The following is a 230,686-nucleotide window of genomic DNA, read 5'->3' on the forward strand; positions in this document are numbered from 1 at the left end:
CCGCAAATCGGCCCGGGCCTGAAGGAAGTCGAACTCGACGGCAAGACTCAATTCATCTCCTTTACCCAGGTCAACGGCGTGCCCGGAGCCAACTGGTACGTGGCGCTGGTACTCGATAAAGACACCGCCCTGGCGATGCTCAGCGAATTTCGCACCTCGGCACTGATCGCCATGATCATCGCCGTGGTGTTCATCATCGCCCTCCTGGGCATGCTGATACGGGTGCTGATGCAACCGCTGCTGACCATGGGCCGCGCCATGCACGATATCGCCGAAGGCGAAGGCGACCTGACTCGGCGCCTGACCATTCATGGCCAGGACGAATTCGGTGCGCTGGGTACATCGTTCAACCGCTTCGTCGAGCGTATCCATACTTCGATCCGCGAAGTGGCTTCGGCGACCGGCCAGGTCAACGAAGTCGCCCTGCGGGTGGTCAGCGCGTCCAACTCGTCGATGTACAACTCCGACCAGCAGGCCTCGCGGACCAGCAGCGTGGCCGCGGCCATCAACCAGCTCGGCGCCGCCGCCCAGGAGATCGCCCAGAACGCCGCCCTCGCCTCGCAGCATTCCAGTGAAGCCCGCAACCTGGCCGAAGACGGCCAGCAAGTGGTGGATAAAACCATCACCGCCATGCAGCAGCTGTCGGCCAAGATCAGCGATTCGTGCGGCAACATCGAAACCCTGAACAGCAACACAGTGAACATCGGCCAGATCCTGGAAGTGATCACCAGCATTTCCCAGCAGACCAACCTGCTCGCCCTGAACGCCGCCATCGAAGCCGCCCGCGCCGGTGAAGCCGGTCGCGGTTTCGCGGTGGTTGCCGATGAAGTGCGCAACCTGGCCCACCGTACCCAGGATTCGGCGCAGCAAGTGCAGAAGATGATCGAAGAGTTGCAGGTCGGCGCGCGGGAAGCGGTGCTGACCATGACCGACAGCCAGCGCCAGAGCGAAAGCAGCGTTGGCATCGCCAACCAGGCGGGCGAACGCCTGGGCAGCGTGACCCAGCGCATCGGCGAAATCGACGGCATGAACCAGTCCGTGGCGACCGCCACCGAAGAACAGACCGCCGTGGTGGAATCGATCAACGTCGACATCAACGAAATCAACACGCTAAACCAGGAAGGCGTGGAAAACCTGCAAGCCACGTTGCGGGCCTGTTCCGACCTGGAACAGCAGGCGGCGCGGTTGAAGCAGTTGGTGGGCAGTTTCCGGATCTAGCGCTCTCAAGACCCATCGCGAGCAAGCTCGCTCCCACAGTTGACCGCACTCTACTGTGGGAGCGAGCTTGTCCGCGATAGCGGCATCAGCCCTCAGCAGAAATCAGACCGACACCCTGACGAAAGACTGAATTAAGACTAAACTCAGTCCGTTCCTTCTTTCGAGGCCCCGCACCATGAAACTCTCATCACAAATCAAACCCATCAGCTATTTGAAGAGCCATACCGCCGAAATCGTCAAGAGCATCACAGAGAGCAGAGAGCCGTTGATCATCACCCAAAACGGTGAAGCCAAGCTCGTGGTCATGGATGTAAAAAGTTTTGAAGAACAAGAAGACACCATGGCGTTGCTAAAGCTGCTGGCGATGGGCAACCAAGAAATTGAAAACGGTAAATTCAGGGAAATAGAAGAAGTCTTCGGCGAGCTGGATAAGGCGGACGACCAATGAGGTTGAAGATCGTCATTCTTCAGTCAGCCGAAACAGATCTTAAAGAGCTTCGCGCCTATCTCATCGGTCGGTTTTCTTTCCATACATGGCAAAGCACTTACGCCAGCCTGAAGACGGCGATCCGTCATTTGGAGACCTTGCCTTACGCAGGATCGATTCCAGAAGAAATCGAAAGGCTCAATCTCGGTCAGTACCGGCAGATATTGTCAGGGATGAACCGAATCATTTATGAGGTGCGGGGCCAAACGATCTATATCCATATCATCGCCGATAACCGCAAGAGCTTGCCGACCCTGCTAATGCAGCGATTGCTTCGAAGCAGTCCTTAACAACTCACTAGAACCTGGACCCAGGCCTCTTCAGGAATTCCAGCTCCTCAGCCGTGGACTCACGCCCAAGCACCGCATTGCGATGAGGGAAGCGGCCAAACCGCGCAATGATCTTCTGATGCCGTTCGGCATAATCCAGGTTGTCCTCAAACACCGCACGCTGCGCCTCGGGCTGTTCTCGAACCAACTCGATGAACCGCGACACGGCTTCGTTCTGTACGGCGAGGTTTTCGCAGTGTTCGAGTACCAGATAAATGAATACGCGCTGGACAGGCTTGAGTTGCCGGTCGAAACCCGCCGCCAGTCCCTGTGCTACCAGCGCTTGGGCACGCAGATCGCCGGAAAAACCTTCGGGGGTGTTGCGATAGATCATCCGGGGAAGTTGATCCAGTAGCAGCACCAGGGCCAGCCAACCTTCCGGGCGTTGCGCCCATTCGGTCAATCCGCCGGCCAGTGCCTGCTCGACCTGATCGCCGAAGCGCTCTTGCGCCTGGCGATCATGGCCTTTGCCGAACCACAGCTTGCCCTTGTCAGCCGCGATGTCATCGGGTGATTCGGCTGAACCGAACCACCAATCGAGCAACGGCTGCCAGGGCTCGGCCATGATTTATTCCTTGTGGTAGGCCGTGGCGCGCGCCACTTCTTCCTTCGAGCCGAGGAACACCGCTACGCGCTGGTGCAGGCCTTCAGGCTGGATGTCGAGAATGCGTTGGTGGCCATCGGTGGAAGCGCCACCGGCCTGCTCCACCAGGAACGACATCGGGTTGGCTTCGTACATCAGGCGCAGCTTGCCCGGCTTGGACGGCTCGCGGCTGTCGCGTGGGTACATGAACAGGCCACCACGGGTCAGGATGCGGTGCACATCGGCAACCATCGCGGCGACCCAGCGCATGTTGTAGTTCTTCTTCAGCGGGCCTTCTTCGCCGGCCAGCAACTCGCTGACGTAGCGTTGTACCGGGGCTTCCCAGTGACGCTGGTTGGACATGTTGATGGCGAACTCCTGAGTGGTCTCAGGAATGGTGATGTCTTCGTGGGTCAGGACAAAACTGCCCATCTCGCGATCCAGGGTGAAGCCTTTCACGCCGTCGCCCAGGGTCAGTACCAGCATGGTCTGAGGCCCGTAGATGGCATAGCCGGCGGCGACCTGTTCGGTGCCTGGCTGCAGGAAGGCCTTTTCGTTCAGCGCTTCGTTCTGGCTCAGGTACTCGTTCGGGCAACGCAGTACCGAGAAGATGGTGCCAACCGGCGCGTTGATGTCGATGTTCGACGAGCCGTCCAACGGGTCGAACACCAGCAGGTAGGCGCCCTTGGGATACTTGCCCGGGATCTGGTAGGCATTGTCCATTTCCTCGGACGCCATGCCGGCCAGGTGACCGCCCCACTCGTTGGCTTCGAGCAGGATTTCGTTGGACAGTACGTCGAGCTTCTTCTGCACTTCGCCCTGCACGTTCTCGGTGCCCATGCTGCCAAGGACACCACCCAGCGCGCCCTTGGAGACGGCGTGGCTGATTTCCTTGCACGCACGCGCCACCACTTCGATCAAAAAGCGCAGATCGGCAGGGGTATTGTTGCTGCGGGTCTGCTCAATCAAATAGCGACTCAAGGTAACGCGGGACATGGACGGCTCCGAAGAATAGGGGGCGGAAAACCCGCGCAGTTTAGCGCGAGTCGGGAGTTAATTCCTCCTATGAGACGGGATATGGAGGATTGAGTTCACGGGGTGGCGGTTCGCTTGGGTAATCTATTGGTTGATAGGACGCCATCGCGAGCAAGCTCGCTCCCACAGTTGACCGAGTTGTTCCGACGAACGCGGTTTATTGTGGGAGCGAGCTTGCTCGCGATGAACACACCTCAGTTCTTGACCGGTGGCTTGCGCAACAGGCTGAACGCCATTGCTGCGAGGAACAGCACACTCAGCAGCAACACCGCCCACAAGCCGATTTTTTTCCAATTGGTCTCGATGGGCGCAGGCGTGGTTTCGACTCTCGGGGTCGCCGTGGCCGTGCCGTTCACCGTTGCCGTACCCAACGTCGCCAGACGCGACGGTTTGTAGTCGGGCACCAGCGTGGTCAATGGCAGGCTGGCCGCCTTGACTGTCGCACTGCCCAGCGCCAGGCGCCAGGGGCCCTCGCCGCGCGCCAGGAACACCACCTGGGTCGGACGCACGGCAAAGCGCAGGGCCGGGGCCTCGGCGCCCAGACCGCCGCCGCGCTCGTCCACCGTCAGCTTCAGTTGTTGAACGGTCTGGCCGGACAGCTGCAGCTGGTTTTGCAACACCTCCTGGCCATTCTGGGTCAGGCGATAGAGCAGACCGCTGCCCATCGGCTGCCAGGGTTGGCTGCTTTCGCGGCGACCGGCCAGGGTCGCCGGCGCCAGGGTGTTGGCCTGGCTCAACTCGATCTGCACCTGTTCGACGTTCAACCCCATGGGTAACTGCCAGGTGTATTCGCCGGCCTTGGTCGTGCCACCAGCCAGCGGCTGCGACCAGACCAACGGCAGTGGCAGGCTTTCGCGGCTGGCGCTTTGCAGCTGGGCCGAGGTCAGCACCGGCGCCGAGGACGGCGAATCCCACAGCAGTCGCAAGTAGCGCGCCGACTGCCCCGGCAAGCTCACCTCATGCTGCTCGACCCGCTCATCGGCAAACGTCAGCCGGGCGATCTGGCCTTCGCCCCACGACTGCCAGTGCTGCAAATCGTCGCTGGCTTCGATGGTGAAGCGCTGGAAGCCATCGCGCTCGCTGGTCCAGTCGAGGATCAATTGCTGTAACGGCGCCTTGATCGCGCTGGCGTCCAGCAACCAGCCGCGCAACTCTTCCTCGCCCGCCTCGAGCCGACTGGACGGCTGGACTTCCACCAGCGTGCCGTTGGCGTTCGATTGCACACGCACGCTGGGCGCACGCTCGCTGTCATCGGCGGCGTTGTACAGCGGGAACCATTTCACATCGGTGAGCGTGCGACTTTCCCGGCTCTGCGCCGACTCGCGAACCAATGCGTAGGCCTGGGCCTGGCCCGCCGCGTTGAAGACCCGCAAGTCGCTCAGGTCGGTCTGGCGCGCCTGCAACTGCACGTCCAGCGGCAACGCCAGGCGATACCACGGCCCCTCTCCGCTCAAGGCCAACGGCACCTGATGGGCGAAGTCTTGCGGTTGTTCCTGTGCCGCGGCCGACATGGCCACCCACAACCCCACCACGCCCAGCCCGATTCGACTCAACTTGCGACTCAAGATGACACTCCCTCACTGACAGGCATCGGCGGCTCGGCATCCACGGCCGGCTCCGGGCGTTTGGGCGGCAGCGGCGCAAAGTAGCCGACCACCAGCAGCAACACGCCCACGCCGATAAACGACACGATCCGCGCCAGACCACCACGGTTACTCAATTCGACAAAGAACAGCTTGGCCACCACCACCGCAATCAACGCCGCGCCGATCAGCCACACCTCGCGACGATGCCGCAGGTGGCCGCCAATCATCAGGCCCAGGGCGATCAGGGTCCAGACAATGGACAATCCGGCCTGCACGAACATCGATTCAAGCAATGCATCCAGCTCGAACGGCACATCCATCCACTGGTGCGCAGTGCGCATCACCAAGGCGGTGAAGAACGCGAACAGCGACACGCCGGCGATCAACTGAGCGACCTGTCCGATCCGACTCCAGCGGTTCGTCGTTTGCTCCACGGCGTTGCGGGCCCACACATAGATACCGAACAGGGCGAACAGCAGACCCAGCTCCAACGGATTGAGCAACGGCACATAAGGCAGTGGCTCCGAGTTGCCATCACTGAACGTGTTGGTCAGCCAGAACCAACCGAGCATCAACAGTGCCATGGGCGCCGCCGCGTAGACGCGGTATTCGCGCGGTTGGGCCGACACCGGCCACGGCAGGGTACGCGGCGTGGCCATCAGCACCAGGTAGAGGCCTGGCAGGATCGCCCAGGCCAACCACCGCCAGGCATTGTACTGCTCGGACAACAACAGCAGGCCGTAACGCAACTCCAGCATCAGCACCGCCATCAACAACCAGCAACCGAGCACATGGGCGGTGCTGCGCGCCTGGGCCGGCAGCGTCGCGGCCAGGCGCTTGAGCGACAGGAAATGCACGGCAAATACCGCCAGCCAGGCCAGCCAGCCGAAATCCGCCGCCGGGTGATAACGGCTGTGCCCGATCGCCACCAGCACACAGCCTGCTGCTGGAATCAACAAGGTGCACAGCAATCCCATTGCCGCCCACTTCAAGCGCAGCGCCGCAACGGTCCACACCGCCACACTGGCGGCCGCGACAATCAACAACAAACTGCCTTGCAGGTTTTGCGGGGCAAAGCGCAGCACTTCGCTGCCCCACGCCAGCGCCCACCAACCGGCGCCCCAGATCAGCAGCAGCTCGGACAGGCGCTGCAAACTCAAGGCATCGAGTTCCCGCGCCGCGTGCGCCTTTTGCAGACGCCATGCGCCCACCAGCGCAGCCAGCCCCAGCACCAGCGGTGTCCAGAATCCGCTGTGGGCCAAGGGACGCAGATCCTCGGCATCAAGCGAGCCCAGCAGCGCCGGCCCGGCCATCAGGAAAGCCGCACCGCCAATCACTTGCAGCAGCAGGCCAAAGACAAAGCTCACGCGCTGCTTCAGGTACAGGCTCAGCCAGATGATCAACAGACCGCTGGCCGCCCACACGCCGCTCGCCGTTTGCCAGGGCAACACGAACAGTACCGCGAGATTGATCAACACCAACCCGGCCAGCAACACCACCGACAAGCCGCGCAGCAAGCGCACATCGTTGCGCACCATGTCGTCGCGCGCCGCCAGCAACATACCGCCGATCAATGTCAGGCCGATCAACGAGGCGCTGAGCAGACCGCTCCAACCAGCGTTGAACACCGCCGCCGAATCGCCTTCGGCGCCTTGCAGACGCAGCAGGAACAGCGCACCGCCGAGCAGTTGCACGGCGAACGCGGTAAACAGGAAGCTGCGTGATTGCAGGCGCAGGCCGACGAACAGCGTCGCCAGCCCGGCCAGTGCCCAGGCGATGGCAGTACCATGAATAAAGAAAAACAGCGGTGCCAGCAGGTAGAGGAAGCCTAGCCCCAGTACCGCCAGCACGGGTTGCCCGCGCAGCTCCCAACTTGCGGCGTGCCCGGGCTTGGCCTTGCGCAGTTGGTAGAAGCTGAACAGCAAGGCGCCACCGAGCATCAACGCGCCCAGCCACGAACCTTCCAGCAGGCTGCCTTCGCCGCCATGCAGTTCGCTGACGAAGGCCAGCGCCGACCCCAATTGCAGCAACAGGGCAAAGATTCGCGCAAAAGGTCGCTGCTGACGCAGGCCGAGCCAGAAGATCCCGGCGCCTTCCACCGCCCACGCTGCGGCAGTCCAACGGGCGTCGAGGCCAAGGGGAATCGCCAGGCTGGTGAAAATCACGCCCAGGGCGAGGCAGGTTTCGGCCAGCAATACAGCGCGCCCGCCCATCAATACGCGGGCCAGCCCCATATAGATCATGCCCAGGGCCAGGGCGCTGAAGGCGGCGGCGAATTCCAGATGCTGCACCAACGCGAACTGCAAGCCGAAGCCCACCAGCGGCGGACCGAACAGCATGCTGCCGTCCACATAGTCGCCCTTGCGCGCCGACCAGCGCAGCAGCGCTTGGCGGCTGTCATCTTCAGGCGCATCGCTCATTTCCAGCAGCTTGCGCCGGGTGAACAGCAACCCGATCGCCAGGTACATCAGGAAGAACACGATGAGGAACGGCTCAGTGCTCCAGAGCAGCTCCGGCGTATAGGAACGCAGGCCCCAGGCGAAACCGATGCCGAAAGTGCCGACGAAGCCGATCAGGTTGAGCAGGCGCCAGGCGCGGAACCAGGCAATCGCGAAGATGCCGGTATTGAGCAGGATGAAATAGCTGAACAGCGCGACATGGTTGCCGCTGCCGGTGGAGGTCAGGATCGGCGCGGCGAAGCCGCCCAGTGCGGCAGCTGCCGCCAGCCCCAGGGCATTCTGGGTAACGGCCAGGATCGCGGAAAACACCGTGACTGCAACCAACAGGCCCAGGGCAGCCTTGGAATCGAGCAGCGGGTGCAGGCGCATGGCGGCGAACACGGTCAGGTACAGCACCGCGATCCCCGTCCCCTGCAACATCAACGCATAGTTGCTGTTGCGGTGGCGCAACCACCAGCCCAGGCCCAACAGGCCCAAGGCACTGGCCGCGACGCCGGCGTAACGCAACTCGATCGGCACTACCATGCCTTCAGTGGCGTAGCGCAGCAGGAAGGCCAGGCCGAGGAACAACAGCACCACGCCGACCCGCAGCACGGTGTTGCCGCCGAACAGCCAGTTGCGCGCGCCCGTCCAGGCACGATCGATCAGATTCGGACCGCGAGGGGCCGTCGGCTCGGTAGTCCTCGGTTCCAGGGGCAGAGGTTCGAAGTCGCGGGTTGCGCGCCGACTGGATGTTTCGGGCGCGGGTTTCCAAACGTCATCGGGCAACGGCTGGCTGGCCTGGGTGGCCATCGCGGGGATTGGTTCGAGTTCTGGTGGCAGCTGCCAGATGAGCTCCGGCTCGGTGCGCGCCTCGGGCTTCGCCGCTTGGGCAACGACGATTTCCGGCGCTGTAGCCGGTTCACTCGGTTCGGCCACGTTGCCGCGTTCGAGCACCGCCAGACGCGCTTCCAGCGTGAGCAAGCTGCGCTGGGCATCTTGGAGCAGGATCTGTTGCTTGGCGGCCTGGATACCCAGGCGTCCCAGTCGAAACGACTGGGCGATGCCAAGCCCCACCAGCGCACCGATCAGCGCGTCGGCAAACGACTCTTCCACCACCCAGCCGAGTGCCAGGCCCAACAGTGTCAAAATCCATTGCATATGGTCGATATCCCTAAGCGGCCCGTTGCGGGCATGACCGGGGTGATGTGGGGTCTGGCTCAGTCTAGTGGAAAACCCCGAAACCCTGTGGGAGCGAGCTTGCTCGCGATGGCGGCGTGTCGGGCAATATGAATGTCGCCTGATACACCGCTATCGCGAGCAAGCTCGCTCCCACATTGGATTCCTGGCATTTCCAGTACTGGTCCGGCCACACTGCCCGGCGAAACTGACGCTTAGTATATCGACGAAGCCCTACCGCCGTTGGGCTTCGCTCACATTTCTTGCAACAGTCAGTCCAGGGCCTTCCAGATATCGGTGGCGTATTCGCGAATGGTCCGGTCCGAGGAGAACCAGCCCATGCGCGCGGTGTTGAGCACCGCCGAGCGCCACCATTGCTTGGGATCGTGCCACCTCTCCTCGACTTTGGCCTGGGCGTTCCAGTAGGCGTCGAAATCGGCGCAGACCAGAAAGCGGTCGTAATCCACCAGCGAGTCCACCAGCCCGGTGTAGCGCATCGGATCGTCCGGCGAGAACACCCCGCCACGAATCGCTTGCAGCACATCGTTGAGGCGATGGGATGCGGCGATGTCCGGCGCGGCACTGAATTCGCCGTTGCGCTTGCGCGCTTCCACCTGCTCGGCGGTCAGGCCGAAGATGAACATGTGCTCGCCACCGACGCGGTCATGCATTTCCACGTTGGCGCCGTCCATGGTGCCGATGGTCAGCGCGCCGTTGAGGCCGAACTTCATGTTGCTGGTACCCGAGGCCTCGAAACCGGCCGTGGAAATCTGCTCCGACAGGTCCGCCGCCGGAATGATGCTTTCGGCCAGGCTGACGTTGTAGTTGGGCAGGAATACCACTTTGAGCAAGCCGCGCACGGTCGGGTCGTTGTTGACCACCCGGGCGATGTCATTGGTCAGCTTGATGATCAGCTTGGCCTGGTGATAACTGGCAGCGGCCTTACCAGCGAAGATCTTCACCCGCGGCACCCAATCCACCTCAGGCTCGGCGCGGATCGCCTGGTACAGCGCCACGGTGTGCATCAGGTTGAGCAACTGGCGTTTGTACTCGTGGATCCGCTTGACCTGCACGTCGAACATCGCCGCCGGGTTGACGGCAATGCCCAGCCGCTCGTGGATCAGGTAGGCCAGGGCTTTCTTGCTGTGCAGGCGCTGCTCGGCGAATTGCTTGCGGAACGCCGGCTTGTCAGCGAACGGTTCCAGTTCGATCAGCCGCTCCTCGGGGTTGTCGAGCACGCTCGGGCCGAGGGCATCGACCATCATCGAGGTCAGTTCGGCGTTGGCCTGGAACAGCCAGCGGCGGAAAGTGATGCCGTTGGTCTTGTTGTTGATCCGGTCCGGGTAAAGTTTGTGCAGCTCAGAGAATACGGTGCTCCGCATCAGTTGCGTGTGCAGTCCGGACACGCCGTTGACGCTGTGGGAACCGAGGAACGCGAGGTTACCCATGCGCACCCGGCGACCATTGTCTTCTTCGATCAGCGACACCGAGCGCAACACGTCGAAATCGTGCACGCCCTTGGCCCGCAGCGAATCGATATGCTGGGCGTTGATCAGGTAGATGATCTGCATGTGCCGCGGCAGCATGCGCTCCATCAGCCCCACCGGCCAGGTTTCCAGGGCTTCAGGCAGCAGCGTGTGGTTGGTGTAGGAGAGCGTGTCCTGGGTGATCTGCCAGGCCGCGTCCCACGCCACGTCGTAGACGTCCACCAATTGGCGCATCAGCTCGGCCACGGCAATCGACGGGTGGGTGTCGTTGAGCTGGATCGCCGCATGATCGCCCAGGGTCAGTACCGAGGTGTGCATGTTGCGATGGCGGCGCAGCAAATCCTGCAGCGAAGCAGCGACGAAGAAATATTCCTGGCGCAGGCGCAGTTCCTGGCCGGCTTCGGTGCTGTCGGCCGGATACAGCACGCGGGAAATACTCTCGGCGCGGGCCACTTCCGCTACGGCGCCGAGGTGGTCGCCAGCGTTGAAGCGCTCCAGGTGCAGGTCTTCCACGGCTCGGGCACGCCACAGGCGCAAGGTATTGACGCTGGCGCCGCGCCAGCCGACGACCGGCGTGTCATAGGCAATTGCCCGCACGGTTTCGGCCGGAGACCAGACCTGCCGGGTCTTGCCGGTGTCGTCGGTGACAGTCTCGACGCTGCCGCCAAAGCCGATCGGGTAGACGACTTCCGGCCGCTCGAATTCCCATGGGTTGCCGAAGTCCAGCCAGTGTTCGGTCTGCTCCTGTTGCCAGCCGTCGACAATCGCCTGGCGGAACAGGCCGTGTTCGTAACGAATGCCATAACCATGGCCGGCGATTCCGAGGGTCGACATGCTTTCCATGAAGCACGCCGCCAGACGGCCGAGACCGCCGTTGCCCAAGGCCGCGTCGGGCTCCAGCAGACGGATGCGCTCAAGGTCCACACCCAGCTCGGTCAAGGCTTCGCGGGCGGTGTCCAGCAAGCCGAGGTTGCTCAGGCTGTCGTACAGCAGCCGGCCGATGAGAAACTCCAGGGAGAGGTAGTAGACGCGCTTCTGGCCCTTTCGGTAGATCTGCCGCGTATGGTCCATCCAGTGTTCGACCATATGGTCGCGGGCAGCGAGGGCGATGGCTTCGAACCAATCGTGATCAAACGCATGATCGGGGTCCTTGCCGACGGCATAAGTGAGTTTGGTCAACACGGCGTCGCGAAAAGCCGCAACCTCGGCTTCGCGAACAAGTGGTTCTTGAGTCATTGATGAGACCTCGAACGAGCATGGAAATGTCTGAGCCTAGACGGTCTGACAGACGGTACGGGCTCTTGGTTCGGTGGTTTTTCCCCGGTGTCGGAGAATCGCCGCCAGAGAATTGCCAGATAGCCGAGTGAATGCAGGGGCCGTGCCGGTCCAGGCGGGGTTTTGCCGCGAGGTAAAAAAAACCGGCAGATGGTCGTTCAAAATTTCACCAGTCCCGGTATGATCGCGCGCCCTGATGCATGCTGGTAAACCGTGATGATGAAGCCCAACCTGATCGCCGCCGCGGAGATCGACCGACTCGATACCTGGGCCAAGTATTCCGCCCCGATGTGCGGTTCCTGCGTGTCGAGCTGCTGCACGCTGCCGGTGGAGGTCAAGATCAAGGACCTGATCCGCATCGGCATCGTCGATGAGTTCGAGCTGGGCGACCCGCCGAAAAACATCGCCAAGCGCCTGCAAAAGGAAGGGATCGTCGAGCGCTACAACCAGAAATCGGAAATCTTCACGCTCCAGCGCATGAGCAACAACGATTGCCTGTATCTGGATCGTAAGAGCCGGCTGTGCACCATTTACGAAAAGCGCCCGGATACCTGCCGCAATCATCCACGGGTCGGGCCACGGCCTGGGTATTGCGCCTACAAGCCCAAGGAAGTGGAGCGCGAGCGTAATCCGCGGACGCTGGATCGATTTTGATCGACCATCGATTCTTTAGCGCCTGAACAACAGCTATCGCGAGCAAGCTCGCTTGTATGTTTAGACTTGAAGGGGTGGGCGGGACTAAAAGCTCGATTCCGACTCTAGCCAGTACGGACCGTGGGAGACTTCTCGTCCCGCCCTTTCTACCTAAAGCGCCGATAAGGAATTCATCGGTAAACCGACGATAGAAGCAAGCCAGCGCTACGGTAGACCCCGACAAGCATCTAAACCCTAGCTCCGAGGATTCGAGATGACAATCCTTACCTCCCCAGCGGTTATCGGTATTGATGTCGCCAAGGCTGAAATCGTGGCTTATCGCGAAGATCTAAAAAGCATTCAGATTGTTGATAACGACCGTAAGGCCCTTGTTCGTTGGCTCGAAACGTTGCCAGCGCAAAGTTTGATTGCACTAGAAGCCACCAGCTTTTATCACCTGGACACGGCTGAACTGGCTCATGGGATGGGGCACAGGGTTTACGTTGTGGATGCCTATCGGGTGGCCCACTACCGCGAAAGCATTGGACAGCGGGCCAAAACCGATCCTTGCGATGCACGTTTGCTGGCGCGCTATCTGACAAACGAACAGCAACGGCTACGCGTCTGGACCCCACCTCCGCAGGCCTACAAAGTATTAAAGAGCCTGCTACGCAAGCGCGCAGAACTCATCAAAGCGCGCGTCAGCCTCATGCTGAGTTGGTCGGGCGAACCGCTTCTGAAGGATATCCTGACCGAGCAACTGGAGGCCTTCAAGCAAAGCGATCGGGCCATCCAGAAGCTATTGCGCGAGGCCAGCCAAGAGGCGGGAATTACTGAAAACATCAACCGCTGCAAAGCCATTGAGGGCGTGGGTGAACTGACGGCAACAGGTCTGGCGACAGCCTTCATGCGAGGTGACTTCGCCAGCGGCGATGCGTTTATTGCCTTTTTAGGGATGGACCTGAGGCCAAAGGATTCCGGAAAAAAACACAGCCCCAGGCACCTAAGCAAGAAAGGAGATGGCGAACTGCGACGCTTGGCGCACACCGCGGCAATGGCGGCTAGCCGGTCTCCTGTCTGGAAACCTTACTACGAGTCCTGCTTGGCAAGAGGTTTCGCCAGAACCCAAGCCCTGGTGAGCCTCGCCCGTAAATTGTGCCGGGTGGCATTCGCCCTGATGAAAAACCAGAGCGAATATCGCCCTAATTCTATGCTGCAGGGTTCCCCTGCAACATAGAATCTCCCACAGGGGATTTTAAGCGGACGCGGATTTTGTGCCCGACATAGACCTACTGTGGGAGCGAGCTTGCTCGCGATAGGGCCCTGACAGCCACCCATAAACTACAGGCACAAAAAAACGCCCCCGGTTTCGCAACCGGGGGCGTTTTCATTCAGCCTGGGCTAAATCAGTTCTTGGCTTTCTTGGCGGCGCGGGTACGCTCGCTTTCGTCCAGGATCTTCTTGCGCAGGCGGATCGACTTAGGCGTCACTTCACACAGCTCGTCGTCCTGGATGAATTCCAGAGCCTGTTCCAGGGTGAAGCGAACAGGTGGAACCAGGGCGATGGTTTCGTCTTTGCCCGAAGCACGCATGTTGTCGAGCTTCTTGCCCTTGGTAGGGTTCACGCCCAGGTCGTTGTCACGGCTGTTCAGACCAACGATCTGGCCGCCGTAGATTTCCTGGCCGTGCTCAACGAACAGCTTGCCACGCGCCTGGAGGGTTTCCAGGGAGTAGGTCAGCGCCTTGCCGGTTTCAACCGAAACCAGAACGCCGTTCTGACGGCCGGACATGTCGCCGGACTTCATCACGTCGTAACGGTCGAAGATCGAAGTCAGGATGCCAGCGCCGTTGGTCAGGGTCAGGAACTGGTTACGGAAACCGATCAGACCACGAGCAGGGATGTTGTATTCCAGACGTACACGGCCCTTGCCATCCGGCACCATGTTGGTCAGGTCGCCCTTACGCAGGCCCATCTCTTCCATCACCTTGCCCTGGGATTCTTCCGGCAGGTCGATGGTGACGTTTTCGAACGGTTCGTGCTTCACGCCGTCAACCAGACGGATGATCACTTCCGGACGGCCTACAGCCATTTCGAAGCCTTCGCGACGCATGGTTTCGATCAGAACCGAGAGGTGCAGTTCGCCACGGCCCGAGACCTTGAACTTGTCAGCCGAGTCGCCTTCTTCAACGCGCAGTGCAACGTTGTACAGCAGCTCTTTGTCCAGACGTTCCTTGATGTTACGGGAAGTCACGAACTTGCCTTCTTTACCGCAGAATGGCGAGTCGTTTACCTGGAAGGTCATGGAAACGGTTGGCTCGTCGACGGTCAACGGCTTCATCGCTTCAACGGTGTCCGGGTGGCACAGGGTGTCGGAGATGAACAGCGAGTCCATGCCGCTGATGCAGACGATGTCGCCGGCAGCTGCTTCTTCAACGTCTACACGGTGCAGACCGTGGTGACCCATCAGCTTCAGGATACGACCGTTGCGCTTCTTGCCGTCGGCACCGATAGCCACGACCGGAGTGTTCGGCTTGACGCGACCACGGGCGATACGGCCAACACCGATCACACCCAGGAAGCTGTTGTAGTCCAGTGCCGAGATCTGCATCTGGAACGGGCCGTCACGGTCGACTTTCGGCGCGGGTACGTTGTCGACGATCGACTGGTACAGCGGGGTCATGTCGTCAGCCATTTCGGTGTGGTCCAGACCGGCAATACCGTTCAGGGCCGAGGCGTAGACGACTTTGAAGTCCAGCTGTTCTTCGGTGGCGCCCAGGTTGTCGAACAGGTCGAAGATCTGGTCCAGAACCCAGTCCGGACGCGCGCCTGGACGGTCAACCTTGTTGATGCACACGATCGGACGCAGGCCGGCTTCGAAGGCCTTCTTGGTCACGAAACGGGTTTGCGGCATAGGGCCGTCCTGGGCGTCGACCAGCAGCAGCACGGAGTCGACCATCGACATCACGCGCTCGACTTCACCACCGAAGTCGGCGTGGCCCGGGGTATCCACGATGTTGATGTGGTAGCCGTTCCAGTTGATGGCGGTGTTTTTCGCCAGGATGGTAATACCGCGCTCTTTTTCCTGGTCGTTGGAGTCCATCACGCGCTCGTCGTTGAGCTCGTTGCGCTCCAGGGTGCCGGATTGACGCAAGAGTTTGTCTACCAGGGTGGTCTTACCATGGTCAACGTGAGCAATGATGGCGATGTTGCGTAGATTTTCGATCACTTGTGTATCTCGATCAGAGGATTCGGTGTGCTGACAGGTCGTGGCAGCGATTTACAGTAGAGTCCGACAGTTACAGCGTGTCGGCGGCGTCGGGGGGCCGGTGACGCAGGCCACAGGCAAACAGCCCCGGGCACTTAGCTCGGTCGATAAACGCGCACATTGGCATGCCCCTCACTGAGCAAATGATGGGCATGCAGGCGACTCATCACGCCTTTGTCGCAATACAGCAGGTACTGGCGAGTAGGGTCCAGTTCCTTGAAACGCGCGTTCACTGCATAGAACGGCATCGTTTGTACCTCGACGCCGGCGACGCTCAGCGGGTCGTCTTCAGCATCGTCCGGGTGACGGATGTCGATGATGATCTGACCGGCCAGCGCTTCGCCGACTTCTTCAATCTGAATGTCCTGGCCCAATTCGTCGATGACCCGATCGATCGGCACCAGCCTGGCGTTCTCGATTGCGCGTTCGAGTACCGCCATGTCGAATTCTTTCTCCTCGTGCTCCACGCGCCCGCGCTTGGCCGCCGTCTTCGGATTGACCGAGATGACCCCGCAGTACTCCGGCATGTGCCGGGCAAAATCGGCGGTGCCGATCTCCGTGGCCGTGTCGATGATGTCCTGCTTGTGGCTGGCGATCAGTGGCCGCAGCACGAGTTTCTCGGTCACGCAGTCGATCACCGACAGGTTCGGCAGCGTCTGGCTCGAAACCTGGGAAATCGCCTCGCCGGTGACCAGCGCGTCGATGTGCAGGCGGTCGGCGACGCTCGTCGCGGCACGCAACATCATACGCTTCAAAATGACGCCCATATGACTGTTATCGACTTTGCCGAGAATCTCGCCCAGGACTTCCTCGAACGGCACGCTCACAAATAACACGCGCTGGGAGCTGCCGTACTTCTTCCAGATGAAGTGCGCCACTTCCATGACGCCCAGTTCGTGGGCGCGCCCGCCGAGGTTGAAGAAGCAGAAATGGCTCATCAAGCCGCGACGCATGATCTGGTAGGCGGCGACGGTGGAGTCGAAACCACCGGACATCAATACCAGCGTCTGCTCCAGCGAACCCAGCGGATAACCGCCGATGCTGTCGTGCTGGCTGTGGATCACGAACAACCGCTGGTCGCGAATCTCGATGCGCACTTCAACTTCAGGGTCTTTCAGGGAAATACCGGCCGCGCCGCACTGCCGGCGCAACTGGCTGCCGACATAACGTTCGACGTCCATCGAGCTGAACGGATGCTTGCCGGCGCGCTTGCAGCGTACCGAGAAGATCTTGCCGGCCAAGGCGTCACCATAATGGAGCATGCACTTGGCGAGGATATCGTCGAAGTCCCCCAGCGGATATTCGTCGACCTGGAGGAAATGGGCGATGCCCGGCATGCAGCTCAGGCGCTCGGTCATTTCCTTCAAGGCCTTGGGTTCGCTGACGCGGGTTTCCAGTTCGAGGTTGTCCCACACGCCGTTCACCACCACGGCCGGGTCCAGGTCACGGAGCACGGCACGGATGTTCTTGGCCAGCTGGCGGATGAAACGCATCCGTACCGGGCGGCTCTTGATGGTGATCTCGGGGAAGACTTTTACGATTAGTTTCATGAAAACAGCGCGCGAACGGCCAGCCGAAAAAGGGGGGCGCGGATTATAGCGGAAATTGCTCAAGGTTTAACCAGTTAATCTGCAATTGGTTTTGTCCGCACCAAAACAGGTCACAATCCACAAAAGACGCCACATTGCGGTGCGCAATTGTCCGACAATCCGCGTCCAGCCCCTTTCAAAAGCGAGGATTTGGTGCAAAAAACCCATGCTGGGGCACTGGCATGCAAATTGCTCCCTTGTGAGGCAGGTTGCCTTGGCAGAGTATTCGCGCCGGCATCACCCATATCTAAGGGCACACCTTTACCGCCCGAAGCCACCCGGAGGACATATGTCGAAGTCGGTTCAACTCATCAAAGATCATGACGTCAAGTGGATTGATCTGCGCTTCACTGACACCAAGGGCACTCAACATCACGTGACCATGCCGGCCCGTGATGCGCTGGACGACGAATTCTTTGAAATCGGCAAGATGTTCGACGGTTCCTCCATCTCCGGCTGGAAAGGCATCGAAGCCTCCGACATGATCCTGATGCCGGACGACGAAACCGCGGTCCTCGATCCGTTCACCGAAGAGCCGACCCTGATCCTGGTTTGCGACATCATCGAACCTTCGACCATGCAAGGCTATGACCGCGACCCACGCGCCATCGCCCACCGCGCCGAGGAATACCTGAAGTCCACCGGTATCGGCGACACCGCTTTCTTCGGTCCTGAGCCTGAATTCTTCATCTTCGACTCGGTCAAGTTCAAATCCGACATCTCCGGTTCCATGTTCAAGATCTTCTCCGAACAGGGTTCGTGGATGTCCGACCAGGACGTGGAAGGCGGCAACAAAGGCCACCGTCCAGGCGTCAAAGGCGGCTACTTCCCGGTTCCGCCGTTCGATTTCGACCACGAAATCCGTACTTCCATGTGCAACGCGCTGGAAGAAATGGGCCAGACCGTCGAAGTTCACCACCACGAAGTGGCAACTGCCGGCCAGAACGAAATCGGCGTGAAGTTCAACACGCTGGTCAAGAAGGCTGACGAAGTCCAGACCCTGAAGTACTGCGTGCACAACGTTGCCGACGCCTACGGCCGCACCGCGACCTTCATGCCGAAGCCTCTGTACGGCGACAACGGTTCGGGCATGCACGTGCACATGTCGATCTCCAAGGACGGCAAGAACACCTTCGCTGGCGAAGGTTATGCCGGTCTGTCGGACACCGCCCTGTACTTCATCGGCGGCATCATCAAGCACGGTAAGGCCCTGAACGGCTTCACCAACCCGTCGACCAACTCCTACAAGCGTCTGGTTCCAGGCTTCGAAGCACCGGTCATGCTGGCCTACTCGGCTCGCAACCGTTCCGCCTCGATCCGTATTCCTTACGTGAACAGCCCTAAAGCCCGTCGTATCGAAGCGCGCTTCCCGGATCCGGCTGCCAACCCATACCTGGCCTTCGCAGCACTGATGATGGCCGGCCTGGACGGTATCCAGAACAAGATCCACCCCGGCGATGCCGCCGACAAGAACCTGTATGACCTGCCGCCTGAAGAGGCCAAGGAAATCCCACAGGTTTGCGGTAGCCTGAAAGAAGCCTTGGAAGAGCTGGACAAGGGCCGTGCGTTCCTGACCAAGGGCGGCGTATTCAGCGACGACTTCATCGACGCTTACATCGCGCTGAAAAGCGAAGAAGAGATCAAGGTTCGCACCTTCGTACACCCACTGGAATATGAGCTGTACTACAGCTGCTGATCCGGTAGCGCCGTCACGTACGGCGTGAAATAAAAGAGGCCTCCTTCGGGAGGCCTTTTTCATGGGCACCGGTTACAGGCATGATGCCTCGTCGCTCCTCCATAAAGACGAGACTGCCCATGACTCCGCGCCTCAAGCTCTGCCTTGCCCTGTCCGCCGCACTGCTGGCCACCAGCGCCGAAGCGGGCAACGCCCCCGAAGCCCTTACTCCGCTGCTGAACGCTATCGGTGAACGCCTGGCCATTGCCGATCAGGTGGCGTTGAGCAAATGGGACAGCGGCAAACCGGTGGAGGATCGCCAGCGCGAGCGTGAAGTCATCGCCGCCGCCGTCGCCCAGGCGCCGGCCTACAAACTGACCGGTGAAACCGTGGAAGCGTTTTTCGCCGCCCAGATTGAAGCCAACAAACTGGTGCAATACATCAACCTGTCCGACTGGGCCCTCGACGGCAAGGCCCCGGACCTGCCACGCCCGGACCTGGTGGGCGAGATCCGCCCCAAACTCGATCGACTGCAGAAACGTCTGTTGCAACAACTGGCCGACTTCGCCCCCTACCGCACCGACCCGCAGTGCCCGCAATGGCTGGCCCGCGCCACTCACCACAACAAACAACACCCAATACACAGGCTTGCCTTGATCCGAGCAACCGCCGAGCTGTGCGTGTCCGCAAAATCCTAAGACACCACTCCTCCCTTTGTGGGAGCGAGCCTGCTCGCGAAGAGGCCGGCACATCCAGCATCTCAACGACTGACGCTCCGCCTTCGCGAGCAAGCTCGCTCCCACAGGAAATACGTGCAACACAGCAACTGGGCCAACCAGCCACGCTGGCCTATGCTGCACCCATCACCTTTCGTTTTCGGTCGATTTTCCATGGGTCGTGTTTTCTCAATCATCCTCTTATCGCTGTTGGCATTGCCTGCTGCCGCGCAAATCTACAAATACACCGACGCCGACGGCAACACCGCCTACAGCAATCAGCCGCCCGACGGCGTACCAGCCCAGGCCGTGGAATTGCCGCCGCTCAACAGCGTCGAGTCCCAGACACCGGCCAGCCGCGAAGCACCTGCGGCCGCGCAAAGCAGCGACGCGCCGCGTAACGCCTATGACATCCTGGAACTGACCGACATCCCCACCGAAGAAGCCCTGCGCGCCAATAACGGCACCTTCACCGTTGGCGTCCGGGCGCAGCCGCGCCTGCAAGGCCCGCATCTGTTCAGGCTATTGCTGGACGGCCAGCCGTACGGGCAGCCGAGTAACGTGCCGCGCCTGCAACTGGTGAACATCGACCGCGGCGAACACAGCCTGGCAGTCCAGGTCATCAACGGGGAACGTCTCGTGCAACAAAGCGAAACCGTTACCTTCACTGTCCAGCGGATTCACCTTCCATGATCCGCTGGCTGCTCGCCCTCGGCCTGCTGCTGGTGGCGCTACCGAGCCTGGCGCAGGTCTACACCTACATCGACGCCCAGGGCAATCGCGTCTTCACCGACCAGCCACGCCCCGGCAACGCGAAGAAAGTGCCGCTACCGCCCGGCAACCGGATGCCGGCCGCACCCTCCGGGACTACGCCGACGACGACCGCCGAAAAGCCACCCGCCGAGCCCTTGTTCCGATACGAGATGCTCCGGCTGCTGATCCCCGAGCCAGATGCGACGATACGCAGTACCGCGGGGGAACTGATCGTCACCGCCACCAGTGAGCCCGGTTTGCAGAAAGGTCACCGCTACCGTCTGCTGCTGGACGGCAAGCCCACTGGCGAGCCGGGACCCAGCCCAGTGTTTGCGCTGAAGAATATTGATCGCGGCACGCATCACCTGGCAGTGGAGATCCTCGACGAGCAAGCGCGAATCGTCGAGCGCACCGCCAACCAGCCCTTCCACATGCAGCGCATGTCCCTGGCGCAAAAGCGCCGCGTCAAACCCTGTGCTATCGCCGACTACGGCCAACGCCCCGAATGCCCCCTGGCGGACAAGCCCGAGGAGGAAAAAAGCAGCATCCTACCCTTCTTCTAATGCCATTCAGGATGGCGCACCATGTCAGTGCACAGCTCTGCACCTCTACCCAGATTCCAACCCATTTTGGTTCGAAACTACCCGCGAAAACTGGCAGAACGCCACACAGATGGGCGAGAAAAGGCTATTTGACGCCTGAAACGCTTCTTTTCGGAGCCTTGGTTTGGTTTTTGCATTTTGCTGGTATCAGCGCATGAATCGCGCGCGCGATTTGGGGGCCTGCCCTTGATCGCTACGCTTTAAAAGAGGTCCTGATGACCATTAGCAACGCACTACACCGTTTGCTGCTCGACAATCTCACCACCGCGACCATCCTGCTCGACGCCGAACTGCGTCTGGAGTACATGAACCCGGCGGCAGAGATGCTCCTGGCCGTCAGCGGCCAGCGCAGCCATGGGCAGTTCATCAGCGAACTGTTTACCGAATCCGCCGAAGCGCTGAATTCCCTGCGCCAGGCCGTCGAACAGGCTCACCCGTTCACCAAGCGCGAAGCGATGCTCACCGCCCTGACCGGCCAGACCCTGACGGTCGACTACGCGGTAACGCCGATCCTCAACAACAATGCCACCCTCCTGCTTCTGGAAGTCCATCCCCGTGATCGCCTGCTGCGCATCACCAAGGAGGAGGCGCAATTGTCCAAGCAGGAAACCAGCAAGATGCTGGTGCGCGGCCTGGCCCATGAGATCAAGAATCCGTTGGGTGGCATTCGTGGCGCGGCGCAGTTGCTCGCCCGGGAACTGCCAGAAGAAAGCCTCAAGGACTACACCAACGTCATCATCGAAGAAGCCGACCGCCTGCGAAACCTGGTGGATCGCATGCTCGGCTCGAACAAGCTGCCCTCACTGGCGCTGTGTAACGTTCACGAAGTACTGGAGCGCGTCAGCAGCCTGGTGGAGGCGGAGAGCCAGGGCTGCATCACCTTGGTGCGCGACTACGACCCGAGCATTCCCGACGTCCTGATCGACCGCGAGCAGATGATTCAGGCGGTGCTGAACATCGTGCGCAACGCCATGCAGGCCATCAGCAGCCAGAGCGAGCTGCGCATGGGTCGCATCAGCCTGCGCACCCGCGCCATGCGCCAGTTCACCATCGGTCATGTGCGCCATCGCCTGGTGACCAAGATCGAAATCATCGACAACGGCCCGGGCATCCCTGCGGAACTGCAGGAAACCATCTTCTTTCCCATGGTCAGCGGCCGTCCGGACGGTACCGGGCTGGGCCTGTCCATCACCCAGAACATCATCAGTCAGCATCAGGGCTTGATCGAATGTGAGAGCCACCCCGGCCACACCACTTTCTCGATCTTCCTGCCACTGGAACAAGGAGCCACATCGACATGAGCCGTAGTGAAACCGTGTGGATCGTCGATGACGACCGTTCTATCCGCTGGGTCCTGGAAAAAGCCTTGCAACAGGAAGGCATGACCACCCAGAGCTTCGACAGCGCCGACGGGGTGATGAGCCGCCTGGCCCGTCAGCAGCCGGACGTCATCATTTCCGATATCCGCATGCCCGGCGCCAGTGGCCTGGACTTGCTGGCGCGGATTCGCGAGCAACATCCGCGGCTGCCAGTGATCATCATGACCGCTCATTCCGACCTGGACAGCGCCGTGGCGTCTTACCAGGGCGGTGCGTTCGAATACCTGCCCAAGCCGTTCGACGTCGACGAAGCCGTGTCCCTGGTCAAGCGCGCCAATCAGCACGCCCAGGAGCAACAAGGCCTGGAAGAAGTCCCGGCCCTGGCCCGCACCCCGGAAATCATCGGTGAAGCGCCGGCGATGCAGGAAGTGTTTCGCGCCATCGGTCGACTGAGCCATTCCAACATCACCGTGCTGATCAACGGTGAATCGGGTACCGGCAAGGAATTGGTTGCCCACGCCCTGCACCGCCACAGCCCGCGTGCGGCGTCGCCGTTCATTGCGCTGAACATGGCGGCGATTCCCAAGGACCTGATGGAGTCCGAGCTGTTCGGCCATGAAAAGGGCGCGTTCACCGGCGCGGCCAACTTGCGCCGGGGCCGCTTCGAACAAGCCGATGGCGGTACGTTGTTCCTGGATGAAATCGGCGACATGCCGGCTGACACCCAGACCCGACTGCTGCGGGTACTGGCCGACGGCGAGTTCTATCGAGTCGGCGGGCATACGCCGGTCAAGGTCGATGTCCGGATCATCGCCGCGACCCACCAGAACCTGGAAACCCTGGTCCACGCCGGCAAGTTCCGCGAAGACCTGTTCCATCGCCTGAACGTGATCCGCATCCACATCCCGCGCCTGGCGGACCGTCGCGAGGACATCCCGACCCTGGCCCGGCACTTCCTCGGCCGTGCGGCCCAGGAGCTGGCGGTGGAGCCCAAGCTGCTCAAGAGCGAGACCGAGGAATACCTCAAGAACCTGCCGTGGCCCGGCAACGTGCGCCAGCTGGAGAACACCTGCCGCTGGATCACGGTGATGGCGTCGGGTCGCGAAGTGCATATCAGCGACTTGCCACCGGAACTGTTGAGCCTGCCACAGGATTCGGCGCCGGTGACCAACTGGGAACAGGCCTTGCGCCAATGGGCCGACCAGGCCCTGGCCCGCGGTCAATCGAGCCTGCTCGACAGCGCCGTCCCGGCCTTCGAGCGCATCATGATCGAAACCGCCCTCAAGCACACCGCCGGCCGCCGCCGCGACGCCGCCGTGCTGCTGGGCTGGGGCCGCAATACCTTGACTCGCAAGATCAAGGAATTGGGGATGAAGGTTGATGGTGGGGATGATGATGAAGGGGATGAGGGCTGACCAGCCTTTGGTCCAGCACTGAATTCAAAATCCAATCGCGAGCAGGCTCGCTCCCACAAAGGCCAATACCATCCAATGTGGGAGCGAGCCTGCTCGCGAAGCTTCTGAAGATTCGTGCACCGCTTCAATGCACTGCGAACCGCAATTGCTCATGTACGACGAGCCAGAACCGATCGCCCCAGCTCCAAAAAACCGCTCAACACCTAAGCAAAAGCCCCGGAATACGGGGCTTTTTCGCATCTTCAGCAGTTTTTTGTGACAAACCATTTAAAACTGGCACGCCCCCTGCAATAACCCAATCACTACCCAGTTTCGGGGACCTTGGTACAGGCAGGCCGGGGATTCCCCTCTTTTACACCGGGCTCATCGAGCCCACTGTTTTGGGGGCCTTGATACAGGCAGGTCAAGGTTTCCCTTCTTTACATCCGGGCTGCGCCTTCACGGCAAGCCCTCCCGTTTTGGGGACCTTGGTACAGGCAGGCCGGGGATTCCCTCTTTTATTGCTCCTGGAGACGGATCTCCAGCCGCCAGCGGTCATCGACTTCGCTGCCGGTCCACTCCCCTCGCAACGGACGCGCCGCCACCAAAGTCAGCAACAGCCCCTTGTCACTCAACCGCACCCGCCAGTTCACGTCTTTGCCGTTGAGCTTAAGCTGGCCTTTCTGCGGCCGACCTTGCGCCTGAAACAACAGCGCCACAGTGCCGTCGATGATTTCCCCATGGAGCTCCGGTTCGTTGTTGAACCAGGCCACCAGCCCTCCCTGGGTGACCTCGACCTGTTGCAGCTCGCTCGGATCGGGCGTCGTCAGGCGGCCGATCATCAGCCCGACCATCATGCCGACGATCGCCAGAGAGCCCATCACCCGAGGCAATAGCTTCGAACGTCGATCGGTTTGCGGCGTAGAATGCCGCTCATCTTTATCTGCGGAGCCGTGCATGTTTCACGTCATCCTTTTTCAACCGGAAATACCACCCAATACCGGCAACGTCATCAGGCTGTGCGCCAACAGCGGCTGCCACCTGCACCTGATCGAACCGCTGGGCTTCGAAATGGACGACAAGCGCCTGCGCCGCGCCGGCCTCGACTACCACGAGTATGCCACCTTGCAGCGGCACGCCGACTTGGCCAGTTGCCTGGAAAGCCTGGGGCATCCGCGCCTGTTCGCCTTCACCACCAAGGGCTCACGGCCGTTTCATGACGCCAGCTTCGTCGCCGGCGATGCATTCCTGTTCGGCCCGGAAAGCCGTGGCCTGCCGGCCGAAGTGCTCGACGCACTACCGGCGGAGCAACGCTTGCGCTTGCCGATGCGTGAAGGCTGCCGCAGCCTGAACCTGTCAAACACCGTGGCGGTGGCGGTTTATGAGGCGTGGCGGCAGAACGGCTTTCAGTAGCACCGCATAACAAATGTGGGAGCGAGCCTGCTCGCGAAAGCGTCAGCTCAGTCGGTACTTGATTGACTGATATAGCGCTTTCGCGAGCAGGCTCGCTCCCACAGGTTTGATACTCGGCTGAAAGCGCCGTTTACTGGACGGTCGCGCCGCCTTCCTGTTGCATGCGCTGCAGCTCTTGCGCGTACAGGGCATCGAAGTTCACCGGGGCCAGCATCAGGGCCGGGAACGAGCCACGGGTCACCAGGCTGTCCAGTGTTTCGCGGGCGTACGGGAACAGGATGTTCGGGCAGAACGCGCCCAGGGTGTGGCTCATCGAAGCGGCATCGAGATTCTTGATCAGGAAGATACCGGCCTGCTGGACTTCGGCGATGAACGCGACTTCGTCGCCATTCTTCACGGTCACCGACAGGGTCAGCACCACTTCGTGGAAATCTTCTTCCAGGGCTTTCTGGCGGGTATTCAGGTCCAGGGCCACGCTCGGCTCCCACTGCTGGCGAAAGATCGCCGGGCTTTTCGGGGCTTCGAAGGACAGGTCGCGAACGTAAATGCGCTGCAAGGAGAATTGCGGTGCGGCTTCTTCTTCAGTGGCAGCTGTGTTCTGTTGGTCAGTCATCGCAGATCCTTCTTACTTTCAGGTTCTATTAATTGGGAGTTCAGGCCTTGAGCAGCGCGTCGAGCTCGCCGGCGCGCTCCAGGGCGAACAGGTCATCGCAACCGCCCACGTGGGTGTCGCCGATCCAGATCTGCGGCACGGAGGTACGCCCGGCCTTCCTGGTCATCTCGGCGCGCAACTGCGGCTTGCCGTCGACCTTGATCTCTTCGAAGGCTACGCCCTTGTTCTTGAGCAGCATCTTGGCTCGGGAGCAATAGGGGCAGTAATCGCTGGAATAGACAACTACGTGGGGCATGTCACTTCACCAGGGGCAGATTGTCGGCTTTCCAGCTCGCAACGCCACCAGACAGTTTGGCGGCGGTGAAGCCGGACTTCATCAGTTCGCGGGCAAGGGTACCGGCCTGCTGACCTTGGGCGTCGACCAGGATCAGCGTCTTGGCCTTGTGTTTTTCCAGTTCGGCCACACGAGCGATCAGTTTGTCCTGAGGAATGTTCAGCGCGCCGACGATGTGACCGGCGGCGTAATCCTTGGTCGGGCGGATGTCGACCACTACGCCGGCGTCCTTGTTGACCAGCGCGGTCAGCTCACCGGTGCTCAGGCTGCGTCCGCCGCCCTGCATCGTGTGGGCAACCAGCAACGCCAGCAGTACGACGAAGATACCGACGAGAATGTAGTGGTTAGTGGCAAATTCAATCAGGTGAGCAACCATCGAAGGAGGTTCCAGGGCGTTAAAATGTCGGCCAGTATACACAGCACGCAAGGCCGGCCAAACCCCGCCCGGCGGTGACGGCACCGGAACTTACCTTTAAACTGCCCGTCCCTTTTCCATCGTCTTCTTTTAACCAGCCACGAGTGGATTCCATGACTACCACGCCTAAACCTTTGGTCCTGATGATTCTGGACGGCTTCGGTCACAGTGACAGCCACGAATCCAACGCCGTCTACGCGGCCAGGAAGCCTGTGCTGGATCGCCTGTGGGCCACCGTGCCGAACGGCTTGATCTCCGGCAGCGGCATGGACGTCGGCCTGCCCGACGGGCAGATGGGCAACTCCGAAGTCGGCCACATGAACCTCGGCGCCGGCCGCGTGGTGTATCAGGACTTCACCCGCGTGACCAAATCGATCCGCGACGGCGAGTTTTTCGAAAACCCGACCATCTGCGCTGCCGTGGATAAAGCCGTGGCTGCCGGCAAGGCCGTGCACTTCATGGGCCTGCTGTCCGACGGTGGCGTGCACAGCCATCAGGACCACCTGATCGCCATGGCCGAGCTGGCCGCCAGGCGCGGCGCTGAAAACATCTACCTTCACGCCTTCCTGGATGGCCGTGACACGCCACCGAAGAGCGCCGAATCGTCGATCAAATTGCTGGACGACACGTTCAAGGCCCTCGGCAAGGGCCGGATCGCCAGCCTGATCGGCCGTTACTTCGCCATGGACCGTGACAACCGCTGGGACCGCGTCGCCCAGGCCTACAACCTGATCGTCGACGGCAATGCCGAGTTCCACGCCGCCACCGCGCAAGAAGGCCTGCAAGCTGCCTACGAACGTGGTGAAAGCGACGAGTTCGTCAAGGCCACCACCCTCGGCGAGCCGGTAAAAGTCGAAGACGGCGACGCCGTGGTGTTCATGAACTTCCGCGCCGACCGTGCCCGCGAACTGACTCGCGTATTCGTCGAAGACGATTTCAAGGAATTCGAGCGCGCCCGCCAGCCGAAGCTGGCCGGTTTCGTGATGCTGACCCAATACGCCGCCAGCATTCCCGCGCCATCGGCCTTCGCCGCCGGCAGCCTGGAAAACGTGCTGGGTGACTACCTGGCGAAAAACGGCAAGACCCAGCTGCGCATCGCGGAAACCGAGAAGTACGCCCATGTGACGTTCTTCTTCTCCGGCGGCCGCGAAGAGCCCTTCCCGGGCGAAGAGCGCATCCTGATCCCGTCGCCGAAGGTCGCCACCTACGATCTGCAACCGGAAATGAGCGCGCCGGAAGTGACCGACCGCATCGTCGACGCCATCGAGAACCAACGTTACGACGTGATCGTGGTCAACTACGCCAACGGTGACATGGTCGGTCACAGCGGCGTGTTCGACGCAGCGGTCAAGGCGGTGGAATGCCTGGACACCTGCGTCGGCCGCATCGTCGAGGCGCTGGAAAAAGTCGGCGGCGAAGCGCTGATCACCGCCGACCACGGCAACGTCGAGCAAATGTCCGACGAATCCACCGGCCAGGCCCACACGGCCCACACCACTGAGCCGGTGCCATTCATTTATGTCGGCAAGCGTGACTTCAAGGTCCGCGACGGCGGCGTATTGGCCGACGTCGCACCGACCATGCTGATGCTGCTGGGCATGGAACAGCCGGCGGAGATGACCGGGACTTCGATCCTGGTCTGACCCAGACTTACCTGTGTGGGAGCGAGCCTGCTCGCGAAAACGGTATGACAGTCAACATCACCGTTGATGTTATGGCCTCTTCGCGAGCAGGCTCGCTCCCACAGAGGGTTTGGTGTTTTTTCGGCCAGTTATCACACAGCCCCAAATGGGCGTTTTTTTTGCAGCGTGGGGCGGGCATACTAGGCCGTCCCTTTCCCTGGTGCCACCCGCCTCTATGCTCCGCGTCCTGATAGCCCTTGCTCTGACCTGCCTGCTCCAACCGGCCTTCGCGGACGAGCGCGCGCAAACCCAACAACAGTTGGAAGCCACGCGCCAGGACATCGCCGAGCTGAAGAAGCTGCTGAACAAGTTGCAGGAAGAAAAATCCAGCGTGCAGAAAGACCTGCGCGGCACCGAAACCGAGATGGGCAAGCTGGAGAAGCAGGTCGACGCCCTGCAGAAAGAGCTGAAGAAAAGCGAATCCGAGTTGCAACGCCTCGATGGAGAGAAAAAAAAACTCCAGAGCGCGCGCACTGAACAGCAAAAGCTGATCGCCATCCAGGCTCGGGCGGCCTACCAGAACGGTCGCCAGGAATACCTCAAATTGCTGCTCAACCAGCAGAATCCCGAGAAATTCGCCCGCACCCTCACCTATTACGACTACCTGAGCCAGGCCCGCCTGGAGCAGCTCAAGAGCTTCAATGAAACCCTGCGCCAGCTGGCCAATGTCGAGAAAGACATCGAGCTGCAGCAAGCCCAGTTGCTCGTGCAGAAAAGCAGCCTCGACACCCAGCGTGAAGAACTCGAGAAGGTTCGCAAGGAGCGCCAGGTGGCCCTGGCCAAGCTCAATGACGACGTGAAGGCTCGCGACAGCAAGCTCAAGGCCCGCGAACAGGACCAGGCCGAACTGGCAAATGTCTTGAAAACCATCGAGGAAACCCTGGCTCGCCAGGCTCGGGAGGCGGAAGAAGCGCGGCAGAAAGCGCTGATCGCCCAGCAGGAAGCCGAAAAAAAGCGTTTGCGTGAAGCCCAGGCCGACGCCGATGCCGGCGAAGCCCCGCGCAAGCCGGCCAAATCCAGCCCCGGCGCAGTGGTTTCCAGCGATGGCGAAACCTTCGGCGGCGCTTTTGCTTCAGCCCGGGGCAAACTTCCATGGCCGGTCAATGGTCGATTACTTGCACGCTTCGGTGAAACCCGTGGCGACGACACCCGCACCAAGTGGGACGGCGTGATGATCAGCGCTTCCGCCGGCAGCCAGGTGCACGCTGTACATGGCGGGCGCGTGGTGTTTGCCGACTGGCTGCGCGGTGCCGGCCTGCTGGTGATCCTCGATCACGGCAACGGATACCTGAGCCTTTACGGCCATAACCAGACGCTGCTCAAATCGGCGGGTGATGTGGTCAAGGCCGGCGAGTCCATCTCCACGGTCGGCAACAGTGGCGGGCAGGACACGCCAGCACTGTATTTTGCTATTCGCCAGCAGGGTCGCCCCAGTGACCCGGCACAATGGTGTCGTGCGCAAGGATAAGCGCGCCCATCCAACTCAGGAGTTCGTTCGACATGCTGCATTTGTCCCGCCTCACCTCGCTGGCCCTGACGATCGCCCTCGTGATCGGCGCGCCCCTGGCTTTCGCCGCGCAACCCGCGCCGGCGTCGACCGCCGCTACGGCCGCCACCACCAAGGCCCCGCTGCCGTTGGATGAACTGCGCACCTTTGCCGAAGTCATGGACCGGATCAAAGCCGCGTACGTGGAACCGGTGGACGACAAGATGCTGCTGGAAAACGCCATCAAAGGCATGCTCAGCAACCTTGACCCGCATTCGGCCTACCTGGGCCCTGAGGATTTTGCCGAGTTGCAGGAAAGCACCAGCGGCGAATTCGGCGGCCTGGGCATCGAGGTCGGCAGCGAAGACGGTTTCGTCAAAGTGGTCTCGCCGATCGACGATACGCCCGCCTCCAAGGCTGGCATCCAGGCTGGCGACTTCATCGTCAAGATCAACGGCCAACCGACCCGTGGCCAGAGCATGACCGAAGCCGTGGACAAGATGCGCGGCAAGATCGGCGAAAAAATCACCCTGACCCTGGTGCGCGACGGCGGTACGCCATTCGACGTGACGCTGACCCGGGCGGTCATCCAGGTCAAGAGCGTGAAGAGCCAACTGCTGGAGTCCGGCTACGGCTACATCCGCATCACCCAGTTCCAGGTCAAGACCGGCGAAGAAGTCGCCAAGGCCCTGGCCAAGATGCGCAAGGACAACGGCAAGAAGCTCAACGGCCTGGTCCTGGACTTGCGCAACAACCCCGGCGGCGTCCTGCAATCGGCTGTGGAAGTGGTGGACCATTTCATCACCAAGGGCCTGATCGTCTACACCAAGGGCCGCATCGCCAATTCCGAGCTGCGCTTCTCGGCCACCGGCAACGACCTCAGCGAAGCCGTGCCACTGGTCGTGCTGATCAATGGCGGCAGCGCGTCGGCGTCGGAAATCGTCGCCGGTGCTCTGCAAGACCAGAAACGTGGCGTTGTCATGGGCACCACCAGTTTCGGCAAGGGCTCGGTGCAGACCGTGTTGCCGCTGAACAACGACCGCGCCCTGAAAATCACCACCGCGCTGTACTTCACGCCCAACGGCCGCTCCATCCAGGCCCAGGGCATTGTCCCGGACATCGAGGTGCGCAAGGCCAAGATCACCAGCGAGGCGGACAGCGAGTACTTCAAGGAAGCCGACCTGCAAGGTCACTTGGGCAATGGCAACGGCGGCGCGGACAAACCGACCGGTTCCGGCGCCAAGGCCAAGCCGATGCCGCAGGATGACGACTATCAGTTGGCCCAGGCCTTGAGCCTGCTCAAAGGGTTGAACATCACGTCCGGCCGCTGAGATGGGCCAGCGTTTCATTTTCGTCCTGTTGTGCCTGCTGGCGGGAGCCGTTAACGCGGCTCCCGCCACAGCTTCCCCGCCGCAGAAGGCTTACCTGAGCCTGATCATCGATGACCTGGGGCAGAATCTGCCCCGGGATCGCCGTGTACTGGCCCTGTCCGGTCCGGTCACCGCGGCAGTCATGCCCGACACGCCCCACGCCGCCGAAATCGCCCGCGAGGCTCATCGCGCCGGCAAACTCGTCATGCTGCACATGCCCATGGACCCGGCCACCGGGCCGTTCGCCTGGCATCCGGAATTATCCATCGAAGAATTGGGCAAGCGCCTGGACGCCGCGTTTGCCGCGGTGCCCTACACCAGCGGTATCAACAACCACATGGGCAGCCGCATGACCGCGCAACCCCAGGCGATGGCATGGCTGATGGCGAATCTGCAACAGCGTCACAAGTTTTTCGTCGACAGCCGCACCAGCGCGCAGACGGTCGCGGCTGCCGAAGCACAAAAGATCGGCCTCGCCAGCGTGTCGCGGGATGTATTTCTTGATGACGAGCGCACCGAAGCGGCTATCGCCGGCCAGCTTCAGGTCGCCATCAATCTGGCTCGGCGGCAGGGCTCGGCCGTGATGATCGGCCATCCCTATCCGCAGACCCTCGCCGTGCTCGAGCGCGAACTGCCCAAGCTCAAGGCCCAGGGCATCGAGTGGATCGACATCAAGTCGATGATCAGCCTGCGCAGCAACCGAGCGATGGCCGGGCACGGGAAGGATGGGGTTTATCGTTAGGCTTGGCGTCTCAGAGATAGCGCGCCATGATCGCGTCCACTTCGCCTTCCTTGCGCAGCTCATCCAGAGCCTTTTGCAGGCGGCTCACCACCTCGTCCGGCACGTCCTTGTTCAAGGCCAGGTAGAGCTCGGCACTGTTGAATCGCAGTACGGTCTTGAGATCGCTCACTCCCTCCTGACGCGCCAGATAACGCCCTGCCGGGTCGCCGGTAGCCCATAGGTCTATCTGGCCATTGACGAGTTTTCTGGCGTTGTCCTGATCGCGCAACACGACAATGGGTTTGAGCCCCTGTTTGGCCAATGTTTCGGCAATTGCATCGCCCTTGTAGGCGCCAATCCTGTACTGACGCGCCTGCTCCAACGAGTCGAGGGCAATCTTGCTGTCGGCCTTGGCGAGCATGATCCAATCGTCCGGGCCGATGGGGCCAACCCATTTGAAGAGCTTTTCGCGCTCAGGCAGCCGAGCCGTTACAAACACCCCATAACCGGGTTTTTCCAAGGCAAGCTTGTAGATTCGTTCCCAGGGAAAACGCAGCGTCAGGCTGTAGGAAATATCGGCGCGTTTGAATATCTCGCGGACGATGTCCACCGCAATGCCATGGATGTTTTCGTCTTGGGCGAAGTTCTTGCCGTTCTTCGCCATGTTGTAGGGCGGAAAGTTCTCCGTCAGCAATACCAGGCCAGCATCGCGGCCGTCCCCGGCCTGCGCCCCGCTCATGAACAGCAGGAAAGTACTGGTAACAACAACTAGAGCGCGTTTGAACATATCTGATTACCCGGGTCCATGGCGTGTTCCAGATTGCCTTGGGCCCGCCGACGTGTCTACCGTCGTTTCACATCAAACACCTGACCAAACAGGATGCGCGCAAACGCAACCTTGGCGGCGGTAATTAGTTACCACCTTCCATCACGCCGAGGCTGATTAATTAACGAAGCCGGTCAAGACCGGCCCCAATTAATCAAAGGCATGACTCAATGAAAACGATCTACTTGTTACTGGGCGGTCTGTTTTGCCTGTCTGGCGCACTGAGCGTTGCACATGGCAAAGACTATGGCGAAGGGGTTCAGAACTTCGCCGACTCAAAAATCCTGAACAACAAAGATGGCTCACATGACCATTGGCAGGGTATTGGACGCTTCTCTACGATGAACGGGAATTGTACTGCGACACTTCTCGATACCCATGACCCTTCCGGGACAACGCCCACGCCCGCCTACGTGTTGACCTCGGGACATTGCACCGAGCTGACCAACGCAAACATCGTGACCAACAAGCCAATCCTCGGCGTCATGCAGTTCAACTACTTCGCCGATACCGCCCCCTACCTGACTTACCCGATGAAAAAAATCGCGTGGAGAAGCATCCAGGGCGTAGACATGGCAATCATTGAACTGGACGTCAGCCTGCAAACCTTGCTCAAGGATGGGATACAGCCATTGGGCCTGGCCACCGAGCGTCCCGTCGACGGGACGGATGTCCTGATCGTAGGCGCGCCAGTCCACGATCAGAACACGCTGCGGCTGGCTGCCTGTACCTTGCAACCTGCCCAGGAGATCGTGGAGGGCCGCTGGGTCTGGCGTAACACGCTGATGACCCGCTGCAAGGATATGAAAGGTGGTGGCTCCGGCAGCCCGCTACTGGAGCGCCGTACCAATAAGATCATCGGCGTGATAGGCACTGGCAACCTGACCATCCAAGCCCACCCCTGCGAGCAGCACGCTCCTTGCACTCCGGTTGGCGACAGCTATAAAGCGATACCGGACGATGTTTATGGGAATCCTACGGATTTTCTCAGCCGCTGCTTTGTAGAGGGCCTCTTCGTTCAAGACGTGAATTCGTCTTGCCCGCTGTATCCGGTCTTTTCCGTCAGCGCCGCAGCGGACAGCCCGCAAAGATACATAAGAATTGGGAAAAAAGACGACGGCACTGCAGAGATCCCGACCTGGAACTACCACTTCACAATCAACACGCCGTTCTATCGTCATAAGACCGTTCGAACCGCAATGGATTGCGAAAGGCCGCAAGACTACAGCGGAGTAACAAGTGCGCGGGACGCTTTCATAAACACCGGGATAGGCGACCAGGTGGGCATGTACTTCCTGTGCATCGTGGGTGTCGACTCCGCTGATCAACGCCCCTCAGAGGGGCTCATAAACAACGTGTTGTCCCTTCCGGTCGAAATTCTCGACAACGCTCCAACAGCTCAGCCTGAGTTGAGTTTCACTGCAGGCGTGCAACTGTCGACAGCTGCGAATGAACTGCCACATCGAACCTACGCCTACAAGTTCGGCCCGACAGAGTCGACTGACTGTTCAGACAAAACCGATTACAGCAACATCGAATACATAGACGCATGGCTGGACAATTCGGATCTGCCTGGAAAGCTCTGCACCATTGCCTATGACATATCCAGACAAGCATCCGAGCCAAGAATGGACATCCTGAACCCTACCCCGCTCAAGGATATCCAGGACTCGCCCTGATTCGCCCTCGGCTCGCCTGCCGGACTCTCGGCTTATCTGACGCAGATACCGCGCTGGGCCATGTAGGCCTTGGCTTCCGGCACGGTGTATTCGCCAAAGTGGAAAATGCTCGCCGCCAATACCGCGCTGGCGTGGCCTTCCAGAATGCCATCGGCCAAGTGCTGCAGGTTGCCAACGCCGCCGGAAGCGATCACCGGAATGCCCAAGGCATCGCTGATGGCACGGGTGACGCCGAGATCGAAGCCATTCTTCATGCCGTCCTGGTCCATGCTGGTCAGCAGGATTTCTCCGGCGCCCAGGCCTTCCATCTTCTTTGCCCATTCAACGGCGTCCAGCCCGGTTGGCTTGCGCCCGCCATGGGTGAAGATTTCCCAGCGCGGGGTTTCGCCCGGGCCGGAGACCTTCTTCGCGTCGATCGCCACGACGATGCACTGCGAGCCGAAATGCTCGGCCGCCTCGCCGACGAATTCCGGGTTGAACACCGCCGCGGTGTTGATGGACACCTTGTCCGCGCCGGCATTGAGCAGGTTGCGGATGTCCTGCACGCTGCGCACGCCACCGCCCACGGTCAGCGGGATGAACACCTGGCTGGCCATGCGCTCGACGGTGTGCAGCGTGGTATCGCGGCCGTCGACGCTGGCCGTGATATCCAGGAAAGTAATCTCGTCCGCACCCTGCTCGTCATAACGACGGGCGATTTCCACCGGGTCGCCAGCGTCACGGATGTTCTCGAACTTGACGCCCTTGACCACCCGGCCGTTATCCACGTCCAGGCAAGGGATGATGCGTTTGGCCAGCGCCATGATGAGTCCTCAGCCTTTATAGGAATCGCAGAAGGCCTGGGCCTCGGCGACGTCCAGGGTACCTTCATAGATCGCGCGACCGGTGATCGCACCGATGATGCCCGGCGCCCTGGCGTCGAGCAGTGCCTTGATGTCGCCCAGGTTGTGGATGCCGCCGGAGGCGATCACCGGGATCTTCGTGGCGGCGGCCAGGGCAGCGGTGAACGGAACGTTGCAGCCCTGCATCATGCCGTCCTTGGCAATGTCGGTGTAGACGATGGCGGACACGCCGTCGGCTTCGAAACGCTTGGCCAGGTCGATCACTTGCACGGTACTCACTTCAGCCCAGCCGTCGGTGGCGACAAACCCGTCCTTGGCGTCGAGGCCAACGATGACCTTGCCCGGGAAGGCACGGCAGGCTTCGGCGACGAACTCAGGTTCCTTGACGGCCTTGGTGCCGATGATCACGTAGCTCACGCCAGCCTTGACGTAGTGCTCGATGGTCTCCAGCGAACGAATGCCGCCGCCGATCTGGATCGGCAGGTTCGGGTACCGCTTGGCGATGGCCGTGACCACTTCACCGTTGACCGGCTGGCCTTCGAAGGCACCGTTCAGGTCAACCAGATGCAGGCGACGGCAACCGCCCTCCACCCACTTGGCGGCCATGCTCACCGGGTCGTCGGAAAACACCGTGGAGTCTTCCATGCGGCCCTGGCGCAGACGGACACAAGCGCCGTCCTTGAGATCGATAGCGGGGATAATCAGCATCTGGCAAACCTTCAAATACGAAAATTCAGCTTGGCTCGAAAATCAGTTTTTCTCGAGCGCCCACAAGTCGCTTTCGATGCTTTCGAACCTTTCCTTAAGGTGCGCCTGCACATCGAAAATCGCCCTGTTGTAATAGTGCGGAGCAATTTCGCGGGTAAACAGATCAAGAATTTCCGCCGCTTCGAACGAGCCAAGGTCCAGCTCGAAACGCTCCTCCATGAACCGCTGGATCTTGCGGTTCGCCTCACTTTCCTGCTCAGGCGTGAGGGTGAGGATCGGCGGTTTCTTGCGGGCCATTACCAGCGCCCGTCCCACGCCGCGAAGTTCTGCAGCAGTTGCAGGCCATGGGTATGGCTCTTCTCCGGGTGAAACTGCACAGCGAAGCGCGAGCCATCGGCCAGGGCCGCGGCGAAATCGACACCATAGTGACCGCTGCCCACCACCTGCCGGGCATTGCCGGCGGCGATGTAGTAGCTGTGCACGAAGTAGAAACGCGCGAGGTCCGGAATATCGTGCCACAGCGGGTGGTCCACCGTTTGCCGCACTTCGTTCCAGCCCATGTGCGGCACTTTCAAGTGCTCGCCGTGTTCATGCAGGTCCTTGCCAAAGAACTTGACCTGGCCCGGGAACAGCGAGATGCAATCGACCCCGTCGTTCTCTTCACTGCGATCGAGCAAAGCCTGCATGCCCACGCAGATGCCGAGGAACGGGCGATCCTGGCTGACTTCGTGCACCAGCTTGTCGAAGCCCAGGCGCCGAATCTCGGCCATGCAGTCGCGAATCGCGCCGACACCGGGAAACACCACCCGGTCGGCTTCGCGAATCACGTCGGCATCGCTGGTGATCAATACCTTGCCGGCGCCTACGTGCTCGAGGGCCTTGGCCACCGAGTGCAGGTTGCCCATGCCGTAATCGATAACCGCAACCGTCTGCATTACAGGACGCCTTTGGTGGAAGGCATCTGGCCGGCCATGCGGTCATCGAGCTCGACAGCCATGCGCAGCGCGCGGCCGAACGCCTTGAACACGGTTTCGATCTGGTGATGGGTGTTGTGCCCACGCAGGTTGTCGATGTGCAGGGTCACGTTGGCGTGATTGACGAAGCCCTGGAAGAACTCCTGGAACAGGTCGACGTCGAAGCCGCCGACGGTGGCGCGGGTGTACGGCACATGCATCTGCAGGCCAGGGCGGCCCGAGAAGTCGATGACCACGCGCGACAGCGCTTCATCGAGCGGCACGTAGGCATGGCCGTAGCGACGGATGCCCTTCTTGTCGCCGATGGCTTTGGTGAAAGCCTGGCCCAGCGTGATACCGACATCTTCGACGGTGTGATGGTCGTCGATATGCAGGTCGCCCTTGCTGACGATGTCCAGGTCGATCAGCCCGTGACGGGCGATCTGGTCGAGCATGTGCTCAAGAAAAGGCACGCCGATATCAAACCGGGCCTTTCCGGTGCCATCCAGGTTGATCGAGGCTTTGATCTGGGTTTCCAGAGTGTCGCGCTCGACAGACGCCTTACGTTCGGCCATCACCAGCTCCGCAAAATCATTGGGCGAAAAAGGCAGCCATTATAGGGGCGCGAGCGGCAAACAGAAACAAAAGAGGTGACACCGCTGACGGGCTGAAACCGATGCGGCGGCGTTAGACATGTCCGTACAAGTCTTCCAGGACTCATAAAAACAAATGTGGGAGCGAGCCTGCTCGCGAAAGCGGTGCGTCAGAAGACACTGTTGTCGACTGACACGCCCCATTCGCGAGCAGGCTCGCTCCCACAAGGATTGCCCTGACCCGCTGGCCAGGGCAACGGTTTTAGCGGAACAACACCGCCGTCTTCTGCAGGGTCACCCACACACCCCACGCCAGCGGAATGCCCACCACCAGCCAGGCGGCGATCGCCAGGGGCTTGGTGCCCGGTGCGGCTTTCCACTCCAGGGAAGTGGTGCTGTCGGCGCCCTTGTCGTGGCCCAGCGCTTGCTCTGCGGCCAGTTCGGCGTCGGTCATGAAGTACTTGTCGGCGACCGGGCGAACCATCAGGTTGCACAGGAAGCCCAGCACCAGCAGGCCGGCGAGGATGTACAGGGTGATGTCATAGGCCGCGGCGCGTTCAACGCCGATGCTCAGTTGATATTCACGCAAGTAGTTCACCAGTACCGGACCCAGTACGCCGGCTGCCGCCCAGGCGGTCAACAGGCGACCGTGGATCGCACCGACCATTTGCGTACCGAACAGGTCCGCCAGGTAGGCCGGCACGGTGGCGAAACCGCCGCCGTACATCGACAGGATGATGCAGAACGCCGCCACGAACAGCGCGACGCTGCCCAGGTGGCCCAGGCTCGGGATCAGAGCATACAAGGCCACGCCCAGGGCAAAGAACACGAAGTAGGTGTTTTTGCGACCCAGGTAGTCCGAGAAGGAGGCCCAGAAGAACCGGCCACCGATGTTGAACAGGCTCAGCAGACCGGTGAAACCGGCTGCAATGGCAGCGATCTGGCCCAGTTGCGCGGCGTCCAGCTGACCGAACGGCAGGTCGTTTCCGAGCAATTTGCCGCCGAACACTTCCTGCAGCAGTGGCGAAGCCATGCCCAGGATGCCGATACCGGCGGATACGTTCAGGCACAGCACCAGCCAGACCAGACGGAACTGCGGGGTTTTCCAGGCAACGTTCACGTGAACGTGGCGATGAGTGATCATCGCGTTCGCGGCTTTTTTCGGTGCAGGATTCCAGCCCTCAGGCTTCCAGCCGGTTGGCGGTACGCGATACGACAGGGCGCCACCGATCATGAACACGAAGTAGATCGCGGCCATTACCAGGAAGCTCTGCCATACGCCCACGTCGGTTGGCGTAGCGAAATGGCTCATCAGCGCTGCAGCCAACGGGGCACCCACCATCGCGCCACCGCCGAAGCCCATGATCGCCATGCCGGTCGCCATGCCGCGCTTGTCCGGGAACCACTTGATCAGCGTCGAGACCGGGGAGATGTAGCCCAGGCCCAGGCCGATACCACCGATGACACCGGAGCCGACCCACATCAGCCAGATCTGATGGGTATAGATACCCAGCGCCGAAATCAGCAGGCCACCGCACCAGCACAGGGCCGATACCACGCCAGCCTTGCGCGGACCGGCATGTTCCAGCCAGCCGCCCCAGATGGCTGCCGAGCAACCCAGGAAAATGAAGAACAGGGTGTAGATCCAGCCGAGCATCGAGATCGGCCAGTCACATTGGGACGAAAAGACTTGCGAGATGAAGCTCATGTCCGGCGCGCAGGCTACCGGCTTGGTGATGCCCATGGCCTTGGACAGCGGCAACCAGAACACCGAAAAGCCGTAGGCCATGCCGATGCACAGGTGAATGGCCAGCGCGGCCGGTGGCACCAGCCAGCGGTTGAAGCCGGGCTTGGCGATAATGCGTTCCTTGGAGAGGAACGCAGGCTGGTCGGCAACGCCGTCCGCCGTAATGCTCGTGCTCATTGTGTATCCCCCAGTTATTGGAATAGGTTCGCCAGCCACGCATCACCCTCAGTCTTCATTTGCACGCAGGCATGACTGTATTTTGCGGTGAAGCTCCATTTTGGTGCGACATCACGTCGCAGAAGGACGGGCGAACTGACAAAGGTTACCATTTGCTCATGACAGAAAAACCAAAGTGCTATCACCTTTTTTCTGTCATTCGTCTTATCGCGCCTCTTCTCACTTTCTGTAGGGCGTTATTCGTTTATTTTTCAGGAATGTTCATGCCCATCGTTGTCGAGCGTTTGAATGAAGCCACTCATCAGGATCATCAGGACCTGCAGAAAATCTACCAGGACGCCCCGGCCTGGCGGTTCGAGCCGTTCAGCGATGCCGGGCAGTTGATCAACAGGTGCCTGACGGAAGGTACGCTGATTGCGGCACGGTTCAACGACCGACTGCTCGGCGCCGCACGCCTGCAACGGCACCAGGACGCTTGGTACTTGTCTCACCTGTGCGTAAGAAAGGTTACCCGCCGCCGTGGCGTAGCTGAGCGCTTGGTGAGCGAGGCACGGAGGATGGCTCGAGAAGATGACGCCAGGCTTCGGCTCGAGGCACCGGCCGGGCATCTGGAGGTGCAGGCCTTGGCGGCAAAGCTGAAGATACCGCTGAATGAAAGCTGACGGTGACCGGACGTATCCCGTGGCGAGGGAGCTTGCTCCCGCTGGGGAGCGCAGCGCCCCCTGAAGCTGTCTCCACGGTGTGCCAGGCGTCCTGATTCGCCTGGTTTGGGACTGCTTCGCAGTCCAGCGGGAGCAAGCTCCCTCGCCACGGTGAACCGCGCCTGCCGTTCCACCAGTGGAGGATCGAAAAACGATGACCCAACGCTCCACCAACCCGGGACGTTATACTCTCCGGTAAAATTTGAACTCAACCTACAAGGATTCGCCCATGAAAGCGTTCGGCAAAATCCTGGGTCTGGTACTTCTCGGGCTGTTGCTGATCATTGTGGCCCTGGGCTTTGCCCTGACCCACCTCTTCGATCCCAACGACTATAAGGAAGAGATCCGCCAGATAGCCCGCGACAAGGCCCACATCGAGCTGACCCTCAATGGCGATATCGGCTGGAGCCTGTTTCCGTGGCTGGGTCTTGAATTGCACGAAGCCAGCGTTGCGACCCTGGCCAATCCGACCCAACCCTTTGCCGACCTGCAGATGCTTGGGCTTTCAGTCCGGGTGATGCCGCTGTTGCGCCGTGAAGTGCAGATGAGCGACGTACGGGTCGAAGGTCTGAACCTGCGGCTCAACCGCGACAAGAACGGTCATGGCAACTGGGAAGACATCGGCAAGGCGCCCGCCTCCACGACCGCTACGAAGGCGCCGGCGCCAACCGAACAGTCCGCCCCGCCGGCCAACGCTCCGACAGAGAAACCGGCCCAACCCACTCGCCTGGACATCGACAGCCTGACCGTGAACAACGCCCGGGTCGAATACAGCGACGAGCAGACCGGCAAGCTGTTTACCGCTGAAAGCATCCAGCTGAGCACCGGCCCGATCCACGATTCCACCAATATCCCGGTTACCCTCACGGCTTTCCTGTCCAGCAACCAGCCGGCTGTTCGGGTGCGCACCGAGGTGACTGGCGAGCTGCGCTTCGAACGCGCACTGCAACGCTACAAATTCGAAGACCTGAAGCTGTCCGGTGAAGCCACCGGCGATCCGTTGCAAGGCAAGACCGTGAGCTTTGCGGCGCAAGGGCAACTGTTCCTCGACAAGGCAGCCAACGTTGCCGAATGGACCGGTATCAAGCTTTCCTTGAACCAACTTCGCGCCCTGGGCGAGCTGAAGGTCAACGATCTCGACAAAACGCCGCAGCTGAATGGCGGCGTGTCGATTGCTTCATTCGACCTGGCCAGCTTCGTCGACAGCATCGGCCAGAAACTGCCGGCGATGGCCGATGGCAGCCTGAGCAAGGTCGAGCTGGCGAGCCGCATTGCAGCCACACCGACCAGCGTCGAGCTCAACGACATCAACCTGAAAATCGATGAGAGCAATTTCAGTGGTCGCATCGCCGTGGAAGATATTGCCAAGCAGTCGCTGCGTGCCCAGCTCAAGGCCGACACCTTCAATGTTGATCGCTACCTGCCGCCAAAGTCCGCCGAAGCCAACAGCGCCAAGGCTGCCCGCGAGGCCGAAGTCAGCAACACCGAGGCCAGCGCCATGGCCGGTGCCGGCAGCTCACCGCTACCAAGCGCCCCGACCCAGGGTGCGTGGAGCAACGATCGATTGTTTCCGGTGGAGCGCCTGAGCAAGCTCGATATCGATGCCGACCTGAGCTTCGGCCAACTGACCCTCGACAAGCTGCCCATCCAGAATGCCGCGCTGAAGGCCACCGGGCTCGGCGGTCTGTTGACGCTGGAAAACCTGCGGGGCGATTTGTATAACGGCAACTTCGAAGCCAAGGGCACGCTGGACGTGCGCCAGCCCACGCCGCAGTTGAGCCTGCAAACCCGCATCAACCGGGTGCCGGCCGACAAGATCATCGAAAGCCAGGGCAAAAATCCGCCCGTCAAAGGCCTGGTGACGCTCAACAGCGCCGTCACCGCCAGCGGCAACAGCCAGAAGGCCCTGATCGACAGCCTGAACGGCAATGCCGGGTTCGTCATCAATGACGGCGTGCTGCTCAATGCCAACCTCGAACAGCAGCTGTGCAAAGGCATCGCCACGCTGAACCGCAAGAGTCTCAGCGGTGAACCGCGCGGCAAGGACACACCATTCCAGCAACTCGACGGCAACCTTACCTTCCACAATGGCGTGGCCAGCAACCCGGACTTGAAAGTGCGCATCCCCGGCATGACGGTCAATGGCAACGGTGACATCGACCTGCGTGTATTGGGCATGGACTACCGCGTCGGCGTCATCGTTGAAGGCGACAAGAGCGACATGCCCGACCCGGCCTGCCAGGTCAACGAGCGTTATGTCGATGTCGAGTGGCCGTTACGCTGCCGAGGCCCGCTGGAGCTGGGCGCGAAAGCCTGCCGCCTGGACAACGACGGGCTGGGCAAGGTTGCCGCGAAACTGGCCGGCGACCGCCTCGGCGACAAGATCGACGAGAAGCTCGGCGACAAGGTCAGCCCCGAGCTCAAAGACGCGCTCAAGGGGCTGTTCAAGCGATGACATCCGAGCAATTTTCCAGCGCCGTATTGGATTGGTTCGACCGCCACGGGCGCCATGACCTGCCCTGGCAGCAAGACATCTCCCCGTATCGGGTATGGGTCTCGGAGATCATGCTCCAGCAGACCCAGGTCAGCACGGTGCTCAATTACTTCGACCGGTTCATGGCCGCTCTGCCTACCGTCCAGGCCCTTGCCGCCGCGCCGGAGGATGAAGTGCTGCACCTGTGGACCGGGTTGGGCTACTACACCCGCGCTCGTAATCTGCAGAAAACCGCGAAAACCGTCGTCGAGCAATATGGCGGCGAATTTCCCCGGCATGTGGAGAAGCTCACCGAACTGCCGGGAATCGGCCTATCCACCGCTGGCGCGATTGCCAGCATCAGCATGGGCCTGCGGGCGCCGATCCTCGATGGCAACGTCAAGCGGGTGCTGGCGCGCTTTACTGCCCAGGAAGGCTACCCAGGCGAGCCAAAGGTTGCGAAACAGCTCTGGGCCACCGCCGAACGCTTTACCCCTCAGGATCGGGTCAACGCCTATACCCAGGCGATGATGGACCTGGGCGCCACGCTCTGTACCCGCAGCAGACCCAGTTGCCTGCTCTGCCCGCTGGAAAAAGGCTGCGAAGCCCACATGCTGGGCCTGGAAACCCGTTATCCGATTCCCAAGCCGCGCAAGGAAGTGCCCAAGAAACGCACCTTGATGCCGATGCTGGCTAACCGCGAAGGCGCCATCTTGCTTTACCGCCGCCCATCCACCGGTTTGTGGGGCGGTCTGTGGAGCCTGCCGGAACTCGACGACCTCGACGACCTGCAACACCTGGCCCTGCAACATTCGCTGGAGCTGGGTCAGCAACAGGCAATGCCAAGCCTGGTACACACCTTCAGCCACTTCCAGTTGGCAATCGAACCCTGGCTGGTCCGGGTCCGCGAAACCGGCCATCACGTGGCCGAGGCCGACTGGCTCTGGTATAACCTCGCCACCCCGCCGCGCCTGGGCCTCGCCGCCCCGGTCAAGACATTGCTCGAACGCGCGGCCGCTGTATTGAACGCAGGAGAGTTGCAATGACCCGCACCATCATGTGCCGCAAGTACAAAGAACAGCTGGAAGGCCTGGAGCGCGCACCGTTTCCCGGCGCCAAGGGCCAGGACATCTACGACAACGTATCAGCCAAGGCCTGGGGCGACTGGCAAAAACACCAGACGCTGCTGATCAACGAAAAACGCCTGAACATGATGAATGCCGAAGATCGCAAATATCTTCAAGGGGAGATGGACAAGTTCTTTTCCGGCGAAGAATACGCCAAGGCCGAGGGCTACGTGCCGCCCTCCGAATAAGCTGCCCGGAGCGGGGGCGAATCGTAAGCGACGGTAATAGTTAAATATTTTTTGATAACTTGCTTGACGCCCCCCTGAAAAACCCGTTTAATGCGCCCCGTTGCCCAGATAGCTCAGTCGGTAGAGCAGGGGATTGAAAATCCCCGTGTCGGCGGTTCGATTCCGTCTCTGGGCACCAAATACCGAAAACCCCGATCAAGAAATTGATCGGGGTTTTTTATTGTCCGGGATTTCCTTCCTGCATCCTGTCGACTCAGCTACATTCGTCCGCTACCCTCCTCCTGCATGCGAGTCGACATGGATATCACCGGCATCCCCTTCGGCACCACCGACTGGTCCACCATCGAACCCACCGAACACAAAGGCATTACCGGAACCGCTTACTGGCGCACGCAGCATTTCGGCAGCGTTCGAGTACGGATGGTGGAATATACGGCCGGCTACCTGGCCGACCATTGGTGCACCAAGGGCCATATCCTGCTCTGTCTCAAAGGCGAGCTGAACACCGAGCTCGAAGACGGCCGGCAATTCCTGCTCAAGCCCGGCATGAGCTACCAGGTGGCCGACCAGGCCGAGCCTCATCGCTCCTCCACTCCATCCGGGGCGACGCTGTTCGTGGTGGATTGAGATTCGAAGCGTTCGCGTCGAAGCTGTAGGATAGATGGCCTTATCCATAAGGAATCCGACCATGCCATCGGCGAACAAACAGCAAAAACGCAGCCAGCGCGCCAAGGAGAAAGCCAAGAAGAATCGCATTCAGCGTGCCGCTGCGCCGAACGACTTCCTGGACCCGAACGACGAGCGCATCGACCTGGAAACCGTGGACCTGTCTGACCTGTTCCGCATCATGAGCCTCGCCGAGAAGGTCAGTCAGAAAGCCATGTGCGAAGCGTTCCTGGGCCATCCACTGCTGGCGCTCGTGCTGGAACAGGAAGGTGAAGAAGAAGCGACCGACTTCATCATCACCGCCTTGATTGAATACCGTCGCCTGACCACGGGCGTCGATGAGCAGACTGCTCTGGATTGGGTGGAAAGCAAGCAGTTCCAGGCTGATTATGTCGCCGCGTCCCAGGCGCTGACGCAAGGCCAAGGCTGACTTCAGTCTGCGGCTGGCGGTGGATGATACGCTGATGGGACGGCTCCTACAGACCAAGCTCCACCAGCATGGGCGGCGTCATACCCGTCCTGCATCAATCAGCTATTTTTCCTCCAAAGCAATCAGCTCCGTCTGACATCATCGAAGCTTTCATGGGAGCATTCTTCTGGTCCGCCCCTTCCAATGGCTGGACACTTCGATGAAGCCGATACTGCCCCAAGACGATCCACAGCTCGCGCCCTTGATCAACGAACTAGGCGAGCTGATTCGCCAGGCACGCCAGAAAGTGTTGCGTGCCGTTGACACTCTCCAGGTACAGACCTGCTGGCAGATCGGCCGGCACATCATCGAGTTCGAGCAAGGAGGCGCCGAACGCGCGGCTTATGGCGCAAGGTTGCTAGCCTCGTTGGCGAAGGTGCTGACGGCGCGGTTCGGGAAAGGGTTTGATGCCTCAAACCTGCGTTACATGCGACTTTTTTATCAGGCATTCCCAATCTGTGACGCACTGCGTCACGAATTGAGCTGGACTCACTATCGAACGCTGCTGCGTGTCGAAAAAAAGAATGCACGCAGTTGGTACATGAACGAAGCCGCCACCCAGAACTGGTCCACCCGCGCCTTGGAGCGCCAGATCGGCACGTTCTATTACGAACGCCTCCTGGCAAGCCGCGATCGACCTGCGGTAGAGCAGGAAGCAGCAACTCATCTTGAGCAACTTGCTTTCGGGCCCAGGGACATTGTCAGGGATCCGGTAGTCCTTGAGTTTCTTGGAATGCCAAACACAGGCATGCTGCTGGAAACCGATCTCGAACAAGCCCTGATCAACCAACTGCAGGGCTTCCTGCTCGAACTGGGTAAAGGCTTCGCCTTCATCGCCCGCCAGCAGCGCATCAGCACCGAAAGCAAGGATTTCTACCTCGACCTGGTTTTCTACAACTATCTGCTCAAATGCTTTGTGATCGTCGATCTCAAGCGAGGCGAGCTGAGCCACCAGGACATCGGCCAGATGGATATGTATGTGCGACTCTACGATGAGCTCAGGCGCGGCCCTGATGATAAACCCACCGTCGGCATCATTCTTTGTGCACAAAAAGACGAGTCGGTGGTGCGTTATTCCGTGTTGCAAGGCCATGAACAGCTGTTCGCCAGCCAGTATCAACTGGTGCTCCCCACCGAAGAAGAACTGCGCAAGGCGCTGGATTGCGAACGGGCGCGACTTGAGGAGTCCCCCCCCCAGACGCAGCGACCTGAAGAAATGAAGCCGTTATCGAAACGCATACCCAAAAAACCCATGTAATATTGATGCGTTTTTTTTCAGCAACGCTCCAGCCAACGAGCTTCGTTCTGCATGTCACCGGCCGCAACCCACCCCTCTTTGATCCAGGCATTGCGGACTGAAACCGCCGAGTTGCATGTCGCCTTGGAAAAACGCCTGCCGTTTTTTTCGGAACGGCTCAACCTGGACCTGTACCGGCGCCTGATGGCGGCCTATTACGGTTTTTACCAGCCATTGGAACAACGGCTTCAGGTATTGGCATTGATTCCGTCCGGGCTGGACCAATCCCTGCGCATCAAGCTTCCGGTATTGCGGGCCGATCTCACGGCGCTGGGCATGGGTGCAGCCGCTATCGAAGCGTTGCCCGTTTGCCAGCAACTGCCGCAGATCGACTCCCGCGCGGCCGCCCTCGGGGTTTCCTACGTATTGGAGGGGGCGACCCTCGGCGGACAGATTCTGCGACGCAGGGTGGCGGAGCAGCTTGGCCTGGATGCCTCCAGCGGCGCTGCCTTTCTCAAGGTGTATGGTGAACTCACCGGTCGCCGCTGGAAGGATTTCCTCCAATACCTGGACGACAGGAACCTTGGCGAACCCCAGACGCTCGAAGTCACACGCGCCGCCAGATCGACGTTTACTCATTTTGAACACTGGCTGGACAGCCAAAAGGTACTGCTATGACCCCGGAAAACCAGGAAGCCTTCGAAGAACTGCTGGCTAATTGCGCAGACGAACCGATTCGCTTCCCCGGCGCCATCCAGCCTCATGGCGTGTTGCTGATGCTGTCCGAGCCCGACTTCGTAATCCGTCAGGTCAGCGCCAACGTCTTGCAATTGATGGGACAGGATCCCCACAAATTGCTGGACCAGACGCTTGATGCACTGGTGGGACTGGAGCAGGCGCAAGCCATCCTCATTGCCTGTCACGCGGCCCCGGGAAACGACAACGCGCCCGTAGCCATCGTCGTGAACCAGCAGCGTTTTGACGCCTTGGTGCATCGCCATCAGGGCGCCCTGATCATCGAGCTGGAACAACACCTGAGCGACTATCGCCCCGAAGGCGTCAGCGGCGAGGCCAACCTGGGCCGCATGCTCCAGCGCCTGCAAAGCGCAAAAGACCTTCAGACGCTGTACGAAATCAGCGTGCGGGAAATCCAAGCCATGACCGGCTACGACCGCGTGCTGATCTATCGCTTTGAGGAAGAAGGCCACGGGCAGGTCATCGCCGAAGCCAGCGCGCCATCGATGGAGCTTTACAAGGGACTGTTTTTTCCAGCCTCGGATATTCCCGAACAGGCCCGTGAGCTGTATCGCACCAACTGGTTGCGCATCATCCCCAACGCCGACTATATGCCGATACCCCTGGTGCCCGAGCTGCGTCCCGATACCCAGGCGCCGCTGGATCTGAGTTTTTCCACGCTGCGCAGCGTCTCGCCGATCCACCGTCAATACATGAAGAACATGGGCGTGCTGTCGTCGATGAGCATCTCGTTGATGAAAGGCGAACAGCTGTGGGGCTTGATCAGCTGCGGCAATCGCCAGCCTCTGCTCGTGCCCCATGAAATGCGCATGGCCTGCCAGACCATCGGCCAGATCCTGTCACTGCAGATCAGCGCCATGGAAACCCTTGAGCTGACTCGGCAACGGGACGCCAAGCTGGAGGACCTACAGGCGCTTGCCACCGCCATGGCCGAATCCAGCGAAAACGTCTTCGATGGCCTGTGCCGCGAGCCACAACGTCTGATGGACCTCACCGGGGCCAGCGGCGTTGCGATCTTCGAGGACAACAAACTGCATCGCCACGGTCAGTGCCCCGAACCGGAGCAAATCCGCGAATTGCACAAGTGGATATTGGCAACAGGTCAGCCGGTTTTCTCTCACCATAACCTGGGCAGCGTTTTCGCCCCGGCCAGGGCTTTTCAGGATGTAGCGAGCGGGGTGCTGGCGATTCATCTGCCCAAGCCTGTGGAAAACGGCGTGCTGTGGTTCCGTCCCGAAGTGAAGCAAACCATCAATTGGAGCGGCGACCCGCAAAAACCCCTCGACCTGGAAGACAGCGAGACCGGATTACGCCTGCGGCCGCGCACCTCGTTTGAAATCTGGAAAGTCGAGATGGACGGTATCAGCGCCAAGTGGAGCCATGGCGACTTGTTCGCCGCCAACGACCTGCGCCGCTCGGCCCTGGAAAATGATCTGGCCCGACAGGTGCGCAAGGAGCGCCAGGCGGTGCAAGCACGCGATGAACTGGTGGCAGTCGTGTCCCATGATTTGCGCAACCCGATGACGGTCATTTCCATGCTCTGCGGCATGATGCAAAAGGCCTTCAGCTCCGACGGCTCACACAGCTCGAAGCGAATTGCCTCGGCGATCGACACCATGCAACAAGCCGCCAGTCGCATGAATGCACTGCTGGAAGACCTGCTCGACACCTCGCGCATCGACGCCGGGCGCTACACTATCAACCCTCAGCCGATGGACGTCAGCCAGATCTTCGAAGACGCATGTTCGCTACTGACACCGCTGGCCTCCGCCAAGGCAATCGATATTTCTTTCCATGCCGAGCCCAACCTCAAGATCAACGCAGATCCCGAGCGGCTGTTCCAGGTGCTGTCCAACCTGATCGGCAATGCCATCAAATTCACGCCGCAGCAAGGGACCGTGGGCATCAGCGCGATGTCGGTGGGCGATGAGATCGTCTTCAGCGTCCGCGATACCGGCGAAGGCATCGCCCCTGAACAGCTGCCGCATGTTTTTGACCGCTACTGGACCACCAAGGAAGGCAACCCGAATGGCACCGGACTTGGGTTGTATATATCCAAGGGGATTGTCCAGGCTCATGGCGGTAAACTGCACGCCGAAAGCCAGCCAGGCCAGGGCAGCGAATTTCGCTTTACCGTGCCGAAAATCGACTGAGCCGGGCACCGCCCCCTAACGAATTGGAAACCGAAGCCCAATGGCCTCACTGAACAAACAGCAGAAACGCGCCAAGCGTGCCAAAGACAAAGCCAAGCAGATCCGCATGACCGGGCGAAAATCCATCCCGATGTATGGCGATCCGGCCCATGCAACCGCCCAGCCACCGGTTTACGTACAGGAGTTGTTCGTCAAGCTGCGCGACGCCGAGGCCGTCAGCCGCAGCGAAATGCTCGACACATTGCTGGCCAACGTCAGCGAAATGATCATCGAGCGCCCAGGCCTGTTGGATCTGAAGAACGCCGAAAACGAGAGCATGGCCGCTACCAACCTGGCTGCCGACATGCTGGTGGACTACCGCATGTGGGTCGATGACATGGACCGCGAGGCGGCCCAGCGCTGGCTCAGCACGCCGGAGTTCATCAAGGACTTCAGCGAGGCGCTGGACCGTTATCGCCAGTCTATGGAAGAGCCCGTCGGCGAATAAGCGGGGTGGCTACTCGCTGCTGTTCCAGTGGAATACCAGCTTGCGCGCGGCTCCGCTGCCCACATCGGCGGTGTCGCGGCGCTCCTCCCCGTTGCGCGTCGCCACCACGCTGTACTTGCCCGGCGGCAATTGCACATATACCAGCGGGCCCGCATCGCTGAGCGTCAGTAATGTTTGTCCTGATGAGTTCTGCACAGTCACGTCCACATCCGGAACGTATTTGTTCTCCGGGCCGATCGCAAAAGTCATGTGCAGGTTGTAACCCTGGGCCTGCCCGATGGCCCGGGCTTCGTCTTCGCCGATGCCGCCGGACAGATAAGTAATGCCGTTCTGCTGCATGGGTTGGATCTGGACGCCTGTGTTGTCGATGGGCGCGAGGTTGGTGGCGTTGAGGGCGAGAGGGAATAGCAGAATGGCGATGGTAACGAAAGGCAACAAAGAACATTGTAGGGATCTCATGATGGAACCTCCCGATCTCTGGAAAAGACTCTATTGTACTTTCGAGTGTGACTACTGATCCTTCATATATGTTTAGATCGATTGGAATTTGCTCATACTGCGGTTCGGAATAGAGGCAGCCAGGAACATTGCCATGACAAATAGCGTTAAACATCAGCAAGGCTGGGACAGATGGTTCGATACTGCTGCCGCAACTGCAGACTTCATGGCAGAACGCGAGCAACCCAAAGCCGCCAAAGATAAACAAACAAATTTTCCTGCGAACAATAAACAGGTACAACACGAACGCTCATCCGGTTAACCCTTCCCACCCCCGCCCAAAGCTGGCACCATCGCGCCTTTTTTTACGCGACTCCCCAGGCAATTCGCTGACAGGCAGGTTCAAACAGCCGTTCGGTTGTTGACGGCGCGACAGTCTGCTGCGCCGATGCGACAAGCCGCCGCAAGTCGCCGGTTTACCGCGCGTAGCGCTGTTGGCGGCCATCCGGACGCATGCTAGCTTGGCCGCCTCGCCAGGAAGGCTGCCGACAGCAAGGGAGCACATATCATGAGGAACGCACATGGCCCAGGCCACGCCCGCGCTTGAAATCCGCAACCTGCACAAACGCTACGGCCAGCTGGAGGTGCTCAAGGGCGTCTCGCTGACCGCTCGCGACGGCGACGTGATCTCGATCCTCGGCTCTTCCGGATCCGGCAAGTCCACGTTCCTGCGTTGTATCAACCTGCTGGAGAACCCCAACCAGGGCCAGATCCTAGTGGCTGGCGAAGAGCTCAAGCTCAAGGCGGCGAAAAACGGCGAACTGGTAGCCGCCGACGGCAAACAGATCAACCGCATACGCAGCGAGATCGGTTTTGTCTTCCAGAACTTCAACCTCTGGCCACACATGAGCGTACTCGACAACATCATCGAGGCTCCGCGCCGGGTGCTCGGCCAGAGCAAGGCCGAAGCCGTCGATATCGCCGAAGCCTTGCTGGCCAAGGTCGGTATCGCCGACAAGCGCCACGCTTACCCGGCCGAACTGTCCGGCGGCCAGCAGCAACGCGCCGCCATTGCCCGCACGCTGGCGATGCAGCCCAAGGTGATTCTGTTCGACGAACCCACCTCTGCCCTTGACCCGGAAATGGTCCAGGAAGTACTTAGTGTGATCCGCGCCCTGGCCGAGGAAGGCCGCACCATGCTGCTGGTTACCCACGAAATGGGCTTTGCCCGCCAGGTTTCCAGCGAAGTGGTATTTCTTCATCAGGGCCTGGTCGAAGAACAAGGAACGCCACAGCAGGTTTTCGAAAGCCCGCTTTCGGCGCGCTGCAAACAATTCATGTCCAGCAACCGCTAACGGAGCAGTACCTATGCAGACCTACAGGAAAATTCTCTTGGCCGCTGCGGCCAGCCTGGTCCTTTCGGCCAACGCCATGGCGGACGGCAAACTGAAAATGGGCATCGAAGCAGCCTACCCTCCGTTCAATAACAAGGACGCCAGCGGCCAGGTCGTGGGTTTCGACAAAGACATCGGCGACGCCCTGTGCGCCAAGATGAAAGTCGAGTGCGAAGTGGTCACTTCCGACTGGGACGGGATCATTCCGGCCTTGATGGCGAAGAAGTTCGATTTCCTGATCTCTTCGCTTTCGATCAATGAAGAGCGCAAGCAAGCGGTGGATTTCACCGACCCGTACTACACCAACAAACTGCAATTCATCGCGCCGAAAAATGTCGATTTCAAAATCGATAAAGAGTCTCTTCAGGGTAAGGTCATCGGGACACAGCGCTCCACGCTCGCCGGCACCTGGATGGAAGACAACATGGAAGGTGTCGAACTGAAACTGTATGACACCCAGGAAAACGCCTATCTGGATCTCACCTCCGGTCGTCTCGACGGGATCCTGGCAGACAAATACGCGAACTACGACTGGCTGAAAACCGACGCTGGCCGGGCTTACGAATTCAAAGGTGACGCGGTGGTAGACGGCGACAAAATCGCCATCGCCGTGCGCAAGGGTGACAATGAATTGCGCAACAAGCTGAACGCCGCATTAAAAGAGATCGTTGCCGACGGCACCTATAAAAAGATCAACGACAAGTACTTCCCGTTCAGCATCTATTGATCCTGACGTGCCTGGCCGGCGCCGCTGTGTACGGCGCCGGTCCTTAGCAAAGCCTGCCGCGATATGAACACATACCCATGATGATTGACCTCTACGGATTCGGCCCGGCGCTAGCTGCCGGCGCGCTGATGACCGTCCAGTTGGCCCTTTCTGCCTTATGCCTGGGGTTGGTACTCGGCCTGCTCGGTGCCTTGGCCAAGACCTCGTCATACAGGCCGTTGCAATGGCTTGGTGGCACTTATTCAACGCTGGTTCGCGGCATCCCGGAATTGCTCTGGGTGCTGTTGATCTATTTCGGCACCGTTAACCTGATGCGCGCCTTGGGTGAGCACTTCGGCAATCCCGACCTTGCCCTCAATGCCTTCGCCGCCGGCGTCATCGCACTCGGCCTGTGCTTTGGCGCCTACGCTACTGAAGTGTTTCGCGGCGCAATCCTGGCGATCCCCAAGGGTCACCGTGAAGCCGGCGTCGCTTTGGGCCTGTCGAAATGGCGGATCTTTACCCGATTGATCATGCCGCAAATGTGGCGCATCGCCCTGCCCGGCCTGGGCAACCTGTTCATGATCCTGATGAAGGACACCGCGCTGGTCTCGGTGATCGGCCTGGAAGAAATCATGCGACACGCGCAAATCGGCGTAACCATTTCCAAACAGCCGTTCACCTTCTATATGGTCGCCGCGCTCATGTACCTGGGGCTGACAGTACTCGCCATGATCGGCATGCACCTGCTTGAACGACGCGCGGCCCGTGGTTTCGCCAGGAGCACGCAATGAACTGGGAAGTCATCATCAAGTGGCTGCCGAAACTGGCCCAGGGCGCGACGCTGACCCTGGAGCTGGTGGCCATCGCCGTGATCGCCGGCCTGTTGCTGGCGATTCCGCTGGGCATCGCCCGTTCATCGCGCCTGTGGTACGTGCGGGTGCTGCCCTACGCCTACATCTTCTTTTTCCGCGGCACTCCGCTGCTGGTTCAGCTGTTCCTGGTGTATTACGGCCTGGCGCAGTTCGACGCCGTGCGCAGCAGCGCCTTGTGGCCTTATCTGCGGGACCCGTTCTGGTGCGCCACCGCAACCATGACCCTGCACACCGCCGCCTACATCGCCGAGATCCTGCGCGGCGCGATCCAGGCCATTCCCCGTGGCGAAATTGAAGCCGCGCGGGCCCTGGGCATGTCTCGCCCCAAGGCGCTGCTGTACATCATGCTGCCCCGCGCCGCGCGCATCGGCCTGCCGGCCTACAGCAACGAAGTGATCCTGATGCTCAAGGCCAGTGCCCTCGCGAGCACCGTGACCCTGCTGGAACTCACCGGCATGGCCCGTACGATCATCGCCCGGACCTACCTGCCGGTAGAGATCTTCTTCGCGGCCGGCATGTTCTACCTGCTGATGTCCTTCGTCCTGGTACAAGGCTTCAAGCAACTGGAACGCTGGTTGCGCGTCGATGCCTGCCAAGGGCGCTGAGAGCGAGGTGTTGACGGGCGAAGCGTTGCTCGCCCGTTTCATGGCCCTGGATGCTTTTCTCACAGAGCACCAGGCGCTATGGAAGCCCCGCCCTTTCACTCATCTGCAGCTACCTTGGGAAACGTCCCACCCCGAACTGGCCCAATGGCTACGCCAGCGTTCGCTGCAAGCGGCGGAAAACGACCATCATCAGCCGTGGTTGATTGAAGACGCGCCCGCGCCGTTCCCGGAACTGGCCGCTATCGCCCGCGCTTTGAGCACGGTCGCCGAGCTGCCCGCCAGCCTGCTGGAAGCGTCAACTCAGCGCCTCAACGTCGACGTACCCGGGCGCAAATGGCAGCAGATCGAAGCCTTCGCCAGCCGCCTGAACTTCACCACCAAACCGACCCACTGGCTCGACTGGTGCGCCGGCAAAGGCCACCTGGGCCGACGGTTACTGCACGACGGCCAGCACCTGACCTGCTTGGAATACAACCCCCAGCTGGTCGCCGCAGGCCAGCAACTGAGCCAGCACCACAACCTGCCCGCCCTTCACTTGCAGCAAGATGTAATGGCGACGGACGCCGCCCAAGCGATCCGACCGGAACACACGCCGGTAGCCCTCCACGCCTGCGGCGACCTGCATGTGCGGCTCATGCACCTGGCGAGTGCCGCCGGCTGCGCACAAATGGCTATCGCACCGTGCTGCTACAACCGCATCAGCACGGCGCAGTATCAACCACTGTCCGATGCGGCCAGCCAATCCCGCCTGCAACTGTCGCTGGACGACCTCGGCCTGCCACTGAGCGAAACCGTCACCGCCGGCGCGCGCGCGTCCGACGGCAACGGGACAAATCCATGGCCCGACGCCTGGCCTTCGACCTGCTGCAAAGGCAAATCCGCCGCAGCGACGACTACCTGCCCACACCGTCATTACCCGGCGCCTGGCTGGAAAAACCGTTCTCCCACTACTGCACCGACCTGGCGGCCCTGAAGAATTTATCCATAGTCGATTCCCCCAATTGGGAACAATTGGAAGCTGCGGGTTATCAACGCCTGGCCGAGGTGCGCAACCTGGAACTGGTGCGAGGCCTTTTCCGACGGCCGTTGGAGCTTTGGCTGGTACTGGACCGGGCACTTTTCCTCAGCCAAAAGGGCTATGACGTGCGCCTTGGCATCTTCTGCGAAGCACCTCTTACGCCAAGAAATCTGTTGCTCTTGGCAGAGCGTCGTCCTTGCCCCACAGCCTGTGGATAACTCTGTTGATGAAATAAGCGTGGATCCAAGTAGGTCGTGATTTTCTGAGCGCCTCCAAGCTGTTCATTTTTTGTTCATATGGATAAAAAACCATGAAAACAGGGATTTGCGGGCAAACGAGAAAAGTGTCACAAAAAGGAAAGATTCCGTTCGGCGCTTCCTTCCCATTGTGCATAAGCGCCAAAACAAACCGACATAACGGTTGGTTTTAACGCCGTCAGGGCAGCATTTTCGCTGGCCGTGCGTCGATTGATGCCCGCACGCAAGCTCCGCCGCACCGCCGAGCCACGGCCTGCGTAAAAATAGTCAGAATTCAGGGGTTTACAGAACCGGCCCAATCGCTATAATCGTCGCCCACACGCCGGTATAGCTCAGTTGGTAGAGCAACTGACTTGTAATCAGTAGGTCCCGGGTTCGACTCCTGGTGCCGGCACCATACAAAACGAAGGCTTGCAGCGATGCAGGCCTTTTGTTTTTGCGTTAGACGTAACAACTGACGTAATAAGGCCGCGTTCAGCTCGAGGATTCGTCTGTGCCATGGATTGATGAGGCGTTGCGCGTTTTGGGGCTGGGCTGGATTGGCGGGCTGCTCGGCATTGGCGGGCTTATATTCGGCTATGTTTTGTACCTCCGGTCCCGAAGACGTACCAAGATGGCCTACGTTCATCTAGGCGAGCATCTCCTGGGCAGCGCTGCAGACACACTGCCTCCCCTGATAGACGTCCTATACGACGGAATCGCCATTCCTCGCCTGACGAAAACCCTAGTTATTATTTGGAACAACGGCGAGAACACCATCAATGGCGCGGATATTGTCCTGAAAGATCCGCTGCGTTTGCAGGTCGGATCTGACGGAGAAATCCTGTCGGTTTCGTTGCTGAAAACAAGTCGTCCGGTGACCGACATTCAGATTGCTTATGGCAAAAGCACAGCGGCTAATGAGGCACTGCTGAAGTTCGATTTTCTGGATGCCAACGATGGCGTGGTGGTGGAGATTCTTCATACAAGCACTGATCGGAAGCCGCGCATAAGCGGAACGCTGCGGGGTTTACCTAAAGGCTTTACCAACCTCGGTCAATTCACCCGGCCAAAGCCTCAGAAAAAGATCAAAAAAGACAGCATTTCAAAGGCAACTTTTTCGATTGCCATGGTCGGTGTTGCCTGCGCAGGTTTCTTGACTGCGATGTACGACAGTCAACTTTCTATTTCTGATATTCCGGCGCGTTTATCCTCTGGGTCCTCTGCGGTGGCAGGAGCGCTGGCGGGTTTCGTTGGCATGTGGGCTCTTAATGCTTTCATATCCCGACGTCGGTACCCGAGGAGTCTCCACCTGGAAGCTCTTGAGTAGCCAGCTTGTGAAGTCGTCGAGAGACAATCACCGACCCTTACTACCATTTCCTACGATTTTCTTGGCCCATGGGGGAAAGATAATTTGGTAGCTCGCTGTCAATTGGAAAGACAAAACCTTTTAAGTCAATAAGTAAGACTAATCTCATAAAGGTATAAAAGGGTAATTTTTTAGTAATCAGATTACCTTTTATCCGAGCCAGGTCCAAACCTTGTTAAATCCTTTAAAATCAATAGCTTGTCAAAGAATTACTTTTTCAGTACCCCAAATCACTTTCTTTGGTAATCGTTCGAAGCCGCGTTACACAAGGCTTACAGCCCCTCTCGCAACCAAATTTCCAAAATTACCTTTTTCCTAGCCCTCAACTGGGGATGGCGATCTGATAGCTCAAAAAACAGATTCGGGGACTTCCCAGCATCATATTCGGGTATCCGTTCTGGCATGCTTACCAGGTCGTAATCGAGCGCAGTTGTGAAAGCTCAGCCACCCACCCGGACGGGCTACAGCGCTCGGCTGGCCGGGGTTGTGGCAGAACGGTCTGCGCCAGTTAAAAGTTGCTCTGTGCCGTCCGAAATAGACTGATCGAAAATAGAAAAACGCCCGCAAACATACGTTTTACTTATTCGCACCCAGCAAAACCGGGGTTCTCTGCTCTGCACCATCTGCGTTGGCCTAAAGCGCACCAGTGCAACCGCGCTGCATTTCTCTTACAAAATTTGCAACTGTGAAATTACCGATCACCTGCATAGCCCCACGGGCCGCTCGGGCTACAGATTTGTTTGCACTACATCCTCGTTTTGACCCCTGTTTCCTCATTGAATAGTGGTAATTCCGAAGACCTGAGGATCGGCACAAAAAATATGAGAATGGGCTTGATACGCGGCAAGCGCATTAAATCTCTCAAGTAGCTTCATATCATTATGATGATGCTGTGCCGAGAATTTCATATTGAATGATGCTACTTGGCCCCTCATCCGCGATGGGACCTCTACAAGGGTCTGTTTTGACAAGTCCACGACATTGAATGCAGCAAACGCACTCCGACTCAAATTAAAAAGAAACATATTGTGATTGGGATCCTCAGTTCCTTGAAGATAGCCTGTGTCCGGTATAGCGACTCGGCAGCCCGTAACGTCGTCAAAAGTTGCCACTATTACATGGCCCATTCGACCCTTTGACTCAACAATCTTCTCGACGGTAGCTTCCAAAATACTTTTTGTGCTGCCAGGCGGGATCATTAACGCCAGAAAAAGAATCTCCAGCCACTGGAAGTACTGATCACTCGTCACCCCGAACTCTGTGCAAACAGCAGCCAGGTGGGGCTTGACTCCCGTGCGAATGTCACAGAAGTCGGCTAGCAAAATAGGGCTGGTTGGATACAATCCCGCCACCCCCTTATACATATCAATTGTTCGAGCAATAGAATATGGGTTTCTTATCCACCCCATAAACTTTGCTTTGAACACTTTTTCAGCGGCGCCCTTCAACACGTCGCCTCCAGAATTGGCCTTTGACTCGGAAACGAGAAGGTCAGCGGCTGGAGCAAGATCAGCTTCAAATTTATGAAAGAAATCTTCTAGATTTTTTCTTAGGGATGAGTTTTTTACATCAAAACTGAAAAGATCATCAAAAGAGAGATTCTTCTTGATCTTGACGCCCCCAGCATTGGTCAGGCGAACAACGCTATTTTCTCGATCTGCAATTTCAAATTTGTAGATTCGCTGCTTATCCTTTGGTCTGCTCTCGTCTATGCAATTACTTCGTTGCTCGGACTGAGAGATAAAATGTTGATTTCTTGTTGAGTTTTCCATAACTTCTCCTTATGTCGACGTCCCACCGGACGCGCAACCAATATCTCTTAACCCACTATAACGCCATTTTTGATTGAAAAAAGCTAAAAAAAGGGACGCATGAATTTGTAGATCGGACGTCCCTTTTGGCTGACGTTCAGCGCAAGGCTTTTCTAGCGGCGCAATCACTGATCTAAGATGGTTTTGACTAGGAACAGACGATCGCCTATACCGAGAATCGCTTGGAGCTGGCAGAGAGAGCATGTGGTTTGGTTTCTTGAACACCGCCTAGCTGAGCGGAGTGAGGCGACTCGGTATTACTATTTCCTGACTGCACGGTTGATCAAAATTCGATTGGGAAAGACATGCTCATTCAATGTACGCTCGAAAATTAAACACATATAAATCTGGATATTTACGGTCGACATACTGTAGCGAACTGGAAGAAACATATGAGCTATTTCCAAAATAAAGCCTTAATTTTGATTCTTGCGAACGTTGATGCTTGTGTATATCCGAGCAGGGTTCGCAGATTTTTCAATAGCTGCTAGAATAAACGTTGACTGAATTAATATGGTGAAATGACATGTCAGCGTCGCATCTGCTTAAATTATTGGAGCCGCTTGCCGCAATTGAGCACGAGCGCTGGGCACACTGGCAAAAATACCTTCATTCTAAGTGTTCGCGAAATGACGACGGCTCGCTGACAGTTCCTAGCGAGCTTGTAGTGAAATGGGAGCAACAGATAAAAACACCTTACCTTAATCTTACTGAGGCGGAAAAGGATAGCGATAGGGAACAAGTGAGGAAGTATTTGGAATTTATTATAAATAATATTGGTTTGGATTGATGATTTTTACGTGAAATTTGGCTTGGAGATTTATGAGAAACGCTCCCCAAGGGTTAGAAAGTAGCGATAAGGGTTATATTCTTTTCATCTCTGCTAGTTTTCTGTAGTGGGCTCCTAGTCCAGTAAGCTTGCATCCTTTCGAATTTATTGCGGCATAAAACATATGGTCCGCATCTACTGGGATCACAAGGCCGTAGCGATTGCACTGTTGGAGCTCTTTGAATATTTTCACATTCTCTTCGCTTACAGGTAGATGTTTGAACTCGTCTGGAATATTTTCTCTGTCAGGCTCAAAGGATGGGTCTAATGCAAAAATATCAGTTTTGTTTGGGAAATATTTTACAAGTCTCCGCAATACTTCTTTTGGTACCTTTGGATCTACTTTTCTCAAGGCGACAAAGTGCTGTACATTCGCTTTGTACATTGGGCGCTGCTCCCATGGTCCGAGCGTCTGATCAACATGGGAATAAATTGCGGCTGGGGTGATATTTCCAAGAATGTCTGAGCACCCACCTCTAAGACCGTCAAGTAATATATCAGTGAATATTCCTCGGCCATCTTCCTCCATCGCACCACCTTCACGATGGCTCGCAGTTAATATAGTTACTCCAGTGCCAATTACAGATGCATTTCCGTCTACTCCCGCCACTTCTCCTGCGTAACCCGAATGACAACAATCAAGAATTATCACGCAGGACTTAATCTTGGGGTGAGATCTATTTGCCAGTGCGAGTATTTCTGAAAGTGAGGTGCCCCATGCGCCACGTCGCCCATCACTACTTACAATGTACCCAGCGTTGGTTTCTGGAACAATTATTCCGTGCCCGGCGAAATATAAGAGCGCTGTATCAGCCTCTCCACTAAAAAGCTCAGAGATGGAATTTATCAGTAGCTCGCTTGTGACTTGTTGTTCGTTACTGACTAATTTGATAACAGAAAAATTGGGATCGCCGCCCCCGTCATTTTCTAGTAATTCAGCAATCGCAACTGCGTCATTGACACAGCCCTTTAATGGTGCTGTTGGGTAATCATCTATACCGATGACTAAGGCTTTTTTCATTATCGGTCTCCGCCGATAAGTGCCTTAAGGTTAGACCACGTCCACTTATACAACTTATCGCTGGATAGCGCAGCTTTAGGTTTTATGCATGTCGTATCAGAATAGCCATTGAGAAGGAAATACGGTATCCCTTCTTCCTGGGCGATTTTCACTTCGGCGCTTACTCCAACAGCCGTGTCAGTGTTATTGCCACAAATTACGCACACTACATCAACGGCTTTAATCCTCGTTCTGGCTTTGGCCTTCCAGTTGTCATCAATGTGCTCTTTGATAGACCAATCTGCTAAATCGAATGGGCTGTCGTCAAGTTTTGCCTGCCCCACCAAAAAAGTTTTCAGGGTTACATCGTTGTCATAATCGAAAGAAATGAATACGCGCTTTTTCATTACAGTAACTCCATGTATTGGCATTTGACAACTACGGTTTATAGTTGTGTCATTTGTGCTTCCGGATTTTTAGCTAGCATAGCTGGCTTGTTTTTTCGTCCTTAAATACTATTGAAAAATCCTGGGATTTTATTTTTCTATATTTCGCAAAAATTTGCCCGTCGACCATTTTGCGTAAAAGGTCATTTTTTAGAGATCGGGTACATCCAAACTGCTGGACTGATTTAGTCATGGACATATCACCGATCGGATTTTTACTTAATCTTTTTTGGTTGGTGGAGGTGGCGGCGGCTCGCGACGTGGTAATGGAACATCACCTCTAACATTGCGCATCGGAGGTGGCGGTGGCGGTGGCGGCTTTTGATCGGACATCACAAATCTCCTCGTTATGAGTTGCTGAGTACACCGGGATGAAAGCGATAACTGAAGCTATTACAGAGTAAATGACGTATTTCGAAAATTGGTCTAGTTGAGTGCTGCGGCCATCATTGTTTTTTGCGTTTGTTGTTGCGCCCATGATGTAATATTCCATCATGATTTGCATAAATTGGCCGTTGGCATTTGAAATATCTCCATCATAATATTTAATCAAGATTTTTCGGTGATATTCAAGGTCTTCAGCGGTTGGGATAACTAAATCATCTTTTCGAACTCGCCAAGCTTTAGAGAAATGAGCCATCGCAACTAAAAGATAGACTCCAGCCATCAGGTATGTGACCCAGAAGAAAACCCCTTCTTTGCTATCGACGCTCGGAGCTTTCGAAAGTAGATATGAAAGGTAACTCAACAGCGCTACTATCATAGCCAATGGCAAGTTTAGACGTGCCAGCAATTTTTCTTTTCGCTCGGCTTCTGCAAGATAAATTTTTTCGTAGAGTTTGTACTCTTCGTCGTCAGACTTCATTTTCTTACAACTATCATTTAGGCGAAGCTTGATAGTAGTATCAAAAGGCCATGCATTGCTAGGGGTTTTTGCGGATCGGGCCAATTTTTGCGGATTGTGCAGGGGCGGAGTTACCGCTGCTGCTTTCAGCAGAGTGGTCTGTAAGCACTGAGTCTAGATCGGCTGTCGATCACTCCGGGGAACCAAGTGGGCATCAGCTGAAGTCAGCAACTCTCAGAGGCTTTTTCTCTCAAGCGGCGTTTGTGCGAGGGCTCGGTAACGTCCGCGACGCTGCAGCGAGATTTTAGACGCTCGGGGCTCCCCGCTTTCAAAGAAGAGGAATACACCGAAGCTCCTGTTATCACTCGGATGCCGCTGGGGTAATTTTTAGGGGTAGAGATAAAAGTGGAAGTATTCAATATCGATAAAAAACAAATGGTTATGCGAAAGTTCGACTCCTGGTGCCGCACCATACAAAACGAAGCCCCCGCAGAAATGCGAGGGCTTTGTTGTTTCTGGGATGTTCACTTGCCACCTACACCCTGAAAACCCGTAGGAGCGAGCCTGTTCGCGATGAGGTCGTTAGTCCTACCGACAATGTGTCGGTCAAGACACGGCTGCCTGCGTTGGAACGACACCAACGAAGCCATCTCAACCAAACAGCATTCTCTGCCAGTGATCCTCACCCACAATAGCAATCGAAGCACCCGCCTCCCGCAGCTCCACTGCCTTCATGATTTTCGTTCCGTAGGTACTGTGGCGCCATTGTTCATTACCCACGCTACCGACGACCAGATAATGCACTTTCTTGCTCACGCCACCCCCTATCAAACCACCCCGCTCCTCGACCAACGCCTGACAATCCTTGCGCGGCCCGAAGGCCATAACGCCTGTAAAGACAAACATTCGGCCATCCCACAGCAAATCAGGGGCAGGTGAATTGAACGGCAGGTCCGTAGGGGCAACCGCAACAGCTCTGCCAACCTGCGAAGGCTCAATACTCGCTCCAGAAAAACCACGCAGGATGTTAAGCAGCTCAAGAGACTCGTCCGGGTCCAGCGCATCGTCTTGAAGCATGGACGCCAAACGTGAATAAAGCAGATTGATTACTGGATCATTGAGATGCGCGAGGTTGTTTTCTAACCATTGCTTCAAGAAAATCGCTTCCGTGGTGTTCACGTCACCGTCCGCCGTGATCCCTGCGGCCAACCCTATCAAGGCATCGGCCGCGCGCCGGTCGATACGGGCATGGTGGAAGTATTTGCTCTTTTCGAATTCGCTGTGTAGGTCCATTACAGGGGTTCCTTTGGGTCGGGATTAGCTTGACGCTGGAACAGTGCTGACTGAGTAAACGCTATGTCAAACCTAGCACTTCTGAGCGCACTCTCTCCGAAAATAAATCCGTCCCCTTTTTCCCACTTTTTCCCACAATATCGGGTCTGCGCCCAATTCCCTAAGAGCCGTGGAGTTCCCCGCAAATACGCTGCGCCCCCCGTTACCACTTGATACGAGGCCGTTGTCTTGTATGGAATACACCGAGGATTTGAAGACGATCGCCGCGTACCCGATAGGGAATGAGATAAGACCAATTGGGAACAGCCCATTCGCGGGTGTTTTTGACTCGGCCCTCGCGCCCCATGGTTGGGAATTGGGCTAGCTTGTTCACGCTGGCAAAAATAGCATCGGAAAAGTCATCGGCAGCCTTGGGATTCTCCAAGGCTATGTAGCTAGCTTCGTCCTCCAGATTTTTGAGCGCTCTTTCCAGCCACTCAACCTGCATTCCTGCTCCAACGCCGGGAGCGCATTGCCGCGACCTGATCATCCGAGGCAAATTTACCCTGATCGGCCTCCTTTACCGCCAGTTCGATTTGCGTAGTCAGCGCCTTTTCGTGCTCGATGTAGTCACGGAGCACCTCCATGGCCAAATAGCTCACGCTTTGGCCACTAGTCTTGGCCAGATCAGCAAGAGAATTTGAAAGGTCTTCCGGCAGGGTCAAGTGTATCCCGGTCATGACAGCCTCGATGATGAGCGAGTTTTTGGCATCTTACACCGCTTGGCGCTGGCTTGAATTGATAACTCGTCGCGAGAAGCTTCACGATTTTTTTTGTTCTCAGGCCCATCCGCTTTGCTGGACTTGCTTGAGACACACAAAGCATCACTCGCCACCATCGCGCCACGATTGCGTGCTTTCCAATCACCCAATACTCTCTGATCGTCGCTGCCAATTCAGCGGCCGGGCGTAGGAAACCCGAAATAATCAAGGCGCATCAGCTGCGCCCCGCTTATTATTGCAGGCGCTTTTTTTGTGTCTGCGATACGCGTTATGGCGGCTGTGCGCGGGACACCTTCGGGTGTGCCGGGTGCCTTGATTCCCGGTTTTCCTACCCCGTGCACGGCCGCCACCCCATCCCGTAGGAAAGGACGGTAGGCGGCTCTCATAGTCAAGGAGCCAGACCATGCCAAACCCGCGAGACCTCAAAACCCCAGGCCTAACCCCCTTCTCCTACCACTCCGACCGCCCCCTGTTCCGCGTCAACAGCGGCATCCCCATCGGCGAAGCCCTCTCCCACGCCTCCGATCTTCTCCACATCGCCATGCGCCTGGCCGATGATGCGGCGATGGTTCGGGGTACGGATCGTTATGCCTGGGCGTCGTGTTATTTGCAGGAGATGAGCAAAGCCGTTATCGACGACGTAGTGAAGGTGCTGGAGGCGCCGGGGAGTAATCCTGCTTAAGGGGCAGTGATGCGATGCTGCTCCTTGTGCGGGGGCAGCATTGGGTTTCGTCTGTAGCAAAGAGGGGCCGCTTCGCAGCCCAGCGGGAGCAAGCTCCCTCGCCACGAGATTAGGGGAGCATTCATCTATTTATTTTCGCCGCCGATAACCTTAATCAAGAGCATGCCTTTCCAAGGCTCGGCGAGCGCTCATCTACACTTGCCCAAATCCCCCGCTCCAGGAGCAACAAGCGATGAAAATCCGCACCAAGGTTGTAGGTTCGGGGTTGGTCAGCCTGTTTTTTGCGCTGTTGCTGGGCGGTATCGGGCTGTGGGGTTACCACGCCATGACCGACGCTCTGGCGCAGAACGAGACCAGTATTTCGGCGATGCGCAAGCACATGGAGGCGGACATGATGCATGACGCCATTCGTGGCGATGTGTTGGCTGCCTTGCTGGTTGCACCGGGAGATGCCGAGGGCGCGAAGGAAGTCACCGAGGCGTTCGACGAGCATTCGCAGCGGATGCGCAAGGTTATCGCGGAGAACGCCGAGGCTCGGTTGCCGGGTACGATTTCACAGACCATTGCCGAGCTGAAGCCTCAGGCCGAGGCGTATATCGCCTCGGCGAAGCAAGTGATTGGCAAGGCGTTGAGCGGGGCTCAGGATGGCCGGGCGTTGCGTACCGAGTTCGATAAAGCGTTTTCGGCGCTGGAAGAGCGTAACGAAGCGGTCAGTGAATTGATCGAGAGCCAGGCGCAGGTTTCTCGCGAACATCAGGACCACAGCATCCATACCTCGGAACGCTGGTTGATCATCACGTTGCTGGCCACCTGCGTGGCGCTTGCATTGCTGTCGTGGAGCCTGCTCAAGGCAGTGCTCACGCCGCTGAACAAGATCATTCTCAATACCCAGGCGATTTCTCAAGGCGATTTGCAGCGCTCGATGGGCCCTCATGGCGATGATGAGCTGGGCCAGTTACAGGCGGTGATCGAACAGATGCAGGCCAACTTGCGGCAGATGATCGCGACGATCCGTAGCCAGAGCGACGAGTTGCATGGCACGTCCCGCAATCTGGGCGATACGGCGCGGCAGATTGTGTCCAGCGCCGACCAGCAAGCCCAGAGCGCTACCAGCATGGCGGCGAGCATGGAGCAGATGATGGCGAACATCAGCCAGATCCATCAGCACGCCGACAGCGCGCGGACGATTTCGGCGCAGTCCGAACAACTGGCGAGCAGCGGTGGGCAGGTGATTCTGGGGGTGGTGGAAGGCATGAACCGGATTGCCGAGGTGGTCAACCAATCGTCCAGCAAGATCACCGCCCTGGATGCGTCGTCCGAGGATATCCATTCGATCATCCAGGTGATCAAGAGCATCGCCGAACAGACCAATCTGCTGGCCCTCAACGCCGCCATCGAGGCCGCCCGTGCTGGCGAGGCGGGCCGCGGTTTTGCGGTGGTGGCCGATGAGGTGCGCAACCTGGCGGCGCGCACCACTCAGTCCACCCAGGAGATCACCGCGATGATCGAGCGCATCCAGTCCAGCGCCCGGGATGCGGTGGCGAACATGCAGGCATGCGTCAGCCGCGTGGACGAAGGCGTCAACCTTGCCCAGCAGGCCGGCGTGTCGATCAGCGAAATCCGCACGGGCGCACGGCATGCTGCCGAAGTGGTGGAGGAAATCTCCCAGACCATTGCCGAGCAATCAAAAGCCAGTGATGAAATGGCTCAGCGGGTAGAAGCAATAGCCGAGCAGTCTCGGGAAAACACCCGCTCGATTCACGATCTGACGAAAACGGCTGACCATCTGAACGATGCCGCGGGCTCGATGCAGGCTTCGGTGCAGCAGTTCAAGATTTGATCAACCACGCCCGCATGTACGTGGGATGAAGGAGCTTGCCGGCGGCCGCACGGCAGCTCCTTGTTCACACCTGACTCACCTCGAATACAAACGAAATCTCCCGTTTCTGGGCACTCCACACGTAACGAATATGCTTGCCCTGCACCGGAATCGACACCGCCGGCGGGCGAAACGCGGCCACGCACTCATGGCCGGGCAAGCGGACGCTGTTGTACAGCAATCCCCACGACAAGGTTTCACGCAGCTCCCGGGCAAATAGCTGGGACGGGCCGTAGGCGTCAGGGTCCGGGTTATGCAGATGGGGATAATCGTGGCGGATGTCGTGCAGGGGTTTGACGATCTTGTTGACGTAGGTGCGCATGGTCAACTCCAGGTCCGGCTCGTTGGTCGCGCCAAGGAAGCGTGCCTGGTGGTAGCAGGTCTCGGCAATCGCGGCTTCCTGGCTGCTGGCAGCGTAGTAGACGCCGAACGTGCCGTCGCTGAAGCGGCTGCGCTTGCCGATGTGAGTGAACGCCGCCATCACCGGCGAGGAGCCCGGGCCGGAAACCCGGTCTTCTGGGCGTACCCGGGACAACACACCGGCCTCTTCCATGAGCCGGTCATTGGTCAGCGCTTCGAGGGCGTAGGCGGTGGGCAGGTCTTCGGGATCAAGCACGTCTTCGAACAGCGTGATCGGCGGAAAGCTGCTGTTGACGATTCGATAAGCCCGTTTCCATTGCGGGTCCGCCAGTGGTGGCGTCATCAGCCGCGCACTCCGTCGAGGTATCGCCGCACATCGGCGATGTCCACCACTCGCCCGGTCAGCATGTAGGAAAGCGCCGACTGGCCGTTGAATGGCGCCGCGTCATTGGGACTGCTGACCCAGTGATACACGCGGTCCCGGCTGTTGCTGAAGATGATGCTCAGGGCTTTATGAATACCCATGAGGTAGGAGATTCGCTCGAGGGTATCGCGCGGCAGTCTTACGTTGTCGGGTAATTGTTTGTACTTGTAGAAAGTCGTGTTCCCTACCTTGCCCAACAGCGTGCGCTGCTGCTCGACGCTGCAGCCCCACAACTCCATGAGATTGAAGAAGAACTTCAACGCGATTCGACCCGCGTCCGGGGAATCCAATTGTTGCTGTGCGTTGAGCGTGATGGAGGAAGTCGCCATGAGGTTTGGGCTCCTGTATTACGGACTGTTGCATAAAGACTAATACATAAACGGATAAAAATTAAGTTTTAATTCGCAAGCGAATAGATTGAGGACCGGGAAGTCTGGATTTACCCGCAGATGTTTCGGCCTATACACAGCACCAGCAAAAAATCAGAATCGCGCATAAGCTCCAATCATCGCCTGCCGGAGCTTTTCGCCACAAAACCGCGACAACCGTGGCAAGGTGCTTGATGATAGCCAGCATCGCACCGCCAGAGTCTGGCCAGGTGCCAAATAACAGCGAGCCCACTTAAGCAGAGGGCATTACCTCATGGATAGCAGAACCTTACGCAACCTCATGCGCATCGTGCAGACCGGCTCGTTGTCGGCTGCGGCGGAGCAGTCGTGCCTGACGGTGCAGGCGTTGGCGGCACAACTGAACAAGGTCGAGGAACAATTCGGGTTTCGGTTGTTCCGCCGCTCGAACAAAGGCCTCGCATTGACCAGCCAGGGCTCGGAACTGACGCCCTTCATGGATCAAGTCCTGGCGGCCACCCGGCAGCTGGAGGAAAAAGTCGCGGCGCTCAAGACGCCCAGGCGACGTACCCTCAAGGTAGCGCTCAACACGACGCTGCCGGCGGAATTCAATCGACGGATGATCGAACGCCTGATCGCCGTTTTCCCCCAGTATCAGCTGGAGTTCAGCTACGCCGAATCGATGGAGAACCTCAGCAAGCTCAAGAACGAGCATTTTGACCTGGCGATCCTGGTCGGACAGCCGAGCGGATTTACCAGCATCGCGATGCCGGATGTCCAGGTACGCGTGGTCGGCGCCCATTGTGGCGAGGAAGATGATTCCCTTGGCCTGCTGGGTGACCGGTTCCAGGTGCGTCCGGCAGAGGAATGTCCTTATTCGCGCAGTTTCCTGCGCTTCCTCGACGCCGGTCTTGGTGAATACGGGCCGAGTCAGCGAATGGTCTATTCCTGCAGCGAAACCCTGACGCTGTCGTTGATTACCCAGCTCGACGGTTTGGGCCTTGTCTCCCGGGACGCGGCGCTGCGCAACGGCTTGGCTATCTTCCCGGATTTCGAGGACTTCCTGGAGGTACGCCTGGCGGTAAACAACCCTGAGCTTTCCGACCAGGCGCTGCATGATGTGGTGGACCTGACGCTACAGGAACGAACCGAGCGCGATATACGCCGCCGTGCCCACCGCCACACTGAGAAACAGGTTGCGGCTGAAATACGCACATAGCAGGGTCGGAATCGCGGCGTAGAACTCTGGACGGTCGAGCTGTATCTGCTGGTCCTTGATCAACAACGGCGTCAGGGTGATCGCAGCGACGATCGCCACCGGCAGGTATTCCAGTGCACGGGCAACGAAGGGTGGCCAGTTTTCGGTGTTGACCTGCAGCGGCAAGGCCCGGGGCAGGAAGGTCACGGCCATCATCAGGACCACAACCAGGATCAGGAACGTTTGGTCAGGCATACGCCCACCCCGCAGCCAAAAAACGTGGCAATGAATACGTTGAACGGCGAGCTGCCCAGCAGGCTCAGCGCGCCCATGCAGGCCACGGCCGCCAGCGCCGCGATCAGTTTGTTACGCGTATTGCACAATGAAACCAGCACGTAGAGCATCATCGCGGTCAGGGCGTAATCGAGCTGATACTTGATCAGGTGCGCGGCGTATTGCGCACAGACAGCACCCAGCAAACCGCCCAGCACCCAGGACGTGTGGCAGAAGAGGTTGAAACCGATCAGGTAGCGCACGCTTACCGGCGCCCCGCTGCCGAGCTTGACGCTGTGGAAAGCGAACGACTCATCGGTGAGCCCCGACGCGTAGCACCAGCGCTCGAAGCGGCTAAGCCCCAGTGCTCGCAAAGCCTTGGCCATATAGACAGACATCAGCATGTGACGGGCATTGATCAGGAATGTCGTCAGCACGATGGTGGTCAAGGAGGCCCCGCTGGAAATCAATGCCAGCGCGGCGAATTGTGAAGCTCCCGCGTACACGAACAGGCACATCGCAACTGGCAGCCACAAAGGCAAGCCGGCGTTGACCGCCATCAGACCGAACACAAACGAAACCGTGAAATAACCCGCTACCACCGGACTGGCTTCAGCAAAGGTTCGCGAGGCTTGTGGTTCGACCGCCAGCGGCTGGCTGGAAGTCTTGTTCATAAATCCCTCTCGAAAGTGATTTCACCCCGGGGTTCGCAGAACCCTTGGGCCGCCCAGAAACGCTTGCCGGCCAGATTGGCTTCGTCGACGAACAGAAACATGCGCAGCACGCCAACCCGCTTCATGTCGGCCGATGCCGCCTCTACCAGCCGCTGGCCCAGGCCTTGAGTGCGATGCCTTGGGCTGACGGCCAGGTGATTGATGGTGCCGCGAGTGCCAAGCATACCGCCGATGACCGCGCCGACGACGTCACCCGTCGCATCGAAGGCCAGGTAGGCTGTGGTGGTTTCCTGCAGCAACACCCCACGCAGGAACCGGGCATCCTGCCATTCGCAGAATGACACTTCGGCAAAACCGCGAAAAAACTGCTCCAGTCGTTCGGCGTCCCTGACCATGGCCCGGCGCAGCAGGACCTGCTGCGCCGACTCATCCATGGGTTCGAGCTGTTCAGCGAACAATGTCGAAAGCGGTCCCGGGCCGCGAAAAGGAAATCGCCAGAATCTGCCTGAAGGCCATTTCATGGCTATGGGTGTTGCGGGCAGGGGTCACGTAATGGCGCATGTCGCGATCAAGGAAGAACGTCGTGTCGAGGATGTCCTCGTAGGTGGTCGCCGCCAGTTGCTCTTCCTGGGGACTGTAGAGACGGCTTTCAGCGCCCGCCACATTGTTGCGGCCCCAGAAGTGCACGCCGCTGAACGGATACCCATCGCAATGGATGCCCTCGGGGGTGATTTCCAATTGCTTGCCCGGCTTGATCTCGATGCGGATCTGGTGGATCTGGCACTGCCAGATCTCATCGTGCAATTCCTGCGGGAGGACGTTCTTGTACACCTCGAAGTCCGTGTCGATCAGGCTGCGCATGACCGGCGAATTGATCACTTCGTTGGAGAAATCCTGGAAGTGCCGCTCCAGCCCGCCGACATAGCTGTTGTTGGCCTTGGACTGGACATAGGCCCGGTGCTCGAGTTGCTTGAGTTCACGGGTTGCGGGGTTGTATTCGAAATCGCTATAGCGACGGAAACGCATGCCGGACTCGGCCTGACCGTAATAGCTGTCGGGCTCCATGTTTTCCCAGCTTTTGGTCAGCCGGACAAAGTCGCCGAAATGACCGTAGAGATTGAAGTCACCACCGCGGACGTTGACGTATTTGTCACGCCTTAGCGCTTCGCCCACTTCCCTGTTCAGAACGATCATTTTTCTCAAGTCTCCACTGCAATGAGCGGACTAATCTATTAGGTGCAGGATTTCCGTCCATGAGAAAGTATTTGAGGCATTTCAAGCCGCGCTTGAAACGGTGCAAAAAATTTCATTAGTGCGACTTTTTGCCATGAAGATCGCGCTCAAGGGGTCGTTTTTAAAGCGAGCGCTGGTGAAAACATTGCCGCTGCCCTGAATGCGCAAAAACCGACGCAGCACAACGCAATCCGTTAGGCATTTTTCTGTGAAAAAACCGGCCCAGCCCGCCTGAAGTATTCCTGGAAATCTCTGGAGCCGCCGGCTCGCGGGCGTTCCCAATTACCTGGCTCATTCCTTGATAGACGTGCGGTCCCGGGACAAATCCCGGTTCCGACACCACCTTTCGGCAAGGAGAGCCTCATGGCGCCATCGGCGTTCACGCCCCTCGATCCCAGGACATGGCTGGCGCAACAGCCGTTGCAGGAAAACGAACACCTGTACCTGATCATCAGCACGGCGAGCGAAGCCAATGCGCTGCAAGCCCTTCGCACTTCAGTTCTCGCTCATTCATTGCTGCCCATCTGGAGCGACACCCCCTACGCCGCCTGGCAAGCGGTGATGCCCTATGTCACCCAGCTCGAAGCCGACTCGGCGTTCCTGCCATGGATCGCTGAAAACGAGACCCTCGATTGGGGCTGGCTGGCCGTGTCCCACTGCGAACCCGGCGAGGTACTGGCGCATCTGCGCAGCTTGACGCAAGTGCGGATGCCGGACGGGAACCCGGTGTTTTTTCGGTTCTGGGACGGACGATTCATTTATCCGCTGCTTGAAAAGCTCGGCGCGGCGGCCGGGCAGGTGTTGCCGACGTTCGATCGATACCTGATAAACGGCAAGGCCTTGGAGATCGGTTCAAGAAAAGTTCCGGCTGTCAAGGACTGGCCATGGTGGGACATTCCGCAGGAGGTGCTCGACATGTTGCCGGACGAGAACGGGTCCATGCACGTCGGCCTTCTGCTGCAATGGCTGGAAGAAGAGCATCCAGGTGTTCACGCCGCTTGGTCAGAAAACAATCTGAAGCAGAAAATTTCCCGTTTCGTCAGCCGGGTGGATGCTTCGCAAAACCTGCGCGATGCGCTGCTCGAGGACCTTATCCTGGAACAAGGCTGATGCTGTCAAAAAGGGTATGGGAAGAAACGCCGTCCTCTCGCCAGGAGACAACGGCATTCTTCGTCAGGCGAAGCGCGTCCCGAACCCGGTCGAGACGCGTTTCAAACAGTGTGAATCATCAAAAAACGTTAATCGGATAATCCACAAACACCCGCAGCTCATTACCGCTGACGTTGTACTCACTGGATTTCTGCGACACGCGCAGGACCGAGCTGCGCAAGCGTACGCTCAGGTCCTTGGCCGGGCCGCTCTGGACCACGTATTTGAACTGGTTGAAGATCTCGCGCTCGGTGCCGCCTTCACTGGTGGAGGTGGTGATGTTGTCGCCCCGCACATAGGCCACGTTGTAGGTCAGGCCCGGTACACCGAAGGTGGTGAAGTCCAGGCCGTAGCCCAGCTGCCAACTGCGTTCGTCTTCGGCGTTGAAGTCGGACCAGTAGGAGTTAGCCAGATAGATGGTGTTACCACCGTCGCCGACACGATTCTGATCACGTTGATAGCCGCCGTAGGCGTAGCCCAGGTTGCTGTCGCCGGTGCTGCGCTGGTGGGCGAGCGTGAAGCTGTGCGGGCCGGTGGCGAAAGTTGCCGCCAGGCTCCAGATTTTGTTGTCGTCACCAGTGACGCCGTTTTCGCGAACATAGCTGTCGTCCAGCTTGGTGCGATAGCCGTTGAAGTCCAAGGTGAGGGATTGGTCCTTGGCCAACGGGAACACGTAATTGGCGTTCACGTATTGCTTCTTCAATACGTCCTCGACATCGGATGCGTAGAGCGAAGCCTTGAATTGCTCGGTGAACTGATAGCTGCCGCCCAGTACGTTGATCGATTTCAAGCCACCGCTGTCACGGCCTTCAGCGCTTTTACGGGACTCGGCGGTGAAGCGGCCGGCGTTCAATTCGAGCCCTTTGATCTCCTTGGAGGTGATCAGCGTGCCGGTGTAGCTTTCTGGCAGCAGGCGCGAATTGTCGTAGTTCAACACTGGCAGGGCGGGCATCTGGTCGCCGTAGGCCAGCACTGTGTTGGAGACACGGAATTTCACCGCGGCGCCGAATTTGGAGAGATCATCGGCCGCGTTGCCGCTGTCGCCTTTCTTGAAGAAATCGATGCCTTGGGCACCGGTGCGCCCCTTGCCGCCGTCCAGACGCAGCGCATACAAGCCGAACGCATCCACGCCTACGCCCACGGTGCCTTGGGTGAAGCCGGACGAGAACGTACCGATGGCGGCCTGGCCCCATTCGGCCTTGTCCTTGTTGCCGTCCTTGTAGTCGCGGTTGATGTAGGCGTTGCGCAACAGGACTTTCAGGCTGCTGTCTTCGACGAACCCATTGGACTCGGACTGATCGCTGGCCATGGCGTGTGTTGTGCTCAGAATCCCCAGTGCTAGCAAAGTAAAGCGTTTGTTCAACATGATTATTTTCCTTGTACGGGTTGATACGCACCGTAACCGGCAACCGAAATGGCGCTTTGCGCTCTTTTTCGGACTCTTGCTCCTGGAAATAATGAAAAGGCCCGGCCACGGATTGAGCGTGTCGGGCCTTTTTATTATTTAAGAGTCATGGCTGTTGGCCACAGGCGTGGGGCGAATCCTAGTCGCGCCCTGAAGTCCGTGTCAATTTCGTGAATCTTCGGTAATCAGGCGAAAAAGCACGCCCACAAAAAAAGCGCCAGCCTTTCGGCCAGCGCTTTTTATCAATCCTTCGAATTCTATCCCTGCATGACATCCCACAACGCTTCCAGCTCCGCCTCGCTGAACAGGCCAACGGGGTAGCGCTCGATGATCATCCGGCGCGGATCAGGTTCTCTGATCTGACGCGTGCCATTGGACTTCAACCACTGCGCCAACGCTTGAAGCGACTCACCATTTACGGCCAAGGGATGGCATGTGCGCTCGCTTATCATATTCATTCCAGCGCCCTCTCCTGGTTGATGAGCGGCCAATTTATCCAAGGTTTATTACAAAACAACGCAGCTCCACTCCCCAGAACTGCACGGATGTCGATACAAGAGCTATGCCAAGGTAAACGGCTCGCCGACGAACCGCGCACAAAAAAGCCCGCGCCCCAATGGGGGCGCGGGCTTGCCAGGATGGATCCAAAAGCACCGGTGTAGAGCCGCTGCGATTGAAGTCACCGGGCTGTTACGTCCCCACTCATTTTGTGTGCGCGGCAGGTTGCTGTTGGGTAAGACAATGGATATTTCCGCCCCCCAGTAACAGCTCTCGCCCAGGCACCATGATGACTTCGTGCTGGGGAAACAGGTCCTGCAGGATTTGCCTGGCCGTGCTGTCCAGTGGATCGTCGAAACTCGGGGCGATGATGCCGCCATTGACGATCAGGAAGTTCACGTAAGAGCCGGCCAGACGCTCGCCAGGTTTGCGCTCCTGTGAGCCGTATACCACGTCCACCCCGGCGCATTCTTCTTCGGTGGCATACAGCGGCCCGGGAATCGGCATTTTATGCACCGTGAACGAGCGGCCCTTGGCGTCGGTGCTGTTTTGCAGCACATCCATCGCCGTGTGGCAGCGGGCATAGTTCGGGTCCTGCGGGTCGTCGGTCCAGGCCAGCAGCACTTCACCAGGGCGCACGTAGCAGCAGAAGTTATCCACGTGGCCGTCGGTTTCGTCATTGAACAGGCCATCGGGCAGCCAGATGATCTTGTCCACCGCCAATTGGGCACTGAGCACCGCCTCGATTTCCTGGCGGTTCAGGTGCGGGTTGCGATTGTGGTTGAGCAGGCATTCCTCGGTGGTGATCAACGTGCCTTCGCCATCGACATGGATCGAACCACCTTCGAGGACGAAGCCCTCGGTGCGGTAGCGCGGGCTGCGCTCGATTTCGAGAATCTTGCCGGCCACCAGCAAGTCCCGGTTCCATGGGGAATACAAGCCACCCTCGAAGCCGCCCCAGGAATTGAAGTCCCAATCGACACCGCGCACTTCGCCGTTGTTGTTGATCACGAACGTCGGGCCTGTGTCCCGGACCCAGGCGTCGTCGCTGGACATTTCCACCAGGCGGATATTCGGCACATCGAGCCGCGCCCGAGCGTTTTCGTATTGGGCGGTGGACACCGCCACGGTGACCGGCTCGAAACGGGCGATGGCCTTGGCAACCGCCACATGAGCGGCCTGCGCGGGCTTACCGCCCAGGCGCCAGTTATCCGGGCGCTCGGGCCAGATCATCCAGACCTGGGTCTGGGGCGCCCACTCGGCAGGCATGTAAAAACCGTCCGCGCGCGGAGTGCTGTGCAAAGTTGTCATGATTCAGGACTCCAGTGAGCCGTCGAGGGTTTTGATCACGCCGTACAGGTTCGGGCGTCGATCACGGAAAGTGCCCCAGGCACTGCGAATGTGTTCCAGTTCGTCGAGGTCGAAGCTGTGTACCAGCACGCCTTCTTCGGTCTCGTTCAATTCCTGGACTTTTTCACCGAACTGATTGGCGATGAACGAGGAGCCGTAGAACGTGATGTCATAGCCATCCTGCTCTTCGTTGCCGATGCGATTGCTGGCGACCAGCGGCATCAGGTTGGCGCCGGCATGGCCCTGTTGTACACGCTGCCAATGATCGCGCGATGAAATGGTCTTGTCGTGCGGTTCGCTGCCGATGGCGGTCGGGTAAAACAGAATTTCCGCACCTTGCAACGCCATGCTGCGGGCGCACTCCGGAAACCATTGGTCCCAGCAGATGCCTACGCCGATTTTCGCATAGCGGGTATTCCACACCTTGAAGCCGGTATCGCCAGGGTTGAAATAATACTTCTCATGGTAGCCAGGACCGTCCGGGATGTGGCTCTTGCGGTAGATGCCCAGGTTGCGACCGTCGGCGTCGATGATCGCAATGCTGTTGAAACGCGCACGCCCGGCCCGTTCAAAAAAACTGATCGGCAGCACGACCTGAAGTTCTTCGGCAATTTTCTGGAAGTGCTTGATGGCGACGTTCTCGTCAACCGGAGTCGCCAACTGCAAATAATCCGGGTTCGGCTTCTGGCAGAAGTACGGCGTCTCGAACAATTCCTGGATGAGAATGACCTGCGCGCCTTGGGCAGCGGCCTGGCGGACCAGCTTCTCGGCGGTCTCGATGTTGGCTTCGAGATCCCAGGAACAAACCATTTGCGTGGCGGCTACGGTAACGATACGACTCATGAATCATCTCCCAGGCGATGGACAGTAGCGCCTTTATAGCCGATAAAAATCGGCTTTCAAAGCGTAAAAAACCATAAACATAGGAAACGCCCATAAAAATACCGACAAAAATCGAATTAACACCCAATAAACCTGTGGGAGAGAGCCTGCTCGCGAAGAGGGGGAACATTCAACATTGACGTTGACTGATCCACCGCTTTCGCGAGCAGGCTCGCTCCCACAGGAAAAACAGCGTGCTGTGCCGGATAAACTACAACCCCTCCTCCAACGCTTTTGCCAGCATGTCGACGAAGAAGTCCACGCTCTGGCGACTGGTGACCATCGGTGGCTTGATCTTGAGGATGTTCAGGTAATCACCAGTCGGCTGCATGAAGATGCCCAACTCCCGCAGGCGATTGCACAGCGCGGTGGTTTCCTCGGTGGCCGGTTCGAGGGTGTCGCGATTGCGGATCAGCTCCACGCCCAGGTAGAACCCGGAGCCATGCACCGCTCCGACCAATGGATACTGGTCGATCAGCGCTTCCAGGCGGGCCTTGAAATGTCCTCCAACGACCCGGGCGTTTTCCCACAGGTTTTCTTCCTCCATGACGTCCAGCACGGCCATGCCGATCTGGCAACTGACCGGGCTGCCGCCGGCGGAAGAGAAAAAATATCCCTCGGCTTCCAGCGCCTCGGCGATTTCCCGGCGGGTGATGACGGCCCCCAGCGGCTGACCGTTGCCCATGCCCTTGGCCATGGTGATGATGTCCGGCACCACGCCTTGCTCCTCGAAGCCCCAGAAAAACTCGCCCATGCGCCCGTAGCCGACTTGCACCTCGTCGGCGATACAGACACCACCGCGCTCGCGCACCAAGGCGTAGACCTGTTTCAGGTACCCCGGTGGCAGCGCGATGCCGCCGGCATTGCCATATACCGGCTCGCAGATGAAGCCGGCGAGCTGACGTTTCCGTTCGGCGATTTTTGCCAGGTTGTGCTCGACGCTGAGCACGTAGTCCGGCGCACTGTCGATACCGCGGAATTCACCACGATAGGTGTTCGGCGCCGTCACCGGGTGCACCCAGTCCGGACGGCTGCTGAGGGCCTGGGGATTGTCGGCAATGGACGTCGAGACCGCATCGGCCGCCACCGACCAGCCGTGATAGGCCTCCAGCACGCTGAGCATGTCGCGCCCGCCGCTGTAGGCCCAGGCCAGGCGGATCGCCAGGTCGTTGGCTTCGGTGCCGCTGTTGACCAGGAACACCCGGTCCATGTTCGACGGCGCCAGCGCCAGCAGGCGTTCGGAAAACTCGGCGATCGCGGCGTAGTGAAAACGCGAGTTGGTATTAAGCAGCGACCACTGTCTGGCCGCGACCGCCGCCATGCGCGGATGGCCATGGCCCAGCACCGCGACATTGTTGAGCATGTCGAGGTACGAGCGGCCCTGCATGTCGATCAGGTGGTTGCGCCAGCCACGCTCGATGCGCGGCGGGTCGACGTAGTAGTGCTTCTGCGAACGGGCAAAACTGGCATCGCGACGGGCCAGCAGCGCCTGCGGATCGATTTCCGGCTCGGCATCGCAAGCCAGCCCCAACAGCACCGCGGGTGATGGGCAGAGCGCTTGCCAGGCCTGCGCCCGGGACGGTGTGCAGAACAATGGCGGGGCCAGATGCGCGCCCCGGCACAGCTGGACCAGCAATGGCCCAGCCACCTCGCCCACTACCTGACCCTTTGCCAGCGCGGCCCCGGGCTGCAGCGACGAGGAAACGCCCCACAAACGCACGCTCAATTGCGGGCCATCGAGCCGCAGCAAGCCGTCAGCATCCCTGTGCAACACCCCGGCGAAGGGCGATTCCAGCGGCGTACCGTGAGGAACGTGCAGTTCCACATGGAGCGGATAAGTATCGGGCTGTTCGGCACTGTCCGCACGGGTGCGGGACAACCGATACTGCCCGTAACGGCTGGCCGCCAATCCATGCACGGCGGCGGCTTCGCTCAGCAGGCGCTGGTCGATCCCCGGCTGCTCCCAATTGCCCGCCTCGAAATGCGGGCTGAGCACACCCAGGTCGATCAGGGCGAAATCACGCCCCACCAAAGTCGGCAACAGCGGTGCGAAACCCTCGTTGGCAAGGGGCGGCAGGCTATGGCCCACGGCGGCAAGGATCGCCGCTTCCATCAACTCAAGCGGCACGGAATGGGCGACGTTGAAGATTTCCCATTCATGCCTGAGGTTGTCGCGAGCATATTGGTTATCCGGATCGACAGCGACCTGTTGCTCTCCGCTAAGTACCAGCACAGCGGCGCGGGCCACGATCAACGGCCAAAGCGCCTGGAGTTCTTCACGCTGCAACGGATTGACCGCGTGATAGGCCTTGATCGCCGGCAGGATGAAAAACGGATCTGCATCGGCATGATGCAGCAGCGCCGCGCAGGTGACCGACAGATCGGTGACACGCCAGGTGCGGATCAGGTCGCCGAAATCGATGACGCCCTGCAGTTGCCATTGGCGCTGCGCATCGCGTTGCCAGACCACGTTGTCATCGGTGATGTCCATGTGGATCGCCTGCATCGGCAGGCTGGCCTTGAGCGGCTGCAAGCGCCGTTCGGCCTGCTGTGCGACGTCGGCGATCAACTGACGCCGTTGGTCATCGTCGATGACAGGCAACAGGTGTTCGATCAAGGCTGGCGCGTGGCGCGCGTCCCATTGCAGGGTTCGCTCCAGGCCCGGGTGGTCGAACGTGGCCAGGGCCAGGTCCATGTCGGCGCACAGGCGGCCCAGCCCAGTCACCAGATCAGGCGTGAGGTATTTGAGTTGGGTGAGGGACTGGCCGTCGATGTATTCGAGCAGGCGCATGTGTATCGCTTGCCCGTGGACATCTAGCGTCAGCAGGTCCTGGCCATTGGCGGCCTCGATCACCCGCGGCACCTTCACCGCGCCGTGCCCGGCCAACTGCTTGAGCGCGGCATGTTGGGCCTGGAGCTCCTGGACGGCGTAGTCGCCATGGCAGATTTTCAGCACGAACCGCCCGCGCTCGCTGTCGACGCGGTAGTTGAGGTCCTGATGACTGCCAAGGGGTCGCAGGTCACCGCTGAGTCCGTAATTCGAGCGCAGCAGTACCAGTGCCTGTTCGGCGCTGATCTGTGGGCTTGGCAAACTGGCACGGTGAACCAACGTGGCGAGTGGCATACAACGACCCCTGGGGTGGTTTTGTTTGGATGCCTATCTCGCCACTGAGTCGTTGGATAAGCAACCCCCTCTTTGACTCGGGGCTCGCGCCGCTCGCTGCTTTGGGCAAGAATGGGCGTCCTTGCTTCTGCCATCCCACGGAGACACCCAATGAATGTAATCGCCACCGACCTGCCCGGTGTCCTGATCATCGAACCCAAGGTATTTGGTGACGAGCGCGGTTTTTTTTATGAAAGCTTCAACGCCAAGGCATTCAAGGACGCGACCGGCATCGACACTCAATTCGTGCAGGACAATCATTCCCGCTCGCAGAAAGGCGTGTTGCGTGGCCTGCATTATCAATTGCAGAACACCCAGGGCAAACTCGTGCGTGTCACCGCCGGTGAAGTGCTCGATGTGGCCGTGGACATCCGCCGCAGTTCGCCGAATTTCGGCAAATGGGTTGCGGTACGCCTCAGCGTCGACAATCACCGTCAACTCTGGGTGCCACCAGGGTTCGCCCACGGCTTTGTGGTCCTGAGTGAATTCGCGGAATTCCTCTACAAGACCACCAACTACTACGACCCGACATCCGAACGCAGCCTGCTGTGGAACGACCCTGCGCTAGACATCGACTGGCAGTTGGGGGATATCCAGCCGCAACTGTCCGGCAAGGACCTGGCGGCTTCGACCCTGGAGCATGCGGACGTCTTCGCCTGATCGAAGACGCTGGCGTGCGTCCTAGGCATAATGCGCCTGTCCCCACAGGCGCATCATGCTCATGAACTCCACTCTCCCCCGCAGACCTCGTTGGCGCAGCCTGGCACTGCTGGCCCTGTGCCTGGCGCCGTTGCTGTGGCCGCTGGAGCACCTGGCGGAGCGTTACTACCGCAGCGAGCTGGCCGGGCAGAATCGCCAGACGCTTGATCTCTACGTCGCCAACCTGTTGGGCACCCTGCACCGCTATGAAGTGCTGCCGCAGATTCTTGGCGAGCTGCCGCCCCTGCGCGCAGTCCTGTCTGCGCCGGATGATGGCGTTACCCAGGGCAATGCCAATCGATTACTGAAGAACATCAGCGCCCAGACTGGCGCTGAAGTCATGTACTTGATGGACGCCACTGGCAAGACCCTGGCGGCATCGAACTGGGACAAGCACGACAGTTTCGTCGGGCGCAATTTTGCTTTCCGCCCGTACTACATCGAAGCCATGGCCGGGCGTCTTGGACGCTTCTTCGGCCTGGGCACCACGTCGGGCAAGCGCGGTTACTTCTTTGCCGCCGCCGTACGTGATCGCGAAAAAGTCATTGGCGTACTGGTGGTCAAGGTCGACCTGGACCACACCGAAAGCCTGTGGGGCAAGACCCCTGAGCAATTGCTGGTGACCGACCATAATGGCGTGGTCATTCTGACTTCACGCCAGGAATGGCGGTTTCGCGCAACCCGCCCTTTGAGCACCGAAGAGAGCAAGGCAATCAGCGCGGTCCAACCCTACCCGACCCGCGATCCGAAGCCGCTTCATCTGGACGCCAATGCCTGGCTGACCCAGACCCAGGTCATCGAAGAGACTGGCTGGAACGTGAGCATCCTGGCCCCGCGAACGCTGATCGATCGTCCGGTGCGCACGGTGGTGGTCATTGGTGGCTCGGCGTTGCTGGTCTTGATGTTGCTGCTCGGGTTGATGATGCAGCGCCGGCGCCATTACCTGGAACGGATCGCCTTCGAAGCCAAGGCCCGGCATGAGCTGGAAGGTCGGGTGGCGGAACGCACCAGTGACCTGGAAGGCCTCAACCGGCGCCTGCGCCAGGAAGTGCTGGAGCGCGAGCAGGCCCAGCAGGAGCTGGTCCGCGCCCAGGACGACCTGGTGCAGGCCGGCAAACTGTCGGCCCTGGGCACCATGTCGGCGAGCATCAGCCATGAACTCAACCAGCCGCTGGCGGCCATTCGAAGCTACGCGGAAAACGCCGGGATCCTGCTCGATCACCAACGCACCGACGACGCCCGGGGCAACCTCAAGCTGATCAGCGAACTGACCGGGCGCATGGCCTCGATCATCGCCCATTTGCGCGCTTTTGCCCGCCGCGACCGCCACGCGCCGGAAAGCGTCGCCCTGCAACCGGCGTTGGACGATGCCTTGGCGCTGCTCGCCAAACGTCGGCGCAGCATGGAAGTGGAACTGATCCGTGACCTGCCGGCCGCCACCTTGTGGGTCGAGGCCGGCGAAACACGCTTGCGCCAGGTGCTGGGCAACCTGCTGGCAAACGCCCTTGATGCCCTGACCGAAAAGGGCCCGCCGCGCAGACTCTGGCTCAGTGCCCAGGCAACGGAAACCGGCGTCAACCTGTACATACGCGATAACGGCCCGGGGTTCTGCATGGAAGCCCTGGGCCGGGCCGGCGAGCCTTTTTATACCACCAAGACCCGCACCCAAGGCCTTGGCTTGGGGCTGGCGATCTGCGACACCCTGATGCGCGCCTTCGGCGGCGAGCTGTTGTTCGCCAATCACAAGGAAGGCGGCGCCCTGATTACCCTGAAGTTGCGCGCGGGCGCGCCCGGGGTGAGCCTGCAACCGTCCGAGGACCGTAGTGTATGACCATCGATAACCAGATTGAGGTGGTGCTGATCGACGACGATCCCCACCTGCGTCAGGCCTTGAGCCAGACCCTCGACCTGGCCGGCCTGAAAATCCTGCCCCTGGGCGAGGCCAATGGCCTGGCCGGGCAATTGCCGCGAGACTGGCCCGGCGTGGTTGTCAGCGACATTCGCATGCCCGGCATGGACGGCCTTGAACTACTGAACCAGCTGCACGCCCAGGATCCGGACCTACCGGTCCTGTTGATCACCGGCCACGGCGATGTACCGCTGGCGGTCCAGGCAATGCGCGCCGGGGCCTATGACTTCCTGGAGAAGCCCTTCGCCAGCGATCATCTGCTCGACAGCGTTCGCCGAGCCCTGGCCTTGCGCCGCCTGGTCCTGGACAACCGCAGCCTGCGCCTGGCCCTTAGTGACCGGCATGAACTCAGCGCCCGCCTGGTTGGCCAATCGACGCCCATGCTGCGCCTGCGCGAGCAGATCGGCGCCTTGGCGGCGACCCGCGCCGACGTGTTGATCCTTGGTGAAACCGGGGCCGGCAAGGAAGTGGTCGCCCGCGCACTGCACGACCTTTCAAGCAGGCGCAACGGGCCGTTCGTGGCGATCAACGCTGGCGCCCTGGCCGAGTCGGTGGTGGAAAGCGAACTGTTCGGCCACGAGCCCGGCGCCTTCACCGGCGCGCAAAAACGCCGTATCGGCAAGTTCGAATTCGCCAATGGCGGCACATTGTTCCTCGATGAAATCGAAAGCATGAGCCTGGACGTACAGGTCAAACTGCTGCGTCTGCTGCAAGAACGCGTAGTGGAACGGCTGGGGGGCAACCAGCAGATCCCGCTGGATATCCGCGTCATCGCCGCCACCAAGGAAGACCTGCGCCAGGCCGCCGACCAGGGCCGTTTTCGCGCCGACCTGTATTACCGCCTGAACGTCGCGCCGCTGCGCATTCCACCGTTGCGCGAACGCGGCGAAGATGTGCTGATGCTGTTCCAGCACTTTGCCAACGAAGCCAGCACCCGCCATGGCCTGCCGCCGCACGAACTGCAGCCGCCCCACCGGGCGCTGCTGTTACGCCACAGTTGGCCGGGTAACGTGCGCGAATTGCAGAACGCCGCCGAACGTTTTGCCCTGGGCCTGGAACTGGCACTGGACAACAGCGCGCCGGACAGCGGCCCCGCTGCGGTGGATGTGATCAGCGGCGGCCTGAGCGAGCAGGTGGAGAACTTTGAAAAAACCCTGATCGCCGCCGAACTGGCCCGTTCCCACAGCTCCGTACGCAGCCTCGCCGAAGCCCTGGGCATTCCGCGCAAGACGCTGCACGACAAGTTGCGCAAACACGGGCTGAACTTCGGCGACAGCAGCCATGGCCCGACCGAAGAGTCGGATTGAGCTCCACCCTTTCACTTTCAGCCAAGAGGGCCTGCATGAACCGCGACAGCCACTACCTGGAAACGATCCTGCACCGGGACATCCCGCTGACGCAGGACATGGGCCTGAAGGTGCTCGGCTGGCAAGCTCGGCAGCTACGCTTGTTCCTGCCGATCGCAGCCAACGTCAACCACAAGAGCACCATGTTCGGCGGCAGCCTGTATTGCGGCGCCGTGCTCGGTGGCTGGGGCTGGCTGCACCTGGCGCTGCGCGAGGAAGGCATCGAAGACGGGCACATCGTGATCCAGGAAGGGCAGATCAGTTATCCGCTACCGGTTACCCGCGACGCGACCGTCATCTGTGAGGCGCCCGATGAAAAGACCTGGACGCGTTTCCTGGCCACTTATCGTCGCTACGGACGGGCAAGGCTGGCCTTGCAGACGCAGGTGGTAAATGTGGATAGCAAGGACGTGGCGGTGCAGTTTGAAGGGCAGTACGTGCTGCATCGCTGATTGGCGCATAGACCCGTGGCGAGGGAGCTTGCTCCCGCTCGGCTGCGCAGCAGACGCTTTGGGGCCGCTTCGCCCGAAGCGTCGGACCGGCCCAGCGGGAGCAAGCTCCCTCGCCACAAAAGCTTCTGGGCTAAAAGATCAGATTTTAAGAACGAGCCAGCTCCAGCAACTTCCCACGCCACGGCGCTTTCGCCGGAAGCGCCAGGAAAAACGTATTCAATAACGACTCGCGTGCCGGATAGCAGAACGGATGGCCCTGCAGGTCGAGTACCTCGCCGCCCGCGCCCTCCAGCACGCCCTGGGCAGCGGCGGTGTCCCACTGCGACGTCGGCGCCAGACGCGGATAGCAATCCGCCGCACCTTCAGCCAACAGGCAGAACTTCAGTGAACTGCCGATATTGGTCAATTGCAGCGCCCCGAGGCTTTCGCTCAAACCGGCCAACAGGCGTTCCTGCTCCGGGCTGGTATGACGGCGGCTCGCGACCACCGTAAAGGCTTCACCGGGCGCCAGCACGTTACGCACCGCAATGGCCGCAGGCTCGGCATCCCCGTCGCCGCGCCACGCACCCAGGCCCGCACCGCCGGCATAATAACGACCGTTGGTGGGCATCGACACCACACCGAACACCACTCGTCCGTCCTCGATCAGGGCAATATTTACGGTAAATTCCTCGCTGCCGGAAATGAATTCCTTGGTGCCGTCCAGCGGATCCACCAGCCACCAGCGTTGCCAGCCGGCGCGGACGCTTTGCGCAATATCGGCATCCTCTTCGGAAAGGATCGGGATATCCGGCGCCAGGGCTTTGAGCCCGGCCACGATCACATGGTGAGCTGCCATGTCCGCGGCGGTCACCGGCGATTCGTCGGCCTTGCGCACGACCTCCACATCGGCCCGCCAAAAGGGCAGGATCGCGTCGCCAGCCGTGAGCGCCAGCTCGATAACCGGGGCCATCAGGGGATGCGGAAAATTCATGGCAGGTAGGCTCCGCGCTGAGTCAGCAGATCGCGGGCCAGGTACAATGCCGCCAACGCCCGGCCCTCGGTGAATTGAGGGTTCTGCGCCAGGGCCGACAGCTCGCCCAGGTTGACCTTGTCCACACGCATTGGCTCGGGTTCGTCGCCTTCCAGACGCTCTTCGTACAGATCGGTCGCCAGCACCACCTGGATCTTCTGGCTCATGTAGCCGGGAGACAGTGACAACTCAGTCAGGTGTTCCAGTTGACGGGCGCCAAAACCGGCTTCCTCCTTGAGCTCGCGCTCGGCCGCCGCCAGCACATCTTCACCCGGCTCGATCAGGCCCTTGGGCAGAGACCATTCGTAGGCCTCGGTACCGCCGCAATACTCTTCCACCAGCACCGCATGGTCGGCGTCGAGCATCGCCACGATCATCACCGCACCGTATCCTGCGCCCTTGCCCGCCAGGCGTTCGTAGGTGCGTTCCACACCGTTGGAAAAACGCAGTTTCAGTTCTTCCACGCAAAACAGGCGGCTGGTGGCGACGATCCGTCGGTCGAGTATGGTGGGTGTCTGGCGCATAAACGGCTCCCTAGGCGATAGCAGGCTACTATACCCGGCCTATCCTGATTGTTTGCGTCGGATATCTGATTACCGCTGGAGAAGTTTTTATGGCGTTGTTGCCCTGGCACGAGATCGATACGGTTCTGCTGGACATGGACGGCACCCTGCTGGACCTGCATTACGACAATCACTTCTGGCTGGAGCACCTGCCCCAGCGCTATGCCGAACTGCATGGCGTCAGCCGGGCCATGGCGGAGATGGAACTACAGCCGCTGTTCGAGCGCAACGCCGGCCAGTTGCAGTGGTACTGCCTGGATTTCTGGAGTGCCGAGCTGAAGCTGCCGGTGCGCGAACTGAAGCTGGAAACCGCCCACCTGATCGCCCTGCGCCCGGACGCGGATACGTTTCTGGCAGCCATCCAGCAGGCCGGCAAACGGGTCGTGATGATCACCAACGCCCACCGCGACTCGTTGTCCCTGAAGCTGGAACGCATCGAACTGGCTCCGTATTTCGAGCGTTTGATCAGCTCCCACGACTACGGTTTTCCCAAGGAAAGCCCGCAATTCTGGGACGCACTGCAAGCGGACCTGGACTTCGACCCGGCCCGCAGCCTGTTCATCGACGATACCCTGCCGGTATTGCGCAGCGCCCGGGATTTTGGCATCGCACATTTGCTGGCGGTCAGCGAGCCGGACAGTCGCAAGGGGCCGAAGGATACGGGGGAGTTCGATGCCGTCAGAGATTATCGAGATTTGATTGCCGGGCTTTGAACCGCACTGTCCTCATCGCGAGCAGGCTCCCACCTTGGCTCGCGGCGAACCAGTAATCTCTGTGGGAGCGAGCCTGCTCGCGATAAGGACACCGCCGAGCTCAGATCCTATTCAGGGATACGCAGTGACTGCCCTGGGTAGATCTTGTCCGGGTGCTTGAGCATCGGCTTGTTGGCTTCGAAAATCTTGTTGTACTTGTTCGGGTCGCCGTAAACCCGCTTGGAAATGGCGCTCAAGGTGTCGCCTTTCTCCACGGTGACGAATTTGGCCTGCGTCGCGACCGGGCCGGTCACGGTGATCTGGTCATCGACACCGCTGATACCGGCCACGTTGCCCAGCGCCAGGAGAATCTTTTCCTTCTCTTCCTGAGTTGCGGCTTCACCCGTGGCGATGACTTTCTCACCTTCGACCTTGACCTGAATCTTTGAAGTATCGATCCCTGTCAGGGCCTCCTGTACATGCTTGGTCAACGCTTCGCTGTTGGCTTCTGCCTTGTCGGGCGTCAGCGCATCGAGGATTTTTTCACCGGCATCTTTCAAGAAACTGAAAAGGCTCATCGTATTCACTCCATGGGTTCAGGTATCCAGACGCAAAAGACTAGACCAAGCCAACCGACCCCGTTTCCCAGCCGACCAATGACCTCGCCACCGTCAAGGCGCTAGAATCCGAATCTTCCCGCGCCCAGGAGCGAAGATGGACATCAAGCAGCTGAAATTTCTTATCGCGCTCGAAGAAACCCGCCACTTCGGCCAGGCTGCAGCCCGCTGTCACATCACCCAGCCCACTTTGTCGATGCGCCTGCGCAGCCTGGAGGAAGAGCTGGGTTTGCCACTGGTCAATCGCGGCCAGCGCTTCGAGGGTTTTACCGCACCGGGCGAACGGGTGCTGGCCTGGGCGCGCACGGTGTTGGCGGCCTACGACGGACTACAGGCCGAAGCGGCGGCCTGTCGCGGCAACCTGGTGGGCACGCTGCGCCTGGGCGTGGTTCCGCTGTCGGATTTCGACCCGCTGGCGATGATGCAGCGCCTGCACACCGACCATCCCAGCCTGCGTTTCGAATTGTCGTCCCTGAGCTCCGAACGCATTCTCGAACAATTGGCGAACAACCGGATCGACCTGGGCATCTCTTACCTGGAACGTCTGGACAACGAGCGTTTCGAAGCCCTACCCTTCGCCCACACCCGCATGGGCCTGCTATACGACCAACGGTTTTTCTTTTTTGGCGAAGAACCGCTGAGCTGGGAAGCGCTGGTGGAGCTGCCCCTGGGCATGCTCACCAGCGGCATGCATTTTCGCCAATCCATCGACCATCACTTCCACAGCCGGGGGCTGACACCCCAACCGCTGCTGCAAACCGACGCGGTGCACCAATTGTTACAAGCTGTGCACGGCGGACTGTGTTGCGCCGTAGTACCGCTGGAAAGCGGGCTGAAGCTCACCGAAGACCTGCGAATCCAGCCCATCAACAGCGCCCAAACGCTGGTCCCGCTGGGGCTGATCATGCGGCGCGGTGCCCCACGCTCGGCATTGGCGGAGGCCTGTTTCGCCCTTTATCAGCAATCAGTAACCATTCCTTGATCGACGTCATCTATTGAAGGATCAGTAATAGCGATTAGACGTGGCAGATTGCCGCATTTAGTCTTAGGACTATTCCTACTCTCAGTGATGCCCATGAACGACAAGCCTCCGGTCTGTCCTGCGCCTGCCTTGGAAGCCTCCAAGCCAGCCGCCAGCCAGAGCTATCGCTACTGCAACCTGGACCACTCGCAATCGGACAGCGCCGCGCTGGCCGAGGAAGTGGCGTTGGCGATTGCCTATAACGGCATCAGCCAAGCGGTAATGCTGGTCACGCCCACTGACCTGGAAGATTTTATCGTCGGCTTCAGCCTCGGCAGCGGCATCATCGAAGACCCGGCGGATATCTACGACCTGCAACTGAGCGGAGCCGGTTCCGCGCAATATGCCCAGGTCACCATTGCCAACCGCGCCTTCTGGAACCTCAAGCAACAACGCCGGCAACTGGCCGGCACCAGCGGTTGCGGGCTGTGCGGGGTCGAGGCGGTGGAGCAGGCGCTGCCCAACCTCAAGACGCTGCCGGGCGCACCGCTGCCACCGGCGCAATGGCTTGACGGCCTGCGCCAGCGCATCGGCCAGTTCCAGCCCCTGGGCCAGCACTGCGGTGCGGTACACGCGGCGCTGTTCATGAATGACCAGGGTGAACTGCTGCTGGGCCGCGAAGACATCGGTCGCCACAACGCCCTCGACAAATTGATCGGTGCGCTGATCCGGCAGCAGATCCCGATAGCCGGGGGCCTGGCGATCGTCACCAGCCGCTGCAGCCTCGAATTGATTCAAAAAGTATTGCGTGCGGGCATCCAGACGCTGGTCAGCCTGTCGTCGCCCACGGGCCTCGCCGTGCAGTGGGCTCGCCAACACAACCTCAACCTCATCCACCTGCCGCAAAAAAGTGCGCCGCGGGTCTACAGCCCTGCGATGGAGAATCAAGCGTGAGCAATCATCAACAAGCCAACCAGAAACCCGCACCGCGCTACAAGCCTTACAAGGGCCCGGCCGGTGGTTGGGGCGCGCTGATCAGCGTCGCCCAGGCCTGGCTGACCAGCGATAACGCGCTGAAAAACATTCGCATGATGCTCAAGACCAACCAGAACGGCGGTTTCGACTGCCCTGGCTGCGCCTGGGGTGACTCGCCGGAAAGCGGCATGGTCAAGTTCTGCGAGAACGGCGCCAAGGCGGTGAACTGGGAAGCGACCAAGCGTCGTGTCGACGCGGCTTTTTTCGCCAAACACAGCGTGACGTCGTTGCTGGAGCAGAGCGACTACTGGCTCGAATACCAGGGCCGCCTGACGGAGCCTATGAGCTACGACGCGCAAACCGACCGCTACAAGCCCATCAGTTGGGAAGCCGCGTTCGCTATGATCGGCAAACACTTGCAAGGGCTTTCCAGCCCGAGCCAGGCCGAATTCTATACCTCGGGTCGCGCGAGCAACGAAGCGGCATATCTATACCAGCTATTCGTGCGCGCCTATGGCACCAACAATTTCCCCGACTGCTCGAACATGTGCCATGAGGCCAGCGGCGTGGCCCTGTCCCAAAGTGTCGGGGTGGGCAAGGGCACGGTAACCTTTGACGACTTCGAGCATGCCGACGCGATTTTCGTCTGGGGCCAGAACCCCGGCACCAACCACCCGCGGATGCTCGAACCGCTGCGCGAAGCCGTGAAGCGCGGCGCCCAGGTGGTGTGTATCAACCCGCTGAAAGAGCGTGGCCTGGAGCGCTTCCAACATCCGCAACACCCGCTGGAAATGCTCACCAACGGCGACAAACCCACCAACACCGCGTATTTCCGCCCAGCTCTGGGCGGCGACATGGCCGTGCTGCGGGGCATGGCGAAGTTCCTGCTGCAATGGGAACGTGACGCTCAGAACAGCGGCGCCCCTGCGGTATTCGATCATGCGTTCCTCAACGAGCACAGCGCCAACGTCCTGGATTACCTGGCGGTGGTCGACGACACCCCTTGGGAGCAGATCGCCGAGCAATCCGGGTTGACGCTCGCCGAAATCGAACAAGCGGCGCGCATGTACGCCAAGGCCAAGAACGTGATCATGTGCTGGGCGATGGGTATCACCCAGCACCGTCATTCGGTGGCGACGATCCAGGAAATCGCCAACCTGATGTTGCTGCGCGGCAACATTGGCAAGCCAGGCGCCGGCCTGTGCCCGGTGCGTGGCCACAGTAACGTGCAAGGCGACCGGACCATGGGAATCAACGAGCGCCCGCCCGTTGCATTCCTCGACGCTCTGGAACGGCGCTTCCAGTTCAAGGTACCGCGTGAAAACGGCCACAACGTGGTCGAGGCGATCCACGCCATGGCCGAGGGTCGGGCCAAGGTGTTCATCGCCCTGGGCGGCAACTTCGCCCAGGCTACGCCAGACAGCCACCGGACCTTCCAGGCGCTGGGCAATTGCGACCTGACGGTACAGATCAGCACCAAGCTCAACCGCAGCCACCTGGCCCATGGCAAGGAAGCGTTGATCCTGCCATGCCTGGGCCGGACTGACATTGACCTGCAAGCCGATGGCCCGCAGGCGGTGACCGTGGAGGACTCCTTCAGCATGGTCCACGCCTCGAACGGCCAACTGCAGCCACTGTCGGACCAGATGCGCTCCGAGCCGTGGATCATTGCCGGCATCGCCGCCGCCACCCTGGGCAGCCGCCCGGTGGATTGGAACTGGCTGGTGGCCGATTACAGCCGCATCCGCGACCTGATCGCCGAGACCATCCCTGGCTTCAAGGACTTCAACGAAAAACTCAAGAACCCCGGCGGCTTCTACCTGGGTAACAGCGCCGGTGCACGTCGCTGGAACACGCCTTCGGGCCGCGCCAATTTCAAGCCCAACCTGTTGCCGACCGACCTGATCCACGAACGCACCCGGGCTACAGGCCAATTGCCGGACCTGATCCTGCAATCCATGCGCTCGCATGACCAGTACAACACCACGATCTATGGCCTCGATGATCGCTATCGTGGCGTGAAGGGCCAACGTGACGTGTTGTTCGTCAACGAAGCGGACATCATCCGCCTGGGCTTCAAGCCAGGGCAGAAGGCAGACATCGTCTCGCTCTGGGATGACGGCCGCGAGCGCCGGGTCAAGGGCTTTACCCTGTTGGCCTTTGATATCCCGGCCGGACAGGCTGCCGCCTATTACCCTGAAGTGAACCCGCTGGTGCCGCTGGAAAGCACCGGCGACGGCAGCCACACCCCGACCTCGAAGTTCGTGGCTATCCGCCTGGAAGCCGCAAGCGAGAACGGGTTGATCATGGCCAAGTCGGCCTGAAGCAGTTCCGAGGGGTGATTCTGGCCCCTCGGGCACTTTTCCAACGGACACAAAAAAGGCCGTTTTCCAAAAAAAACGGCCTGTCCGAAGTAGCTAAAGACCTGCGAAATAACGTTAAGTTCCGCCCAAAAAACAGTAACTTAGAGAATTGTGCACAAGTCGTGTTACTCGTCGGATTTCGATTGTAACCAAGCGAAGCCAGCCTCAGGATCGCGCCGTCATCCCTTTGAGGCTCCTCTATGAAGTTCTCCTCCATTCTCTTGTTGTCCCTTGGCCTGATCAGTGGCGTCGCATCTGCCGGCGGTACCGCCGAAGCAGGTGTAGGCGGCGCATTGGGCGGGGTTTTGGGTTCGGTCGTCGGCCAGTCCCTGGGCGGCAACACCGGTTCCACTATCGGCGCGGCCCTGGGCGGCGCAGGTGGCAGTGCGGTCGGTGCCGATAAACGCAGCCGCGGCGAAGCGGCTATCGGCGGCGCGCTGGGCGCAGCCGGCGGCAACGTGGTTGGCCGCAGCGTGGGCGGCAGCACGGGTAGCCTGATCGGTGCCGCAGCGGGCGGTGGCGCCGGTGGCGCACTGGGTAACTACATGGGCAAGGACGACGATGACGACCGTTATGAAGGTCGCCGTGGTGATCGCCGCTACTACCGTGACGGCCACCCGGGTCGCGGCCATGCCTACGGCCATCGCAAGCATAAGCACAAACATCGCTATCACGACGATTGACGGCTGGCTTGATCCAGACCGTTAAATGATCGCAGCCTTCGGCCCTTCTCGCAGAGACGACCGAAGGCTGCGATTTTCGTTTTCAGGCCACCAACCGCTCCAGCGCCCCGCGTAGCCGATCGGGAATCGCCACTGGCCGATTCGACGTCCGGTCTACGAATACATGCACGAAACGCCCCGCCGCACAGGCCTCCTCCTCACCCGCCTTGAACACCGCCAGCTCATACTGCACCGAACTATTGCCCAGCTTCCCGACTCGCAGGCCGATTTCGATCCGGTCCGGGAAAGCGATCGAGGCAAAATAATCGCAGGCTGAACTCACGACGAAGCCCACCACCTCCCCGTCATGGATATCCAGGCCGCCGGTCTCGATAAGATAGGTATTTACCGCTGTATCGAAAAAGCTGTAGTAGGTGACGTTATTGACGTGACCGTACACATCGTTGTCATGCCAGCGTGTAGTCACTGGCTGGAAATGCAGATACTCGGCGCGTTGGGGCATCACTTGTCCTTGGTCAGGCTATCTGAGGCGTTGTGCAGGGTGCAGATACTATCGCTGCGAGAAGCTCTTGCCTTGCGCAGCCAGCTCGCCAATCAGACGGGCAGGCTTCCATTGGTCCCCCTGCTTCGTCTCGAGCTCCAGCAACCGTGCATGGATGTCTTCGAGGCCCTGCTGATCCGCCCAGGCCATCGGACCGCCCTTGTCCGCCGGGAAGCCATAGCCATTGAGATAAACCAGGTCGATGTCGCGGGAAGACTCGGCAATGCCCTCCTGGAGGATCTTCGCACCTTCATTGACCAATGCCAGCAAGCAGCGCTCCAGAATCTCCTCGGCAGCTATTTCGCGGCGCTGAAACCCCAGCTCCTCACTGACCCGCAGCACCAGCGCATCGACCTCCACATCCTGCTCAGCCTGGCGGCTGCCCGGCTCATAGTGGTAGTACCCGTTACCACTCTTTTGGCCGAACCGCCCCATCTCGCACAGGCGGTTGTCCACTTGCACTTCGGGCGCATCCTGACCTTTACCCGCCAGCTCGCGCGCGCGCCATTCCAGGTCGATCCCAACCACGTCATACATGCGGAACGGCCCCATGGCAAAGCCGAAACCCTGCAGCGCGGCATCGACCTGATGGGGAAACGCTCCCTCCAGCAGCATCTTGCGCGCCTCCAGCACATAGGGATGAAGCATCCGGTTGCCGATAAACCCGTGGCAATTGCCCGAAACCACGCTCACCTTGCCCATGCGTTTGCCCAGCGCCAGGGCGGCATCCAGCGCCGGCCGTGAGGTTTGCGCGCCACGAACGATTTCGAGCAATTTCATGATATGCGCCGGGCTGAAAAAATGCAGGCCCAGCACTTGAGCCGGCCTGCGCGTGGCGGCGGCAATCGCATCGATGTCCAGCGCCGAGGTGTTGCTTGCCAGGATCGCTTCGGGCTTGAGCATGCCGTCCAGCTCGCGAAAGATCTTCTGCTTGAGTTCAAGGTTCTCGTAGACCGCTTCGATGACCAGATCCACGTTGCGGATTGCCGCGTAGTCGTCCGCCCGAGCTATTCGGGCGATGCGCGCATCAGCTTCGCCTTGCTCAATACGTCCCTGGCGCACGTTGTGGGCATAGGTGTCGGCCACCGCCGCCAGCGCCTGCTCAAGCATTTGCGGATTATTGTCGACCCACTGCACCGTAACGCCGGCATTGGCCAGGCACATCACGATGCCTCGCCCCATGGTGCCCGCCCCGACCACCGCGGCGCGCTGGATATCAAAGGATGTCTGGCTCATGTCTGCTCTCTTGTTGGTGATCCAAAGACAGCGTTCACCTTAGTCAGGCGGCGGATTTTTTTGAAATTTATTCGTGTGATGTCGGGCATTCAGCGGATGGATGCAGCTCACAGGTGTGCGGGTTATTCGTCTGATGTCAGGTACAGATCAAGATCCTCACGTAAAGCCAGGATGCCAAGCGCTGGACCTGCGGGACACCGGCTTTTCCTTTCGTCATGCTTCGTCCTTGTTCGTTCGCCGCTGCCTCACTGACAGGGCGCGACGAACCTTACCCGGCAGCAAAAAGCAGCGCGTACAGGACGTTTCCGAAACCGCCGTGAGATCTTTCTCTTTTTTAATGCACTAAACTTCCTGGGTCAGACACGCCCTCTTCACCTGTCCTTCGGACTCTCTAACATGCACCTCGCCCCAGACTTTCCTGACGACCTCGCCATGCGTCAGCTCATGGAATTACTCCACGAAGAACTCGGCCTGCCGGAACGCAAGACCATTCGCCTGGACACTGCGGTCAATTTCGATCTGGGCTGCGATGGCGCGGATGCCCGGCACCTGATGGAAGCGCTGGAGGAGCGGTTCGTCATCGACCTTGTCGACTACGACGCCTATCGTTACTTCCAACCGGAAGGCTTTGATCTGTTTCAAAAACGCAGGGCCAAGGGCCGGGGAGACAAGCTGCCGCTGACCATCGGCATGCTATACAAGGCAGTCAAGGCGCAACGATGGGATACTCGGGAGCTGGAAGCGGATTCACCAACCTGATTTAAGTGCCATTATTCTGGCCGTTTCAGTCTATTTCGTTTGGAATAATGGCAGAATCCTTTTTCGGCCCGATCACAATCATCGTAAACCTCTGATGCTGTCAGAGGTACCGCCCTTCGGTTAAGTGCTAATATTCTGCCTATTATCAGTCTTAGATGATGGAATATTGGCTATGGCCAAGAAGACGGCACCACTCTTACCTGCCACATCCAAGCTGCTATCTACCTTTGGCGAGAGGCTGAAGCTTGCTCGTTTACGCCGCAAGCTGACGGCCAAGCAAGTCGCGGAAAGAGCCGGCATGTCCCTAACGACCTTGCGATCTCTGGAATCGGGTGGGGCGGGAGTGACCATCGGCGCCTATCTGTCAGTGATGCAGGTATTAGGCCTGGAAAAGGATCTGAATAAACTCGCAGCGGTCGATGACTTCGGAAGGCAGTTGCAAGACGCTCAGCTGCTTTCGCCATCAGCCACAGGCCTCCAAAAAAGTTTACGCGTTCGCAGAGCTCGTCCCTTGAAAAGATCCCCAGCAGTCCAGGGAACCGATACCAATGTGATCGAAAACGACGGCCAAACTCCACATATTCCTGCCGATTTTCCATTCAACACCCACTCCCTATCCAGCTTGCTGACGACGAAAAATAACAAGCCTGAGAAGGATCAAAAATGACCTTGATTGCTGTGTATGCGGATTGGGAGTCGCTAGGGGGACCGAGACGCCTCGGCTTCCTGCATTCGAGGAAGACTCGCTTCACCGATGTATTCGAGTTTGAATACGACGCAGCGGCGCTGTCCGATCCAGCACTGAATTCCATCACCCTAGACCCTCGTGTGCGGCATTTTGAAGGTCGTCAGTTTCCAGGTCAGCACCAGACCCGCTTTGGCATGTTCGCTGATTCCAGCCCAGATCGCTGGGGGCAAATGCTGATGAAGCGACGGCTGGAGCGAGACATTCGGGACGAACTGGCCCCCAGAGGCAGCAAATTATACGAGTCCGATTTTCTTTTGGGCGTTCACGATCTTTATCGGGTAGGAGCGATTCGCTACAAGCTCAATGATGAAGGCAACTTTCTCGACGACCGTGATGGAGTCGCGGCTCCTCCGCTAGTGGAGCTGCGCGCTTTGGAGCAGGCAAGTCTGGCTTTGGAAAACGACCCCGACAACACAGCCCTCGAAGGCCGAGAGTGGCTGAAAATGCTGATCGCACCTGGAGGCTCTCTCGGGGGAGCCAGGCCTAAGGCCAGCATGGCGGATGAACAGGGTCAGCTCTGGATAGCCAAATTCCCGAGTGCTCGCGATGAACATGATGTGGGCGGCTGGGAAATGGTTGTGAACGCCCTGGCCAATCGTTGCGGCCTGCGGGTCGCTACAGGTGTAGCCCAGCGCTATGCGAGCGAGCATCACTGTTTCAGGGTCAAGCGGTTCGACCGCACAGAACGGGGCGGCCGCCTCCACTTTGCCTCAGCCATGACCATGACCGACAGGGTGGATGGCGATGATGCTTCGACTGGCGCCAGCTATCTCGAACTGGCGGAGGTGCTGATACAACATGGCTCGCAAGCAAAGGCGGATCTACGTGAGCTATGGTCTCGGATAGTGTTCAATATCCTGGTTTCCAACGCCGACGATCATCTGCGCAACCACGGTTTTATCCTTGATCCTGGTCGGGGATGGCGTTTGTCGGCTGCCTACGATATGAACCCAGTACCGTATGCCGACGGATTGAAGCTGAACATAACTGATGCAGACAGCGCCTTGGATCTGGAGCTCGCCCTGGAGGTAGCGGCATACTTCAGGGTCACTCAAACCGCAGCGCTGGAAATAATTGCTCAGTTTCAGGAAGTGATCAGTCAATGGCCCGTACTGGCGGGAGCGTTAGGACTATCGAGGCGAGAACAGGAGCATATGGCGCCCGCATTTCGACTTTCGAACCGATAGTGACCCATAAAAAAGCCGCCCTCAAAGGGCGGCTTTTTCATTCAATCACCAAGCCTTACAGTTGCGGACCCGCCGCCTTGATTGCATCGCTCACGTCGAACTTCTTGAAGTTCTCGATGAACAGACCGGCCAGTGCCTTGGCGGCTTCGTCGTAGGCAGCCTTGTCGGCCCAGGTGTTGCGCGGGTTCAGCAGGCCGGTTTCGACGCCTGGGACAGCCAGCGGCACGTCCAGGTTGATGATATCCAGGTGTTCGGTTTCAGCATCGATCAGCGCGCCGCTCTGGATCGCCGCGATCACCGCACGGGTGGTCGGGATGTTGAAGCGCTTGCCGACGCCGTAGCCGCCGCCGGTCCAGCCGGTGTTGACCAGGTAGACCTTGGAGCCGAAACCACGGATACGCTTGATCAGCAGCTCTGCATATTCACCGGCGGGACGTGGGAAGAACGGCGCGCCGAAGCAGGTGGAGAAGGTCGACTTGATGCCGCTGCCCGAGCCCATTTCGGTCGAACCCACCAGTGCGGTGTAGCCGGACAGGAAGTGGTAGGCGGCTTGTTCTTCGCTGAGGATCGACACCGGTGGCAGCACGCCGGTCAGGTCGCAGGTCAGGAAGATCACGGCGTTTGGCTCGCCACCGAGGTTTTTCGGCGCACGTTTTTCGATCAGCTCACGCGGATAGGCGGCGCGGCTGTTCTGGGTCAGGCTGTCGTCGGCGTAGTCGGCTTTCTTGGTGACCGGGTCCAGGACCACGTTTTCCAGGACGGCGCCGTGCTGGATGGCTTTCCAGATGACCGGCTCGTTCTTCTCGGACAGGTCGATGCACTTGGCGTAGCAGCCGCCTTCGATGTTGAAGACCACACCCACGCCCCAGCCGTGCTCGTCGTCACCGATCAGGTAACGGCTTTCGTCGGCGGACAGGGTGGTCTTGCCAGTGCCCGACAGACCGAAGAACAAGGTCACGTCGCCTTCTTCGCCCATGTTGGCGGCGCAGTGCATCGGCAGCACGTCGACCGCTGGGAGCAAGAAGTTCTGCACGGAGAACAGGGCTTTTTTCATTTCGCCGGCGTAGCGCATGCCAGCGATCAGCACTTTCTTGGCAGCAAAGTTGATGATTACGGTGCCGTCGGAATTGGTGCCGTCGCGCTCAGGCTCGCAGACGAAGTTCGGCGCGTTGAGGATCTGCCACTCGTCCTTGCCGCCGGCGTTGTACTGCTCGGGATTGATGAACAGGCAACGACCGAACAGGTTGTGCCAGGCCGTCTCGGTGGTCATCTTGACCGGCAGGTAGTGCGCAGGATCGGAACCTACATGCACGTGGGAAACAAAACGCTCGCGCTCACCCAGATAGGCCTCGACGCGGCTCCACAGGGCATCGAACTTGTCGGCCGGGAACTTGCGGTTGATCGGGCCCCAGGCGATGGCGTCCTGGGTAGTCGGCTCTTCCACGATGAAGCGGTCGACTGGCGAGCGACCGGTACGATGACCGGTACGAACAACCAGCGCGCCAGTATCGGCAAGCTCGCCTTCACCGCGATTCAGGGCTTCTTTGACCAGATCATCGACACTCAGATCGGTATACACGGCGTTATTGGCTTGCGTCATGAGATTCCCCGTCGGCCCGTGGCCGAGTGCTCCAAACGTTTTGTAGTAGGAAGTCGCGCACTACTACCCGAAAAAAGTGGGCCGGATTATGCCAGAAAAGCCCAAAAAGAGTAGGGCCCTCCCGTCAGTACGGCGTAAATCCGGCGTTTGCCAGGAGATTTACCTGCGCTGAACCGTTTTAGTGACGAGTATCTGACGGTGTGTCGACACCCGCACCGGCGAACAATTGTGCGATGTCCGCCGCGTCGAACAGGTAGCGCTCATTGCAAAACTGGCAATCGACCTCGATGGCGCCGCCATGCTCGATCACCAGTTGCTGCGCATCTTCCAGACCCAGACTGACCAGCGCATTGCCGGATCGTTCACGGGAGCAACTGCATTGGAAGCGCAACGGCTGACCCTCGAACAGGCGCACCTGCTCTTCGTGGTAGAGACGATGCAGAATGGTTTCGTTGTCCAGGCCCAGCAACTCGTCGGCGCTCAAGGTGCTGGCCAGAGCGGTGACGTGCTGCCAGCTGGCGTCACGCTCTTCCGAATCGCGAATGCGATCGGCGGGCAATTGTTGCAACAGCAGGCCACGGGCGCGCCGCCCGTCGGCGTACAGCCAGAAGCGGGTGTTGGTCTGCTGGGACATGACGAAGTAATTGGTGAAGCATTCGGCCAGCGTCGCGCCGTCAAGATCGACAATGCCTTGATAACGCTGGCCATGACTAGGATCGACCGTCAGGGCCAGCACGCCGTTGGGCATCATGTCGGCCAGCGTCGCGTCTGCGCCGATCTGCTCGGCGTGGTACCGGGCCAGGCCACGAATCTCGCGCTCGCTGGAGCATTCGATCATCAGCAAGGGGACCGGACCGTCGGAGCGCGCCTGGAGAATCAGCAAGCCATCGAACTTCAGGGTGCCCACCAGCAATGCCGCCGCCGCCATCAGTTCGCCTAGCAGTTGCGCGACCGGCTCCGGATAGGGGTGCTTGGCAAGGACTTCGGCATAGCTACGCTCCAACGCCACCATCTCGCCACGGGCGTCGCTGTCATCGAAGATGAAACGCTGGGTGTAGTCGGTATCCGGTAAATCAGTCATAGGGTCTGGTATCTGCGGTGATGACAAATGATGACGGGCATTTTATGGGCATTCAGGGTGGGTTCCAAGCAAGGCATGACTTTGCCTGGTGGGAAGACTGAGCATCTATCTGCACGTGCAGCGCTGTTGTGGCGAGGGAGCTTGCTCCCGCTCGGTTGCGTAGCGACCGCAAGATTCTGGGGCCGCTGCGCAGCCCAGCGGGAGCAAGCTCCCTCGCCACGGGCTAGATGTGCCGATGTTTTATTCGCTATTGCTGCCATGAAACTTGAACAGGTCGCGACGCTGCTTCTTGCTCGGCTTGCCATCGGTGCTGACGCCCAGGGCCCCGGCCTTGCGTTGTGCGGCCGCAGCTTCGCGCTTGGCGATGCTGGCGTCGGTTTCGCGATAGAGTGTCTGCGCTTCTGGCGCGCCACGCCGCACAATCGACAGGGCTTCGACCACCACGGTTTTTTCATCGAACCCGGCGCGAATGACGTATTCGTCGCCGATACGTGGCTCTTTGCCAGGCTTGCAACGTTCACCGCGATGGTGAACCTTGCCGCTTTCGATGGCGGCCTTGGCCAGGGCACGGGTCTTATAGAATCGCGCTGCCCACAACCATTTATCGAGACGGACCTTGTCGTCCTCTTCGCTTTTTTGTGCCACTGCAATTCCTCTTTTCAACCAATAGCCAGAACTGTACTACCGTTTTTGTCGGGCGCACGAATCCGCTCCGACGGATAGAATGCCCGCCGAACCGCTCGCTTGCATTGGCATGCGCCGGTATCGGTTACACCTGTAAACAAGTACGTAGATAACTGTCGCCATTTTGTGATTATTCTGCGTGAATACCGCGATTGCGGAGCCCGCTATCCGATGCGCCAATTTCAGGTTGTTTTTATTGAAGACTTTTGACCATCTGACCGTCGTCGGTCTGCGCGAATGGGTGGCGCTCCCGGATCTGGGAGTCGCAGGCCTGCGGGCAAAAATCGACACCGGCGCCAGCACCTCCAGCCTGCACGCCACCGATATCGAGCCATTCGAGCGCGATGGCGAGAAGTGGGTGCGTTTCACCGCACACCTGGGGACGGTGGTGCAACTGCGCCACCGCCGCTGCGAAGCCCCGCTGGTGGCGCGCAAGACCATCAAGAGCTCCAACGGCCACGCCCAGGTCCGCTACGTGATCAGCACCACGCTGGCGCTGGGTGATCGGTTCTGGCGGGTGGAGTTCACCCTGGCCTGTCGTAAATCCATGCGGTATCGCCTGTTGTTGGGTTCCAAAGCCTTGATCGACGGCCAGCTGGTCGTCAATCCAGGCATCAAATACGTTCAAGACAAACCGGTATTTCCGGTGTCCACTACCTCTGCCACAGGTGTTGCATGAAGATCGCTGTGCTGTCGCGCAATCCGCGCCTGTATTCCACTCGTCGCCTGGTTGAAGCAGGGACCGAACGTGGCCATGAAATGGTGGTGATCGATACCCTGCGCGCCTACATGAACATCGCCAGCCACAAGCCGCAGATCCACTACCGCGGCAAACCGCTGGAAGGGTTTGATGCGGTGATCCCGCGTATCGGCGCATCGGTGACTTTTTATGGCTGCGCAGTGCTGCGCCAGTTCGAAATGATGGGGGTGTTCCCGCTCAATGAGTCTGTCGCTATCGCTCGCTCCCGGGACAAGCTGCGCTCATTGCAATTGCTCTCCCGACGCGGCATCGGCTTGCCGGTAACCGGGTTCGCCCACTCTCCCGATGACATTCCCGACCTGATCGCGATGGTCAACGGCGCGCCGCTGGTGATCAAGGTGCTTGAGGGCACCCAGGGGATCGGTGTCGTGCTGTGCGAGACCGCAACCGCGGCGGAATCGGTGATCGAGGCGTTCATGGGCCTCAAGCAGAACATCATGGTCCAGGAATACATCAAGGAAGCCGGTGGCGCGGACATTCGTTGCTTCGTGGTCGGCGATAAAGTGATCGCCTCGATGAAACGCCAGGCCAAACCCGGTGAGTTTCGCTCCAACCTGCATCGCGGCGGCAGCGCGAGCCTGATCAAGATCACCCCGGAAGAACGCATGACAGCCCTGCGCGCGGCCAAGGTCATGGGATTGGCGGTGGCCGGCGTGGATATCCTGCGCTCCAATCACGGACCGCTGGTGATGGAGGTCAATTCTTCGCCAGGCCTGGAAGGAATCGAGACCACCACCAGCAAGAACGTGGCGGGGATCATCATCGAACACCTGGAAAAAAATGGCGGGCCGAACATGACCCGGACCAAGGGCAAGGGTTGACTCAACACAAAGCCCTGTGGGAGCGAGCAGGCTCGCGATGCGGCGTATCAGCCAGCGTCAACTTGGCTGACTGACCGCAATCGCGAGCAGGCTCGCTCCCACAAGTCCTCAGTTCTTCCTGAGGGGAATCGCTACACCGCATCCCGCGGCAGCATCAAGCCCAACGGCAACCGCACCCGGGCCTCCAGCCCGCCGCCAGCTCGATTGCGCAGTTCGACGTTGCCGCCATGCATCGAGGCGATGCGCTTGACGATGGCCAGGCCCAGCCCGGTGCCCTTCCCTCCCCGAGCCCGATCACCGCGGGTGAACGGGTTGAAAATGGCTTCCAGCTCCGCTGGGTCAATGCCGGCGCCGCGGTCCATGACGCTCAGGACGACATAAGGCGCACTGGTGTCGCCGGAAACATAGGCGGCGACTTCAACGCCCGTGCCGGCATGGTTGAGGGCGTTACCGATCAGGTTGTTCAACAGGCGTTTCATCGACACGCGGCGTAGCGGAAACGGCTGGATGGGCTCCAGGCGCAAGTGGACCTTCTCTTCGTTCTGGTTGTAGGGCGCAGCCACCTCCCGTACCAGCTCGCTGAGGTCCACCTCCTCTACCGATTCGTCACGGCCGTCGCGAATGAACGCCAGGAACTGATCGAGAATCGCGTCCATGTCTTCGATATCGCGGACCATTTCGTCGGTCAGGTCGGTGTGCTCGCCCATCAGTTCCAGCGACAGCCGCAATCGCGTCAGCGGCGTGCGCAGGTCATGGGAGACGCCGGCGAGCATCAGCTCACGTTCGCGTCCGGCCTGCTCGACATCTTCGGCCATCTGGTTGAAGGCGCGGTACACCTCGGTCATCTCGCTGGGCGTATCGCTGACGGGCAACCGCACGCTGCGGCCCTGGCCCAGTTGCCGGGCTGCATAGACCAGGCGCTTGAGCGGCTGGTTGAGCTGGCTGACGAAAATCCACGCCGAAGCCGTCGACAACAGGCCGATCGCCAGGAACCAGCCCAGCACGTTCCAGATTTTCTGGCCGCGCAGCGGATGGGGGTACAGCGGAACCTTCAGCCACCCATCGCCAAGGCTCGGGGCACGCACCCACAAGGCCGGCGGCGAATGCATGCGCAGCCGCACTTCGGTATCGGCGCCCAGTTCGGCCTGCATCTGCCGCTGGTAGATCTCGCTGTATGGCCAATGCTGCTCACCTTCAGGCACACCGGCGCCGACCACCCGGATCAAAGTTGCCGCCTCGGCGATTTTGACTCGATTGGTTTCGTCCGCTGCCCAATAGGCGCGCAGAGTCAAGGCAACGCCGTGACTGTATTGGCGGTCCACCAGCACGTCTTCGTTCATCAGCAGGTAAACCAGCGTCAGCGCCTTGGAAAACAGCACGACGATCAGCACCAGCCAGAGGGTGCGGGAGAAAAAGCTCTGGGGGAACCAGACGGGGGTCTTCATGAGTAACCGCTACATACTTGCAGGAGCGAGCGATGCTCGCACAATGACGGACCGCGAGTCGCCTGGAAAGATTTTCACCCGCCAGGCTGCGCGCTCCTACAAATCGCCGATCACTTGCCGGCAGCGCCATCCGGCACGAACACGTAGCCAACGCCCCAGACCGTCTGGATATAACGCGGCTTGGAAGGATCGGGTTCGATCATCCGGCGCAAACGGGAAATCTGCACGTCGATGGAGCGCTCCAGCGCATCCCATTCGCGGCCACGGGCCAGGTTCATCAGCTTGTCCCGGGTCAGCGGCTGGCGGGCGTTCATCACCAGGGCCTTGAGCACGGCGAACTCGCCAGTGGTGAGCATATGGATCTCATCGCCGCGCTTGAGCTCGCGGGTGGCCAGCGACAGTTCATAGTCGCCGAAGGTCACGCTCTCGTCTTCGCTGCCCGGTGCGCCCGGCACCGGCGCCGACTGGCGACGCAGGACAGCCTTGACCCGGGCCATCAGCTCATCCGGGTTGAACGGCTTCGCCAGGTAATCGTCGGCGCCCAACTCCAGGCCTTTGATACGGCTCAGTTCGTCGCCCTTGGCGGTGAGCATGATGATCGGGATCTGGTTGTTGGCGCCCCGCAGGCGGCGACAGGCCGTCAAGCCGTCCTCGCCAGGCAGCATCAGGTCGAGGACCACGAGGTTGAAAACCTCACGGGCCAGCAGCCGGTCCATTTGCTCGGTGTTCGGTACGGTGCGGGCGCGATAGCCCTTGCTGACGAAAAAGCGCTCCAGCAGGCTGCTCAGCCCCGGATCGTCGTCAACAATCAGAATTTTTTCGCCTTCAGCAGTTTGTGCGGTGCTGCTCATAGGAAGCTCCTTTGATCTTGGCGCGCATTATGGCTTAGCTGCCGTTATACGCACCGAGTGCATTGTTAGCAGATTTTTCCTCTATCTTCAGTAGCTCACCCATCCATCCCGCAGGTCACGACACCCCCCGAACAGCGGAACGCTGGTTATAATGCGCGGCCTTTTGCGCCAGGGGATGCCGGATCGTTATACCGGCGCACCGTTCTCCCTGGCCAGGCAGCACTTTTTGAATTCAGCGGGTCACTGGCCGTCCCCTGCCCCCGGCAGCGACGCAAGCCAGGCCGCTCAACCAGCCTCGCCGCGCCCTCCTACTGTGGCGGCGGGCCTGATTCACAATTTGTCAGGTGGTTTTATGGACAGCATCAACAGCCGCATCGCCGAGGAACTCGGCGTACGCCCGCAACAGGTCGAAGCGGCCGTCGCGCTACTCGATGAAGGCTCCACGGTGCCTTTCATCGCCCGTTACCGGAAGGAAGTGACCGGCAGCCTCGATGACACCCAGCTGCGTCATCTGGAAGAGCGCCTGCGCTACCTGCGAGAACTCGACGAGCGGCGCATCAGCATCCTGGCGAGCATCCAGGAGCAGGGCAAGCTGACCCCGCAACTGGAACGCGACATCAAGCTGGCCGATACCAAGACCCGCCTGGAAGACTTGTACCTGCCCTACAAGCAGAAACGCCGCACCAAGGGCCAGATTGCCCTGGAAGCCGGCCTCGGCGAACTGGCCGACGGCTTGTTCAACGACCCCACGTTGGCGCCGGAAGCCGAAGCCGCGCGTTTCGTCGATGCCGAAAAAGGCGTGGCGGACAGCAAGGCTGCGCTGGAAGGCGCCAAGTACATCCTCATGGAGCGCTTCGCCGAAGACGCGAACCTGCTGGAAAAACTGCGCAACTACCTCAAGCAGGAGGCGATCCTGAGTGCTCGCGTCATCGCCGGCAAAGAAGAGGAAGGCGCCAAGTTCCGCGATTACTTCGAACACGACGAGCCCCTCAAGAGCGTACCGTCGCACCGGGCGCTGGCGATTTTCCGCGGTCGCAACGAAGGCATCCTCAGCTCATCGCTGAAAGTCGGCGAAGAATTGCCCGGCACCATGCACCCGTGCGAAGGCATGATCGGCCAGCAGTTCGGCATCCAGAACCAGAACCGCGCCGCCGACAAGTGGCTGGCCGAAGTGGTGCGCTGGACCTGGAAGGTCAAGCTCTACACCCACCTGGAAACCGACCTGCTGGGCGAACTGCGCGACAACGCCGAGACCGAGGCGATCAACGTGTTCGCCCACAACCTGCACGACCTGCTGCTGGCCGCACCGGCCGGGCCGCGTGCCACGCTGGGCCTGGACCCGGGCCTGCGCACTGGCTGCAAGGTGGCCGTGGTCGATTCCACCGGCAAGCTGCTGGACCACGCCACGGTCTACCCGCATGTGCCGCATAACAAGTGGGACCAGACCATCGCTATCCTTGCCGCCCTGTGCGCCAAGCACTCGGTCGACCTGATCGCCATCGGCAACGGCACCGCCAGCCGTGAGACCGACAAGTTGGCCGCCGAGCTGATCAAGAAATACCCGGCCATGAAAATGACCAAGGTCATGGTCTCCGAGGCCGGCGCTTCGGTTTATTCGGCGTCGGAACTGGCCTCGAAGGAATTCCCGGACCTGGACGTGTCGATCCGTGGCGCGGTGTCCATCGCCCGTCGCCTGCAGGACCCACTGGCGGAACTGGTGAAGATCGACCCGAAATCCATCGGTGTCGGCCAGTACCAGCATGACGTGTCGCAATTGAAGCTGGCCCGTGGCCTGGACGCCGTGGTGGAGGATTGCGTGAACGCCGTGGGCGTGGACGTAAACACCGCTTCGGTAGCATTGCTGGCGCGCATCTCCGGCCTGAACGCCACGCTGGCGCAGAACATCGTCACCCACCGCGACGAACACGGCGCGTTCAAGACCCGCGCCGCGTTGAAAAAAGTCCCGCGCCTGGGTGAAAAAACCTTCGAACAGGCCGCCGGCTTCCTGCGCGTCATGAATGGTGACAACCCGCTCGACTCCTCGGCAGTTCACCCGGAAGCCTATCCACTGGTGCAACGCATCGCCGCCCAGACCGACCGCGACATTCGCTCGCTGATCGGCGACGCGGCGTTTCTCAAGCGCCTGGACCCGAAGAAATTCACTGACGAAACCTTCGGCCTGCCCACCGTGACCGACATCCTCCAAGAGCTGGAGAAACCGGGCCGCGACCCACGTCCGGAGTTCAAGACCGCTGAATTCCAGGAAGGCGTCGAAGACCTCAAGGACCTGCAACCGGGCATGATCCTCGAAGGCGTGGTGACCAACGTCACCAACTTCGGCGCGTTCGTCGACATCGGCGTGCACCAGGACGGCCTGGTGCATATTTCGGCCTTGTCGGAGAAATTCATCAAGGACCCGCGCGAAGCCGTGAAGGCCGGTGATGTGGTGAAAGTAAAGGTCATGGAAGTCGACATCCCGCGTAAACGCGTGGGCCTGTCGATGCGCATGAGCGACACGCCGGGCGAGAAAATCGACGGCGCCCGCGGTGCCCGTCCAGGCGCCGCGCCACGCCAGTCGCAGAACACCGCGCCGCGCAAGGAAACTGCCACCGCGGCCCCGGCGAATAACGCCATGGCCTCGCTGTTCGCCAACGCCAAGCAACTGAAGAAACGCTGATGGAGGCGCCGGCCGGGTTGGTGGAGAGCGCGTTTTTCAAGCTGCTCGGCTGCCGTCTGCAGAGCCTCGGGGACGGGGTGGCGCAAGTCGCCCTGAGCCTTGAGCCGCCATTGCGCAACCGCGGTGGCAAGCTGCACGGCGGGGCGCTGTTCAGCCTGGTTGACATTGCCATGGGGCTGGCCTGCTCCAGCGTCCATGGCTTCGACCAGCAGAGCGCAACCATCGAGTGCAAGATCAACTACATTCGCGCCGTGTCCGACGGCGAAGTGCTGTGCACCGCCCGGGTCATCCACCCGGGCCGGCGCACGCTGGTGGTCGAGGCCGAGGTGATGCAGGGCGACAAGCTGGTCGCAAAAGCGCAAGGCACGTTCGCTGTCCTATAGCTCGCTGTCATCGATTTGAGTTAATTTCACTTCCACGAATGCGCTGTCGAAAATCCCATTTGTGGGAGCGAGCTTGCTCGCGATAGCGGTGGACCAGTCAATACAAAGTTGACTGACATGCCGCCATCGCGAGCAAGCTCGCTCCCACAGGGGCTGCGACGACCTGTCTTTGGCAGCACAAAAACCAGGCGAAAACGCCAGTTTCAACTTCACCCTTGTAGACCGTCTTGCCCACCCCCATATTGGGGCGACTGACGCGTGAAGGAATTCAACTTGAGCGACCTTTTAAACCGCCGCCTGGCCCTGCTCGGCGAGCGCGCCAACCTCTCCCTGCTCGAGCAGTGCCTGCACGGTATCGAACGTGAGTGCCTGCGCGTCACGGGCGACGGGCGCCTGGCGCAGACCCCGCATCCCGAATCCCTGGGCTCGGCGCTGACCAACGAACAGATCACTACTGACTATTCCGAGTCGCTGCTGGAGTTCATCACGCCGGCCCTGGCCAACCCGGCCGACACCCTGCACAGCCTCGACAGGATCCACCGGTTTGTCTACAGCAAGCTCGGCGACGAGTACCTGTGGAGCCCTTCGATGCCGTGTCCGCTGCCGGCCGAGGAAGACATACCGATCGCCTACTACGGCACCTCGAATATCGGTCGACTCAAGTATGTCTACCGCAAGGGCCTGGCCCTGCGCTACGGCAAGACCATGCAATGCATCGCCGGGATCCACTACAACTTTTCCCTCCCGGAAAAGCTCTGGCCCCTGCTGCGCCAGGACGAAGCCAGCGACGTGAGCGACCGCGACTTCCAGTCCTCGGCCTACATCGCGCTGATCCGTAATTTCCGCCGCTACAGCTGGTTGCTGATGTACCTGTTCGGCGCCTCGCCGGCCCTGGATGTCGGTTTCCTGCGCGGCCGTCCGCACCAGTTGGAACAACTGGACCCGGACACCTTGTACCTGCCCTACGCCACCAGCCTGCGCATGAGCGACCTGGGTTACCAGAGCAACGCCCAAGCCGGCCTGACACCTTGCTATAACGACCTGGCGAGCTACACCGACAGCCTGCGCAAAGCCGTCGCAACGCCCTATGCGCCTTATGTCGAAGTCGGTACTCACCAGAACGGCGAATGGGTGCAGCTCAATACCAACATTCTGCAGATCGAAAACGAGTACTACTCCAACATCCGCCCCAAGCGCGTGACCTACACCGGCGAGCGGCCGATCCAGGCGCTGATGGCCCGAGGGATCCAGTACGTCGAAGTGCGCTGCCTGGACATCAACCCGTTCCTGCCGATGGGCATCGACCTGACCGAGTCGCGCTTCCTCGATGCGTTCCTGCTGTACTGCGGCCTCAACGACAGCCCGCAACTGGAAAACAACGAGTGCAGCAACGCCACGAGCAACTTCCTGACCGTGGTCAAGGAAGGCCGCAAGCCTGGCCTGCAATTGCAGCGCCAGGGTCAATCGGTGGACATGCAAACCTGGGCCATGGAATTGCTGGAAAAGATTGCTCCGCTGGCCGCCCTGCTTGACCAGAGCCAAGGCGGTGATGCCCATCGCCAGGCTCTCGACGCGCAACAGGCAAAAGTCCGCGACCCGTCGCTGACGCCGTCCGCCAAGGTCTTGGCCGCCATGGCCGAGCACCAGGAAAGCTTCGCCCAGTTCTCCCTGCGCCAGAGCAAGGCCCACGCCAAGTTCTTCCGCGCCGAACCGTTGTCGACCGAAGAGCAAGTCGCGTTCGAAGAAACCGCTCGCCAGTCCTTGGTCCAGCAAACCGAGCTGGAGCGGAACGAGGTGGGGGATTTCGACGTGTTCGTGGGTTCGTATCAGGCGAGCATTCTGGCGATCAGTAACTGAATCGCCGCTGGCAAGAATACTTTTGTGGCGAGGGAGCTTGCTCCCGCTCGGCTGCGCAGCAGCCGTAAAAATGGGCCTGCTGCGCAGTCCAGCGGGAGCAAGCTCCCTCGCCACAGGGGTTTCGTACCTTCCTGATAGACTTTTTCGCAGATAAGCTAATTCGAAAAAGTTATTTATTTACTCATTCTTAGATCATTTAGTCTCCTCCAACGCCGACTCTCCGGCGGCCTGTTGAGGAGCTTCCCCATGTCTTTGCGTTTCCCCCTTCGCCTTCTCGCGGCCGCCTCCCTGGCCGCGGCGAGCCTTTTCGCCCAGGCGGCCGACCTGACCGTGGCCTATCAGACCACCGTCGACCCGGCCAAAGTCGCCCAGGCCGACGGCGCTTATGAGAAAGCCACCCAGGCCAAGATCAACTGGCGAAAATTCGACAACGGTGCCGATATCATCGCCGCCATCGCTTCGGGCGATGTGCAGATCGGCTACCTGGGTTCCAGCCCGCTGACCGCCGCCATCACCCGCAAGGTTCCGGTGGAAACCTTCCTCATCGCCACCCAGATCGGCGCCGCCGAAGCCTTGGTCGCCCGTGATGGCTCCGGCATCAAGACCCCGCAGGACCTGATCGGCAAGAAAATCGCCGTGCCGTTTGTTTCCACCGGTCATTACAGCCTGCTCGCCGCGCTGAAACACTGGAACATCGACCCGTCGAAAGTCACCGTGCTCAACCTCGCGCCACCGGCCATCATCGCCGCCTGGAAGCGCGGCGACATCGACGCCACCTACGTCTGGGACCCGGCCCTGGGCGTTGCCAAGGAAAACGGCAAGGTGCTGATCACCTCCGCCGAACTGGCCCAGTTCGGCGCGCCAACCTTCGACGCCTGGATCGTGCGCAAGGATTTTGCCCAGAAGCATCCCGAGATCGTCACGGCTTTCGCCAAGGTCACCCTGGACGCCTACGCCCAGTACCGCAAGGACCCGCAAGCCTGGCTGGCCGACGCATCGAACATCGACAAGCTGGTGAAACTCTCCGGCGCCAAGGCCAGCGACATTCCATTGCTGTTGCAAGGCAACGTATTCCCGTTGGCCGCCGACCAGGTGGTCAGCCTCGGTGCCCCAACCACCCAGGCCATCACCAACACCGCCGCGTTCCTCAAGGAGCAAGGCAAGGTTGAAGCCGTGCTGCCGGACTACGCGCCATACGTCAGCGCCAAATACATCACCCGCTGATCAAACAGGAGACGTCGAGATGGCCTTGCTACAGCTGGAGCGCATCAGCGCACAGTACCCCGGCGCAACGAAACCGGTACTGGCGGATATTTCGTTGACCTTGGGCCCGCAGCAGTTGCTGGTTGCCCTCGGCCCCTCCGGCAGCGGCAAGACTTCGCTGCTCAACCTGATTGCCGGGTTTGTGGAACCCAGCGCCGGACAGATCACCCTGGACGGCATTCCCGTCAAGGGCCCGGGTGCCGAGCGCGGCGTAGTGTTCCAGGACGATGCGCTGTTGCCCTGGCAAGACGTGTTGGCAAACGTCGGGTTCGGCCTGGAACTGGCGGGAGTTGCCAGGGAGAAGCGCGAGGCTCGCGCTCGGGAAATGCTCGCCCTGGTGGACCTGGCCGGTTTCGAAAAGCGCCGTGTCTGGCAGCTGTCGGGCGGTCAGAAGCAACGCGTCGGGCTGGCCCGCGCGCTGGCGGCCGATCCACGGGTATTGCTGATGGACGAACCTTTCGGCGCCCTGGACGCGTTCACCCGTGAACAGATGCAGGAACTGCTGCTGCAAGTCTGGCAACGTACCGCCAAACCGGTGTTCCTGATTACCCATGACATTGAAGAGGCGGTATTCCTTGCCACCGACCTGATCCTGCTGGCCCCCGATCCGGGCCAGATCGTCGAGCGCCTGAGCCTGGATTTCGGGCGTCGCTACGGCGCGGGGGAAGCGGCGCGGTCGATCAAGTCCGACCCGCGCTTCATCGAAACCCGCGAGCATGTGCTGGCGAAAGTGTTCTCCCAACGCAGCGCCACTCGGCAACAGGAGCGCGCATGAGCAGCTATGAAATTCCAGCCGTGGCCAACGACGCCGTGGCCGCCCGCCCGCCAGTCCTCGCGCGCCGTACCCTGAGCACGCGATGGATCAGCGGCCTGACGCTGGTGGCGCTGCTGTTGCTCTGGTGGGCCGTTACCGCCAGCGGCCTGATCGAACCGCTCTTCCTGCCGCCGCCCTCCGCCGTGCTGCAAAAAGGCTGGCTGCTGGCTACCAGCGGCTACATGGATTCCACGCTCTGGCAGCACCTCGGCGCAAGCCTCGGGCGGATTGGCCTGGGCCTGCTGTTCGCGGTGTTGACGGCGGTGCCGGTGGGTATCGCCATCGGTGCCAACCGTATTGCCCGCGGCGTACTCGATCCGCTGATCGAGTTCTACCGACCGATTCCACCCCTGGCTTACCTGCCGCTGATCGTGATCTGGTGCGGCATCGGTGAGCTGTCGAAAGTCCTGCTGATCTACCTGGCGATTTTCGCCCCGATCGCCATCTCCACTGCAACCGGGGTGCGCACCGTCGACCCGGCGAAACTGCGCGCTGCCCAATCGCTTGGGGCCACGCGGGCGCAACTGATTCGCCATGTGATCGTACCCAGCGCCCTGCCCGACATCCTCACCGGTATCCGCATCGGCCTGGGCGTGGGCTGGTCGACGCTGGTCGCCGCCGAACTGATCGCGGCCACCAGCGGCCTGGGGTTCATGGTGCAGTCGGCAGCGCAGTTCCTGGTCACCGATGTCGTGGTGCTGGGAATCCTGGTGATTGCGCTGATCGCCTTCGCCATGGAAATGGGCCTGCGCGCCCTGCAACGCAAACTGGTGCCGTGGCACGGCCAGGCCCACTGAACCTTTATTGACCACGCCGACCATTCGGCGCCGATCCGAGAGAACGACGATGAGCCGTCCGACCGTTACCCCTCTGAGCGTTGCCCTCGGCGCGCAGATCAGCGGGATCGATATCAGCCAGCCACTGGCCCCGGAAGACCGTGACACCATCGAGCAGGCACTGCTCGAATATCAGGTGCTGTTCTTCCGCGACCAGCCGATCGAACCCGCACAACAGGCCCGTTTCGCCGCGTACTTTGGCGACCTGCACATTCACCCGATCTACCCCAACGTGCCGGAGCAGCCCGAAGTGCTGGTGCTCGACACCGCCGTCACCGATGTGCGCGACAACGCGGTGTGGCACACCGACGTGACCTTCCTGCCGACCCCGGCCATGGGCGCGGTACTCAGCGCCAAGCTGCTGCCGGCATTCGGCGGCGATACGTTGTGGGCCAGCGGCATCGCGGCCTACGAAGCCTTGTCGGCACCGTTGAAAAGCCTGTTGGAGGGCCTGACGGCGACCCACGACTTTACCCGTTCGTTCCCGCTGGAACGTTTTGGCAACACGGCGGAAGATCGGCTACGTTGGGAAGAAGCACGGCGCAAGAATCCACCGCTGTCGCATCCGGTGATTCGCACTCATCCGGTGAGCGGCCGCCGCGCACTGTTCGTCAACGAAGGCTTCACTACGCGCATCAACGAGCTGTCGGAAACCGAAAGCGAGGCGATCCTGAAACTGCTGTTTGCCCACGCGACGCGTCCGGAGTTCACCGTGCGCTGGCGCTGGCAGGCCAACGACGTGGCATTCTGGGATAACCGCGTGACCCAGCATTTCGCCGTGGACGACTACCGCCCCAACCGGCGGGTGATGCACCGGGCGACGGTGTTGGGGGATGTGCCGTTTTCAGGTGAGTGCCTCGCCACGGCTCATATCCCCGTGGCGAGGGAGCTTGCTCCCGCTGGGCTGCGTAGCAGCCCCAAAATCTCGGATCAGTTAATCATGCGCAAGCAACATGAACTGGGGGCCGCTTCGCGACCCAGCGGGAGCAAGCTCCCTCGCCACGGGTCCTGCGTTCAACCTGATAAACCGGCTGGAATCACTCAGCCGTCGAAGGCTTCTCCCACAGGTTGATCCCGCCCTCTTGGGCAAACCGGTCGATCTCGGCCAGTTCTTCGGCGCTGAACTCGAGATTTTGCAGCGCCCCGACGTTCTCGACGATCTGCTCCGGTCGGCTGGCGCCGATCAGGGCCGAGGTGACCCGCGGATCGTGCAATGTCCAGGCCAGGGCCATTTGCGCCAGGCTCTGGCCGCGACGCTGGGCGATCTCGTTGAGGGCGCGTACGTGGGCGATGTTTTCATCTGACAGATGCGAGGCCTGCAACGAACCGCCGCCCGGGCGATTGACCCGCGCATCGGCGGGAATGCCCTTGAGGTATTTGTCGGTCAGCAGGCCCTGCGCCAGCGGCGTGAAGGCGATCACGCCGGTGCCCAGTTCCTCGGTGGCGTCCAGCAAGTCCTTCTCGACCCAACGGTTGAGCAGGTTGTAGGCCGGCTGATGGATCAACAGCGGCACTTTCCATTCCTGAAGCAGCGCCGCCATTTCCCGGGTCTTCACGCCCGAATAGGAAGAAATGCCAATGTACAGGGCCTTGCCCTGCTGCACGGCGGTGGCCAGGGCGCTGGCGGTTTCTTCCAGTGGCGTGTCGGGATCGAAACGGTGGGAGTAAAAGATGTCCACGTAATCCAGACCGAGGCGCTGAAGGCTCTGGTCAAGGCTGGCCAGCACGTATTTGCGCGAACCGCCGCCCTGGCCATAAGGGCCTGGCCACATGTCCCAGCCGGCCTTGCTGGAGATGATCAGTTCATCACGGTATTGCTTGAAATCTTCCCGCAGCAACCGGCCGAAATTGATTTCGGCGCTGCCGTAGGGCGGGCCGTAGTTGTTGGCCAGGTCGAAGTGGTTGATACCCAGGTCGAATGCCGTGCGCAACAAGGCCCGCTGAGTGTCGATCGGCGTGCTGTCGCCGAAGTTGTGCCACAAGCCGAGTGACAGGGCCGGCAGTACCAGCCCACTGCGCCCGACGCGGCGGTAAGGGATGGATTCGTAGCGGTTTTGCGCAGCGGTGTAGGTCATCGAAAAAGCTCTCTGTTCGGACGGCTGGTGGCAGAAGCTAACATTTCACAGACGCACCAGTCAGGTCGAAAGTTCGCAAAACCCTGTGGGAGCGGGCTTGCTCGCGAAAGCGGTGGGTCAGTAGGCAGCGATATTGGATGTATTGCCGCCTTCGCGAGCAGGCTCGCTCCCACAAGGGAAACGCTAATAATATAGGGGTCAGCTAGCGCGCCTGCGCAAACACCTCCGCCACCCAATCCACAAACACCCGTACTCGTGGTGACATGTGTCGGTTGTGTGGATAAACCACCGACACCGGCATGGACGGCGGAGGTGTCGCGGCGAGCACTTCGCGGATCAGGCCTTGGCGGATCGGCTCCTCCATTCGGTAATATGGGCATTGGATCAGGCCCATGCCGGCGATCGCCGACGCCGCATAGATTTCTGCCCCGGACACCGACAACGTGCCCCCGATCGAAACCTCCTTGAGTTCGCCGTCGACCATGAATTCGAATGGATAAAGCTTGGCGGTGGTGCGCGAGACGTAGTTCACCGCATTGTGCTGCTTGAGATCCTCCAGGCTTTTCGGTTCACCGTATTGGCGCAGGTAAGCGGGGCTGGCGCAGGTGATCTGGCGAAGATTGGCGACACGCCGGCCAATCAACGACGAATCCGCCAACGTACCGGAGCGCACGACGCAATCGACGCCCTCGGCGATCAAGTCGACGAAGCGGTCCGCTTCACTGATGAACAATTCGATATCCGGGTAGCGGGCCATGAATTGCGGCAACGCGGGGATCACGAAATACCGCGCCTGGGTTCCATGCAGGTCCACCCTCAACTTGCCTTTGGGCGCCACGCCGCGAAACGCCAGCTCGGCTTCTTCGAGTTCCGCCAGCAATTGCACGCAACGTGGGTAGTAGGCCTCGCCATCGAGGGTCGGACGCACCCTGCGTGTGCTGCGCTCCAGCAGACGGACACCCAGCCAGGCTTCGAATTGATTGAGCGTGTGGGTCAGCGTGGCCCGGGGCATGTTCAGGTCTTCGGCAGCCAGGGTGAAGCTGCTGCGCTCGTAGATACGGACAAACACCTTCATCGCCTTGACCTGATCCATCTGAAGCCCTGATTGTTGAGGAATGTTGAACAGTCAAGGCAACTCTCCTGCATTTATCGCTGCGCGTAAACATGTGAATCTGGCTTCAACCCATCACGACATCTCAAGGAGATCCTTGCCATGACTGCTCAAAACGCCAAAGTCGCCATCGTCACCGGTGCCTCCCGTGGGATCGGCGCGCAGATAGCCAGGCAATTGGCGAGCGACGGGTTTGCCGTCGCCATCAACTTCGCCAGCAGCGCCACCGAGGCCTCGCAGTTGGCGGTACAGTTGCGTCAGGCCGGGCACCCGGCCATAGCGGTGAAGGCCGACGTGTCGGTTGCCGCCGACGTCAGCCGGATGTTCGATGAAGTCGAAGCGCAACTGGGCAGGGTCGATGTGTTGATCAACAACGCCGGCATCCTCCAGGTGATGCCGTTGGCGCAGCACAGCGACGAGCTGTTCGACCGCACGTTCGCCATCAACACCCGTGGCACCTTCAACACCTTGCGCGAGGCCGCGACCCGGCTGAACGATGGCGGCCGCATCGTGAATTTTTCCAGCAGTACCGTGGGCATGAACCTGCCGGGCTACTCGGTGTACATCGCCAGCAAGGCCGCGGTGGAATCCCTGACCCAAGTATTTGCCAAGGAACTGCGCGGTCGCCAGATCACCGTCAACGCCGTGGCCCCGGGGCCGGTCGCCACCGAGCTGTTCATGCAGGGCAAAAGCGAAGAACAGGTTCAGCACTATGCCAGGATGCCGCCCTTGGAACGCCTCGGCCAGCCGGAAGACATCGCCAGCATCGTGTCATTCCTGGTAAGCCCGGCCGCTGGTTGGGTGAACGGCCAGATCCTGCGGGCTAACGGAGGGCTGGTCTGAGGCGTGCTCTGCGGCACCATCCAAACCGCCTTCGCGAGCAGGCTCGCTCCCACAGGGGTATCGCATGTCCCTGTGGGAGCGAGCCTGCTCGCGAAGACGTCGGAGCGGTGCAGACTCTTTCCTTTCAGCGCACCAGATGCAGAAACTGCATGTGCCGCTCGTACTGGTCGAGGATGTCGTTGATGACCTGCTCCTTGGAATACCCCACCAGGTCGTAGTCCTGGCTGCCCTCGCTCAGGTGTACTTCGGCGCGGTAGTAGCGACGATTGTTGATCTGTTTGGAGCCCATGCCACCCCGGGCGAAGGACGGCGTGAAGTAACCCCGCATCTGCACCTGGTAGATGAACGGATGCTGCTCGCCGTGGCCGATTTCCAGGCTGACGCTGTCGTTGGCCGGGTCTGGCTGGGTCACCACCGTCAGGCCCTTTTCGGCGAATACCGCCTTCACCTCCTCGATGGCCGGGCGCACCGTGGTATCGAGGAAGCGATACACCTCGTCGCGGGAAGGAAAATGCACCGCCTGGCTCAAGCGCTGACGCCAACCGCCAGTGCCCCGTCGGGAGCCCGACACCGGCGCGAGGGAATGCAACTGCGCGATCTGCTTCTGCGACTCCAGGTAGAACGCCTTGTGCAGGCCCCACATCATCAGCAGCAGAATCAGCGAGAACGGCAAGGACGTCAGCACCACCGCCGACTTCAAGGCATCGATGCTGCCGGAGAACAGCAAGGCACTGGTCACCAGGGCAGTCATCGCGCCCCAGAACACCCGCAGCCATTTCGGCCCGTCCTCATCGGGGCTGCCGCCCTTGGCCGACAACGTCGACAGCACCACGGTGCCGGAGTCGGCGGACGTGACAAAAAACACGAAGCTGATGAACACCGTGACCGCAATTACCGTCTTGCTCCACGGGTAGGTTTCCAGCAGCAGGTAAAGGCTCATCGACGGGTTGTCCAGGGCCGACATGCCCAGGGCGCTCATGCCATGGTTCAGGACCTGATCGATGGCGCTGTTACCGAAAATCGACATCCACGCCAGGGTGAAACCCAAGGGGATCAGCAGCACGCCGAACACGAATTCACGGATAGTCCGGCCACGGGATATCCGTGCGATAAACAGCCCCACGAACGGTGACCACGCGATCCACCATGCCCAATAGAACACTGTCCAACCGCCCAGCCAGTCGCTGGGCTCGTTGTAGGCATACAGGTCGAAACTCTTCATCGGCAGGGCGCCGAGGTAATCGCCGAGATTCTGGATAAGCGTATTGAGCAGATGCTGGGTCGGTCCGGCGAACAGCACAAACAGCAACAGCGCGCACGCCAGCAGCATGTTGATATCGGACATGACGCGCACGCCCTTGTCGACGCCAGCCACGGCGACAATGATTGCCGCGCCCATCATCAGCACGATCAGCCCGACCTGGATCCACTGGGTGTGAGCGATGCCGAAGAGGTAATCCAGACCGGAATTGAGGTGCAGCACGCCAAAGCCCATATCCGCGCCAAGGCCGAACACGGTCGCGATGATGCCGAAACCGTCCACCGCATAACCGATCGGCCCGTTGATGCGCTTGCCGATCAGCGGGTACAACGCCGACCGCAAGGCCAGCGGCAGGTTGTGCCGGTAGGCGAAGTACGCCAGGGCCATGCCAACGAAAGCGAACACACCCCAACCGTGCAAACCCCAGTGCAGGAACAGGATCTGCATCGCCTGGCGCGCCGCATCAGCGGTGCCGGCTTCGCCTTGGGGCGGCTGGACCAGATGGGTCAGGGGCTCGGATACGCAGAAGAAAAACAAGGTGATGCTGATCCCGGCGGCAAACAACATGCCGGCCCATGACAGGTAGCTGAACTCGGGCTCGTCGTGGTCGGCACCGAGCTTGATCTTGCCGTAGCCGGACAAGGCGGTGACCACCACGAAGACCAGATACAGGGTCATCGCCAGCATGTAATACCAGCCGACCGTATTGGCCGCCCAGTTCTGCGCGGCCAGCAACCAGGCGCCGGCCTGCTCCGGCACGGCAATGACGACCAGGCCGAACAGCAGGATGAAGGTCGCGGCGAAATAAAACACCGGCGGATTCATGCGGACCAGGCCGCTGGATGGGAGGGACGAAGTACTCATCGACGGAGCACCTCGCAAAGCGAAATCATGACGTGCGCAAACGGACTCGGCAAAGGCAAGCCTCCTGTTGTGAGCGGGCAGCAAACCAATGGTTTAACTTGAATGAACGTTCAAGTTAAACATGAATAGGCTGCCAAGGACTAATCGCAGGGCTCAATGGCACGTTTCCTACACTAGCCCATGGGTGGGTATGACGTTGCCTGAAGTGATTTCGTTCAAACGTAGCCAACCCCTGTGGGAGCGAGCTTGCTCGCGATGACATGCTGACAATCGACATCTTCATTGGCTGGTCCGCCGCTTTCGCGAGCAGGCTCGCTCCCACAGCGGTTTATCGTTATCCGTGCCCTCACGCCCACATGCCGGTTGCCCGTGAATACTCAGCTGCCTATAGTCCGGATATCGCTTACAGCCAGTACGGACTCATGATCAAAGAACAGTTGTCTCGCTTCCATCGTCTCGACCTGCTCAGCCATCCGACGCCTCTGGAAAAACTCGACCGTCTCTCCGCCTGGCTCGGTCGCGACATCTACGTCAAGCGCGACGACCTGACGCCTCTGGCACTGGGCGGCAACAAGTTGCGTAAGCTTGAATACCTTGCCGCCGACGCCCTGGCCCAAGGCGCCGACACGCTCGTCACAGCCGGCGCGATCCAGTCCAACCATGTCCGTCAGACCGCTGCCCTGGCCGCGAAGCTGGGCCTGGGTTGTGTGGCGTTGCTGGAAAACCCCATCGGCACCGAGGAAAGCAATTACCTGGGCAACGGTAATCGGCTGTTGCTGGAGCTGTTCGACGCCAAGGTCGAACTTGTCGAAAACCTGGACAACGCAGACGAACAGTTGCAGGCCCTTGCCGGCCGCCTGCGTAGCAACGGGAAAAAACCTTACCTTGTGCCGATTGGCGGGTCGAATGCCCTGGGCGCCTTGGGCTATGTGCGCGCGGGCCTGGAATTGGCCGAACAGATCAAGGACACCGGGCTTGAATTCGCCGCCGTGGTGCTGGCCTCGGGCAGTGCCGGCACGCATGGCGGCCTGGCGCTGGCACTGAGCGAAACCCTGCCGGACCTTCCCGTGATTGGCGTGACGGTTTCACGCAGCGAGGAAGACCAGTTTCCGAAAGTCCAGGGGCTCGCCGAACGTACGGCGCAGTTGCTGGACATGGCCCTGCCGCCGGCCTTCAAGGTGAACCTGTGGGACGAGTACTTCGCCCCCCGCTACGGCGAGCCCAACGCCGGTACGCTGGCGGCGGTCAAGTTGCTGGCGAGCCAAGAAGGCCTGCTGCTCGATCCGGTCTATACCGGCAAGGCCATGGCCGGGCTGCTCGACGGCATCGGTCGCGACCGCTTTGAAAACGGCCCGATCATTTTCCTGCATACCGGCGGTGCACCGGCGCTGTTTGCCTATGACTCGGTGTTCCAGGCTCGGTAAATGTCGCTGTGGAGCGAGCAGGCTCGCTCCCACAAGATGTTGATTACATATTGGAATATGATCGTGATTTAATATTATTTTCCAATCTATACGACCCAACCTATAGTCGCGCCGCAGGCGTATTTGCCACGAGACGCAAAGCCTGCTTTTAGGGCAGGATGTGGCAATTCTTTCGGATCGCGGCTACGCCTTTCTCTTCCAGATAAACGTCATCATAAAAATACAGGGGCTTGTCATGAATTTTTCCGCATTACGTCGCAACCTGCTGGTGGGTTCGCTGGGCCTGGCATTGAGCGCCGGGCTGATGGGGCAAGCGGTTGCCGGTGAGCAGCTGCAAAAAATCAAGGACGCTGGTGAGATCAAGATCGGCCTGGAAGGCACTTATCCACCGTTCAGTTTTGTTGATGACAGCGGCAAACTGACTGGCTTCGAAGTGGAATTTTCCGAAGCCCTGGCCAAGGAACTGGGGGTCAAGGTCAAGCTGCAGACGACCCCATGGGCCGGTATCCTCGCCGCCCTGGAATCCAAGCGTCTTGACGCCGTGGTGAACCAGGTGACCATCTCCGAAGAGCGCAAGAAAAAGTACGACTTCTCCGAGCCGTACACTGTTTCCGGGATCCAGGCGCTGGTACTGAGCAAAAAAGCCGACGAACTGAACATCAAGAAGGCCGCTGACCTGGACGGCAAAAAAGTCGGCGTGGGCCTGGGCACCAACTATGAGCAGTGGGTCAAGGCAGAAGTACCGGGCGCCCAGGTCAAGACCTACGACGATGATCCAACCAAGTTCCAGGACCTGCGTGTCGGCCGCATCGATACCATTCTGATTGACCGCCTGGCCGCGCTGGAATACGCCAAGAAAGCCAAGGACACCACCGTCACCAGCGAAGCCTTTTCTCGCCAGGAGTCTGGCATTGCCCTGCGCAAAGGCGAGCCCGAGCTGCTGGCAGCCGTGAACAAAGCCATCGAAAAACTGCGCGCCGACGGCACGCTGAAAAAGCTCTCGGAAAAATACTTCAGCGCTGACGTCACTCAATAATGGAAGCAGCTCTTCAACTCGCGCTGGACTCCGCGCCCTTTTTGCTCAAGGGCGCGTATTACACGGTCATCCTCAGCCTGGGCGGCATGTTCTTCGGCTTGCTGCTCGGGTTTGGCCTGGCGCTGATGCGTTTGTCGCGCTTCAAACCGGTGAACTGGATCGCCCGCATCTACGTGTCGTTCTTTCGCGGCACGCCGTTGCTGGTGCAGTTGTTCGTGATCTATTACGGCTTGCCGCAACTGGGCATCGAGCTGGACCCACTGCCGGCGGCACTGATCGGTTTTTCGCTGAACATGGCGGCCTACGCCTGCGAAATCCTGCGGGCCGCGATCAGCTCCATCGAACGCGGCCAGTGGGAAGCGGCGGCCAGTATCGGCATGACCCGCGCGCAGACCCTGCGTCGGGCCATCCTGCCGCAAGCCGCACGCACAGCCCTGCCACCGTTGGGCAACAGCTTCATCTCCCTGGTCAAGGACACTGCATTGGCGGCGACCATCCAGGTACCGGAGCTGTTCCGCCAAGCGCAGCTGATCACCGCCAGAACCTTCGAAATCTTCACCATGTACCTTGCCGCCGCGCTGATCTATTGGGTTCTTGCCACCGTGCTTTCGCACTTGCAGAACGTCCTGGAAGCCCGGGTCAATCGGCATGACCAGGAGTCCTGACCGATGATTGTCGTGGAAAAACTGACAAAGCAGTTCAAGGGTCAGGTAGTGCTCAACGGCATCGACCTGAAGATCGAGGAAGGCGAAGTGGTAGCGATCATCGGCCCCAGCGGCTCGGGCAAGACCACCTTCCTGCGCTGCCTGAACTTCCTCGAAGAACCCAGCAGTGGCCGGATCAAGGTCGGCGACATCGAGATCGATGGCAGCCGCCCGCTGAACCAGCAACAGGGCCTGGTCAGGCGTTTGCGTCAGCAGGTAGGGTTCGTATTCCAGAATTTCAACCTGTTTCCCCATCGCACCGCATTGGAAAATGTCACCGAAGGTCCCCAGGTGGTGAAAAAAATTCCCCGTGCCGAAGCCGAAGCCCTGGGGCGCAAGCTCCTGGCCAAGGTCGGGCTGGCCGGCAAGGAGGACGCCTACCCACGGCGCCTGTCCGGCGGCCAGCAGCAGCGCGTGGCAATTGCCCGGGCGCTCGCGATGGAGCCGGCGGTGATCCTGTTCGACGAGCCGACCTCGGCCCTCGACCCCGAGCTGGTGGGCGAAGTACTGGCGACCATTCGCGGCCTGGCCGAAGAAAAACGCACCATGGTGATCGTCACCCATGAAATGGGCTTCGCCCGGGACGTGGCCAATCGCGTGGTGTTCTTCGATAAAGGTGTGATCGTCGAGCAAGGGGAAGCCAAGGCTTTGTTCGCGGCCCCTAAAGAAGAGCGTACTCGACAATTCCTCAGCAAGTTCCTCTCCGCACACGCCGCGCAATAAGTTATCCGGCACACTTCCATGGAAGGAAGTGGATAACTCGGATGTCATACTCTTGACCGCTACGAAACAACTTACAGCCCCGCCCTCAGTTGAGAAACTTGTCAGCACGACATGCGTATACCTGGCGTAACACTTATGTCGGACCCCTCGCCCGTTGTCTCGCGCCTTCAGCTACCGTAAGCAATACGACAGACGCCGGGGCAAGGAAAGTGGCGTCTGACAGCAAGTAATACTAACTGCACCGCGTAGGAAACTTCTGAAGAGTTGGCCAATCAAGCATTAATCCCGCCCTTCTATTGACACTGTAACTGCCCAACCCTTATCTAGAAGCCAACAGGCGACGCGCATTATTTTAATCCCCCTCAATCCCGCACTGAAAGTTCATGATTTTATTGCAACGCAATAAACAATGCCGCGTTTATCCGTGCCTTTGACCTTTATGAAACAGCTCGATATGGACACCAAGGAGAACACCATGACATGTACGTCACCGATCCTCGAACTGGCCGCGCCCGCGCTGGCCAATACCCTGCCTACCGGTATCAACATCACCAGCGCCGCTCGGCTGGAAGTGCTCATCACACCTTATTCCGGCATGGATGCGGGCGATCTGATCGAACTGTTCTGGGATAACTGCTACGTCGGCTCCCGCCAGGTATCCGAGGCAGATACCCATGGCGGCATCACGTTGCGGATACCGGAAAGCTTCGTCGTCAACGGGACGTCATGCATCCATTATCGCGTCATGCGGGTCGGGCGTGGGCCGGCGCTGTCAGCCCCGCAACGGGTGCAAGTCAAACTCGATTGCCCCGGAGGTCGGCCCTCGACCTTGATCGGCGATGAAAACCAGAGCCTGGCACCGGTGCGTATCCCCCAGGCCATCCGTCGCCAGGGCGTCAATCCGAATCAGATCAAGCGTGGCGTACCGCTGACCATCGAGCCCTACCTGAACATGGCCGCCGACGATGCGATCACCGTGCGCTGGGGCGATGTACGCATGGACTTGCCTCGGATCAAACCTTGCGAGGTGGGCCAGCCGATCCATGTCTGGGTGCCACCGGAAATAATCACCGAAGCCGGCGAAGACCTGCGCCTGGAAGTGACCTATTGCATCCTTGATCGTGTAGGCAACACCTCCCATTGGGCACCGCCACGGACATTGAAGATCGGTTGCGCGAATGCGAATCTGAAGAGGCCCGTCCAAAACCTCGTTTATGGCCGTTGAAGCGCGCCGTCAAAAAGTAATCGGTTTTTGTGGCAGGGATGTCTGCTCCCTCACCACAAGAGCCGTTTCGCCCATGCGGGCTCCATGAATTTAAATCCAGCCTATCGATATTCCTAAAAGATAGTTCAAAAACATTTTATACGCGTTTAGGGTATATCGACCGGACCACCGGACATTCTTGATTTTCGCCACCGCATTCATCGCGGTGTTTTCTTGAGATGTGAGGTGGGTATGGTACGGAACACAAACGCCCCAGTGCAGGGCGCCAAGGCACTGCACGCAGCCAAGGAGTGGCTGTAATGTCCGATCTGGCGCAAGCAAAGGTCCATAGCGACCTGGATGTCGCTCCATTGTTATTGCCGGCACAGGTGCTGCGCACCGATGCCGAGGCAATCAAGGCCGCGCATGAACTCGCACAGGTTGCTCGCCAGCAGGCCGCACGCCGCGATCAGCAGCGCAAGCTGCCTTGGGCGGAAATCGAGCAATTCACCCGCAGCGGGCTTGGCAGCATTGCCGTTCCTCGTGAGTACGGCGGCCCGCAAGTCTCTTCAGTTACCATCGCCGAAGTGTTCGCGATCATTTCCGCAGCCGATCCGGCCCTCGGGCAGATCCCGCAGAACCAGTTCGGCGTGCTCCAGCTGATTCTCGCCACGGGCACCGAACGGCAAAAGAAAATTCTCCTCCAGAGCGTGCTCGAAGGCTGGCGCATCGGCAACGCCGGGCCGGAGCGCGGCACCCGCAACACCCTGGACCTCAAGGCGCGGATCACCGCCGATGGCGATGGCTTCGTCATCAATGGACAGAAGTTCTACTCCACCGGCGCCCTGTTCGCCCACTGGGTCGCCGTGAAGGCATTGAATGACGAAGGTCGCCAAGTGCTGGCGTTCGTCCGGCGCGGCACCCCGGGCCTGCGCATCGTCGACGACTGGTCGGGCTTCGGCCAGCGCACCACGGCCAGCGGCACCGTGCTGCTGAACAATGTGCGGGTCGACGCCGAACTGGTCCTGGACAACTGGCGCATCAACGAAACGCCAAACGTGCAAGGCGCCTTCTCGCAGCTGATCCAGGCGGCGATTGACCTGGGCATCGCCCGCGGCGCTATCGATGACGCTATCGCCTTCGTTCGCGAACGCGCGCGGCCCTGGATCGATGCCAAGGTCGAGCGGGCCTGCGACGATCTGTACGTGATCGCCGACGTCGGCAAGCTGAAAATCGAACTGCATGCCGCCGAGGCTCTGTTGCGCAAGGCGGGGCATGTACTGGACCAGGTCAACGCCGCGCCGATCACGGCACAGTCCGCCGCCCGCGCTTCGATAGCCGTCGCCGAAGCCAAGGTGCTGACCACCGAAATCGCCCTGCAAGCCAGCGAAAAACTCTTCGAGCTGGCCGGCAGCCGCGCCACCCTTGCCGAGTTCAACCTCGACCGCCACTGGCGCAACGCGCGGGTCCACACCCTGCACGACCCGGTGCGCTGGAAATACCACGCAATCGGCGACTACCACCTGAACGGGACCTTGCCCGCCCGACATTCCTGGATCTGACGACCCGACCACTGGAGCAGCACATGACGCTTTCTCAACACGTCGCGGTGATCACCAGCGATGAACAAGCCCTCATTGTCGCCAGCGACCTGGCCGATGACTTCAAGCGCGACAGCGCCCTGCGCGATCGCGAACGGCGCCTGCCGCACCCGGAGCTGGAAGCCTTCACCCGCTCCGGCCTGTGGGGCATCAGCGTGCCCAAGGCCTACGGCGGCGCCGGCGTTTCCAACGTCACGCTGGCGAAGGTCGTGGCGCTGATCGCCCAGGCCGATGGCTCGCTCGGGCAAATCCCCCAGAACCACTACTACGCCCTGGAAGTGCTGCGGGTAAATGGTAGCGAAGCCCAGAAGCAACGGCTGTATGCCGAAGTGCTGGGCGGTCAGCGGTTCGGCAACGCCCTGGCGGAGCTCGGAACCAGGACTGCTCACGAGCGCACCACCCAACTGCTTCGCGATGGCGACGGGTACCGCATCAACGGCCGCAAGTTTTACGCCACCGGGGCGATCTATGCCCAGCGCATCCCTACTTCGGTGGTGGACGAGAACGGCGTGCAGCAGTTGGCGTTCGTTCCGCGCAACAGCCAGGGCCTGACGGTTATCGACGACTGGAGCGGTTTTGGCCAGCGCACCACGGGCAGCGGCTCGGTGGTGTTCGAAGCCGTGCAGGTCGCTGCCGAAGACATCGTGCCGTTCCAGAGCGCCTTCGAACGCCCTACTCCGGTGGGCCCGTTGGCGCAGATTCTCCATGCCGCCATCGATACCGGCATTGCCCGCGCCGCCTATGAAGATGCGTTGCATTTTGTCCGCAGCAAAACCCGGCCGTGGATCGACGCCACCAGCGATGTCGCCACCCAGGATCCGCATACGCTCAAGAGCTTCGGTCACCTGGGCGTTCGCCTGCACGCCGCCGAAGCCTTGCTGGAGCGCGCCGGCGAATTCCTCGACCGCGCCCAGGCCGACAGCAACGCCGAAACGGTGGCGGCGGCCTCGATTGCCGTGGCCGAAGCCCGGGCCATCAGCACCGAAATCTCCCTGGCCGCCGGCAGCACGCTGTTCGAACTGGCCGGCAGCCAGGCGACCCTGGCCGAACATGGCCTGGATCGTCACTGGCGCAACGCCCGGGTGCATACGCTGCATGACCCGGTGCGCTGGAAATATCACGCGGTCGGCAATTTCTACCTCAACGACGAAAAACCACCATTGCGAGGGACCATCTGATGGCCCTCGGCAAGAAAAAAATCCTCCTCAACGCGTTCAACATGAACTGCATCGGCCATATCAACCACGGCTTGTGGACGCATCCGCAGGACACCTCGACCCAGTACAACACGCTCGAATACTGGACCGGTCTGGCCCAGCTGCTGGAGCGCGGTCTGTTCGACGGGTTGTTCATCGCCGATATCGTCGGGGTCTATGACGTTTACCAGCAATCGGTGGAGGTCACGCTGAAAGAGTCGATCCAGCTGCCGGTCAACGACCCATTGCTGCTGGTCTCGGCAATGGCTGCCGTCACCCGCAACCTCGGCTTCGGCCTCACCGCCAACCTCACCTATGAGCCGCCGTACCTGTTCGCCCGACGCATGAGCACGCTGGATCACCTGAGCCGCGGCCGGGTTGGCTGGAACATTGTCACCGGTTACCTGGACAGCGCCGCGAAAGCCATGGGCCTTGGCGCGCAGGTCGAGCACGACCGCCGTTATGACCAGGCCGACGAGTACCTGGAGGTGCTCTACAAACTCTGGGAGGGCAGTTGGGAAGACGATGCGGTGCTCAACGATCGCCAGCAACGGATCTACGCCCAGCCAGAAAAAGTGCACAAGGTCAGGCACCAGGGCGAGTTTTATCAGGTCGAGGGTTATCACCTCTGCGAGCCATCGCCTCAACGCACACCGGTGCTGTTCCAGGCCGGCAGCTCCGAGCGCGGCCTGCTGTTCGCCGGGCGCCATGCCGAGTGCGTGTTCATCAGCGGCCAGAACAAGCCGGCGACCAGGGCCCAGGTGGACAAGGTCCGCGCCAGCGCCGTCGCGGCCGGACGCAATGCCGAGGACATCAAGGTGTTCATGGGCCTGAACGTGATTGTCGGCGAGACCGAAGCAGCGGCCTGGACCAAGCATGCCGAGTACCTGGGGTATGCCAGCGCCGAGGCCGGCGTGGCGCATTTCTCCGCGTCGACGGGCATCGATTTTTCCGAGTACGAACTGGACGAACCGATCCAGTACGTGAAGAGCAACGCCATCCAGTCCGCGACCAAGACCTTGCAGAACAACGACTGGACCCGACGCAAGCTTCTGGAGCAACACGCCTTGGGCGGTCGCTACATCACCGTTGTCGGCTCGCCCGAACAGGTCGCCGACGAGCTGGAATCGTGGATCGCCGAGACCGGCCTCGACGGCTTCAACCTGACCCGCATCGTCACGCCACAAAGCTACGTGGATTTCATCGACCTGGTGATTCCCGAGCTGCAGCGCCGCGGGTCGTACAAGACCGAATACGACGGGGGGACGTTGCGGGAAAAGCTGTTTCACGCGCAAGCGAGACTACCCGGCCAACACACTGGCTCGAACTACCGGCGATGACCGTGGCGAGGGAGCTTGCTCCCGCTGGTGGGCGAAGCCCGCCCAAAAAAGCTCGGGCTACTTCGTAGCCCAGCGGGAGCAAGCTCCCTCGCCACGAAAGCACATGACTCATTAATGACTGGAACAACCGACATGACCAAGCAACTCCTGACCCTGCCAGTCAAAGCACTGGCCCTGGCCCTCGGCCTGTTCAGCTCAGCGCTGTTCGCCGCCGACGCGCCGTTGAAAATCGGCACCACCGCCGCCTTCGCCATTCCTCTGGAGGCCGCTGTCGAAGAGGCCGGCAAACAAGGCCTGAAGGTCGAGCTGGTGGAATTCAGTGACTGGATCGCGCCTAACGTCAGCCTCGCTTCGGGTGACATTGACGTGAATTATTTCCAGCACATTCCCTTCCTGGAAAACGCCAAGGCCGCCGCTGGGTTCGACCTGGTGCCGTTCGCGCCGGGCATCATCAACAACGTCGGCCTTTACTCGAAAAAATACAAAAGCTTCGACGAGCTGCCCGAAGGCGCGAGCGTCGCCATTGCCAACGACCCGATCAACAGCGGTCGCGGCTTGCAACTGCTGGCCAAGGCCGGGCTGATCCAGCTCAAGCCGGGCGTCGGCTACAAGGCCACCGAAGACGACATTGTCGCCAACCCGAAGAAGATCAAGATCCTGCAGGTCGAAGCCGTGCAGCTGGTGCGCGCCTATGAAGACGCCGATCTGGTGCAGGGCTACCCGGCCTATATCCGCCTGGCAAATACCTTCGACGCGACGTCCGCGTTGCTGTTCGACGGCCTCGATCACAAGGAATACGTCATCCAGTTCGTGATCCAGCCCAAGAGCAAAAGCGACCCGCGGCTGATCAAGTTCGTCGATATCTATCAGCACTCCCCGGCCGTGCGAGCAGCCTTGGACAAGGCCCATGGCAAGCTCTATCAAGCCGGCTGGGAAAGCTGATATGAATGCCGTCAACGCTTTGCTTGAACAGCAAACGCCCACGCGCCGAAGCGCCGAAAGCACCGAGCTGCACCCACAGCTCAACCGGGCCCACGTGCGTTTTGTCGGCCTGGGCAAAACCTACCTGGGCGCCCAAGGGCCGGTGAACGCGCTGCACGGCATCGACCTGGCGATCCAGCGCGGCGAGGTGTTCGGCATCATCGGCCGCAGCGGCGCTGGCAAGTCATCACTGATTCGCACCATCAACCGCCTCGAGCAACCCACCAGCGGTCGGGTGCTGATCGATCAGGTGGACATCGGCGAGTTCGATGAGGATCGCCTGGTCGAGCTGCGCCGGCGCATCGGCATGATCTTCCAGCATTTCAACCTGATGTCGGCCAAGACCGTCTGGCAGAACGTCGAGCTGCCGCTGAAAGTCGCCGGGGTGCCCAAGGAGCAACGCCAGCGCAAGGTCCGCGAGCTGCTCGAACTGGTGGGTCTGGATGGCAAGCACAAAGCCTATCCGGCACAACTCTCAGGCGGGCAGAAGCAGCGGGTCGGCATCGCCCGGGCGCTGGTCCACGATCCGCAGATCCTGCTGTGTGACGAGGCCACTTCGGCGCTGGATCCGGAGACCACTCAATCGATCCTCGGCCTGCTGCGGGAGATCAACCAGCGGCTGGGCCTGACGATTGTGCTGATTACCCACGAGATGGCGGTGATCCGCGAAGTCTGCGACCGGGTAGTGGTGCTGGAACAAGGGCGGATCGTTGAGCAGGGGCCGGTCTGGGAAGTCTTCGGCAACCCGCAACATGAGGTCAGCCGGACGCTGCTGGCGCCGTTGCAGCACGCGCTGCCTGAAGAACTGCAGAACCGCTTGCAGCCGCAACCGGCCTCGGCGGACGCAGCCACGCTGCTGCGCCTGCAATTCACCGGTACCGCCCGCGATGAACCGGACCTCGCAGCCCTGTTCGGCGCCCTCGGTGGCCGGGTGCGACTGTTGCACGGCGGCATCGAACGGATCCAGGGACATGGGCTGGGACAATTACTGCTGGCCGTGAGCGGCTCCTCACTGGGCGCCGAGGAGTTGCGTCAGCGGGCAGGTGCATGGGCGCAACGGGTGGAGGTGCTGGGTTATGTGGCTTGATCGCTTATTGCAGGGCTTCATCGACACGTTCCTCATGGTCGGTGTGTCGTCATTGATCGCGTTGCTGGCGGGCATTCCGCTGGCGGTTATCCTGGTCACCAGCGGCAAGGGCGGCATTTACGAGGCACCGGCGCTGAACCGTGCCTTGGGCGCGTTCGTGAACCTGTTTCGCTCGATCCCGTTCCTGATCCTGATGGTGGCGCTGATTCCGTTCACCCGGCTGATTGTCGGCACGACCTACGGCGTGTGGGCTGCGGTGGTGCCGCTGACCATCGCCGCGACGCCGTTTTTTGCCCGCATCGCCGAAGTCAGCCTGCGGGAAGTCGACCACGGCCTGATCGAAGCGGCCCAGGCCATGGGTTGCCGGCGCTGGCATATCGTCTGGCACGTATTGCTGCCAGAGGCGCTGCCAGGCATCGTCGGCGGTTTTACCATCACTTTGGTGACCATGATCAATTCCTCGGCCATGGCCGGGGCGATCGGCGCCGGTGGCCTGGGTGACATCGCCTACCGTTACGGCTACCAGCGGTTCGACAGCCAGATCATGCTCACGGTGATCGTGCTGCTGGTGGCGCTGGTCGCGGTGATCCAGTTGGGGGGCGATCGTCTGGCGCGCGGCCTGAACAAACGCTGAAGCGCGACTCATTGTGGGAGCGAGCCTGCTCGCGATTGGCGGCCGGCGGGCTTGCGGTATAGTCGTCAAACACTCCCCAGCAAAGCCCGCGATCATGAAACACACTGCCGAAGACCTGCACGTCATCACCGCCACGACCCTGGGTCATTACAACGCCGTGGCCGAGAATTTTCGCGAAGGCACCCGCGATCATGATGTCAGCCAGAACATCGATGCGTTGCTGCGCCACATCCAGGGCCAGGCGCCGTTTCATATCCTCGACTTCGGCTGCGGTCCGGGGCGGGATTTGCGTACGTTCACCGGCATGGGCCATGTCGCGGTCGGCCTGGACGGTTCCGAAGAATTCGCCCGGATGGCCCGCCAGGACAGCGGGTGCGAGGTGTGGCAACAGGACTTCCTGAAACTCGACCTGCCGGATGGACGCTTTGATGGGATTTTTGCCAACGCGGTGCTGTTTCATATTCCAGTCCAGGAACTGCCCCGCGTGCTCAGGCAACTGCACGCCACGCTAAAGGCTGGAGGCGTCCTGTTCAGTTCCAATCCACGGGGCGAAAACCAGGAAGGCTGGAACGGCCAGCGCTTCGGCGCCTACCACGACCTCGACGCCTGGCGCAGGCTGCTGGGCGCGGCAGGTTTTGTGGAGCTGGAGCATTATTACCGGCCAGCGGGGCTGCTACGGGAACAGCAGCCTTGGTTGGCGAGCGTGTGGCGTAAACCTGCTTAGGACTTGAGGACGCCATCGCGAGCAAGCTCGCTCCCACATTCGATCAGTTGTGAACTCATGATCTGTGAGCAGCGCAATTCCAATGTGGGAGCGAGCTTGCTCGCGATAGCGCTCCAATAGTCAATGAAGCTTGAAGGCTTGGCCTCATCGCCTGGAAGCTTCACTCCGGCTGTTTCAACCACTTCTGCGACAACTGCTCCAGCCGCCCATCCTCCTTGATCCGCGCCAGGGCATTGTCCAGGCTGGCCTTGAACGCCGGGTTGTCCTTCTGGAACGGAATCACCAGGCTGGGCGGCGGGCCTTTCTTTTCCTGCGCCTGGAACGACTGCGCCATGACCAGCGGACGTTGCGACTCGTCCTTGCTCGCCAGCAACTGCGCATCGGGTTGGCTGTAGGGGGTACTGGTATCGAAACGATCCGCCAGTTCCGGGGTCAGTGCTATGTGATTGATGGCGACGTCGTATTTGCCGGTTTCCACACCGGCCAACAAATCCTCGGCATCGGTGACAACGAAATCGGCCCGTACATCGAGCTCGCTCGCGAGCATTTCGCCCAGCTCCACTTCGAAGCCGGTGAGTTTGCCGTCTTCCTTGAAGTTGAAGGGCGCCGCGTTGGCCTCAAGAGCGATGCGCAACTCGCCCCGGTCGTTGATATCGTCGATCAATTCGGCATGGGCCAAAGGGCTCAAAAGGGGTAGCAGGCAGATCAGGCCAGGCAGGAAACGCATGGTCACTCCTAGAATTTATACAAGCGACGCTCGTCTCAGGCTCGCTTTGCTATGGTTGTTGCAGGCTTCGACAACGATTGTTCATGAAGTTGTCATGACTCAGCGGATTTCATCGAAAAACTGGAGAAAAAAATGAAAAGCTTTATGTCTCGTGCCGCGTTGGCTGGCCTGTTGTTGGGCACCTCGATGCTGGCAACAGCGGCGACCCCGGCCCCCAAGGGTGCAGAAGTGTTCATCGTTTCCCCGGAAGATGGCGCCACCGTCAGCCAGGAATTCAAGGTCAAGTTCGGCGTCAAGGATATCGCCCTGGCTCCGGCGGGCGATGTGACCAAGAACACTGGCCATCACCATTTGCTGATCGATGTGGACGACGTGCCGAAGGAAGGCGCGCCGATTCCGACCGACGCCCACCACATGCACTTCGGCAAGGCACAAACCGAGGCCACCATCAAACTGGCCCCGGGCAAGCACACCTTGCAATTGATCCTGGGCGACAGCGGCCATATGCCGTTCGACCCGTCTATCGTGTCCGAGAAAATCACAGTGAATGTGAAGTAACACCGGCTTGAAAACGCAGCATCTCTTGTGGGAGCGAGCCTGCTCGCGAAAGCGGTCTGTCAGACATATTTGTATTGGCTGATATTACGCCTTCGCGAGCAGGCTCGCTCCCACAGGGTTTCCAGGTTGTGCCAGATAAAAAAACGGGAGCCCCCTGCGGGGCTCCCGTTTTTTATTGCAAGTCCAGCCTGCTTAGAACAACACGCGGCAACGAATGGTGCCGTTGATGTGCTGCAGCTTCTCCTGCGCCAGGTCCGAGTATTCGGCATCGACGTCGATCACGACGTAGCCGACCTTCTCGTTGGTCTGCAGGAACTGGCCGGAAATGTTGATGCCGTTTTCCGCGAAGACCTTGTTGATCTCGCTCATCACACCCGGGATGTTCTCGTGGATGTGCAGCAGGCGGTGCTTGCCAGGGTGAGCGGGCAAGGCCACTTCTGGGAAGTTCACCGACGATACCGAAGTACCGTTGTCGCTGTACTTGACCAGTTTCTCCGCCACTTCCAGACCGATGTTGGCCTGGGCTTCAGCGGTGGACCCGCCGATGTGCGGTGTCAGGATCACGTTGTCCAGGCCACGCAGCGGGCTCTCGAAGATGTCGTCGTTGGAGCGCGGCTCTACCGGGAACACGTCGATGGCAGCGCCGATCAGGTGCTTGTCCTTGATCGCTTCGGCCAGGGCGTCGAGCTTGACCACGGTGCCACGCGCGGCGTTGATCAGGATCCCGCCTTTCTTGATGGCACGGATTTCCTTCTCGCCGATCATCCACTGGGTGGCCGGGGTTTCCGGTACGTGCAGGGTGACGATGTCGGACATGCCCAACAATTCGTGCAGGTCGTTGACCTGGGTGGCGTTGCCCAGTGGCAGCTTGGTCACGGTGTCATAGAAGAACACCTGCATGCCAAGGCCCTCGGCGAGTACCGACAACTGGGTGCCGATCGAGCCGTAGCCGACGATACCCAGCTTCTTGCCCCGGATTTCGAAGGAGTTGGCCGCGCTCTTGATCCAGCCGCCACGGTGGCAGGAAGCGTTTTTCTCGGGGATGCCGCGCAGCAGCAGGATCGCCTCGGCCAGCACCAGCTCGGCAACGGAACGGGTGTTGGAGTACGGCGCGTTGAACACCGCGATACCGCGCTCACGGGCCGCGTTGAGGTCAACCTGATTGGTGCCGATGCAGAAGCAGCCGACCGCGACCAGCTTCTTGGCGTGGTCGAAGATCTCTTCGGTCAGTTGAGTACGGGAGCGAATACCGATGAAGTGAGCATCGGCGATCTTTTCCTTGAGCTGGGCTTCCGGCAGAGAGCTGGTGATGTACTCGATGCTGGTGTAGCCCGCCGACTTGAGGACGTCGACAGCCGATTGGTGGACGCCTTCGAGAAGAAGGAACTTGATCTTGCTCTTATCGAGAGAAGTCTTGCTCATCTGCGTAAACCTGTGTCCCGGAGAAAAATGGCAGGGAATCGGGCAGCCTGGGCCGGCCCGACCGGCATGACAGCCGTCGCCGCAGAACAGCCGTTGGGCACTACGCTGCGGGGTCGGTATGCTAGCATATGCCCCCCGCAAACACCCATTCCTGCGACGTGAAGCGTTCTCAGGATGACCATGAATTGTTCGAGAGTTCTGTCGATGACCAATCCTGCCGTGATAGATGAGCTGAAGACCCTGGTTGAGCCTGGCAAGGTCCTGACCGATGCCGACTCCCTGAATGCTTACGGCAAGGATTGGACCAAGCATTTCGCTCCGGCGCCGGTGGCCATCGTCTTTCCCAAGACCATCGAACAGGTCCAGGCCATCGTGCGCTGGGCCAATGCGCACAAGGTCGCGCTGGTCCCCTCGGGCGGACGTACCGGGCTGTCCGCCGCGGCCGTGGCGGCCAATGGCGAAGTCGTGGTGTCCTTCGACTACATGAACCAGATTCTCGACGTGAACCTGACCGACCGCACCGCCGTGTGCCAGCCGGGCGTGGTCACCGAACAACTGCAGAACAAGGCCGAGGAACATGGCCTGTACTACCCGGTGGATTTCGCTTCAGCCGGTTCCAGCCAGATTGGCGGCAATATCGGCACCAATGCCGGCGGGATCAAAGTCATTCGCTACGGCATGACGCGCAATTGGGTGGCGGGCATGAAAGTCGTCACCGGCAAGGGCGACGTGCTGGAGCTGAACAAGGACCTGATCAAGAACGCCACCGGCTACGATCTGCGGCAGCTGTTCATCGGCGCCGAGGGCACGCTTGGCTTCGTGGTCGAAGCCACCATGCGCCTGGATCGGGCGCCGAAAAACCTCATCGCGATGGTGCTTGGCACGCCGGATTTCGACTCGATCATGCCGGTGCTGCATGCCTTCCAGGGCAAACTTGACCTGACCGCATTCGAGTTTTTCTCCGACAAGGCCCTGGCCAAGGTCCTCGGTCGCGGCGACGTGCCTGCGCCGTTCGAGACCGACTGCCCGTTCTACGCCCTGCTGGAATTCGAGGCCACCACCGAAGAAGTCGCCAACCACGCGCTGGAAACCTTTGAGCACTGCGTCGAACAAGGCTGGGTGCTGGACGGCGTGATGAGCCAGAGCGAAACCCAGTTGCAGAACCTGTGGAAATTGCGCGAGTACATCTCCGAAACCATCTCGCACTGGACGCCGTACAAGAACGACATCTCGGTAACCGTCTCGAAGGTTCCGGCATTCTTGCGGGAAATCGATGCAATTGTCGGCGAACACTACCCGGACTTCGAAATCGTCTGGTTCGGCCACATCGGCGACGGCAACCTGCACCTGAACATCCTCAAGCCGGAAAACCTGAGCAAGGATGAGTTCTTCGCCAAGTGCGCGACGGTGAACAAATGGGTGTTCGAGACCGTCGAGAAGTACAACGGCTCGATTTCCGCCGAGCACGGCGTGGGCATGACCAAACGCGACTATCTGACCTACAGTCGCTCGCCGGTGGAGATCGAGTACATGAAAGCGGTAAAGGCAGTCTTCGACCCCAACGGCATCATGAACCCGGGCAAGATCTTCGCGGTTTGACCTTATAAACACCTGATGAAAATCCAAAGGCAGGAGTCGGTTATGAGCTATCAGCACCAGTATGTCGACGGTACGCGTATTCATTTCCCGATCGGGAAAGTGGTGTGCATTGGCCGCAACTATGCCGAGCATGCAAAGGAACTGGATAATCCGGTGCCCACCGAGCCGTTGCTGTTCATCAAGCCAGGCAGCTGCGTGGTGCCGCTGGAAGGCGGTTTCAGCATTCCCACCGACCGCGGGTCGGTGCATTACGAGGCGGAAATCGCCGTGCTGATCGGCAAGCCGCTGTCCACCCGGCCCAGCGCTGAGGAAGTGCTGGACGCGATCTCCGGCTTCGCTCCGGCCCTGGACCTGACCCTGCGGGACAAGCAGGCCGAGCTCAAGGGCAAGGGACTGCCCTGGGAAGTCGCCAAGTCTTTCGACGGCGCGGCGGTGATCGCCCCGTTCGTCTCGAAGGACACCTTCGCCGACTTGACCGACATCCCCGTTCGCCTGGTCATCAATGGCGAAGTGCGCCAGGACGGCAACAGCAGCCTGATGCTCAACCCCATCGTGCCGATGATCCAGTACATGGCCGGCTGTTTCTCGCTGCAAGCCGGCGACGTGATCCTGACCGGCACGCCGGCCGGCGTCGGGCCGTTGAACGTCGGTGACGAGCTGGTGCTGGAACTGCCGGGCGCGAGCCGCTTCGAGAGCAGTGTTCGTTAAACACGACACCTTACCTCACTGTGGGAGCGAGCCTGCTCGCGATGGCGATCTGTCCGACAGGTTAATGTCGACTGATATACCGCTTTCGCGAGCAGGCTCGCTCCCACAGGGTATGAAAGGCAACTGCGCATTTACCGTTTTTTTCACATGCCATCCGGATAATTCCGGGCAATGCGGCATCTGAGCCAGCCAGCCCCTAGCCGAATTTCCTGGAACGTGTCCCCTGATGGCCAAGACCCAAGCACTGCCCACCCCCAAAGCATCCCGTCGCTCTCGCTTCGCCCTGCCCTGGTATGTCTGGCTGCTGATCGCGGGCGCCAGCGCTTATGGCCTGGCATTCGCCATGCATTGGGACGACCGGGGCCTGCTTTGGGTGTCGGAGCGCTTCCAGAGCCAGGCCGAGCGTCGGGAAAGCATCTGGCTGCCTGATTACCACGCTGTCATTGACGCCAAGGCGCTCCCGGGAATGGAAGACGACGAAGCGTCCGACCTGACCTATAGCCCACAGACCAAGACCCTGTTCGCGGTGATGGGCAAAAATCCGTTCCTGGTGGAGCTGAACCTGCAGGGTGACGTATTGCGCAAGATGCCGCTGGTGGGCTGGGGCAACCCTGAGGGCGTGGCTTTTATGGAAAACGGCCTGCTGGCCATCACCGATGAACGCAAGCACACGCTGTCGATCGTCCAGGTTGATGCCAATACCCGCGAGCTGAACATCAAGGACTTCCCCCAATATGACCTGGGCACGTCGAAGAACCAGAACAAGGGATTCGAAGCCATCGTCTGGGATCCGAAGAATCAGCAGCTGATCCTTGGCGAAGAGCGCCCACCGGCATTGTTCACCTGGAAAAGCGACGGGAGCCAGTTGCTCAAGGGCGACAAGCAGATCCATGTCAGCAACGAACTCGACCTGCGCAACCTGTCCGCCCTGGCCGTAGACCCGCGCACCGGCCACACGCTGGTGCTATCGGCCGACTCCCATTTATTGCTGGAACTGGACGAAGCAGGCGATCAGGTCAGCTTCATGACCCTGCTCGGCGGCTTCAACGGCCTGAAGGACACGATCCCTCGCGCCGAAGGCGTCACTGTCGATGAAGCCGGCACTCTCTACATCGTCAGTGAACCGAACCTGTTCTACCGTTTCGAAAAACAGCACTGACAGCGCGACTTTGTAAGACATTTCCCACCATCGTGTAGGATGTGGCACGCGGCCATTAAGCTTCAGTTCAGGCAGTCGTGGTATTTCCAACCACCTGTTTTTATCCGAGCCCTCCTACATGCGTCGACTTGTCCGTCCCAAGCCACTGTTCCTGCTGTTGCTGGCCATCGTGCTGATCGCCCTGATCGCGGCGGGCCAGTACCTGCGCCTGTTCGAACGAGCCTGGTTCAACATGAGCAGCCTGTGGCACCCCGTCAACGAGCAGGCAATCGCACTGGATCAGTACCAGGTCGCGCTTGAGGCGCAGGTGATCGATGGGTTGGACGATGACGTTTCGGCGCTGACCTTCGATCCGATCCGCAAGACCCTGTTCACCGTGACCAACAAGAATCCCGAGCTGATCGAGCTGTCGCTGGACGGCAAGATCTTGCGGCGCATAGCCCTGGTCGGGTTTGGTGATTCGGAAGCGGTGGAATTCATCAGCGAAAACATCTATGTCATCACCGACGAGCGCCAACAACGGCTGATCAAGATCCATCTGGACGACGACACCCGGTTCCTGGACGCGGCCGAAGCCGAGCAGATCTCGCTCGGGGTGCACATGAGCAGCAACAAGGGTTTCGAAGGGCTGGCCTACGACTCCCTGGGCAAGCGGCTATTCGTGGCGAAGGAGCGCGACCCGATGCTCATCTACGAGGTCCACGGGTTTCCCCACCACAACCCGGAAAAATCCTATGCGGTGCACGTCGTCAACAATCCCAAGCGTGACGCCGGGCTCTTTGTGCGCGACCTTTCAAGCCTGCAATACGATGAGCGCAGCGGTCACCTGATGGCGCTGTCCGACGAGTCGCGGTTGATCATCGAGCTGGATATCAACGGCCGTCCGTTGAGCACGCTGTCGTTGAGCAAGGGCCGCCACGGCCTGCAGAAAACCGTCCCCCAGGCTGAAGGCCTGGCCATGGATGACGATGGCAACCTGTATGTGGTGAGTGAGCCGAATCTGTTTTATGTGTTCAAGAAGCAGCAGCCTTGAGCTCGCATAGACCCCATGTGGGAGCGAGCTTGCTCGCGATAGCGGTGGGTCAGCTTGCATGGATGTCGAATGTGCCTTCGTCATCGCGAGCAAGCTCGCTCCCACAGGGTCCGGTGTGAACCAATAACTCTCCGCCGGGTTATTCAGCCCGCAGCGTCTTCACCCCTTCAGCAGTCCCCAGCAACAGCACATCCGCCGGACGCGCGGCGAACAGGCCGTTGGTGACTACGCCGACAATGGCGTTGATCTGGCTTTCCAGCTCAACCGGGTTGGTGATCTGCAGGTTGTGGACATCCAGGATGATGTTGCCGTTGTCGGTCAGCACACCTTCGCGATACACCGGATCGCCGCCCAGTTTCACCAACTGACGGGCGACGTGGCTGCGGGCCATGGGGATGACTTCCACCGGCAGCGGGAAGGCGCCGAGTACCGGCACCAGCTTGCTGGCGTCGGCGATGCAGATGAAGGTCTTGGCGACTGCCGCGACAATCTTCTCGCGGGTCAATGCAGCGCCACCGCCCTTGATCAGGTTCAGGTGCGCATCGCTTTCATCGGCGCCGTCGATGTAGAACTCCAGGTCGCTCACGGTGTTGAGCTCGTACACCGGGATCCCGTGGCCCTTGAGGCGCGCGGCGGTGGCTTCGGAGCTGGCGACCGCGCCATCGAACGCACCCTTGTGCTGCGCCAGCGCGTCGATGAAGCAATTGGCGGTCGAGCCGGTGCCGACCCCGACGATGCTCCTGTCATCCAGCTTCGGGAGGATGAGGTCGACGGCGGCCTGGGCCACGGCCTGTTTGAGTTGATCCTGGGTCATGCGGGCTCCGAGGGTGCCGAGAGGGAACGAAAGGCCGGCATTATAGGCGTCGGAGCCGCCTTGGTCATTGCCTGTTTGGCACAGATCCAGTGTGGCAAGTGCCTTAATTCGTGTGGTCGCCCGGCCAAAAGCCGGGTTAGACTCGCTGGCCCTGCCCAACCCGCTCAGTGATGCTTTCCGATGCTCGAACAGTACGTCAAGAAGATCCTCACCTCGCGCGTTTATGACGTTGCCGTAGAAACCCCGTTGCAGACCGCTCGCCAGCTCTCCGAGCGGCTGGGCAACGACGTCTGGCTCAAGCGTGAAGACCTGCAGCCGGTGTTCTCGTTCAAGATTCGCGGGGCCTACAACAAGCTGACCCAGCTCAGCGACGAAGAGCGCGCCCGTGGCGTGGTCACGGCCTCGGCGGGCAACCACGCCCAGGGCCTGGCGCTGGCAGCCAAGGTGCTGGGCGTCAAAGCCACCATCGTCATGCCCAAGACCACCCCGGAAATCAAGGTCGAAGGCGTACGCTCCCGCGGCGGCAAAGTGGTGTTACATGGCGACTCGTTCCCCGAGGCGCTGGCGTATTCGCTGAAGCTGGTCGACGAAAAGGGCTACGTCTATATCCATCCCTATGACGACCCTCATACCATCGCCGGGCAGGGCACCGTGGCGATGGAGATCCTCCGCCAGCACCCCGGGCGCCTCGATGCGATATTCGTCCCGGTGGGCGGTGGCGGGCTGATTGCCGGGATCGCGGCCTATGTGAAATACCTGCGCCCCGAGATCCGGATCATCGGCGTCGAGCCTGATGACTCCAATTGCCTGCAAGCGGCCCTGGCCGCCGGTGAGCGCGTGGTATTGCCGACCGTCGGCCTGTTCGCCGACGGCGTGGCCGTGGCGCAGATCGGCCAGCACACCTTTGATATCTGCAAGCACTACGTGGATGAAGTGATCACCGTCAGCACCGACGAGATCTGCGCAGCTATAAAGGATATCTACGACGATACCCGCTCGATCACCGAGCCGGCCGGCGCCTTGGGCGTGGCCGGGATCAAGAAGTACGTCGAATCGCGGGGCATCAGCGGTCAGACCCTGGTGGCCATCGATTCCGGCGCCAACGTCAACTTTGATCGCTTGCGCCATGTGGCCGAGCGCGCCGAGCTGGGCGAAGGGCGCGAGGCGATCATCGCCGTGACCATTCCCGAGCAGCCGGGCAGCTTCAAGGCCTTCTGCGAAGCCATCGGCAAACGCCAGATCACCGAATTCAACTACCGCTACAACACCGGCAGCGAAGCGCACATCTTCGTCGGCGTACAGACGCATCCGGAAAACGATCCGCGCAGCAAGTTGATCGCCAGCCTGACCGAGCAAGGCTTTCCGGTGCTGGACTTGACCGACAACGAGCTGGCCAAGCTGCACATCCGCCACATGGTCGGCGGGCACGCCGCCCACGTCATCGACGAAGTGGTGCTGCGTTTCGAGTTCCCGGAGCGTCCGGGCGCGTTGTTCAACTTCCTCAACAAGCTGGGCGGGCGCTGGAATATCTCGATGTTCCACTACCGCAACCATGGCGCGGCGGATGGTCGCGTGGTCGCCGGGCTGCAAGTGCCTCACGATGAACGCCACCTGGTACCGGCCGCCCTGGAAGAAATCGGCTATCCGTATTGGGATGAAAGCGATAACCCGGCCTATCAGCTGTTTCTTGGTTGAAGGGCTACGCTGAAGGACATCGGCCTTAAGGAAATCCCATGGAAACTCTGCTGACCTTAAAAGTCCTGCACGTCGCGGCCACGGTCCTGCTGCTGGCTTGCGGTGTAGTCCTTGCCGTCCTGGCCTGGCGCAAACGCAGCGAGGGACCGGCCAGCACGCTGCGGCGTCCCTGGCTGTTGGCCTGGTGCGTGATGCTGGTCTGCATGCTGAGCATGCCGTTCACCGGCTGGTGGCTGGTTCACCTGGTGGGCTGGCCGTTGGGGCAAAGCTGGCTGTTGGGCTCCAGCGTGATCTACACGGTGGCGACGCTCTGCGTTTTCTGGCTGCTGGCAAGGCTCAATCGTCTGCGCTTGGGCAGCGGCGGCAGCAGCAGGTTTACCCTGGCATTGGCGATCATCGGTGGCGTCGGCTTCCTGTCCATCGCCGCGCTGATGGGTGCCAAGCCGATTTAAGCGACAGGGGCGGGCATGAAGATCCTACTGGTGGGAGGCGGCGGTTTTATCGGGCGCCATCTGCTGCGAGCGTTGCACAGCGCTGGCCACTCGATCATCGCAACCAGCCGTGAACCCCAGGCGCCAGGTTGGCCTGGGGTTGAATGGCGGCAGCTGGATCTCGGTGTACTGGCAGGCGACCCTGAACACTTTGCCTTGCCCCTGGACGTCGAATTGCTGATCAACGCGGCCGGCCTGCTCAGCGTCGACACCGAGGCGCTGAGCCTGGTCCAGGATCGGGGCGCGCGAGCGTTGTTCGACCAGGCCGCGCGCCGCGGCGTCCGGATCCTGCAGATTTCCGCGCTGGGCGCGAGTGCTCAATCCGACGTGCCGTTCCTGGCGAGCAAAGGCTTGGCCGACGAATATCTTTGCACGCTGGACAGCGTATCGGTGGTGCTGCGGCCCTCGTTGGTGGTGGGACCAGGCGGCGCGAGCAGCGGCTGGGTGGAAGGCCTTTCGCCGTGGCCGTTGATTCCCTTGCTGAATCTTCAGGCGCGCATCCAGCCCGTACATGTCGATGACTTGGTGGGTGCGGTGCTCGCCCTGCTGCGGCAATGGCCGACCGAGTCGGTGGTGCTGCCGCTGGTAGGACCGGAGCCGATGACGCTGGCCCGACTCATCGATCATCTGCGCGCCGCCCAAGGTTGGGCGCCGGCCCGCTACATCAAGGCCCCTGCGCTGTTGACTGAACCGGGTAGCCGGCTTGGGGATCGGTTCGGCTGGCGGGCATTGAACAGGCAAAGCCTGGCCTTGGCACAACGGGACAATCTGGCCGACCCCGCGGCACTCGCGTCAATCTGCGGGTATTACGCCGCCCCGGTACAAACCCGCTTGGAGGATTGGCCCAGCGCAGCCCAGAGCAGCCTCAGAGCGATCCGCCCGCTGATGCTCGCGGTACTGGCGATCATCTGGCTGGGTACCGCCATCGTCTGCCTCGGCCCTGGCTACGATTGGGGCTTGCGTATCATGGCCGAAGCCGGTGTCCACGGCGCCTGGGCGAAGCTTGCGGTAGTCGCCGGCGCGCTGTGTGACGGCGCGCTGGGCGTGGGCATGCTATTCAAGCGCTGGCGCCGCCAGGCATTGCGGTTGCAGTTGGGATTGATGCTCGGCTATACCCTGTGCATCAGCTTTATCCTGCCGCACTATTGGTTTGACCCTTATGCGGCTGTCGCCAAGAACCTGGTGCTGATAGTCGCCACTTTATGGCTGCTTTGGACTGAACCACGCCGATGAGCATTTACGTGCTGCTGAAAACCCTGCACATCCTGTCTTCGACCATCCTCTTCGGCCTGGGCGCCGGGTCCGCCTACTATGCGCTGCGGGCCTGGCGCAGCGGCAAGCTTGAAGTCATTGCCGTCACCTTCAAGCATCTGGTTTTCGCCGATTGGGCGTTCACGGCCACCACCGCCGTGTTCCAGCCGCTGAGCGGCCTGGCCCTGATGCATGTGGCCGGCTGGCCACTGCAACAGAGCTGGTTGATGTGGAGCATCGGCCTTTATTGCCTGGCGGGCGCCTGCTGGCTGCCGGTGGTCTGGTTGCAGATCCGCGTGCACAAAATGGCCGAGCAAGCCGTGCAGGACGGCACACCCATGCCGCTCAAGGCCACCACCTACATGCGCTGGTGGTTTGCGCTGGGCTGGCCGGCGTTCCTCGCGTTCATGGTGATCTTCTACCTGATGGTGGCCAAGCCTGCGTGACAGGTCAGTCGCGCAGGCTGATCACCGGCCAGCCGCGTTTCTCGGCCTCGGCCCGCAGGTTCGGATCCGGATCGACCGCCACCGGGTGCGTCACTGCTTCCAACAGCGGCAAGTCGTTCATCGAGTCACTATAGAAGTAGCTGTCGTCCAGCGAATACCCGGTCTCTTCCAGCCAGCGGTTCAGCCGGGTCACCTTGCCCTCGCGGAAACAGGGGATGTCGGTGCTGCGCCCACTGTAGCGACCGTCAATCATTTCGCACTCGGTGGCGATCAGGGTTTCGACGCCCAGACGCTCGGCAATCGGCGCGGTGACGAAGCGGTTGGTGGCGGTGATGATCACCAGCTTGTCGCCGGCATCACGGTGTTTTTTCAGCAGCTCGATGGCTTGGGGCAGCACGATCGGCTCGATGCAGTCGCGCATGTATTCGAGATGCCACTGCGCCAGCACCTCCATCTCGGTACGGCCGAGGATTTCCAGGCAGAAATTCAGGTACGCGGCGTTGTCCAGCTTACCGGCCAGGTAGTCCTGGTAAAACTCATCGTTGCGCGCCTTGTAGGTGACGGCATCCAGAAACCCGCGCTCGCAGAGGTAATCGCCCCAGGCGTGATCGCTGTCGCCGCCCAGCAGCGTGTTGTCCAAGTCGAATAAAGCCAGCCGCATTGCAGTTACTCGCTGAAATTTCTTGAGAAAGGCGCCCAGAATACGGACTTTTCACAAGAGTGCACATAAGGTGGGCAGCCTCGTTGCTGCTTTCACAACCTTTGTGGAACAATGCGGCGACATGCGTTTGCGAGGTTGTTGCCGTGATCGATCCCGATGGTTTCCGTCCCAATGTGGGGATCATTCTTACGAATGATGCCGGACAGGTGCTATGGGCTCGCCGTATCAATCAAGACGCCTGGCAGTTTCCACAGGGAGGGATCAACCCCCAGGAGACGCCGGAAGAGGCTTTGTACCGCGAGTTGAACGAAGAAGTGGGGCTGGAGCGAGAGGATGTCGAAATACTCGCCTGCACCCGAGGCTGGTTGCGCTATCGTTTGCCGCAACGCCTGGTCCGCACGCACAGCCAACCGCTGTGTATCGGCCAGAAGCAGAAATGGTTTCTCCTGCGCCTGATCTCCAACGAGCAGCGGGTGCGGATGGATTTGACCGGTAAACCGGAATTCGATGGCTGGCGCTGGGTCAGTTATTGGTATCCGTTGGGCCAGGTGGTGACATTCAAGCGCGAGGTGTATCGACGCGCTCTCAAAGAGCTTGCCCCGCGCCTGCTGACGCGCGACTGACGACGGAGTTCGACCCCGAGCCATGCTCAATACGCTGCGCAAGATCGTCCAGGAAGTTAACTCCGCCAAGGATCTCAAGGCGGCGTTGGGGATTATTGTATTGCGCGTCAAAGAGGCCATGGGCAGCCAGGTCTGCTCGGTCTATCTGCTGGACCCCGAGACCAACCGTTTTGTGCTGATGGCGACCGAGGGCCTGAACAAGCGCTCCATCGGCAAGGTCAGCATGGCGCCCAACGAAGGCCTGGTCGGCCTGGTCGGTACCCGGGAAGAACCGCTGAACCTGGAAAACGCCGCCGATCACCCTCGTTATCGCTACTTTGCCGAGACCGGCGAAGAGCGCTACGCATCGTTCCTCGGCGCACCGATCATTCACCACCGCCGCGTCGTCGGCGTATTGGTCATCCAGCAAAAAGAGCGCCGCCAGTTCGACGAGGGCGAAGAAGCCTTCCTTGTGACCATGAGCGCGCAACTGGCCGGCGTTATCGCCCACGCCGAGGCCACCGGCTCGATCAGCGGCCTGGGCCGCCAGGGCAAGGGCATCCAGGAAGCCAAGTTCGTCGGCGTGCCGGGCTCACCGGGCGCGGCGGTGGGCACCGCGGTGGTCATGCTGCCACCCGCCGACCTCGACGTGGTGCCGGACAAGACCATCGCCGACATCAATGCCGAGCTGGGCTTGTTCAAGACCGCCATCGAAGGCGTGCGAGCCGACATGCGCGCCCTGTCCGCCAAGCTGGCGACGCAACTGCGGCCTGAAGAGCGCGCGCTGTTCGATGTCTACCTGATGATGCTTGACGATGCCTCCCTGGGCAGCGAAGTGACCACGGTCATCAAGACCGGCCAATGGGCCCAGGGCGCGTTGCGCCAGGTGGTGACCGACCACGTCAACCGTTTCGAACTGATGGACGACGCCTACCTGCGCGAGCGCGCCTCCGACGTCAAGGACCTCGGTCGCCGCCTGCTCGCCTACCTGCAGCAAGAGCGTCAGCAGACCCTGGTCTACCCCGACAACACCATCCTGGTGAGCGAAGAGCTGACCCCGGCGATGCTAGGCGAAGTGCCGGAAGGCAAGCTGGCGGGCCTGGTCTCGGTACTGGGCTCAGGCAACTCCCACGTGGCGATCCTGGCCCGGGCCATGGGCATTCCCACGGTCATGGGCCTGGTGGACCTGCCGTATTCCAAGGTCGACGGCATCCAGATGATCGTCGACGGCTACCACGGCGAGGTCTACACCAACCCCAGCGACGTGTTGCGCAAGCAATTCGCCGATGTGGTGGAGGAAGAGAAGCAACTCTCCCTGGGCCTGGATGCCCTGCGCGACCTGCCGTGCATAACCCTCGATGGCCATCGCATGCCGCTGTGGGTCAACACCGGCCTGCTGGCCGATGTGGCCCGGGCGCAGAAGCGTGGCGCCGAGGGCGTGGGCCTGTACCGCACCGAAGTGCCGTTCATGATCAACCAGCGTTTCCCCAGCGAAAAGGAACAGCTGGCGATCTACCGTGAACAATTGTCCGCGTTTCATCCGCAACCGGTAACCATGCGTAGCCTGGACATCGGCGGCGACAAATCGCTGTCCTACTTCCCGATCAAGGAAGACAACCCGTTCCTCGGCTGGCGCGGGATCCGCGTGACGCTCGACCATCCGGAAATCTTCCTGGTCCAGGCCCGCGCCATGCTCAAGGCCAGCGAAGGCCTGAACAATCTGCGCATCCTGTTGCCGATGATCTCTGGCACCCATGAGCTGGAAGAAGCCCTGCACCTGATCCACCGGGCCTGGGGCGAGGTGCGCGACGAAGGCACCGACGTACCCATGCCGCCGGTGGGCGTGATGATCGAGATTCCGGCAGCGGTGTACCAGACCAAGGAACTGGCGCGGCAGGTGGACTTCCTGTCGGTAGGCTCCAACGACCTGACCCAGTACCTGCTGGCCGTGGATCGCAACAACCCACGAGTGGCCGACCTCTACGACTACCTGCACCCGGCCGTGCTGCAAGCCTTGCAGAACGTCGTTCGCGACGCCCATGCCGAGGGCAAGCCGGTGAGCATCTGCGGCGAAATGGCTGGCGACCCGGCGGCGGCGGTGCTGCTGATGGCGATGGGCTTCGACAGCCTGTCGATGAACGCCACCAACCTGCCGAAAGTGAAATGGATGCTGCGCCAGATCAACCTCAGCAAGGCCCAGGAGCTGCTGGCGGAGCTGATGACCATCGACAATCCGCAGGTGATCCATAGCTCCTTGCAGTTGGCGCTGAAAAACCTCGGGCTGGCGCGGATGATCAACCCGGCTTCGAACAAGACCCTTTAGATCCCGCGGCGAGCATTTGTGGCGAGGGAGCTTGCTCCCGCTGGCGGGCGAAGCCCGCCCAAAAGCTTAGGGGCTACTTCGTAGCCCAGCGGGAGCAAGCTCCCTCGCCACGGGGTTATCGTCGGCATTAAACGAGCAGCTCCACCTCCCCCAAATGCCCCCCATGCGGCCCGAAACTGCGCTCGACCATCTGCCGCGTCCCGTCAGCATTAACGATCAGCGCCGTGCTCGCCCGCGTCCCGTAGGCCGGGCTGGCGATGAACACGCTCGACAGCAGCATTTCCGTGGACAGTCCCACGCCGGTGTCCGGCAGCTCGGCCACCGGGGCCGGTTGCGGATCGTTCAACAGCGTCAGCAGCGCTTGGGGTTGCGGGTCATGCAGCACCTCACTCAACGCCGTCCGGGCCTTGAGCAATTTCGGCCAGGGCGTGTTCAACCCGGCGTTGGACAATCCGTAGATCCCTTCGGCTAACAACTGCGGGCGTGTATCGCGTGCGTTGTAGTGCCACAGTTCGGCGCCATTGCCCAGCAGCAGGTTGAAGCCACCGTACTCGCCGGCGCGCGGCACGACTTCGCTCAGATAATCGACGATCGACAGGTTCCCGGTCAGGAACCGCGCCACCAGCTCGCCGCGAGACTTGAACGCCGGGAGCTGGCCAGGATCGCGGATGTTGGTCAGCGCGGAAAAGCGGCCCCCGGCGCCGACCCCGAGCCAGGTGCCGCCCGCTTCCAGGTCGCGACCGGCATGCACGTGCGGTGCGTCAGGCCACTGCGCCAGTGGCAGCGTCGGGCGCGCGTAGAACTCGTCGCGGTTAGCCGCCACGATCAGCGGCTGGGCGTGGCCGGGCCGCCAGGCAAATACGATCAGGCACATCAGGTTGTCCTGTGAAAAATCCGAGCTCCGCTTTCGTGGTGCCTACTTTACCCACACATCACCAACGCATCCATCGCCTTCAGTGGAGCCCAGGCCCCTCGATCCGTTACCATGCCGCTCTTGTTTGCGATGGTCGAGGCGACGCTGGTGGAATTTCCGCTTTATCTGCTGCTCGGCGCCTGTGCCGGTGTACTCGCCGGGCTATTCGGCGTCGGCGGCGGGATGATCATCGTCCCGGTGCTGGTGTTCAGTTTCACCTTGCAGGGTTTCGACCCGCAGGTGTTGACGCACCTGGCTGTCGGTACGTCCCTGGCATCGATCATCTTTACCTCGGTGAATGCCGTACGCGAGCATCACCGCAAAGGCGCGGTGCGCTGGCAGATCTTTACCTGGATGACCGTCGGGATCCTGATCGGTGCCGGTTTCGGCGCCATTACCGCCGAAGCGATCTCAGGCCCGCATCTGCAAAAAATCATCGGCGTATTCGCCATGCTCGTTGCCCTGCAACTGGCGCTGGATTTCAAGCCGAAGGCCAGCCGTACCGTGCCGGGCAAGGTCGGATTGGGCCTGGCCGGCACGGTTGTCGGCTGGGCCTCGGCGATTTTCGGCATCGGCGGCGGTTCGCTGACCGTACCGTTCCTGACCTGGCGCAGCGTGCCGATGCAACAAGCGGTGGCAACTTCGTCGGCCTGCGGGCTGCCCATCGCCCTGGTCAGTGCGTTAAGTTTCATGATTCTGGGGTGGCAGGATCCGCTGTTGCCGCCCCATAGTCTCGGTTTTGTATATTTGCCGGCACTGCTGGGCATCGCCCTGACGAGCATGATCTTCGCCCGTTTCGGCGCGCGACTGGCCCATCGCCTGTCGCCGCGCTTGCTCAAGCGGCTGTTCGCCGCTTTGTTGTTCAGTGTGGGCTTGAGTTTCCTGCTCTGACGCAATCCTGGCTTAATCCCGAGGTGGCAGCTTCGCCCGGGTATTTTTGACGTTCACGAGGAATATCAATGCTGCCTTACCCGCAGATCGATCCGGTTGCCCTGGCCATCGGCCCGCTGAAAATCCACTGGTACGGTCTGATGTACCTGATCGGTATCGGTGGCGCCTGGTGGCTGGCCTCACGCCGGCTCAACCGGTTTGACCCGACCTGGAACAAAGAGAAGCTCTCGGACCTGGTGTTCTGGCTGTCCATGGGCGTGATCGTTGGCGGGCGCCTGGGTTATGTACTGTTCTACGACCTGAGCGCCTACCTGGCCAACCCGACGCTGATCTTTGAAGTCTGGAAGGGCGGCATGTCGTTCCACGGGGGCTTCATCGGCGTGATGCTGGCGGCGCTGTGGTTCGGCAAGCGCAACAACAAGTCGTTCTTCGAACTGATGGACTTCGTCGCGCCGATGGTGCCGATCGGCCTGGGCGCCGGGCGCATCGGCAATTTCATCAACGCCGAGCTGTGGGGCAAGCCGACGGACGTGCCGTGGGCGATGGTCTTCCCGCCGTTCAGCGACCCGGCCCAATTGCCGCGCCACCCGTCGCAGCTGTACCAGTTCGCCCTGGAAGGCGTGGCACTGTTCCTGATTCTCTGGTTGTTCTCGCGCAAGCCGCGGCCGACCATGGCGGTATCGGGCATGTTTGCGCTGTTCTACGGGATCTTCCGTTTCATCGTCGAGTTCGTCCGCGTACCGGACGCCCAGCTCGGCTATCTGGCGTGGAACTGGCTGACCATGGGCCAGGTGCTGTGCCTGCCGATGATCATCGGTGGCCTGGCGCTGATCTGGCTCGCTTATAACCGTGCACCGGCTGCGGCGGCCAAGGTTTAAAATTCGGACCCCGGGGCGCTGGCCCCGGGTTCAAGGACACAGGTAACTCATGAAGCAATATCTCGACCTGGTGGCTCACGTCATCAAGAACGGCACCAAGCAAGCCAACCGCACCGGCGTGAACACCATCAGTTTCCCTGGCGCGATGCTGCGCTATGACCTGAAGGAAGGCTTTCCCGCCATCACTACGCGCAAGATGGCCTTCAAGTCGGCGATCGGCGAGATGTGCGGTTTCTTGCGTGGCGTGAACAATGCCGCCGAGTTCCGGGCCCTGGGCTGCAAGGTCTGGGACCAGAACGCCAACGAAAATGCGCAATGGCTGGCCAACCCGTTCCGCCAGGGCGAAGACGACCTGGGCGAGATCTACGGCGTGCAATGGCGCAAGTGGCCGGCCTACAAGCAGATCCCGCTGAGCAACGCGGCCGCCATCGAGCAGACGCTGGCCCAGGGTTATCGGCAGATCGCCGAAGGCAAAGAAAACGGCCAGGCCTACGTGGTGCTGTACAAGGCCATCGATCAGGTTCGCCAGTGCGTCGACACCATCATCAAGGACCCGGGCAGCCGGCGCATCCTGTTCCACGGCTGGAATTGCGCCCAGCTCGATGAAATGGCCCTGCCACCGTGTCACCTGCTGTATCAGTTCCATCCGAATGTCGAGACCCGGGAAATCTCCCTGACCCTCTACATCCGCTCCAACGACCTGGGCCTGGGCACGCCGTTCAACCTCACCGAAGGCGCCGCGCTGCTAAGCCTGATTGGCCGCCTGACCGGTTATACGCCGCGCTGGTTCACCTATTTCATCGGCGATGCCCACGTCTACGAAAACCACTTGGACATGCTCAATGAACAGCTCACGCGCGAGCCGTTCCCGATGCCCCGACTGGTGATTTCCGAGCGCGTGCCGGAGTTCGCCAAGACCGGCGTATACCAGCCCGAGTGGCTGGAGCAGGTCGAACCGAGCGACTTCTCCCTCGAAGGCTACCAGCACCATGCGCCGATGACCGCGCCGATGGCGGTCTAAAAAACACCCCGTCTCCCCTGTGGGAGCGAGCTTGCTCGCGATGAGGTCATCACATTCAACACAGATGTTGACTGATAAACCGCTATCGCGAGCAAGCTCGCTCCCACACTGGATCTGCATGCGCTGCAGGTCAGTTCAATGCCCATGACTCCTGCCCACATGTGAGTGCTCCACCTCCGGCGCCACCGCCCCGCTCACCTCCAACCGTTGCAAGATTCCACACTGCTCAAGATCCGGCCCTTCGCCACAGCGATGGCGCAGGTCGATCAGTTGCGCCTGCAAGGCCTGCAGGCCGTCGATGCGCGCCTTGACGTGATGGATGTGTTCGTCGATCAATGCGTTGACGCTCTCGCATTGGTCCTGGGGGCTGTCGCGCAAGGCCAGCAGGCTGCGGATTTCCTCCAGGGTCATGTCCAGGGTCCGGCAGTTGCGGATGAACGTCAGCCGCTCGGCATGGGCCTGGGTGTAGACGCGATAATTGCCGTCACTGCGGGCCGGTTCCGGTAGCAGCCCCTCACGTTCGTAATAGCGGATGGTCTCGACCTGGCAGTCGGTGATTTTCGCCAGTTCGCCAATCTTCATCGGATGAACTCCAAATAGGTGCTTGACCCTATAGTGGCTACAGGGTCTTTACTGCGCAACAGGCACTTTTCACGGACGTAACCCGATGAACGATTCCATCCATACACCCCGACCCGCCCATGGCCATGAGCACGGGCACTCCTGCTGCTCATCCAAGGCAGCGCCGGCGGTAGTCACGCTCGACAAAACGCCGACGGACGGTGCGCGGCTGAGCAGTTTTCGCATCGAAGCCATGGACTGCCCCACCGAACAGACACTGATCCAGAACAAGCTCGGCAAACTTGAAGGCGTGCAGCGACTGGAATTCAACCTGATCAACCGCGTGCTGGGCGTAACCCATGACCTGCCCAGCGACACGCCGATCATCAAGGCCATCGAGTCCTTGGGAATGCAGGCGGAACCGTTGACGGCTGGCCAGGACAAACCGACTCACACCCCGCCCGCCCCAGCCAAACCATGGTGGCCGCTGGCGTTGTCCGGTGTCACGGCATTGGGCGCCGAGGTGATTCACTTCACCAACGCCGCGCCGAACTGGGTCGTCGCGTTGGTGGCGCTGGTGTCGATCCTCAGCGGTGGCCTCGCCACCTACAAGAAGGGCTGGATTGCCCTGAAGAACCTGAACCTGAACATCAACGCCCTGATGAGCATCGCCGTGACCGGCGCGGTGTTGATTGGCCAATGGCCGGAAGCGGCGATGGTGATGTTCCTGTTCACGGTGGCCGAACTGATCGAGGCCAAGTCCCTCGACCGTGCGCGCAACGCCATCAGCGGCCTGATGCAGATGGCGCCGGAACAGGCCACCGTGCAGCAGGCCGATGGCAGTTGGCAGGTCCAGGAAGTGAAGAGCGTCGCTCTTGGCGCGCGGGTGCGGGTTCGCCCCGGTGAACGCGTCGGGCTGGATGGCGATGTGGTCGCAGGCCGTTCGACCATCGACCAGGCGCCGATCACCGGCGAAAGCCTGCCGGTGGACAAGACCGTGGGCGACAAAGTGTTTGCCGGCACCATCAACCAGGCCGGTGAACTGGAATACGCCGTGACCGCCGCGGCCGATCAATCCACCCTGGCGCGGATTATCCATGCCGTGGAGCAGGCCCAGGGGGCCCGGGCACCGACTCAGCGCTTCGTTGACCGGTTCTCGACAATCTACACACCGGCGGTGTTTGCCCTGGCCTTGGCTGTGGCCGTCATCCCGCCGCTGTTCATGGGCGCAGTCTGGTTCGACTGGATCTATCGGGCGCTGGTCCTGCTGGTGGTCGCCTGCCCATGTGCACTGGTGATTTCCACCCCCGTGACCATCGTCAGCGGCCTGGCGGCAGCGGCGCGCAAAGGCATCCTGGTCAAGGGCGGCGTGTACCTGGAGGGCGGCCACAAGCTCGATTACCTGGCCTTGGACAAGACCGGCACGATCACCCACGGCAAACCGGTGCAGACCGACTACCTGGCACTCGACCCGAGCGTGGAAACCACCGCACCGGCCCTGGCCGCCAGCCTCGCGGCGCGGTCGGACCATCCGGTGTCCCGGGCGATTGCCCATGCGGCTGTGGATAAACAATCGGCGCAGCAGGTTGTGGATAACTTCGCGGCGCTTGCCGGGCGCGGCGTTCGCGGTGACATCGGCGGCCAGACCTATCACTTGGGCAACCATCGCCTCGTGGAAGACCTGGGCCTGTGCTCTCCCGAGCTGGAAGCGAAACTCTTCGCCCTGGAAAAACAAGGCAAGTCCGTCGTGCTGCTGCTCGACAGCGCCAGGCCTCTGGCGCTGTTTGCCGTAGCCGATACCGTCAAGGACTCCAGCCGCGAAGCGATCCGGCAGTTGCATGACCTGGGCATCAAGACACTGATGCTGACCGGCGACAACGCCCACACCGCCGAGGCGATAGCCGCACAGGTGGGCATGGACCGAGCCCATGGCGACCTGTTGCCGGAAGACAAGCTGCAAGTCATCGAGAAGCTCTATGCCGAGGGTCACCGGGTCGGCATGGTGGGCGACGGCATCAACGATGCCCCGGCCCTGGCCCGCTCGGAAATCGGCTTCGCCATGGCGGCGGCCGGCACCGACACCGCCATCGAGACCGCTGACGTAGCGCTGATGGACGACGACCTGCGCAAGATTCCCGCATTCATCCGGCTGTCGCGGCAGACGTCGAGCATCCTCAAGCAGAACATCGCCCTGGCGTTGGTGATCAAGGCGATTTTCCTTGCGGTGACCTTTGCCGGGTTCGCCACCATGTGGATGGCAGTATTTGCCGACATGGGGGTGAGCTTGCTGGTGGTGTTCAATGGGTTGCGGTTGTTGCGCAAGTAAAAATCAGAGCGACCGGGCTGGCCTGCTCGCGAAAGCGGTGGGTCAGCTTGCATTGATGTTGGATGTGCCGCAGCCATCGCGAGCAGGCTCGCTCCCACACTGGTCTCCCAATAGACATCAAATTCGTGTCAGTCCCAAATCCCCTGTGGGAGCGAGCCTGCTCGCGAAAGCGGTGGGTCAGCTTGCATTGATGTTGGATATGCCGCAGCCATCGCGAGCAAGCTCGCTCCCACACTGGTCTCCCAATAGACATCAAATCCATGTCAGTCCCCGAATCCCTGTGGGAGCGAGCCTGCTCGCGAAAGCGGTGGGTCAGCTTGCATTGATGTTGGATGTGCCGCAGCCGTGTCACTCGCGCTTGGGCTCGCGGATCTTGTACCAGGCCACATACAGCGCTGGCAGGAACAGCAGCGTCAGCAGCGTGGCGACGATGATCCCGCCGATCATCGCGTAGGCCATCGGGCCCCAGAACACTTCCCGGGCGATCGGGATCATCCCCAGGCTCGCCGCCGCCGCCGTCAATAGGATCGGCCGGCGCCGGTGCTCGGTCGCTTCCACCACCGCATCCCAGGGTTCATAGCCGTCACGTTCGTATTCGTCGATCTGGGTCACCAGGATCACCGAGTTGCGGATGATGATGCCGATCAGCGCAAGGATCCCGAGGATCGCCACAAAGCCCATGGGCGTGCCCGTCGGCACCAGCGCCAGGACCACGCCGATCAAGCCCAGGGGCGCGACACTGGCCACCAGGAACAACTTCTGCACGCTGTGCAACTGGATCATCAGGAACGTCGCCATCAGGAACAGCATCAGCGGCACCACGCTGGCGATCGGCCCCTGGGCCTTGCTGCTTTCCTCCACCGTGCCGCCGGTGGCGACCTTGTAGCCTACCGGCAATCTGGCGGCGAACCTGTCGATGTCCGGTTGCAGTTGCCGCACCAGGTCCGTCGGCTGGATTTCATCGCGCACGGCAGCCTTGATGGTGATGGTCGGCTTGCGGTCGCGACGCCATACCAGCGGTTGTTCCAGTTCGTAGCGCACCGTGGCAAAGGCCAGCAGCGGAATCGAGGTCCCGCCCGGTGTGACGATCTGCAGGTTCTGCAAGGTTTCCGGCGAACCGCGCTCGGCGTCTTCGGCGCGACCCACCACGTCGATCAGGTAGATATCGTCGTTGACCTGGGTCACCGGCGAGCCGCTGACAATGCTGTTCATCAGCCGGGCCACGTCATCCGAAGACAATCCCAGTTGCCGCGCCTTGTCCTGGGCGATGTCGATGCGCAGTACTTTGCCCGGCTCGTTCCAGTCGTAGATGATCTCGCCAATGTGCGAGTTCTTGTCCAGTTCGGTGGCAAGCTCGATGGCATGCTTGCGCACCTGGTCGATGTCCTTGCCGCTGACCCGGTACTGGATCGGCCGGCCGACCGGCGGGCCCATTTCCAGCGCCTGCACGTAGCTGCCGATGCCGACGAAATCTTCACGCAGGCGCTTTTGCAGGCGTTCGCTGAGGGCCGTGCGCGACTCCAGATCCTTGCTGACGATCACCAGTTGCGCGTAGTACGGGTTCTGCAGTTGCTGGTCCAGCGGCAGGTAGAAGCGAATGGCGCCTTCGCCGATGTAAGTGCTCCAGCGCGCGATGTCCGGGTCGCCCTTGAGGGTGGCCTCCAGGCGATCGACCGCCTTGCGCGTCTCGTCCATCGAGGCGTTCTGCGGCAGGTTGAGGTCCACCAGGATCTCCGGGCGGTCCGAGGACGGGAAGAACTGGTTCTGTACGAAGCGCATGCAGAATACCGCCAGCGCGAACAGCAGCACGGTGATGCCAATTGCCCACCAGCGATTGCGCATCGCCCACAGCAGGCCACCGTTGAAGGCCCGTCCGACCCGTCCCGGCTCGTTGCTGTGGGGCTTTACGTTGGGACTGAGAATGTGCACGCCGATCACCGGGGCGAACAGCACCGCGACGATCCAGGACACCAGCATCGCCACGGCAATCACCGCGAACAGCGTGAAGGTGTATTCGCCAGCCGAACTGGCGTTCAGGCCGATGGGCACGAAGCCGGCCACGGTCACCAGGGTCCCGGTGAGCATCGGAAAGGCGGTCGAGGTATAGGCAAACGTCGCGGCCTGATCCTTGGAATCGCCTTTTTCCAGGCGCGTGACCATCATCTCCACGGTGATCATGGCATCGTCCACCAGTAGACCAAGGGCGATGATCAATGCACCGAGGGAAATCCGCTGCATGGTGATGCCGCTGTATTCCATGAACACGAACACCATCGCCAGCACCAGCGGGATCGAGCAGGCCACCACCAGCCCGGCGCGGATGCCGAGGCTGATGAAACTGACCACCAGAACGATGATCACCGCCTCGAACAAGGCGCTGGTGAAGCCGCCAACGGCTTCCTCCACCACTTCGGCCTGGTCCGACACCGTATGCACGCCGACCCCCACCGGCAGGTCCGCGGTCAGTTCGTCCATGCGCGCATGCAGCGCCTTGCCGAACTCCTGGATGTTGCCACCCTTCTTCATGGCAATGGCAAGACCGATCGCCGGCGTGCCGTTGAAGCGGAACATCGGCGTGGCGGGGTCGACATAACCACGGCGAATGTCGGCGATATCGGCGAGGCGATAGAAACGATCGTTGAGTCGCAGGTTGACGTTGGCCAGGTCCTTTTCCGATTGGAACTGGCCGGACGTGCGCACGGAGATTCGCTCCGGCCCGGCGTCGATCACCCCTGCCGGGGTCACGGCGTTCTGCGACTGCAGGCTCTGCACCACCTGGCGCTGGTCGATGCCCAGTGCGGCGAGTTTGCGCGTGGAAAAATTCAGGTACAACACTTCGTCCTGCTCGCCGACCATTTCCACCTTGCCCAGGCCGGGCACGTCGCGGATCTCGGCGCGCACCTGTTCGACATAATCGCGCAACTGACGCATCGACAGGCCGTCGCCGGTAAAGGCATACACCGAACCGTACACGTCGCCGAACTCATCGTTGAACCCTGGGCCTTGCAAGCCTTCAGGGAAATCGCCACGAATGTCATTGATCTTCTTGCGGACCTGGTACCAGATCTGCGGGATTTCCTCGGCGCCGGTGGTATCACGCAGATACACGAACACCGTCGACTCCCCCGGCCGGGTGTAACTCTTCACATAATCGAGGGAATCAAGCTCTTCGAGTTTTTTCTCGATGCGGTCGGTGACCTGGTCGAGGGTTTCTTCCTGGGTCGCGCCGGGCCAGCGGGTCTGGATGACCATGGTCTTGATGGTGAACGACGGGTCTTCTTCGCGGCCCAGGTTCATGTACGAGAACACGCCCATCAGCAATGCGACGAACATCAGGTACCACACGAAAGACTGATGCCGCAGGGCCCATTCGGATAAGTTGAAAGGCCCTTTCATCGTGCGTCCTCGTCGAGTTTCACTTTTTGCCCCGGCTGGAGACTGTTCACCCCGGCGCTGACCACGCGGTCGCCAGGCTTGATGCCGTTGGCGACCAGGACCGATCCGGCCGATCGCTCGATAATCTTTACTTCTCGTGGCGAGACTGTCTGGCTCTGCGGGTCGATCAGCCAGATTCGCGCCTTGCCGTCGACTTCCTGCAACGCGCTGAGCGGCAGCTCGATGCGCGGTTCGATGGCCGAGCTCAGGGTCACGCCGATGGCGGTGCCCAGGCGAAAGGCCGGCGGGGTATCGGTCAGGGTCAGGCGCGCGCGGCGGGTACGGGTGGCGCTTTGCGCCTGAGGCTCGATCTCGCGCACGATGGCCGTGGTGTGGGTCGCCGGATCGAGTTGCGCGGCGACCTTGAACACCACATCCTCGGGCAGGCGCTCGGCCAGCCCGGCGGGCAAGTCGATCACCGCTTCCTTGACGTCCGGGCGGGCCAGCGTCACTACTTGCTGGCCGGCGGTCACCACCTGCCCCGCCTCGGCCGTCCAGGCGGTGACGACCGCGTCATGGTCGGTACGCAGTTCGCTGTAGTTGAGCTGGTCGCGGGCCTGTTCTACCGTGGCCTTGGCCTGTTCCAGGGAGGCAGCGGTGGTCTTCAGGTCGGTCTGGGCGATGTCCAGTTGCGCCTGGGCACCGACGCCACGGTCGAATAATTGCTGCTGGCGACGGGCATTGGCCTGGGCATTGATGTACTGCGCCTCGATCCGCGCCAGGTCGCCCTGGGCGGCGCGCAACTGGTTCTGCTGGTCGGTGGGGTCGAGGGTTGCGAGCAGGTCGCCCTTCTTCACTTCCGCGCCGACATCGACGTTGCGACTGGCGATGCGCCCCGGCACACGAAAACCCACGTTGGTTTCGTAGCGTGCCTGGATATTCCCGGCGAAGCGTCCCAGAGCCTGCTGGTCCAAGGCCCGGACCTCAATGGACAACACCGGCCGCACCGGCTCCGGCGGCGCTTCTTCTTTCGAGCAGGCGGCCAGCAGCAGGCTGGCCGCGACCATCCACAGGCGCTTCATGGCTGGGCTCCTGGCGGGTTTTTCTCATAGTTGTTTTCGGCGATCTCGACGCGCATGCCCGGATGAAGCAACTGCCCGCCGGCAATGATGACTTTTTCGCCGCCCTTGAGCCCGTCGCTGACGATGACCTTGCCGGTCAGGTAGCGGCTGACGGTGACGTTGTGCAATTGCGCCTTGCCTTCGCCGTCCACCAGCCACACGGCCGGATCACTGAGATTCTTGGTCAGTGCCGACCAGGGCAATTCCACGGCGGTTTTTCCTGCGGATTTGGCGGTGGCGCTGACCACCGAACCCAGGCGCATGCCTTCGGGCAAGTCGTTGAGCGTGACCTTGACCTGCACGGTGCCGGTCTCGGCGGACACCGCCGGGGTGATCTCGCGCACCGTACCAGTGGTCTTGATGGCAGGGTTGTCGAGCAGGCTGATGACGATGTCCGGCGCCGATGGCGGTTCGCTCAGCAGCGACTCGTAGATGTTGAACACCGCGTCGCGCTCACCGTCCCGGGCCAGGCTGAAGATCGGCTCCGTGGCCTGGACCACCTGGCCCACTTCGGCCTGGCGCGCGGTGATGATGCCCGGCGCCTCGGCGATCAGTGCGGTGTAGCTCAGCTGTTCGCGGGCATTGGCCAGTTGTGCCTGGGCCGCCGTCAGCGCGCTCTGGCTGCTGCGCAGTTGCGCCTGGGCCGCGTCGTATTCGCTCTGGCTGGTGTAGCCCTTGGGCAAGAGCTTCTGCTGGCGCACAAATGCCGCCGCACTCTGCTTGACCCGCGCCTGTTCGGCGGCCACCTGGGCCTCGGCGGAGTCGACGTTGGTCTGCAGGTCCCGCGGATCGAGCCGGGCCAGCACTTGCCGGGCCGAGACTCGGTCGCCGACGTCGACTTTGCGCTCGATGATCTTGCCGCCGACACGAAACGACAGGTCAGCCTGCACGCGAGCCTGGACATCGCCGGTAAGCGTCACCGAGGCGGCGTATTCGGAAGGTATGGCCTGCTGCACGAAAACCCGTGGCAAGGCTTTTTCCTCGGGCTTCTTGTCACCGCACCCCGCCAACACCGCACACACGCCCAAGCCAACAATCAATTTGATTCCAGGACCAGCCATGCAGACTCCTTTGCGTTGTACGGACGTACCAGTGACGATACGACTGTGAGCTTAGAACAGGGTTCACCGAATGCACAGGAATCGGGCAGACTCGTCTGTGACATCCATGTACGAAGGGAATTCGCATGCTCACGACCCTGGCGGTGGCCAACTACCGGTCCATCAACAAACTGGTCATCCCGCTGGGCAGGCTGAACCTGATCACCGGGCCCAACGGCAGTGGCAAATCGAATCTGTATCGCGCCCTGCGCCTGCTGGCGGAGACGGCGCAGGGTGGCGTGGTCAATGCTCTGGCCCGTGAAGGTGGGCTGGGCTCGACCTTCTGGGCCGGCCCGGAAGAAATAAGCCGTCGCATGCGTAACGGCGAGGTACCTGTGCAGGGCATCGTGCGTCAGGGCAGCATGCGCCTGCGCCTCGGATTTGCCGGGGAAAATTTCAGCTATTCGATCGCCCTGGGCCTGCCGGAACCCAGTCGTTCGGCGTTTTCATTGGACCCTGAAATCAAGCGCGAATGCATCTGGGCCGGACCGGTGTACAGGCCTGCCAGCTTGCTGGTGGACCGCAACGGGCCAATGATCCGCGCCCGTGAAAGCCGTTCGTGGGACGTATTGGCCCAACACACCCCGACCTTCGATAGCCTGTTCGATCAGGTCGGCAGCCTGCGCGCTTCGCCGGAGGTCTTGCAGATGCGCGAGTTCATCCGTCGCTGGCGCTTCTACGACCACTTTCGCAGCGATGCCGACGCCCCGGTGCGCCAGCCGCAACTGGGCACTCGCACCCCGGTGTTGCACCACGACGGACGCGACCTGGCTGCAGCGCTGCAAACTATTCTGGAGATAGGCGACTACGAAGCCCTGCACGCCGCCATTGGCGATGCGTTTCCTGGCGCTCAACTGCACATCGACAAACTGCAGGGCGGGCGTTTCGCCATCGCCTTCCAGCAACACGGCCTGCTGCGACCGTTGTCGGCCGCCGAGCTGTCCGATGGAACCCTGCGCTACCTGCTGCTGGTAGCCGCCCTGCTCACGCCGCGCCCGCCCTCGCTGATGGTGCTCAACGAACCGGAAACCAGCCTGCACCCGGATCTGTTGCCGGCCTTGGCACGCTTGATCATCCGCGCTTCGGCCAATTGCCAGGTCTGGGTCGTGTCCCATGCCACACGCCTGATCGCCGCGCTGGAGCAGGATGAAAACTGCAATTGCATCGTGCTGGAAAAAGACTTGGGACAGACCGCAATCGTCGGACAGCGGATGCTGGATGAGCCGGCGTGGCATTGGCCTGAATAAGTAGTGACTGACAAACCGCCTTCGGGAGCAGGCTCGCTCCCACAGGATTTCCATATGACCACAGAACTGTGTCACTGAAGATCCATTGTGGGAGCGAGCTTGCTCGCGATGGCGATCGGAAGATTTACCTAAAAATCAGCGGCTCACCCCTGCCACTTGCCACCCTCGACAATCACGCTTTCAGGTTTGGTGTCATCGCTCAGTTCCTTGCGCACGTACTGGTCGTACAGCTTGAGCAAATATTTCTCTTCACCCAGCTTCGCCAGTTCCGCATTGACCCAGTCGCGCAGCTCGATATTGCCCTTCTTCACCGCCGGGGCAATCGGTGCTTCGGCACCCAGTTTCTGCTCCAGCACGCGATAGCCGGGGTTTTGCTTGGCCCAGCTGAACAGCACCAGATTGTCCTGGGCATACGCATCGCCTCGACCGTTGGCAAGTGCCTGCAAGGATTCGGAGTTTTTCTCGAACTTGAGCAGCTTCCAGTCCGGGTGATTACTGGTCAGCCAGATATCCGCCGTGGTGCCGGTGGTGACGATGGTGGTGCGGGTCGCCAGGTCATCTAGAGTTTTCACTTCGCTGGCTTGCGGCACCAGCGCCTGCACCGCCACTTTCAGGTTCGGATTGGTGAAATCCACCGCTTCCTTGCGCTCCGGGGTCACGGTCATGTTGGCCAGGATCAGGTCGACTTTGTCACTCTGCAGGAACGGAATACGGCTCGCCGGCTCGACTGCAACGAATTCGACCTTGTTTTCGTCGCCGAGCAAGTCCTTGGCGAAGCGACGACCGATGTCGGTGTCGAAGCCGACATAACGCCCCGCCTCATCGACGAAGCCAAACGGCGGCTTGTCGGTGAAGACCCCGACGATCAGCTTGTCCCGCGCCTTGATCTTTTCCAGATAGCTGGCCGGTGCGGTGCCTTGGCTGGCGGCATTGGGCTTGGGTGGCTCTTCGGTTTTGTTGCAGCCGGCGAGCAAGAGGCCAGCGAGCAGCGGCAATAGCAGCAGAGACGACTTGGCAGTTTTCATGACAGTTGCAGTTCCTTTGTTAGAGTCGATTGGGGTAGTGCGGCGACGTAGGAGAACTTCTCCAGGAACTGCTGCGCTCGTGCGGTTTGCGGGTTCGTAAAGAAAATCTCGGGAGGGTTCTGTTCAAGGATCCGCCCGGCATCCATGAACACGATGCGGTCAGCCACGGCGCGGGCGAAGGCCATTTCGTGGGTGACGATCAATAGCGTCATGCCTTCGCGGGCCAGGCCCTGGATGACTTCCAGCACTTCCTTGACCATTTCCGGGTCGAGGGCGGCGGTAACTTCATCGAACAGCATGACCTCAGGGTTCATGCACAGCGAGCGAACGATGGCGATGCGTTGTTGCTGACCGCCGGAGAGCTGGCGTGGGAAAGCATCGCGTTTGTCCAACAGGCCCACACGGGCCAACAAGGCTTCGGCCTGGGCGCGCGCTTCACCGCGGTCACGCTTTTGCACTTTGACAGGGCCGAGCAGCAGGTTATCGAGCACGCTCATGTGCGGGAACAGATGGTAGCTCTGGAACACCATGCCGATCCGTTGCCGTATCTCGCGCCAATCGGTGCCCTTGTCCAGCAACTCACGACCAGACAATTCAAGGCTGCCGCTGTGGGCCACTTCCAGCCCGTTGAGACACCGCAACAGGGTACTTTTGCCGCAACCGCTGGGGCCGAGAATGACGATCACTTCCCCGGCCTGCACTTGCAGGTCGATGCCGTCCAGTACTTGCTGTTCGCCGAAAAACTTGTTGAAACCCTTGAACTCGATCAATGCGCTCATGCTTGCGTCCAGCGCCGCTCCAGCACGCGGGAGGCGGCCGAGAGCGGGTAGCAGATGAAAAAGAAAAACAGGAACAATGCGCCGTAGATCAGCACCGATTCGTAGGTCCGCTCGATGATCTGCTGGCCGACCTTGATCACGTCCACCACGCCGATCAGCACCGCCAGGGAACTGGTCTTGATGATGCGCGTGTAGACGTTGATGGTCGGCGGCGTCATGCGCCTCAGGGCTTGCGGCAACAGCACGTAACCGTAGAGTTGCGCGCCGTTCAGGCCAATCGACAATCCCGCCTCACGCTGGCCGCGCGGCAATGAATGCAGCGCGCCGCGCACCACCTCGCCGACCTCGCTTGAACCCCACAGCGACAACACCAGGACCGCGCACCAGAAGCTCGGAATACTCAGGCCGAAAAAAATCGGCAGCCCGAAAAACAGCAGGTACAACCAGACCAGCACCGGGATCGCCCGGAACAGCTCCAGGTAGATCCGCAGAACAGCGTCCAGCCACTTCACGCCCAGCGTACGCAACACGCCGTAAAGCAAGCCGCCGACGGTGCTGAAGGCGATGCCCAGGAAAGAAATCGACAAGGTCTGCACGGCGCCTTTGCCCAGTTGCGGCAACGACACCCACAACAACTCAAGACCCGAACTGGCCATGCTGGAGCCTCCTTTCCAGACGGCTGAGCAACAGCGACAGTGGCAAGAACAACAGCACGCAAATCAGCGTCAGCACGGCGAGCATTTCGTAAGTCTTGTAGTAGAGCGCGATGTAGCTTTTGGTGGTGTAGAGAATCTCCGGCACCGCCACGGCCGAGACCACGGTGGTCTCCTTCAGCAGGAAAATGAAGTTGGCGAACAGCGACGGCAGGCTGAGAATCCCGGCCTGCGGCAGAATCACGTAGCGCAGCAATTGCCCGTGGGATAGGCCGATGGAACGACCGGATTCCAATTGCGCCTGCGGCACCGCGTCCACGCCCGCACGCAGTACTTCCGTGAGGTAGGCACCGCCCAGGAACGTCATGGTGATGATCGCTGCGGCAAACCCCGAAACCTTGATACCCAGCGCCGGCAACGCGAAATAGACGAAGAACAACTGGATCAGCAGCGGCGTATTGCGCGCCAACTCCACATACAGGCCGACCAGGCGTTGCAGGTAAGGCGTGCGCGACACAAGGATCGTCGCGTTCAACAGCGCCACCAGCAGCGAGGTGACGATGGCGACAAGGCCCACCTGCAGCGTCACGCCCACGGCCTTGAGAAACGCCGGGAGGGTGCTGAGGATAAAAGCGTAATCGAAGTTCATTGAACATCCTGGACGCCGCTCGATAAGCGGCGGTAGCGCGGTCCTTGGGCAGCGGGTAGCTGCTCGGCAAGCGCTGACTTTAAAGGTATAAGAATTGAAATTTAAATACCGTTAAAGCATATGGATATCACCCGAAAAACTATCCCTTGTCGATCAGGCGGTGTGAAACCGCCTTTGATCTTGTGGCGAGGGAGCTTGCTCCCGCTGGCCTGCGAAGCAGGCTCTGTTCTTGAGGTAGACCGCATCAGCCGCTTTTGCGACTGCTGCGCAGCCGAGCGGGAGCAAGCTCCCTCGCCACGGGTAAGCCGTGCCGCTACACGATATGTTGAGCACAAAAAAACGCCGACGCTGTATCAGCCGTCGGCGTTTGTAACTGCGTTAAGGTCTACCGCGCCGATCAGAACGCCGGCAGTACCGCGCCGCTGTATTTCTTCTCGATGAACGCCTTCACTTCCGGGCTGGTCAGCGCCTTGGCCAGTTTCTGGATGGCCGGGCTGTCCTTGTTGTCCGGACGGGCCACCAGGAAGTTCACGTAAGGCGAATCCGAACCCTCGATCACCAAGGCATCCTTGGCCGGGTTTAGACCTGCTTCCAGGGCGTAGTTGGTGTTGATCATGTCCAGGTCGACCTGATCCAGCACACGCGGCAGCATGGCCGATTCCAGTTCCTTGAACTTGAAGTTCTTCGGGTTCTCGGCGATGTCTTTCGGCGTTGCCAAGGCGTTTTTCGGGTCCTTGAGTTTGATCAGGCCAGCTTTCTGCAACAGGATCAGGGCACGACCGCTGTTACTGCCTTCGTTAGGGATGGCGATGGTCGCGCCGTCTTTCAGCTCAGCCAGGCTTTTTACTTTTTTCGAGTAGCCGCCAAACGGTTCGACGTGGACGCCGATTACCGTCACCAGGTTTGTGCCTTTGCCTTCGTTGAAGCTCTTGAGGTAAGGCAGGGTCTGGAAGTAGTTGGCGTCAAGGCGCTTCTGGTCAACCTGTACGTTGGGTTGGACGTAGTCGGTGAACACCTTGATTTCCAGGTCCACGCCTTCTTGGGCCAGGGCCGGCTTGATCAGCTCGAGGATTTCAGCGTGGGGTACCGGTGTGGCAGCCACGACCAGTTTTTCCGCCGCCTGGGCCAGGCCCGAGGTCAGGGCTGCCGCCAATGCGGTGAACAACAGAACCTTTTTCATGCAGTGTCCTTATCGAATATCACTGTCGTCATGGACGACGGCCAAATGTGGGCGTGCCAGCGAAGTGCTATCGCTGGCGTGATGCGGAAGATACCGATATTTTTTATGCCTTAACAATATCTTTTATTCAAGTTCATATTCATTTTACTCATATAAGAAACCGCTCTGTGGCGAGGGAGCTTGCTCCCGCTCGGTTGCGCAGCAATCGCAAAAATCGGGGTCCGCTACGCGGCCCAGCGGGAGCAAGCTCCCTCGCCACAAATGGATATCCTGATCTATAGCGTTTGGACCAGTCGATCGAGCAGCGCCTTGAGGGCGGTGCGCTCAGCTTGCGAGCCCTGTGCAATAACCTGCTCCACCTGCCGTTCGACCAGTTCCAGGGCTGAAAGCTGGGACGGCAAATTCAAATGCTCCGGCAAAATCTCATCGCCGGCACTCACCAGCAATGCAAAATGAATAACGTTCTCCAACTCGCGGGTGTTGCCCGGCCAGCTGTGGCGTTCAAGCTCCCGTTGCGCCGCTGCACTGATCAGCGGCACGGCCAGGCCAAGGCGCTGGCTGTAGATGCCCAGGAAGTATTCGGCCAGGGAAAGGATATCGCCCACCCTCTCGCGCAAGGCGGGTAACTCGAGCTGCCCCTCGCTCAGATAGTGATAAAGCCGGTCATGAAATTTTCCGGCGTCCACCGCTTGCGCCAGATCAATGCTGGTGGCCGCCACCAGGCGCACGTCCACCGGGCTCGGTTGTTGGGCGCCAACACGCGTGACCTCATGGTTTTCCAGCGCCGCCAGCAACTTGATCTGGATCGGCAGCGGCAGGTCTCCGATCTCATCCAGGTAGAGCGTGCCGCCGTTGGCCGAGCCGAACCACCCGGCCCGACTGCTGGCCGAACCGCTATAACTGCCGGCGGAATAACCGAACAATTCGGCGTCGGCGTAGGTCGGGCTGATAGCGCCGCAATTGACCGAAACAAACAGCCCACCGCGATTGCTCTCGCGATGGATATGCCGGGCCAGCAGCTCCTTGCCGGTGCCGGTTTCGCCGCGAATCAGCACCGAAATCGCCCGTGGCGCCAGTTGTTCCAATTCCTGGCGCAACTGCCGCGAACGCGGGTCGACGAACACCAGTGCCTTGGCACGGATGCTCAGGGGGCTTTTTTCCGAGTCGGGAAAGGTCAGCAAGGGCTGACCGAAGGTTTCATGCAGGCTCATGGCAGGCTCCCGCCCCAAACCGCCGGCGAGACGGAGGGCATTAAAATTCAGGCGCGACGCAGGGCGTGATGCTCCATGCGGTTTTGCAAACGATAGAGATAAGCGAAACCCTGCTCCCAGCGCTGGTGGCCGGACTTCACATTGATGTGCCCCGCCCCGGCCAGGATCCCGGCCTCGGCCCCCCAACTCCGCGCCAGCTCCATGGCGCGCGCGGCACTGACCGCCGCGTCGTTGTCGGAACTGACCACTTGGCTGGGAAACGGCAACAGGTCCGTGGGAATCGGCGCGAAGTTGCGTAGCGCCGGGGCACAAGCGGGCCGCTCGACATCCGCCGGCGCCACCAGCAACGCGCCACGCACCTGCCGCAGGAATGGCACCGGCGCGGTGGCGGCCCAATGGGCCACGGTGATGCAACCCAGGCTATGGGCGATCAGGATCACTGGCGTGCTGTCGCTGGCGATGGCTTCGGCCAGCGCGGCGACCCAATCTTCACGCCGTGGCGTCAGCCAGTCAGCCTGCTCGACCCGGGCACTGTTGGGCAGACTGTTCTGCCAGTGGGTTTGCCAATGATTTTCCGGCGATCCTTGCCAGCCCGGCACAATCAGGTAGCGAATCGATTCGTTGCGCATGGGTGCTCTCCTGCGTGTCTGTTCCCGGACGAGTATAAGGAGGAGAGTTATATTATTTAAGGAATAAGAAGCTATTTGGTAATACTAAAATCGAATAAAACGATTATCTCAGTGGGAGCGAGCCTGCTCGCGAATAGGACCATCAATCAACATAGATGCGGCATACTGCCGCTTTCGCGAGCAGGCTCGCTCCCACAGTTCGCCACAGTTTTTTTTACCGCGAGTCACTCGCTCCGTCCCTTGCGCAACAGCACGTCGAGTTGATCCACCACCAACGCCCAGTCGGCATCTTCAAGGATTTCGTCGTGCAGCAACTGCCGCTGGCCCTCGCTCCAGAAGAACGCATCGGACAGGTGCAGCTCGGGCTTGAGCGGCGAGTGGCTGGCGATGAACTGATCGATGCTGACGGCGTCGTCGGGCAGACCGAGTTGTTTGAATAACGCGGGCAGCGTATGGACTGGGGATTCCATGCGGGACTCCTGAGCATGAACGGATGGCTGGCTGATGTTCCTCAGTCTAGACCCTCCTACTCCACCAGCCTCAACTCCCCATCGCAATACACCACCTCACGCCCCAACCATCCCACGTCTACTTGAGGCAGTACCGCCGAAGGTTTGCGCAGTTCACGCAACAACGTCGAGCCATGGGACAGGCGGCCGCCCATGCGTGCGATCACGGCGCGGGCGCCTTGATAGTGAGCATGGCGGCCTGGGTCCAGGGTGTCTTCCAGCAGGATGTCCTCGCCGAGGATGCCCTGGGCCTGGCCCGGGTAGATCAGGAATCCGCTCGCCTGCTCGGTGCCTTCGCGGCCGTCCTGCCAGAAGCTGCCGTCGCGGCTGCGGATGTCCCGGTGCGGCGCGAACCAATGCTCGCGGTCGGCGCTCGGCATGGCGTGGTGCAGGCGGAAAAAGATCCGCATCAGGTTGTCGCGATACCATTCGCGCACCTGCAGATAGTAACCGCGCAGCCCTGGCAGGCCGGCGCCATGGGCCAGGCGAATCGCCAACGGCCATTGCGGGAAGGGTTGCAATGGCAGCTCGGTCGGCGCCGGGCGCGGCGTTGCCGGATCGGTTTCCCAAGGCAAGCGATGAGGGCTGTGTTCGAGATTGTCATAGGCGGTCGGCGGTCGTCCCAGCCAGTCGCCGCCACTGCTGGCCAAGGCGCTGGCGATGCACAGGTTGCCCTGCACCACGAATACGTAGAAGCGGGTAAACCAGTCGGCCAGTTGCTGGCCGCCAGCGCCTTGTCCGGTCAGTTCGTGCAGCTCTCGGTCGAAACGGCGCAAACCGTTTTCCAAGGTAAGCAGATGCCCGCGAGCGATACGCTGCATGCGCAAAAACAACGGCAGCGACCGCAGCAGGCGCAGCGGCCGCCAAGGCAAGTGCGGCGTTGCCCCACCGACCTCGCCGGCATAGCTGCTGGCGCTGACGCCCCAGTCGGCCAGCCGGGCGAGAAACAGGTCGTTGTTGATATACGAGGCGCCGCCAAACACCGCGGTGAAAGGCTCGTTGTCCTGCAAAATCCGTGAATCCCAACGCGCCATGATCGCCGGAATGCTTGCCGCCGCGCGACGCTGGGCGTACTCCACCAGAACGCTGGGCTGTGGCGGCAGGATCTCGGCGATGTTGGCGGCGGTCAGGTGACGGCGCCAGCCATAGTCGCTGATCGGCCGGTATTGCAGCAACCAGAGTTGCGTGCCGTCCCAGGCCCATTCGACATCACCGGGCACGTAGTGGAAGACCCGCAGCACGCCCTGGAGAAACTGCCACAGCGCTTCGGCGGTCAGGCCATGGGCCGGCGTGAATGTACCACTGTTCCAAGACTCGCCGAGACGGGAAATGATCGCTCGCTCAGGGCTCACCTTGCCATCGGCCAACGACTCCAGATGGCCTTCGACCCATTCCAGCTCAACCGAAAGGTGACGCACAAAGGCGATCCCGGACAGTCGTGGCGTGATGAAACGCTGCACCACCACTTCCTCGACACCCGCCGCGCTCAGCTCGGCAATGCGTGTCGGCACATTGTGTGTCGGCTCACGCAAGTAGGTGGTGCTCAAGCCCGCATTGGCCGCATCGGCCTGATCCTCCCCGTAACTGGAGGAACGCACGGCCCAGGCAGCATCCGGCTGGCTGCTCAAAAATCCTGGCAAGCGTGGATCATGACAATCGTTGAGTGACAGTGCCGCTGGCACCGGCTGCCCGGCCAGCTCCGCCAGGCGCAAGCGGCCGCCTTTGGTGTGCGCGACAAACCCGCGCTCGCCGGACTCCAGCCAGGCGGCGAATTCAGCCGGTGAGTCGATCCACGGGTAGTGGCCCCAACCGGGCTTCAAGCTGATGGTCAAGTCGGCGCGGGCGAGAATGGCTGACCATGCCGCTGCCTGGGCGATGCCGAGCATCTTGTCCTGATCGCCCCAGACCAGTTCGACCGGGTCGCTGATCCACTCCAGCAACGGCAACGCGGTGTCGGCGCGCACCAGATCCCAATGCGGCACAAAGGCCCGGCAGCGGGCATAGCCGGCGCCCATGCGCTGGTACTGCGCGGGCGTCCATTGCTGGCGGGAGAACTTGTGGGCGAACAGCCTTGGCTTGTTCGCCAGCAGCCAGTGAATGGTCTTGCGAATCGGCAGCGGCGACATCAGCGCCGGCAATCGTCGCTGCCACAAGAACGCACCCACCGGCGCCAGCAAAACGCTGCGGCAAAAGTGTCCGGGCCGGCGTTGCAAGGCGTGCAGCACCAGCAAGGCGTTCACCCCGACCGCCATGATCGCGCTGCCCTTTACCGTTGCCGCGAGCAACGCCTGTGCGTAGGCCGCCAAGTCTTCACAAGGAGCCTGAGGGTTGTCGCCGAAACCGGGCAGCTCCAGCGGCACCACGTCGTAGCGTTTGAAGTGCGGCAACGCGTCGTCCCACCAATCGGCAGCGCTACCGTTGCCGGCCAGCAGGTACATCCTCGGCTTGCTCATGGACAGTCCTCAGGCCAGGTCGCGCAGGGCAGCGTCGAGTGTGGAGTAACGGAACGTATAACCGGCCTGAACGAGACGATCGGGCACCACGCGCTGGCCGTCAAAAAACAGCTGGGCCATCTCGCCAGCCAGGGCGCGCACCGGCGCGGCCGGGATGTGGAACCACACAGGGCGTTTGAGCGCCTTGCCGACACGTTCGGCGAACAGCGCCTGACTGACCGTTTCCGGCGCTACCAGGTTGTAGGTGCCGCTCAGGCTTTCGTCCTCGAAGGCACGGGCGATCACCTGGATCACGTCGTCGCGGTGCACCCAACTCATGATTTGCCGACCATCGCCCATCCGCCCACCGAACCCCAGGCGAAACGGAATCAGCAACGGCAGCAACGCACCGCCCGGACCGAACACCACGCCCAGGCGCATCACCACCTGTCGCACGCCCAACTCGGTTGCGGGCCGCGCAGAGGCTTCCCAACGCGAACAGAGTTCGGCCATGAAACCATCGCCCTGGCTGGCGCTTTCATCGAGGCTTTCGCTGGCGTCGCGCACGCCATAAAAACCGATGGCCGACGCTTGAATCCACAACGCCGGTTTGTGCCGGGCGTTCTTCAACCATGTCATCAAGGCTTCGGTGGTATCGACCCGGCTGGCGATGAGTTGCGCCTGGCGCCTCGGGCTCCAGCGCGGCCCGGCCACCGGGGCGCCCGCCAGGTTGATCAGTACATCGAAGGTTTCGTCATGGCCCAGCTTGCCCAGCGAACGCACGCAGCGGGCGCGGCCGTCAAACAGATAGGCCGCCCTCAATGGATCGCGGGCCAACACGGTGACCGTGTGCCCGGCATCGAGCAACTGATTGACCAGGGTCTCGCCGATAAACCCGGTGCCTCCCGTGACCAGCACGCGCTTGTAGGCACCACCGGCAAACGGGTTGCCCGGCTTGCCCTGGCGCTGCATGCGCAAGGCGGCCAAGCCGTCGCGAATGCCCGAGGCGGTGACGCCGATGGCAAACAACGTCAGCAGCCAGCCGCGCCAGCCCAGGTCGATCGTGCTCAGGCCGGTCGGCAGGCTCGCCCACTGCGCCAGTTGCACGCCATACAGCGCGAAGAAGGCCCCACCGTTGACCGCCAGCACGGTGTGCATGATGCGCTCGATGGGCGGCAGTTTGCGGCTACGGTCCTCGACCACGAAATCCCACAGCGTCAGGCCGATCTCCAGGGCGAACAGCAGCGCGATGACGATCGCCCATGTCCCTTCGAAGGCCAGATGCGCAATACCCAGGAACAGGATCCCGTAGAAACACGAGCGCAGGGAGTGGATGGAGAGTTCCAGCCGCGCACTGTGGCGATAGGGCAAGGCAACGGTGAGTTCATGGTGATACAGGGTATCCAGCGCACCGAGGATGGCCTGGGCAATCAGCAGGGCAATGGCCCAGTCCAGCGGCGAAAAATCAGGCATGGTTCGACTCACTCGATGTGTTGTCGGTCAGGGCGGTGCGGCGATCATGGCGATAAAGCCAGAACAGCGGCGGCAGTAAAACAAGTAATGCAAAGCTGTCGAACCACAGGTGCGACCAGACCCGCGCCTGGGCGGAAACCAGCATGTCCTGAGGCGCCCAGAGCAGAATGCCGACGATCAGCCAGCCCCAGGGCATGGCAGTTTTCAGGCGATCGCCGAGATGGACCAGGGCGAGCATGTACAACGCATAGCTTTGCAACGTGGCGCCGAACAGCGCCAGCCACCAGACTTGTTGCGTGCGGACGGTAACCGGCACGATGTCCGCCCCCCAGAACGCCTGCTCGATGGTGTTCAGGTAATCATCGAGCAAGCCGGAGTGACCGGCCCAGGTCAGCGTAAGACCGGCGAGCAGATGCATCAGGGCCGCAGCGTACAGCCAAACGACCAGGGCTTTGCGAAGGGGGCTGGGAGGGACTGGCATTCGGTGTCCTGAAGGCTTGCTTGGAGGCGGCAAGTCTAATGGAAAAGGAAGGGGCTTTACTTGGCTAACAAGCCGGGCAGCGATAAATAAAATCCACTGCCTGGAGTCAGTTGGCGGGGAGATGGATCGGCTGGAATTCAAGCGTCAGGTTGAAAGGCCTGTGGTGAATTGAAGACCGCCTTCGCGAGCAGGCTCGCTCCCACATTGGACCTGTGCTGGCTGAAATATCCGCGACAACGTCAACCGCCCTGTGGGAGCGAGCCTGCTCGCGAAGGCGTCAGCCCAGACAACCCGTAACCCAGCAGGAAGTATTATCCAATCAACGCTGCATCCCCCAACGCTTCACCGTCACCCGTTCCAGGCTGTCGAATACCAGGTTCTCTACCAGCAGCCCGATGAGGATCACCACCGCCAGCCCGGCAAAGACCTTGTCGGTGTACAGCTCGTTGCGGTTCTGGAAGATGTACCAGCCCAGGCCGCCCTTGCCGCTGGTGGCGCCGAATACCAGTTCGGCGGCGATCAGCGTGCGCCAGGCGAAGGCCCAGCCGATTTTCAGCCCGGCGAGGATCGACGGCAGCGCCGCCGGAATCAGGATGAACAGCACAAAGCGCAGGCCCTTGAGCCCGTAGTTGCGCCCGGCCATGCGCAGCGTTTCCGACACGCCGAGAAACCCCGCATACATGTTCAATGCCAGCGCCCACAGCACCGAATGCACCAATACAAAAATCAGGCTGTTCTGCCCCAAGCCGAACCACAACAGCGCCAACGGCAACAGCGCGATGGCCGGCAACGGGTTGAACATCGACGTCAGGGTGCTGAGCAGGTCACGCCCCAACTGCGTCGACACCGCCAGGGTGGTCAAGCCAAACGCCAGGACGATGCCGAGCAAATAACCCTTGAGCAGCACCACCAGGGAAATCCACACCTTGCCCAGCAACTCGCCACTGAGCAAACCGTCATACAGCGCGCTGGCAGTCTGCAAAAAGCTCGGCAGCAACAGGTCGTTGTTCTGGTAACGCGCCACGCCCTCCCATACCAGCGCCAGCACCAACAGGATCAAACATTTACGCAACCACCCCTGCTGCCAAAGGCGCTGGCCCAGGGGCAATTCCCGCTCCAGTGGCACGTGGGTCAGCGGTTGCAGATCGACTTCGTATTCTTCGCGCGCAGGCGATAACTGGCTCATGAAAGGCTCCCCTCAGTACGCGATACGAATGTCGGCAAAACCCAGCTCGCGTTCAGCGTCCGGCGACTGGCCTTGTTCGAACAGCAGCGAATGAATCCGCCGCGCCGTGTGCTGGAACCCGACGCCGCCAAGGCTGTGCAGATCATATTGATGGCTGTGGATTTCCGCCCGGACCCGCCCCGGATGCGGTGACAGCAGCAGGATGCGATTGCCCACCACCAGCGCTTCTTCGATGGAATGGGTAACGAACAACAGCGTGAAGCGCACCTCCTCCCAGAGCAGCAGCAATTCCTCCTGCATCTTGCGGCGGGTCAGCGCATCCAGCGCCGCAAACGGCTCGTCCATCAGCAGGATCTTCGGTTGCATCGCCAGCGCCCGGGCAATCGCGACGCGTGCCTTCATCCCACCAGACAAGGTATGCGGATAAGCATCGGCAAACGCTGCCAGCCCGACTTTATCGAGGTAGTGCAGCGCCCGCTCCTCGGCCTCGCGACGTTTGAGCGTGCCCGACGCCAGCAGCGCGAACATCACGTTCTGCTTAACGGTTTTCCACGGCGGCAGCTGATCGAACTCCTGGAACACCACAATCCGGTCCGGCCCCGGCGCGTTGACGGCTTGGCCTTGCAGGCGGATCTCGCCTTCGCACGGCGATATGAAACCACCAATGGCCTTGAGCAACGTGGACTTGCCGCATCCGGACGGGCCGAGCAGTACAAAGCGGTCTGCCGGATCCACCTCGAAACTCACTTGATGGGTGGCGCGGACTACACGCTGCGGGGTGCGGTATTCCAGGCTGACATTATCCACCGACAACAGTGCGGTGTCGGTGCGGGTGGCGTTGCTGGCCGCGTGGCCTGGCAATGGCGCGTTCATGACAATCAGCTCCCTTGCAGCGGTTTGGCGTCCTGGAAGAAGTAGTCTTCCCAGGAGGCCGGTTTGTTCTTGATGGCGCCGACGCGGTAGAGGAATTCGGCGAGCGGGTAGGTGTTTTTTGGCGTGACGGTAAATTCGATCTGCGGGTTTTCGATGATCGTCAACAGAGTCGCCCGGTCGATCTTGGCCTTGGTCACCCGCAAGTAGGTGTCCGCCGCCGCGCCTTTGTCTTTCTGGGCGAACTCGGCCGCTTCGGTCAGCGCCTCGACGAAAGCCTTGTAGGTCTTCGGGTTTTCATCGCGGAATTTCTCGGTGGCGAACAGCACCGTGGGCGAATTCGGCCCGAGCACGTCATAGGAGTTGAGCACCACATGAACGTTGGGGTTTTGCAGGGCCTGGTCCTGGAACGGCGGGTTGGAAAAGTGCCCGGTCAACTCGGTGCCGCCGGCAATCAACGCGGCCGTGGCGTCCGGGTGCGGGACGGCCAGGGTGTACTTGTCGAGGCGATTGAACTCCTTGTCGCCCCACTGCTTCGCGGCGGCGTACTGCAGGAAACGTGACTGCACCGACACGCCCACCGCCGGCACCGCGATGCGGTCCTTCTCGGTGAAGTCGGCGATGGTCTTGACGTTCGGGTTGTTGCTCAACAGGTAATAGGGAAAGTTGCCGAGGGAGGCCACGGCCTTGACGTTCTGCTTGCCACGGGTGCGGTCCCAGACCGTCAGCAACGGCCCGACACCCGCCCCGGCAATATCGATGGAGCCCGACAGCAACGCATCGTTGACCGCCGCACCGCCGGACAGCTGGGTCCAGTCGACCTTGATGTCGATGCCCTCCTCCTTGCCGTATTTCTCGATCAATTGCTGGTCGCGGACCACGTTCAGCAGCAGGTAGACGATGCCGAACTGCTCGGCGATGCGAATCTCGCCCTCGGCCTGGGCGCTGGCCGGCGCGACCAGGCTGCCGGCCAGCAAGCTGAACCCCAGGCCGATAGCCGCAGCCAGCGGTGCAAAAGCGATGCGTTTGGACATGGTGTTTCTCCGGGCTCTTTGCGCACTGCGCAGCCGATCAGAAAGGGGCGTCGCCCTGGATAGTGGTGCGATACAGCTTGCGGCGCAGATGGCCAGGGCAACCGGCGGCGAGGTGGATCAGCGAGCGGTTGTCCCAGAACACCAGGTCGTGGGGCTGCCATTGATGGCGATAGATGTTCTGGGGCAGCACGCTGTGGGCATACAGCTCGGCCAGGATGGCTTTGCTTTCATCCTCCGGCAGGCCGACGATGCGGGTGGTAAAGCCTTCGCTGACGAACAGCGCCTGGCGCCCGGTTTCCGGGTGGGTGCGGACGATCGGATGCACGACTTCGGCGACCTGGGCCAACTGTTCAGGCGTCAGCGTCGGGCGCCAGTTGCCTTCGAATTTGGTCTCGCTGTAACGCGCGGTGTAGGAATGCGCCGCCGAACGGCCCTCGATCGCTTTACGCAGTGTTTCGGGCAAACCGTCCCAGGCCTTGTGCATGTCGGCGAACAGCGTGTCGCCGCCCTCGCTCGGCAGCTCCTGGGCGTGGAGCATCGAGCCGAGGCTCGGCAGTTCCTTATAGGAAAGGTCCGAATGCCAGAACTTGCCGGCGTCCCCCAGACCGATGGACTGGCCGTTCTCGATGATGTTGGAGACGATGAGAATTTCCGGATGCCCGGCCAGCAGAAATTGCTTGAGCACATGGATTTGCAGCACGCCAAAACGGCGGCTGAAAGCGATGTGCTGCTCGGGTGTGATGCGCTGTTCGCGGAACACCACGACGTGATAGTCCAGGTGCGCGCGGTGGATGCGCGCGAAATCCTGATGGTTGATCGGCCGCGACAGGTCCAGCCCGACGATCTCGGCACCTACGGCACCGCTGAATGGGCGTACTTCGAATGATTGCGGCGCGATGTTCGCGGCATTTGAGTCTGGAGAAAAAGAGACGGCTGGCATACATCACTCCCACGCACGGCGCGCTTGAATGGGCGCGCAGTCGATCAAAAACTCACGGGGTCACCGTGTCGGTTTGTGTCGTGCGGCGCGCCGATTGGTCGGCAGGTACGCAGGGGGATGACTTTAAGGGTATAAGAAGGTTAATTTAAATACTTAAAATGCATAACCATATGGCAGAAGCTGTGGGAGCAACACGGCCGTGTGGCGAGGGAGCTTGCTCCCGCTGGCCTGCGAAGCAGGCCCCGGCATTCTTTCAGGCTGACCGTCTTGCCTGGTTTTGCGACTGCTTCGCAGCCGAGCGGGAGCAAGCTCCCTCGCCACAAACGCTACGAGCACTGAGTCCAGGGCTTACCGCTCATGCAACGCCTCGGCCCGGGCCTTGATGATGGGCTTGAGCAGGTAGCTCAGCACGGTCTTCTTGCCGGTGATGATATCCACCGACGCCACCATCCCGGGGATGATCAGCAAGGGCTTTTCAGGCGTGCCCAGGTGGCTGCGTTCGGTGCGCAACTTGATGATGTAGTAGGTGGTTTTCTTGTCTTCATCAGTGATGGTGTCGGCGCCGATCTGTTCCAGCTTGGCTTTCATCCCACCGTAGATGGTGTAGTCGTAGGCGGTGAATTTCACCGTGGCGTCCTGGCCGGGGTGCAGGAAGGCGATGTCCTGGGGACGGATCTTCGCCTCCACCAGAATGGTGTCGTCCAGCGGCACGATTTCCACCAGGTCGCTACCGGGCTGGATTACGCCGCCGATAGTGTTGACCAGCAGTTTGTTGACAATGCCGCGTACCGGCGACGTCACCAGGGTACGGCTCACCCGATCTTCCAGGGCCTTGCCGGTGGCTTGGGCCTTGTTCAGGTCGGTGCGCGCCTCATTGAGTTGGGTCAGTGCCTCGCTGCGGAACTTGCCGCGGGTCTCGTCGATCTTGCGCTGCACCTCCTTGATCGCCGACTCGGCGCGGGGGATCGCCAGCGTCGTCGCGTCCAGTTGCCCACGGGTCTCGACCTCGGCGCGCTTGAGCCGCAGCACTTCCACCGGCGATACCGCGCCCTGGGCCACCAGCGGCTCGGACATGTTGATTTCCTGGCGTTGCAGCGCCAGGCCGGAGCGGTATTGGGACTGCTTGGAGACGAACTCGCGCAACTCCTGCTGCCGCTGGATCAACTGCTCCTGCAAGCCGCCGATTTCATCGTGCAACTGCTGGCGGCGGCTGATGTACAGCGATTCTTCGCTGGCAGCCTGGCCCGGTACGGCCTTGAGTACATCAGCCGGGAAATTCAGCGGTCGGTCATCGACCTCGGCACTCAGGCGCTCGACCCGCAACAGCATGGACAGGCGATCCGCCTCGGTTTCGCCGACGTTGGAGACAAAGCGCGTGTCGTCCAGGCGAATCAACGACGCACCGGCGTCGACGATCTGCCCTTCCTTTACGAACAGCTCGGCGACGATACCGCCTTCCAGGTTCTGGATTTTCTGGATCTTGGACGAAGGAATCGCCTTGCCGTCGCCCTTGGTCACTTCGTCGATCTCGGCGAAGTTGGCCCACAGCCCCAGGAACACAAAAAAACCGATGATGCCCCAGATCGTCAGACGCACCACGCGGGGGGCGTCTTCGATCAGCGCCTTGTTGACTTCGGGCAGCGGTTGGCCATGCAGCGAGTCGGAACCTTTGAAGTAACGGCCAACAGCACCCTTGAAACCGGATTTAAGCAACACTGATCTGCCCCTTCTTCAACGCTTCCATGACGGCGGCTTTCGGGCCGTCGGCGAGAATCTGTCCACGGTCGATCACCAGCAGGCGGTCCACCAGCGACAGCAAGGATGCCCGGTGCGTCACCAGCAACACGGTCTTGTTTTCCACCACGGCGGCGAGGCGTTGTTTCAAGCGCTCTTCACCGGTGTTGTCCATCGCGCTGGTAGGTTCGTCCAGGAGCAGGATCGGCGGATTGAGCAGCAACGCGCGAGCCAGGGCGACGTTCTGGCGCTGGCCGCCGGACAGGTTCTGCCCGCGCTCACCGACTTGCAGTTCATAGCCTTGCGGATGCAAGCGGGCGAACTCGTGTACGCCTGCCAGCTCCGCGGCCTGAAGCACCAATTCATCCTCGACGTAGCGGGCACCTGAAGTGAGGTTGTCGCGCAGGGTTCCGGACAGCAGCTGGATATCCTGGGGCACGTAGCCGATGTTGTAGCGCAGCTCGCTGACGTCGATCTGGCGGATGTCCACGCCGTCCACCAGCAACGCGCCGTCATCCGGCTGGTAAAGCCCCACCAGCAATTTTGCCAGGGAGCTTTTGCCCGAGCCGCTGCGGCCGATGATGCCGATTTTTTCGCCCGGCTTGATCACCAGGTTGATGTTCTTCAGCGCGGCATTCTGCTGGTTCGGATAGGTAAAATTCAATTGCCGACATTCAATGGCGCCCTGCAACACCTTGCGGCTGAGCGGGCGCTCGTCAAAATTGCGCTCCTGGGGCAGCTCCATCATCTGGTCGACGGAAGTCATCGTCACCCGCGCTTGCTGGTAGCGGGTCAGCAGGCCCGACAACGAGGCCAATGGGCTCAGTGCGCGGCCGCTGAGCATGTAGCAGGCGATCAGCCCACCCATGCTCAGGTTGCCGGCGATGATCTGGTAGACGCCGAAGACGATCATGATCACCCCGGCCAGTTGCTGGATCAGCAAGGTGATGTTCATCGCCAGGCCGGACAGCATCTTCACGCGCAGCTCGAGGCGGCTAAGGGTGCCGATGGTCTGTTCCCATTGGTACTGCCGTTCACTTTCGGCGTTGTTGACCTTCACCGCATCCAGGCCGGCCAGGGTTTCGATCAGGCTGGACTGGCGCTCGGCGCCCAGGGCCATGGTTTTTTCCATGGTCGCTACCAATGGCTTCTGCAAGGCGTAGCCAATCAGCAAGGCGATCGGGAACGCCAGCACCGGGATCCACACCAGGTGCCCGCCCAGGATCGCGATGACCATGAAGATCAACAGCGTGAACGGCAAGTCGATCAGGCTGGTCAGGGTCAGCGAGGCGAGGAAGTCCCGCAGGCTCTGGAACTCGTGGATGTTCTGGGCAAAGCTGCCGACCCGCGCCGGACGATATTTCATCGCCATGCCGACGATGCGCTCGAACAGCGTCGCCGAAATGATCAGGTCGGTTTTCTTGCCTGCCAGATCCAGGCACAGGCTGCGCAGCATCTTCAGGATCAAGTCGAAAATGTAGGCGCCGGTAATGCCGACCGCCAGTACCCACAGGGTTGATTCGGCCTGGTTCGGCACCACGCGGTCGTAGACGTTCATCACGAACAGCGGCGCGGCCATGGCGATGATATTGATCAGCAGGCTGGCCGCGATGGCATCGGCGTACAACCAGCGGGAGCGTTTGAGAGTGTCGCGAAACCAGGAACGCGCCCGTGGGATCAGCGTGCCGTGGTTGACGTCAAATTTATGCTGCGGCTGGGCGAAGAAAACCTTGCCACTGTAGTCATCGGCCAGCAGCTCGCGGCTGACGGTGACCTCTCCGCCATCGCTTTCGCTAAGCAGCAAGCGCGCCTGGTCGTCACCGGCCCAGCCCAGCAGCACGGCGCTGCGGCCTTCTTTGAGCAGCAGCAGAGCCGGCATGGCGATGGCCGGGATCTGTTCAAGCTTGCGTTGCAACACCCGGCCTTGCAGACCGGCACGGGCCGCCGCGCGCGACAATAAGTCGACGCTCAAGCGTTGCTTGGGCAGCGGCAGGCCGGTGGTCAGCATCGCCGCGCTGGCAGGTTTCTGGTGCAGCATGCAGAGCGCCAGCAAACCATCCAGCAGCGGGTCATCGTGCAGCGTGCGCGGGTCGTGAACTAGTTCGACTGGACTGACTTCTGATTCCACGCTCGGCACTCTTTCGCTGAAAAACGGATGGATGGCTTAATTCATCCCAGGCAACTGGGCCTTGGGTTTCACGTCGTTCTGCACAACGGATGCCAACGGCGCGACCACGCCTTGGCTTTTCAGCAACTGGCCCATGGTCGCCTTGATCCGGTACTGGCTGAACAGCTGCACGTTCTTGATTTCCGCCAGACGGCGGGAGGCGCTGAACAGCTCGTTTTCGCTGTCGAGCAAGTCGAGCAGGGTCCGCTCGCCGAGACTGAATTGCTTCTGGTAGGCGGTGCGCACGTTGGCACTGCGATCCACGTATTGCTGGGCGATGGGCACCTGGGCGTTGGCGTTGTTCAGGGCGTTCCAGGCCAGGCCCAGCTCTTCATTCAACTGGCGCAGCGCGTTGTTGCGGATATCCAGCGCCTGGTTGGACAGGTAGGACTTGGATTCCAGGTCGGCCTTGTTGCTACCACCGGCGTACAGGTTGAAGCGCATGCGCAACATGGCCTGCCATTCGTTGTTGTGGCCGTTCTGGCCGTCCAAGTCGTTGTCGGCGGTGCGGCCCAGTTCCGCGTCGAAGCGAGGGTAGAAGCTCGACTTGGCGGCCTCGTACTGCTTCTCGGCGGCGGCGATGTCGGCTTCGGCCGAGCGCAGCACCGGGCTGTTTTCCAGCATCTGGGCACGGGCTTCGGTCAGGTTGGCCGGTAGCAACGCCAGAAAGTCGGCGGGGCGCTCCAGTTGGTCAGGCAATTGTCCGACGGCGCTGAGGTAGTTGGTCTCGGCATCGGCCAGGTTGGTCTGCTCGGTGATCAGGTTGTTGCGGGCCTGGGCCATGCGCGCCTCGGCCTGGTCCAGGTCGGCGCCGCTGCCTACCCCCCGGGACGTGCGCAACTTGATTTGATCGAAGATGCGCTCGTGACTCTTGAGGTTTTCCTCGGCCAGGCGCACGAACTCACGACGGGTCAGTACGTCCAGGTACACCTGGGCGACGGTCAGCCCGGTACGCTCGGAGGCATCGAGCAAGGAATAGGCGCGGGCACTGACGTTGGCTTGTTGACGCCCGACTTCGCTGGACGTCGCAAAACCGTCAAAAACCATTTGCGACAGACGCAGGCTCGATTCGCTGCGGTTCAGGGTTTCCCAATGATTATTACTGCCCGAACGGGTCGTCACGCTGTCGGTGCCTTCACGGCCGTAACCGGCTGCAAGGTCCACTCTAGGCAGGTAGCCGCCCTTGGCCGCCTTCAACTGATAGTCCGCCGCCAGGCGGCTGTTCACGCCTGCCTGAATTTCCGGATGAACATCCAATGCTTGTTGCATGGCCTGCGGCAAGGTTTGTGCTTGTACGAAACTGGCGGCCAGGGCGAAGGGTAAAGCCTTGAACAGGGGCGAACGCATGATTGGAAAATTCCCGAAACTCTTGTCTTGAATCACAGCGAAACGTGTCGCTGCATCGGATGATGGCAACCGGAATGACCGTATGTCGGAAAGTTCAGAACAGGGGCAGGAACACGCACCGAAAGAACAGGTCGCCGCTTAAATATCAATGTGACATTACAGGGGCGATTGTTTAGGATGGCCAGCATAAGGTCAATAGTTTGGCAGAAACAAAATAAGCCGAACTAGCTGTCAAAATATCGTCATATTTCCAGCGTCAAAACATTATCCCTTTGTGCGCATGAACGTCCAGACCGCTATGGCCAACGAGGCTGTCGGGTCCATGGAAGTCTACTGAACGTGGTACCCGGAGAGTCTTCAATGAGCAGTGTTATTGCCGTTGTCAAAAGCATTGTTGGTCAGGTTTTCGTCGTTTCCCCCGAGGGCATTCGGCGCGTACTCATTGAAGGCGATCGCCTTAACGTAGGCGACCAGTTGGACACCGGCCCTGCCGGCGCCGTCACGTTGGAACTGGCTGACGGCCGCACGCTCGACCTGGGCCGCGATACCCAGTGGAGCGCCAGCGCGCCGGACTCTTCCACCGACCTCGAACAGGCCACTGCCCAAGCCGCGCCTTCAGTAGAAGAGCTGCAGCAAGCCATCGCCGCCGGTGTCGACCCGACCACCGCCCTGGAAGCCACCGCGGCCGGCGCCACCGCTGCCGGTACAGGCGGAGCCGTGGGCGGCGGTCATAGCTTCGTCGTGCTGGATGCCACGGCCGGCAGCGTCGACCCTACCATCGGCTTCCCGACCGAAGGCCTCGCTGCGGCCGCGGCAACCGATGACAACATCCTGGGTGGTGACGACAACGCCGATACCACCGCCAACGCCGTGCTCAATGCGACGATGACCTTGAGCGCCACCCCGACCCTGACCGAGGCCGGGGGCGTGCTGGTCTACACTGCGACCGTGACCCAGGCGCCGCAAACCAACCTGACCGTAACCCTGTCCAACGGCGCGGTGATCGTGATCCCGGCCGGGCAGCTGACCGGTAGCGTCAACGTGCCCCTGGCACCGAACGACACGGTCTACAACGACCCCAGCCAAGTCAGCGTGACCGTCACCGGCACCACTGGCGGCACCGGCATCGCCGTGACCCTGCCGACCACGCCAGCCGTGACGCAGATCACCGACACCGTCGACACCACCACCGTCACCCTGAGCGCCGGCAATACTGTCACCGAAGGCGGCCAGATCACCTACACCGCGACGCTGACCAACCCGGCCCAGACGCCGGTGACCGTGACATTGAGCAATGGCTCGGTCATCACGATTGCCGCTGGCCAGACCACCGGTACCGTGGCTGTCGATACTCCGGCTAACGACGCCTATAACAACGGCAGCACCGTCAGCACTACGATTACCGGCGCTACTGGCGGTAACTTCGAAAATCTGGTGCCGAGCACCACGCCTGCGGTTACTACGATCGCTGATTCGGCTGACGCCACTGGCCTGACGCTTAGCGCCAGCGAAACCATCACCGAAGGCGGCCAGATCACCTACACCGCCACGTTGACCAATCCGGCCCAGACGCCGGTGACCGTGACGCTGAGCAATGGCTCGGTGATCACTATCGCCGCCGGCCAGACCACCGGTACCGTGGCGGTCAATACCCCGGCTAACGACGTCTACAACAATGGCAGCACTGTCAGTACTACGATTACTGGCGCAACCGGCGGTAACTTCGAGAATCTGGTGCCCAGCCCTACGCCTGCGGTCACCACGATTTCTGACTCGGCTGATACGACTGGCCTGACGCTCAGCGCCAGCGAAACCATCACCGAAGGTGGCCAGATCACCTACACCGCCACGTTGACCAATCCGGCCCAGACGCCGGTGACCGTGACGTTGAGCAATGGCTCGGTCATTACCATTGCCGCTGGCCAGACCACCGGCACCGTTGCCGTGGATACCCCGGCCAACGACGTCTACAACAACGGCAGTACCGTCAGCACCACGATCACCGGCGCAACCGGCGGCAACTTCGAAAACCTGGTGCCGAGCACGACGCCTGCGGTTACTACGATCACTGATTCGGCTGATACGACTGGCCTGACGCTCAGCGCCAGCGAAACCATCACCGAAGGCGGTCAGATCACTTACACCGCGACGCTGACCAATCCTGCTCAGACGCCGGTGACCGTGACGTTGAGCAATGGCTCGGTGATCACTATCGCCGCCGGCCAGACCACCGGTACCGTGGCGGTCGATACCCCGGCCAACGACGTCTACAACAACGGCAGCACTGTCAGCACTACGATTACCGGCGCAACCGGCGGCAACTTCGAGAATCTGGTGCCGAGCACTACGCCTGCGGTTACTACGATCACTGATTCGGCTGATGCTACCGGCCTGACCCTTTCCGCGACTGACACCGTTGCCGAAGGCGGCTCGATTGTTTACACCGCGACCCTGACTAACGCAGCGGGCTCGCCTGTCACCATTACCCTGAGCAACGGCGCGGTGATCAATATCGCGGCTGGTGCTACCACTGGGACCGTAACTGTCGACGCGCCGAAAGACGATGTCTACAAGGATGCCGGCAAGGTTGAAGCCAGCATCGACACGGCAGTTGGCGGTAACTTTGAGAACCTGGTGCCTAACACTGCACCAGTCGTGACGGACGTGACCGATACCCTCGATACCAGCACCGTTTCGCTCACCGCGACTTCGACGGTTGGCGAAGGCGGCGTTGTGGTTTACACCGCTTCGGTGAACGCTCCAGTCACCGGTGCTCCGCTGGTCGTCACGCTGTCGAATGGTCAAAGCATCACCATCCCAGTTGGTTCCAGCTCCGGCGCAGTGAACTTCACCGCGCCTAACGATGCGTTGGCGGGTGGCAGCAACCTCAGCGTCAAGATCGACGACGCGAAAGGCGGCAACTACGAAAACCTCGAAATCGACGGCAAGCCTGCGGATACCGCAGTAACTGATACCCAAGACACTACCGGTCTGACGCTGTCTGCAACCGACACCGTAGCCGAGGGCGGTTCGATTGTTTACACCGCTACCCTGACTAACGCAGCGGGCTCGCCTGTCACCATTACCTTGAGCAACGGCGCCGTGATCAATATCGCCGCCGGCGCTACCACTGGCACCGTCACTGTCGACGCGCCGAAAGACGATGTCTACAAGGATGCCGGCAAGGTTGAAGTCAGCATCGACACGGCAGTTGGCGGTAACTTTGAGAATCTGGTGCCTAACACTGCACCAGTCGTCACCGACGTGACCGATACCCTCGATACCAGCACCGTTTCGCTCACCGCGACTTCGACGGTTGGCGAAGGCGGCACTGTGGTTTACACCGCTTCGGTGAATGCTCCAGTCACCGGCGCTCCGCTCGTAGTGAACTTGAGCAACGGCCAATCCATTACTATCCCCGTGGGTTCCAGCTCCGGCTCAGTGAACTTCACCGCGCCCAACGATGCGTTGGCGGGTGGCAGCAACCTGAGCGTCAAGATCGACGACGCGAAAGGCGGCAACTACGAAAACCTGGAAATTGACGGCAAGCCTGCGGACACGACCGTTACGGACGTTCAAGACACTACCGGCCTGACCTTGTCCGCAACCGACACCGTGGCTGAGGGCGGCTCCATCGTTTATACCGCCACTTTGACCAACGCTGCCGGCTCGCCGGTGACCATCACCCTGAGCAACGGCGCCGTGATTAATATCGCTGCCGGCGCCACCACTGGCACCGTGACCGTCGACGCGCCAAAAGACGACGTCTACAAGGACGCCGGTAAGGTCGAAGTCAGCATCGATAAAGCTACCGGTGGCAACTTTGAAAACCTGGTGCCTAACACTGCACCAGTCGTGACGGACGTGACCGATACCCTCGATACCAGCACCGTTTCGCTCACCGCGACTTCGACGGTTGGCGAAGGCGGCGTTGTGGTTTACACCGCTTCGGTGGACGCTCCAGTCACCGGTGCTCCGCTGGTCGTCACGCTGTCGAATGGTCAAAGCATCACTATCCCAGTTGGTTCCAGCTCCGGCTCTGTGAACTTCACCGCGCCTAATGATGCGTTGGCGGGTGGCAGCAACCTCAGCGTCAAGATCGACGACGCCAAAGGCGGCAACTTCGAAAACCTGGAAATCGACGGTAAGCCTGCGGATACGACCGTTACGGACGTTCAAGACACTACCGGTCTGACTCTGTCCGCGACTGATACTGTCGCTGAAGGCGGTTCCATCGTTTACACCGCGACCCTGTCCAATGCGGCCGGCTCGCCTGTCACCATTACCCTGAGCAACGGCGCGGTGATCAACATCGCCGCCGGCGCCACCACTGGCACCGTGACCGTCGATGCACCGAAAGACGACGTCTACAAAGACGCCGGCAAGGTTGAAGTCAGCATCGATAAAGCCACCGGTGGCAACTTCGAAAACCTGGTGCCTAATACTGCACCAGTCGTGACGGACGTGACCGACACGCTCGACGCTTCGACTGTCAGCTTGACCGCTTCACCTTCCGTGGGCGAAGGCGGCACCGTGGTTTACACCGCTTCGGTGAACGCTCCAGTCACCGGCGTCCCGCTCGTGGTGAACTTGAGCAACGGCCAGTCCATCACCATTCCAGTCGGCGCAAGCTCTGGCTCGGTGAACTTCACCGCGCCTAATGATGCGTTGGCGGGTGGTAGCAACCTGAGCGTCAAGATCGACGACGCGAAAGGTGGCAACTACGAAAACCTGGAAATCGACGGCAAGCCTGCGGATACCGCAGTCACCGATTCGACTGATGCCACGGGCTTGACCCTTTCCGCGACCGACACCGTAGCTGAAGGCGGTTCGATTGTTTACACCGCGACCCTGACTAACGCTGCCGGCTCGCCTGTCACCATCACTTTGAGCAACGGCGCGGTCATCAACATCGCCGCCGGCGCCACCACTGGCACCGTAACTGTCGACGCACCGAAAGATGACGTCTACAAAGACGCCGGCAAAGTCGAAGTCAGCATCGATAAAGCTACCGGTGGCAACTTCGAAAACCTGGTGCCTAACACTGCGCCAGTCGTCACCGACGTGACCGATACCCTCGACACCAGCACCGTTTCGCTCAGCGCGACTTCGACGGTTGGCGAAGGCGGCGTTGTGGTTTACACCGCTTCGGTGGACGCTCCAGTCACCGGTGCTCCGCTGGTCGTCACGCTGTCGAATGGTCAAAGCATCACTATCCCAGTTGGTTCCAGCTCCGGCTCTGTGAACTTCACCGCACCTAACGATGCGCTGGCGGGCGGTAGCAACCTCAGCGTCAAGATCGACGACGCCAAAGGCGGCAACTTCGAAAACCTGGAAATCGACGGTAAGCCTGCGGATACGACCGTTACGGACGTTCAAGACACTACCGGCCTGACTCTGTCCGCGACTGATACTGTCGCTGAAGGCGGTTCCATCGTTTACACCGCGACCCTGACTAACGCTGCCGGCTCGCCTGTCACCATCACTTTGAGCAACGGCGCGGTCATCAACATCGCCGCCGGCGCCACCACTGGCACCGTAACTGTCGACGCACCGAAAGATGACGTCTACAAAGACGCCGGCAAAGTCGAAGTCAGCATCGATAAAGCTACCGGTGGCAACTTCGAAAACCTGGTGCCTAACACTGCGCCAGTCGTCACCGACGTGACCGATACCCTCGACACCAGCACCGTTTCGCTCAGCGCGACTTCGACGGTTGGCGAAGGCGGCGTTGTGGTTTACACCGCTTCGGTGGACGCTCCAGTCACCGGTGCTCCGCTGGTCGTCACGCTGTCGAATGGTCAAAGCATCACCATCCCAGTCGGCGCAAGCTCTGGCTCGGTGAACTTCACCGCACCAAATGATGCATTGGCGGGTGGTAGTAACCTGAGCGTCAAGATCGACGACGCCAAGGGCGGCAATTACGAAAATCTGGAAATCGACGGCAAGCCTGCGGATACCGCAGTAACTGATACCCAAGACACTACCGGTCTGACGCTGTCTGCAACCGACACCGTAGCCGAGGGCGGTTCGATTGTTTACACCGCGACCTTGAGCAACGCTGCCGGCTCGCCGGTCACCATCACCCTGAGCAACGGCGCGGTGATCAACATCGCTGCCGGCGCCAAGACCGGCACCATAACCGTCGACGCGCCGAAAGACGACGTCTACAAGGACGCCGGCAAGGTTGAAGTCAGCATCGACACGGCCGTTGGTGGTAACTTTGAGAACCTGGTGCCTAACACTGCACCAGTCGTGACGGACGTGACCGACACGCTCGACACCTCGACTGTCAGCTTGACCGCTTCCCCTTCCGTGGGCGAAGGCGGCACTGTGGTTTACACAGCATCCGTAAATGCTCCAGTCACCGGCGCTCCGCTGGTCGTCACGCTGTCGAATGGTCAAAGCATCACCATTCCAGTTGGTTCCAGCTCCGGCTCGGTGAACTTCACCGCGCCCAACGATGCGTTGGCGGGCGGCAGCAACCTCAGCGTCAAGATCGACGACGCGAAAGGCGGCAACTACGAAAACCTGGAAATCGACGGCAAGCCTGCGGACACCGCAGTAACTGATACCCAGGACACTACCGGCCTGACGCTGTCCGCGACCGACACCATCGCCGAGGGCGGTTCGATTGTTTACACCGCGACCTTGAGCAACGCTGCCGGCTCGCCGGTCACCATCACCCTGAGCAACGGTGCCGTGATCAATATCGCCGCCGGCGCTACCACTGGCACCGTCACTGTCGACGCGCCGAAAGACGATGTCTACAAGGATGCCGGCAAGGTTGAAGTCAGCATCGACACGGCCGTTGGTGGTAACTTTGAGAACCTGGTGCCTAACACTGCACCAGTCGTGACGGACGTGACCGACACGCTCGACACCTCGACTGTCAGCTTGACCGCTTCCCCTTCCGTGGGCGAAGGCGGCACTGTGGTTTACACAGCATCCGTAAATGCTCCAGTCACCGGCGCTCCGCTGGTCGTCACGCTGTCGAATGGTCAAAGCATCACCATTCCAGTTGGTTCCAGCTCCGGCTCAGTGAACTTCACCGCGCCTAACGATGCGTTGGCGGGTGGCAGCAACCTCAGCGTCAAGATCGACGACGCCAAAGGCGGCAACTACGAAAACCTGGAAATCGACGGCAAGCCTGCGGACACCGCAGTCACTGATACCCAGGACACTACCGGTCTGACTCTGTCCGCGACCGACACCATCGCCGAGGGCGGTTCGATTGTTTACACCGCGACCTTGAGCAACGCTGCCGGCTCGCCGGTGACCATCACCCTGAGCAACGGTGCCGTGATCAATATCGCCGCCGGCGCTACCACTGGCACCGTCACTGTCGACGCGCCGAAAGACGATGTCTACAAGGATGCCGGCAAGGTTGAAGTCAGCATCGACACGGCCGTTGGTGGTAACTTTGAGAACCTGGTGCCTAACACTGCACCAGTCGTGACGGACGTGACCGACACGCTCGACACCTCGACTGTCAGCTTGACCGCTTCCCCTTCCGTGGGCGAAGGCGGCACTGTGGTTTACACAGCATCCGTAAACGCACCAGTCACCGGTGCTCCGCTGGTCGTCACGCTGTCGAATGGTCAAAGCATCACCATCCCGGTCGGCGCAAGCTCCGGCTCAGTGAACTTCACCGCACCTAACGATGCGCTGGCGGGCGGCAGCAACCTCAGCGTCAAGATTGACGACGCGAAAGGCGGCAACTACGAAAACCTGGAAATCGACGGCAAGCCTGCGGACACCGCAGTAACTGATACCCAGGACACTACCGGCCTGACTCTGTCCGCGACCGACACCATCGCCGAGGGCGGTTCGATTGTTTACACCGCGACCTTGAGCAACGCTGCCGGCTCGCCGGTGACCATCACCCTGAGCAACGGTGCCGTGATCAACATCGCCGCCGGCGCCAAGACCGGGACCGTGACCGTCGATGCACCGAAAGACGACGTCTACAAAGACGCCGGCAAAGTTGAAGTCAGCATCGACACGGCAGTTGGCGGTAACTTTGAGAATCTGGTGCCTAACACCGCACCAGTCGTCACCGATGTGACCGACACCCTCGACACCAGCACCGTTTCGCTCACCGCGACTTCGACTGTTGGCGAAGGCGGCACCGTGGTCTACACCGCTTCGGTGAACGCTCCAGTCACCGGCGCTCCGCTCGTAGTGACCTTGAGCAACGGTCAAAGCATCACCATCCCAGTCGGCGCAAGCTCCGGCTCGGTGAACTTCACCGCGCCTAACGATGCGTTGGCGGGCGGCAGCAACCTGAGCGTCAAGATCGACGACGCCAAGGGTGGCAACTACGAAAATCTGGAAATCGACGGCAAGCCTGCGGACACCGCAGTGACCGATACCCAGGACACTACCGGTCTGACCCTGTCCGCCACTGATACTGTCGCTGAAGGCGGTTCGATTGTTTACACCGCTACCCTGTCCAATGCGGCCGGCTCGCCTGTCACCATTACCCTGAGCAACGGCGCGGTGATCAACATCGCCGCCGGCGCCACCACTGGCACCGTGACCGTCGATGCACCGAAAGACGACGTCTACAAGGACGCCGGCAAGGTTGAAGTCAGCATCGACAAGGCCGTTGGCGGCAACTTCGAAAACCTGGTGCCTAACACTGCACCAGTCGTGACGGACGTGACCGACACGCTAGACGCTTCGACTGTCAGCTTGACCGCTTCACCTTCCGTGGGCGAAGGCGGCACCGTGGTTTACACCGCTTCGGTGAACGCTCCAGTCACCGGCGTCCCGCTCGTGGTGAACTTGAGCAACGGCCAGTCCATCACCATCCCAGTCGGCGCAAGCTCCGGCTCGGTGAACTTCACCGCGCCTAATGATGCGTTGGCGGGTGGCAGCAACCTCAGCGTCAAGATCGACGAAGCCAAAGGCGGCAACTTCGAAAACCTGGAAATCGACGGTAAGCCTGCGGATACGACCGTTACGGACGTTCAAGACACTACCGGTCTGACTCTGTCCGCGACTGATACTGTCGCTGAAGGCGGTTCCATCGTTTACACCGCGACCCTGTCCAATGCGGCCGGCTCGCCTGTCACCATTACCCTGAGCAACGGCGCGGTGATCAACATCGCCGCCGGCGCCACCACTGGCACCGTGACCGTCGATGCACCGAAAGACGACGTCTACAAGGACGCCGGCAAGGTTGAAGTCAGCATCGACAAGGCCGTTGGCGGCAACTTCGAAAACCTGGTGCCTAACACTGCACCAGTCGTGACGGACGTGACCGACACGCTAGACGCTTCGACTGTCAGCTTGACCGCTTCACCTTCCGTGGGCGAAGGCGGCACCGTGGTTTACACCGCTTCGGTGAACGCTCCAGTCACCGGCGTCCCGCTCGTGGTGAACTTGAGCAACGGCCAGTCCATCACCATCCCAGTCGGCGCAAGCTCCGGCTCGGTGAACTTCACCGCGCCTAATGATGCGTTGGCGGGTGGCAGCAACCTCAGCGTCAAGATCGACGACGCCAAAGGCGGCAACTACGAAAACCTGGAAATCGACGGCAAGCCTGCGGACACCGCAGTCACTGATACCCAGGACACTACCGGTCTGACTCTGTCCGCGACCGACACCATCGCCGAGGGCGGTTCGATTGTTTACACCGCGACCTTGAGCAACGCTGCCGGCTCGCCGGTGACCATCACCCTGAGCAACGGTGCCGTGATCAATATCGCCGCCGGCGCTACCACTGGCACCGTCACTGTCGACGCGCCGAAAGACGATGTCTACAAGGACGCCGGCAAGGTTGAAGTCAGCATCGATAAAGCGACTGGCGGCAACTTCGAAAACCTGGTCCCGAGCACCACGCCAGCCGTGACTGACGTCACCGACACGCTCGACACCTCGACTGTCAGCCTGACGGCTTCCCCTTCCGTGGGCGAAGGCGGCACTGTGGTTTACACCGCTTCGGTGAACGCTCCAGTCACCGGCGCTCCGCTCGTAGTGACCTTGAGCAACGGTCAAAGCATCACCATCCCAGTCGGCGCAAGCTCCGGCTCGGTGAACTTCACCGCGCCTAACGATGCGTTGGCAGGTGGTAGCAACCTCAGCGTCAAGATTGACGACGCCAAAGGCGGCAACTACGAAAACCTGGAAATCGACGGCAAGCCTGCCGGCACCACCGTCACCGATGTCCAGGACACCACCGGCCTGAGCCTGAGCGCCACCAACTCGGTCGCCGAGGGCGGCCAGATCACCTATACCGCGACCCTCACCAACGCCGCTGGCTCGCCAGTGACCGTGACCCTGAGCAACGGCGCGGTGATCAACATCGCCGCCGGTGCCAAGACCGGCACCGTGACCGTCGATGCGCCGAAAGATGATGTCTACAAAGACGCCGGCAATGTCGAAGCAACGATCAAGACGGCCACCGGGGGTAACTTCGAGCACCTGGTGCCGAGCACCACGCCAGCCGTGACCGCCGTGACCGACACGCCTGACAACACCACCGTCAGCATCACCGGCAGCAGTTCGGTAACCGAAGGCCAGGCCGCCACTTACACGGTCAACCTGACGAACCCGGCGCAAACCGAGGTAACGGTCAAGATCGTCTACAGCGGTACCGCCGCCGATGGCTCGGACTTCACCGGTGTCTACACCGTGAAGATCCCGGCCAACGCCACCAGCGCCAGCTTCAACGTGGCGACCCTGGACGACAAGATCACCGAAGGCACTGAAAACTTCGTGGTCAAGATCGACTCGGCCACCGGTGGCAACTTCGAGAACCTGGCGGTCAGCGGCACCAATGGCAGCGTCAGCACTTCGATCATCGACAACGATGCGGCGCCGGTACTCGATCTGGATGCCAACAATTCCAGCGGCAAGACCGGCGCCGATTACCAGGTGACCTTCACCGAAGGCACCGCGGGCCCAGGCGTATCGATCGGCGACACTGACCTGAAAATCACCGACCCGGACAGCACCCAGCTGACCGGCGCCACCATCGTGCTGACCAACCGTCAGCCTGGCGATCATCTGAACCTGGGCAATAGCGTCAACGGCATCAGCATCAACGCCAATAGCACCGACGGCAAAATCGTCCTGACGCTGACGGGCAATGCGACGTTGGCCGACTACATGCAGCAGATCAAGAACATCAGTTTCATCAACAACAGCGAAGATCCGAGCACCGTACCGCGCGCCATCACCGTGACAGTGACCGACGGCACGAGCTACTCCAACACCGCCACCACCACCGTGAACGTGGTCGGAGTCAACGACGCACCCGTAGCCACCGGTGGCGCGGTGACCGGTACCGAAGACACTTCACTGGTCCTCGGCTGGTCGACGTTCGGCATCAGCGACGTGGACAGCGCCGCCACCAGCCAGGGTGTGAAAATCACCGGGCTGCCGGGTGACGGCAAGTTGCAGTACCTGGACGGCGCAACCTGGAAGGACGTGGCCAACAACCAGACCTTCACCAAGGCCGACATCGACGCCGGCAAGCTGCGCTTCACACCCGATGCCAACGAATCCGGGGCCGATGGCTACGGCGGCAGCGGCGTGGGCGACAAGCAGGCTGACTACGCGCAGATCAAGTTCCAGCCAACCGACGGCCAGACTCTGGGGAACACCGGCACCGTGAAGATCGACATCACGCCAACCGCCGATGCGCCGACCCTCAACGTCGCCGGCAACAACGTGACCTCTACCGGCCTGATCAAGGAAGTCTGGACCGGCCTGTCGGGCCTGGGCACCGACGGCAATGGCGCGCCGTCCGGCACGCTCAAGTCGGTGATCGACGCCGCCGGCACGCCGAACAGCAGCACCAATGTGAGCAACGTTCAGAACGACGGCAACGTCAATCCGGGCACCGCGTCGAAGACCTCGGGCCTGATCTTCCTGGAAGCCGGCAAGACCTACACCTTCAGCGGCACCGGCGACGACAGTTTGCTGGTGACCATCGGCGGCAAGACCGCCGCGGCCATCACTTGGGGTGCGGGCGGCCAGTTGAACGGTTCGTTCACGCCGACCACCAGCGGCTATTACACCCTGGATATCTACCACCACAACCAGACCGGCCCAGGCAGTTATGACGTGAACCTGTCGGTCAACGGCAGCACGCCGGTGGACCTGAGCAGCGCAGGCGTACCGCTGTATACCGGCGTGGCTGACCTGGTGAATACCGGGGTTTCCGTTTCCGACCTGCACGGCACCAATGGCGAAGGCTACTACGACGGCTACAAGCTCAACGAAGGCGCCGAAGGCGGCAGCGTGAAGCTGTCGAAGATCACCACCGCACTGACCGACACCGATGGCTCCGAAAGCCTGAGCGTGAAAATCGGCGGCATGCCGGAAGGCAGTGTGCTTAGCGATGGCGCGGGACATACCGCAACCGTGGGCGCCAACGGCGAAGCTTCGCTCACCGGCTGGAACCTGGGTAGCCTCAACCTGACGCCACCGACCTACTTCAGCGGCCAGATCAACCTGACCGTAACGTCGACCTCCACCGAATCCCTCGGCGGGTCGGCAGTGACGACCGCGCAGATCCCGGTCACCGTTTACCCGGCGACCTATAACGCTGTCACCGCCACCTCCGGCAGCGACAATGTCACCGGTACCGACGGCAACGACATCGTGGTCGCCGACATCGGCGGCCTGACCGTGGTACCGGGCGTCAACTACAATATCGCGTTCATGGTCGACAGCTCCGGCAGCATGAGTTCGTCGTCCGTCACAGCCGCCAAGAACTCGCTGACCCAGGTGTTCAACACGCTCAAGCAGAGCCTGGGCAGCAACTCCGGGACGGTGAACATCTTCCTGGCGGACTTCGATAACCAGGTAAACAAGAACGTTGCGGTCAACCTCAACGATCCGAACGCGCTGACACTGCTCAAGAGCGTGCTCGACTCGATGGTGTCCGGCGGCAATACCAACTATGAAGACGTGTTCAAGACCACCGCGAACTTCTTTAACAGCACCCAGGCCCTGAGCAATACCGGCGCGAAGAACCTGACGTACTTCATCACCGACGGTGAGCCAACGCGCTACCAGTCCGGCGAACAGACGAACCCGACGCTGTACGGCACCGTCAAGCTCGACGACGTGCTGAGTGCGTCCAACTATACCGTTGGCAAGTACTACACCCAGACGATCGACAGCACACACAAATTCACCATCGAAGAAAATGGCGACATGTACCTGTCGACCAAGAGCGGCAAGAACTGGAATGACAGTTACGTCGGCACGGTGCGTGCCGAGGGCAACGGCACGTTCGAGTTCTCCAACCTGGACGGCGGCGGGTGGGGCGACGTCTCGGCAGCAACCGGCTCAGCGGCCAGCTTCACTCTGCTCAAAGGCTTGAGCAACGTTGAAGCCATCGGCCTGAACAACGGCGTGACCCTGGACGACCTCAAGCCGTACGACTCCGATGGCAAGCCGCAAACCAACATCGACCCCAAGGACCTGGCCAACTCGATCATCGGCCACACCGAAGCGACGTTGCCGGGTGCCGACACGGTCAACGGTGCCGACGGCAACGACATCCTGTTCGGCGACCTGGTGAGCTTCAACGGCATTGCCGGCGAGGGCTACCAGGCCATCCAGTCGTTCGTGGCCCAGCAAAGCGGCGTGGACGTCAGCAAGGTCAGCACTTCGAACGTGCATCAGTACATCACCGAGCACTACACCGCGTTCGATGTGTCCGGTGCCCATGATGGCAATGACACTCTGCTGGGCGGCGCCGGCAACGACATCCTCTTCGGCCAGGGCGGCAACGATTTGCTCGACGGCGGCAAGGGCAATGACATCCTGCTCGGTGGCAGCGGCAGCGACATCCTGATCGGCGGCAAGGGCAACGACACGCTCATCGGTGGCCTGGGCGGCGATACCTTCGTCTGGAAATCCGGCGACACCGGCACTGACGTGATCAAGGACTTCAAGGCCGCCGAAGGTGACCGGATCGACCTGCGAGACCTGTTGCAGGGCGAAACCGGCAGCACCATCGACCACTTCCTGAAGATCAGCACGGTCGATGGCGTGTCTTCCCTGCAAGTCAGCACCACCGGTCAATTCAACGCGGCCAACACTGCGGCGACGCCGGACGTGACGATCAAGCTGGAAGGCAACAATTGGTCGAACATCAACCTGAACTCGCTCATCGCTGGCAGTGACCCGACCATCAAGATCGATCACAACAACAGCTGAACCTGACACAGACTCTGTGGCGAGGGCGCTTGCTCCCTCGCCACAGGATAAGTGTTCATAATCCCCACAGTTGGCCTATGCTGCCCAGCATGACGCCGCTTCATACATGAGGGATGCCCGATGTTTTATGTGCAACGCGATGCGCAAGGCCTGCTGGTGCGCGTCGAAGCCGCCGCTTATGCCGAGGCCACCGAGACCTTGCCGGCCGACAACCATGAGATCCAGGACTGGTTCGCCAACCAGGCGGTAGAGAACAGCCTCAAGCAACTCAAGCAGAGCGACCTGGAGATGATCCGGGTACTCGACGACCTGATTCAGGTACTCACCAGCAAAGGCGTCATCCGCGTCACCGACCTGCCGCCAGCGGCCCAGGCCAAGCTGATGGACCGCAACCAGGCACGGGAAGCACTGGGCGGGTTGAGTCGGTTGATCGATGACGATGAGAAGGGGTTGATCTGATTCACCGCTGACCGTGGCTAGGGAGCAAGCTCCCTCGCCACGGGGTTATACGGTGTCTGAGCTGGCGCCATCGCGAGCAGGCTCGCTCCCACAGTGGATGGGGGGGTAAATTTCAAACTTCAGCCCAACAAAAAACCATGTGGGAGCGAGCCTGCTCGCGAAGGCTCACTGACAGACAACGCAGCACTCATCCCCAACGCTTAGGCTCGCCCACCAACTGCCCTTGCACCCCAAACAACCCCATCTCGCGAATCACCGCCAGTTCGCCTTCCGTCTCAACCCGCTCGGCAATCAGCGGCAGGTCGATGCTGTGGGCGGCGCGCTGGATGGCTTCGATGAACAGGCGCTTGTCGCTCTCCTGGTCGATGGCGCGAATATAACTGCCGTCGATTTTCAGATACGCCAGCCCCAGCCGCGACAAGTTGCCGATCATGCTGAACCGTCCGCCGAAACGCTGCAGGCTCAGGGAGAAACCGAGCTCGCGCAACTGCCGGGTCAACTGCTCCAGCACCGCTTGTTCAGGTAGTTGCTCCTCACCGATCTCCAGGGTCAGGCGCGCCCCGAGATTGCCGTGAGCCCGCAGGATTTCAAAGACCTTGTTCAAAGCTTGCGGGTCGGCCAGCGTGGCAGAGGACAGGTTGAGCGCCAGGGATTGCTCGTGCCCGGCCATTTGCTTGAGCACCTGTTCGAGCATCAGGCGGTCCAGGCGCGCAGTCCAGCCGAAGCGCTCCAGCCATGGCAGGAAACGCCCGGCGGGGATGCTCTGGCCCTGATCGTCGAGCAGCCGCGAAAGCACTTTGTAATGCAGCACCACCTGGGTGTCCTGGGCGGCCACCACCGGCTGGAAATACAGCTCGAAGCGCTGGTTGCTCAGCGCCTGGTCAAGCAGGTTGTGCCAGGCATGGTGATCATCGCCAACGCTTGCCGACGCGCTGTGATCCAGGCAGGCCCAGCCCGGTTCACCCTGGGTTTCGGCCTGGGCCAGCGCCTGGTCGCCGAGCTGGAGCACCGCTTGCGGCGAGTCGCCGTGGACGAACGGCGCCAGCCCGATGGAGGCCACCGATGCGACGTCCGTCGCGCCGGTGGCGTGCAGGCTCGCCAACGCGCCTTCGAGATTCTGCGCCAGTTGCAAGGCTTCCTCGCGCACCAGCCCGGGCGCCAACACGGCGAACTCTCCGCCGCGGATGCGCGTCACCAGGTTATGGGTTTCCGGATAACGCGCGCATTCACGCAGCAATTGCTCGCCCACGGCCTTGAGCAACTGATCGGTGCGCTGCCCGCCCAGCCGCTGGTTCAACCCGGCCAGGTCCCTGACCCGCAACAACAGCAGATAACCGGAACTGGCCTGCTCGGGATTGCTCACCCGGGCATGCAGCTGCATTTCGAAGTAACGTCGGTTGGCCAGGCCCGTGAGGTTGTCCTGATAGGACTCGACCCGCAGCTTCTCGCTGCGCTCGGCCTGCTCCTGGAACAGCGCCTTGAGCTTTTCGACCATCTGGTTCATCGCCTGCACCACCCGGCGCAGCTCAGGGGTACGCGGCAGCTCCGGCAAGCTGAGGAACTCCCGACGGGCGATGGCATGGGACTGGTGCACCATGTAATCCAGCGGCTTGAGCTGACGGCGCAGCAGCAAGGCCCCCAACACCGCGCTCACAGCGCCGCACAGCAACAGCCAACCCAGGCTGCCCAGCGCGCTCTGCCACAGCTTGGCGAGGGCGAACATAGGGTGGCTGACCACTTCGACCCGTGCCGCCTGCTCCCAGCCCCGACTGACGAGCGCATCGCCACCGGCCGGCTCCAGGCCAATGAGCTTGATGAACCACTGCGGTACGTTGCCGGCGTCCGGAATGCCGGTGCGTTCGACGATGGTGCTGTCGTTCTTCACGTCGACCACGCGGATGCTTGCGTAGTAGCCGCTGTCGAAGATCGAGCTGACCATCAGCTCGACCATTGCCGGGTCGTCGATATTCGGCGTCAGCGACAAGGCCAGCGCCGTGGCCGCATCCTGCGCGTGCGAGCGCAATTGATTGACGTACTGGGTCCGCGAGCTTTCCAGGCTGACCATGAAGCTGCCGCTGAAGGCAACCACCAGGAACAGACAGATAGCGATCAACAGCTGTTTGAACAAGGACATCTGAGCGCGCGCTCCTAGTTAGTCGTCTCGACCGGAAAACCTTCGGCCTGCATTTTTTTCAACACATCCTGCCAGCGGGACAGGCGCTTGGTGTCACCCACTTTTTTGTTGCCCTTGGCGCCCGGCAGCCACAGCCCTTCGGCATTGAAAGAGTAGACCGGCAGCAGGTCGGTTCGCTGGCTGGCCGGCTGGATACCGTCGATCAGGCTGTCGAGTACCAAGGGCATGGCATCGGGCGTGGCGTAGTAGGTCAGCACCATGTGCGCCCGGTTCTGCCGCAAGGCCTTGACGTAGGTGATGCGCAGCTTGTCACTGGACACCCCGAGCCGGCGCAGGCTGAAATACTTGGCGATGGCGTAGTCCTCGCAATCACCTGCGCCCTTCCATAAGGCCTGGATAGGGGTTTCCCAGTAATCAACCTCACGCCACAGGTCGATGTCTTCGACGTAGCGCACCTGCTTGTTGAAAAACAGATTCACTACCTTGAGTTGTTCCAGTTCCGGAATCTGCTTCTGGGTCGCCAACAGTTGCTGCCACGCGTCGATCCGTTGCTGCCCTTCGCCCAAAGGCCCATATAACGCTTGCGCCCGGCGGCTGATCTGCGCAAAGTCCCAATCGGCCCGCAGGCCGCCCAGCAGCAGGCCGGCCAGCAACAATGCCGAACACAGCCAACGCATGGACCTGAGGACAGGAAAAGGTGCAGCCAAGGGGAATACGTCCGAAAAGGGCCGTTGGAAAATTCGTTGGATGGTGAAGCCTGGCCGGGCAAAAGACAATGGCAGGATGCAATCACCGCAAGCAGTCTAAACTTTAGTTCAGGAACCGGCGCCGCGAGACTTTGACGGCTTGGCAATCTGTAACTAATGTTGGCTTGGATCCAATTTCGTTACTACCAGTCAGGGTGTTGTCGTGACAAAGAAGCCCAACCCGTTAAGCACTATCCAGGTCAACGGCCCCATTCCCGCCTCCCAGGCCCGCGCCATCATCGAGAGCTCCCTGCGTGAAGCCATTCTCGATGGGCGCCTGCCCAGTGGCACGGCGCTACGCCAACAGGAACTGGCCGACCTGTTCGGCGTCAGCCGCATGCCGGTACGCGAGGCATTACGCCAGCTCGAGGCGCAGTCATTGCTAAACGTGGTACAGCACAAGGGCGCCGTGGTGGCTCCGCTGATCACCAGCAATGCGATCGAGACCTATGCCTTGCGTTCGGTCCTGGAAAGCTTCGCCCTGCGCCTGTCCGTTCCGCTGCTCAACGACAACGACCTGACGATGGCCGCCCAGTACATCGAGCAACTCGAGGCGCAAACCGACTACGCCGAGATCGCCAGGCTCAATCGGCTGTTTCATATGTCGCTTTACCACAGGGCACCCAACGCCAAGCTGCTTGACCTGGTCGAGCACGAGCTCAATGAGGAAGAGCGTTTCCTGCGTTTTCACATGTCATCGATGGGCCTGGGCACGCTGACCCAGGACGACCACCGCGCGATGCTCGCAGCCGCGGTGGCGAAGGATGTCGACACAGCGGTCGCCTTGCTTGAGCAGCACTTGGAAAAAGCCTCCGTCACCATGCGCCGATACCTCAACCAATAAGCGCAACCCCATCTCTGCGCCGGCGACGCGGCCGGCGTAGCACTTTCTTACACATCCTTCCCACACCCCCCATGGCCTTGCCCGGCGCGGTCTGACTGCGCCCGCGTTCCATCGCGACGTCAGTCCGATGGAACTGCTATCCATTTGGGCTCACTCTTGCGTTTATCGATTCAAAAAAGACCTGAAGAAGTCAGCGCCTGGCTGTGGCCCAGGCGAATCGAAGCCATCACGCAAGGAGCGTCGTCCGAACGGCGAGATGACCCGCAAGTCTGGTCGGTCTCCCGCCCACAAAACATCACTTACTTAATTCCCGTTCCCTGAAGTGCTCCGGGTGAGGCATTCACTCGTACCATTCGATTCTGATAGTTATAAATCGGAAGGAGCAACTTCGACCCAATAAAACTTATATGAAAAGTTTTAACAACCCTCTTCACGCTCAAGAATTACGCCAACTTAAATATATAAAAAATAACTTGCAGAGCCTTTGTTACATGCACTAACTTTTTCTACGTCGAGTTGCCTTCGACCCCAAGACTCATGACCGAAAGGCCTCCAGCAGGCCTTTCAACCCTGAGCAAAAATAAAACATCTGTATCAAGAAAACATGGACTCCGGTTCACGCGCTCGCTCGCACCGAAAAAACTGGCGAAGCAACTTCCGGACAAAAATCATTGATGAGGACGTTCCAATGCAGCCAACCAAAGAACAACTATTCCTGAAGAAACTCGAACTAGGTGAACACCCGGTTTTTTCTGAAATAACATCAATCGACCTGTTGCGCCGTTTTATGGAAAGTCATGTTTTTGCTGTGTGGGATTTCATGTCCTTGACCAAGCGCCTGCAACGCGAGCTGACCTGTATCCAGTTGCCGTGGCTACCTCCGGCCGACCCGCACGCAGCACGGCTGATCAATGAAATCGTCTTGGGGGAAGAATCCGACGACCGTCCCGGAGCGGGCTATTGCAGCCATTTCGAGCTGTACCTGGACGCCATGCGCGAGGTCGGCGCGGATACCCGGGCCATTGAGCAATTCATTGCCCTGCAACAGGAAGGCGTCAGCCCCGAAACCGCGCTGGACAGCGTCGAGGTAGACCCGGCCGCGGCGCGCTTCGTACGCCAGACCTTGCACACTGCCTTGCACGCCCCGGCCCACAGCGTGGCCGCCGCGTTCGTGCACGGTCGCGAAAGCGTCATCCCGCAGATGTTCCAGCGCATGCTGGATGCCTGGGGCATCGGCCTGGACCAGGCACCGACGTTTCGTTATTACCTGCAACGGCATATCGAAGTGGACTCCGAAGACCACGGCCCGGCTGCGGAAAAATTGCTCGCACGGCTGATCGATGGCGACCCGCAGCGCGAGCGCGAAGTCCTTGCCGCCGCCCTCGCCGCCGTCCACAGCCGCGCGGCGTTGTGGGATGGTTTGCGCCAGAGCATGGCCCTGCCGGTTGCGCAGGTGACGCCATGAACGCCATTTCATACCAGTCCTTCGCCGACGCCTGGGAAAGCCGCGCCACCATCCGTACCCGACCACGGCGCCGGGTCGAGGATGACGACAAGCTGATCTTCCCCATGAGCCGTCAGCCCCTTGTGCACAGCCAGACCTTTCTCAGCCACTGCCCGCAGTTGCGCGATTTTGTCCTGGTGCAGAGCCTCTACAAATTCATCAATGACGTGGTGATTTTCGAGACTGAGCTGGTGGACCACACCGCGCGGCGCATCGCCAAGAACCGCTTCGGCATCGAGTTTCCGTTCGCCTGTCGCTACGACGCGATGACTGTGGTGGTGGATGAGGACTATCACGCGCTGGTGGCCATGGACTTCATGCAACAGACCATCGACATGACCGGCATCGAGCCGATCCCGCTGCCCGACCAGATCGAACTCAGCCGCGCGGTCCCAGCCACGCTGGCGCGCGCACCGGAGCATTTGCTCAGTGCCGTGGAGCTGATCTGCATCGCCATTGCCGAGAACACGGTGACCAACGAAGTGGCGGCCTTTGCCCGGGATGATTCGGTCAAGGCCTCGATCAAAGGTCTGATGGCGGACCACTTGCAGGATGAGGGCCGGCACTCCGGTTTCTGGACACGGCTGGTGCAGATTTACTGGCGCACCGCACCGGAAGAAGACCGCCAAGCCATCGCGCAACTGATGCCCGGCTTCATTGCCGAGTACCTGGCGAGCGACCTGCAACAACAGTTCGATTTCGAGCTGATCGCCCATCTGCCCGTCGATGAATCGGTACGTCAGTCGCTGCGGGATGAGGCCAGCGCGTTGGCGTACCCGATCAATCGTTTTCACCCGCTGGTGGGCAACATCACACGCTTTTTTCGCACCAGCTCGATGCTCGCATCACCGTGCGTGCGCGATGCCCTGGCCGACTACCTGACCCCATGAGGAGCTTTCGATGAAACGCCTCGAAATTGCGCTATCCGGCACCAGCCAGGCCATGGCCGAACTGGCCCGGGAACTTGAACTTCACGGTCATTCGGTCAGGGATTTTCGATCGCCAACCGCCCACGGCGCGGTCGACCTGTCGATCGATGACGGTACGCTGCCGTGTGCCACGCAGGCGCGCTTTCGACTTCATGTGCGCGTGGCGCTCCAGGCCTTGCCAGGCCAGGCATTACCGCAACCGGTGGTGGTTTTCCGCGACGCTGCACAGCGCCTGTTATCCGAGGCCGTGATTGCCCCGCCAAGCCGGGGCAACGGCCAGTCATTGCGCCTCTGCGCACTGGCGGCGGTGGTCGAGCACGGCGCCCGGCTGGTCAGCCAGCTCTCGCGGGACGAGACCCGCTTCGACACCTGGCCGACGCTGGAAACCGCCGTTGCAGACGAGCTCCTGCACGGGCTCGATGCGCTGGAGCCGCTGGCTTTCGAACATCACCTCAACCGCGCCCCGGTGCCCTGGCTCCTGGCCGCCGCCCAAGTGCCGGTGATGAATAGCATCGAACAACGCATGCTTGATCAGCCGACGCAACCGGCCCTGTGGGTCGACGGTCAGCTCATCGACTACCGATCCTTGCGCGACCTGACGCTCAGGTTGCAACAATCGATGCTGGAAATCCTGCCGGGCGCGACTGACCGTCCGAGGATAATCGGCGTGTGCCTGCCCAAATCCGCGCCGCTGTATGCAGCGATCCTGGCGGTTTTGGGATGCGGAGCGGTGTACCTGCCGCTGGACCCGCAACACCCGGCGCAGCGGCGGCGCTTCATCCTGGAAAATGCCCAGGCCGATCTGCTGCTGCATGACGTACAAAGCGACCTGGACGACTGCGCAATACCCAGGCTGAACGTCCATCGACTGCCCTCTTCGAAACCGGCCATCCCGCTCTCGATAATCCGGCGCGTGGCGGGCATCGACGAGCCGGCCGTGGCGATCTACACCTCCGGTACCACCGGCCAGCCCAAAGGCGTGTTGCTCAGCCAGCGCAACCTCAGCCATTTTTGCGCGTGGTACTGCGACCATGTCGAGTTGAAGCGCGACAGTCGCGCACTGCAGTTTTCCACCATCAACTTCGACGCGTCGCTGCTGGACATCCTGCCGACGTTCATCCAGGGCGGACTGTTGATCGTGCCCAGCGAAGACCAGCGCCGCGACCCGCAGCAACTGATCGCGTTGCTTCGCGCACAGCGCGTCAGCCACGCCTTCCTGCCACCGGCACTGCTGAGCGTACTGCCGCTGGACGCGCCGCTGGGGCTGGATCACCTGGTCACCGGAGGGGATGTCTGCGAGCCGTATGTGATCGAGCAACTGGCGCCACAGTGCCGCTTCCACAATATCTATGGCCCGACCGAAACCACGGTGCTGGCGACCACGCGGCAGTTCGGCAGCGGCGACAACAATCGCAACCTTGGCAGACCCATTGCCAATGCCCGGTTGCTGATTCTGGACGAGCAACGGCAACCGGTGCCCGACGGCACGCCCGGTGAGCTTTACATTGCCGGGCCGGGTGTCGGCCTGGGGTACCTGAACGCCCCGGGGCTGACCGCCGAGCGCTACCTCAACCTGACGTTGCCCACCGGGCAGACGCTGCGGGCCTATCGCACCGGGGATATCGGCCAGTGGACGGACGCTGGGATCGAGCTGTGTGGACGTCGCGATAACCAGGTGAAGATCCGTGGCTTTCGGGTCGAGCCCGAGGAGATCGAACATTGCCTGCGCGACAGCCAGTTGTTTCGTCAGGTGGCGGTGGGGGTGGATGAACGCCGGCGGATCCTGGCGTTCCTGGTGAACCCTGTGCAAGAACTTCCCGGCGCGGCTCTTCAGGCATTGCGCGAGCATGTGCAGGACAGGTTGCCCAGCTACATGCACCCGACGGCCTACATCGAGTTGCCCAGCCTGCCTTACACCAGCAATGGCAAGGTTGATCGCCGGGCGTTGCTTGCCTCGGCGGGGCCGGTCCAGGCCGAAGGCCAGGGACGCCAGCCGCAGAACGCCTTGGAAAACCAGCTGCGAGCGCTTTGGGCCGAGCTGCTGGAACTGCCGGCCGAGGACATCGCCACCGACGAGAGCTTCTTCAACCTCGGCGGGCATTCGATTCTGTTGTCGCAGTTGCTGCTGAGCATCCGCCAGTCGTTCGGCCGTAGCCTGTCGATCAATCGCTTCATCGAAGCACCGACGCTGATCACCCTGGCGAAGCTGCTCGACGACTCCGGACAGAGCGGTACGTCAACGCTGAGCCCGCAGGCTTTCATCGACGCCGAGGCGGAGCTCAACCTTGATCCACTGCCCATCAGCCAGAGCGGTGATGTGCACAAAGTGTTGGTGACCGGTGCCAACAGCTTTCTCGGCGTACACATCGTCGAGGCGTTGTTGGCGTGGGGCGCCACCGAGGTTGCGTGCCTGGTGCGTGAGTCCGGCGGGCAAAGCGCGGCAGAACGGTTCGCCCAGGCCCTGCGGGACAATCGCCTGGAGCATCTGGACCTGAGTCGCGTCAGCGTCTACGCCGCCGACATCACCCAACCGCAACTGGGTTTGCCGGACGACATCTACCAACGCATCGACAGCACCTTCGGCGCGCTGGTGCACAACGCGGCCCACGTCAACCACGTGCTCGACTACGAGTCCCTGGCGCGGGACAACGTCGAGCCGATCTTCGAATGCCTGCGCCTGTGCGAAGGCCGGCGCAAGAAGATCTTCAACTTCGTCTCGACACTCTCGGCGTCCAGCGCCCTGGACGCCGATGGCCAGGTCCTGGAGCAACCGGCGGCGCAGACACCGCCGATCTACATCAAGAACGGCTACAACCTGTCCAAATGGGTCGGCGAGCGAATCCTGCAGCGGGCCCGTGACCTTGGCGTGCGGGTGAACCTGTTCCGCCCCGGTAACATCAGCTTCAACAGCCAGACGGGGGTCTGCCAACCCCACAAGAACCGGTTGATGCTGATGCTCAAGGGCTCGATCCAGCTCGGCCAGGTGCCGGCCCTGTCACTCAACTTCGACCTGATGCCGGTGGACTTCCTGGCCCGTTTCATCGCCTTCCACGCCAGCCGCTACCAACCGAACCAGGCCGTGTTCAATCTGCACAACCCCGAACCGCTGAGCTGGGACGCCTACGTGGCGTCGTTCCGGGACAGCGGCCGGGCGTTTTCCCTGGTGAGCGTCGCCGACTGGCAACGGCAATTGGCGCGGGTCGATGCCGACAACGCGTTGTTCGGCGTGCTGGGTTTCTATCTGAACGGCTTCGAGGAGGACATCGGCGACATCTCGCTGATCCGTCATGACAATGCCCGGTCCGGCGTCCGGCAGATGGGCGCGCGCTACCCGGAAAAATCCCCGGCCCTGCTACGCCGTGGCGCGGACTACCTCAAGGCCATTGATTTCATCTGAACCATCCCACCCCAAAGCAAGGAGCAAGACCATGACCACATTTCAACCCGACACACTGATCAAGAATCCTCAAGCCTGCCACGTTGAAACCTCGGTGCAAGTGTCCGCTGACGCGGCGCGAGTCTGGGAAGTGGTCGGCGATTTTGGCGGGTTCAACCGCTTTATCCCCGCGCTTGAGCGCATCGAAATGACCGGCGAAGGGATGAGATCCCTGCGCAAGAAATTCTTCGTCGACGGACAGAACCTGGTGGTGGAACAGCTCAACAGCCGTGACGACCAGGCCATGCACATGACCTGGACACTGATCTACAACACCTTGGGCATCGACAACCTCTGGGCGGCCATGCGCGTGGAGCCCCTGGCGGACAACCGCTGCCGCGCCACCTGGACCATCATTGCCGACCACACCGACGCCCATACCCCGTCGGGCTTCAGGGATTTCCTGCAAGGGTTCGCCGATGAAGCGATGGAGAACGTGGTGAAGATGTTCACCTGACCACTACTCCCTTGTGGGAGCGAGCCTGCTCGCGAAAGCGTCAGCCCGGACACCGCCTCCTCATGGACAACCCAAAACCCGTGGCGAGGGAGCTTGCTCCCGCTCGGCTGCGCAGCAGTCGCCAAACCGGCTGATGCGGTCCGCCTGGAGAAATGCCAGGGCCCGCTTCGCAGGCCAGCGGGAGCAAGCTCCCTCGCCACAAGGAAATCCATGGAGACCCCTGCATAGCCTGCTCGCGAAGGCGTCACCCCATACACCCCAAACCCTCACGGACAACCCAAAACCCCGTGGCGAGGGAGCTTGCTCCCGCTCGGCTGCGCAGCAGTCGCCAAACCGGCTGATGCGGTCCGCCTGGAGACTGCCGGGGCCCGCTTCGCAGGCCAGCGGGAGCAAGCTCCCTCGCCACGAGGAAATCCATGGAGAACCAGCGCGATGGCGCTGGTTCGGCTGATCAGATCTTGAAGCTGTCCACCAGTTGCTTCAACCGATTGGCCTGTTGGGACAAGGCATCGCAATCCTTCAGCGTTTCGTTGAGGTTGGCGACGCTCTGCTGGTTCAGCAGGTTGATGTGGCTGACATCCATGTTGAGGGTTTCCACCACGGCGGTCTGTTCTTCGGTCGCGGCGGCCACCGACTGGTTCATGCCGTCGATCTCACCGATACGCTGGGTCACGCTGACCAGGCGCAGGCCGGCCTGGTTGGCCACTTCCACGCTTTCTTCGCTGGAGGCCTGGCTGGCGTTCATGGTGGTTACCGCCTCACGAGAACCCACCTGCAACGAAGTGATCATCTTGTGGATCTCTTCAGCCGACTCCTGCGTGCGGTGCGCCAGGTTGCGCACCTCATCGGCCACCACCGCAAAGCCACGCCCGGCTTCACCGGCACGGGCCGCTTCGATGGCGGCGTTCAACGCCAGCAGGTTGGTTTGCTGAGAGATGCCCTTGATCACATCGAGGATGTGCCCGATGTTGTCGGTGCTGGCGTTCAGGGTTTCGATCTGGGTGCACGACAGGCTGATCTTCTGCGACAGCGCGGTCATCGCCTGGATGGTTTTTTCCACCACCTGGCGCCCGTCGTCGGCCTGCTCGCTGGCGCCGCTGGCCTGTTGCGAAGCATCGGCGGCATTGCGGGCGATTTCCTGGGTCGCGGCGCCCAACTGATTGATCGCAGCGGCCACGCTGTTGGTGCGGGCGCTCTGCTCATCCGAGCCGACAAGCGAGGCGTTGGACGACGTCATCACCCGCTGCGACAAATCATGTACCTGCCGCGTGGCCGAAGACACTTCAGCAATCGATGCATGGATGCGCTCCACGAACTGGTTGAACGAACCACCCAGCACAGCGAACTCATCCTTGCCCTGCACGACGAGACGTCGGGTCAGGTCGCCTTCGCCCTGGGCAATGTCCTGCATGGCGCGGCCCATGGTGGTCAACGGACGCATCAAGACCTGGATCAGCAGGCTCAGCAACAACGCAATCGCCGCCACCGCGACGAACATCGCAATCAACGCAGACGTACGGAAATGGCTCAGCGGCGCGTAGGCCTTGGCCTTGTCGATCGACAGTCCGATATACCACTCGGCGTTCGGCAAGCCTGCCACCGGAGTAAACGAAAGGATGCGGTCCTCCCCGTTCAGCTCGACTTCCTGGATACCTTTGCCGATGCGCACCGGCGTGCCTGGGTAGATGTCCTTGAGGTTTTTCATTACATGGTCTTTGTCCGGGCTGACGATCACCTGACCGTCGCCGCTGACCAGGAACGCATGGCCGATGCCGCCGAAATCCACCGAGTTGATGATCTTCACCAGGGTTTCCAGACTCAGGTCGCCACCCACCACACCGAGCAGTTCGCCGTTGTGCTTGACCGGCAGGGCAATGGTTACCACCAGCCCGCCGACGGCTGCCATGTAGGGCGGGGTCAACATGGTTTTATCCGCGGCGACCGCCTGCTTGTACCAAGGGCGCTGACGCGGGTCGTAGCCGTCGGGCATCTTGGCGTCAGGCCGCTGAGTGAAAACGCCGGTGTTCTGGCCGACATAGGTGAACTGGAAATTCGAGGTCAATGCCGGCTGGTCGACGAGCCCCGGCAAATCGGCCCCGGCGCCCTGGTGCGCAATGTTCTGCGCCAGGTTCTCCAACACCAGCACACGGCCACTCATCCAGTTCTGGACGCTGCTGGCTGTCAGGTCGCCGGATTGCTCGATGGACGACTCCAGGCTTCGACCGATGGTGTTGCGCTGCAGGTAATCGTTGTAGAGCGTGAACAGGGCAAAAGCCAGGACCACCACACCAGAGGCGGCCAGGAGGATTTTGTGACTGAACTTGAGATTCATGGGTGGGCTTCTTATGCAGGAAGTGGAGTGCAACTGCCATGTAACCGGTGGGCGCGATATTGGATCCGCTCCATTTTGGTGCACCTATATCACTCTGTCGGCCAATGCCTACAAAAAATTAGGCCGCTGTTCGATTGTCCGACGGAACGGCTTGACCGGCGTGCCGTGACGCCCGCAGGCGAATGAATGGTGGTTGCAAAATTGACCCGCGCTGATGACAATGCGACCTATTATCATTTGTGACTCCAGGCCGTCGCGTTCATGTCATCCCCCCAGTTTGCAGTACAGGCGCTCTACAGCAGCCATCACGGCTGGCTCCACACATGGCTGCGCAACCGATTGGGCAATGCCGCCGATGCAGCGGACCTGGCCCAGGACACCTTCGTGCGCCTGCTGCAACGCACCGAACGCCTGGAACTCAAGGCGCCACGCGCCTTCCTGCGCACCATCGCCCAGGGCTTGGTGATTGACCATTGGCGCCGAGCGGAAATCGAACGCGCCTACCTTGAGACCATCGCGCACCTGCCGGAAGCGCAAACGCCCGGCGCCGAAGCCCAGGCATTGATCCTGGAGCTGCTGGAGGCCATCGCCCGGATGCTCGAAGGCCTCAAGCCCAAAGTGCGCAAGGCGTTCCTGCTGGCCCAGTGCGAAGGCCTGACCTACAAGCAGATTGCCGAACAGATGGGCATTTCCCTGCGCTCGGTGGAACGCTACGTTGCCGACGCGTTGTACCACTGCTATGTGCTGCGCTATGAAGATTGAACCGATGGACCAGCCTTCGGGCCGGGGCCCATCACAGCAGGTGGTCAAGCAAGCGATCCATTGGTTGCTGCGCCTGCGCAACCATGCCGCCAACCCAGCGCTGCGCCAACAGTGCGAGGCCTGGCGCATCGCTCACCATGACCACGAACTGGCTTGGCAACGGGTGCAATCGCTGCACAGCGAACTGACTTCCAGCCTGCGGGCGGTACCTGGCGCCCGGACTGCCCTCGATACCCTGGAGACCAGCGCCCAGCGCCTCGGCCGGCGCCAGGCCCTGAAGCTGTTGTCAGGCGTGGCGGTGATGGGCTGCGCCGCCTGGCTGGGCAAGGACCTGGGCTGGCAGCCGTGGAGCGCCGATTTTGCGACCGCCACCGGCGAACGACGTGGCTTCCAACTGCCAGACGGCACGCGACTGGAGCTCAATACCAACAGCGCGGCCGACCTCGATTACACGGCTTCGCGACGCCTGATCACGTTGACGCGCGGCGAAATCATGCTCACCTGCGGCCGCGATCCCGGACGCCCATTACTGGTAAAAAGCCGACACGGCTTGTTCGAGGGGCTGGAGGGCCGCTTCGTCGTGCGCCAGGACAACGACTGCACGCGCCTGAGTGTCGCCAGCGGACACGTCGCCATCCGCTCGCATGTCGGCAGCGACGGCGCCCCGATCCAGGTGGAAGCTGGACAAAGCTACCTGGTCAGCGCATCCACCGCGACGCTCGCGCCCCCCCTGGACATGGACGCCGGCGCCTGGGCGGACGGCTTGATCGTCACGCGCAACATGCGCCTGGAAGACTTCCTCAACGAAGTGGGACGTTACCGTCGGGGCTACCTGAAATGCGCCGCCTCGATCGCCGATTTGCGCTTGTCAGGCGTCTTCCGTCTGGCAGACACCGACAAGCTGCTGGCCGTCCTGCCGCACACGCTCCCCGTGCAAATACACTACCGAACCCGCTGGTGGATCACGGTGGAGCGTACGGCCTGATTTTTTTTGGCGGGTTTTGCGCGGGCGTCCGGCTAGGACAGTAAGCAACGCTTACCTGCCTCCAGCGACTCCAACGGAAACCTACAATGACTGAGCGCGTGACTCTCAAGACTTCCCTCGGCTGTTCCTCGCCCACCGGCCTGCTGCGCCAGGCCATCCGCGCCGCGCTGTTGAGCACGGCGCTCGGTGTCGGCGCCCTACCGATGTCCGCTGTCGCGGCGCAGGATGGCGCGATCGCCGGCCGCCAGAACTACAACATAGCCGCCGGCCCGTTGAGCGAGGTGCTCAACCAGTTCGCCCGCCAGGCCGGTATCACCTTGGCAAGTACCCCTGGACAAACCGGCGGCGTCCAGTCCCCCGGCCTGAAAGGCGAATATTCGGCGGACCAGGCCCTGCAGCAGTTGCTCAGCGGCTCAGGGCTGGTTGCCGTCAGCCAGGATAGCGGCAGCTATGTGCTGCAAACCGTGGCCCCCGAAAGCACGTTGGCGTTGCCGACCACCGACGTCAAAGGCTTCGCCCTGGGTAACGCTCTCGGCAGCATGGAAGGCTACAACGCCACCCACAGCCAGGTGGCGACCAAGACCAGTACCGCCCTGCGGGAAACGTCGCAAAGCGTATCGGTGGTCACGCGCGAGCAAATGGACGACCAGGGCGCGCAAACCGTGTCCCAGGCAATGCGCTACACCCCTGGCGTGCTGACCAACCCCTATGGCGCGACCCACCGCTACGACTACGTGGCGATGCGCGGCTTCAACGATGGCTCGGTGGACAACATCTACCTGGACGGTTTGAAGTCGATGGGTGACAGCGGCACCTACAGCTCGATTCAGGTCGATCCGTATTTCCTCGAGCGGGTCGACATCCTCAAGGGCCCGTCCTCCGTGCTCTATGGCCGCAGCTCGCCGGGTGGCCTGGTGGCGCTCACCAGCAAGAAACCGCTGTACGAGGCCTATCACCAGATCCAGGCCACGGTCGGTACCCAAGGCCAACGCGGCATGGGTTTCGACTTCAGCGGCCCGGTGGATGACGACAAGCGCATCGCCTACCGCCTGGTCGGCCTGGCCGATACGTCCGACACGCAATTCGACCACAACAAGGAAAAGCGCTTCGCCCTCGCGCCCACGGTGAGCATCGACTTTAGCGAAGACACCTCGCTGACGTTGCAAGCCTACCTGCAGCATGACCCCGACGGCGGTTACCACGGCGGCATGCCGGCGAACGGCACCTTGCACAAGCGCAACGGCCGGCGGATTTCGGAGAACTTCTTCGAAGGCGAGCCTGGCGTCGACGGCTACGAACGTGACCAGCAGTCGTTCGGCTATCAGTTCGAACACCGCTTCAACGACGTCTTCACCGCCCGACAGAACTTCCGCTACCTGGATTCGGACGTCAGCAATGACCAGGTCTATGCCTATGACTGGACCACGCCGACCAGCAACGAGCTGAACCGCTATTACACCGGCGCTGAAGAAAAGCTCCACGCCTTCATCGTCGATAACATGCTCCAGGCGGAATTCTTCACCGGCGCCACCAAACACACCGTGCTGATGGGCGCCGACTACCAGCGGCGCAAGACCGTGGTCGATTGGACCAGCGGCAGCCTCGCGCCGATCAACGCCTTCGACCCGGTCTACGGCAACTCGGCGATCAGCTACTTCAGCCCCACCAGCTACCTGCGGCGCCTGGAGCAGACCGGCGTCTATCTGCAAGACCTGATCGAAATGGACAAGTGGCGCTTCTCTCTGGGCCTGCGCCAGGATTGGGTCGAGACCTCGGACGAGAACCGCATTGCCGAATTCGGCCGTCCGGAAGGCACCGAGATCAACGACAAGCGCACCAAACTCACCGGTAGGGTCGGGGCGCTGTACCTGTTCGACAACGGCCTGGCGCCGTACATCAGCTACTCGGAGTCATTCAACCCCAACTCCTACGCCGACAGCGCCGGCAACCCGCTGCCGCCCACCGACGGCAAGCAGTGGGAACTGGGCCTGAAATACCAGCCGCCGGGCACCGACGACTTGTACACTGCCTCGCTGTTCCGAATCGACCAGGAGAACCTGGCGACCAAGCTGCCCCAGGAAAACTTCTACCGCGCCGTTGGCGCTGTTCGTTCCCAGGGTCTGGAACTGGAAGCGCACATGCAGTTGACCGAGCAGTTCAAGGTGCTGGGCAGCTACACCTTCACCGACATCGAATACTCGAAATCGATGGTCAGCACCCTGAGCACGCCCACCGACATCATCGAAAACAAAGGCAACTCTCCGACCCAGGCCCCGCGCCACATGGCATCGGTGTGGGCTGACTACAAATTCGACAGCGGCACGCTCGATGGCCTGCGGCTGGGCGGCGGCGTGCGGTATGTCGGCTACAGCTGGGCCGACGCGGAAAACACCATGAAGGTGCCGTCGTACACGCTGTTCGATGCCTCGGTGGGGTATGACCTGGGCAAGGTCGGCTTGAAGGGCGTGGATGTGCGCCTGAACGCGAACAACCTGACCAACGAGAGCTACATCGCGTCATGCGCCAGCCTGAGCTATTGCTACATGGGCGAGGAGCGCAACGTGGCGGCTACGGTGAGTTATCAGTTCTGACCCGCTCTTCAGGCCAGACGCATTTGTCTGGCCTGAAGAATGGTTACTGTGGCGAGGGGATTTATCCCCTCGCCACAAAGCTATATCTCTGCCCTAGGCCTGAACCGCCTTCGCCTCTTCCCTCGCAACGCCTTCCTTACCCACAAACCGATTCGCCCGCCCAAACGTGCCGAAATCATTGAAGCGCACGCCCATCTCCCGCATCACCTTGTGCGCCACCGGCACCGTCATCTGGCGAATGTAGAACGGCTCCTTCACCACGAAATGATGGATGCCGTGGCTGCTGCCGAAATTGAAGCAGAACGCCTGCAACGGCCACAGCCACCAAGGGTTCAACACCTGGGTCTGCTGGATGACGTTGCCTGGCTCGATGTCGCCGTAGTAATGCATGTTCGAGCTGATGAAGTGCAGGCAAAAGGTGCGCAGCACATTCGGGCCGATGATCACCACCGCCGCGATGTCTATGACGTGCAGGGTCGCCAGAGTGCTGGTCGACCAGTCGATCGAAGTGCCGAGCAGCCCGGCAACCGCGTTGGCGCCATGGAAACCGAGGAACACGTACCACGCGCCCCAATGCAACAGCGCCAACGGGAAGTACACCTTCAGCGTGCGCCTGAGGATGCTGCGCTTGTGCGCCCAGGTCCTGGCTCGCAGCAGGCGAATGAACGCCGACATCACGTTGTCGCCAACCATCAGCAAGCGCGCCAATCCCCACGGCTCGCCGTTGGTGATCGCGCGCTCCTCCAGGTCCGCCTCGCTGCCGGAAACCTTGTGATGATTGAGGTGCAGGTGGCGGCGAATCCACGGATTGATGGTGCTCGGCCGCGCCAGCCAGACCAGGCCCATCATCAGGTTGTGCGGCACGCGCTGCTTGCGAAAATACATACTGTGGATCAGGTCGTGTTCCAGCTCGTGGGTCAGGGATGCAAAAAAGGCGTTGAGCAGCAGGCACGCCCAGCCGGCCAGATAGCCGTTGATGTAGAGCAGCGCCGAGCCGGTCATCCCCGCCAGGGCGAACGCCAGGATGCCCGCGCCCAGCGCATCCTGATGCCGCAGGATCGGATAGCGCTCGCGCAATTCTTCGCCCCGGGCCAGGACCACCTGGCGAATATGGGCGGAGCGCTGCTGTGCATTCAATCGCTCGGGGCTTGCGCAAGTGCCGTGCATGGCTTAATCCTCTGTTATCGATGAGCTAATCCTGCCGGGCCTTGCCTCACGGGGTGATAGCCGCAGACGCCAACCTGTTGACCGCAAGCGCCAATTGCCATGACGGAACCCACCTCCCTCGCCAGCTGGACCCGCGCCCTGCGCAAACAGCTCGATGCACTGGGCCTGGACAGCTATGCCTTGTGCCTGGAGGCGGGCCTGGACCCACAATGGATGGACGACCCGAACGCCCGTTATCCGCTCTCGGCCACCACGCGCCTGTGGGCGCTCGCGGTGCAGGCCAGCGGTGATCCGGCGATCGGCCTGCGGGTGTCGCGCTTTGTCAGCCCCACCACCTTTCATGCGCTGGGTTATGCCCTGGTAGCCAGCGGCAGCCTGCGGGAAGTGTTCGAGCGGATCGTGCGCTACCACCCGGTGGTCAGCGATGCGCTGACCCTGCAACTGAGCCGTGGCGAGGATCGCTACCGCTTCAGTCTCGACGTACCGGCGGGACGTCCGGCGCCGGCCCTGGAAGCCATCGACGCGTTCGCCGCGATTTACGTGCGCACCTGCCGTAACCGCCTCGGCCGCGATTACGCCCCGCTGGCGGTTTATCTGCGGCGACCGGAGCCGGCAGACCCCGCCCCTTGGCACAAAGTGTTCCGTTCACCGGTGCACTTCGATGCCGGACATGATTGCCTGGAGTTCAGCCTCGCCGATTTCGACAGTCACCTGGACGACGCCAACCCGGAGCTGGCCGAACACAACGAAACCGTGCTCAAGCGCACCCTCGCCCAGCTCCAGCCGTTGACCTGGGAGCGCAAGGTCCGCGCCGCCATCGAAGCACAACTGCCCGAAGGCGAACCCAGCGCCGAACGCATCGCCCAGACCATGCACCTGAGTCTGCGCAGTCTGCAGCGGCATCTGGCCGACGAAGGCTGCCGCTTCGACGCGCTGCTCAATGAATGCCGGGAAAACCTGGCGTTGCTACACCTTCGCGATCCGCAATGCTCATTGAGCGAGGTCAGTTATCTGCTGGGTTTTGCTGATACCAGCAGCTTCAGCCGCGCGTTCAAGCGCTGGACCGGGATGACGCCGGGGCAGTTTCGGGATGGCTTGCGTTAGGGATCTACCGTACCTGGGCCGGCCTCATCGCGAGCAAGCTCGCTCCCACATTTGATCTGCGGCGCCCACAGAACCTGTGGGAGCGAGCCTGTTTGCGATGGCCTAGGTCAGTCGTTGTCAGCTTTGAGGCTGCGTGCAAGCCCCGCCTTCCACGCCTCGACCATTGCTTCGCCAGTTGCTCTGAACGTTTGATTAGCGTCCATGTAGCGACGCATCTCGGCCAACGCAAGGTCCATCCCATGAATAACCTGCTCCAACAAATCCTTGCAGCGCCTCTCCGTCAGATTGCAGGCCGAGCGGCCAAACCCCATCAGCATTTTATATTTCGGCCAGGCTTTGGAACCGCCTAACAAGAGCGCCATGTTGTCGTTACGAATATAAACCGCTGTGCTGACGAGGTCGTAGGCGGGCGCGAGCCGGATAGATGCATCCGCGCCACAGTGGTTATAAAGCACCCCGAAATTTTTCAGGTGCGCATCACCATTCTTCAATCCGGCCGAGAGAGCCACGATTTTAAACAAGGACTCCAGCGCCTGATTGAGTATATGAGGCGAAACAAACGCCTTGATCTGCCGGGCCGCGCCTTCATACGAACCGTCATACTTGGCTTTCGATGGCGAGCCATTGAGCACACAAAAATCCTCAAAGCCCAGATATTCGCCAGTGCGTGGCAGATCAAAACGCTTGACGATCAAAAATTTTCCGCGCTCGCTCAACTCGAATTCCGGCACTTCAAGCCCCGCATGCAACGCGGCCCGCAGGCAAAAGAATTCATTGGCGGCCAACTCGGGGAACTCGTCCGAGCGAAACGCCTTGACCAGATGTGTAGCACCCCGGTGAGTCAAGCGATCAACAGCGGATGCGCTGTCGCGTACCAATACTTTGGGTTGTACTCCAGAAACACCCGAATATCGCCCGTAGGTGTCCAGCAAATCCTCGAACAGCCCCTCGGCCCCGTCATGCACCAACAAGTCCGCCAAACTGGTTTCGGGCGGCCCGGCCTCGGTATGCAAACGACCAATACCCACCCGGCCCAGCTGATGAGGTCCCACGATGGCAAGCATGGCAAAGTCGTCAAAGCCCCGCACCGCTTTACTGAAACGGCGCACCAGCTCGTCACGCAAGGCGCCTTCCGGCAGGTTCATTTCAAAGATCGGTGGTACGCCGGGCTCCCAGCTATAGCTTTCAAGACGCGCTGGCATGGTCAGCGAAACCGAATGCTCCTCATCCGCGTCAGGTGCATAAGTGAACACTGAATCGCTGCGCTGTTGGCCTCGCCCAAGGACGCCGATAGCCGCTTCGCTGACGGTGACTTGCAATCTGTCCAGACCTTGCTCATCAGTCATGGAAAGAATCCTTTTTCAGCGTGTCGAGGGTCGGGCGCTTCGCTGGACGGGCGGTCGCTGTCAGCTCATAGCCAAAACCGTTGAGAATGGCTTCGACCTTACGAATGCCGACTTCAGCAATAGTATTGTTTTCGATCCCGGAAATCGTCGCGCGGCTCATGCCGTACTGCGCAGCCAATGCCTGCTGGGAAAGACGGTGTTCCTTGCGCAATCGCCTGATCAACGCACCGAGGGTTTCCATACGCCAACTCCGCATCGTATACAGTGCAAAAACCATTAAAAACACGAAATGCACTATATTTAATTCATCTTATCCGAGTGTAGCGCAATCACGATCTATACGAGCGGTCGACATCAGGTTGAAGCCAGGCGCCGCAGCCCCTGGATATCAAGGATTTCGATCTCGCCATAACCAAGCTGAAGAATCCCCTGCCCCTGCAGATCCTTGAGAATCTGGTTGGTGGTCTGGCGCGACAGGGAAAGCATCAACGCCAGCTGGTCCTGGGGCAGTTGCAAAACCCGGCGTGCCGGTTCGATTTCACCGTAGCCTTCGGCAATCATCAGCAAGCGATGGACCACGCGGGCCGGAGCAGGCATCAGGCTCAGGTGTTCGAGGTTGACGAAGGTCAGGCGCAACTTGTGGCTCATCAACAAGGCCAGCTGCCGCCAATAACCAGGTTGTTCTTCGAGAAAAGCCAACAGCCCGGCCTGAGGTACATGCAACAACGTGCATTGCCCGACCCCCTGCGCGTCATGGGTACGTGGCTGGCCATCAAACAGGCTGATTTCGCCGAACCAATAGGGCGGCTCCACGACGCTCAACAGCGCTTCCTTGCCCTGCTCACTGACGGCGCCGATCCGCACCGCCCCTTCGAGCACAGCGTACACGCCACACGGCGGATCGCCGCGCTTGAACAACCGCTGACCGGGCGACAGGCGACGCAGCCGCGACATCTCCAGCAGACTATTCTGTAACTCGGCGGGCAGATGGCTGTACCAGTGGCCGGTCATCAAGTGCGCATGCCAGGGATGAGTATTCATGGAAACTCCGGGACAAGTGTCGGCTAGCTGACAGAGCGCCTGGTGGAACCTGGGCATCATGCGGGCATCACCTCAGGAGGAACAACAATGAAAAGCCTCGTCGATCATCTCAGTCAATACGCGACCTATCACCGCGACCCACGCAACATCGCCAGCCATTTTATCGGTATTCCGCTGATTTTCGTTGCCGTCGCCGTGCTCTTGTCACGGCCGGGATGGCCGGTTGGCGCGATTTTGATTTCGCCCGCGCTGCTGGTGGCAGTGGCCAGTGCCTGGTTCTACCTGCGCCTGGAATTGCGCCTGGGTGTGCTGATGACCGTGCTGCTGGGGCTTGCCGTCTGGCTGGGCCAGGTGCTCGCCACGCAAAGCACGGCGATATGGCTGGCCGGTGGCCTGGGCATGTTTGTGGTGGGCTGGGTGATCCAGTTCGTCGGCCACTATTACGAAGGGCGCAAACCGGCGTTCGTCGATGATCTGACCGGGTTGATTGTCGGGCCGTTGTTCGTCGTGGTCGAGGCGGGATTCCTGCTGGGCATGCGCGATGACCTCAAACAACAGATCGAGGCGCAGGCCGGGCCGGTAAAGGTCAATCAGAAGCGGGCCGCAGCCTGAGGCCGCCTTCGCAAGCAGGGCTCGCTCCCACATTGGATTGGCGTCGTACACAAACCCCTTGTGGGAGCGAGCCCTGCTCGCGAAGCTTTTAAAGGTTTGAAACTTTCTGCCAGACCTTCGGCTTGAAGAACAGCGTCTCGCCCTTCGCCAACCCAACCAGGCTATCGTGGTCCTTCACTACTTCGGCCTCGATCAGTTCGCTTTGGCCCTCGACCTTCAACGTCACCCGCGTGGTCGCGCCGAGCGGACGAATGTCGCGCACTTCAGCGGCGTGGTGGTCCTCCAGTTCCGAGCGCGACAGCGACACTTCATGCGGACGGAACAGCACATGCCGGTCCTCCCCGAGATGCAGACGGTTCGAGTCGCCCAGGAAGTGATAGACAAAATCGCTGGCCGGGTTCTCGTACACATCGCCCGGTGAGCCGATCTGCTCGATAACGCCCTTGTTCATCACCACGATCCGGTCGGCGACTTCCATGGCCTCTTCCTGGTCGTGGGTCACGAATACCGAGGTCAGGTTGATGTCCTCGTGCAGCCGCGCCAGCCAGCGGCGCAATTCCTTGCGGACCTTGGCGTCGAGGGCGCCGAACGGTTCGTCCAGCAGCAACACCTTGGGTTCTACCGCCAAGGCGCGGGCCAGGGCGATACGCTGGCGCTGGCCGCCGGACAACTGCTCCGGATAACGGTCGGCGAGCCAGTCCAGCTGCACCATGTTCAGCAGCTCATGGACCTTGGTCGCGATCTGGCTTTCGTTCGGGCGCTGGTTCTTGGGCTTCATGCGCAAGCCGAAAGCGACGTTGTCGAACACCGTCATGTGGCGGAACAGGGCGTAGTGCTGGAACACAAAACCGACGTTGCGATCACGCACGTCGTGGCCGGATACGTCTTCACCATGGAACACGATGTTGCCCTGGTCCGGCGTCTCGAGGCCGGCAATGATCCGCAGCAGGGTCGTCTTGCCACAGCCCGACGGGCCGAGCAGCGCCACCAGCTCGCCGCTCTGGATGTCCAGGCTGATATCGTCGAGGGCCTTGAAGGTGTTGAAATTCTTGCTGACGTTACGGACTTCGATCGACATGACTTATTCCTCCGCGGCGCTGGCGCGCAGGCGGTTGATTCGGTTTTCGCTCCACTGCTTGAGCAGCAGGATGAAGAGCGCCAGGATCAGCAACAGGCTCGCCACGGCGAACGCGGCCACATGGTTGTATTCGTTGTAGAGGATCTCGACGTGCAGCGGCAGGGTGTTGGTCACCCCGCGAATGTGCCCGGAAACCACCGACACCGCGCCGAACTCGCCCATGGCCCGGGCGGTACACAGCACCACGCCATAGATCAGACCCCACTTGATGTTCGGCACAGTCACATGCCAGAACATCTGCCAGCCGTTGGCGCCCAGCAGGCGCGCGGCTTCTTCTTCCTGGGTGCCCTGCTCCTGCATCAGCGGGATCAGTTCACGGGCCACGAACGGCACGGTGACGAAGATCGTCGCCAGGACGATGCCCGGCAGCGCGAACACGATCTGGATGTCGTGATCCGACAGCCATGGCCCGAACAGGCCCTGGGCACCAAACATCAACACGTAGACCAGGCCAGCGATTACCGGCGACACCGAGAACGGCAGGTCGATCAGCGTCACCAGCATGCTTTTGCCACGGAACGAATACTTGCTCACGCACCATGCGGCGCTGACGCCGAACACCAGGTTCAACGGTACCGAAATCAGTACCGCAATCACCGTGAGCTTGAGCGCCGACAACGCATCGGGCTCGAAGATCGCCGCGAAGAAAGTACCCAGGCCCGACTTCAGGCCCTGGGACACCACGATGAACAGCGGCAACAGCAGAAACAGTGCAAAAACCAGCCAGCCGAGGCCGATCAGGATGCGCCGCGAAACCGCGCTGCCGCGGCGGGCAGCGTTGGTGGAGGCGGCGGAAATAGACGATTGGGACATGGTTCGCGCCTCCTTATGGGGTTTCGATGCGCCGCTGCAACAAGTTGATCAGCAGCAGCAGGACGAAGGAAACCACCAGCATCAGCACGCCGATGGAGGTGGCGCCGGTGTAGTCGTATTGGTCGAGCTTGACCATGATCAGCAGCGGCAGGATCTCGGTTTTCATCGGCATGTTGCCGGCGATGAAAATCACCGAACCGTACTCGCCCACGCCCCGGGCAAACGCCAGTGCGAAGCCGGTCAACCAGGCCGGCAACAACGCCGGCACGAGGATGTGGCGGAACACCTGCCATGGCTTGGCACCGAGGCACGCGGCGGCTTCTTCGACTTCACGGGGAATGTCGGCGAGCACCGGCTGCACGGTGCGCACCACGAACGGCAGCGTCACAAAGGTCAGCGCGAGGGTGATGCCCAGCGGGGTGTAGGCAATCTTGAAACCCAGGTCGGTGGCGAACTGGCCGACCAGGCCGGTCGGCGCGTACAACGCGGTCAGGGCGATACCGGCCACGGCGGTGGGCAAGGCGAACGGCAAATCGATCATCGCGTCGATGATCTTGCGTCCCGGGAAGGTGTAGCGCACCAGCACCCAGGCCAGCAGCGTGCCAATCACGCCATTGATGATCGCAGCGTACAGCGCGGTGCCGAAACTGAGCTTCAAGGCTGCCAGCACCCGCGGCGCCGAAATGATCGCCCAGAACTGTTCCCAGGTGAGTTGGGCGGCATGCACGAACATCGCCGCCAGGGGTATGAGCACAATCAGACTGAGGTACACCAGGGTGTAGCCCAGCGTCAGCCCGAAGCCGGGTATGACGGGGGATATGCGACGCGACATAAAGGTCCTTGGTTAGAACTGGCCCGACGGTAAATCGGGACCCGTTAGCAAAGCCAGCCTGTGAGCGGGCGCAGCCTGTGGGAGCGAGCCTGCTCGCGAAAGCGGTGTCTCAGGCAACATGAATATTGACTGTGCAACCGCCTTCGCGAGCAGGCTCGCTCCCACATGAATTGCGCTCTATTGCAGCTTACTGCGCCTGATAGATCTGGTCGAACACACCGCCATCATTGAAGAATTTCGGCTGTGCGGTTTTCCAGCCGCCGAAGTCCTTGTCGATAGTCACCAGCTCAAGTTTCGGGAACTGCCGGGCGTATTTGGCAGCCACGTCCTTGTCACGCGGACGATAGAAGTTTTTCGCCGCGATTTCCTGGCCGGCCGGGCTGTACAGGTGCTTGAGGTACGCTTCGGCGATCTCGGCATTACCCTTTTTCTCGGCATTCTTGTCCACCACCGCCACCGGCGGTTCGGCGAGGATCGACAGCGACGGCACGACGATGTCGAACTTGTCCGCGCCACCGTCCTCTTTCAGCGCCAGGAACGCTTCGTTTTCCCAGGCCAGCAACACGTCTCCCTGACCGTTGTTGACGAACGTGATGGTCGAGCCACGGGCACCGGTGTCGAGGATCGGCACGTGCTTGAACAGCGCCTGCACGTATTCCTTGGCCTTGGCTTCGTCGCCACCGTTGGCTTTCAGGCCGTAGGCCCAGGCGGCGAGGAAATTCCAGCGGGCACCGCCGGAGGTCTTCGGGTTTGGCGTGATGACCGAGACGTCATCCTTGATCAGGTCGCCCCAGTCCTTGATGCCCTTCGGATTGCCCTTGCGCACCAGGAACACAATGGTCGAGGTGTAAGGCGTGCTGGCATCCGGCAGGCGTTTTTGCCAGTCCGCCGGCAGCGACTTGCCCAATTTGGCGATTTCGTCGATGTCGCCGGCCAGGGCCAGGGTCACGACGTCGGCACGCAGGCCGTCAATTACTGCTCGGCCTTGCTTGCCCGAACCACCATGGGACTGCTGGATTTTCACGGTGTCGTCCGGATGGGCTTTTTTCCAGAAGCTGGCGAATTCGGCGTTGTAATCCTGATACAGCTCGCGGGTCGGGTCGTAGGACACGTTGAGCAACTCGTAGTCCTTGGCAACCGCGGAACCTGCAAAAACAGCACTGGCCAGGGCGGCCAAGGCATAACGGCGAATCGACGACATGGTGAAAGCTCCTGGAATTCTGGTTTTTATGGCTTCTGGAAATCGTTTGTCCGGTAACCGGAATCGCAGCCTGCGGCAGCTCCTGCATCAAGCCCCCCGGCAGGGGCTGGCGCAGGCTGTGATCCTTCAGCTCGGTTTATGACTCGGTTGCTGCAAGCGGAATTTTTCCTTGCGCTCGATCTGGACCACCTGGGCGTTGTGCACGGTAATCTCCACCGCGCCAAAGCGCAGGTCACGCAATGCACTCTGGATCTCGCGCAAGATGGTTGCTTCGTCCTGGCCGTCAACGCTACGTAGGGATGCGCTCATGCTGCTGCTCCTTGGAATGAATGCCTGGCAGTGGGCGGCACTGCTTGCGGCGTGGGAGCAATATTAGATAAGTGCAGATATTCTTAAAAAGACTATTTAAGAATTTTTATATAACCAAATCGCAATTCCGCTTTCAGCCAATCACCGGTGCACGATTCCAATCCAACTGTTGCGCCACAACCGGTCGACCAAACCAGTAGCCCTGCCCTAGCTCACACGCCTGTTCAAGCAGAAATGCCGCTTGCTCTCGCTGCTCGATACCTTCTGCGTGCACCTGCATGCCCATGCTGCGGGCCAGGGCGATGATTACCCGGACGATCGCCGCGTCGTCTTCATCCCAGGGCAGCCCGGCGACAAAACCCTGGTCGATCTTGAGTTTCTGCACCGGTAGACGCTTGAGCCGCAGCAGCGACGAATAACCTGTGCCGAAATCATCAATGGCCAACCGCACGCCCAACTCCCGCAGACGGTGCATTTGTTCCAGCGCCACCTCCGGATCATCCATGACCGCACTTTCGGTCACCTCCAGCTCCAGGAAGGCCGGATCGAGGCCCGTGTCGTGAAGTACGCGGGCGACCTGCTCGTACAATTCGCGGCGAGCAAACAAACGGCTGGAGACGTTGACCGCAACGAATGACAAAACCACACCGGCCTGCTGCCAAAGACACATTTGCCGACAAGCCTGGTCCATGACCCAGGCATCGATCTGAGCGATCAACCCCGTGCGCTCGGCGATGGGAATGAACTCCGCCGGCGAAACCAGACCACGCACGGGATGTTCCCAGCGCACCAGCGCCTCGACGCCGATCAACCGGCTGGTGGCCAGGTCGTGCACCGGTTGGTAATGCACGCGTAGCTCCTGCTGCTGGAGCGCGCGACGCAGTTCGAAGGCGATCTCGACCCTTTGCTGCGCATGAGCAGTGAGTTCCTCGGTATATAACGCGTAGCCGTCACGTCCGCTGTTCTTGGCCTTGAACAGTGCCGAGTCGGCGTTGCGCAGCAGTTGCCCGGCGCTGAGGGCGTCACCGGGAAACAGGCTGATGCCGATGCTGGCGTTGATAAACAGCGATTGCTCGCCGAGCTGCAACGGTGCTTTCAAGGCATCGAGGATACGCCGGGCCAAAGCGGCGGCCTGACCCGGCTGCGAGCAGTTTTCCACCAGCACCGCGAATTCGTCACCGCCTAGCCGCGCCAGAGTGATACCGGGCGCAAACAGCCCGAGGAAGCGTTCGGCAACGCCTTTGAGCAGCTCGTCACCGACGTTGTGCCCGAGGCTGTCGTTGATGTTCTTGAAATGATCCAGGTCCAGCAGCAGCAACGCGCACCCACGCTTGTGCAGTTGCGCCGAAGCCACCGCCTGCTCGGCGCGATCGGAAAACAGCAGGCGATTGGGCAGGCCAGTCAGCGGATCATGATGGGCCAGATGCGCCAGCTCATGCTCCGAGTCCTTGATCGCACTGATGTCGGAAAACACCGCGACGTATTGGCTGACTTCGCCGGAGTCATCGACGACGGCCCGGATAGTCTGCCATTGCGGGTAGATTTCACCGCTCTTGCGGCGGTTCCAGATTTCGCCACTCCATTCGCCGCGGCTGGACAGCGCCGCAAACATCTCTCGATAAAAAGTCGGGCCATGCCGGCCGGACTTGAACAGATTCGGTTGCCGGCCCAACACTTCGTCGCGGGCATAGCCGGTGATTGCCATGAATGCCCGGTTCACATGCACGATCAAACCATGGCGGTCCGTGACCAGGACGCCTTCGCGGGTGCAGTCGAACACCGCGGCGGCCTGGCGTAACCGTTCACGGTCGACATTGCCCTCGGCCTTTTCGAAAAAGCGTGCTATCCGCACCCGTGCGATGAAAATCAATCCGGCACTGACGAGTACCCAGGCATAACCGTTGATCAGTTGCCAACGCAGCCGATCGGCCGAATGATCGAAGAAACTGCTCAATAAATAACCAACCAGCTGCAGCCAGGCGACTGACAGCACCAGATAAAGCAGTGCCCCACGCATGGCAGCGCGGTGATAGACGGTCATGCGGTCATCCATGTCCCTGTAATGTGAGGGGATTATAGAGGAAGAAACATTCTGCCACTCTTATCTGAAAGGCCGACTGGTTTTATCGCCGGGGCCAGGGATAATGCAACGGCAGTTTTCATCTTTATCGAGGGCCCTACAGCCTATGTGGTACGAAGGTTTTCTTGGCTTGTCGGCCTGGTCGCTGGTGGCAGTCACCCTGCTGATGACTCACGTGACGATCATCAGCGTCACGGTCTACCTGCACCGGTATTCGGCTCACCGTTCCCTGGAACTCAACGCCGGTCTCAAACATTTCTTCCGCTTCTGGCTGTGGCTGACCACGGCGCAGAATACCCGCGAGTGGACCGCCATCCACCGCAAGCACCACGCCAAATGCGAAACCGAGGACGATCCCCACAGCCCGGTGATCAAAGGCCTGTCTACGGTGCTGCGCAAGGGCGCCGAGCTGTACCGCGCCGAAGCGGAAAATCCGGAAACCTTGCGCATCTATGGCAAGAACTGCCCCGAGGACTGGATCGAACGCAACCTGTACAGCCGCTTCCCCCTACTGGGCGTGGCGATCATGGGCGTCATCGACCTGCTGCTGTTCGGCACAATAGGCATCACTATCTGGGCCATCCAGATGATGTGGATCCCGGTCTGGGCCGCTGGCGTCGTCAATGGCCTGGGGCATGCCGTGGGCTACCGCAATTTCGAATGCCGTGACGCGGCCACCAATCTGGTGCCCTGGGGCATCCTCATTGGTGGCGAAGAACTGCACAACAACCACCACACCTATCCCAATTCGGCCAAGCTGTCGGTGCGCAAATGGGAATTCGACCTGGGCTGGGCCTGGATCAAGGTCTTCAGTTTCCTGCGCCTGGCCAAGGTCCAGCGGGTCGCGCCGATCGCCCACCGGGTCGAAGGCAAGGGCCACCTGGACATGGACACCGCCATGGCGATCCTCAACAACCGTTTCCAGATCATGGCCCAGTATCGCAGGCTGGTCATCGCGCCCCTGGTCAAGCAGGAGCTGGAAAAAGTCGATCACTCGGTCCGCCATCAGTTTCATCGGGCCAAACGCCTTTTGTCGCGTGAAACCAGCCTGCTGGACGAGCGCCATCATGTGCGCATCCAGAACATGCTGGAACACAGCCAGGCGCTGAAGGTGATCTACGAGAAGCGCCTGGCCTTGCAGCAGATCTGGGTCAAGACCAGCAGCAACGGCCACGACATGCTCGCGGCCATCAAGGAATGGGTCCACGAAGCCGAGGCCAGCGGCATCCAGTCACTGCGCGATTTTGCCGACCAGCTCAAGACTTATTCCTTGCGGCCGGCCACCGCCTGACCCCCTTGTGGCGAGGGAGCTTGCTCCCGCTGGGCCGCAAAGCGGCCCCAGAACCCGCCGAAACCGGACCATCAGGCCCACCGCTCCCGCCGGTTCGCGGCTGCTTCGCAGCCGAGCGGGAGCAAGCTCCCTCGCCACAAGTTCATCCCACATGTTCGAACGAAAGCTCCCGCCCTTCGTCGCCTGAAAAGGAACTTCGCCCACAATCCCCTATCTCAAGAGCACTTCGCCATCCTGGCGGGCTTTGGAGTGAGCGCGTGCAAATCCATAGCAATGCACGTTCCTTGAGATTTGTGCCGATGGTCGACAAGAACCTACAGGATTCATCCCAGCCACATTGGCCAGAAGCGGCCCAGACACTCATGGCGCTGATGCACGCCCAAGGGGAAGTGGCGCGTCTGAGCGAGCGGGAGCAGTTGTTCAGTTCGCTGCTGGTCAGCGTCAACGCGGTGCTGTGGGCATTCAATTGGGAAACCCGGCAAGTGCTGTATGTCAGCCCCGCCTACGAGCGGATTTTCGGCCGCCCGGCCGGCCTCGTGCTTGCTGACTACAACGAATGGCGTGACGCAATCTATCCGGACGATCTGGATTACGCCGAGCGCAGCCTCGCCGAAGTGTTGGTCAAAGGTGCCGTCGAGGATCGGGAATACCGCATCATCGCCGCCGACGGCCAGATCCGCTGGCTCAGCGACAAATGCTTCATCAACCGTCAGGCCGATCCGGGCCAACCGGTGATTGTGGTCGGCATCGCCGAAGACATCACCGAGAAGAAGCTGCTCGAAAGCGAACTGCAGCGACTGGCGACCACCGACGTGCTAACCCAGAGCAGCAACCGCCGTCATTTCTTCGAGTGCGCCCATCGGGAATTCGAGCAGGCAAGGCTGCAAGGCACGCCGATGGCATTCCTGTTGCTGGACATCGATGACTTCAAACTGATCAACGACACTTACGGCCACCAGGAAGGCGATACGGTATTGCAAAAGATCGCCGAGAGCGGGCGGAGCGTGCTCAGGCGCGGTGACCTCTTCGGTCGGATCGGTGGTGAAGAGTTTGCCGCTGTTTTCCCCGGCTGTGCCCCGGACATGGCATTGCAGGTCGCCGAGCGCTTGCAGCGGGAAATCCAGCGCCTGGCGTTTCGCTGCGGGGAGCATGACTTCGGCATCACCGTCAGTCAGGGCCTGACCGGGATCAGCGCCGAAGACCAGACCCTCGACAACCTGTTCGCCCGTGCTGACGCGGCGATGTACGAGGCCAAGCGCCAGGGCAAGAACCGCATCATCGCGGCTTGAGTGTCTCACCATCAATCAACTGTAGGAGCGAGCCTGCTCGCGAATACGGTATGTCAGTCAACTTATCCGTTACTGACACACTGCTTTCGCGAGCAGGCTCGCTCCCACAGGGGCCAGTGGTGGTTTTACTGGCGGCGCAACCGCATCAACTCTGGCAGCCCGATCTTCAGCAAGCGCGCCGTGCGTCCCCGGGCCAGTTCTTCAAGCCCTTCGTGCGCGGGTAAATGCGCCATCTGCGCCGCGATGTTCATCACCAGCGCCTCGCGGGAATAAACCCCGCCACCGAGACCGTAGACCGCCGCGATCAATTCGCGCAGCTCCAGCGGCAAGCGCCAGCGGGTACGCAGCGCCGAGCCAAAACCGGCGCCGAACTGTTCGAGCGAATCGCCGATTTCCTCCGGCTCGTCCAGCTCGCCGCCGGCCTGCTTCCACTCTTCCATGCAGCGCAGCAGTGCCAGGTCGCCCAAGCGATGCAACAGGCCGGCGCAATAACAACGCTCCTGCTCCAGATCAAGCATGCGCGCCATCGTCCGGGCGTACTCGGCGGTGTGCAACGACAACTCCCAATAACGTTCGGCATAGTCCGCCAGCCAAGGCACGTTCAACCGGGCACAGCGCTTGAGGGTCAAGCCCAGGATCAGGTTCATGCTTTGCCCGGTGCCTAGCTGATGCAGCGCCTGGGCCACGGTCTGCACCGGGCCGCCGCCTTGATGTTGCGCGGCGCTGTTGGCTGCGGCAATCAGCACGGCGGTGATCTGCGGGTCAGTACGGAGCTCTTCTTCCAGCAGTTTCAGATCCAGTCCACCAGGATTGAGGCTGCGTTTGATCGCGACCTGCACATCGGTCATCAACGGCGCGCCTTCGGCCATGTCTCGTCGACGCTCCAGGAACGTTGCCAATGTAAGGCCCGGTCCTGGAATTGGCGCGGCGTTGGATGTGTCCTCGCTATGGAGAAGTAACCCTTGCAGACGCTGGGTCAGGTTTTCCCGGTTCAAGGGCTTGGTCAGATAGGCCGTCGGCGCCAGGGGCAAGACCTCGCGCACGCTGGCGCTGTCGTTGCGCCCGCTCACCAGGATGAACGGCAACACGGGCGTGCGATGGTGTTGGCGCAAGCTGCGCAAGATGCTCAGGCCGTCGACACCCGGCAGTTCCCAATCGGCGATCACCAGGTCGTAAGAATTATGCGCCAGGAGCTCCAAGGCCTGCCGTCCCTCGCCACAAGTGTCTATCCGCGCATCGCAACGCACTCCGGACAGCACCTGTTCAAGCAGCTCCCTGGACGCCGGATCGGCCTCGGCAATCAACACACGCGGTACAGCGGGTAAATCCACAGCAGTCATGCCGCATCGCTCCCTTGCAATACATGCACCTTAGACAATAACGGCCATTCCAGACAGGTCGAAACCACCGTGGATCTGTAGCCGAATATGAAAAAACCCGCCGAAGCGGGTTTTTTGTGGATCAGCACAAAGCTTAGAGTTCGTGAAGATCAGAGCTCGTAAATATCAAAGCTCGGAGAAACACTCTTCGATGATTGCCAGGCCTTTGTCCAGTTGCTCATCCGGCGAAGTCAGCGGCACCAGCACGCGCAGGACGTTGCCATAGGTCCCGCAGGACAACAGGATCAAGCCCTTGTCGCGCGCCTTGGCCACCACTTGCGCAACGGCGGCAGCGTTCGGCTTGTGGGTGTCGCCATCTTCGAACAGCTCCACGGCGATCATCGCGCCCAGGGCACGGACTTCACCAATGACCGGGTACTTCTTCTGGATAGCCTTGAGGCCAGTCACCAGGCGCTCGCCCACGGCCTTGCAGCGATCCAGCAGGTGTTCTTCTTCGAACACGTCCATCACCGCCAGCGCAGCGGCGCAGGCAATCGGGCTGCCGGCGTAGGTGCCGCCGAGGCCGCCCGGCGCGATCGCATCCATGTATTCGGCCTTGCCGCACACACCGGCCAGCGGGAAACCGCCAGCAATGGATTTGGCAAAGGTGGTCAGGTCGGCGGCGACGCCCATCTGCTCCATGGCGAAGAACGTACCGGTACGACCGGCGCCGGTCTGCACTTCGTCGGCAATCAGCAGGATGCCGTGCTGGTCGCACAGGGCGCGCAGGCGCTGCATGAAGGCTTTCGGCGCCACATAGAAGCCACCCTCGCCCTGGACCGGCTCGATGATGATGGCGGCGATGTCGCGTGGCTCGGCGTCGTTCTTGAAGATGCGTTCGATGCTGGCGATGGAGTCGTCGACGCTCACGCCGTGCAGCTCGTTCGGGTACAGCGCGCGGAAAATGCCGCCAGGCATCAGGCCCATGCCGGCCGAGTAAGGCACGACCTTACCGGTCAGGCCCAGGGTCATCATGGTACGACCGTGGTAAGCGCCGGTGAAGGCGATCACACCGGCACGGCCGGTGGCGGCGCGGGCGATCTTCACGGCGTTTTCCACCGCTTCGGAACCGGTGGTCACCAGCAGGGTTTTCTTGGCGAAATCACCCGGGACCTTGGCGTTGATTTTTTCGCACAGCTCCACGTACGGCTCGTAGGCCAGGACCTGGAAGCAAGTGTGGGTCAGCTTGTTCAGCTGTTCGGTGACGGCGGCGATGATCTTCGGGTGCACGTGGCCGGTGTTCAGTACGGCGATACCACCGGCGAAGTCGATGAATTCACGACCTTCAACGTCGGTAACCGTGGCGTTCTTCGCCGATTCGGCAAAGATCGGGTGAATCTGGCCGACACCGCGGGGAACAGCGGCGGTACGGCGGGCCATCAGGTCTGCGTTGGTCTTGCTCATTAAAAATGTCCTCATTCGCCGCTCATCGGTCGGCGTGGCTCAAGGAATACATGGCGGGGAGGCAACTGCGACAGCATGCGATGATCGACTGCCGCAGCGTTCCGGCCACAAGAAACAGAACGGGGTGAAACGCGCAAAGGGACAGCGCTCTCGTGCCCTTTGCGCTTGTAGCAGATCAGATACCCAGGCAGAGGTATTTGATTTCCAGGTAGTCCTCGATGCCGTACTTGGAGCCCTCACGGCCCAGGCCCGAAGCCTTGATGCCGCCGAACGGCGCGACTTCGTTGGAGATCAAACCGGTGTTGACGCCGACCATGCCGTATTCCAGGGCTTCGGCCACACGGAACACACGGCCCAGGTCGCGGGCATAAAAGTACGAAGCCAGGCCGAACTCGGTGTCGTTGGACATCGCGATCACTTCGGCTTCGTCTTTGAAGCGGAACAGCGGCGCCAACGGGCCGAAGGTCTCTTCCTTCGCCACGGCGGCATTCTTCGGCACGTTGGTCAGGATGGTCGGCTCGAAGAAATTGCCTTCCATCGGCTTGCCGCCCGACAGCACGGTCGCGCCTTTGCTGACCGCATCGGCGATATGTTCCTGTACCTTGGCAACCGCTTTTTCGTCGATCAACGGACCGGTAGTGATGCCGTCTTCCAGACCGTTGCCGATCTTGAGCTTGGCCACCGCTGCCTTGAGTTTCTCGGCGAAGGCGTCGTACACCGAATCCTGGACGTACAGGCGGTTGGCGCAGACGCAGGTCTGGCCGTTGTTGCGGTATTTGGAAATGATCGCGCCTTCGACGGCCTTATCCAGGTCCGCGTCGTCGAACACGATGAAGGGCGCGTTGCCGCCCAGTTCCAGGGAAACCTTCTTGATGTCCTTGGCGCATTCGGCCATCAACTGGCGACCGATCTCGGTCGAACCGGTGAAGGACAGCTTGCGCACGATCGGGTTGCTGGTCAGCTCGCCACCGATGTCGCCGGCACTGCCGGTGACCACGCTCAACACGCCTTGCGGGATGCCGGCACGGTGCGCCAGCTCTACCAGGGCCAGGGCCGAGAACGGCGTCTGCGAAGCCGGCTTGATGACCATGGTGCAACCGGCGGCCAGGGCCGGGCCGGCCTTGCGGGTGATCATCGCGGCCGGGAAGTTCCACGGCGTGATGGCGGCGGTCACGCCAATCGGCTGCTTGATCACGATCAGGCGCTTGTCCGGCTGGTGGCCGGGAATCACATCACCATAGATGCGCTTGGCTTCTTCGGCGAACCATTCGATAAAGGAGGCGGCATAGACGATCTCGCCCTTGGCTTCGGCCAGCGGCTTGCCCTGCTCCAGGGTCATCAGGCGACCAAGGTCGTCCTGGTTTTCGATCAGCAATTCATACCAGCGACGCAGCTTGTTGGCGCGTTCCTTGGCGGTCAACGCACGCCAGGCCGGCAGCGCCTTGTCGGCGGCTTCGATCGCGCGACGGGTTTCGGCAGCGCCCATCTTCGGCACTGTGCCCAATACTTCGCCCGTCGCCGGGTTGGTGACCTTGATCGTCTGACCATTGTCCGCATCGACCCAAGCGCCATCGATAAAGGCTTGCTGGCGGAACAACTGGGTGTCTTTAAGCTGCATGTCGGCTTTCCTTAACAGCACCGCGCGCACGCGGAGCGAATTAGAGTTGTAGAAAGGCGCCTCATGGGCTGCCGTCAGGGAAATCATCCACCGGGCTGAAGCACAGAAATAACGCACATAAGCACAGACGTGCGGTTCAGCACCCAGACAAGAGCGTTTGAAATCTCAAACGAATCCTAGGGCCGATGGGGTTGGAGGACAATAGGCTGTTCGAAAAAAAGAACGAAAAAGCTGCATTTGCCTGTTTTTTCTGATCAGCGTAGCCAACAGCCGGCGAGCGAGGCGAAAACAAACGGCAAATCAGCAGCATGGACGCCCGCCATGCTTATGAGTATCATGGCGCCCGCGTTGCACCAGTAGCTCAGCTGGATAGAGTACTGCCCTCCGAAGGCAGGGGTCGTGGGTTCGAATCCCGCCTGGTGCACCAGACATGAAAAATCAAAAGCCCCAGTCCTCACGGACTGGGGCTTTTTTGTGGCGAAAGTCTTACCCTTGGATATCTATAGGATCGGCAATTCAGCCCGATAAAAAACCCTGAGCAGTATCAGCGCGGCAGCGCATCAACCGACGGGGCCGTGTTGCGAATAACTATAGAAACCACGCCCCACAACGGTTACCTCAAGCAGGCTCTCAGTGGTCAAGATCGGCCTCAAGTTGCTCAGGAGCCGGTTCAATATCCCCTAAGGACTTCACTACAAGTCCGCATTTCTGAGCCTTGGAATAAAGACCTGCGTCATGTGTCCACACTTCGTCAGCGTTGGTCGCAAGAGCGGTTGCTATTATCTGGCGATCAAAACGTAACTTGGCTTTGGTCGCTGCTGGGTCAAGCATCTTCAGCTCATTGTCATCGACTATGCGAGCACATTCGACCGCAGCGATCTGATCGAACGATATGATCTCAAAACACGAGAAGCCATTTATGACATCCAGGTGGCCCTGGTGGAAATTCCGATCAATGCCGACCAGATACTCAGCCAACGCCGGTGTGGGTATCAGTACCGTCCCGCCTCTTGCGTCGACCAGATCGATTAAGGCCTCAGCTCTCGCCTCTGCTCTATCCACGTTTTGACCAGTTGCGGGATCAACCAAGACGACACCGTCCTTGGCATTTCCCAAGGCTTGGACGAGAACGTTGGTATCGAGAACTATGCGCACCTCATCCCCTTAGGTTCTGAATCGTTCCATGGGGATCATCCATCTCGCTCCATGTGATACCTCCGAGTTCTTTAAGCTGGGTAACGGCACTACGCAAAGAGGTTTTCTCAAGCTTTTCGTAAGATTGAATGAACATTTTTCGGAGCCGCCAGCCTCCGTGCGGCCGACTTTCCCATTCACCTTTCCCATGAACTCGGACGTACTTAAACAAGAGTTTGCCTAGTTGTTCAGCCAACGCCGTGTCGGCTTCGCAAAGAAGAGTTTCTCCGCCAGCGCCCTCAAGCCGGACAGGAACAGTTTCGTCTTTTCCACCTACGACATAGAGGCGACCTTGGACACTACCCTGCTTGATGACAATCATGGGAGGGGGAGCCGTCTTGGCTTTCGGAAACTGAAGGATGTTCGCATCCGCAGCTTGCAAGACACCGTCCACCCGATCTTGCTCCATCAGTGCAGATAGCTGCAGGTAGGCTTTTCGTGCGCGCTTGGGGCCAATTCCCTGCGCAGCCTCCCTTACCCTGTTCAAGACGTGGGGGTACTTCTCATCCTCAACCCATGTATTCAGGCAAACACAGCCTTCGGTAACAGATTCGAAATGAACATTGTCCTGCGAGCCGAAAAGCTCAGTGAGCTCACACAGATAATCCGTCAAGCGAGCCATCGAGAGCTTGCTTGGATCAGTTCCGTCGAGTTCGAGCATCAGCTTTTTCATGCTGCCGAGTATAGTTCCGCCCAAATGATCCTGCTATGTCTGCATTTGTAACCCTATTCCAGAGGCGATTTCTGTAACAGCCGAACACGCAGCGCCCATCAGACTCCCAGGCTGACCTCGGACGCTGGCAACGTTCCTTCATCGCTTACGCAATATTTCCAACCGCGCCGGCAAGTCTTCCTTGGGAAAGCGCTTGTGCAACGCCAGCAGCTTCTCATCAGCCGCCTTGCTGTCACCCGCCTCGCGCAATCGCAGCACTTCCAGCAGCTCCTGCTCAAGTGTTGGCATTGCGGCGGGCGCGGCTTTGCTCATTTTCGCTGCGGGCTTATCCGCCAACGCCTGCACCGGGCTGGCCGGGGCTCGGGCCAGTTCGCCCTGGGGCGCCATGCGAGTGATCGGTGCGGGGGCCGGCATGACTGGCGGCGGGGCAGCGGCAACCGGGGGCTGCTGCCGATCGGCGGAA

Annotated in this window: 196 protein-coding genes, 3 tRNA genes and 4 pseudogenes (2 of these 203 running past the window's edge); 107 read left to right on the top strand and 96 right to left on the bottom strand. The window is 60.6% G+C overall.

The annotated features are described in order from the left end of the window. The 3 genes from J3P84_RS25645 to J3P84_RS25655 form a co-directional block, all read left to right on the top strand. Positions 1-1,218, top strand: partial view of a methyl-accepting chemotaxis protein gene (locus J3P84_RS25645; RefSeq protein ID WP_434626495.1) — the 3' portion only. Its footprint begins 675 nt before the window's first position; 1,218 of the gene's 1,893 nt are visible here — the last part of the coding sequence; its start codon lies off the left edge, out of view; its stop codon occupies positions 1,216-1,218. 175 nt (positions 1,219-1,393) lie between these two features. Continuing rightward, complete coding sequence (locus J3P84_RS25650) at positions 1,394-1,666, top strand: type II toxin-antitoxin system Phd/YefM family antitoxin (protein WP_434626496.1); 273 nt, start codon at positions 1,394-1,396, stop codon at positions 1,664-1,666. Beyond that, complete coding sequence (locus J3P84_RS25655) at positions 1,663-1,995, top strand: type II toxin-antitoxin system RelE/ParE family toxin (RefSeq protein ID WP_434626498.1); 333 nt, start codon at positions 1,663-1,665, stop codon at positions 1,993-1,995. The genes J3P84_RS25650 and J3P84_RS25655 overlap by 4 nt, the downstream gene beginning before the upstream one ends. 7 nt (positions 1,996-2,002) lie before the next feature. Here J3P84_RS25655 and J3P84_RS25660 read toward each other — a convergent pair whose 3' ends face one another. From J3P84_RS25660 to J3P84_RS25680, 5 genes are all read right to left on the bottom strand, one after another. Then, positions 2,003-2,599: a DUF924 family protein gene (locus tag J3P84_RS25660; RefSeq protein ID WP_434626499.1), complete on the bottom strand. Its 597-nt coding sequence runs from the start codon at positions 2,597-2,599 to the stop codon at positions 2,003-2,005. Between the two features lie 3 nt (positions 2,600-2,602). After that, positions 2,603-3,613 carry a class 1 fructose-bisphosphatase gene (locus J3P84_RS25665; protein ID WP_107323045.1) on the bottom strand — a complete coding sequence of 337 codons (1,011 nt, stop codon included), beginning with the start codon at positions 3,611-3,613 and terminating at the stop codon, positions 2,603-2,605. Positions 3,614-3,846: 233 nt separating this feature from the next. After that, positions 3,847-5,163 (bottom strand): DUF3999 domain-containing protein, encoded by a 1,317-nt coding sequence (locus J3P84_RS25670; RefSeq protein ID WP_434631536.1) that lies wholly within the window; start codon positions 5,161-5,163, stop codon positions 3,847-3,849. Positions 5,164-5,213: 50 nt separating this feature from the next. Beyond that, positions 5,214-8,837 (bottom strand): DUF2339 domain-containing protein, encoded by a 3,624-nt coding sequence (locus J3P84_RS25675; RefSeq protein ID WP_434626500.1) that lies wholly within the window; start codon positions 8,835-8,837, stop codon positions 5,214-5,216. Positions 8,838-9,127: 290 nt separating this feature from the next. Then, positions 9,128-11,578 carry a glycogen/starch/alpha-glucan phosphorylase gene (locus tag J3P84_RS25680; protein WP_434570225.1) on the bottom strand — a complete coding sequence of 817 codons (2,451 nt, stop codon included), beginning with the start codon at positions 11,576-11,578 and terminating at the stop codon, positions 9,128-9,130. Positions 11,579-11,833: 255 nt separating this feature from the next. On the opposite strand from J3P84_RS25680, the gene J3P84_RS25685 reads away from it, so the two are divergent. After that, a complete protein-coding gene (locus tag J3P84_RS25685) occupies positions 11,834-12,271 on the top strand; it encodes a YkgJ family cysteine cluster protein (RefSeq protein WP_024778075.1) in 438 nt (145 codons plus the stop codon). Between the two features lie 253 nt (positions 12,272-12,524). Further along, entirely contained in the window at positions 12,525-13,487 is a 963-nt protein-coding gene (locus J3P84_RS25690; RefSeq protein ID WP_434624197.1) for an IS110 family transposase, read from the top strand. A 169-nt stretch (positions 13,488-13,656) separates the two neighbouring features. On the opposite strand, the gene typA is transcribed toward J3P84_RS25690, so the two are convergent. Continuing rightward, positions 13,657-15,477, bottom strand: a complete 1,821-nt coding sequence (gene typA / locus J3P84_RS25695; protein WP_305497421.1) for a translational GTPase TypA — start codon at positions 15,475-15,477, stop codon at positions 13,657-13,659. A 134-nt stretch (positions 15,478-15,611) separates the two neighbouring features. Continuing rightward, positions 15,612-17,066, bottom strand: a complete 1,455-nt coding sequence (thiI, locus tag J3P84_RS25700) for a tRNA uracil 4-sulfurtransferase ThiI (protein WP_434626501.1) — start codon at positions 17,064-17,066, stop codon at positions 15,612-15,614. Positions 17,067-17,394: 328 nt separating this feature from the next. On the opposite strand from thiI, the gene glnA reads away from it, so the two are divergent. From glnA to ntrC, 6 genes are all read left to right on the top strand, one after another. Further along, positions 17,395-18,801, top strand: coding sequence for a type I glutamate--ammonia ligase (gene glnA, locus J3P84_RS25705; RefSeq protein ID WP_186638815.1), 1,407 nt, complete (start codon positions 17,395-17,397; stop codon positions 18,799-18,801). A gap of 119 nt (positions 18,802-18,920) precedes the next feature. Beyond that, positions 18,921-19,478, top strand: coding sequence for a chorismate mutase (locus J3P84_RS25710; RefSeq protein WP_434626502.1), 558 nt, complete (start codon positions 18,921-18,923; stop codon positions 19,476-19,478). A 192-nt stretch (positions 19,479-19,670) separates the two neighbouring features. Further along, positions 19,671-20,189 (top strand): DUF4124 domain-containing protein, encoded by a 519-nt coding sequence (locus J3P84_RS25715; protein WP_434626503.1) that lies wholly within the window; start codon positions 19,671-19,673, stop codon positions 20,187-20,189. Next, positions 20,186-20,812: a DUF4124 domain-containing protein gene (locus J3P84_RS25720; RefSeq protein WP_434626504.1), complete on the top strand. Its 627-nt coding sequence runs from the start codon at positions 20,186-20,188 to the stop codon at positions 20,810-20,812. Before J3P84_RS25715 ends, J3P84_RS25720 begins: the two co-directional genes overlap by 4 nt. A 254-nt stretch (positions 20,813-21,066) precedes the next feature. Next, on the top strand, positions 21,067-22,152 hold the full coding sequence (gene glnL / locus J3P84_RS25725; protein ID WP_434626505.1) for a nitrogen regulation protein NR(II): 1,086 nt from the start codon (positions 21,067-21,069) through the stop codon (positions 22,150-22,152). After that, positions 22,149-23,585, top strand: coding sequence for a nitrogen regulation protein NR(I) (gene ntrC, locus J3P84_RS25730; protein WP_186613250.1), 1,437 nt, complete (start codon positions 22,149-22,151; stop codon positions 23,583-23,585). Before glnL ends, ntrC begins: the two co-directional genes overlap by 4 nt. A gap of 497 nt (positions 23,586-24,082) precedes the next feature. Here the strand turns inward: ntrC and J3P84_RS25735 are convergent, their stop codons facing one another. Beyond that, positions 24,083-24,523 (bottom strand): hypothetical protein, encoded by a 441-nt coding sequence (locus J3P84_RS25735; protein WP_434602557.1) that lies wholly within the window; start codon positions 24,521-24,523, stop codon positions 24,083-24,085. Here J3P84_RS25735 and trmL point away from each other — a divergent pair. After that, positions 24,522-24,977: a tRNA (uridine(34)/cytosine(34)/5-carboxymethylaminomethyluridine(34)-2'-O)-methyltransferase TrmL gene (trmL, locus tag J3P84_RS25740; RefSeq protein ID WP_003186735.1), complete on the top strand. Its 456-nt coding sequence runs from the start codon at positions 24,522-24,524 to the stop codon at positions 24,975-24,977. The genes J3P84_RS25735 and trmL overlap by 2 nt on opposite strands. Before the next feature lie 130 nt (positions 24,978-25,107). Here the strand turns inward: trmL and secB are convergent, their stop codons facing one another. The 3 genes from secB to J3P84_RS25755 are packed head-to-tail and all read right to left on the bottom strand — an operon-like array spanning position 25,108 to position 26,300. After that, complete coding sequence (gene secB / locus J3P84_RS25745; RefSeq protein ID WP_305497429.1) at positions 25,108-25,590, bottom strand: protein-export chaperone SecB; 483 nt, start codon at positions 25,588-25,590, stop codon at positions 25,108-25,110. 40 nt (positions 25,591-25,630) lie between these two features. Beyond that, positions 25,631-25,885 (bottom strand): glutaredoxin 3, encoded by a 255-nt coding sequence (gene grxC / locus J3P84_RS25750; protein ID WP_434626506.1) that lies wholly within the window; start codon positions 25,883-25,885, stop codon positions 25,631-25,633. A gap of 1 nt (position 25,886) precedes the next feature. After that, positions 25,887-26,300: a rhodanese-like domain-containing protein gene (locus tag J3P84_RS25755; RefSeq protein ID WP_305497431.1), complete on the bottom strand. Its 414-nt coding sequence runs from the start codon at positions 26,298-26,300 to the stop codon at positions 25,887-25,889. A 152-nt stretch (positions 26,301-26,452) separates the two neighbouring features. Here J3P84_RS25755 and gpmI point away from each other — a divergent pair, with 152 nt between their 5' ends. From gpmI to J3P84_RS25775, 4 genes are all read left to right on the top strand, one after another. Continuing rightward, entirely contained in the window at positions 26,453-27,982 is a 1,530-nt protein-coding gene (gene gpmI, locus J3P84_RS25760; RefSeq protein ID WP_434626507.1) for a 2,3-bisphosphoglycerate-independent phosphoglycerate mutase, read from the top strand. Between the two features lie 214 nt (positions 27,983-28,196). Next, positions 28,197-29,489: a murein hydrolase activator EnvC family protein gene (locus J3P84_RS25765; protein WP_305497433.1), complete on the top strand. Its 1,293-nt coding sequence runs from the start codon at positions 28,197-28,199 to the stop codon at positions 29,487-29,489. A gap of 32 nt (positions 29,490-29,521) precedes the next feature. Next, positions 29,522-30,838, top strand: a complete 1,317-nt coding sequence (locus tag J3P84_RS25770) for a S41 family peptidase (RefSeq protein WP_434602554.1) — start codon at positions 29,522-29,524, stop codon at positions 30,836-30,838. Between the two features lies 1 nt (position 30,839). Continuing rightward, entirely contained in the window at positions 30,840-31,619 is a 780-nt protein-coding gene (locus J3P84_RS25775; protein ID WP_434626508.1) for a divergent polysaccharide deacetylase family protein, read from the top strand. A gap of 10 nt (positions 31,620-31,629) precedes the next feature. Here J3P84_RS25775 and J3P84_RS25780 read toward each other — a convergent pair whose 3' ends face one another. Further along, entirely contained in the window at positions 31,630-32,385 is a 756-nt protein-coding gene (locus tag J3P84_RS25780) for a substrate-binding periplasmic protein (RefSeq protein WP_434626509.1), read from the bottom strand. 209 nt (positions 32,386-32,594) lie between these two features. Between J3P84_RS25780 and J3P84_RS25785 the strand changes: the two genes are divergently transcribed. Continuing rightward, positions 32,595-34,103: a trypsin-like serine peptidase gene (locus J3P84_RS25785; protein ID WP_434626510.1), complete on the top strand. Its 1,509-nt coding sequence runs from the start codon at positions 32,595-32,597 to the stop codon at positions 34,101-34,103. 32 nt (positions 34,104-34,135) lie between these two features. Here the strand turns inward: J3P84_RS25785 and hisF are convergent, their stop codons facing one another. From hisF to J3P84_RS25815, 6 genes are all read right to left on the bottom strand, one after another. Beyond that, complete coding sequence (gene hisF / locus J3P84_RS25790) at positions 34,136-34,906, bottom strand: imidazole glycerol phosphate synthase subunit HisF (protein WP_305497440.1); 771 nt, start codon at positions 34,904-34,906, stop codon at positions 34,136-34,138. Positions 34,907-34,915: 9 nt separating this feature from the next. Beyond that, positions 34,916-35,653 (bottom strand): 1-(5-phosphoribosyl)-5-[(5-phosphoribosylamino)methylideneamino]imidazole-4-carboxamide isomerase, encoded by a 738-nt coding sequence (gene hisA / locus J3P84_RS25795; RefSeq protein ID WP_305497441.1) that lies wholly within the window; start codon positions 35,651-35,653, stop codon positions 34,916-34,918. A 42-nt stretch (positions 35,654-35,695) separates the two neighbouring features. After that, positions 35,696-35,950: a DUF2164 domain-containing protein gene (locus J3P84_RS25800; RefSeq protein ID WP_030141479.1), complete on the bottom strand. Its 255-nt coding sequence runs from the start codon at positions 35,948-35,950 to the stop codon at positions 35,696-35,698. Then, on the bottom strand, positions 35,950-36,588 hold the full coding sequence (hisH, locus tag J3P84_RS25805) for an imidazole glycerol phosphate synthase subunit HisH (protein WP_434626511.1): 639 nt from the start codon (positions 36,586-36,588) through the stop codon (positions 35,950-35,952). Before hisH ends, J3P84_RS25800 begins: the two co-directional genes overlap by 1 nt. Then, on the bottom strand, positions 36,588-37,181 hold the full coding sequence (hisB, locus tag J3P84_RS25810; protein WP_003186751.1) for an imidazoleglycerol-phosphate dehydratase HisB: 594 nt from the start codon (positions 37,179-37,181) through the stop codon (positions 36,588-36,590). The genes hisH and hisB overlap by 1 nt, the downstream gene beginning before the upstream one ends. A 280-nt stretch (positions 37,182-37,461) precedes the next feature. Continuing rightward, positions 37,462-39,123: an OFA family MFS transporter gene (locus J3P84_RS25815; RefSeq protein WP_434626513.1), complete on the bottom strand. Its 1,662-nt coding sequence runs from the start codon at positions 39,121-39,123 to the stop codon at positions 37,462-37,464. 263 nt (positions 39,124-39,386) lie between these two features. On the opposite strand from J3P84_RS25815, the gene panM reads away from it, so the two are divergent. From panM to J3P84_RS25870, 11 genes are all read left to right on the top strand, one after another. Next, the gene (gene panM, locus J3P84_RS25820; RefSeq protein WP_434626514.1) at positions 39,387-39,785 is read left to right on the top strand and encodes an aspartate 1-decarboxylase autocleavage activator PanM; all 399 of its coding nucleotides are present in this window, start codon (positions 39,387-39,389) and stop codon (positions 39,783-39,785) included. 268 nt (positions 39,786-40,053) lie between these two features. Next, a complete protein-coding gene (locus J3P84_RS25825) occupies positions 40,054-42,279 on the top strand; it encodes an AsmA family protein (RefSeq protein ID WP_434626515.1) in 2,226 nt (741 codons plus the stop codon). Further along, positions 42,276-43,343, top strand: a complete 1,068-nt coding sequence (gene mutY / locus J3P84_RS25830; protein WP_434626516.1) for an A/G-specific adenine glycosylase — start codon at positions 42,276-42,278, stop codon at positions 43,341-43,343. The genes J3P84_RS25825 and mutY overlap by 4 nt, the downstream gene beginning before the upstream one ends. Then, positions 43,340-43,612 carry an oxidative damage protection protein gene (locus J3P84_RS25835; protein ID WP_003186755.1) on the top strand — a complete coding sequence of 91 codons (273 nt, stop codon included), beginning with the start codon at positions 43,340-43,342 and terminating at the stop codon, positions 43,610-43,612. Before mutY ends, J3P84_RS25835 begins: the two co-directional genes overlap by 4 nt. Before the next feature lie 102 nt (positions 43,613-43,714). Next, positions 43,715-43,790 (top strand) — tRNA-Phe (locus J3P84_RS25840). A gap of 119 nt (positions 43,791-43,909) precedes the next feature. Beyond that, positions 43,910-44,239, top strand: a complete 330-nt coding sequence (locus J3P84_RS25845; RefSeq protein ID WP_434570261.1) for a DHCW motif cupin fold protein — start codon at positions 43,910-43,912, stop codon at positions 44,237-44,239. Between the two features lie 61 nt (positions 44,240-44,300). Further along, positions 44,301-44,708 (top strand): hypothetical protein, encoded by a 408-nt coding sequence (locus J3P84_RS25850; RefSeq protein ID WP_434626517.1) that lies wholly within the window; start codon positions 44,301-44,303, stop codon positions 44,706-44,708. A 199-nt stretch (positions 44,709-44,907) separates the two neighbouring features. Then, positions 44,908-46,005 (top strand): PDDEXK nuclease domain-containing protein, encoded by a 1,098-nt coding sequence (locus tag J3P84_RS25855; protein WP_434626519.1) that lies wholly within the window; start codon positions 44,908-44,910, stop codon positions 46,003-46,005. Positions 46,006-46,056: 51 nt separating this feature from the next. Next, positions 46,057-46,662 carry a biliverdin-producing heme oxygenase gene (locus tag J3P84_RS25860; protein ID WP_434626520.1) on the top strand — a complete coding sequence of 202 codons (606 nt, stop codon included), beginning with the start codon at positions 46,057-46,059 and terminating at the stop codon, positions 46,660-46,662. Further along, on the top strand, positions 46,659-48,893 hold the full coding sequence (locus J3P84_RS25865) for an ATP-binding protein (protein WP_434626521.1): 2,235 nt from the start codon (positions 46,659-46,661) through the stop codon (positions 48,891-48,893). Before J3P84_RS25860 ends, J3P84_RS25865 begins: the two co-directional genes overlap by 4 nt. 40 nt (positions 48,894-48,933) lie before the next feature. Further along, complete coding sequence (locus tag J3P84_RS25870; RefSeq protein ID WP_434626522.1) at positions 48,934-49,380, top strand: hypothetical protein; 447 nt, start codon at positions 48,934-48,936, stop codon at positions 49,378-49,380. Positions 49,381-49,389: 9 nt separating this feature from the next. Here J3P84_RS25870 and J3P84_RS25875 read toward each other — a convergent pair whose 3' ends face one another. Next, positions 49,390-49,839 (bottom strand): carboxypeptidase regulatory-like domain-containing protein, encoded by a 450-nt coding sequence (locus J3P84_RS25875; RefSeq protein ID WP_434626523.1) that lies wholly within the window; start codon positions 49,837-49,839, stop codon positions 49,390-49,392. Between the two features lie 133 nt (positions 49,840-49,972). On the opposite strand from J3P84_RS25875, the gene J3P84_RS25880 reads away from it, so the two are divergent. The 8 genes and pseudogenes from J3P84_RS25880 (at position 49,973) to J3P84_RS25915 (ending at position 55,982) form a co-directional block, all read left to right on the top strand. Further along, positions 49,973-50,140 carry a hypothetical protein gene (locus J3P84_RS25880; RefSeq protein ID WP_434626524.1) on the top strand — a complete coding sequence of 56 codons (168 nt, stop codon included), beginning with the start codon at positions 49,973-49,975 and terminating at the stop codon, positions 50,138-50,140. A gap of 259 nt (positions 50,141-50,399) precedes the next feature. After that, complete coding sequence (locus J3P84_RS25885) at positions 50,400-51,173, top strand: ABC transporter ATP-binding protein (protein WP_434570273.1); 774 nt, start codon at positions 50,400-50,402, stop codon at positions 51,171-51,173. Between the two features lie 13 nt (positions 51,174-51,186). Beyond that, the gene (locus J3P84_RS25890; protein ID WP_434626525.1) at positions 51,187-51,939 is read left to right on the top strand and encodes an ABC transporter substrate-binding protein; all 753 of its coding nucleotides are present in this window, start codon (positions 51,187-51,189) and stop codon (positions 51,937-51,939) included. Positions 51,940-52,016: 77 nt separating this feature from the next. After that, on the top strand, positions 52,017-52,712 hold the full coding sequence (locus J3P84_RS25895; protein WP_434626526.1) for an ABC transporter permease: 696 nt from the start codon (positions 52,017-52,019) through the stop codon (positions 52,710-52,712). Next, the gene (locus J3P84_RS25900) at positions 52,709-53,398 is read left to right on the top strand and encodes an ABC transporter permease (protein ID WP_434626527.1); all 690 of its coding nucleotides are present in this window, start codon (positions 52,709-52,711) and stop codon (positions 53,396-53,398) included. The genes J3P84_RS25895 and J3P84_RS25900 overlap by 4 nt, the downstream gene beginning before the upstream one ends. After that, positions 53,379-54,634, top strand: a pseudogene (locus J3P84_RS25905) (methyltransferase). Before J3P84_RS25900 ends, J3P84_RS25905 begins: the two are co-directional and overlap by 20 nt. A gap of 360 nt (positions 54,635-54,994) precedes the next feature. Next, positions 54,995-55,070: transfer RNA gene (locus J3P84_RS25910), tRNA-Thr, on the top strand. A 96-nt stretch (positions 55,071-55,166) separates the two neighbouring features. Further along, positions 55,167-55,982 carry a hypothetical protein gene (locus tag J3P84_RS25915; RefSeq protein ID WP_434626529.1) on the top strand — a complete coding sequence of 272 codons (816 nt, stop codon included), beginning with the start codon at positions 55,167-55,169 and terminating at the stop codon, positions 55,980-55,982. An 812-nt stretch (positions 55,983-56,794) separates the two neighbouring features. Here the strand turns inward: J3P84_RS25915 and J3P84_RS25920 are convergent. Further along, entirely contained in the window at positions 56,795-57,793 is a 999-nt protein-coding gene (locus tag J3P84_RS25920; protein ID WP_434626530.1) for a hypothetical protein, read from the bottom strand. Positions 57,794-58,358: 565 nt separating this feature from the next. Between J3P84_RS25920 and J3P84_RS25925 the strand changes: the two genes are divergently transcribed. Next, positions 58,359-58,622, top strand: a complete 264-nt coding sequence (locus tag J3P84_RS25925; RefSeq protein ID WP_434626531.1) for a hypothetical protein — start codon at positions 58,359-58,361, stop codon at positions 58,620-58,622. A 73-nt stretch (positions 58,623-58,695) separates the two neighbouring features. Here the strand turns inward: J3P84_RS25925 and J3P84_RS25930 are convergent, their stop codons facing one another. The 6 genes from J3P84_RS25930 to J3P84_RS25955 all read right to left on the bottom strand — a co-directional run bounded on the left by J3P84_RS25930 (position 58,696) and on the right by J3P84_RS25955 (position 62,963). After that, complete coding sequence (locus J3P84_RS25930; RefSeq protein ID WP_434626533.1) at positions 58,696-59,682, bottom strand: caspase family protein; 987 nt, start codon at positions 59,680-59,682, stop codon at positions 58,696-58,698. Next, positions 59,682-60,068: a TIR domain-containing protein gene (locus J3P84_RS25935; RefSeq protein ID WP_434626535.1), complete on the bottom strand. Its 387-nt coding sequence runs from the start codon at positions 60,066-60,068 to the stop codon at positions 59,682-59,684. Before J3P84_RS25935 ends, J3P84_RS25930 begins: the two co-directional genes overlap by 1 nt. A gap of 319 nt (positions 60,069-60,387) precedes the next feature. Then, positions 60,388-60,972 carry a hypothetical protein gene (locus J3P84_RS25940; protein ID WP_434626536.1) on the bottom strand — a complete coding sequence of 195 codons (585 nt, stop codon included), beginning with the start codon at positions 60,970-60,972 and terminating at the stop codon, positions 60,388-60,390. A 630-nt stretch (positions 60,973-61,602) separates the two neighbouring features. Continuing rightward, positions 61,603-62,244: a BRCT domain-containing protein gene (locus tag J3P84_RS25945; protein ID WP_434626537.1), complete on the bottom strand. Its 642-nt coding sequence runs from the start codon at positions 62,242-62,244 to the stop codon at positions 61,603-61,605. 202 nt (positions 62,245-62,446) lie between these two features. After that, entirely contained in the window at positions 62,447-62,731 is a 285-nt protein-coding gene (locus tag J3P84_RS25950; protein WP_434626538.1) for a type II toxin-antitoxin system RelE/ParE family toxin, read from the bottom strand. Then, on the bottom strand, positions 62,721-62,963 hold the full coding sequence (locus J3P84_RS25955) for a CopG family ribbon-helix-helix protein (protein WP_434626539.1): 243 nt from the start codon (positions 62,961-62,963) through the stop codon (positions 62,721-62,723). Before J3P84_RS25955 ends, J3P84_RS25950 begins: the two co-directional genes overlap by 11 nt. Positions 62,964-63,408: 445 nt before the next feature. Between J3P84_RS25955 and J3P84_RS25960 the strand changes: the two genes are divergently transcribed. The 3 genes and pseudogenes from J3P84_RS25960 to J3P84_RS25970 form a co-directional block, all read left to right on the top strand. Then, positions 63,409-63,687, top strand: coding sequence for a DUF3077 domain-containing protein (locus J3P84_RS25960; RefSeq protein WP_305497495.1), 279 nt, complete (start codon positions 63,409-63,411; stop codon positions 63,685-63,687). 232 nt (positions 63,688-63,919) lie between these two features. Further along, a pseudogene (locus J3P84_RS25965) lies at positions 63,920-64,624 on the top strand (MCP four helix bundle domain-containing protein); the annotation flags it as partial. A gap of 312 nt (positions 64,625-64,936) precedes the next feature. Beyond that, positions 64,937-65,527, top strand: a pseudogene (locus J3P84_RS25970) (methyl-accepting chemotaxis protein); the annotation flags it as partial. A 64-nt stretch (positions 65,528-65,591) separates the two neighbouring features. Here J3P84_RS25970 and J3P84_RS25975 read toward each other — a convergent pair. Next, positions 65,592-66,269, bottom strand: coding sequence for an RES family NAD+ phosphorylase (locus J3P84_RS25975; RefSeq protein ID WP_434626540.1), 678 nt, complete (start codon positions 66,267-66,269; stop codon positions 65,592-65,594). Continuing rightward, on the bottom strand, positions 66,269-66,679 hold the full coding sequence (locus J3P84_RS25980) for an MbcA/ParS/Xre antitoxin family protein (RefSeq protein WP_434626541.1): 411 nt from the start codon (positions 66,677-66,679) through the stop codon (positions 66,269-66,271). Before J3P84_RS25980 ends, J3P84_RS25975 begins: the two co-directional genes overlap by 1 nt. A gap of 313 nt (positions 66,680-66,992) precedes the next feature. On the opposite strand from J3P84_RS25980, the gene J3P84_RS25985 reads away from it, so the two are divergent. Continuing rightward, entirely contained in the window at positions 66,993-67,916 is a 924-nt protein-coding gene (locus tag J3P84_RS25985) for a LysR family transcriptional regulator (RefSeq protein WP_305497499.1), read from the top strand. Here J3P84_RS25985 and J3P84_RS25990 read toward each other — a convergent pair. From J3P84_RS25990 to J3P84_RS26005, 4 genes are read right to left on the bottom strand one after another with little or no spacing between them, the layout of a single operon-like run. Continuing rightward, entirely contained in the window at positions 67,833-68,150 is a 318-nt protein-coding gene (locus tag J3P84_RS25990) for an AzlD domain-containing protein (protein ID WP_305497500.1), read from the bottom strand. The two genes, J3P84_RS25985 and J3P84_RS25990, sit on opposite strands and share 84 nt — an antisense overlap. After that, positions 68,129-68,842, bottom strand: a complete 714-nt coding sequence (locus tag J3P84_RS25995) for an AzlC family ABC transporter permease (protein WP_305497501.1) — start codon at positions 68,840-68,842, stop codon at positions 68,129-68,131. The genes J3P84_RS25990 and J3P84_RS25995 overlap by 22 nt, the downstream gene beginning before the upstream one ends. Beyond that, complete coding sequence (locus J3P84_RS26000) at positions 68,839-69,276, bottom strand: GNAT family N-acetyltransferase (protein WP_434574309.1); 438 nt, start codon at positions 69,274-69,276, stop codon at positions 68,839-68,841. Before J3P84_RS26000 ends, J3P84_RS25995 begins: the two co-directional genes overlap by 4 nt. A gap of 13 nt (positions 69,277-69,289) precedes the next feature. Then, positions 69,290-70,036 (bottom strand): 2OG-Fe dioxygenase family protein, encoded by a 747-nt coding sequence (locus J3P84_RS26005; RefSeq protein ID WP_305497502.1) that lies wholly within the window; start codon positions 70,034-70,036, stop codon positions 69,290-69,292. Positions 70,037-70,438: 402 nt separating this feature from the next. Here J3P84_RS26005 and J3P84_RS26010 point away from each other — a divergent pair, with 402 nt between their 5' ends. Further along, positions 70,439-71,185, top strand: coding sequence for a DUF4123 domain-containing protein (locus tag J3P84_RS26010; RefSeq protein WP_434626542.1), 747 nt, complete (start codon positions 70,439-70,441; stop codon positions 71,183-71,185). Positions 71,186-71,303: 118 nt separating this feature from the next. Here J3P84_RS26010 and J3P84_RS26015 read toward each other — a convergent pair whose 3' ends face one another. From J3P84_RS26015 to J3P84_RS26035, 5 genes are all read right to left on the bottom strand, one after another. Then, positions 71,304-72,590 carry an OprD family porin gene (locus J3P84_RS26015; RefSeq protein ID WP_434626543.1) on the bottom strand — a complete coding sequence of 429 codons (1,287 nt, stop codon included), beginning with the start codon at positions 72,588-72,590 and terminating at the stop codon, positions 71,304-71,306. 296 nt (positions 72,591-72,886) lie between these two features. Beyond that, a complete protein-coding gene (locus tag J3P84_RS26020) occupies positions 72,887-73,087 on the bottom strand; it encodes a hypothetical protein (protein WP_305497506.1) in 201 nt (66 codons plus the stop codon). 244 nt (positions 73,088-73,331) lie between these two features. Beyond that, entirely contained in the window at positions 73,332-74,438 is a 1,107-nt protein-coding gene (gene aguA / locus J3P84_RS26025) for an agmatine deiminase (RefSeq protein WP_434626544.1), read from the bottom strand. Between the two features lie 3 nt (positions 74,439-74,441). After that, on the bottom strand, positions 74,442-75,320 hold the full coding sequence (gene aguB, locus J3P84_RS26030; RefSeq protein WP_434626545.1) for an N-carbamoylputrescine amidase: 879 nt from the start codon (positions 75,318-75,320) through the stop codon (positions 74,442-74,444). Positions 75,321-75,570: 250 nt separating this feature from the next. Next, entirely contained in the window at positions 75,571-78,483 is a 2,913-nt protein-coding gene (locus tag J3P84_RS26035) for an aminotransferase (RefSeq protein ID WP_434626546.1), read from the bottom strand. A gap of 150 nt (positions 78,484-78,633) precedes the next feature. Here J3P84_RS26035 and rfbC point away from each other — a divergent pair, with 150 nt between their 5' ends. From rfbC to J3P84_RS26055, 4 genes are all read left to right on the top strand, one after another. Next, positions 78,634-79,182 carry a dTDP-4-dehydrorhamnose 3,5-epimerase gene (gene rfbC, locus J3P84_RS26040; protein ID WP_434626547.1) on the top strand — a complete coding sequence of 183 codons (549 nt, stop codon included), beginning with the start codon at positions 78,634-78,636 and terminating at the stop codon, positions 79,180-79,182. A gap of 61 nt (positions 79,183-79,243) precedes the next feature. Further along, complete coding sequence (locus J3P84_RS26045) at positions 79,244-81,052, top strand: sensor histidine kinase (RefSeq protein ID WP_434626548.1); 1,809 nt, start codon at positions 79,244-79,246, stop codon at positions 81,050-81,052. Further along, positions 81,049-82,437, top strand: coding sequence for a sigma-54-dependent transcriptional regulator (locus J3P84_RS26050; RefSeq protein WP_434626549.1), 1,389 nt, complete (start codon positions 81,049-81,051; stop codon positions 82,435-82,437). Before J3P84_RS26045 ends, J3P84_RS26050 begins: the two co-directional genes overlap by 4 nt. A gap of 35 nt (positions 82,438-82,472) precedes the next feature. Further along, positions 82,473-82,928 (top strand): YiiD C-terminal domain-containing protein, encoded by a 456-nt coding sequence (locus J3P84_RS26055; protein ID WP_434626550.1) that lies wholly within the window; start codon positions 82,473-82,475, stop codon positions 82,926-82,928. Positions 82,929-83,073: 145 nt separating this feature from the next. Here the strand turns inward: J3P84_RS26055 and cysQ are convergent, their stop codons facing one another. Continuing rightward, positions 83,074-83,901, bottom strand: coding sequence for a 3'(2'),5'-bisphosphate nucleotidase CysQ (gene cysQ / locus J3P84_RS26060; RefSeq protein ID WP_434626551.1), 828 nt, complete (start codon positions 83,899-83,901; stop codon positions 83,074-83,076). After that, positions 83,898-84,464, bottom strand: coding sequence for an ADP compounds hydrolase NudE (nudE, locus tag J3P84_RS26065; RefSeq protein WP_305497515.1), 567 nt, complete (start codon positions 84,462-84,464; stop codon positions 83,898-83,900). Before nudE ends, cysQ begins: the two co-directional genes overlap by 4 nt. Positions 84,465-84,553: 89 nt before the next feature. Between nudE and yrfG the strand changes: the two genes are divergently transcribed. After that, positions 84,554-85,216 (top strand): GMP/IMP nucleotidase, encoded by a 663-nt coding sequence (gene yrfG / locus J3P84_RS26070; RefSeq protein WP_305497516.1) that lies wholly within the window; start codon positions 84,554-84,556, stop codon positions 85,214-85,216. A gap of 107 nt (positions 85,217-85,323) precedes the next feature. Here yrfG and lysM read toward each other — a convergent pair whose 3' ends face one another. Beyond that, on the bottom strand, positions 85,324-85,773 hold the full coding sequence (gene lysM, locus J3P84_RS26075) for a peptidoglycan-binding protein LysM (RefSeq protein ID WP_434570328.1): 450 nt from the start codon (positions 85,771-85,773) through the stop codon (positions 85,324-85,326). A 136-nt stretch (positions 85,774-85,909) separates the two neighbouring features. Between lysM and J3P84_RS26080 the strand changes: the two genes are divergently transcribed. The 4 genes from J3P84_RS26080 (at position 85,910) to J3P84_RS26095 (ending at position 90,794) form a co-directional block, all read left to right on the top strand. Next, the gene (locus J3P84_RS26080) at positions 85,910-86,794 is read left to right on the top strand and encodes a LysR family transcriptional regulator (RefSeq protein WP_434626552.1); all 885 of its coding nucleotides are present in this window, start codon (positions 85,910-85,912) and stop codon (positions 86,792-86,794) included. Between the two features lie 93 nt (positions 86,795-86,887). After that, the gene (gene fdhD, locus J3P84_RS26085; RefSeq protein WP_434570333.1) at positions 86,888-87,727 is read left to right on the top strand and encodes a formate dehydrogenase accessory sulfurtransferase FdhD; all 840 of its coding nucleotides are present in this window, start codon (positions 86,888-86,890) and stop codon (positions 87,725-87,727) included. Next, positions 87,724-90,072, top strand: coding sequence for an FdhF/YdeP family oxidoreductase (locus J3P84_RS26090; protein ID WP_434626553.1), 2,349 nt, complete (start codon positions 87,724-87,726; stop codon positions 90,070-90,072). Before fdhD ends, J3P84_RS26090 begins: the two co-directional genes overlap by 4 nt. Before the next feature lie 239 nt (positions 90,073-90,311). Continuing rightward, entirely contained in the window at positions 90,312-90,794 is a 483-nt protein-coding gene (locus J3P84_RS26095) for a glycine zipper domain-containing protein (protein ID WP_305497521.1), read from the top strand. Between the two features lie 82 nt (positions 90,795-90,876). On the opposite strand, the gene J3P84_RS26100 is transcribed toward J3P84_RS26095, so the two are convergent. Then, complete coding sequence (locus tag J3P84_RS26100; protein WP_434626554.1) at positions 90,877-91,296, bottom strand: acyl-CoA thioesterase; 420 nt, start codon at positions 91,294-91,296, stop codon at positions 90,877-90,879. A gap of 48 nt (positions 91,297-91,344) precedes the next feature. Then, positions 91,345-92,571: a 3-hydroxyacyl-CoA dehydrogenase NAD-binding domain-containing protein gene (locus tag J3P84_RS26105; protein WP_434626555.1), complete on the bottom strand. Its 1,227-nt coding sequence runs from the start codon at positions 92,569-92,571 to the stop codon at positions 91,345-91,347. 396 nt (positions 92,572-92,967) lie between these two features. Between J3P84_RS26105 and J3P84_RS26110 the strand changes: the two genes are divergently transcribed. The 3 genes from J3P84_RS26110 to J3P84_RS26120 all read left to right on the top strand — a co-directional run bounded on the left by J3P84_RS26110 (position 92,968) and on the right by J3P84_RS26120 (position 95,265). Beyond that, the gene (locus J3P84_RS26110) at positions 92,968-93,330 is read left to right on the top strand and encodes a DUF1493 family protein (protein ID WP_434626556.1); all 363 of its coding nucleotides are present in this window, start codon (positions 92,968-92,970) and stop codon (positions 93,328-93,330) included. 172 nt (positions 93,331-93,502) lie between these two features. Further along, positions 93,503-93,997 (top strand): helix-turn-helix domain-containing protein, encoded by a 495-nt coding sequence (locus J3P84_RS26115; protein ID WP_434626557.1) that lies wholly within the window; start codon positions 93,503-93,505, stop codon positions 93,995-93,997. Continuing rightward, positions 93,994-95,265, top strand: a complete 1,272-nt coding sequence (locus tag J3P84_RS26120; RefSeq protein WP_434626558.1) for a type II toxin-antitoxin system HipA family toxin — start codon at positions 93,994-93,996, stop codon at positions 95,263-95,265. The genes J3P84_RS26115 and J3P84_RS26120 overlap by 4 nt, the downstream gene beginning before the upstream one ends. A 55-nt stretch (positions 95,266-95,320) precedes the next feature. Here J3P84_RS26120 and J3P84_RS26125 read toward each other — a convergent pair whose 3' ends face one another. The 3 genes from J3P84_RS26125 to J3P84_RS26135 all read right to left on the bottom strand — a co-directional run bounded on the left by J3P84_RS26125 (position 95,321) and on the right by J3P84_RS26135 (position 98,591). Next, entirely contained in the window at positions 95,321-96,865 is a 1,545-nt protein-coding gene (locus J3P84_RS26125; RefSeq protein ID WP_434626560.1) for a phosphoenolpyruvate carboxykinase, read from the bottom strand. A gap of 178 nt (positions 96,866-97,043) precedes the next feature. Continuing rightward, entirely contained in the window at positions 97,044-97,946 is a 903-nt protein-coding gene (hslO, locus tag J3P84_RS26130; RefSeq protein ID WP_434626561.1) for an Hsp33 family molecular chaperone HslO, read from the bottom strand. 240 nt (positions 97,947-98,186) lie between these two features. Then, positions 98,187-98,591, bottom strand: coding sequence for an RNA-binding S4 domain-containing protein (locus J3P84_RS26135; protein ID WP_434626562.1), 405 nt, complete (start codon positions 98,589-98,591; stop codon positions 98,187-98,189). Between the two features lie 295 nt (positions 98,592-98,886). On the opposite strand from J3P84_RS26135, the gene J3P84_RS26140 reads away from it, so the two are divergent. Next, entirely contained in the window at positions 98,887-99,309 is a 423-nt protein-coding gene (locus J3P84_RS26140) for an ATP-dependent zinc protease family protein (protein ID WP_305501394.1), read from the top strand. After that, on the top strand, positions 99,306-100,211 hold the full coding sequence (rimK, locus tag J3P84_RS26145; protein ID WP_003196697.1) for a 30S ribosomal protein S6--L-glutamate ligase: 906 nt from the start codon (positions 99,306-99,308) through the stop codon (positions 100,209-100,211). Before J3P84_RS26140 ends, rimK begins: the two co-directional genes overlap by 4 nt. A gap of 131 nt (positions 100,212-100,342) precedes the next feature. Here the strand turns inward: rimK and J3P84_RS26150 are convergent, their stop codons facing one another. Both J3P84_RS26150 and ompR read right to left on the bottom strand, forming a co-directional pair. Beyond that, a complete protein-coding gene (locus tag J3P84_RS26150; RefSeq protein ID WP_434570347.1) occupies positions 100,343-101,656 on the bottom strand; it encodes an ATP-binding protein in 1,314 nt (437 codons plus the stop codon). Between the two features lie 110 nt (positions 101,657-101,766). Continuing rightward, the gene (ompR, locus tag J3P84_RS26155; RefSeq protein WP_039592639.1) at positions 101,767-102,507 is read right to left on the bottom strand and encodes an osmolarity response regulator transcription factor OmpR; all 741 of its coding nucleotides are present in this window, start codon (positions 102,505-102,507) and stop codon (positions 101,767-101,769) included. A gap of 352 nt (positions 102,508-102,859) precedes the next feature. Here ompR and J3P84_RS26160 point away from each other — a divergent pair, with 352 nt between their 5' ends. The 7 genes and pseudogenes from J3P84_RS26160 to tauD all read left to right on the top strand — a co-directional run. Continuing rightward, positions 102,860-105,184 carry a Tex family protein gene (locus J3P84_RS26160; protein WP_434626563.1) on the top strand — a complete coding sequence of 775 codons (2,325 nt, stop codon included), beginning with the start codon at positions 102,860-102,862 and terminating at the stop codon, positions 105,182-105,184. Beyond that, positions 105,184-105,567 (top strand): PaaI family thioesterase, encoded by a 384-nt coding sequence (locus J3P84_RS26165; protein WP_305497532.1) that lies wholly within the window; start codon positions 105,184-105,186, stop codon positions 105,565-105,567. Before J3P84_RS26160 ends, J3P84_RS26165 begins: the two co-directional genes overlap by 1 nt. A gap of 273 nt (positions 105,568-105,840) precedes the next feature. Further along, a complete protein-coding gene (gshA, locus tag J3P84_RS26170) occupies positions 105,841-107,424 on the top strand; it encodes a glutamate--cysteine ligase (protein ID WP_434626564.1) in 1,584 nt (527 codons plus the stop codon). A 246-nt stretch (positions 107,425-107,670) separates the two neighbouring features. Continuing rightward, positions 107,671-108,648 (top strand): taurine ABC transporter substrate-binding protein, encoded by a 978-nt coding sequence (gene tauA, locus J3P84_RS26175; RefSeq protein ID WP_434626565.1) that lies wholly within the window; start codon positions 107,671-107,673, stop codon positions 108,646-108,648. Positions 108,649-108,667: 19 nt separating this feature from the next. Further along, positions 108,668-109,462 (top strand): taurine ABC transporter ATP-binding subunit, encoded by a 795-nt coding sequence (tauB, locus tag J3P84_RS26180; RefSeq protein WP_434626566.1) that lies wholly within the window; start codon positions 108,668-108,670, stop codon positions 109,460-109,462. Beyond that, complete coding sequence (gene tauC, locus J3P84_RS26185; RefSeq protein WP_434626567.1) at positions 109,459-110,298, top strand: taurine ABC transporter permease TauC; 840 nt, start codon at positions 109,459-109,461, stop codon at positions 110,296-110,298. The genes tauB and tauC overlap by 4 nt, the downstream gene beginning before the upstream one ends. 49 nt (positions 110,299-110,347) lie before the next feature. Then, positions 110,348-111,181 (top strand): annotated as a pseudogene (gene tauD / locus J3P84_RS26190) (taurine dioxygenase); the annotation flags it as partial. A 193-nt stretch (positions 111,182-111,374) separates the two neighbouring features. On the opposite strand, the gene mgrA reads toward tauD, so the two are convergent. Both mgrA and J3P84_RS26200 read right to left on the bottom strand, forming a co-directional pair. Next, on the bottom strand, positions 111,375-112,412 hold the full coding sequence (gene mgrA / locus J3P84_RS26195) for an L-glyceraldehyde 3-phosphate reductase (protein WP_434626568.1): 1,038 nt from the start codon (positions 112,410-112,412) through the stop codon (positions 111,375-111,377). A 202-nt stretch (positions 112,413-112,614) separates the two neighbouring features. Further along, positions 112,615-113,505: a LysR family transcriptional regulator gene (locus J3P84_RS26200; protein ID WP_434626569.1), complete on the bottom strand. Its 891-nt coding sequence runs from the start codon at positions 113,503-113,505 to the stop codon at positions 112,615-112,617. A gap of 120 nt (positions 113,506-113,625) precedes the next feature. On the opposite strand from J3P84_RS26200, the gene J3P84_RS26205 reads away from it, so the two are divergent. After that, positions 113,626-114,366 (top strand): SDR family oxidoreductase, encoded by a 741-nt coding sequence (locus J3P84_RS26205; RefSeq protein WP_434602495.1) that lies wholly within the window; start codon positions 113,626-113,628, stop codon positions 114,364-114,366. A gap of 124 nt (positions 114,367-114,490) precedes the next feature. On the opposite strand, the gene betT is transcribed toward J3P84_RS26205, so the two are convergent. Then, complete coding sequence (gene betT, locus J3P84_RS26210) at positions 114,491-116,452, bottom strand: choline transporter BetT (RefSeq protein WP_434604961.1); 1,962 nt, start codon at positions 116,450-116,452, stop codon at positions 114,491-114,493. A 461-nt stretch (positions 116,453-116,913) separates the two neighbouring features. Between betT and J3P84_RS26215 the strand changes: the two genes are divergently transcribed. The 12 genes from J3P84_RS26215 (at position 116,914) to J3P84_RS26270 (ending at position 129,145) form a co-directional block, all read left to right on the top strand. Beyond that, positions 116,914-117,915, top strand: coding sequence for a D-cysteine desulfhydrase (locus tag J3P84_RS26215; protein WP_434626570.1), 1,002 nt, complete (start codon positions 116,914-116,916; stop codon positions 117,913-117,915). Between the two features lie 235 nt (positions 117,916-118,150). Then, positions 118,151-118,951, top strand: a complete 801-nt coding sequence (tcyJ, locus tag J3P84_RS26220; protein ID WP_434626571.1) for a cystine ABC transporter substrate-binding protein — start codon at positions 118,151-118,153, stop codon at positions 118,949-118,951. After that, positions 118,951-119,616: a cystine ABC transporter permease gene (tcyL, locus tag J3P84_RS26225; RefSeq protein ID WP_305497544.1), complete on the top strand. Its 666-nt coding sequence runs from the start codon at positions 118,951-118,953 to the stop codon at positions 119,614-119,616. The genes tcyJ and tcyL overlap by 1 nt, the downstream gene beginning before the upstream one ends. Positions 119,617-119,619: 3 nt before the next feature. Further along, a complete protein-coding gene (gene tcyN, locus J3P84_RS26230) occupies positions 119,620-120,378 on the top strand; it encodes an L-cystine ABC transporter ATP-binding protein TcyN (RefSeq protein WP_305497545.1) in 759 nt (252 codons plus the stop codon). A gap of 475 nt (positions 120,379-120,853) precedes the next feature. Then, entirely contained in the window at positions 120,854-121,603 is a 750-nt protein-coding gene (locus J3P84_RS26235; RefSeq protein ID WP_434626572.1) for a hypothetical protein, read from the top strand. A 299-nt stretch (positions 121,604-121,902) separates the two neighbouring features. Further along, a complete protein-coding gene (locus J3P84_RS26240) occupies positions 121,903-123,144 on the top strand; it encodes an SfnB family sulfur acquisition oxidoreductase (protein ID WP_434626573.1) in 1,242 nt (413 codons plus the stop codon). Positions 123,145-123,167: 23 nt separating this feature from the next. Next, positions 123,168-124,361 (top strand): SfnB family sulfur acquisition oxidoreductase, encoded by a 1,194-nt coding sequence (locus tag J3P84_RS26245; RefSeq protein ID WP_434626574.1) that lies wholly within the window; start codon positions 123,168-123,170, stop codon positions 124,359-124,361. Beyond that, positions 124,361-125,719 (top strand): LLM class flavin-dependent oxidoreductase, encoded by a 1,359-nt coding sequence (locus tag J3P84_RS26250; RefSeq protein ID WP_434626575.1) that lies wholly within the window; start codon positions 124,361-124,363, stop codon positions 125,717-125,719. Before J3P84_RS26245 ends, J3P84_RS26250 begins: the two co-directional genes overlap by 1 nt. Positions 125,720-125,851: 132 nt before the next feature. Next, positions 125,852-126,661, top strand: a complete 810-nt coding sequence (locus tag J3P84_RS26255; RefSeq protein ID WP_434602491.1) for a MetQ/NlpA family ABC transporter substrate-binding protein — start codon at positions 125,852-125,854, stop codon at positions 126,659-126,661. 1 nt (position 126,662) lies between these two features. After that, on the top strand, positions 126,663-127,787 hold the full coding sequence (locus J3P84_RS26260; protein WP_434626577.1) for a methionine ABC transporter ATP-binding protein: 1,125 nt from the start codon (positions 126,663-126,665) through the stop codon (positions 127,785-127,787). Continuing rightward, complete coding sequence (locus tag J3P84_RS26265; protein ID WP_368556486.1) at positions 127,777-128,421, top strand: methionine ABC transporter permease; 645 nt, start codon at positions 127,777-127,779, stop codon at positions 128,419-128,421. Before J3P84_RS26260 ends, J3P84_RS26265 begins: the two co-directional genes overlap by 11 nt. A 94-nt stretch (positions 128,422-128,515) precedes the next feature. Next, positions 128,516-129,145, top strand: a complete 630-nt coding sequence (locus J3P84_RS26270) for a class I SAM-dependent methyltransferase (RefSeq protein WP_434626579.1) — start codon at positions 128,516-128,518, stop codon at positions 129,143-129,145. 160 nt (positions 129,146-129,305) lie between these two features. Here the strand turns inward: J3P84_RS26270 and J3P84_RS26275 are convergent, their stop codons facing one another. Further along, positions 129,306-129,872, bottom strand: a complete 567-nt coding sequence (locus J3P84_RS26275; protein WP_434626581.1) for a transporter substrate-binding domain-containing protein — start codon at positions 129,870-129,872, stop codon at positions 129,306-129,308. A gap of 132 nt (positions 129,873-130,004) precedes the next feature. Between J3P84_RS26275 and J3P84_RS26280 the strand changes: the two genes are divergently transcribed. Continuing rightward, a complete protein-coding gene (locus J3P84_RS26280; RefSeq protein WP_434570387.1) occupies positions 130,005-130,430 on the top strand; it encodes a DUF4399 domain-containing protein in 426 nt (141 codons plus the stop codon). Between the two features lie 192 nt (positions 130,431-130,622). Here J3P84_RS26280 and serA read toward each other — a convergent pair whose 3' ends face one another. Then, positions 130,623-131,852 (bottom strand): phosphoglycerate dehydrogenase, encoded by a 1,230-nt coding sequence (serA, locus tag J3P84_RS26285; RefSeq protein WP_039592617.1) that lies wholly within the window; start codon positions 131,850-131,852, stop codon positions 130,623-130,625. Positions 131,853-132,056: 204 nt separating this feature from the next. Here serA and J3P84_RS26290 point away from each other — a divergent pair, with 204 nt between their 5' ends. From J3P84_RS26290 to J3P84_RS26305, 4 genes are all read left to right on the top strand, one after another. Then, a complete protein-coding gene (locus tag J3P84_RS26290; protein ID WP_434626582.1) occupies positions 132,057-133,451 on the top strand; it encodes an FAD-binding oxidoreductase in 1,395 nt (464 codons plus the stop codon). A 42-nt stretch (positions 133,452-133,493) separates the two neighbouring features. Beyond that, positions 133,494-134,159 carry a fumarylacetoacetate hydrolase family protein gene (locus J3P84_RS26295; protein ID WP_305497557.1) on the top strand — a complete coding sequence of 222 codons (666 nt, stop codon included), beginning with the start codon at positions 133,494-133,496 and terminating at the stop codon, positions 134,157-134,159. Positions 134,160-134,385: 226 nt separating this feature from the next. Then, on the top strand, positions 134,386-135,318 hold the full coding sequence (locus J3P84_RS26300) for an SdiA-regulated domain-containing protein (protein WP_434602489.1): 933 nt from the start codon (positions 134,386-134,388) through the stop codon (positions 135,316-135,318). 118 nt (positions 135,319-135,436) lie between these two features. After that, entirely contained in the window at positions 135,437-136,351 is a 915-nt protein-coding gene (locus J3P84_RS26305; protein ID WP_434626583.1) for an SdiA-regulated domain-containing protein, read from the top strand. Between the two features lie 139 nt (positions 136,352-136,490). Here J3P84_RS26305 and rpiA read toward each other — a convergent pair whose 3' ends face one another. After that, positions 136,491-137,165 carry a ribose-5-phosphate isomerase RpiA gene (gene rpiA, locus J3P84_RS26310; protein ID WP_434626584.1) on the bottom strand — a complete coding sequence of 225 codons (675 nt, stop codon included), beginning with the start codon at positions 137,163-137,165 and terminating at the stop codon, positions 136,491-136,493. 180 nt (positions 137,166-137,345) lie between these two features. Here rpiA and ilvA point away from each other — a divergent pair, with 180 nt between their 5' ends. From ilvA to J3P84_RS26330, 4 genes are read left to right on the top strand one after another with little or no spacing between them, the layout of a single operon-like run. Next, positions 137,346-138,860 (top strand): threonine ammonia-lyase, biosynthetic, encoded by a 1,515-nt coding sequence (gene ilvA, locus J3P84_RS26315; protein WP_305497561.1) that lies wholly within the window; start codon positions 137,346-137,348, stop codon positions 138,858-138,860. Positions 138,861-138,898: 38 nt separating this feature from the next. After that, on the top strand, positions 138,899-139,312 hold the full coding sequence (locus J3P84_RS26320) for a DUF2269 family protein (RefSeq protein WP_434626586.1): 414 nt from the start codon (positions 138,899-138,901) through the stop codon (positions 139,310-139,312). 15 nt (positions 139,313-139,327) lie between these two features. Further along, positions 139,328-140,584, top strand: coding sequence for an SDR family oxidoreductase (locus J3P84_RS26325; RefSeq protein WP_434626587.1), 1,257 nt, complete (start codon positions 139,328-139,330; stop codon positions 140,582-140,584). After that, positions 140,581-141,048 (top strand): DUF2269 family protein, encoded by a 468-nt coding sequence (locus J3P84_RS26330; RefSeq protein WP_434626588.1) that lies wholly within the window; start codon positions 140,581-140,583, stop codon positions 141,046-141,048. Before J3P84_RS26325 ends, J3P84_RS26330 begins: the two co-directional genes overlap by 4 nt. 4 nt (positions 141,049-141,052) lie before the next feature. Here the strand turns inward: J3P84_RS26330 and J3P84_RS26335 are convergent, their stop codons facing one another. Continuing rightward, the gene (locus J3P84_RS26335) at positions 141,053-141,709 is read right to left on the bottom strand and encodes an HAD family hydrolase (RefSeq protein ID WP_434570403.1); all 657 of its coding nucleotides are present in this window, start codon (positions 141,707-141,709) and stop codon (positions 141,053-141,055) included. Between the two features lie 143 nt (positions 141,710-141,852). On the opposite strand from J3P84_RS26335, the gene J3P84_RS26340 reads away from it, so the two are divergent. Both J3P84_RS26340 and ptsP read left to right on the top strand, forming a co-directional pair. Next, positions 141,853-142,332 (top strand): RNA pyrophosphohydrolase, encoded by a 480-nt coding sequence (locus tag J3P84_RS26340; RefSeq protein WP_003186867.1) that lies wholly within the window; start codon positions 141,853-141,855, stop codon positions 142,330-142,332. Between the two features lie 22 nt (positions 142,333-142,354). Next, positions 142,355-144,634 carry a phosphoenolpyruvate--protein phosphotransferase gene (gene ptsP, locus J3P84_RS26345; protein WP_305497566.1) on the top strand — a complete coding sequence of 760 codons (2,280 nt, stop codon included), beginning with the start codon at positions 142,355-142,357 and terminating at the stop codon, positions 144,632-144,634. Between the two features lie 127 nt (positions 144,635-144,761). Here ptsP and J3P84_RS26350 read toward each other — a convergent pair whose 3' ends face one another. Further along, positions 144,762-145,508 (bottom strand): NRDE family protein, encoded by a 747-nt coding sequence (locus tag J3P84_RS26350; protein WP_434626589.1) that lies wholly within the window; start codon positions 145,506-145,508, stop codon positions 144,762-144,764. A gap of 147 nt (positions 145,509-145,655) precedes the next feature. Between J3P84_RS26350 and J3P84_RS26355 the strand changes: the two genes are divergently transcribed. The 3 genes from J3P84_RS26355 to J3P84_RS26365 all read left to right on the top strand — a co-directional run bounded on the left by J3P84_RS26355 (position 145,656) and on the right by J3P84_RS26365 (position 148,337). Beyond that, positions 145,656-146,438, top strand: coding sequence for a sulfite exporter TauE/SafE family protein (locus J3P84_RS26355; RefSeq protein WP_434631541.1), 783 nt, complete (start codon positions 145,656-145,658; stop codon positions 146,436-146,438). A 68-nt stretch (positions 146,439-146,506) separates the two neighbouring features. After that, a complete protein-coding gene (gene lgt / locus J3P84_RS26360; protein WP_434570407.1) occupies positions 146,507-147,316 on the top strand; it encodes a prolipoprotein diacylglyceryl transferase in 810 nt (269 codons plus the stop codon). 49 nt (positions 147,317-147,365) lie between these two features. Further along, positions 147,366-148,337, top strand: a complete 972-nt coding sequence (locus J3P84_RS26365; protein WP_434626591.1) for a thymidylate synthase — start codon at positions 147,366-147,368, stop codon at positions 148,335-148,337. 135 nt (positions 148,338-148,472) lie between these two features. Here the strand turns inward: J3P84_RS26365 and cadR are convergent, their stop codons facing one another. Further along, on the bottom strand, positions 148,473-148,919 hold the full coding sequence (cadR, locus tag J3P84_RS26370) for a Cd(II)/Pb(II)-responsive transcriptional regulator (protein WP_434570409.1): 447 nt from the start codon (positions 148,917-148,919) through the stop codon (positions 148,473-148,475). 85 nt (positions 148,920-149,004) lie between these two features. Here cadR and J3P84_RS26375 point away from each other — a divergent pair, with 85 nt between their 5' ends. Beyond that, positions 149,005-151,224, top strand: coding sequence for a heavy metal translocating P-type ATPase (locus J3P84_RS26375; RefSeq protein WP_434626592.1), 2,220 nt, complete (start codon positions 149,005-149,007; stop codon positions 151,222-151,224). A 348-nt stretch (positions 151,225-151,572) separates the two neighbouring features. Here J3P84_RS26375 and J3P84_RS26380 read toward each other — a convergent pair whose 3' ends face one another. The 3 genes from J3P84_RS26380 to J3P84_RS26390 are packed head-to-tail and all read right to left on the bottom strand — an operon-like array spanning position 151,573 to position 156,781. Beyond that, entirely contained in the window at positions 151,573-154,620 is a 3,048-nt protein-coding gene (locus J3P84_RS26380) for an efflux RND transporter permease subunit (protein WP_434626594.1), read from the bottom strand. Further along, positions 154,617-155,681 carry an efflux RND transporter periplasmic adaptor subunit gene (locus J3P84_RS26385; RefSeq protein WP_434626595.1) on the bottom strand — a complete coding sequence of 355 codons (1,065 nt, stop codon included), beginning with the start codon at positions 155,679-155,681 and terminating at the stop codon, positions 154,617-154,619. The genes J3P84_RS26380 and J3P84_RS26385 overlap by 4 nt, the downstream gene beginning before the upstream one ends. Next, positions 155,678-156,781: an efflux RND transporter periplasmic adaptor subunit gene (locus J3P84_RS26390; protein WP_434626596.1), complete on the bottom strand. Its 1,104-nt coding sequence runs from the start codon at positions 156,779-156,781 to the stop codon at positions 155,678-155,680. Before J3P84_RS26390 ends, J3P84_RS26385 begins: the two co-directional genes overlap by 4 nt. 125 nt (positions 156,782-156,906) lie before the next feature. On the opposite strand from J3P84_RS26390, the gene J3P84_RS26395 reads away from it, so the two are divergent. Then, positions 156,907-158,067: an AAA family ATPase gene (locus J3P84_RS26395; protein ID WP_434626597.1), complete on the top strand. Its 1,161-nt coding sequence runs from the start codon at positions 156,907-156,909 to the stop codon at positions 158,065-158,067. Positions 158,068-158,210: 143 nt separating this feature from the next. Here the strand turns inward: J3P84_RS26395 and J3P84_RS26400 are convergent, their stop codons facing one another. From J3P84_RS26400 to J3P84_RS26485, 18 genes are all read right to left on the bottom strand, one after another. Further along, entirely contained in the window at positions 158,211-159,092 is an 882-nt protein-coding gene (locus J3P84_RS26400; protein ID WP_434626599.1) for a transporter substrate-binding domain-containing protein, read from the bottom strand. Continuing rightward, on the bottom strand, positions 159,089-159,871 hold the full coding sequence (locus J3P84_RS26405; protein ID WP_434626600.1) for an amino acid ABC transporter ATP-binding protein: 783 nt from the start codon (positions 159,869-159,871) through the stop codon (positions 159,089-159,091). Before J3P84_RS26405 ends, J3P84_RS26400 begins: the two co-directional genes overlap by 4 nt. Further along, the gene (locus J3P84_RS26410) at positions 159,868-160,527 is read right to left on the bottom strand and encodes an amino acid ABC transporter permease (protein ID WP_434626601.1); all 660 of its coding nucleotides are present in this window, start codon (positions 160,525-160,527) and stop codon (positions 159,868-159,870) included. The genes J3P84_RS26405 and J3P84_RS26410 overlap by 4 nt, the downstream gene beginning before the upstream one ends. After that, positions 160,508-161,173 carry an amino acid ABC transporter permease gene (locus J3P84_RS26415; protein ID WP_434626602.1) on the bottom strand — a complete coding sequence of 222 codons (666 nt, stop codon included), beginning with the start codon at positions 161,171-161,173 and terminating at the stop codon, positions 160,508-160,510. Before J3P84_RS26415 ends, J3P84_RS26410 begins: the two co-directional genes overlap by 20 nt. Positions 161,174-161,570: 397 nt before the next feature. Beyond that, on the bottom strand, positions 161,571-162,353 hold the full coding sequence (locus J3P84_RS26420; RefSeq protein WP_434626604.1) for a MetQ/NlpA family ABC transporter substrate-binding protein: 783 nt from the start codon (positions 162,351-162,353) through the stop codon (positions 161,571-161,573). 275 nt (positions 162,354-162,628) lie between these two features. Continuing rightward, a complete protein-coding gene (locus J3P84_RS26425) occupies positions 162,629-163,564 on the bottom strand; it encodes a sigma 54-interacting transcriptional regulator (RefSeq protein WP_434626605.1) in 936 nt (311 codons plus the stop codon). 47 nt (positions 163,565-163,611) lie between these two features. Beyond that, a complete protein-coding gene (locus tag J3P84_RS26430) occupies positions 163,612-164,193 on the bottom strand; it encodes an alpha/beta hydrolase (protein ID WP_434570425.1) in 582 nt (193 codons plus the stop codon). A gap of 224 nt (positions 164,194-164,417) precedes the next feature. Beyond that, positions 164,418-164,663 (bottom strand): DUF2789 domain-containing protein, encoded by a 246-nt coding sequence (locus J3P84_RS26435; protein ID WP_434626606.1) that lies wholly within the window; start codon positions 164,661-164,663, stop codon positions 164,418-164,420. A gap of 56 nt (positions 164,664-164,719) precedes the next feature. Further along, on the bottom strand, positions 164,720-167,155 hold the full coding sequence (locus J3P84_RS26440; protein WP_434626607.1) for an alpha/beta hydrolase: 2,436 nt from the start codon (positions 167,153-167,155) through the stop codon (positions 164,720-164,722). A 9-nt stretch (positions 167,156-167,164) separates the two neighbouring features. Then, positions 167,165-168,607: a TIGR01777 family oxidoreductase gene (locus J3P84_RS26445; protein ID WP_434626608.1), complete on the bottom strand. Its 1,443-nt coding sequence runs from the start codon at positions 168,605-168,607 to the stop codon at positions 167,165-167,167. Next, on the bottom strand, positions 168,600-169,088 hold the full coding sequence (locus J3P84_RS26450) for a cell division protein (protein ID WP_434626609.1): 489 nt from the start codon (positions 169,086-169,088) through the stop codon (positions 168,600-168,602). Before J3P84_RS26450 ends, J3P84_RS26445 begins: the two co-directional genes overlap by 8 nt. Positions 169,089-169,407: 319 nt before the next feature. Continuing rightward, positions 169,408-170,274, bottom strand: a complete 867-nt coding sequence (locus J3P84_RS26455; protein WP_434626610.1) for an ABC transporter permease — start codon at positions 170,272-170,274, stop codon at positions 169,408-169,410. A gap of 12 nt (positions 170,275-170,286) precedes the next feature. Further along, positions 170,287-171,147, bottom strand: coding sequence for an ABC transporter ATP-binding protein (locus J3P84_RS26460; protein WP_434626611.1), 861 nt, complete (start codon positions 171,145-171,147; stop codon positions 170,287-170,289). Between the two features lie 5 nt (positions 171,148-171,152). Continuing rightward, on the bottom strand, positions 171,153-172,178 hold the full coding sequence (locus J3P84_RS26465; protein ID WP_434626612.1) for an ABC transporter substrate-binding protein: 1,026 nt from the start codon (positions 172,176-172,178) through the stop codon (positions 171,153-171,155). 37 nt (positions 172,179-172,215) lie between these two features. Continuing rightward, positions 172,216-173,118 carry a TauD/TfdA dioxygenase family protein gene (locus J3P84_RS26470; protein ID WP_434626613.1) on the bottom strand — a complete coding sequence of 301 codons (903 nt, stop codon included), beginning with the start codon at positions 173,116-173,118 and terminating at the stop codon, positions 172,216-172,218. 348 nt (positions 173,119-173,466) lie between these two features. Continuing rightward, positions 173,467-174,834, bottom strand: a complete 1,368-nt coding sequence (locus tag J3P84_RS26475) for an HlyD family type I secretion periplasmic adaptor subunit (RefSeq protein WP_434602468.1) — start codon at positions 174,832-174,834, stop codon at positions 173,467-173,469. Then, on the bottom strand, positions 174,824-176,980 hold the full coding sequence (locus tag J3P84_RS26480) for a type I secretion system permease/ATPase (protein WP_434626614.1): 2,157 nt from the start codon (positions 176,978-176,980) through the stop codon (positions 174,824-174,826). Before J3P84_RS26480 ends, J3P84_RS26475 begins: the two co-directional genes overlap by 11 nt. Before the next feature lie 36 nt (positions 176,981-177,016). Beyond that, positions 177,017-178,366, bottom strand: coding sequence for a TolC family outer membrane protein (locus tag J3P84_RS26485; protein ID WP_434626615.1), 1,350 nt, complete (start codon positions 178,364-178,366; stop codon positions 177,017-177,019). 360 nt (positions 178,367-178,726) lie between these two features. Here J3P84_RS26485 and J3P84_RS26490 point away from each other — a divergent pair, with 360 nt between their 5' ends. After that, on the top strand, positions 178,727-192,553 hold the full coding sequence (locus tag J3P84_RS26490; protein WP_434626616.1) for a retention module-containing protein: 13,827 nt from the start codon (positions 178,727-178,729) through the stop codon (positions 192,551-192,553). Between the two features lie 120 nt (positions 192,554-192,673). Continuing rightward, on the top strand, positions 192,674-193,012 hold the full coding sequence (locus J3P84_RS26495; protein ID WP_305497599.1) for a tryptophan synthase subunit beta: 339 nt from the start codon (positions 192,674-192,676) through the stop codon (positions 193,010-193,012). A 187-nt stretch (positions 193,013-193,199) separates the two neighbouring features. Here the strand turns inward: J3P84_RS26495 and lapD are convergent, their stop codons facing one another. Together lapD and lapG are read right to left on the bottom strand one after the other, a co-directional pair. Further along, entirely contained in the window at positions 193,200-195,146 is a 1,947-nt protein-coding gene (lapD, locus tag J3P84_RS26500; RefSeq protein ID WP_434570448.1) for a cyclic di-GMP receptor LapD, read from the bottom strand. A gap of 14 nt (positions 195,147-195,160) precedes the next feature. After that, a complete protein-coding gene (gene lapG / locus J3P84_RS26505) occupies positions 195,161-195,823 on the bottom strand; it encodes a cysteine protease LapG (protein WP_434570450.1) in 663 nt (220 codons plus the stop codon). Positions 195,824-196,055: 232 nt separating this feature from the next. On the opposite strand from lapG, the gene J3P84_RS26510 reads away from it, so the two are divergent. The 5 genes from J3P84_RS26510 (at position 196,056) to J3P84_RS26530 (ending at position 203,062) form a co-directional block, all read left to right on the top strand. After that, a complete protein-coding gene (locus tag J3P84_RS26510) occupies positions 196,056-196,736 on the top strand; it encodes a GntR family transcriptional regulator (RefSeq protein WP_434626617.1) in 681 nt (226 codons plus the stop codon). A 688-nt stretch (positions 196,737-197,424) separates the two neighbouring features. Further along, positions 197,425-198,201, top strand: a complete 777-nt coding sequence (locus J3P84_RS26515) for a DUF3050 domain-containing protein (RefSeq protein ID WP_434602463.1) — start codon at positions 197,425-197,427, stop codon at positions 198,199-198,201. Then, the gene (locus J3P84_RS26520; protein ID WP_434626618.1) at positions 198,198-199,130 is read left to right on the top strand and encodes a diiron oxygenase; all 933 of its coding nucleotides are present in this window, start codon (positions 198,198-198,200) and stop codon (positions 199,128-199,130) included. Before J3P84_RS26515 ends, J3P84_RS26520 begins: the two co-directional genes overlap by 4 nt. A 10-nt stretch (positions 199,131-199,140) precedes the next feature. After that, positions 199,141-202,566 carry an amino acid adenylation domain-containing protein gene (locus J3P84_RS26525; RefSeq protein WP_434626619.1) on the top strand — a complete coding sequence of 1,142 codons (3,426 nt, stop codon included), beginning with the start codon at positions 199,141-199,143 and terminating at the stop codon, positions 202,564-202,566. A 31-nt stretch (positions 202,567-202,597) separates the two neighbouring features. Next, on the top strand, positions 202,598-203,062 hold the full coding sequence (locus J3P84_RS26530; protein WP_434626622.1) for an SRPBCC family protein: 465 nt from the start codon (positions 202,598-202,600) through the stop codon (positions 203,060-203,062). Positions 203,063-203,513: 451 nt separating this feature from the next. Here the strand turns inward: J3P84_RS26530 and J3P84_RS26535 are convergent, their stop codons facing one another. Then, entirely contained in the window at positions 203,514-205,394 is a 1,881-nt protein-coding gene (locus tag J3P84_RS26535; protein ID WP_434570461.1) for a methyl-accepting chemotaxis protein, read from the bottom strand. 261 nt (positions 205,395-205,655) lie between these two features. On the opposite strand from J3P84_RS26535, the gene J3P84_RS26540 reads away from it, so the two are divergent. From J3P84_RS26540 to J3P84_RS26550, 3 genes are all read left to right on the top strand, one after another. Beyond that, a complete protein-coding gene (locus J3P84_RS26540; RefSeq protein ID WP_434626625.1) occupies positions 205,656-206,156 on the top strand; it encodes a sigma-70 family RNA polymerase sigma factor in 501 nt (166 codons plus the stop codon). Positions 206,157-206,160: 4 nt separating this feature from the next. Then, positions 206,161-207,141: a FecR domain-containing protein gene (locus J3P84_RS26545; protein WP_434631544.1), complete on the top strand. Its 981-nt coding sequence runs from the start codon at positions 206,161-206,163 to the stop codon at positions 207,139-207,141. An 86-nt stretch (positions 207,142-207,227) separates the two neighbouring features. Then, entirely contained in the window at positions 207,228-209,732 is a 2,505-nt protein-coding gene (locus tag J3P84_RS26550) for a TonB-dependent siderophore receptor (protein ID WP_434626628.1), read from the top strand. A gap of 93 nt (positions 209,733-209,825) precedes the next feature. On the opposite strand, the gene J3P84_RS26555 is transcribed toward J3P84_RS26550, so the two are convergent. Further along, positions 209,826-210,899 (bottom strand): fatty acid desaturase, encoded by a 1,074-nt coding sequence (locus J3P84_RS26555; protein ID WP_434626631.1) that lies wholly within the window; start codon positions 210,897-210,899, stop codon positions 209,826-209,828. A 99-nt stretch (positions 210,900-210,998) separates the two neighbouring features. On the opposite strand from J3P84_RS26555, the gene J3P84_RS26560 reads away from it, so the two are divergent. Then, entirely contained in the window at positions 210,999-212,003 is a 1,005-nt protein-coding gene (locus J3P84_RS26560; RefSeq protein WP_434626634.1) for an AraC family transcriptional regulator, read from the top strand. 107 nt (positions 212,004-212,110) lie between these two features. On the opposite strand, the gene J3P84_RS26565 is transcribed toward J3P84_RS26560, so the two are convergent. From J3P84_RS26565 to J3P84_RS26575, 3 genes are all read right to left on the bottom strand, one after another. Further along, positions 212,111-213,349, bottom strand: coding sequence for a type II toxin-antitoxin system HipA family toxin (locus J3P84_RS26565; RefSeq protein ID WP_434626637.1), 1,239 nt, complete (start codon positions 213,347-213,349; stop codon positions 212,111-212,113). Next, positions 213,342-213,590 (bottom strand): helix-turn-helix domain-containing protein, encoded by a 249-nt coding sequence (locus J3P84_RS26570; protein ID WP_434626639.1) that lies wholly within the window; start codon positions 213,588-213,590, stop codon positions 213,342-213,344. Before J3P84_RS26570 ends, J3P84_RS26565 begins: the two co-directional genes overlap by 8 nt. 113 nt (positions 213,591-213,703) lie before the next feature. Beyond that, positions 213,704-214,390: a Crp/Fnr family transcriptional regulator gene (locus J3P84_RS26575; RefSeq protein ID WP_434626642.1), complete on the bottom strand. Its 687-nt coding sequence runs from the start codon at positions 214,388-214,390 to the stop codon at positions 213,704-213,706. Between the two features lie 87 nt (positions 214,391-214,477). Here J3P84_RS26575 and J3P84_RS26580 point away from each other — a divergent pair, with 87 nt between their 5' ends. Continuing rightward, a complete protein-coding gene (locus tag J3P84_RS26580; RefSeq protein ID WP_434626644.1) occupies positions 214,478-215,002 on the top strand; it encodes a DUF962 domain-containing protein in 525 nt (174 codons plus the stop codon). Between the two features lie 88 nt (positions 215,003-215,090). Here J3P84_RS26580 and J3P84_RS26585 read toward each other — a convergent pair whose 3' ends face one another. From J3P84_RS26585 to dibA, 6 genes are all read right to left on the bottom strand, one after another. Next, positions 215,091-216,080, bottom strand: coding sequence for a sulfate/molybdate ABC transporter ATP-binding protein (locus J3P84_RS26585; protein ID WP_434626647.1), 990 nt, complete (start codon positions 216,078-216,080; stop codon positions 215,091-215,093). 3 nt (positions 216,081-216,083) lie between these two features. After that, a complete protein-coding gene (gene cysW, locus J3P84_RS26590) occupies positions 216,084-216,953 on the bottom strand; it encodes a sulfate ABC transporter permease subunit CysW (RefSeq protein ID WP_434602451.1) in 870 nt (289 codons plus the stop codon). Positions 216,954-216,966: 13 nt separating this feature from the next. Further along, positions 216,967-217,785, bottom strand: a complete 819-nt coding sequence (cysT, locus tag J3P84_RS26595) for a sulfate ABC transporter permease subunit CysT (protein ID WP_013692011.1) — start codon at positions 217,783-217,785, stop codon at positions 216,967-216,969. Positions 217,786-217,972: 187 nt separating this feature from the next. Further along, positions 217,973-218,986, bottom strand: coding sequence for a sulfate ABC transporter substrate-binding protein (locus J3P84_RS26600; protein ID WP_434602450.1), 1,014 nt, complete (start codon positions 218,984-218,986; stop codon positions 217,973-217,975). A gap of 126 nt (positions 218,987-219,112) precedes the next feature. Then, positions 219,113-219,295, bottom strand: a complete 183-nt coding sequence (gene oscA / locus J3P84_RS26605) for a sulfur starvation response protein OscA (protein ID WP_003186967.1) — start codon at positions 219,293-219,295, stop codon at positions 219,113-219,115. A 133-nt stretch (positions 219,296-219,428) separates the two neighbouring features. Next, positions 219,429-221,336, bottom strand: coding sequence for a phosphodiesterase DibA (gene dibA, locus J3P84_RS26610; RefSeq protein WP_434626651.1), 1,908 nt, complete (start codon positions 221,334-221,336; stop codon positions 219,429-219,431). A gap of 145 nt (positions 221,337-221,481) precedes the next feature. On the opposite strand from dibA, the gene desA reads away from it, so the two are divergent. Both desA and J3P84_RS26620 read left to right on the top strand, forming a co-directional pair. Continuing rightward, positions 221,482-222,666: a delta-9 fatty acid desaturase DesA gene (gene desA / locus J3P84_RS26615; protein ID WP_305497624.1), complete on the top strand. Its 1,185-nt coding sequence runs from the start codon at positions 221,482-221,484 to the stop codon at positions 222,664-222,666. A 299-nt stretch (positions 222,667-222,965) separates the two neighbouring features. Continuing rightward, complete coding sequence (locus J3P84_RS26620; protein WP_305501404.1) at positions 222,966-223,955, top strand: GGDEF domain-containing protein; 990 nt, start codon at positions 222,966-222,968, stop codon at positions 223,953-223,955. 125 nt (positions 223,956-224,080) lie between these two features. On the opposite strand, the gene J3P84_RS26625 is transcribed toward J3P84_RS26620, so the two are convergent. From J3P84_RS26625 to gabD, 3 genes are all read right to left on the bottom strand, one after another. Further along, on the bottom strand, positions 224,081-225,295 hold the full coding sequence (locus J3P84_RS26625; protein WP_434626654.1) for an HDOD domain-containing protein: 1,215 nt from the start codon (positions 225,293-225,295) through the stop codon (positions 224,081-224,083). A 165-nt stretch (positions 225,296-225,460) separates the two neighbouring features. Then, a complete protein-coding gene (gabT, locus tag J3P84_RS26630) occupies positions 225,461-226,738 on the bottom strand; it encodes a 4-aminobutyrate--2-oxoglutarate transaminase (protein WP_434570495.1) in 1,278 nt (425 codons plus the stop codon). A gap of 175 nt (positions 226,739-226,913) precedes the next feature. Next, positions 226,914-228,356, bottom strand: coding sequence for an NADP-dependent succinate-semialdehyde dehydrogenase (gabD, locus tag J3P84_RS26635; RefSeq protein ID WP_434570497.1), 1,443 nt, complete (start codon positions 228,354-228,356; stop codon positions 226,914-226,916). Between the two features lie 350 nt (positions 228,357-228,706). Between gabD and J3P84_RS26640 the strand changes: the two genes are divergently transcribed. Next, positions 228,707-228,783 (top strand) — tRNA-Arg (locus J3P84_RS26640). A 203-nt stretch (positions 228,784-228,986) separates the two neighbouring features. On the opposite strand, the gene J3P84_RS26645 is transcribed toward J3P84_RS26640, so the two are convergent. The 3 genes from J3P84_RS26645 to J3P84_RS26655 form a co-directional block, all read right to left on the bottom strand. Further along, the gene (locus tag J3P84_RS26645; RefSeq protein ID WP_434626657.1) at positions 228,987-229,511 is read right to left on the bottom strand and encodes a type II toxin-antitoxin system VapC family toxin; all 525 of its coding nucleotides are present in this window, start codon (positions 229,509-229,511) and stop codon (positions 228,987-228,989) included. Position 229,512: 1 nt separating this feature from the next. Further along, positions 229,513-230,223 (bottom strand): hypothetical protein, encoded by a 711-nt coding sequence (locus J3P84_RS26650; protein ID WP_434626659.1) that lies wholly within the window; start codon positions 230,221-230,223, stop codon positions 229,513-229,515. Positions 230,224-230,361: 138 nt separating this feature from the next. Beyond that, on the bottom strand, positions 230,362-230,686 hold the 3' portion of the coding sequence (locus J3P84_RS26655) for a hypothetical protein (RefSeq protein WP_434626662.1). The gene runs 290 nt beyond the window's last position; 325 of the gene's 615 nt are visible here — the last part of the coding sequence; the start codon falls outside the window, past its right edge; its stop codon occupies positions 230,362-230,364.

Origin of the sequence: Pseudomonas sp. Z1-29, from assembly GCF_051131995.1 — a bacterium.
GTDB lineage: Bacteria > Pseudomonadota > Gammaproteobacteria > Pseudomonadales > Pseudomonadaceae > Aquipseudomonas.

What these genes read in the sequence shown, in the direction of transcription:
- J3P84_RS25925 (WP_434626531.1), top strand. Translation starts at nt 58,359, where the DNA reads ATGTCAGCGTCGCATCTGCTTAAATTATTGGAGCCGCTTGCCGCAATT.
- J3P84_RS25845 (WP_434570261.1), top strand. Translation starts at nt 43,910, where the DNA reads ATGGATATCACCGGCATCCCCTTCGGCACCACCGACTGGTCCACCATC.
- J3P84_RS26080 (WP_434626552.1), top strand. Translation starts at nt 85,910, where the DNA reads ATGGACATCAAGCAGCTGAAATTTCTTATCGCGCTCGAAGAAACCCGC.
- mgrA (WP_434626568.1), bottom strand. Translation starts at nt 112,412, where the DNA reads ATGACCTACACCGCTGCGCAAAACCGCTACGAATCCATCCCTTACCGC.
- J3P84_RS26205 (WP_434602495.1), top strand. Translation starts at nt 113,626, where the DNA reads ATGACTGCTCAAAACGCCAAAGTCGCCATCGTCACCGGTGCCTCCCGT.
- J3P84_RS25945 (WP_434626537.1), bottom strand. Translation starts at nt 62,244, where the DNA reads ATGGACCTACACAGCGAATTCGAAAAGAGCAAATACTTCCACCATGCC.
- J3P84_RS26585 (WP_434626647.1), bottom strand. Translation starts at nt 216,080, where the DNA reads ATGTCGATCGAAGTCCGTAACGTCAGCAAGAATTTCAACACCTTCAAG.
- J3P84_RS25670 (WP_434631536.1), bottom strand. Translation starts at nt 5,163, where the DNA reads ATGTCGGCCGCGGCACAGGAACAACCGCAAGACTTCGCCCATCAGGTG.
- J3P84_RS26330 (WP_434626588.1), top strand. Translation starts at nt 140,581, where the DNA reads ATGAGCATTTACGTGCTGCTGAAAACCCTGCACATCCTGTCTTCGACC.
- J3P84_RS26055 (WP_434626550.1), top strand. Translation starts at nt 82,473, where the DNA reads ATGAACCGCGACAGCCACTACCTGGAAACGATCCTGCACCGGGACATC.
- grxC (WP_434626506.1), bottom strand. Translation starts at nt 25,885, where the DNA reads ATGCCCCACGTAGTTGTCTATTCCAGCGATTACTGCCCCTATTGCTCC.
- J3P84_RS25715 (WP_434626503.1), top strand. Translation starts at nt 19,671, where the DNA reads ATGGGTCGTGTTTTCTCAATCATCCTCTTATCGCTGTTGGCATTGCCT.
- J3P84_RS26390 (WP_434626596.1), bottom strand. Translation starts at nt 156,781, where the DNA reads ATGGCTGGTCCTGGAATCAAATTGATTGTTGGCTTGGGCGTGTGTGCG.
- lgt (WP_434570407.1), top strand. Translation starts at nt 146,507, where the DNA reads ATGCTGCCTTACCCGCAGATCGATCCGGTTGCCCTGGCCATCGGCCCG.
- desA (WP_305497624.1), top strand. Translation starts at nt 221,482, where the DNA reads ATGTGGTACGAAGGTTTTCTTGGCTTGTCGGCCTGGTCGCTGGTGGCA.
- J3P84_RS26535 (WP_434570461.1), bottom strand. Translation starts at nt 205,394, where the DNA reads ATGAATCTCAAGTTCAGTCACAAAATCCTCCTGGCCGCCTCTGGTGTG.
- J3P84_RS26255 (WP_434602491.1), top strand. Translation starts at nt 125,852, where the DNA reads ATGACCAAGCAACTCCTGACCCTGCCAGTCAAAGCACTGGCCCTGGCC.
- J3P84_RS25890 (WP_434626525.1), top strand. Translation starts at nt 51,187, where the DNA reads ATGCAGACCTACAGGAAAATTCTCTTGGCCGCTGCGGCCAGCCTGGTC.
- lysM (WP_434570328.1), bottom strand. Translation starts at nt 85,773, where the DNA reads ATGAGCCTTTTCAGTTTCTTGAAAGATGCCGGTGAAAAAATCCTCGAT.
- J3P84_RS25935 (WP_434626535.1), bottom strand. Translation starts at nt 60,068, where the DNA reads ATGAAAAAGCGCGTATTCATTTCTTTCGATTATGACAACGATGTAACC.
- J3P84_RS26150 (WP_434570347.1), bottom strand. Translation starts at nt 101,656, where the DNA reads ATGAAGACCCCCGTCTGGTTCCCCCAGAGCTTTTTCTCCCGCACCCTC.
- trmL (WP_003186735.1), top strand. Translation starts at nt 24,522, where the DNA reads ATGTTTCACGTCATCCTTTTTCAACCGGAAATACCACCCAATACCGGC.
- J3P84_RS25680 (WP_434570225.1), bottom strand. Translation starts at nt 11,578, where the DNA reads ATGACTCAAGAACCACTTGTTCGCGAAGCCGAGGTTGCGGCTTTTCGC.
- J3P84_RS25770 (WP_434602554.1), top strand. Translation starts at nt 29,522, where the DNA reads ATGCTGCATTTGTCCCGCCTCACCTCGCTGGCCCTGACGATCGCCCTC.
- J3P84_RS26570 (WP_434626639.1), bottom strand. Translation starts at nt 213,590, where the DNA reads ATGGAAACCCTCGGTGCGTTGATCAGGCGATTGCGCAAGGAACACCGT.
- hisF (WP_305497440.1), bottom strand. Translation starts at nt 34,906, where the DNA reads ATGGCGCTGGCCAAACGCATCATCCCTTGCCTGGACGTGGATAACGGC.
- J3P84_RS26445 (WP_434626608.1), bottom strand. Translation starts at nt 168,607, where the DNA reads ATGCCTGATTTTTCGCCGCTGGACTGGGCCATTGCCCTGCTGATTGCC.
- ptsP (WP_305497566.1), top strand. Translation starts at nt 142,355, where the DNA reads ATGCTCAATACGCTGCGCAAGATCGTCCAGGAAGTTAACTCCGCCAAG.
- tauB (WP_434626566.1), top strand. Translation starts at nt 108,668, where the DNA reads ATGGCCTTGCTACAGCTGGAGCGCATCAGCGCACAGTACCCCGGCGCA.
- betT (WP_434604961.1), bottom strand. Translation starts at nt 116,452, where the DNA reads ATGAATCCGCCGGTGTTTTATTTCGCCGCGACCTTCATCCTGCTGTTC.
- J3P84_RS26600 (WP_434602450.1), bottom strand. Translation starts at nt 218,986, where the DNA reads ATGTCGTCGATTCGCCGTTATGCCTTGGCCGCCCTGGCCAGTGCTGTT.
- cysT (WP_013692011.1), bottom strand. Translation starts at nt 217,785, where the DNA reads ATGTCGCGTCGCATATCCCCCGTCATACCCGGCTTCGGGCTGACGCTG.
- J3P84_RS26540 (WP_434626625.1), top strand. Translation starts at nt 205,656, where the DNA reads ATGTCATCCCCCCAGTTTGCAGTACAGGCGCTCTACAGCAGCCATCAC.
- J3P84_RS26095 (WP_305497521.1), top strand. Translation starts at nt 90,312, where the DNA reads ATGAAGTTCTCCTCCATTCTCTTGTTGTCCCTTGGCCTGATCAGTGGC.
- J3P84_RS26495 (WP_305497599.1), top strand. Translation starts at nt 192,674, where the DNA reads ATGTTTTATGTGCAACGCGATGCGCAAGGCCTGCTGGTGCGCGTCGAA.
- J3P84_RS26275 (WP_434626581.1), bottom strand. Translation starts at nt 129,872, where the DNA reads ATGCGTTTCCTGCCTGGCCTGATCTGCCTGCTACCCCTTTTGAGCCCT.
- J3P84_RS26350 (WP_434626589.1), bottom strand. Translation starts at nt 145,508, where the DNA reads ATGTGCCTGATCGTATTTGCCTGGCGGCCCGGCCACGCCCAGCCGCTG.
- cysW (WP_434602451.1), bottom strand. Translation starts at nt 216,953, where the DNA reads ATGTCCCAATCGTCTATTTCCGCCGCCTCCACCAACGCTGCCCGCCGC.
- J3P84_RS25835 (WP_003186755.1), top strand. Translation starts at nt 43,340, where the DNA reads ATGACCCGCACCATCATGTGCCGCAAGTACAAAGAACAGCTGGAAGGC.
- J3P84_RS25980 (WP_434626541.1), bottom strand. Translation starts at nt 66,679, where the DNA reads ATGGCGACTTCCTCCATCACGCTCAACGCACAGCAACAATTGGATTCC.
- hisA (WP_305497441.1), bottom strand. Translation starts at nt 35,653, where the DNA reads ATGCTGATTATCCCCGCTATCGATCTCAAGGACGGCGCTTGTGTCCGT.
- J3P84_RS26250 (WP_434626575.1), top strand. Translation starts at nt 124,361, where the DNA reads ATGGCCCTCGGCAAGAAAAAAATCCTCCTCAACGCGTTCAACATGAAC.
- J3P84_RS26015 (WP_434626543.1), bottom strand. Translation starts at nt 72,590, where the DNA reads ATGTTGAACAAACGCTTTACTTTGCTAGCACTGGGGATTCTGAGCACA.
- J3P84_RS26005 (WP_305497502.1), bottom strand. Translation starts at nt 70,036, where the DNA reads ATGATCGTTCTGAACAGGGAAGTGGGCGAAGCGCTAAGGCGTGACAAA.
- J3P84_RS26235 (WP_434626572.1), top strand. Translation starts at nt 120,854, where the DNA reads ATGACATGTACGTCACCGATCCTCGAACTGGCCGCGCCCGCGCTGGCC.
- J3P84_RS26100 (WP_434626554.1), bottom strand. Translation starts at nt 91,296, where the DNA reads ATGCCCCAACGCGCCGAGTATCTGCATTTCCAGCCAGTGACTACACGC.
- J3P84_RS25690 (WP_434624197.1), top strand. Translation starts at nt 12,525, where the DNA reads ATGACAATCCTTACCTCCCCAGCGGTTATCGGTATTGATGTCGCCAAG.
- J3P84_RS25660 (WP_434626499.1), bottom strand. Translation starts at nt 2,599, where the DNA reads ATGGCCGAGCCCTGGCAGCCGTTGCTCGATTGGTGGTTCGGTTCAGCC.
- J3P84_RS26580 (WP_434626644.1), top strand. Translation starts at nt 214,478, where the DNA reads ATGAAAAGCCTCGTCGATCATCTCAGTCAATACGCGACCTATCACCGC.
- J3P84_RS25735 (WP_434602557.1), bottom strand. Translation starts at nt 24,523, where the DNA reads ATGCACGGCTCCGCAGATAAAGATGAGCGGCATTCTACGCCGCAAACC.
- tauC (WP_434626567.1), top strand. Translation starts at nt 109,459, where the DNA reads ATGAGCAGCTATGAAATTCCAGCCGTGGCCAACGACGCCGTGGCCGCC.
- J3P84_RS26575 (WP_434626642.1), bottom strand. Translation starts at nt 214,390, where the DNA reads ATGAATACTCATCCCTGGCATGCGCACTTGATGACCGGCCACTGGTAC.
- J3P84_RS25870 (WP_434626522.1), top strand. Translation starts at nt 48,934, where the DNA reads ATGGCCTCACTGAACAAACAGCAGAAACGCGCCAAGCGTGCCAAAGAC.
- J3P84_RS26105 (WP_434626555.1), bottom strand. Translation starts at nt 92,571, where the DNA reads ATGAGCCAGACATCCTTTGATATCCAGCGCGCCGCGGTGGTCGGGGCG.
- J3P84_RS25850 (WP_434626517.1), top strand. Translation starts at nt 44,301, where the DNA reads ATGCCATCGGCGAACAAACAGCAAAAACGCAGCCAGCGCGCCAAGGAG.
- hisB (WP_003186751.1), bottom strand. Translation starts at nt 37,181, where the DNA reads ATGGCCGAACGTAAGGCGTCTGTCGAGCGCGACACTCTGGAAACCCAG.
- gabT (WP_434570495.1), bottom strand. Translation starts at nt 226,738, where the DNA reads ATGAGCAAGACCAACGCAGACCTGATGGCCCGCCGTACCGCCGCTGTT.
- J3P84_RS25875 (WP_434626523.1), bottom strand. Translation starts at nt 49,839, where the DNA reads ATGAGATCCCTACAATGTTCTTTGTTGCCTTTCGTTACCATCGCCATT.
- J3P84_RS26430 (WP_434570425.1), bottom strand. Translation starts at nt 164,193, where the DNA reads ATGCGCAACGAATCGATTCGCTACCTGATTGTGCCGGGCTGGCAAGGA.
- tcyJ (WP_434626571.1), top strand. Translation starts at nt 118,151, where the DNA reads ATGAATTTTTCCGCATTACGTCGCAACCTGCTGGTGGGTTCGCTGGGC.
- J3P84_RS26110 (WP_434626556.1), top strand. Translation starts at nt 92,968, where the DNA reads ATGCACCTCGCCCCAGACTTTCCTGACGACCTCGCCATGCGTCAGCTC.
- J3P84_RS26050 (WP_434626549.1), top strand. Translation starts at nt 81,049, where the DNA reads ATGACCATCGATAACCAGATTGAGGTGGTGCTGATCGACGACGATCCC.
- J3P84_RS26120 (WP_434626558.1), top strand. Translation starts at nt 93,994, where the DNA reads ATGACCTTGATTGCTGTGTATGCGGATTGGGAGTCGCTAGGGGGACCG.
- J3P84_RS26450 (WP_434626609.1), bottom strand. Translation starts at nt 169,088, where the DNA reads ATGCCAGTCCCTCCCAGCCCCCTTCGCAAAGCCCTGGTCGTTTGGCTG.
- dibA (WP_434626651.1), bottom strand. Translation starts at nt 221,336, where the DNA reads ATGACCGTCTATCACCGCGCTGCCATGCGTGGGGCACTGCTTTATCTG.
- J3P84_RS25990 (WP_305497500.1), bottom strand. Translation starts at nt 68,150, where the DNA reads ATGCCTGACCAAACGTTCCTGATCCTGGTTGTGGTCCTGATGATGGCC.
- J3P84_RS26515 (WP_434602463.1), top strand. Translation starts at nt 197,425, where the DNA reads ATGCAGCCAACCAAAGAACAACTATTCCTGAAGAAACTCGAACTAGGT.
- J3P84_RS26565 (WP_434626637.1), bottom strand. Translation starts at nt 213,349, where the DNA reads ATGACTGATGAGCAAGGTCTGGACAGATTGCAAGTCACCGTCAGCGAA.
- J3P84_RS26270 (WP_434626579.1), top strand. Translation starts at nt 128,516, where the DNA reads ATGAAACACACTGCCGAAGACCTGCACGTCATCACCGCCACGACCCTG.
- gabD (WP_434570497.1), bottom strand. Translation starts at nt 228,356, where the DNA reads ATGCAGCTTAAAGACACCCAGTTGTTCCGCCAGCAAGCCTTTATCGAT.
- tcyL (WP_305497544.1), top strand. Translation starts at nt 118,951, where the DNA reads ATGGAAGCAGCTCTTCAACTCGCGCTGGACTCCGCGCCCTTTTTGCTC.
- J3P84_RS26425 (WP_434626605.1), bottom strand. Translation starts at nt 163,564, where the DNA reads ATGAGCCTGCATGAAACCTTCGGTCAGCCCTTGCTGACCTTTCCCGAC.
- cadR (WP_434570409.1), bottom strand. Translation starts at nt 148,919, where the DNA reads ATGAAGATTGGCGAACTGGCGAAAATCACCGACTGCCAGGTCGAGACC.
- J3P84_RS26465 (WP_434626612.1), bottom strand. Translation starts at nt 172,178, where the DNA reads ATGTCCAAACGCATCGCTTTTGCACCGCTGGCTGCGGCTATCGGCCTG.
- J3P84_RS26545 (WP_434631544.1), top strand. Translation starts at nt 206,161, where the DNA reads ATGGACCAGCCTTCGGGCCGGGGCCCATCACAGCAGGTGGTCAAGCAA.
- fdhD (WP_434570333.1), top strand. Translation starts at nt 86,888, where the DNA reads ATGAACGACAAGCCTCCGGTCTGTCCTGCGCCTGCCTTGGAAGCCTCC.
- rimK (WP_003196697.1), top strand. Translation starts at nt 99,306, where the DNA reads ATGAAGATCGCTGTGCTGTCGCGCAATCCGCGCCTGTATTCCACTCGT.
- J3P84_RS26320 (WP_434626586.1), top strand. Translation starts at nt 138,899, where the DNA reads ATGGAAACTCTGCTGACCTTAAAAGTCCTGCACGTCGCGGCCACGGTC.
- J3P84_RS25825 (WP_434626515.1), top strand. Translation starts at nt 40,054, where the DNA reads ATGAAAGCGTTCGGCAAAATCCTGGGTCTGGTACTTCTCGGGCTGTTG.
- J3P84_RS26160 (WP_434626563.1), top strand. Translation starts at nt 102,860, where the DNA reads ATGGACAGCATCAACAGCCGCATCGCCGAGGAACTCGGCGTACGCCCG.
- J3P84_RS25755 (WP_305497431.1), bottom strand. Translation starts at nt 26,300, where the DNA reads ATGGTTGCTCACCTGATTGAATTTGCCACTAACCACTACATTCTCGTC.
- nudE (WP_305497515.1), bottom strand. Translation starts at nt 84,464, where the DNA reads ATGCGCCAGACACCCACCATACTCGACCGACGGATCGTCGCCACCAGC.
- J3P84_RS26650 (WP_434626659.1), bottom strand. Translation starts at nt 230,223, where the DNA reads ATGAAAAAGCTGATGCTCGAACTCGACGGAACTGATCCAAGCAAGCTC.
- J3P84_RS26200 (WP_434626569.1), bottom strand. Translation starts at nt 113,505, where the DNA reads ATGGATCAGGTCAAGGCGATGAAGGTGTTTGTCCGTATCTACGAGCGC.
- J3P84_RS26560 (WP_434626634.1), top strand. Translation starts at nt 210,999, where the DNA reads ATGACGGAACCCACCTCCCTCGCCAGCTGGACCCGCGCCCTGCGCAAA.
- J3P84_RS26335 (WP_434570403.1), bottom strand. Translation starts at nt 141,709, where the DNA reads ATGCGGCTGGCTTTATTCGACTTGGACAACACGCTGCTGGGCGGCGAC.
- J3P84_RS26020 (WP_305497506.1), bottom strand. Translation starts at nt 73,087, where the DNA reads ATGAATATGATAAGCGAGCGCACATGCCATCCCTTGGCCGTAAATGGT.
- J3P84_RS25860 (WP_434626520.1), top strand. Translation starts at nt 46,057, where the DNA reads ATGTCACCGGCCGCAACCCACCCCTCTTTGATCCAGGCATTGCGGACT.
- J3P84_RS25880 (WP_434626524.1), top strand. Translation starts at nt 49,973, where the DNA reads ATGACAAATAGCGTTAAACATCAGCAAGGCTGGGACAGATGGTTCGAT.
- J3P84_RS26215 (WP_434626570.1), top strand. Translation starts at nt 116,914, where the DNA reads ATGATCAAAGAACAGTTGTCTCGCTTCCATCGTCTCGACCTGCTCAGC.
- J3P84_RS25885 (WP_434570273.1), top strand. Translation starts at nt 50,400, where the DNA reads ATGGCCCAGGCCACGCCCGCGCTTGAAATCCGCAACCTGCACAAACGC.
- yrfG (WP_305497516.1), top strand. Translation starts at nt 84,554, where the DNA reads ATGGCGTTGTTGCCCTGGCACGAGATCGATACGGTTCTGCTGGACATG.
- J3P84_RS25710 (WP_434626502.1), top strand. Translation starts at nt 18,921, where the DNA reads ATGACTCCGCGCCTCAAGCTCTGCCTTGCCCTGTCCGCCGCACTGCTG.
- J3P84_RS26405 (WP_434626600.1), bottom strand. Translation starts at nt 159,871, where the DNA reads ATGAGCGCATTGATCGAGTTCAAGGGTTTCAACAAGTTTTTCGGCGAA.
- ilvA (WP_305497561.1), top strand. Translation starts at nt 137,346, where the DNA reads ATGCTCGAACAGTACGTCAAGAAGATCCTCACCTCGCGCGTTTATGAC.
- J3P84_RS26420 (WP_434626604.1), bottom strand. Translation starts at nt 162,353, where the DNA reads ATGAAAAAGGTTCTGTTGTTCACCGCATTGGCGGCAGCCCTGACCTCG.
- hslO (WP_434626561.1), bottom strand. Translation starts at nt 97,946, where the DNA reads ATGACTGATTTACCGGATACCGACTACACCCAGCGTTTCATCTTCGAT.
- ntrC (WP_186613250.1), top strand. Translation starts at nt 22,149, where the DNA reads ATGAGCCGTAGTGAAACCGTGTGGATCGTCGATGACGACCGTTCTATC.
- hisH (WP_434626511.1), bottom strand. Translation starts at nt 36,588, where the DNA reads ATGCAGACGGTTGCGGTTATCGATTACGGCATGGGCAACCTGCACTCG.
- J3P84_RS26000 (WP_434574309.1), bottom strand. Translation starts at nt 69,276, where the DNA reads ATGGATGAGTCGGCGCAGCAGGTCCTGCTGCGCCGGGCCATGGTCAGG.
- J3P84_RS26035 (WP_434626546.1), bottom strand. Translation starts at nt 78,483, where the DNA reads ATGCCACTCGCCACGTTGGTTCACCGTGCCAGTTTGCCAAGCCCACAG.
- J3P84_RS25775 (WP_434626508.1), top strand. Translation starts at nt 30,840, where the DNA reads ATGGGCCAGCGTTTCATTTTCGTCCTGTTGTGCCTGCTGGCGGGAGCC.
- J3P84_RS26410 (WP_434626601.1), bottom strand. Translation starts at nt 160,527, where the DNA reads ATGGCCAGTTCGGGTCTTGAGTTGTTGTGGGTGTCGTTGCCGCAACTG.
- J3P84_RS25720 (WP_434626504.1), top strand. Translation starts at nt 20,186, where the DNA reads ATGATCCGCTGGCTGCTCGCCCTCGGCCTGCTGCTGGTGGCGCTACCG.
- J3P84_RS26010 (WP_434626542.1), top strand. Translation starts at nt 70,439, where the DNA reads ATGGCGCCATCGGCGTTCACGCCCCTCGATCCCAGGACATGGCTGGCG.
- J3P84_RS26305 (WP_434626583.1), top strand. Translation starts at nt 135,437, where the DNA reads ATGCGTCGACTTGTCCGTCCCAAGCCACTGTTCCTGCTGTTGCTGGCC.
- rpiA (WP_434626584.1), bottom strand. Translation starts at nt 137,165, where the DNA reads ATGACCCAGGATCAACTCAAACAGGCCGTGGCCCAGGCCGCCGTCGAC.
- J3P84_RS26550 (WP_434626628.1), top strand. Translation starts at nt 207,228, where the DNA reads ATGACTGAGCGCGTGACTCTCAAGACTTCCCTCGGCTGTTCCTCGCCC.
- J3P84_RS26125 (WP_434626560.1), bottom strand. Translation starts at nt 96,865, where the DNA reads ATGACGCAAGCCAATAACGCCGTGTATACCGATCTGAGTGTCGATGAT.
- J3P84_RS25950 (WP_434626538.1), bottom strand. Translation starts at nt 62,731, where the DNA reads ATGCAGGTTGAGTGGCTGGAAAGAGCGCTCAAAAATCTGGAGGACGAA.
- J3P84_RS26520 (WP_434626618.1), top strand. Translation starts at nt 198,198, where the DNA reads ATGAACGCCATTTCATACCAGTCCTTCGCCGACGCCTGGGAAAGCCGC.
- tauA (WP_434626565.1), top strand. Translation starts at nt 107,671, where the DNA reads ATGTCTTTGCGTTTCCCCCTTCGCCTTCTCGCGGCCGCCTCCCTGGCC.
- J3P84_RS25900 (WP_434626527.1), top strand. Translation starts at nt 52,709, where the DNA reads ATGAACTGGGAAGTCATCATCAAGTGGCTGCCGAAACTGGCCCAGGGC.
- J3P84_RS26380 (WP_434626594.1), bottom strand. Translation starts at nt 154,620, where the DNA reads ATGAAAGGGCCTTTCAACTTATCCGAATGGGCCCTGCGGCATCAGTCT.
- J3P84_RS25675 (WP_434626500.1), bottom strand. Translation starts at nt 8,837, where the DNA reads ATGCAATGGATTTTGACACTGTTGGGCCTGGCACTCGGCTGGGTGGTG.
- J3P84_RS26530 (WP_434626622.1), top strand. Translation starts at nt 202,598, where the DNA reads ATGACCACATTTCAACCCGACACACTGATCAAGAATCCTCAAGCCTGC.
- J3P84_RS26365 (WP_434626591.1), top strand. Translation starts at nt 147,366, where the DNA reads ATGAAGCAATATCTCGACCTGGTGGCTCACGTCATCAAGAACGGCACC.
- aguA (WP_434626544.1), bottom strand. Translation starts at nt 74,438, where the DNA reads ATGACAACTTTGCACAGCACTCCGCGCGCGGACGGTTTTTACATGCCT.
- mutY (WP_434626516.1), top strand. Translation starts at nt 42,276, where the DNA reads ATGACATCCGAGCAATTTTCCAGCGCCGTATTGGATTGGTTCGACCGC.
- J3P84_RS26245 (WP_434626574.1), top strand. Translation starts at nt 123,168, where the DNA reads ATGACGCTTTCTCAACACGTCGCGGTGATCACCAGCGATGAACAAGCC.
- J3P84_RS26400 (WP_434626599.1), bottom strand. Translation starts at nt 159,092, where the DNA reads ATGAAAACTGCCAAGTCGTCTCTGCTGCTATTGCCGCTGCTCGCTGGC.
- J3P84_RS25815 (WP_434626513.1), bottom strand. Translation starts at nt 39,123, where the DNA reads ATGAGCACGAGCATTACGGCGGACGGCGTTGCCGACCAGCCTGCGTTC.
- aguB (WP_434626545.1), bottom strand. Translation starts at nt 75,320, where the DNA reads ATGAGTCGTATCGTTACCGTAGCCGCCACGCAAATGGTTTGTTCCTGG.
- J3P84_RS25685 (WP_024778075.1), top strand. Translation starts at nt 11,834, where the DNA reads ATGATGAAGCCCAACCTGATCGCCGCCGCGGAGATCGACCGACTCGAT.
- J3P84_RS26280 (WP_434570387.1), top strand. Translation starts at nt 130,005, where the DNA reads ATGAAAAGCTTTATGTCTCGTGCCGCGTTGGCTGGCCTGTTGTTGGGC.
- tcyN (WP_305497545.1), top strand. Translation starts at nt 119,620, where the DNA reads ATGATTGTCGTGGAAAAACTGACAAAGCAGTTCAAGGGTCAGGTAGTG.
- J3P84_RS26265 (WP_368556486.1), top strand. Translation starts at nt 127,777, where the DNA reads ATGTGGCTTGATCGCTTATTGCAGGGCTTCATCGACACGTTCCTCATG.
- J3P84_RS26415 (WP_434626602.1), bottom strand. Translation starts at nt 161,173, where the DNA reads ATGAACTTCGATTACGCTTTTATCCTCAGCACCCTCCCGGCGTTTCTC.
- serA (WP_039592617.1), bottom strand. Translation starts at nt 131,852, where the DNA reads ATGAGCAAGACTTCTCTCGATAAGAGCAAGATCAAGTTCCTTCTTCTC.
- lapG (WP_434570450.1), bottom strand. Translation starts at nt 195,823, where the DNA reads ATGCGTTGGCTGTGTTCGGCATTGTTGCTGGCCGGCCTGCTGCTGGGC.
- J3P84_RS25855 (WP_434626519.1), top strand. Translation starts at nt 44,908, where the DNA reads ATGAAGCCGATACTGCCCCAAGACGATCCACAGCTCGCGCCCTTGATC.
- J3P84_RS25865 (WP_434626521.1), top strand. Translation starts at nt 46,659, where the DNA reads ATGACCCCGGAAAACCAGGAAGCCTTCGAAGAACTGCTGGCTAATTGC.
- J3P84_RS25940 (WP_434626536.1), bottom strand. Translation starts at nt 60,972, where the DNA reads ATGAAGTCTGACGACGAAGAGTACAAACTCTACGAAAAAATTTATCTT.
- panM (WP_434626514.1), top strand. Translation starts at nt 39,387, where the DNA reads ATGCCCATCGTTGTCGAGCGTTTGAATGAAGCCACTCATCAGGATCAT.
- J3P84_RS26440 (WP_434626607.1), bottom strand. Translation starts at nt 167,155, where the DNA reads ATGAGCAAGCCGAGGATGTACCTGCTGGCCGGCAACGGTAGCGCTGCC.
- J3P84_RS25655 (WP_434626498.1), top strand. Translation starts at nt 1,663, where the DNA reads ATGAGGTTGAAGATCGTCATTCTTCAGTCAGCCGAAACAGATCTTAAA.
- J3P84_RS25665 (WP_107323045.1), bottom strand. Translation starts at nt 3,613, where the DNA reads ATGTCCCGCGTTACCTTGAGTCGCTATTTGATTGAGCAGACCCGCAGC.
- J3P84_RS26295 (WP_305497557.1), top strand. Translation starts at nt 133,494, where the DNA reads ATGAGCTATCAGCACCAGTATGTCGACGGTACGCGTATTCATTTCCCG.
- J3P84_RS25920 (WP_434626530.1), bottom strand. Translation starts at nt 57,793, where the DNA reads ATGGAAAACTCAACAAGAAATCAACATTTTATCTCTCAGTCCGAGCAA.
- J3P84_RS25955 (WP_434626539.1), bottom strand. Translation starts at nt 62,963, where the DNA reads ATGACCGGGATACACTTGACCCTGCCGGAAGACCTTTCAAATTCTCTT.
- J3P84_RS26260 (WP_434626577.1), top strand. Translation starts at nt 126,663, where the DNA reads ATGAATGCCGTCAACGCTTTGCTTGAACAGCAAACGCCCACGCGCCGA.
- ompR (WP_039592639.1), bottom strand. Translation starts at nt 102,507, where the DNA reads ATGAGCAGCACCGCACAAACTGCTGAAGGCGAAAAAATTCTGATTGTT.
- J3P84_RS25780 (WP_434626509.1), bottom strand. Translation starts at nt 32,385, where the DNA reads ATGTTCAAACGCGCTCTAGTTGTTGTTACCAGTACTTTCCTGCTGTTC.
- thiI (WP_434626501.1), bottom strand. Translation starts at nt 17,066, where the DNA reads ATGAAACTAATCGTAAAAGTCTTCCCCGAGATCACCATCAAGAGCCGC.
- J3P84_RS25650 (WP_434626496.1), top strand. Translation starts at nt 1,394, where the DNA reads ATGAAACTCTCATCACAAATCAAACCCATCAGCTATTTGAAGAGCCAT.
- J3P84_RS26290 (WP_434626582.1), top strand. Translation starts at nt 132,057, where the DNA reads ATGACCAATCCTGCCGTGATAGATGAGCTGAAGACCCTGGTTGAGCCT.
- gpmI (WP_434626507.1), top strand. Translation starts at nt 26,453, where the DNA reads ATGACTACCACGCCTAAACCTTTGGTCCTGATGATTCTGGACGGCTTC.
- lapD (WP_434570448.1), bottom strand. Translation starts at nt 195,146, where the DNA reads ATGTCCTTGTTCAAACAGCTGTTGATCGCTATCTGTCTGTTCCTGGTG.
- glnL (WP_434626505.1), top strand. Translation starts at nt 21,067, where the DNA reads ATGACCATTAGCAACGCACTACACCGTTTGCTGCTCGACAATCTCACC.
- J3P84_RS26525 (WP_434626619.1), top strand. Translation starts at nt 199,141, where the DNA reads ATGAAACGCCTCGAAATTGCGCTATCCGGCACCAGCCAGGCCATGGCC.
- J3P84_RS26385 (WP_434626595.1), bottom strand. Translation starts at nt 155,681, where the DNA reads ATGAAGCGCCTGTGGATGGTCGCGGCCAGCCTGCTGCTGGCCGCCTGC.
- J3P84_RS25930 (WP_434626533.1), bottom strand. Translation starts at nt 59,682, where the DNA reads ATGAAAAAAGCCTTAGTCATCGGTATAGATGATTACCCAACAGCACCA.
- J3P84_RS26395 (WP_434626597.1), top strand. Translation starts at nt 156,907, where the DNA reads ATGCTCACGACCCTGGCGGTGGCCAACTACCGGTCCATCAACAAACTG.
- J3P84_RS25975 (WP_434626540.1), bottom strand. Translation starts at nt 66,269, where the DNA reads ATGACGCCACCACTGGCGGACCCGCAATGGAAACGGGCTTATCGAATC.
- J3P84_RS26240 (WP_434626573.1), top strand. Translation starts at nt 121,903, where the DNA reads ATGTCCGATCTGGCGCAAGCAAAGGTCCATAGCGACCTGGATGTCGCT.
- J3P84_RS26490 (WP_434626616.1), top strand. Translation starts at nt 178,727, where the DNA reads ATGAGCAGTGTTATTGCCGTTGTCAAAAGCATTGTTGGTCAGGTTTTC.
- J3P84_RS26470 (WP_434626613.1), bottom strand. Translation starts at nt 173,118, where the DNA reads ATGCCAGCCGTCTCTTTTTCTCCAGACTCAAATGCCGCGAACATCGCG.
- J3P84_RS25765 (WP_305497433.1), top strand. Translation starts at nt 28,197, where the DNA reads ATGCTCCGCGTCCTGATAGCCCTTGCTCTGACCTGCCTGCTCCAACCG.
- J3P84_RS25800 (WP_030141479.1), bottom strand. Translation starts at nt 35,950, where the DNA reads ATGGCCCGCAAGAAACCGCCGATCCTCACCCTCACGCCTGAGCAGGAA.
- J3P84_RS26485 (WP_434626615.1), bottom strand. Translation starts at nt 178,366, where the DNA reads ATGCGTTCGCCCCTGTTCAAGGCTTTACCCTTCGCCCTGGCCGCCAGT.
- J3P84_RS26325 (WP_434626587.1), top strand. Translation starts at nt 139,328, where the DNA reads ATGAAGATCCTACTGGTGGGAGGCGGCGGTTTTATCGGGCGCCATCTG.
- secB (WP_305497429.1), bottom strand. Translation starts at nt 25,590, where the DNA reads ATGACTGACCAACAGAACACAGCTGCCACTGAAGAAGAAGCCGCACCG.
- J3P84_RS26555 (WP_434626631.1), bottom strand. Translation starts at nt 210,899, where the DNA reads ATGCACGGCACTTGCGCAAGCCCCGAGCGATTGAATGCACAGCAGCGC.
- J3P84_RS25785 (WP_434626510.1), top strand. Translation starts at nt 32,595, where the DNA reads ATGAAAACGATCTACTTGTTACTGGGCGGTCTGTTTTGCCTGTCTGGC.
- rfbC (WP_434626547.1), top strand. Translation starts at nt 78,634, where the DNA reads ATGAATGTAATCGCCACCGACCTGCCCGGTGTCCTGATCATCGAACCC.
- J3P84_RS26375 (WP_434626592.1), top strand. Translation starts at nt 149,005, where the DNA reads ATGAACGATTCCATCCATACACCCCGACCCGCCCATGGCCATGAGCAC.
- J3P84_RS26435 (WP_434626606.1), bottom strand. Translation starts at nt 164,663, where the DNA reads ATGGAATCCCCAGTCCATACGCTGCCCGCGTTATTCAAACAACTCGGT.
- J3P84_RS26620 (WP_305501404.1), top strand. Translation starts at nt 222,966, where the DNA reads ATGGTCGACAAGAACCTACAGGATTCATCCCAGCCACATTGGCCAGAA.
- J3P84_RS26165 (WP_305497532.1), top strand. Translation starts at nt 105,184, where the DNA reads ATGGAGGCGCCGGCCGGGTTGGTGGAGAGCGCGTTTTTCAAGCTGCTC.
- J3P84_RS26625 (WP_434626654.1), bottom strand. Translation starts at nt 225,295, where the DNA reads ATGACTGCTGTGGATTTACCCGCTGTACCGCGTGTGTTGATTGCCGAG.
- J3P84_RS25995 (WP_305497501.1), bottom strand. Translation starts at nt 68,842, where the DNA reads ATGAACAAGACTTCCAGCCAGCCGCTGGCGGTCGAACCACAAGCCTCG.
- J3P84_RS25985 (WP_305497499.1), top strand. Translation starts at nt 66,993, where the DNA reads ATGGATAGCAGAACCTTACGCAACCTCATGCGCATCGTGCAGACCGGC.
- J3P84_RS26115 (WP_434626557.1), top strand. Translation starts at nt 93,503, where the DNA reads ATGGCCAAGAAGACGGCACCACTCTTACCTGCCACATCCAAGCTGCTA.
- oscA (WP_003186967.1), bottom strand. Translation starts at nt 219,295, where the DNA reads ATGAGCGCATCCCTACGTAGCGTTGACGGCCAGGACGAAGCAACCATC.
- J3P84_RS26045 (WP_434626548.1), top strand. Translation starts at nt 79,244, where the DNA reads ATGAACTCCACTCTCCCCCGCAGACCTCGTTGGCGCAGCCTGGCACTG.
- J3P84_RS25895 (WP_434626526.1), top strand. Translation starts at nt 52,017, where the DNA reads ATGATGATTGACCTCTACGGATTCGGCCCGGCGCTAGCTGCCGGCGCG.
- cysQ (WP_434626551.1), bottom strand. Translation starts at nt 83,901, where the DNA reads ATGAATTTTCCGCATCCCCTGATGGCCCCGGTTATCGAGCTGGCGCTC.
- J3P84_RS26460 (WP_434626611.1), bottom strand. Translation starts at nt 171,147, where the DNA reads ATGAACGCGCCATTGCCAGGCCACGCGGCCAGCAACGCCACCCGCACC.
- glnA (WP_186638815.1), top strand. Translation starts at nt 17,395, where the DNA reads ATGTCGAAGTCGGTTCAACTCATCAAAGATCATGACGTCAAGTGGATT.
- J3P84_RS26300 (WP_434602489.1), top strand. Translation starts at nt 134,386, where the DNA reads ATGGCCAAGACCCAAGCACTGCCCACCCCCAAAGCATCCCGTCGCTCT.
- J3P84_RS25960 (WP_305497495.1), top strand. Translation starts at nt 63,409, where the DNA reads ATGCCAAACCCGCGAGACCTCAAAACCCCAGGCCTAACCCCCTTCTCC.
- J3P84_RS26455 (WP_434626610.1), bottom strand. Translation starts at nt 170,274, where the DNA reads ATGAGCCAGTTATCGCCTGCGCGCGAAGAATACGAAGTCGATCTGCAA.